Annotated in this window: 195 protein-coding genes, 5 tRNA genes, 7 rRNA genes, 2 other RNA genes and 1 pseudogene (2 of these 210 running past the window's edge); 121 read left to right on the forward strand and 89 right to left on the reverse strand. The window is 64.8% G+C overall.

Features of this window, described 5'->3' with window-relative positions; translation table 11 throughout:
• The 4 genes in view from ACZ5YA_RS25390 to ACZ5YA_RS25405 are tightly spaced (at most 16 nt apart) and all read left to right on the forward strand, a layout consistent with a single transcriptional unit that may run on beyond the window.
• Window positions 1-1082 carry the 3' portion of a D-alanyl-lipoteichoic acid biosynthesis protein DltD gene (locus ACZ5YA_RS25390; protein WP_059379057.1) on the forward strand. 106 nt of this gene lie to the left of the window's left edge, so the window shows 1082 of its 1188 coding nt (coding positions 107-1188); its start codon lies off the left edge, out of view; its stop codon occupies window positions 1080-1082.
• A complete protein-coding gene (locus ACZ5YA_RS25395; RefSeq protein WP_059379055.1) occupies window positions 1079-1288 on the forward strand; it encodes a hypothetical protein in 210 nt (69 codons plus the stop codon). The genes ACZ5YA_RS25390 and ACZ5YA_RS25395 overlap by 4 nt, the downstream gene beginning before the upstream one ends.
• Before the next feature lie 7 nt (window positions 1289-1295).
• Window positions 1296-2423 (forward strand): MBOAT family O-acyltransferase, encoded by a 1128-nt coding sequence (locus tag ACZ5YA_RS25400; protein WP_059379054.1) that lies wholly within the window; start codon window positions 1296-1298, stop codon window positions 2421-2423.
• A gap of 16 nt (window positions 2424-2439) precedes the next feature.
• A complete protein-coding gene (locus ACZ5YA_RS25405) occupies window positions 2440-3885 on the forward strand; it encodes a D-alanine--poly(phosphoribitol) ligase (RefSeq protein ID WP_464091399.1) in 1446 nt (481 codons plus the stop codon).
• A gap of 27 nt (window positions 3886-3912) precedes the next feature.
• On the opposite strand, the gene ACZ5YA_RS25410 is transcribed toward ACZ5YA_RS25405, so the two are convergent.
• The 5 genes from ACZ5YA_RS25410 to ACZ5YA_RS25430 form a co-directional block, all read right to left on the reverse strand.
• A complete protein-coding gene (locus ACZ5YA_RS25410) occupies window positions 3913-4473 on the reverse strand; it encodes a YggT family protein (protein ID WP_054458342.1) in 561 nt (186 codons plus the stop codon).
• A gap of 181 nt (window positions 4474-4654) precedes the next feature.
• Window positions 4655-5338: a histone H1-like repetitive region-containing protein gene (locus ACZ5YA_RS25415; protein ID WP_118934848.1), complete on the reverse strand. Its 684-nt coding sequence runs from the start codon at window positions 5336-5338 to the stop codon at window positions 4655-4657.
• A 422-nt stretch (window positions 5339-5760) separates the two neighbouring features.
• Entirely contained in the window at window positions 5761-6960 is a 1200-nt protein-coding gene (locus ACZ5YA_RS25420; RefSeq protein ID WP_054458346.1) for a ribonucleotide-diphosphate reductase subunit beta, read from the reverse strand.
• 20 nt (window positions 6961-6980) lie between these two features.
• Window positions 6981-9911, reverse strand: a complete 2931-nt coding sequence (locus tag ACZ5YA_RS25425; protein WP_464091400.1) for a ribonucleoside-diphosphate reductase subunit alpha — start codon at window positions 9909-9911, stop codon at window positions 6981-6983.
• A gap of 302 nt (window positions 9912-10213) precedes the next feature.
• The gene (locus ACZ5YA_RS25430; RefSeq protein ID WP_464091401.1) at window positions 10214-13720 is read right to left on the reverse strand and encodes an indolepyruvate ferredoxin oxidoreductase family protein; all 3507 of its coding nucleotides are present in this window, start codon (window positions 13718-13720) and stop codon (window positions 10214-10216) included.
• A gap of 129 nt (window positions 13721-13849) precedes the next feature.
• Here ACZ5YA_RS25430 and ACZ5YA_RS25435 point away from each other — a divergent pair, with 129 nt between their 5' ends.
• Window positions 13850-14299: an Lrp/AsnC family transcriptional regulator gene (locus ACZ5YA_RS25435; RefSeq protein ID WP_008159001.1), complete on the forward strand. Its 450-nt coding sequence runs from the start codon at window positions 13850-13852 to the stop codon at window positions 14297-14299.
• Between the two features lie 43 nt (window positions 14300-14342).
• Here ACZ5YA_RS25435 and ACZ5YA_RS25440 read toward each other — a convergent pair whose 3' ends face one another.
• Window positions 14343-15308 carry a Bug family tripartite tricarboxylate transporter substrate binding protein gene (locus tag ACZ5YA_RS25440; protein ID WP_059379048.1) on the reverse strand — a complete coding sequence of 322 codons (966 nt, stop codon included), beginning with the start codon at window positions 15306-15308 and terminating at the stop codon, window positions 14343-14345.
• Window positions 15309-15373: 65 nt separating this feature from the next.
• Window positions 15374-16219 (reverse strand): alpha/beta hydrolase, encoded by an 846-nt coding sequence (locus ACZ5YA_RS25445; protein WP_464091402.1) that lies wholly within the window; start codon window positions 16217-16219, stop codon window positions 15374-15376.
• Between the two features lie 85 nt (window positions 16220-16304).
• Here ACZ5YA_RS25445 and ACZ5YA_RS25450 point away from each other — a divergent pair, with 85 nt between their 5' ends.
• From ACZ5YA_RS25450 to ACZ5YA_RS25460, 3 genes are all read left to right on the forward strand, one after another.
• Entirely contained in the window at window positions 16305-17204 is a 900-nt protein-coding gene (locus ACZ5YA_RS25450) for a LysR substrate-binding domain-containing protein (protein ID WP_464091403.1), read from the forward strand.
• A 189-nt stretch (window positions 17205-17393) separates the two neighbouring features.
• Window positions 17394-17900, forward strand: a complete 507-nt coding sequence (locus tag ACZ5YA_RS25455) for a hypothetical protein (RefSeq protein WP_464091404.1) — start codon at window positions 17394-17396, stop codon at window positions 17898-17900.
• Window positions 17901-17997: 97 nt separating this feature from the next.
• Complete coding sequence (locus tag ACZ5YA_RS25460) at window positions 17998-19197, forward strand: MFS transporter (protein ID WP_118932549.1); 1200 nt, start codon at window positions 17998-18000, stop codon at window positions 19195-19197.
• 75 nt (window positions 19198-19272) lie between these two features.
• On the opposite strand, the gene gltX is transcribed toward ACZ5YA_RS25460, so the two are convergent.
• A complete protein-coding gene (gltX, locus tag ACZ5YA_RS25465) occupies window positions 19273-20679 on the reverse strand; it encodes a glutamate--tRNA ligase (RefSeq protein WP_059372855.1) in 1407 nt (468 codons plus the stop codon).
• A 120-nt stretch (window positions 20680-20799) separates the two neighbouring features.
• Here gltX and ACZ5YA_RS25470 point away from each other — a divergent pair, with 120 nt between their 5' ends.
• Window positions 20800-23241, forward strand: a complete 2442-nt coding sequence (locus ACZ5YA_RS25470) for a bifunctional acetate--CoA ligase family protein/GNAT family N-acetyltransferase (RefSeq protein WP_059372856.1) — start codon at window positions 20800-20802, stop codon at window positions 23239-23241.
• A gap of 12 nt (window positions 23242-23253) precedes the next feature.
• Here ACZ5YA_RS25470 and ACZ5YA_RS25475 read toward each other — a convergent pair whose 3' ends face one another.
• The 6 genes from ACZ5YA_RS25475 to yjgA all read right to left on the reverse strand — a co-directional run bounded on the left by ACZ5YA_RS25475 (window position 23254) and on the right by yjgA (window position 28200).
• A complete protein-coding gene (locus tag ACZ5YA_RS25475; protein ID WP_464091405.1) occupies window positions 23254-23946 on the reverse strand; it encodes an isochorismatase family protein in 693 nt (230 codons plus the stop codon).
• Between the two features lie 9 nt (window positions 23947-23955).
• Window positions 23956-24792, reverse strand: a complete 837-nt coding sequence (locus ACZ5YA_RS25480; RefSeq protein ID WP_059372861.1) for an ABC transporter permease — start codon at window positions 24790-24792, stop codon at window positions 23956-23958.
• Between the two features lie 3 nt (window positions 24793-24795).
• The gene (locus tag ACZ5YA_RS25485; protein ID WP_059373042.1) at window positions 24796-25611 is read right to left on the reverse strand and encodes an ABC transporter ATP-binding protein; all 816 of its coding nucleotides are present in this window, start codon (window positions 25609-25611) and stop codon (window positions 24796-24798) included.
• The gene (locus ACZ5YA_RS25490; RefSeq protein WP_059372863.1) at window positions 25611-26615 is read right to left on the reverse strand and encodes an ABC transporter substrate-binding protein; all 1005 of its coding nucleotides are present in this window, start codon (window positions 26613-26615) and stop codon (window positions 25611-25613) included. The genes ACZ5YA_RS25485 and ACZ5YA_RS25490 overlap by 1 nt, the downstream gene beginning before the upstream one ends.
• A 336-nt stretch (window positions 26616-26951) precedes the next feature.
• Window positions 26952-27629 (reverse strand): alpha/beta hydrolase, encoded by a 678-nt coding sequence (locus ACZ5YA_RS25495; protein ID WP_059372865.1) that lies wholly within the window; start codon window positions 27627-27629, stop codon window positions 26952-26954.
• Window positions 27630-27648: 19 nt separating this feature from the next.
• Complete coding sequence (gene yjgA, locus ACZ5YA_RS25500; protein ID WP_059372867.1) at window positions 27649-28200, reverse strand: ribosome biogenesis factor YjgA; 552 nt, start codon at window positions 28198-28200, stop codon at window positions 27649-27651.
• 58 nt (window positions 28201-28258) lie between these two features.
• Between yjgA and pmbA the strand changes: the two genes are divergently transcribed.
• The 12 genes from pmbA to erpA all read left to right on the forward strand — a co-directional run bounded on the left by pmbA (window position 28259) and on the right by erpA (window position 39438).
• A complete protein-coding gene (gene pmbA / locus ACZ5YA_RS25505) occupies window positions 28259-29623 on the forward strand; it encodes a metalloprotease PmbA (protein WP_059372869.1) in 1365 nt (454 codons plus the stop codon).
• A 171-nt stretch (window positions 29624-29794) separates the two neighbouring features.
• Window positions 29795-30892 carry a TRAP transporter substrate-binding protein gene (locus tag ACZ5YA_RS25510; protein WP_464091406.1) on the forward strand — a complete coding sequence of 366 codons (1098 nt, stop codon included), beginning with the start codon at window positions 29795-29797 and terminating at the stop codon, window positions 30890-30892.
• Between the two features lie 256 nt (window positions 30893-31148).
• On the forward strand, window positions 31149-32303 hold the full coding sequence (locus ACZ5YA_RS25515) for an ABC transporter substrate-binding protein (RefSeq protein WP_118932553.1): 1155 nt from the start codon (window positions 31149-31151) through the stop codon (window positions 32301-32303).
• Between the two features lie 169 nt (window positions 32304-32472).
• Entirely contained in the window at window positions 32473-33354 is an 882-nt protein-coding gene (locus tag ACZ5YA_RS25520; protein WP_059372875.1) for a branched-chain amino acid ABC transporter permease, read from the forward strand.
• Between the two features lie 3 nt (window positions 33355-33357).
• A complete protein-coding gene (locus ACZ5YA_RS25525) occupies window positions 33358-34233 on the forward strand; it encodes a branched-chain amino acid ABC transporter permease (protein WP_464091407.1) in 876 nt (291 codons plus the stop codon).
• On the forward strand, window positions 34226-35014 hold the full coding sequence (locus ACZ5YA_RS25530) for an ABC transporter ATP-binding protein (protein ID WP_059372876.1): 789 nt from the start codon (window positions 34226-34228) through the stop codon (window positions 35012-35014). The genes ACZ5YA_RS25525 and ACZ5YA_RS25530 overlap by 8 nt, the downstream gene beginning before the upstream one ends.
• Window positions 35015-35069: 55 nt before the next feature.
• On the forward strand, window positions 35070-35780 hold the full coding sequence (locus ACZ5YA_RS25535) for an ABC transporter ATP-binding protein (RefSeq protein WP_054458384.1): 711 nt from the start codon (window positions 35070-35072) through the stop codon (window positions 35778-35780).
• A 298-nt stretch (window positions 35781-36078) separates the two neighbouring features.
• Window positions 36079-36507, forward strand: coding sequence for a 50S ribosomal protein L13 (rplM, locus tag ACZ5YA_RS25540; RefSeq protein WP_013391412.1), 429 nt, complete (start codon window positions 36079-36081; stop codon window positions 36505-36507).
• Window positions 36508-36516: 9 nt separating this feature from the next.
• Complete coding sequence (gene rpsI / locus ACZ5YA_RS25545; protein WP_006217310.1) at window positions 36517-36909, forward strand: 30S ribosomal protein S9; 393 nt, start codon at window positions 36517-36519, stop codon at window positions 36907-36909.
• A gap of 215 nt (window positions 36910-37124) precedes the next feature.
• A complete protein-coding gene (gene argC / locus ACZ5YA_RS25550; protein ID WP_054458385.1) occupies window positions 37125-38189 on the forward strand; it encodes an N-acetyl-gamma-glutamyl-phosphate reductase in 1065 nt (354 codons plus the stop codon).
• A 44-nt stretch (window positions 38190-38233) separates the two neighbouring features.
• Entirely contained in the window at window positions 38234-38980 is a 747-nt protein-coding gene (locus ACZ5YA_RS25555; RefSeq protein WP_118932593.1) for a DUF6776 family protein, read from the forward strand.
• An 86-nt stretch (window positions 38981-39066) separates the two neighbouring features.
• Complete coding sequence (gene erpA / locus ACZ5YA_RS25560; protein ID WP_013391415.1) at window positions 39067-39438, forward strand: iron-sulfur cluster insertion protein ErpA; 372 nt, start codon at window positions 39067-39069, stop codon at window positions 39436-39438.
• Between the two features lie 69 nt (window positions 39439-39507).
• Here the strand turns inward: erpA and ACZ5YA_RS25565 are convergent, their stop codons facing one another.
• Together ACZ5YA_RS25565 and ACZ5YA_RS25570 are read right to left on the reverse strand one after the other, a co-directional pair.
• Complete coding sequence (locus ACZ5YA_RS25565; RefSeq protein WP_464092874.1) at window positions 39508-40587, reverse strand: anhydro-N-acetylmuramic acid kinase; 1080 nt, start codon at window positions 40585-40587, stop codon at window positions 39508-39510.
• A gap of 118 nt (window positions 40588-40705) precedes the next feature.
• Window positions 40706-42115 (reverse strand): M23 family metallopeptidase, encoded by a 1410-nt coding sequence (locus tag ACZ5YA_RS25570; RefSeq protein WP_059372880.1) that lies wholly within the window; start codon window positions 42113-42115, stop codon window positions 40706-40708.
• Between the two features lie 255 nt (window positions 42116-42370).
• On the opposite strand from ACZ5YA_RS25570, the gene tyrS reads away from it, so the two are divergent.
• The gene (tyrS, locus tag ACZ5YA_RS25575; protein WP_059372882.1) at window positions 42371-43600 is read left to right on the forward strand and encodes a tyrosine--tRNA ligase; all 1230 of its coding nucleotides are present in this window, start codon (window positions 42371-42373) and stop codon (window positions 43598-43600) included.
• Window positions 43601-43672: 72 nt separating this feature from the next.
• Complete coding sequence (locus ACZ5YA_RS25580) at window positions 43673-44326, forward strand: YbhB/YbcL family Raf kinase inhibitor-like protein (RefSeq protein WP_059372885.1); 654 nt, start codon at window positions 43673-43675, stop codon at window positions 44324-44326.
• A gap of 55 nt (window positions 44327-44381) precedes the next feature.
• Here the strand turns inward: ACZ5YA_RS25580 and ACZ5YA_RS25585 are convergent, their stop codons facing one another.
• Window positions 44382-45017, reverse strand: a complete 636-nt coding sequence (locus tag ACZ5YA_RS25585) for a LysE family translocator (RefSeq protein WP_118932555.1) — start codon at window positions 45015-45017, stop codon at window positions 44382-44384.
• A gap of 205 nt (window positions 45018-45222) precedes the next feature.
• Here ACZ5YA_RS25585 and glyA point away from each other — a divergent pair, with 205 nt between their 5' ends.
• Window positions 45223-46473: a serine hydroxymethyltransferase gene (gene glyA / locus ACZ5YA_RS25590; RefSeq protein ID WP_059372890.1), complete on the forward strand. Its 1251-nt coding sequence runs from the start codon at window positions 45223-45225 to the stop codon at window positions 46471-46473.
• A gap of 206 nt (window positions 46474-46679) precedes the next feature.
• Window positions 46680-47159 carry a transcriptional regulator NrdR gene (nrdR, locus tag ACZ5YA_RS25595; RefSeq protein WP_013391422.1) on the forward strand — a complete coding sequence of 160 codons (480 nt, stop codon included), beginning with the start codon at window positions 46680-46682 and terminating at the stop codon, window positions 47157-47159.
• A 49-nt stretch (window positions 47160-47208) separates the two neighbouring features.
• Here the strand turns inward: nrdR and ACZ5YA_RS25600 are convergent, their stop codons facing one another.
• On the reverse strand, window positions 47209-48174 hold the full coding sequence (locus tag ACZ5YA_RS25600) for a GlxA family transcriptional regulator (RefSeq protein WP_306634287.1): 966 nt from the start codon (window positions 48172-48174) through the stop codon (window positions 47209-47211).
• Between the two features lie 17 nt (window positions 48175-48191).
• Complete coding sequence (locus ACZ5YA_RS25605; protein ID WP_118932557.1) at window positions 48192-48755, reverse strand: cysteine hydrolase family protein; 564 nt, start codon at window positions 48753-48755, stop codon at window positions 48192-48194.
• Between the two features lie 214 nt (window positions 48756-48969).
• Between ACZ5YA_RS25605 and ribD the strand changes: the two genes are divergently transcribed.
• Window positions 48970-50085: a bifunctional diaminohydroxyphosphoribosylaminopyrimidine deaminase/5-amino-6-(5-phosphoribosylamino)uracil reductase RibD gene (gene ribD, locus ACZ5YA_RS25610; RefSeq protein WP_280015927.1), complete on the forward strand. Its 1116-nt coding sequence runs from the start codon at window positions 48970-48972 to the stop codon at window positions 50083-50085.
• On the opposite strand, the gene ACZ5YA_RS25615 is transcribed toward ribD, so the two are convergent.
• Together ACZ5YA_RS25615 and ACZ5YA_RS25620 are read right to left on the reverse strand one after the other, a co-directional pair.
• Complete coding sequence (locus tag ACZ5YA_RS25615) at window positions 50082-52559, reverse strand: hypothetical protein (RefSeq protein WP_280015910.1); 2478 nt, start codon at window positions 52557-52559, stop codon at window positions 50082-50084. The two genes, ribD and ACZ5YA_RS25615, sit on opposite strands and share 4 nt — an antisense overlap.
• Window positions 52546-53751 (reverse strand): DUF3142 domain-containing protein, encoded by a 1206-nt coding sequence (locus tag ACZ5YA_RS25620; RefSeq protein ID WP_118932559.1) that lies wholly within the window; start codon window positions 53749-53751, stop codon window positions 52546-52548. Before ACZ5YA_RS25620 ends, ACZ5YA_RS25615 begins: the two co-directional genes overlap by 14 nt.
• 870 nt (window positions 53752-54621) lie before the next feature.
• Between ACZ5YA_RS25620 and ACZ5YA_RS25625 the strand changes: the two genes are divergently transcribed.
• The 4 genes from ACZ5YA_RS25625 to ACZ5YA_RS25640 all read left to right on the forward strand — a co-directional run bounded on the left by ACZ5YA_RS25625 (window position 54622) and on the right by ACZ5YA_RS25640 (window position 59586).
• Entirely contained in the window at window positions 54622-56538 is a 1917-nt protein-coding gene (locus ACZ5YA_RS25625; protein ID WP_464092875.1) for a PrkA family serine protein kinase, read from the forward strand.
• A gap of 12 nt (window positions 56539-56550) precedes the next feature.
• Window positions 56551-57810, forward strand: a complete 1260-nt coding sequence (locus ACZ5YA_RS25630) for a YeaH/YhbH family protein (RefSeq protein ID WP_059372901.1) — start codon at window positions 56551-56553, stop codon at window positions 57808-57810.
• The gene (locus tag ACZ5YA_RS25635; protein ID WP_118932560.1) at window positions 57807-59363 is read left to right on the forward strand and encodes a SpoVR family protein; all 1557 of its coding nucleotides are present in this window, start codon (window positions 57807-57809) and stop codon (window positions 59361-59363) included. Before ACZ5YA_RS25630 ends, ACZ5YA_RS25635 begins: the two co-directional genes overlap by 4 nt.
• 132 nt (window positions 59364-59495) lie before the next feature.
• A tRNA-Ser gene (locus ACZ5YA_RS25640) sits at window positions 59496-59586 on the forward strand.
• A 131-nt stretch (window positions 59587-59717) separates the two neighbouring features.
• Here the strand turns inward: ACZ5YA_RS25640 and ACZ5YA_RS25645 are convergent.
• The 3 genes from ACZ5YA_RS25645 to ACZ5YA_RS25655 form a co-directional block, all read right to left on the reverse strand.
• On the reverse strand, window positions 59718-61595 hold the full coding sequence (locus tag ACZ5YA_RS25645; RefSeq protein WP_059372903.1) for a PhoX family protein: 1878 nt from the start codon (window positions 61593-61595) through the stop codon (window positions 59718-59720).
• A gap of 181 nt (window positions 61596-61776) precedes the next feature.
• Window positions 61777-63057 (reverse strand): hypothetical protein, encoded by a 1281-nt coding sequence (locus tag ACZ5YA_RS25650; protein ID WP_118932562.1) that lies wholly within the window; start codon window positions 63055-63057, stop codon window positions 61777-61779.
• Between the two features lie 63 nt (window positions 63058-63120).
• Window positions 63121-64110 (reverse strand): Bug family tripartite tricarboxylate transporter substrate binding protein, encoded by a 990-nt coding sequence (locus ACZ5YA_RS25655; RefSeq protein ID WP_059372906.1) that lies wholly within the window; start codon window positions 64108-64110, stop codon window positions 63121-63123.
• A 141-nt stretch (window positions 64111-64251) separates the two neighbouring features.
• On the opposite strand from ACZ5YA_RS25655, the gene ACZ5YA_RS25660 reads away from it, so the two are divergent.
• Entirely contained in the window at window positions 64252-65157 is a 906-nt protein-coding gene (locus ACZ5YA_RS25660) for a LysR substrate-binding domain-containing protein (RefSeq protein WP_118932563.1), read from the forward strand.
• A gap of 51 nt (window positions 65158-65208) precedes the next feature.
• Here ACZ5YA_RS25660 and ACZ5YA_RS25665 read toward each other — a convergent pair whose 3' ends face one another.
• Window positions 65209-65436: a hypothetical protein gene (locus tag ACZ5YA_RS25665; protein WP_059372911.1), complete on the reverse strand. Its 228-nt coding sequence runs from the start codon at window positions 65434-65436 to the stop codon at window positions 65209-65211.
• A gap of 199 nt (window positions 65437-65635) precedes the next feature.
• Here ACZ5YA_RS25665 and ACZ5YA_RS25670 point away from each other — a divergent pair, with 199 nt between their 5' ends.
• Window positions 65636-66565: an NUDIX hydrolase gene (locus ACZ5YA_RS25670; RefSeq protein WP_118932595.1), complete on the forward strand. Its 930-nt coding sequence runs from the start codon at window positions 65636-65638 to the stop codon at window positions 66563-66565.
• A 44-nt stretch (window positions 66566-66609) separates the two neighbouring features.
• On the opposite strand, the gene ACZ5YA_RS25675 is transcribed toward ACZ5YA_RS25670, so the two are convergent.
• Window positions 66610-66885: a type II toxin-antitoxin system RelE/ParE family toxin gene (locus ACZ5YA_RS25675; protein ID WP_118932564.1), complete on the reverse strand. Its 276-nt coding sequence runs from the start codon at window positions 66883-66885 to the stop codon at window positions 66610-66612.
• The gene (locus ACZ5YA_RS25680; RefSeq protein WP_118932565.1) at window positions 66885-67151 is read right to left on the reverse strand and encodes a CopG family ribbon-helix-helix protein; all 267 of its coding nucleotides are present in this window, start codon (window positions 67149-67151) and stop codon (window positions 66885-66887) included. Before ACZ5YA_RS25680 ends, ACZ5YA_RS25675 begins: the two co-directional genes overlap by 1 nt.
• Before the next feature lie 247 nt (window positions 67152-67398).
• On the opposite strand from ACZ5YA_RS25680, the gene nadC reads away from it, so the two are divergent.
• Window positions 67399-68283: a carboxylating nicotinate-nucleotide diphosphorylase gene (gene nadC, locus ACZ5YA_RS25685; RefSeq protein WP_059372915.1), complete on the forward strand. Its 885-nt coding sequence runs from the start codon at window positions 67399-67401 to the stop codon at window positions 68281-68283.
• A 78-nt stretch (window positions 68284-68361) separates the two neighbouring features.
• Window positions 68362-69348 carry a tripartite tricarboxylate transporter substrate binding protein gene (locus ACZ5YA_RS25690; RefSeq protein ID WP_464091408.1) on the forward strand — a complete coding sequence of 329 codons (987 nt, stop codon included), beginning with the start codon at window positions 68362-68364 and terminating at the stop codon, window positions 69346-69348.
• A gap of 22 nt (window positions 69349-69370) precedes the next feature.
• Here the strand turns inward: ACZ5YA_RS25690 and ACZ5YA_RS25695 are convergent, their stop codons facing one another.
• The gene (locus ACZ5YA_RS25695) at window positions 69371-70051 is read right to left on the reverse strand and encodes a tellurite resistance TerB family protein (RefSeq protein ID WP_059372919.1); all 681 of its coding nucleotides are present in this window, start codon (window positions 70049-70051) and stop codon (window positions 69371-69373) included.
• 189 nt (window positions 70052-70240) lie between these two features.
• Between ACZ5YA_RS25695 and ACZ5YA_RS25700 the strand changes: the two genes are divergently transcribed.
• Complete coding sequence (locus ACZ5YA_RS25700) at window positions 70241-70639, forward strand: OsmC family protein (RefSeq protein WP_059372921.1); 399 nt, start codon at window positions 70241-70243, stop codon at window positions 70637-70639.
• Between the two features lie 48 nt (window positions 70640-70687).
• Here ACZ5YA_RS25700 and fabI read toward each other — a convergent pair whose 3' ends face one another.
• Both fabI and ACZ5YA_RS25710 read right to left on the reverse strand, forming a co-directional pair.
• Entirely contained in the window at window positions 70688-71473 is a 786-nt protein-coding gene (gene fabI / locus ACZ5YA_RS25705) for an enoyl-ACP reductase FabI (protein ID WP_013391441.1), read from the reverse strand.
• A gap of 104 nt (window positions 71474-71577) precedes the next feature.
• A complete protein-coding gene (locus ACZ5YA_RS25710; protein WP_464091409.1) occupies window positions 71578-72474 on the reverse strand; it encodes a LysR family transcriptional regulator in 897 nt (298 codons plus the stop codon).
• 107 nt (window positions 72475-72581) lie between these two features.
• Here ACZ5YA_RS25710 and ACZ5YA_RS25715 point away from each other — a divergent pair, with 107 nt between their 5' ends.
• Entirely contained in the window at window positions 72582-73655 is a 1074-nt protein-coding gene (locus ACZ5YA_RS25715) for a succinylglutamate desuccinylase/aspartoacylase family protein (protein WP_118932568.1), read from the forward strand.
• Window positions 73656-73680: 25 nt separating this feature from the next.
• Entirely contained in the window at window positions 73681-74613 is a 933-nt protein-coding gene (locus ACZ5YA_RS25720) for a pyridoxal-phosphate dependent enzyme (RefSeq protein WP_464091410.1), read from the forward strand.
• A 62-nt stretch (window positions 74614-74675) separates the two neighbouring features.
• Here ACZ5YA_RS25720 and ACZ5YA_RS25725 read toward each other — a convergent pair whose 3' ends face one another.
• Together ACZ5YA_RS25725 and gloB are read right to left on the reverse strand one after the other, a co-directional pair.
• Window positions 74676-76094, reverse strand: coding sequence for a transglycosylase SLT domain-containing protein (locus ACZ5YA_RS25725; RefSeq protein ID WP_464091411.1), 1419 nt, complete (start codon window positions 76092-76094; stop codon window positions 74676-74678).
• 7 nt (window positions 76095-76101) lie between these two features.
• Complete coding sequence (gloB, locus tag ACZ5YA_RS25730; protein WP_059372934.1) at window positions 76102-76923, reverse strand: hydroxyacylglutathione hydrolase; 822 nt, start codon at window positions 76921-76923, stop codon at window positions 76102-76104.
• A 20-nt stretch (window positions 76924-76943) separates the two neighbouring features.
• Between gloB and ACZ5YA_RS25735 the strand changes: the two genes are divergently transcribed.
• From ACZ5YA_RS25735 to ACZ5YA_RS25765, 7 genes are all read left to right on the forward strand, one after another.
• Window positions 76944-77717: a class I SAM-dependent methyltransferase gene (locus ACZ5YA_RS25735; RefSeq protein ID WP_464091412.1), complete on the forward strand. Its 774-nt coding sequence runs from the start codon at window positions 76944-76946 to the stop codon at window positions 77715-77717.
• A 57-nt stretch (window positions 77718-77774) separates the two neighbouring features.
• On the forward strand, window positions 77775-78236 hold the full coding sequence (rnhA, locus tag ACZ5YA_RS25740) for a ribonuclease HI (protein WP_059372942.1): 462 nt from the start codon (window positions 77775-77777) through the stop codon (window positions 78234-78236).
• Window positions 78237-78416: 180 nt separating this feature from the next.
• Complete coding sequence (locus ACZ5YA_RS25745; protein WP_059372944.1) at window positions 78417-79505, forward strand: efflux RND transporter periplasmic adaptor subunit; 1089 nt, start codon at window positions 78417-78419, stop codon at window positions 79503-79505.
• A gap of 33 nt (window positions 79506-79538) precedes the next feature.
• Window positions 79539-82655, forward strand: coding sequence for an efflux RND transporter permease subunit (locus tag ACZ5YA_RS25750; RefSeq protein ID WP_118932571.1), 3117 nt, complete (start codon window positions 79539-79541; stop codon window positions 82653-82655).
• A gap of 3 nt (window positions 82656-82658) precedes the next feature.
• Window positions 82659-83381 (forward strand): DNA polymerase III subunit epsilon, encoded by a 723-nt coding sequence (gene dnaQ, locus ACZ5YA_RS25755; protein ID WP_059372948.1) that lies wholly within the window; start codon window positions 82659-82661, stop codon window positions 83379-83381.
• 60 nt (window positions 83382-83441) lie between these two features.
• Window positions 83442-83516 (forward strand) — tRNA-Val (locus ACZ5YA_RS25760).
• A gap of 320 nt (window positions 83517-83836) precedes the next feature.
• Window positions 83837-84004, forward strand: a complete 168-nt coding sequence (locus ACZ5YA_RS25765) for a hypothetical protein (protein ID WP_118932573.1) — start codon at window positions 83837-83839, stop codon at window positions 84002-84004.
• Here the strand turns inward: ACZ5YA_RS25765 and ACZ5YA_RS25770 are convergent.
• From ACZ5YA_RS25770 to ACZ5YA_RS25790, 5 genes are all read right to left on the reverse strand, one after another.
• A complete protein-coding gene (locus ACZ5YA_RS25770) occupies window positions 83998-84477 on the reverse strand; it encodes a YaiI/YqxD family protein (protein ID WP_464091413.1) in 480 nt (159 codons plus the stop codon). The two genes, ACZ5YA_RS25765 and ACZ5YA_RS25770, sit on opposite strands and share 7 nt — an antisense overlap.
• A 4-nt stretch (window positions 84478-84481) precedes the next feature.
• Complete coding sequence (locus ACZ5YA_RS25775) at window positions 84482-84748, reverse strand: hypothetical protein (RefSeq protein ID WP_054458453.1); 267 nt, start codon at window positions 84746-84748, stop codon at window positions 84482-84484.
• A 42-nt stretch (window positions 84749-84790) separates the two neighbouring features.
• Complete coding sequence (locus tag ACZ5YA_RS25780; protein ID WP_306634262.1) at window positions 84791-86296, reverse strand: TAXI family TRAP transporter solute-binding subunit; 1506 nt, start codon at window positions 86294-86296, stop codon at window positions 84791-84793.
• Window positions 86293-87501, reverse strand: coding sequence for a sodium/glutamate symporter (gltS, locus tag ACZ5YA_RS25785; RefSeq protein ID WP_059372954.1), 1209 nt, complete (start codon window positions 87499-87501; stop codon window positions 86293-86295). Before gltS ends, ACZ5YA_RS25780 begins: the two co-directional genes overlap by 4 nt.
• Before the next feature lie 184 nt (window positions 87502-87685).
• A complete protein-coding gene (locus ACZ5YA_RS25790) occupies window positions 87686-88183 on the reverse strand; it encodes a GNAT family N-acetyltransferase (RefSeq protein ID WP_059372956.1) in 498 nt (165 codons plus the stop codon).
• 259 nt (window positions 88184-88442) lie between these two features.
• Here ACZ5YA_RS25790 and ACZ5YA_RS25795 point away from each other — a divergent pair, with 259 nt between their 5' ends.
• A complete protein-coding gene (locus tag ACZ5YA_RS25795) occupies window positions 88443-89495 on the forward strand; it encodes a glycosyltransferase family 2 protein (protein ID WP_059372958.1) in 1053 nt (350 codons plus the stop codon).
• A 1-nt stretch (window position 89496) separates the two neighbouring features.
• Window positions 89497-91077 carry a glycosyltransferase family 39 protein gene (locus ACZ5YA_RS25800; protein ID WP_464091414.1) on the forward strand — a complete coding sequence of 527 codons (1581 nt, stop codon included), beginning with the start codon at window positions 89497-89499 and terminating at the stop codon, window positions 91075-91077.
• On the opposite strand, the gene ACZ5YA_RS25805 is transcribed toward ACZ5YA_RS25800, so the two are convergent.
• On the reverse strand, window positions 91037-91432 hold the full coding sequence (locus ACZ5YA_RS25805; RefSeq protein ID WP_118932577.1) for a GtrA family protein: 396 nt from the start codon (window positions 91430-91432) through the stop codon (window positions 91037-91039). The genes ACZ5YA_RS25800 and ACZ5YA_RS25805 overlap by 41 nt on opposite strands.
• A gap of 36 nt (window positions 91433-91468) precedes the next feature.
• Here ACZ5YA_RS25805 and ACZ5YA_RS25810 point away from each other — a divergent pair, with 36 nt between their 5' ends.
• Complete coding sequence (locus ACZ5YA_RS25810; RefSeq protein ID WP_059372961.1) at window positions 91469-92284, forward strand: ChbG/HpnK family deacetylase; 816 nt, start codon at window positions 91469-91471, stop codon at window positions 92282-92284.
• Between the two features lie 33 nt (window positions 92285-92317).
• On the opposite strand, the gene ACZ5YA_RS25815 is transcribed toward ACZ5YA_RS25810, so the two are convergent.
• Window positions 92318-93181: a LysR family transcriptional regulator gene (locus ACZ5YA_RS25815; protein ID WP_059372963.1), complete on the reverse strand. Its 864-nt coding sequence runs from the start codon at window positions 93179-93181 to the stop codon at window positions 92318-92320.
• Between the two features lie 109 nt (window positions 93182-93290).
• On the opposite strand from ACZ5YA_RS25815, the gene ACZ5YA_RS25820 reads away from it, so the two are divergent.
• Window positions 93291-93773 carry a multidrug/biocide efflux PACE transporter gene (locus ACZ5YA_RS25820; RefSeq protein WP_059372966.1) on the forward strand — a complete coding sequence of 161 codons (483 nt, stop codon included), beginning with the start codon at window positions 93291-93293 and terminating at the stop codon, window positions 93771-93773.
• Here the strand turns inward: ACZ5YA_RS25820 and ACZ5YA_RS25825 are convergent.
• The 9 genes from ACZ5YA_RS25825 to ACZ5YA_RS25865 form a co-directional block, all read right to left on the reverse strand.
• Window positions 93748-94398 carry a GntR family transcriptional regulator gene (locus ACZ5YA_RS25825; protein ID WP_059372968.1) on the reverse strand — a complete coding sequence of 217 codons (651 nt, stop codon included), beginning with the start codon at window positions 94396-94398 and terminating at the stop codon, window positions 93748-93750. The genes ACZ5YA_RS25820 and ACZ5YA_RS25825 overlap by 26 nt on opposite strands.
• Window positions 94398-95363, reverse strand: coding sequence for a branched-chain amino acid ABC transporter permease (locus tag ACZ5YA_RS25830; RefSeq protein WP_059372969.1), 966 nt, complete (start codon window positions 95361-95363; stop codon window positions 94398-94400). The genes ACZ5YA_RS25825 and ACZ5YA_RS25830 overlap by 1 nt, the downstream gene beginning before the upstream one ends.
• A 1-nt stretch (window position 95364) precedes the next feature.
• Entirely contained in the window at window positions 95365-96267 is a 903-nt protein-coding gene (locus tag ACZ5YA_RS25835) for a branched-chain amino acid ABC transporter permease (RefSeq protein ID WP_059373059.1), read from the reverse strand.
• 109 nt (window positions 96268-96376) lie between these two features.
• Window positions 96377-97582, reverse strand: coding sequence for an ABC transporter substrate-binding protein (locus ACZ5YA_RS25840; protein WP_118932578.1), 1206 nt, complete (start codon window positions 97580-97582; stop codon window positions 96377-96379).
• A gap of 57 nt (window positions 97583-97639) precedes the next feature.
• Entirely contained in the window at window positions 97640-98359 is a 720-nt protein-coding gene (locus ACZ5YA_RS25845; RefSeq protein ID WP_118932579.1) for an ABC transporter ATP-binding protein, read from the reverse strand.
• Window positions 98352-99107 (reverse strand): ABC transporter ATP-binding protein, encoded by a 756-nt coding sequence (locus tag ACZ5YA_RS25850; protein WP_082401334.1) that lies wholly within the window; start codon window positions 99105-99107, stop codon window positions 98352-98354. The genes ACZ5YA_RS25845 and ACZ5YA_RS25850 overlap by 8 nt, the downstream gene beginning before the upstream one ends.
• An 89-nt stretch (window positions 99108-99196) precedes the next feature.
• Window positions 99197-100108 carry a dihydrodipicolinate synthase family protein gene (locus ACZ5YA_RS25855; RefSeq protein WP_059372975.1) on the reverse strand — a complete coding sequence of 304 codons (912 nt, stop codon included), beginning with the start codon at window positions 100106-100108 and terminating at the stop codon, window positions 99197-99199.
• A gap of 285 nt (window positions 100109-100393) precedes the next feature.
• Complete coding sequence (locus tag ACZ5YA_RS25860) at window positions 100394-101281, reverse strand: alpha/beta hydrolase (RefSeq protein WP_464091415.1); 888 nt, start codon at window positions 101279-101281, stop codon at window positions 100394-100396.
• 38 nt (window positions 101282-101319) lie between these two features.
• The gene (locus ACZ5YA_RS25865) at window positions 101320-102207 is read right to left on the reverse strand and encodes a LysR family transcriptional regulator (RefSeq protein ID WP_464091416.1); all 888 of its coding nucleotides are present in this window, start codon (window positions 102205-102207) and stop codon (window positions 101320-101322) included.
• A 97-nt stretch (window positions 102208-102304) separates the two neighbouring features.
• On the opposite strand from ACZ5YA_RS25865, the gene ACZ5YA_RS25870 reads away from it, so the two are divergent.
• Together ACZ5YA_RS25870 and ACZ5YA_RS25875 are read left to right on the forward strand one after the other, a co-directional pair.
• Window positions 102305-102709, forward strand: coding sequence for a CidA/LrgA family protein (locus ACZ5YA_RS25870; protein WP_059372980.1), 405 nt, complete (start codon window positions 102305-102307; stop codon window positions 102707-102709).
• On the forward strand, window positions 102699-103391 hold the full coding sequence (locus ACZ5YA_RS25875; RefSeq protein ID WP_059372982.1) for an LrgB family protein: 693 nt from the start codon (window positions 102699-102701) through the stop codon (window positions 103389-103391). The genes ACZ5YA_RS25870 and ACZ5YA_RS25875 overlap by 11 nt, the downstream gene beginning before the upstream one ends.
• An 8-nt stretch (window positions 103392-103399) precedes the next feature.
• On the opposite strand, the gene ACZ5YA_RS25880 is transcribed toward ACZ5YA_RS25875, so the two are convergent.
• Window positions 103400-104044 carry a LysE family translocator gene (locus ACZ5YA_RS25880; RefSeq protein ID WP_059372984.1) on the reverse strand — a complete coding sequence of 215 codons (645 nt, stop codon included), beginning with the start codon at window positions 104042-104044 and terminating at the stop codon, window positions 103400-103402.
• Complete coding sequence (locus ACZ5YA_RS25885) at window positions 104041-104964, reverse strand: DMT family transporter (protein ID WP_464091417.1); 924 nt, start codon at window positions 104962-104964, stop codon at window positions 104041-104043. Before ACZ5YA_RS25885 ends, ACZ5YA_RS25880 begins: the two co-directional genes overlap by 4 nt.
• 194 nt (window positions 104965-105158) lie before the next feature.
• Between ACZ5YA_RS25885 and ACZ5YA_RS25890 the strand changes: the two genes are divergently transcribed.
• The 4 genes from ACZ5YA_RS25890 to fusA all read left to right on the forward strand — a co-directional run bounded on the left by ACZ5YA_RS25890 (window position 105159) and on the right by fusA (window position 109902).
• Window positions 105159-106574 carry an aminotransferase-like domain-containing protein gene (locus ACZ5YA_RS25890; protein ID WP_118932596.1) on the forward strand — a complete coding sequence of 472 codons (1416 nt, stop codon included), beginning with the start codon at window positions 105159-105161 and terminating at the stop codon, window positions 106572-106574.
• Between the two features lie 38 nt (window positions 106575-106612).
• Entirely contained in the window at window positions 106613-106957 is a 345-nt protein-coding gene (locus tag ACZ5YA_RS25895; protein ID WP_059372991.1) for a protein tyrosine phosphatase family protein, read from the forward strand.
• A gap of 98 nt (window positions 106958-107055) precedes the next feature.
• Window positions 107056-107520 (forward strand): universal stress protein, encoded by a 465-nt coding sequence (locus ACZ5YA_RS25900; protein WP_013391481.1) that lies wholly within the window; start codon window positions 107056-107058, stop codon window positions 107518-107520.
• A gap of 270 nt (window positions 107521-107790) precedes the next feature.
• Window positions 107791-109902 carry an elongation factor G gene (gene fusA, locus ACZ5YA_RS25905; protein WP_059372992.1) on the forward strand — a complete coding sequence of 704 codons (2112 nt, stop codon included), beginning with the start codon at window positions 107791-107793 and terminating at the stop codon, window positions 109900-109902.
• A gap of 10 nt (window positions 109903-109912) precedes the next feature.
• Here fusA and ACZ5YA_RS25910 read toward each other — a convergent pair whose 3' ends face one another.
• Entirely contained in the window at window positions 109913-110869 is a 957-nt protein-coding gene (locus tag ACZ5YA_RS25910) for a DMT family transporter (RefSeq protein WP_280015892.1), read from the reverse strand.
• 245 nt (window positions 110870-111114) lie between these two features.
• Between ACZ5YA_RS25910 and ACZ5YA_RS25915 the strand changes: the two genes are divergently transcribed.
• The gene (locus tag ACZ5YA_RS25915) at window positions 111115-111585 is read left to right on the forward strand and encodes an Lrp/AsnC family transcriptional regulator (protein ID WP_059372995.1); all 471 of its coding nucleotides are present in this window, start codon (window positions 111115-111117) and stop codon (window positions 111583-111585) included.
• A 28-nt stretch (window positions 111586-111613) separates the two neighbouring features.
• Here the strand turns inward: ACZ5YA_RS25915 and ACZ5YA_RS25920 are convergent, their stop codons facing one another.
• Complete coding sequence (locus ACZ5YA_RS25920; RefSeq protein WP_464091418.1) at window positions 111614-112423, reverse strand: alpha/beta fold hydrolase; 810 nt, start codon at window positions 112421-112423, stop codon at window positions 111614-111616.
• A 127-nt stretch (window positions 112424-112550) separates the two neighbouring features.
• On the opposite strand from ACZ5YA_RS25920, the gene ACZ5YA_RS25925 reads away from it, so the two are divergent.
• Window positions 112551-113048, forward strand: a complete 498-nt coding sequence (locus ACZ5YA_RS25925) for a YbaK/EbsC family protein (protein ID WP_464091419.1) — start codon at window positions 112551-112553, stop codon at window positions 113046-113048.
• Window positions 113049-113066: 18 nt separating this feature from the next.
• On the opposite strand, the gene ACZ5YA_RS25930 is transcribed toward ACZ5YA_RS25925, so the two are convergent.
• The 10 genes from ACZ5YA_RS25930 to ACZ5YA_RS25975 form a co-directional block, all read right to left on the reverse strand.
• Window positions 113067-113876 (reverse strand): ABC transporter ATP-binding protein, encoded by an 810-nt coding sequence (locus ACZ5YA_RS25930; protein WP_464091420.1) that lies wholly within the window; start codon window positions 113874-113876, stop codon window positions 113067-113069.
• Complete coding sequence (locus ACZ5YA_RS25935; protein ID WP_118932587.1) at window positions 113873-114916, reverse strand: FecCD family ABC transporter permease; 1044 nt, start codon at window positions 114914-114916, stop codon at window positions 113873-113875. The genes ACZ5YA_RS25930 and ACZ5YA_RS25935 overlap by 4 nt, the downstream gene beginning before the upstream one ends.
• Window positions 114916-115605 (reverse strand): tol-pal system protein YbgF, encoded by a 690-nt coding sequence (gene ybgF, locus ACZ5YA_RS25940; protein ID WP_013391489.1) that lies wholly within the window; start codon window positions 115603-115605, stop codon window positions 114916-114918. The genes ACZ5YA_RS25935 and ybgF overlap by 1 nt, the downstream gene beginning before the upstream one ends.
• 86 nt (window positions 115606-115691) lie before the next feature.
• Complete coding sequence (gene pal, locus ACZ5YA_RS25945) at window positions 115692-116192, reverse strand: peptidoglycan-associated lipoprotein Pal (RefSeq protein WP_042796384.1); 501 nt, start codon at window positions 116190-116192, stop codon at window positions 115692-115694.
• Window positions 116193-116223: 31 nt separating this feature from the next.
• Window positions 116224-117546 (reverse strand): Tol-Pal system beta propeller repeat protein TolB, encoded by a 1323-nt coding sequence (tolB, locus tag ACZ5YA_RS25950; protein WP_059373061.1) that lies wholly within the window; start codon window positions 117544-117546, stop codon window positions 116224-116226.
• Window positions 117547-117562: 16 nt separating this feature from the next.
• On the reverse strand, window positions 117563-118675 hold the full coding sequence (gene tolA, locus ACZ5YA_RS25955) for a cell envelope integrity protein TolA (protein WP_118932589.1): 1113 nt from the start codon (window positions 118673-118675) through the stop codon (window positions 117563-117565).
• 39 nt (window positions 118676-118714) lie between these two features.
• The gene (tolR, locus tag ACZ5YA_RS25960; RefSeq protein ID WP_059373013.1) at window positions 118715-119173 is read right to left on the reverse strand and encodes a protein TolR; all 459 of its coding nucleotides are present in this window, start codon (window positions 119171-119173) and stop codon (window positions 118715-118717) included.
• A complete protein-coding gene (gene tolQ / locus ACZ5YA_RS25965) occupies window positions 119173-119853 on the reverse strand; it encodes a protein TolQ (protein WP_054458511.1) in 681 nt (226 codons plus the stop codon). The genes tolR and tolQ overlap by 1 nt, the downstream gene beginning before the upstream one ends.
• Window positions 119854-119855: 2 nt before the next feature.
• Complete coding sequence (ybgC, locus tag ACZ5YA_RS25970; RefSeq protein ID WP_059373015.1) at window positions 119856-120278, reverse strand: tol-pal system-associated acyl-CoA thioesterase; 423 nt, start codon at window positions 120276-120278, stop codon at window positions 119856-119858.
• A 53-nt stretch (window positions 120279-120331) separates the two neighbouring features.
• Window positions 120332-122059 carry a proline--tRNA ligase gene (locus ACZ5YA_RS25975; protein ID WP_054458515.1) on the reverse strand — a complete coding sequence of 576 codons (1728 nt, stop codon included), beginning with the start codon at window positions 122057-122059 and terminating at the stop codon, window positions 120332-120334.
• 65 nt (window positions 122060-122124) lie between these two features.
• Between ACZ5YA_RS25975 and ACZ5YA_RS25980 the strand changes: the two genes are divergently transcribed.
• The 6 genes from ACZ5YA_RS25980 (at window position 122125) to ACZ5YA_RS26005 (ending at window position 128142) form a co-directional block, all read left to right on the forward strand.
• On the forward strand, window positions 122125-122697 hold the full coding sequence (locus tag ACZ5YA_RS25980; protein ID WP_042796390.1) for an RNA pyrophosphohydrolase: 573 nt from the start codon (window positions 122125-122127) through the stop codon (window positions 122695-122697).
• The gene (locus ACZ5YA_RS25985) at window positions 122678-123364 is read left to right on the forward strand and encodes a response regulator (protein ID WP_008157866.1); all 687 of its coding nucleotides are present in this window, start codon (window positions 122678-122680) and stop codon (window positions 123362-123364) included. The genes ACZ5YA_RS25980 and ACZ5YA_RS25985 overlap by 20 nt, the downstream gene beginning before the upstream one ends.
• A gap of 30 nt (window positions 123365-123394) precedes the next feature.
• Entirely contained in the window at window positions 123395-124897 is a 1503-nt protein-coding gene (locus ACZ5YA_RS25990; protein WP_059373063.1) for a sensor histidine kinase, read from the forward strand.
• Window positions 124898-125139: 242 nt separating this feature from the next.
• Window positions 125140-125568 (forward strand): tripartite tricarboxylate transporter TctB family protein, encoded by a 429-nt coding sequence (locus ACZ5YA_RS25995; RefSeq protein WP_118932598.1) that lies wholly within the window; start codon window positions 125140-125142, stop codon window positions 125566-125568.
• 6 nt (window positions 125569-125574) lie between these two features.
• On the forward strand, window positions 125575-127104 hold the full coding sequence (locus tag ACZ5YA_RS26000; RefSeq protein ID WP_059373021.1) for a tripartite tricarboxylate transporter permease: 1530 nt from the start codon (window positions 125575-125577) through the stop codon (window positions 127102-127104).
• Window positions 127105-127212: 108 nt separating this feature from the next.
• Complete coding sequence (locus tag ACZ5YA_RS26005; protein ID WP_059373023.1) at window positions 127213-128142, forward strand: 2-hydroxyacid dehydrogenase; 930 nt, start codon at window positions 127213-127215, stop codon at window positions 128140-128142.
• Here the strand turns inward: ACZ5YA_RS26005 and ACZ5YA_RS26010 are convergent.
• Entirely contained in the window at window positions 128136-129071 is a 936-nt protein-coding gene (locus tag ACZ5YA_RS26010; RefSeq protein ID WP_059373024.1) for a LysR family transcriptional regulator, read from the reverse strand. The genes ACZ5YA_RS26005 and ACZ5YA_RS26010 overlap by 7 nt on opposite strands.
• Before the next feature lie 152 nt (window positions 129072-129223).
• Here ACZ5YA_RS26010 and ACZ5YA_RS26015 point away from each other — a divergent pair, with 152 nt between their 5' ends.
• Entirely contained in the window at window positions 129224-129853 is a 630-nt protein-coding gene (locus ACZ5YA_RS26015; RefSeq protein WP_059373026.1) for an FMN-dependent NADH-azoreductase, read from the forward strand.
• A gap of 66 nt (window positions 129854-129919) precedes the next feature.
• On the opposite strand, the gene ACZ5YA_RS26020 is transcribed toward ACZ5YA_RS26015, so the two are convergent.
• The 4 genes from ACZ5YA_RS26020 to ACZ5YA_RS26035 all read right to left on the reverse strand — a co-directional run bounded on the left by ACZ5YA_RS26020 (window position 129920) and on the right by ACZ5YA_RS26035 (window position 134679).
• Window positions 129920-130825, reverse strand: a complete 906-nt coding sequence (locus tag ACZ5YA_RS26020; protein WP_118932590.1) for an NAD(P)-dependent oxidoreductase — start codon at window positions 130823-130825, stop codon at window positions 129920-129922.
• Between the two features lie 76 nt (window positions 130826-130901).
• A complete protein-coding gene (locus tag ACZ5YA_RS26025) occupies window positions 130902-132506 on the reverse strand; it encodes a gamma-glutamyltransferase family protein (RefSeq protein ID WP_464091421.1) in 1605 nt (534 codons plus the stop codon).
• A 189-nt stretch (window positions 132507-132695) separates the two neighbouring features.
• Window positions 132696-134201, reverse strand: coding sequence for a tripartite tricarboxylate transporter permease (locus tag ACZ5YA_RS26030; RefSeq protein ID WP_054458528.1), 1506 nt, complete (start codon window positions 134199-134201; stop codon window positions 132696-132698).
• Window positions 134202-134214: 13 nt separating this feature from the next.
• A complete protein-coding gene (locus ACZ5YA_RS26035; RefSeq protein ID WP_059373032.1) occupies window positions 134215-134679 on the reverse strand; it encodes a tripartite tricarboxylate transporter TctB family protein in 465 nt (154 codons plus the stop codon).
• Between the two features lie 424 nt (window positions 134680-135103).
• Between ACZ5YA_RS26035 and ACZ5YA_RS26040 the strand changes: the two genes are divergently transcribed.
• The 4 genes from ACZ5YA_RS26040 to ACZ5YA_RS26055 all read left to right on the forward strand — a co-directional run bounded on the left by ACZ5YA_RS26040 (window position 135104) and on the right by ACZ5YA_RS26055 (window position 136918).
• Window positions 135104-135550, forward strand: a complete 447-nt coding sequence (locus ACZ5YA_RS26040; RefSeq protein ID WP_054458532.1) for a hypothetical protein — start codon at window positions 135104-135106, stop codon at window positions 135548-135550.
• Window positions 135550-135861 carry a cell division protein ZapA gene (locus ACZ5YA_RS26045; RefSeq protein WP_006388757.1) on the forward strand — a complete coding sequence of 104 codons (312 nt, stop codon included), beginning with the start codon at window positions 135550-135552 and terminating at the stop codon, window positions 135859-135861. The genes ACZ5YA_RS26040 and ACZ5YA_RS26045 overlap by 1 nt, the downstream gene beginning before the upstream one ends.
• A 33-nt stretch (window positions 135862-135894) precedes the next feature.
• Window positions 135895-136079: non-coding RNA, 6S RNA (gene ssrS, locus ACZ5YA_RS26050), on the forward strand.
• Between the two features lie 80 nt (window positions 136080-136159).
• Window positions 136160-136918, forward strand: a complete 759-nt coding sequence (locus ACZ5YA_RS26055) for an SIMPL domain-containing protein (RefSeq protein WP_118932592.1) — start codon at window positions 136160-136162, stop codon at window positions 136916-136918.
• On the opposite strand, the gene lgt is transcribed toward ACZ5YA_RS26055, so the two are convergent.
• Window positions 136893-137681, reverse strand: a complete 789-nt coding sequence (lgt, locus tag ACZ5YA_RS26060; RefSeq protein ID WP_059373036.1) for a prolipoprotein diacylglyceryl transferase — start codon at window positions 137679-137681, stop codon at window positions 136893-136895. The genes ACZ5YA_RS26055 and lgt overlap by 26 nt on opposite strands.
• A gap of 126 nt (window positions 137682-137807) precedes the next feature.
• Between lgt and ilvD the strand changes: the two genes are divergently transcribed.
• The 3 genes from ilvD to msrA all read left to right on the forward strand — a co-directional run bounded on the left by ilvD (window position 137808) and on the right by msrA (window position 140445).
• The gene (gene ilvD / locus ACZ5YA_RS26065; protein WP_059373038.1) at window positions 137808-139493 is read left to right on the forward strand and encodes a dihydroxy-acid dehydratase; all 1686 of its coding nucleotides are present in this window, start codon (window positions 137808-137810) and stop codon (window positions 139491-139493) included.
• Window positions 139477-139812, forward strand: coding sequence for a c-type cytochrome (locus tag ACZ5YA_RS26070; protein ID WP_054458538.1), 336 nt, complete (start codon window positions 139477-139479; stop codon window positions 139810-139812). Before ilvD ends, ACZ5YA_RS26070 begins: the two co-directional genes overlap by 17 nt.
• Window positions 139813-139890: 78 nt before the next feature.
• Window positions 139891-140445, forward strand: coding sequence for a peptide-methionine (S)-S-oxide reductase MsrA (gene msrA / locus ACZ5YA_RS26075; RefSeq protein ID WP_059373039.1), 555 nt, complete (start codon window positions 139891-139893; stop codon window positions 140443-140445).
• A gap of 82 nt (window positions 140446-140527) precedes the next feature.
• Here the strand turns inward: msrA and hppD are convergent, their stop codons facing one another.
• Window positions 140528-141640 carry a 4-hydroxyphenylpyruvate dioxygenase gene (gene hppD, locus ACZ5YA_RS26080; protein WP_059373040.1) on the reverse strand — a complete coding sequence of 371 codons (1113 nt, stop codon included), beginning with the start codon at window positions 141638-141640 and terminating at the stop codon, window positions 140528-140530.
• Between the two features lie 156 nt (window positions 141641-141796).
• Between hppD and ACZ5YA_RS26085 the strand changes: the two genes are divergently transcribed.
• The 11 genes from ACZ5YA_RS26085 to ACZ5YA_RS26135 all read left to right on the forward strand — a co-directional run bounded on the left by ACZ5YA_RS26085 (window position 141797) and on the right by ACZ5YA_RS26135 (window position 155156).
• A complete protein-coding gene (locus tag ACZ5YA_RS26085) occupies window positions 141797-142273 on the forward strand; it encodes an Lrp/AsnC family transcriptional regulator (RefSeq protein WP_054458545.1) in 477 nt (158 codons plus the stop codon).
• A 939-nt stretch (window positions 142274-143212) separates the two neighbouring features.
• Window positions 143213-144743 (forward strand): 16S ribosomal RNA (locus ACZ5YA_RS26090).
• Between the two features lie 343 nt (window positions 144744-145086).
• Window positions 145087-147969 (forward strand): 23S ribosomal RNA (locus ACZ5YA_RS26095).
• A gap of 199 nt (window positions 147970-148168) precedes the next feature.
• A 5S ribosomal RNA gene (rrf, locus tag ACZ5YA_RS26100) occupies window positions 148169-148281 on the forward strand.
• Between the two features lie 679 nt (window positions 148282-148960).
• A 16S ribosomal RNA gene (locus ACZ5YA_RS26105) occupies window positions 148961-150491 on the forward strand.
• A 133-nt stretch (window positions 150492-150624) separates the two neighbouring features.
• A tRNA-Ile gene (locus ACZ5YA_RS26110) sits at window positions 150625-150701 on the forward strand.
• 23 nt (window positions 150702-150724) lie between these two features.
• A tRNA-Ala gene (locus ACZ5YA_RS26115) sits at window positions 150725-150800 on the forward strand.
• A 287-nt stretch (window positions 150801-151087) separates the two neighbouring features.
• Window positions 151088-153970 (forward strand): 23S ribosomal RNA (locus ACZ5YA_RS26120).
• 199 nt (window positions 153971-154169) lie between these two features.
• Window positions 154170-154282: ribosomal RNA gene (rrf, locus tag ACZ5YA_RS26125) — 5S ribosomal RNA — on the forward strand.
• Window positions 154283-154440: 158 nt separating this feature from the next.
• Window positions 154441-154553: ribosomal RNA gene (rrf, locus tag ACZ5YA_RS26130) — 5S ribosomal RNA — on the forward strand.
• Together the 16S, 23S and 5S rRNA genes with 2 tRNA genes alongside form the textbook arrangement of a ribosomal RNA operon.
• Before the next feature lie 237 nt (window positions 154554-154790).
• Window positions 154791-155156: a DUF4870 family protein gene (locus tag ACZ5YA_RS26135; protein ID WP_013391517.1), complete on the forward strand. Its 366-nt coding sequence runs from the start codon at window positions 154791-154793 to the stop codon at window positions 155154-155156.
• Window positions 155157-155409: 253 nt separating this feature from the next.
• Here the strand turns inward: ACZ5YA_RS26135 and ACZ5YA_RS26140 are convergent, their stop codons facing one another.
• Window positions 155410-155688, reverse strand: a complete 279-nt coding sequence (locus ACZ5YA_RS26140; RefSeq protein WP_059373735.1) for an SWIB/MDM2 domain-containing protein — start codon at window positions 155686-155688, stop codon at window positions 155410-155412.
• Window positions 155689-155835: 147 nt separating this feature from the next.
• Between ACZ5YA_RS26140 and ACZ5YA_RS26145 the strand changes: the two genes are divergently transcribed.
• Together ACZ5YA_RS26145 and pyrC are read left to right on the forward strand one after the other, a co-directional pair.
• The gene (locus ACZ5YA_RS26145; RefSeq protein ID WP_054457611.1) at window positions 155836-157029 is read left to right on the forward strand and encodes a M20 aminoacylase family protein; all 1194 of its coding nucleotides are present in this window, start codon (window positions 155836-155838) and stop codon (window positions 157027-157029) included.
• Between the two features lie 11 nt (window positions 157030-157040).
• Complete coding sequence (gene pyrC / locus ACZ5YA_RS26150; protein WP_118932599.1) at window positions 157041-158105, forward strand: dihydroorotase; 1065 nt, start codon at window positions 157041-157043, stop codon at window positions 158103-158105.
• Window positions 158106-158202: 97 nt separating this feature from the next.
• Here pyrC and ACZ5YA_RS26155 read toward each other — a convergent pair whose 3' ends face one another.
• Window positions 158203-160029 carry an ATP-binding cassette domain-containing protein gene (locus ACZ5YA_RS26155; RefSeq protein ID WP_280015388.1) on the reverse strand — a complete coding sequence of 609 codons (1827 nt, stop codon included), beginning with the start codon at window positions 160027-160029 and terminating at the stop codon, window positions 158203-158205.
• A 134-nt stretch (window positions 160030-160163) separates the two neighbouring features.
• On the opposite strand from ACZ5YA_RS26155, the gene rnpB reads away from it, so the two are divergent.
• From rnpB to lpxC, 16 genes are all read left to right on the forward strand, one after another.
• Window positions 160164-160568: RNase P RNA component class A (gene rnpB, locus ACZ5YA_RS26160), an RNA gene on the forward strand.
• A 354-nt stretch (window positions 160569-160922) separates the two neighbouring features.
• Window positions 160923-161351 (forward strand): division/cell wall cluster transcriptional repressor MraZ, encoded by a 429-nt coding sequence (mraZ, locus tag ACZ5YA_RS26165; RefSeq protein WP_006226256.1) that lies wholly within the window; start codon window positions 160923-160925, stop codon window positions 161349-161351.
• A gap of 7 nt (window positions 161352-161358) precedes the next feature.
• Complete coding sequence (rsmH, locus tag ACZ5YA_RS26170; protein WP_059373732.1) at window positions 161359-162453, forward strand: 16S rRNA (cytosine(1402)-N(4))-methyltransferase RsmH; 1095 nt, start codon at window positions 161359-161361, stop codon at window positions 162451-162453.
• Window positions 162453-162743 (forward strand): cell division protein FtsL, encoded by a 291-nt coding sequence (gene ftsL / locus ACZ5YA_RS26175; RefSeq protein ID WP_059373731.1) that lies wholly within the window; start codon window positions 162453-162455, stop codon window positions 162741-162743. The genes rsmH and ftsL overlap by 1 nt, the downstream gene beginning before the upstream one ends.
• A complete protein-coding gene (locus ACZ5YA_RS26180) occupies window positions 162740-164470 on the forward strand; it encodes a peptidoglycan D,D-transpeptidase FtsI family protein (protein ID WP_059373730.1) in 1731 nt (576 codons plus the stop codon). The genes ftsL and ACZ5YA_RS26180 overlap by 4 nt, the downstream gene beginning before the upstream one ends.
• Window positions 164467-167322 (forward strand): bifunctional UDP-N-acetylmuramoyl-L-alanyl-D-glutamate--2,6-diaminopimelate ligase MurE/UDP-N-acetylmuramoyl-tripeptide--D-alanyl-D-alanine ligase MurF, encoded by a 2856-nt coding sequence (gene murF, locus ACZ5YA_RS26185; RefSeq protein WP_464091422.1) that lies wholly within the window; start codon window positions 164467-164469, stop codon window positions 167320-167322. The genes ACZ5YA_RS26180 and murF overlap by 4 nt, the downstream gene beginning before the upstream one ends.
• Window positions 167312-168481, forward strand: a complete 1170-nt coding sequence (gene mraY, locus ACZ5YA_RS26190) for a phospho-N-acetylmuramoyl-pentapeptide-transferase (RefSeq protein ID WP_013391525.1) — start codon at window positions 167312-167314, stop codon at window positions 168479-168481. The genes murF and mraY overlap by 11 nt, the downstream gene beginning before the upstream one ends.
• The gene (murD, locus tag ACZ5YA_RS26195) at window positions 168478-170010 is read left to right on the forward strand and encodes a UDP-N-acetylmuramoyl-L-alanine--D-glutamate ligase (protein WP_464091423.1); all 1533 of its coding nucleotides are present in this window, start codon (window positions 168478-168480) and stop codon (window positions 170008-170010) included. The genes mraY and murD overlap by 4 nt, the downstream gene beginning before the upstream one ends.
• Window positions 170007-171200 carry a putative lipid II flippase FtsW gene (gene ftsW, locus ACZ5YA_RS26200; protein ID WP_042796415.1) on the forward strand — a complete coding sequence of 398 codons (1194 nt, stop codon included), beginning with the start codon at window positions 170007-170009 and terminating at the stop codon, window positions 171198-171200. The genes murD and ftsW overlap by 4 nt, the downstream gene beginning before the upstream one ends.
• Entirely contained in the window at window positions 171197-172270 is a 1074-nt protein-coding gene (murG, locus tag ACZ5YA_RS26205) for an undecaprenyldiphospho-muramoylpentapeptide beta-N-acetylglucosaminyltransferase (RefSeq protein WP_464091424.1), read from the forward strand. Before ftsW ends, murG begins: the two co-directional genes overlap by 4 nt.
• Window positions 172267-173673: a UDP-N-acetylmuramate--L-alanine ligase gene (murC, locus tag ACZ5YA_RS26210; protein WP_059373726.1), complete on the forward strand. Its 1407-nt coding sequence runs from the start codon at window positions 172267-172269 to the stop codon at window positions 173671-173673. The genes murG and murC overlap by 4 nt, the downstream gene beginning before the upstream one ends.
• A complete protein-coding gene (locus ACZ5YA_RS26215; RefSeq protein WP_464091425.1) occupies window positions 173670-174620 on the forward strand; it encodes a D-alanine--D-alanine ligase in 951 nt (316 codons plus the stop codon). Before murC ends, ACZ5YA_RS26215 begins: the two co-directional genes overlap by 4 nt.
• Before the next feature lie 12 nt (window positions 174621-174632).
• The gene (locus ACZ5YA_RS26220) at window positions 174633-175457 is read left to right on the forward strand and encodes a cell division protein FtsQ/DivIB (protein WP_059373724.1); all 825 of its coding nucleotides are present in this window, start codon (window positions 174633-174635) and stop codon (window positions 175455-175457) included.
• 4 nt (window positions 175458-175461) lie between these two features.
• Window positions 175462-176688: a cell division protein FtsA gene (gene ftsA, locus ACZ5YA_RS26225; RefSeq protein ID WP_006217473.1), complete on the forward strand. Its 1227-nt coding sequence runs from the start codon at window positions 175462-175464 to the stop codon at window positions 176686-176688.
• A 189-nt stretch (window positions 176689-176877) separates the two neighbouring features.
• A complete protein-coding gene (ftsZ, locus tag ACZ5YA_RS26230) occupies window positions 176878-178062 on the forward strand; it encodes a cell division protein FtsZ (protein WP_054457598.1) in 1185 nt (394 codons plus the stop codon).
• Window positions 178063-178302: 240 nt separating this feature from the next.
• Window positions 178303-179226 (forward strand): UDP-3-O-acyl-N-acetylglucosamine deacetylase, encoded by a 924-nt coding sequence (lpxC, locus tag ACZ5YA_RS26235; RefSeq protein WP_059373723.1) that lies wholly within the window; start codon window positions 178303-178305, stop codon window positions 179224-179226.
• Between the two features lie 277 nt (window positions 179227-179503).
• Here the strand turns inward: lpxC and ACZ5YA_RS26240 are convergent, their stop codons facing one another.
• On the reverse strand, window positions 179504-179911 hold the full coding sequence (locus ACZ5YA_RS26240; RefSeq protein WP_082401228.1) for a DciA family protein: 408 nt from the start codon (window positions 179909-179911) through the stop codon (window positions 179504-179506).
• Window positions 179912-180038: 127 nt separating this feature from the next.
• Between ACZ5YA_RS26240 and ACZ5YA_RS26245 the strand changes: the two are divergent.
• From ACZ5YA_RS26245 to ACZ5YA_RS26270, 6 genes and pseudogenes are all read left to right on the forward strand, one after another.
• A pseudogene (locus ACZ5YA_RS26245) lies at window positions 180039-181011 on the forward strand (M23 family metallopeptidase).
• A 191-nt stretch (window positions 181012-181202) separates the two neighbouring features.
• Window positions 181203-183938 carry a preprotein translocase subunit SecA gene (gene secA, locus ACZ5YA_RS26250; protein ID WP_464091426.1) on the forward strand — a complete coding sequence of 912 codons (2736 nt, stop codon included), beginning with the start codon at window positions 181203-181205 and terminating at the stop codon, window positions 183936-183938.
• A 13-nt stretch (window positions 183939-183951) separates the two neighbouring features.
• Window positions 183952-184671 carry a VOC family protein gene (locus ACZ5YA_RS26255; protein ID WP_464091427.1) on the forward strand — a complete coding sequence of 240 codons (720 nt, stop codon included), beginning with the start codon at window positions 183952-183954 and terminating at the stop codon, window positions 184669-184671.
• A 197-nt stretch (window positions 184672-184868) separates the two neighbouring features.
• Window positions 184869-185624: a GntR family transcriptional regulator gene (locus tag ACZ5YA_RS26260; protein ID WP_059373720.1), complete on the forward strand. Its 756-nt coding sequence runs from the start codon at window positions 184869-184871 to the stop codon at window positions 185622-185624.
• Window positions 185621-186607, forward strand: a complete 987-nt coding sequence (locus ACZ5YA_RS26265; RefSeq protein WP_059373719.1) for a tripartite tricarboxylate transporter substrate binding protein — start codon at window positions 185621-185623, stop codon at window positions 186605-186607. The genes ACZ5YA_RS26260 and ACZ5YA_RS26265 overlap by 4 nt, the downstream gene beginning before the upstream one ends.
• Before the next feature lie 61 nt (window positions 186608-186668).
• Entirely contained in the window at window positions 186669-188363 is a 1695-nt protein-coding gene (locus ACZ5YA_RS26270) for a thiamine pyrophosphate-binding protein (RefSeq protein WP_251877944.1), read from the forward strand.
• Here the strand turns inward: ACZ5YA_RS26270 and ACZ5YA_RS26275 are convergent.
• Complete coding sequence (locus ACZ5YA_RS26275) at window positions 188344-188886, reverse strand: cysteine dioxygenase family protein (RefSeq protein WP_118932604.1); 543 nt, start codon at window positions 188884-188886, stop codon at window positions 188344-188346. The genes ACZ5YA_RS26270 and ACZ5YA_RS26275 overlap by 20 nt on opposite strands.
• Before the next feature lie 181 nt (window positions 188887-189067).
• Between ACZ5YA_RS26275 and ACZ5YA_RS26280 the strand changes: the two genes are divergently transcribed.
• The 3 genes from ACZ5YA_RS26280 (at window position 189068) to ACZ5YA_RS26290 (ending at window position 191160) form a co-directional block, all read left to right on the forward strand.
• The gene (locus ACZ5YA_RS26280) at window positions 189068-189850 is read left to right on the forward strand and encodes an SDR family NAD(P)-dependent oxidoreductase (RefSeq protein WP_059373717.1); all 783 of its coding nucleotides are present in this window, start codon (window positions 189068-189070) and stop codon (window positions 189848-189850) included.
• Window positions 189851-189930: 80 nt separating this feature from the next.
• Window positions 189931-190389 (forward strand): Lrp/AsnC family transcriptional regulator, encoded by a 459-nt coding sequence (locus ACZ5YA_RS26285; RefSeq protein WP_042796425.1) that lies wholly within the window; start codon window positions 189931-189933, stop codon window positions 190387-190389.
• Between the two features lie 159 nt (window positions 190390-190548).
• A complete protein-coding gene (locus tag ACZ5YA_RS26290; protein ID WP_059373716.1) occupies window positions 190549-191160 on the forward strand; it encodes a gamma-glutamylcyclotransferase in 612 nt (203 codons plus the stop codon).
• Between the two features lie 16 nt (window positions 191161-191176).
• Here the strand turns inward: ACZ5YA_RS26290 and pagP are convergent, their stop codons facing one another.
• The 4 genes from pagP to ACZ5YA_RS26310 all read right to left on the reverse strand — a co-directional run bounded on the left by pagP (window position 191177) and on the right by ACZ5YA_RS26310 (window position 194948).
• Window positions 191177-191731, reverse strand: a complete 555-nt coding sequence (gene pagP, locus ACZ5YA_RS26295; RefSeq protein ID WP_059373715.1) for a lipid IV(A) palmitoyltransferase PagP — start codon at window positions 191729-191731, stop codon at window positions 191177-191179.
• A 129-nt stretch (window positions 191732-191860) separates the two neighbouring features.
• Window positions 191861-193333: a magnesium transporter gene (gene mgtE / locus ACZ5YA_RS26300; protein ID WP_054457586.1), complete on the reverse strand. Its 1473-nt coding sequence runs from the start codon at window positions 193331-193333 to the stop codon at window positions 191861-191863.
• A gap of 10 nt (window positions 193334-193343) precedes the next feature.
• Window positions 193344-193754 carry an acyl-CoA thioesterase gene (locus ACZ5YA_RS26305; protein WP_054457585.1) on the reverse strand — a complete coding sequence of 137 codons (411 nt, stop codon included), beginning with the start codon at window positions 193752-193754 and terminating at the stop codon, window positions 193344-193346.
• A 105-nt stretch (window positions 193755-193859) separates the two neighbouring features.
• A complete protein-coding gene (locus ACZ5YA_RS26310) occupies window positions 193860-194948 on the reverse strand; it encodes a YeiH family protein (RefSeq protein WP_059373714.1) in 1089 nt (362 codons plus the stop codon).
• A gap of 134 nt (window positions 194949-195082) precedes the next feature.
• Between ACZ5YA_RS26310 and ACZ5YA_RS26315 the strand changes: the two genes are divergently transcribed.
• Window positions 195083-195976, forward strand: coding sequence for a LysR family transcriptional regulator (locus ACZ5YA_RS26315; protein ID WP_059373713.1), 894 nt, complete (start codon window positions 195083-195085; stop codon window positions 195974-195976).
• A gap of 3 nt (window positions 195977-195979) precedes the next feature.
• Here ACZ5YA_RS26315 and ACZ5YA_RS26320 read toward each other — a convergent pair whose 3' ends face one another.
• On the reverse strand, window positions 195980-197176 hold the full coding sequence (locus ACZ5YA_RS26320) for a M20 aminoacylase family protein (protein ID WP_059373712.1): 1197 nt from the start codon (window positions 197174-197176) through the stop codon (window positions 195980-195982).
• 75 nt (window positions 197177-197251) lie between these two features.
• Between ACZ5YA_RS26320 and ACZ5YA_RS26325 the strand changes: the two genes are divergently transcribed.
• On the forward strand, window positions 197252-198952 hold the full coding sequence (locus ACZ5YA_RS26325; RefSeq protein WP_059373711.1) for an AMP-binding protein: 1701 nt from the start codon (window positions 197252-197254) through the stop codon (window positions 198950-198952).
• A 5-nt stretch (window positions 198953-198957) separates the two neighbouring features.
• Here ACZ5YA_RS26325 and ACZ5YA_RS26330 read toward each other — a convergent pair whose 3' ends face one another.
• Entirely contained in the window at window positions 198958-199833 is an 876-nt protein-coding gene (locus ACZ5YA_RS26330; RefSeq protein WP_118932607.1) for an inositol monophosphatase family protein, read from the reverse strand.
• Window positions 199834-199975: 142 nt separating this feature from the next.
• Between ACZ5YA_RS26330 and mnmC the strand changes: the two genes are divergently transcribed.
• The 6 genes from mnmC (at window position 199976) to ACZ5YA_RS26360 (ending at window position 207304) form a co-directional block, all read left to right on the forward strand.
• Window positions 199976-201847, forward strand: coding sequence for a bifunctional tRNA (5-methylaminomethyl-2-thiouridine)(34)-methyltransferase MnmC2/FAD-dependent 5-carboxymethylaminomethyl-2-thiouridine(34) oxidoreductase MnmC1 (mnmC, locus tag ACZ5YA_RS26335; protein ID WP_306634207.1), 1872 nt, complete (start codon window positions 199976-199978; stop codon window positions 201845-201847).
• Between the two features lie 272 nt (window positions 201848-202119).
• Window positions 202120-204345 carry a glycoside hydrolase family 31 protein gene (locus tag ACZ5YA_RS26340; protein ID WP_059373708.1) on the forward strand — a complete coding sequence of 742 codons (2226 nt, stop codon included), beginning with the start codon at window positions 202120-202122 and terminating at the stop codon, window positions 204343-204345.
• A 198-nt stretch (window positions 204346-204543) separates the two neighbouring features.
• Window positions 204544-205632: a methionine ABC transporter ATP-binding protein gene (locus ACZ5YA_RS26345; RefSeq protein ID WP_464091428.1), complete on the forward strand. Its 1089-nt coding sequence runs from the start codon at window positions 204544-204546 to the stop codon at window positions 205630-205632.
• Window positions 205589-206242 (forward strand): methionine ABC transporter permease, encoded by a 654-nt coding sequence (locus ACZ5YA_RS26350; RefSeq protein ID WP_013391556.1) that lies wholly within the window; start codon window positions 205589-205591, stop codon window positions 206240-206242. The genes ACZ5YA_RS26345 and ACZ5YA_RS26350 overlap by 44 nt, the downstream gene beginning before the upstream one ends.
• Window positions 206243-206297: 55 nt before the next feature.
• Window positions 206298-207095 (forward strand): MetQ/NlpA family ABC transporter substrate-binding protein, encoded by a 798-nt coding sequence (locus ACZ5YA_RS26355; protein WP_059373706.1) that lies wholly within the window; start codon window positions 206298-206300, stop codon window positions 207093-207095.
• A gap of 133 nt (window positions 207096-207228) precedes the next feature.
• Window positions 207229-207304, forward strand: a tRNA-Lys gene (locus ACZ5YA_RS26360).
• A gap of 191 nt (window positions 207305-207495) precedes the next feature.
• On the opposite strand, the gene ACZ5YA_RS26365 is transcribed toward ACZ5YA_RS26360, so the two are convergent.
• The 9 genes from ACZ5YA_RS26365 to ACZ5YA_RS26405 form a co-directional block, all read right to left on the reverse strand.
• A complete protein-coding gene (locus ACZ5YA_RS26365) occupies window positions 207496-209130 on the reverse strand; it encodes a methyl-accepting chemotaxis protein (RefSeq protein WP_118932609.1) in 1635 nt (544 codons plus the stop codon).
• Between the two features lie 183 nt (window positions 209131-209313).
• On the reverse strand, window positions 209314-211053 hold the full coding sequence (locus tag ACZ5YA_RS26370; RefSeq protein ID WP_464091429.1) for a GGDEF domain-containing protein: 1740 nt from the start codon (window positions 211051-211053) through the stop codon (window positions 209314-209316).
• Window positions 211054-211124: 71 nt separating this feature from the next.
• Window positions 211125-211478 carry a transposase gene (locus ACZ5YA_RS26375; RefSeq protein ID WP_464091430.1) on the reverse strand — a complete coding sequence of 118 codons (354 nt, stop codon included), beginning with the start codon at window positions 211476-211478 and terminating at the stop codon, window positions 211125-211127.
• Between the two features lie 4 nt (window positions 211479-211482).
• Window positions 211483-212574: a M14 family metallopeptidase gene (locus ACZ5YA_RS26380; protein ID WP_251877926.1), complete on the reverse strand. Its 1092-nt coding sequence runs from the start codon at window positions 212572-212574 to the stop codon at window positions 211483-211485.
• Window positions 212574-213665 (reverse strand): M14 family metallopeptidase, encoded by a 1092-nt coding sequence (locus ACZ5YA_RS26385; protein WP_251877924.1) that lies wholly within the window; start codon window positions 213663-213665, stop codon window positions 212574-212576. Before ACZ5YA_RS26385 ends, ACZ5YA_RS26380 begins: the two co-directional genes overlap by 1 nt.
• Window positions 213665-215011 carry an MFS transporter gene (locus ACZ5YA_RS26390; protein ID WP_464091431.1) on the reverse strand — a complete coding sequence of 449 codons (1347 nt, stop codon included), beginning with the start codon at window positions 215009-215011 and terminating at the stop codon, window positions 213665-213667. The genes ACZ5YA_RS26385 and ACZ5YA_RS26390 overlap by 1 nt, the downstream gene beginning before the upstream one ends.
• 255 nt (window positions 215012-215266) lie before the next feature.
• Complete coding sequence (locus ACZ5YA_RS26395; RefSeq protein WP_464091432.1) at window positions 215267-216214, reverse strand: PDR/VanB family oxidoreductase; 948 nt, start codon at window positions 216212-216214, stop codon at window positions 215267-215269.
• 43 nt (window positions 216215-216257) lie between these two features.
• Window positions 216258-216974 (reverse strand): hypothetical protein, encoded by a 717-nt coding sequence (locus tag ACZ5YA_RS26400; RefSeq protein ID WP_118932616.1) that lies wholly within the window; start codon window positions 216972-216974, stop codon window positions 216258-216260.
• 45 nt (window positions 216975-217019) lie between these two features.
• On the reverse strand, window positions 217020-218360 hold the full coding sequence (locus tag ACZ5YA_RS26405) for an MFS transporter (RefSeq protein WP_059373697.1): 1341 nt from the start codon (window positions 218358-218360) through the stop codon (window positions 217020-217022).
• Window positions 218361-218524: 164 nt separating this feature from the next.
• Here ACZ5YA_RS26405 and ACZ5YA_RS26410 point away from each other — a divergent pair, with 164 nt between their 5' ends.
• Window positions 218525-219478: a LysR substrate-binding domain-containing protein gene (locus ACZ5YA_RS26410; RefSeq protein ID WP_464091433.1), complete on the forward strand. Its 954-nt coding sequence runs from the start codon at window positions 218525-218527 to the stop codon at window positions 219476-219478.
• A gap of 35 nt (window positions 219479-219513) precedes the next feature.
• Here ACZ5YA_RS26410 and ACZ5YA_RS26415 read toward each other — a convergent pair whose 3' ends face one another.
• Complete coding sequence (locus tag ACZ5YA_RS26415) at window positions 219514-220317, reverse strand: helix-turn-helix transcriptional regulator (protein ID WP_059373695.1); 804 nt, start codon at window positions 220315-220317, stop codon at window positions 219514-219516.
• A gap of 100 nt (window positions 220318-220417) precedes the next feature.
• Here ACZ5YA_RS26415 and ACZ5YA_RS26420 point away from each other — a divergent pair, with 100 nt between their 5' ends.
• The 4 genes in view from ACZ5YA_RS26420 to ACZ5YA_RS26435 are tightly spaced (at most 30 nt apart) and all read left to right on the forward strand, a layout consistent with a single transcriptional unit that may run on beyond the window.
• Window positions 220418-222061, forward strand: coding sequence for an FAD-dependent monooxygenase (locus ACZ5YA_RS26420; RefSeq protein ID WP_464091434.1), 1644 nt, complete (start codon window positions 220418-220420; stop codon window positions 222059-222061).
• A complete protein-coding gene (locus tag ACZ5YA_RS26425) occupies window positions 222058-222261 on the forward strand; it encodes a hypothetical protein (RefSeq protein ID WP_059373693.1) in 204 nt (67 codons plus the stop codon). Before ACZ5YA_RS26420 ends, ACZ5YA_RS26425 begins: the two co-directional genes overlap by 4 nt.
• Window positions 222262-222291: 30 nt before the next feature.
• Complete coding sequence (locus tag ACZ5YA_RS26430) at window positions 222292-223269, forward strand: Bug family tripartite tricarboxylate transporter substrate binding protein (protein ID WP_464091435.1); 978 nt, start codon at window positions 222292-222294, stop codon at window positions 223267-223269.
• 8 nt (window positions 223270-223277) lie between these two features.
• On the forward strand, window positions 223278-223790 hold the 5' portion of the coding sequence (locus tag ACZ5YA_RS26435) for a VOC family protein (protein ID WP_251877913.1). 30 nt of this gene lie beyond the right edge of the window; 513 of the gene's 543 nt are visible here — the first part of the coding sequence; the start codon lies at window positions 223278-223280; the stop codon falls past the right edge of the window.

The raw sequence follows: 223790 nt of genomic DNA on the forward strand, positions 1-223790 counted from the left end.
TGAGCCGCATCGTGAATCCCATGTCGTCGCCTTCGGCCGCGGCCGCCGCCAAGAGCAACTACCTGCCCAACCTGGGACCGGACTGGGGCACCCAGCACGTCAACCTGAACCGCCTGGGCAACGCCCTGAGCGATGGCACGCTGGTCGTGCTCGGCTCGTCCGAACTGTCCAGCCACGACCTGCGCTTCGTGCCTTACCGCTTCTTCCCCGAAGAACTGAAGGTGCCGACGCTGGCCTATGGCCACGCCATGTTCCAGTCCTACGGCATCGTCAGCGTGCTGGAGTCGGTGGCGGACTCGCTCACGCCCAACACGCGGCTGGTGATCATGCTGTCGCCGGCCTGGTTCGCTTCGGGCGGACAGTTGCCGCGCAGCGCATTCGCCGAGCATGTCACAGGCCCGGTCTGGGATCGCCTTTGGGACAAGCCCAATACGCGCGAGCAGATGCAGACCTGGATCAGCGACAACGCCAACTGGGGCCTGTTGTGGCTCATCGCCAACGGTCAGGTCGCAGAGCTGAAGGACAAGCTGGCGCTGTGGTGGCACGCGCGCAAGGAACCCGCGCCCGACCGCCCGCGTACCAAGCTGTCCGTGCCGGCGCACCGCTACGTGTCGTGGCCGTCGGCCGCCCGCCTTGACCAGGGCGAGTGGGGGCGTTTGACGCATCAGGCGCGCGCGGTCGAGCAGGATCTGGGCGGGCACAACCCCTACGACGTGCGCGACGACTACTACAAGCAGTACCTGGCGCCGCTGTACTCGCCCGCCCGCAACGAGTTTGCCGACGTTGACCCGATCACCCGCACGGAACTCGGCGATCTGTCGCGCGTGATGGCCTTGCTGCAGCAGCGCAAGGTCCACGCCTACTTCGTCATCCAGCCCTTCAATCCCAAGCTCATCCTGGACGTGGAGCGCTTCGACCCGGTGGTGGCCGCCATCACGGGCATGTGCGAGCGCTACCAGATGGGCTGCCTGGATCTCTACAGCATCCCCTTCGAACCGGGCATGCTGCGCGACGACATGCACCTGGCCGAACTCGGCTGGGCCATGGCCGATCAAGGTATTGCGGAGTACTTTTCCCGATGAGCAAGATTCTTCCCGCGGCCGCGCCAGAGGCCGGCCGCGCTGTTGAAGGGCAGGAAAGCCGCAAGGCGGCTGCCGCCTGGGGCCGCCGCTTTCTCTGGCACCTGTGCCTGTATATCGGCGTGATCCTGGTGTTCGTGCTGCAGGCGCAGCCCACCACGGGCAGCGGCGGGCCGATCAAGGTCGAATTCCAATACCAACAGTTCTGAGCCCGCCATGGAATTGTTCGCAAGCTTGAGCTTTTTCGGCGGCGCCCTGTGCGGTGGCCTGGGACTGTTGGCCTACCGTTCCTTCGGCATGCCGTTCCGTATCGGCTACCGCCACATCATCGGCGTGATCTGCCTGGGCGTGTGGATGGCGGTGTTCTGGGCGCGTCCGTATCAACCCATCGCCTTGCTGGCCATTTCCGGCAGCGCGCTGTGGGCGGTGCGGCGCAACTACATCCCCACCTGGCTGGCCGTGATCATCACCATGACGCCGCTGCTGCTGGTGAAGACGGGCGTCTCGCACCTGGGCGCCATGCTGGGACTGTCGTTTGCCACGTTCCGCGCCATCGACGTGCTGCTGTTCGCGCAGCGCAACGAGCGCGTGTCGCCGCTGGACTACTTCATCTACCTGTTTTTCCCGCTGACGCTGCTGGCCGGTCCCATGTACCGCTGGCGCAATTTCCAGGCGGACCTGAAGCGCGGCTATGAAGGCGTGAACCTGAACACCTGGCTCAGCGGCCTGGAGCTCATCATGCTGGGCGTGATCCAGAAGTTCGGCGTGGCCGAACTCATCTGGCGTTACGGCCTGGCGACGCTCGACGCGCATGATTACTCATTCACCGGCGTGGCGCTCAACGCCTCGCTCTACAGCGCCTATCTGTTCTTCGACTTCGCCGGCTATTCCACCATGGCGATCGGCATCGGCATGCTGTTCGGCTTCACGTTGCCGATCAACTTCCGCAATCCGCTGGCCACGCTCAACCCGCAGGACTTCTGGCGCCGCTGGCACATCAGCCTGTCGGAGTGGCTGCGCGACGTGGTGTTCATGCCCATCTACAAGGCGCTGAGCAAGACCAAGTTCTTCGGACGCCACCGCATGGCGGCGCAGAACATCGGCATCTTCGCGACCTTGCTGGCCATGGGCGTCTGGAACGGCCTGTCGCTGCACTACATCGTCAGCGGCCTGATGTTCGGCGCGTACTCGGTGGGCCACAACCTGCTGATCAACGCGGCGCGCACCCGTCCGGCCTTGCAGGCTGCGCTGGCGCAACCCGTCATGCGCTTTCTCGGGCGCGTGCTCACCCTGATTCTTGCTGCGCTGGCGCTATATGTGTTCAGCGGCCGCAGTCCCATCTGACGCCGGGAGTTTCGGCATGCGTTTCGATCTGAAGTCTTTCCAGTTCACGGATACCGAATATGCGCCTGACGCGCCTGCGGTCGTCGCCGCAGACCGCAGCCTGAGCTGGTCGCAATTGCGCGCCGAGGCCGGCGCCTGGGCCGACGAGGCGCGCAGGCATGGCGTGGCGCCGGACGTGCCGGTGGCCATTTATGGCCACAAGGAAGCTGCGTTCTTTGTCGCCATGGTGGGCGCCTTGCTGATCGGGGCGCCGTTTGTGCCGGTGGATACCATCTATCCGCAAGAGCGTTTGCGCCGCATCGTCGAGATCGTGCGCGCCGCCGCCGTGTTCGATGCGGCCAGCGGCCGCTTCACGCCGGGCGAGGGCGCCATGCTGGAAGAGCGCGGCCTGGCCTACGTGATGTTCACGTCCGGCAGCACGGGCGACCCGAAGGGCGTGCAGATCGGCCGCGAAAGCGTGGGCCTGCTGGGCGACTGGATGTTGGGCAGCTTCGGCCTGGGCGAGGCGCCCGTGTTCATGAACCAGGCGCCGTTCAGCTTTGACCTGTCCATGTACGAAGTTTTCGCCACCTTGGCCGCGGGCGGTTGCTGCGTGCTGAACGCACGCGAGCAGATCGCCGCGCCTGCCGCCTGGATGGCCCGTTTGGCCGAACACGGCGTGACGGTCTGGGTCTCCACGCCGTCGTTCGCGCACCAGCAGCTGGCCAATCGCGACTTCTTGCCGGCCTCTTTGCCCAAGCTGCGCACCTTCCTGTTCTGCGGCGAGCCGCTGCCTTCGGCGCTGGCCAGGAAGCTGCGCCAGCGTTTCCCGGATGCCGTCATCCTCAATACCTATGGCCCCACGGAAGCCACCGTGGCGACCACCTGGATCGAAGTCACCGACGCGGTCCTGGCCGCGCACGATCCGCTGCCCGTGGGGCACGCCAAGCCGGATAGCGTGCTGATCGTGGACGAAGGCGAGATCTGCATCGTGGGCGACCACGTCATGCGCGGTTATCTGAATCGCCCGGACCTGAACGAAGCCAAGCTCTACACCTATGCCGATGGCCGCCGCGCCTTCCGCACGGGCGACCTGGGGCAGATGGAGGGCGACGGCCTGCTGTTCTGCCGCGGCCGCATGGACGACCAGATCAAGCTGAACGGCTATCGCATCGAGCTGGCGGAGATCGACGAAGCGTTGCATGGTCTGCCGGGCGTGGAGGGCGGCGCCTGCGCGGTGTTGCGCCGGCCTGACGGCACCGCGGTGCGCTTGATCGGATTTGTGGCGGGAGCGGAAGCGGAACAGGCGCCGCGCATTTTGGCGCCTGAGGCGCTGGCGGGCTGGAAAGAGCGGCTGGCACAGCGCCTGCCGCCTTACATGGTGCCGTCCGAACTGGTGGCCTGCCCGGCGCTGCCGATGTCGAACAATCACAAGATCGACCGCAAGAAGCTGGTCGAGATCTACGCCGGCATTCCGGCGTAAGGGCTGGCGGGGCGCGGCCCCGCCGCTTTACAGGCCCACCATGCGCTGGCTGATGTTGGACAGCACCATCAACAGCACCTGCGCGACGATCAGCAGCACCAGCGGCGAAAAGTCGATCGCGGTACGCGGCAGCAGGCGGCGGATGGGGTCCAGCATGGGCGCGGTCAGCGCCTGCAGCAGCGGCATCATGGGCGCCATCGGATTCACCCAAGACAGCACGGCCTGGATCAGCGTCAGCCACACCACCAGATTCAGCGCCCATTTGACGGCCATGATCAACGCCGAGCCCATGACCCTGGGCAGGTAATCCAGCGGAATCAGCGCGCCGATCACCACCAGCCAGATCAGCACCAGATAGACCAGCGCGGATAGCCACACGGCGACCAGGCTGGTCCAATCGATCTTGTTGCCGGCGGGAATGATCTTGCGCAAGGGCATCACCAGCCAGTTGGTGACCTGGTAGATGAAGCGCGACAACGGGTTGAACGGGTGCAGCCGTATCGCGTGCATCCAGGCGCGCGCAATCAGCGCCGCGCCGAACAGCGTGAACACGATTTCGAGAAGGAAGCGCAAGATTTCATCGAGCATGGACACGGTCACCCTGAAAAAGAGGAGTCAATTGTCGCATGCCCAGGCGAAAAATCGCCTGCGGGCCGCGCGGGCTCGCCGTTCTGGACGAGGCTGGCCGATGCCGGGCCGCGCGGACACGAAAAAGCCGCCCGGCCTAGGCCAGGCGGCTCTGCGAAGCTAGTGCTTCGAACCGTCCGGATTAAGGACGGCCACCCGTCGGGAACGGCCACGACGCGGCGGGGTTCAGCGCGGTCTTCGCGCCCGGAGCAGCAGCCGTGGACGGCGGCGTTGCGGGCTTCTTCGGAGCGGCTTTCTTCGCAGCGGGCTTCTTGGCGGCAGCAGGCTTCTTGGCAGCAGCAGGCTTGGCTGCGGCAGGAGCCTTCTTGGCAGCGGGGGCCTTCTTGGCAACAGCCTTCTTGGCGGCAGGCGCCTTCTTGGCTACGGCCTTCTTGGCAACCGCCTTCTTGGCAGCAGGAGCCTTCTTGGCGACGGCCTTCTTGGCTACCGCTTTCTTGGCGACGGCCTTCTTGGCGACGGCTTTCTTGGCAACCGCCTTCTTGGCTACGGCTTTCTTGGCAACCGCCTTCTTGGCGACAGCTTTCTTGGCCACGGCCTTCTTGGCGACAACCTTCTTGGCTACCGCTTTCTTGGCGACGGCCTTCTTGGCGACGGCCTTCTTGGCTACCGCTTTCTTGGCGGCGACCTTCTTGACTGCCGGCTTCTTGGCGGCAACCTTCTTCACTGCCGGCTTCTTGGCAGCGACTTTCTTGACGGCTACCTTCTTGACGGCAGCTTTCTTGGCCGGTGCGGCCTTCTTCGCTACTGCCTTCTTGGCGGCGGGCTTCTTCACCGCTTTCTTTACGGCTTTCTTGGCTGTTGCCATGGTCATGCTCCTTAGGTTCAGGGGTCCCAGAACTTAAACCCGTGCCCCGATCCGCCAACAAGGCGCATCGTGCCCGGGCTATTCATCGGCGCAAGCCGCTGTTCTGTGCGAGCAACAGCTACTACGGTTTGCGCTAATGAATTCGGCACAGCCATTTGATATGGCCCCCGCTCCTTTGGCGCGAGCCATTTCAAATGGCGCCGGCAGGCGACCTGATCACAGACCGCCGACCGCTTGTTCTACGTGTGTTCGAATGCCCCACGCCGCGCCTTCGGCTTGCTGCCCCCGAGGGGGCGCGTTTTGCCTTGGGGCGGCCCGGTGGCAAAACACCCTGACCAGGGAGAACATCATCAAGCCTGTCGCGAACGCGACGCTCCTTGCATCTGGAGCGTGCCCGCGCCGGGCCTGATGACGTACTGCTTTTACTCCCAGCTCAGCGTGCCACCGGTTTGGTATTCGATCACGCGAGTTTCAAAAAAGTTGCGTTCCTTTTTAAGATCGATCATTTCCGCCATCCACGGGAAGGGATTTTCTTCCTGCGGGTACAGCGGTTCGATACCGATTTGCTGGCAACGACGGTTGGCGATGAAGCGCAGGTAGGATTTGAACATAGGTGCGTTCAAGCCCAACACGCCGCGCGGCATCGTGTCTTCGGCGTAAGCGTATTCGAGTTCGACCGCTTTGCGGAAGAGTTCTCGAATTTCTTCGCGGAATTCCGGCGTCCACAGATGCGGATTTTCCAGTTTGACGGTGTTGATCAGGTCGATGCCGAAATTGCAGTGCATGGATTCATCGCGCAGGATGTACATGTACTGCTCGGCGGCGCCGGTCATCTTGTTCTGGCGGCCCAGAGCCAGGATCTGCGTGAAGCCAACGTAGAAGAACAGGCCTTCCATCAGGCAAGCGAAAACGATCAGCGACTTCAGCAGCGTCTGATCGGCTTCGGGCGTGCCCGTCTTGAAGTTGGGGTCCGCGATCGCGTCGATGAACGGGATCAGGAACTCGTCCTTGGCGCGGATGGACGGCACTTCGTTGTAAGCGTTGAAGATCTCCGCTTCGTCCAGGTCCAGGCTTTCGACGATGTATTGATAGGCGTGCGTGTGGATCGCTTCTTCAAACGCCTGGCGCAGCAGGAACTGGCGGCACTCGGGCGCCGTGATGTGGCGGTAGGTGCCCAGCACGATGTTGTTCGCGGCCAGCGAGTCGGCGGTGACGAAGAAGCCCAGGTTGCGCTTGACGATGCGGCGCTCGTCCTCGGTGAGCCCGTTCGGGTTCTTCCAGAGGGCGATGTCGCGCGACATGTTGATCTCTTGCGGCATCCAGTGGTTGGCGCAAGTCGCCAGGTACTTCTCCCATGCCCACTTGTACTTGAAGGGCACGAGCTGATTGACGTCGGTCTGGCCGTTGATGATGCGCTTGTCGGCAACCTTCACGCGTTGCGAGGTGGCGGAGCCGCTGGCGGCCAAGCCAGCCGCGTGTTCAGGCGCGGCAGGCGTGGGCATGGCGGTGTCGCCGAAAACACCGGTCGCCGCCCGGACGGCGGGCGCAGCCTGCCCGCCCGCCGCGGGTGCGGGCGATTGTGCAGGTTGCGTGGCGATGGTGTCGTCTTCCCAATTAATCATGATTCATTCTCCGGAGGCGGTTATTGGCAGGCTTCGCACTCTTCGAAGCCGGGGTCGCCCGGCCGCATGGTGCAAACCGCCCCGAGAACTTCGGGTTCCGGCAAAACAGGTGCAGCAGCGACAGCAGGACCCGCGGACGGTGCGCCCGCCGAGACGGCGTTCAATTCGCCGCCGCGTCCCGTGGACTTCTCGGCGCTGGTGGCGCCAAGCGTACGCAGGTAGTAGGTCGTCTTCAGGCCGCGCTTCCAGGCCAGCTTGTAGGTGTCGTCCAGCTTCTTGCCCGACGCGCCCGACATGTAGATGTTCAGCGACTGTGCTTGATCGATCCACTTCTGGCGACGCGACGCGCATTCAACCAGCCAGCTCGGTTCGACTTCGAACGCGGTGGCGTAGAGGTCGCGGAGTTCGGAAGGTACGCGATCGATGCGGGACAGGCTGCCGTCGAAGTACTTGAGGTCGGCGACCATGACTTCGTCCCAGAGACCGAGTTTCTTCAGGTCACGCACGAGGTAATCGTTAACGACCGTGAACTCGCCGGAGAGATTCGATTTGACGTACAAGTTCTGGAAAGTGGGTTCGATGCACGCAGATACACCAATGATATTGGAAATAGTCGCGGTTGGGGCGATTGCGATGCAATTGGAGTTGCGCATTCCATGTTGTTTGATGCGCGCGCGCAACGTATCCCAATCGAGCGTGCTCGACTCATCAACTTCAACGTGACCACCGCGTTCATCGCGCAGCATCTTCAACGTGTCTTGCGGCAAGATGCCACGCGACCACAGCGAGCCTTCATACGATTGATAACGGCCGCGCTCTTCAGCGAGCAGGCTCGAGGCCCAGTACGCGTGATAGCAAACGGCTTCCATCGAACGGTCGGCGAATTCGACGGCGGACTGCGATGCGTAAGGCACGCGCATCATCTGCAGGCAGTCCTGGAAGCCCATGATGCCCATGCCCACCGGACGATGGCGCGCGTTGGAATTGCGGGCCTTGTCGACGGCGTAGTAGTTGATGTCGATCACGTTGTCGAGCATGCGCATGGCGATGCTGACCGTGCGCTTGATCTTGTCGTGGTCGAGTTCGAAACCGCCGCCGGCAGCCGGCTTCATGTGCGCGACCAGGTTCACGGAACCCAGGTTGCACACCGCGATTTCGGATTCGTTGGTGTTCAGCGTGATCTCGGTGCACAGGTTCGAGCTGTGCACGACGCCGACGTGCTGCTGCGGCGAACGGATGTTGCAAGGATCCTTGAACGTGATCCAGGGGTGGCCGGTTTCGAACAGCATCGACAGCATCTTGCGCCACAGGTTCAGCGCCGGCATCTTCTTGAAGAGCTTCAGTTCGCCGCTGGCCGCGCGCGCTTCGTAGCCCACGTAGGCTTCTTCAAAGGCGCGGCCGTACTTGTCGTGCAGGTCGGGGCAGTCGGACGGCGAGAACAGCGTCCATTCGCCGCCTTCCATGACGCGCTTCATGAACAGGTCGGGAATCCAGTTCGCCGTGTTCATGTCGTGCGTGCGGCGGCGCTCGTCGCCGGTGTTCTTGCGCAGTTCCAGGAATTCTTCGATGTCCAGGTGCCACGATTCCAGGTACGTGCAGACAGCGCCCTTGCGCTTGCCGCCCTGGTTGACCGCGACGGCGGTGTCGTTGACGACCTTCAGGAACGGCACGACGCCCTGGCTTTCGCCGTTGGTGCCCTTGATGTGGCTGCGCAGCGCGCGCACCGGGGTCCAGTCGTTGCCCAGGCCGCCGGCGTACTTGGCCAGCAGCGCGTTTTCCTTGATGGCGTCGTAGATGCCTTCCAGGTCGTCGGAGACGGTGGTCAGGTAGCACGACGACAGTTGCGAGTGCAGCGTGCCCGAGTTGAACAGCGTCGGCGTCGAGCTCATGAAGTCGAACGAGGACAGGATCTCGTAGAACTCGATGGCGCGGGTTTCGCGGTCGGTTTCGCGCAGCGCCAGGCCCATGGCCACGCGCATGAAGAACACCTGCGGCAGTTCGATGCGCGTGCCGCGGATGTGCAGGAAGTAGCGGTCGTACAGGGTCTGCAGGCCGAGGTAGCCGAACTGCAGGTCGCGCTTGGCGTTCAGGGCGTGGCCCAGCTTGGTCAGGTCATAGCTGGCCAGCTCGGGCGACAGCAGGCCGCCTTCGATGCCGCGGGCGATGAAGGTGGGGAAGTACTCGGCGTAGCGGGCGGCCATGCCGTCCTGCGAGACTTCTTCGCCCAGCACTTCCTTGCGGATCGTGTGCAGCAGCAGACGGGCGGTGACCTGGCTGTAGGCCGGGTCCTTTTCGACCAGCGCGCGCGCGGACAGGATGGCGGACTTGAACACTTCGTCGACGGGGATGCCGTCGTACAGGTTCTTGACCGTTTCCTTCAGGATCGCTTCCGTGTCGATGAATTCGGCCAGGCCTTCGCCGGCGGCTTCGATGGTGGCGCGCAGTTCAGCCAGATCCAGCGGGCGGCGCACGCCGGCGTCGGTCACGTTCAGCACGTGTTCCTGCGGGGCGGCGGCCTTTTCCTGGTTGTCGGCGGCGGCAGCGGCGGCCGCGCGTTCCTGCGTGCGCTTTTCGCGGTACAGCACGTAGGCGCGGGCGACGTCGTGTTCGCCCGAGCGCATCAGGGCCAGTTCGACCTGGTCCTGGATGTCTTCAATATGGAAGGTGCCGCCGTTGGGGCGGTTGCGCACCAGCGCGTTGACGGCCTGGCCGGTCAGGTTCTCGACCAGCTCACGCACGCGCGCGGAGGCCGCGCCCTGGCCGCCGTTCACGGCCAGGAAGGCCTTGGTCATGGCGATGGCGATCTTGTTGGGTTCGAACCCGACCACCGAGCCATTGCGGCGAATGATGTTGTAGCTGGCCCATTGCCCGCCGTTGGCGTCAGCAGGGGAATCGGTTTGGGAGGGCGGCACGGCCGAGGGCCGGGTCACAGAGGCGATCGTAGTCTGCATGGAAGCTCCTGTGCGAAAAGCGCGTAGATAGCGACATGACGGCGTCATGTCAGGTACAAAATCGGATCTTTTGAGGGGGTCGTAACGCTAGGACGGCTTAGTCCAAAAGGCGTGGCCGACGGGAATCAGCTCTTAGGCGACCACAACATATAGTGTAGCACCCCTCGTTGGACACTAATTCTAGTGATCGAGTACGACAGGGACAAGAAAAAAATAAGACGAAGTCCACAAAAGGTTGTTACCAAATGCACTAGGCGCGCCCAGCAAGGCGCGCCCAGGAAGGTGCCGCTCGGAGCGAATGTTTATGCGGTCTTCCGCAGGGGCATATCGCGCGGGGCAGGCGCCGTATAGGTTTGCATCAAGCGGCCCAACTCCGTCCGATACTTCTCGACGTTTGCAGCCTTCACGTGACCGAAGCCGCGGATGGTTTCTGCAAGGCCGGCGATTGTAGCCGCTTGGGCCAGCTTGTCGCGGGTCAACCCTGCCAGCAACTGGTCTATGGTCTGGCGGTACTCGCGCACCAGCTCCCGTTCCATCTTGCGCTCGGCGGTATGGCCGAAGGGATCGAACCAGGTGCCGCGCAAGCCCTTCAGGCGCGCCAGCATTTTCAGCGCGGTCATGGTGCGCGGGCCCAGCGTCATCTTGCGCGGCACGCCGGTGCGCGGGTCCTTGCGGGCGAAGATGGGCGGGGCCATGTGGAAGCGCAGGCTGTAGTCGCCTTCGAACTGGCCCTGCAACTGCGCCTGGAAGGAGGCGCCCGTGTAGAGCCGCGCGACTTCGTATTCGTCCTTGTAGGCCATGAGCTTGAACAGGCCGCGCGCGACCGCCAGCGCCAGGCGCGGCGTCTTGGCGTCGGGTGCCAATTCGCGCTCGCGCGCGGCGACGGCCTCGACCACGTCCTGGAACTGGCGGGCGTAGTCGGCGTTTTGATAGGCGGTCAGGTCTTCGACGCGGCGGGCGACGGCGCGCTCGAACGATTCGGGCACGTGCAGTTGCACGACCTGGGCGCGCGGGCGCAGCGCGCCTTCCAGCGCGTCGGGCTGGTGCGCCGCCAGACGGCCGCTGTCGAAGGCGGCACGGTTGGCGGCCACCGCTACGCCGTTGAGTTCGATGGCGCGGTTGATGGCGGCCTGCGACAGCGGCACGCCGCCGCGCTGCCAGGCATAGCCCAGCATGAACATATTGGACAGGATGCTGTCGCCGAACAGCGCCAGCGCGGCTTCGTGCGCGTCGATCGCGACGGTGTTGGACTCGCCCGCGGCGTGGCGGATCTTGGCCAGCAGCGCTTCGGGCCGCATGGCCGCGTCCGGGTTGCGGGTGAAGTCGGAGACCGGCGCGACGTAGCTGTTGACCGTGACCTGGGTGTGGCCGCGGCGCAGCGCGCCCAGCGAGTCCGGCGCCACGGAGGCGACCGGGTCGCACAGGATCGCGGCGTCGGCCTGCTGCCAGTCCAGGCGCACCGGGCCGGCGGGGGCGCCGGCAGGCGCCAGGCGGATATGGCTGACCACCGTGCCGCCTTTCTGAGCCAGGCCGGTCAGGTCCAGCACCGCGGCGGACAGGCCTTCCAGATGCGCCGCCATCGACACGATGGCGCCGATGGTGATGACGCCGGTGCCGCCCATGCCGGCGACCAGCAGACGATAGGGATGGTCCAGCGCAGGCATGGCCGGCAGGGGCAACTGCGCGATCAGTTTCTGCAGGCGTTCCTGGTCGGCCTTGGGCGCCGCGCTTTTCTTGGGCTTGCCGCCCATCACGGAGACGAAGCTGGGGCAGAAGCCTTCGGCGCAGGAATAGTCCTTGTTGCAGCTGGACTGGTCGATGGCGCGCTTGCGGCCATAAGGCGTTTCCAGCGGCACCACCGACAGGCAGTTCGATTGCACGCCGCAGTCGCCGCAGCCTTCGCAGACGGCGCTGTTGATCAGCATGCGGCGCGCCGGGTCGGGGAACTGGTTCTTCTTGCGGCGGCGGCGCTTTTCGGCGGCACAGGTCTGGTCGTGGATCAGCACGGTCACGCCGGGGATCTCGCGCAGCTCGCGCTGCAGCGCGTCCAGTTCACGGCGGTGGTGCACCTTGATGCCGGCGCCCAGGTCCACGCCCTGGTACTTCTCGGGTTCGTCGGTGGTGACGACGATGCGGGCCACGTTCTCGCCGCGCAGTTGCTGGCAGATGCTGGGCACCGAGATCGGGCCGTCGATGGGCTGGCCGCCGGTCATGGCCGTGGCGTCGTTGAACAGGATCTTGTAGGTGATGTTGGCCTTGGCGGCCACGGCCTGGCGGATGGCGAGATAGCCCGAGTGGTAATAGGTGCCTTCTCCCATGTTCTGGAAGATGTGCGGCATCTTGGTGTAGCGCGACAGGCCGATCCAGTCCACGCCTTCGCCGCCCATCTGCGTCAGGCCGCCGGTGTCGCGGTCCATCCAGGCGGCCATGTAGTGGCAGCCCACGCCGGACAGCGCCTGGCTGCCTTCCGGCACCTTGGTCGAGGTGCTGTGCGGGCAGCCCGAACAGAAGTAGGGGCGGCGGCGCATGCCGTCGGCGTCGTTGGACAGCGGCGCCTGGCACGCGAACACGGACAGGTCCGCCGCCAGCGGCAGGCCGGCGGCGCGGCTGAGCCAATTGGCCAGCGGCTGCGCCAGCAGCGAGGGGCGCAACTGGCCGGCCGAGGGCACCAGCGCTTCGCCGTCGAAGCCCTTCTTGCCGATGACGGTGGGGCGGTCCGGCAGGTTGAACAGCAGGTCCTTGATCTGGCTTTCGACCACCGCGCCCTTTTCCTCGATCACGAGGATGTGCGACAGGCCGCGCGCGAATTCCAGCAGACGTTCGCCATCCAGCGGCCAGGTCAGGCCGGGCTTGTAGATGCGCACCGGCGCATTGGCGGTGACGGTGTCCACGCCCAGGCGCGATAGCGCTTCCATGGTGTCCAGATGCGCCTTGCCCACCGTGACGATGCCGACAGTGGCCTTGGGCGCCGGACAGGTCAGGCGGTCGATGCTGTGGCGGCGCGCGAACGCGGCCACGGCCTTCATGCGCAGGTTCATGCGCGTCTCGATCGCCAGCGACAGGAAGTCGCGCGCGGAATACTCCAGCGATTCGGGCGGCATGTCCGGGTCCGCGGGCATGTCGTAGCGCTGGGCAGGGGCGGGAACGAACGAGTGTCCGCATTCGATGGTTTCGGACACGGCCTTGAAGGCGACCCAGGTGCCCGAGTAGCGCGACAGGGCCCAGCCCCACAGCGCGAAGGTTTCGTATTCGTCGATGGAGGCCGGGTGCACGATGGGCATCTGCCAGCCGATCAGCGAGGCCTCGCTGGAATGCGGGATGGAGGACGAGACGGCGGTGTGGTCGTCGCCCACCACCACCAGCACGCCGCCGTTGCGCGATGCGCCCGCGGCGTTGCCGTGATGCAGGGCGTCGCCGGCGCGGTCCACGCCGGGGCCCTTGCCGTACCACATGGCGTAGACGCCATCGACGTTGCGGTCGGCGCGCACGCCGGCCTGCTGGGTGCCCATGACGGCCGTGGCTGCCATGTCTTCATTGATGGCGGGCAGGAAGGTGATCTGGTTGGCGTCCAGCGCCTTCTGCGCCTTCCACATGGCCATGTCCACGCCGCCCAGCGGCGAGCCGCGGTAGCCCGAGACGAAGCCGGCCGTGTTCAGGCCGCGTTCGCGGTCCATCCGGGCCTGGGTGAGCATGATGCGCACCAGCGCCTGGGTGCCGGTCATGAAGATGCGGCCGGAGCTGCGCGTGAGGTTGTCGGCGAGCTGGTACTCGAGGTCCAGTTGGGGTTCGGCGGCGGGGGTACCGTCCATGGTGAATACTCCTGGTTTCGGCACCATGATAGGTTCGCGAGCCATCAGGTTTATTGCGTTTTTGGATCGTGCTATCCCTATAATTCGCAATGAACGTTTCGTGTTCGATAAAAACCAGGAGACTAAGCGATGGACAAGACCGATATCGGCATCCTCAAGGCCTTGCAGGAGGACGGCCGGGCCTCGGCGCAGCAGCTTTCAGAGAAGGTGGGGCTGTCGGCCGCGCCGGTGTGGCGGCGGGTGAAGGCGATGGAGGCCAGCGGGGTGATCCAGGGGTATAGCGCCCAGGTGGACCGCAGCAAGGTGGGGCTGGGCTGCATGTTCGCGCAGATCAGCCTGGAGCGGCACTCCGCCAATACGGTCGAGAACTTCGAGCGCTCGGTGCGCGACGCGCCCGAAATCCTGGAGTGCTACGCGGTGACGGGGGATTCGGACTTCCTGCTGAAGATCCTGGTCGAAAGCCCGGAGGCCTACGATCGTTTCCTGCACCGCTTCCTGTTCAACATGCCGGGCATACGGCAGACGCGCACCATTGTCGCGCTGCGCGAAATCAAGCACGAGCAGCGCCTGCCGCTGTAGATAAACGGGCCCTCTCTATATAGATATAGGGAGGGCCGTGGATTTATTGGGGTTGGATGCCCGAGATCCGGATCCATTCCTTCCAGCGTGCGGTGTCTTCCTTCACGAAGGCGTCAAAGCGCGCCACGTCCATGGATTCCGGCGTCAGGCCCAGGGCGCGCAGCTTGCCGGCGGTGGCTTCGTCCTTCACCGCCGCCTGCATGTGGGCGTTCATCTTTTCCACGATGTCCTGCGGCGTGCCTGCCGGGGCCGACAGCCCCAGCCAGCCGGCGACGATGAAGTCCGGATAGTAGGTGGCCATGGTCGGCACGGTGGGCCAGGCCGGCTGCGGCTGGGCGCCGGTGACGGCGATGGGAATCAGCCCCTTGCCGTCGATCTGGCCCATGGCGGTCAGGTAGTCGACGAAGGCGAAGTTGATCTGCTTGCCGCGCAGGTCGGTGATGATCTGCGTGATGTTCTTGTAGGCCGCGCCGGTGATCTCGATGCCGGCGCGCTGCTTCAGCAGTTCGGACGGCACTTGCGAAGACGAGCTGTAGTAGCCGAAGAAGACCTGTCCGGGATGTTGCTTGGCGTACGCGACCAGGTCCGGCACCGTGCGGTACGGGCTGTCAGGCGACACCACGCCGACCGTGCCGAAGGTGCCCAGCATACCGACCTGGCGGAAGTCCTTTTGCGCGTCGTAGGGCAGGCTCTTGTAGAGGAACTGGTTGGCCGAGTGGGTGGAGTTGGTGGACAGCAGGAAGGTGTAGCCGTCCGCCGCCGCGTTCTTGGCCGCGTTGGTGCCGACGATGCCGCCCGCGCCGGGCCGGTCCTCGACCACCACGGTCTGGCCGGTCTTTTCGCCCAGGTACTGCGCCAGGGTGCGCGCAGTGAGGTCGGCCGCGCCGCCCGCGGCGGACGGCACGATCAGGGTCACGGGTTTCTCGGGCCAGCCGGCGGCGTGCGAGGCCGCGGCCAGCAGCAGGCCGGCGCCGATCAGAGCCGGACGGATATAACGGGGTATGAACATGGTTGTCTCCTGATGGCGCGGTTGCGCGTCGTTGTCGTTGTTGTCGTTGGTATTCGGGGGGGCGATCAGTCGAACTGGCCGCGGTGCCACACCAGGATGGCGGCGGCGCTGACTTGCCACTGGTTCGCGTACATCATGCAATGCGGCTGGCCGGCAAGCACGGCGTGGGAAAAACCGAAGCGGCGCGCGATCGCCAGGTCCTGGCCGGGCGGGTGGCGGTCATGCGTGTCCAGGCCGGCTTCCAGGCACAGGCCCGGAGCGCGGATGGCGGCGGCGTCGACGGGCACGCGCAGCAGATAACGGTCGTTGAGCACTTGCGGACTTTCGGGGCACAGGCGCTGCGATACCGAAGCGACGTCGCGGTCTGGCGAGGTCGCCAGAAAGCGTGCGCGGATTTCGGCGTCGTTCGGCGCGCGGCGTGGCAGGCCTTCAGGGACGGGCGGCAGCGCTTGCGCGCCGGGCAGGTCGCCGGGCGGCGACGGCGCCAGCAGGACCACGCCCGCCACCGTCCCCTGGCTGGCGGCCAGCAGCGCGGGGAGCGCGCCCATGCTGTGGCCAATGACGACCGTGGGACGAGCCAGCGCGTCCAGCGCGCTGACGACATCCTGGCCCAGGTCGGCGATGCCAACCGACGTAAACGCCGCGTCCTGGGGCAGGGCGCCGTGGCCGCGCAGGTCCAGCGCCGCGCAGGCCAGGCCGGCGCGGGCGAAGAAATCCAGATAGTGCGCGTAGCACCAGGCGCCGTGATAAGCGCCGGGCACGAACAGCAGGCCGGGCCTGTCGTCCTGGGGATCGGCGCCGACTATCAGGCGGCCCTGGCCGGCGAGGCGCGCGGGCAATTGGTCGATGCGGCTGAAATCCAGCGGATCGGCGCGGGTGGAAAGAGGCGGGAGCAGCGAGTCGGCATTCATGGTGCGGCCATCTTAGGTGGGCTGGTGCTATCAGAAAACTTTATTTTTCATATGATTGGATAAGTTTCACTAATCGAAGTCAGTCATGCGCCCGTTGCCTGAAATTTCCATCACGCACTACCGCCACTTCCTGCTGGTGGCCGAGCTGCGCAGCTTCCGCGCGGCCGCGGCGCGAGCCTTCCGCTCGCAGCCGGCGCTGTCGCTGTCCATCCGCGAGATGGAGCAGCGCCTGGGGCAGCCGCTGTTCGAACCAGGCAACCGCGGCACGCTCACGCGTTTCGGCCAGGACTGCCTGCCGCTGGCGCGCGAACTGGTGCAGCACCACGACCGCGTGGCGGGCGCGCTGTCTGGGCTGGCCAGCAACGAGGCCGGCACCTTGACCATGGCGTCGGTTGCCACGGTGGCCACGCACTGGCTGCCGGAACTGGTGGCGACATACCGCGAGCGCTATCCGGCGGTGGCGCTGCGCCTGTTCGACGACAACTCGGAAGGCGTGGAGCGCATGGTGCTGGCAGGGGAGGCGGAGCTGGGCGTGTGCAGCCCGGTGTCACAGGACCGGCGGCTGTCCTTCGAGCCCTTGCTGCGCGACGCCTTCGGCCTGGTTTGCCATCGCGGCCATCCGCTGGCCAGGCGCAAAGCGGTGAGCTGGCGCGAGATCGAGGACCTGCCTCTGGTCGGCACCATCGCCCATCGCCAGCTCGCGGGCTATCCGCAGGCGGCCTTCATGCTGGACCGGCAGGTCTTCGTCTCCAACATGATGTCGCTTCTGGCCATGCTGGAACGCGGCGTCGGCGTCACGGTGCTGGCGCGGCTGGGCGTGCCGCCGGATTCGCGCGGCCTGGCCTTTGTGCCGCTGTCCGCCCCGCGCATCGAGCGTGAACTGGGCATCACCCGGCTGGCCGGCCGCAGCCTGTCTCCAGCCGCGGCGCGCATGGAGGAAATGCTGCGCGCGAAGGCCGCGAAACGCGGCCGCACTGTCGCTTGAAACCAACGCATTTTTGCGATTTGCGGCCATAAAACAGGCCAATTCCGGGGGCTACTGTTGCGCAATTGCACTGGTCGCGGATCGCCGTTGATTCTTCGCAAACGCCTCTTTAGAGTGCGTGATGTTTGCTGCGCGAGGGATGCGCCGGGGTGCTCGGTGCGGCGCGTCGACAGACGTGTTGAGGAAGTCATGAGCAGTGTGTATTTGCGTACGGCGGGCGTCGCCTGCGCCGTTCTGATCCTGGCCGGCTGCGCCGCCAGAAAGCCCGCCACCATCACCGAAGCCCAGCCCGCGGAACCACCCAAGCCGGTGGCCTGCGTACCCGCCAAGGCCGACGATCCCATGATAGGCACCTGGCTGTCGAACAGCCGCCCGCGCGACGTCAGCGGCGATCTGCAATCGCTGATCGTGCTGTCCGCCGATGGCACCATGGCCTATGAATCCCTGCTGAAGATCGGCCGCAAGACGCGTCCCGCGTTGCGCGAGACCGGCTGCTGGAGCGTGGCGGACGGCATCTACACGATGCAGACCACCAAGTCCGCCGGCGAACTGGTGGACGCCAACGATCCGATCTACCTGAACCGCTACCGCGTCGAAAAGGTCGAGAAGACCCGCCTGACGATGCGCGAGCTGAAAAACGGCGGCCAGGTCATGACCGCGCGCCGCATGCCCACGGGCTATCGCCTGCCCTATTGAGCGTTGCGCGGGGCGGACATTCCGCCCCGCGACAAAGCCAAGATGGCCGGGCTGCGGTAAGGTGCGGTCTTCACCCATCGCCCGCAGCCGGTCATCCATGCCTGCCCTGTCCTCCGAAGCGCGCGCCATCGCGCTGCTTGCCCTGGCCGCTTTCGTCAGCGCCAGCGCCTTCCGCATCTGTGATCCCATGTTGCCGCAGCTCGCGGCGGAATTTGGCACCACCACGGGCCAGGCCGCGCGCGCCGTGACCGCGTTCGCCGTGGCCTACGGCGTGTTGCAGATGTTCTTCGGTCCCCTGGGCGACCGCTACGGCAAGTACCGCGTCGTCAGCATCGCGACCTTTGCCTGCGCGCTGGGCAGCGCGGGCGCGGTGGCCGCAGGGTCGCTGGACGTGCTGGTGTTCTGCCGCGTCCTGTCGGGCGCGGCGGGGGCGGGCATCGTGCCGTTGTCGATGGCCTGGATCGGCGACAACGTACCTTATGAACGCCGTCAGGCCACCTTGGCGCGCTTCCTGACCGGGACCATTCTCGGCATGTCGGCGGGCCAGCTGGCCGGCGGCCTGTTTGCCGACACGGTGGGCTGGCGCTGGGCATTTGCCGCGCTGGTCTGCGGCTACCTGATAGTGGGCGTGCTGCTGTTGCTGGAAGTGCGCCGCCAGCAGGCCTCGGGCCTGGGCCAGGTGGACCCGGGCGCGGTGCGCCAGGGCTTCGTGGCGCAGGCGCGGCTGGTGCTGGGCACACCCTGGGCGCGCATCGTGCTGGCGACGGTATTCGTCGAAGGCCTGCTGGTTTTCGGCGCACTGGCCTTCGCGCCTTCCTACCTGCATGAACGCTTCGATATCTCGCTGACCGCCGCGGGCGCGCTGGTGGCCGTGTACGCCGTGGGCGGCTTGCTGTATACGGTGGTGGCCGGCCGCATCCTGAAACGCCTGGGCGAACGCGGCCTGGCGATCGCCGGCGGACTGGTACTGGGCGTGGCGTTCCTGTCGTATTTGCTAGGTCCCGTTTGGATGTGGAGCTTGCTGGCCAGCGTGCTGGCCGGTTTCGGCTACTACCTGCTGCATGCCACCTTGCAGACGAATGCGACGCAGATGGTGCCGTCGGCGCGCGGCACGGCGGTGGCGTGGTTCGCATCCTGCCTGTTCATGGGCCAGGCGGTGGGCGTGGCCGTGGCGGGCGCGGTGGTCGACGAGATCGGGCCGGGCGCGCTGTTCGGCGGCTCGGCGGCGTTGTTGCCCTTGCTGGGGGCGTTCTTCGCGCGTGCATTGAAGGTGCGCGCGGCCATCCAGCAAGCCTGAGGGAACGGCTGAAAACACCGCGGGCCTTGCTCATCCTGGAATGAGCAAGGCCCGCGGTGTTTTTGGGACAGGCGCTTAGATTGCGGCCAGGCGCTTGAGCACGGTCTGCTTGCCCAGCAGGGCCAGCACGGCGTCCACGGCCGGGGTCTGGGTCTGGCCGGTGACGGCGACGCGCAGGGGGATGGCGAGCTGCGGCATCTTCATGCCGCGGTCGGCCAGCACGGCCTTGATCAGGGCGGACAGGGCTTCGCGGGTCCAGTCGGCGTCCTGGGCGCGCTGCGCGAAGTCGGCCAGCGCTTCGCGCGCGGGCGCGGTCAGGTGCTGCTCGGCCAACTCGGCGGGCGCGCCCTTGAATTCGGCGCAGAACAGCATGGCGCCGTCGGCAAGCTGCTCCAGCGTTTCAGCGCGGTCCTTCAAGAGGCCCATGACGCCCGGCAGATCGATCTTTTCCGGATGGCCGCCGCGGTTCGCCACGCGCGGCGCCACGCGCTCGGCCAGTTCGGCGTTGTCCATCTGCTTGATGTAGTGGGCGTTGACCCAGTTCAGCTTCTTCGGATCCCACTGCGAGGCCGACTTCGACAGGTGCTTGGTGTCGAACCACGACACCAGCTGGTCGCGCGAGAAGAGCTCGTCGTCGCCGTGGCTCCAGCCCAGGCGCGCCAGGTAGTTGACCATGGCTTCCGGCAGATAGCCTTCGTTGTCGTACTCCATGACGTTGACGGCGCCGTGGCGCTTGGACAGCTTTTCGCCGTCCGGACCCAGGATCATGGGTACATGGCCGTACTCGGGCAGCGTGGCGCCCAGCGCACGCAGGATGTTGATCTGGCGCGGGGTGTTGTTGACGTGGTCATCGCCGCGCAGCACATGGGTGATGCCCATGTCCCAGTCGTCGACCACGACGCAGAAGTTGTAGGTGGGCGTGCCGTCCGGGCGCGCGATGATCAGGTCGTCGAGTTCGGTGTTGTCGAAGCTGATGGTGCCCTTGACCATGTCGTTCCAGGAGGTCGCGCCTTCCTGCGGGTTCTTGAAGCGCACCACGGGCTTGCGGCCTTCCGGGATGGCCGGCAGGGTCTTGCCGGGCTCGGGGCGCCAGGTGCCGTCGTAGCGCGGCTTGTCGCCGCGGGCGCGGGCGGCTTCGCGCATGGCTTCCACTTCCTCGGGCGAGCTGTAGCAGTGGTAGGCGGTGCCGGCGGCCAGCATCTGCGCGACCACTTCGCGGTAGCGGTCCATGCGTTGCATCTGATAGAAGGGGCCTTCATCGGGCTGCATGCCCAGCCAGTCCATGCTGTCCAGGATGGCCTGCACCGCTTCCGGCGTGGAACGTTCGACGTCCGTGTCCTCGATGCGCAGCACGAAGGTGCCCTTGTGATGGCGCGCGAAGGCCCAGGAGAACAGCGCGGTGCGGGCGCCGCCCAGATGCAGGAAGCCCGTGGGCGAAGGCGCGAAACGGGTACGAATGGGGGTAGAGGCGTTGGAAGTCATAGGTGGCAATGATAGCGGCTGCGGCGCCACAAATCGGCGTCAGGCTGGGCCCATGTCAATCGTAGGGCAGGGTTGTCTTGTTACGATGAGGGGTATTTTAGATTAGGGCCTGCTAACACCATGTTGCGACACGCTCTCGCCCCGATGTTCGAGCCCGCCTCGCTGGTGATCGTCGCCGACCGGCCGCTGCCGGCGGCGGCCTCGTTGCCGCCCGCGCTCAAGGGCAAGACCACGGTGGTGGCCTGCGAAGTAGGAGCCGCGCCGGACCTGCCGGACACGCTGCAGGGCCTGGCCCAGGGCGAACGGCCTGATCTGGCCCTGGTTTGCGTTTCGCCCGCCGTCCTGCCGGAAACGCTGCGCCGGCTGTCGCCGCTGGCGCCGCGCTCGGTAATTCTGCTGCCGCACGAACTGCCCGACCCGTATCCGCGCGGCACGCTGGCGCTGTGCCGCGCCTGGGCCGAGGAAAACCGTTGTGAATTGCTCGGTCCGCGCTCCTTCGGCGCACAGCGGCCGCACGCCGGCCTGAACCTGAGCCAGCACCCCGTGCTGGCGCGCGCCGGCCGCGTGGCGCTGCTGGCGCAGTCGCGCTCCATCATGGCCGCGGTCATGGACTGGGCCGAGGATGTGCACATCGGCTTTTCCACCGCCGTGTCGCTGGGCGACGAGGCGGTGGTGGGCCTGTCCAAGGTGCTGGACTATCTTGCCAGCGATCCGCGCACGGACAGCATCGTGCTCTATCTGGAAGACGTGGGTCCGGCCCGCGAATTCATGAGCACCTTGCGCGCCGCAGCCTCGATCAAGCCCGTGATCGTGCTGAAGGCCGGCCGCGCGGATACCGATAGCGCCGACGCCATCTTCGACGCCGCCTTGCGCCGCGCCGGCGCGGTCCGCGTGCGCTACTTCGTGCAGCTGTTCTCGGCGGTCAAGGTGCTGGGCTACACGCGCCGTCCCAAGGGCCGGCGCGTGGCGCTGATCTCCAACGGCAGCGGGCCTCCCCAACTGGCCATGGACCTGATCGGCCCCGACGCCGCCGTGCTGCGCGCGGAGCTCGCGCCCGCGACCCAGCGGACGCTGGCGGCCATGCTGGAGCCCGACGCCGCCACCGCCAATCCCGTCATCACCTTCACGCCGCTGACCCCGGAGCGCATCCGCGCCATGCTGGACGCGGTGCTGGACGATGCCGGCGTGGACGGCGTGCTGGTGCTGCTGGCGCCCGACGCGCTGGCCGACATGCAGGCGGTGGCGCGCGAACTGGCGCAGATCGCGCCCAAGGCGAAAAAGCCGGTCGTCACCTGCTTCATGGGCGACGCCGGCATGCGGCCGCTGCGGCGCATGCTGGATGACGCGGGGACCTCGGCTTTCCGCACGCCCGAATCGGCCGCCGACGCTTTCGGCGTGCTGGCGACCCATCACTACAACCAGCAGCTGCTGTTGCAGACGCAGCCGCCGGAGCCGGCCAGCCACGTGCCCGACCTGGCCGCCGCGCGCGAGATCCTGGCGCGCGTGCGCGCCGAATGCCGGCGCGAACTGAATACCTCCGAAATCCGCAGCCTGCTGGCGCTGTTCTACGTGCCGCTGCGCGACACGCCGATGGACGTGGCGGCTGCAGAGCCGGAGTCCCGCCCCATGGCGATCCGGGTGCGGCGCGACCCGCAGTTCGGCCCTGTCATCCGCTTCGGCGCGGGCGGCCCGGACGCGGTGCTGTCGCAATCCGACCGCGGCGTCGACCTGCCGCCGCTCAACGGCTTCCTGGCCCGCCAACTGATCGAACGCAGCCGGCTGTGGCGCCGCGTGCTGGCGCCGCGCATCGGCCACATGGCCGCCGAGGCCTTGCAGCAGGCGGTAGTGCTGGTGTCCGAGCTGGTGTCGGAGTTGCCGGATATCGAATCCCTGGACATCGATCCGCTATACGCCGGCGAAACCCATCTGCGCGCCGGCGGGCTGCGCATGACGCTGACCGAGAAGCCCGGCTGCGCAACGCCGCAGACCGCGGGCTACCCGCATATGGCGATCCACCCGTATCCGGCCCGGCTGGTGCAGGTGCGCCGCTTCGCCGACGGCATCCCCTGGGTGTTGCGTCCCATCCGCCCCGAGGATGCCGAACCGCTGCAGGAATTCATCCGCGGCCTGTCCGAGCGTTCGCGCTACATGCGCTTCGTGTCCATGATGCGCGAGCTGACCCCGCGCATGGTGTCGCGCTACACGCAGGTGGACTACCACCGCGAGCTGGCCCTGGTGGCCGCCACGCAGGTGCCCAACCCCGCCAACCGCGGCCATCCGCGCGAGGTGCTGGTGGGCTTCGCGCATTACCTGCGCAACCCCGACGGCAGGGGGGCCGAGTACGCCCTGGTGATCGGCGACGACTGGCAACGCCGCGGCCTGGGCCGCCAGCTGATGTCGGCGCTGATCGACGCGGCGCGCGAGCAGGGGCTGGAATACATCGACGGCCTGGTGCTGTCGACCAACCGGCCCATGCTGTCGCTGATGACCAGCCTGGGCTTCACCAACGACGCGGATCCGGAAGACCCGACGATGCGCCGGGTCTGGCTGAACCTGTCCTGATATCAGGCCCGTTCAGGCGGTCTTCCTGACTGCCTGGGCGGGCTTGAGCCGCGCGATCGATTCGTCCACCGACAGCACGTCGCCGAAGAACAGCATCCAGCCGTGCAGCGCGTGTTCATGCTCGGCAGGCGTGACGGCGGCCAGCGCGTCGTCCACCATGATGGTGCGGAAGTCCCGCATCATCGCGTCGCGCGCGGTGGATTCGCAGCACACGTTGGTGACGGTGCCGGCGATCAGCAGCGTGTCCACGCCGCGCCCGCGCAACAGCGGCTCCAGTTCGGACGAGCCCGGCGCCATCGCGCTGTAGAAGCGCTTGGTCACGCGCAGGTCGGTGTCGTGCGCATGCAGGTCCTGATGCAACGCATACCCCGGAGCATCGCGGCGCAGCGTTTCCAGACGCCTGGCGCTGCGCTCCGGCGTCAGCATCACGCCGTGATGGTGCGACCAGAACGAGTCGGCGTTATCGGAGGCGGTCTGCACCCACACGATGGTGCCGCCGGCGGCGCGCACCGCGTCGCACAGGCGGTTGATGGGGGCGATGATCTCGCGCGCCGGCGCGCATTCGCCCTGGTAGCCGGGCACCGTGAAGTACTGCTGCATGTCCACCACCACCACCGCGAGGCGCGCGGCGGGCAGTTCGTCATAGGGGTGCAGGCGGCCCTGGCGGGCGATCACGCGATCCTTTACCCATTGCGGGAATTCCATGGCGGTTCCTTATCCGTAGCGCCGCGCGATCGCGGCTTCGATGCGGTAGACGATCAGGTACATCACGCTGGAGATCAGGGCCAGGATGGCGATGGCGGTCATGACGATGTTGAGCTTGAACACCTGGCTGCCGTTCATGATGAGAAAGCCCAGGCCGGAATCCGCCGACTGGAACTCGCCCACGATCACCCCCACGAGCGCCAGGCCGATGTTCATCTTCACCGCCGCGATCAGCGTGGGCACGCTGCCCGGCAGCACCACCTTGGTCAGCACCTGCCAGCGGCTGGCGCCGAAGGTGTGGGCGAGCTTCACCTTGTTCAGGTCTATGCCGCGAAACCCCGCATACACCACCATGATGGTCACGAACACCGCGATCGCCACGGCCATGCCGTACACCGCGTAGTCCGAACCCAGCCACAGGTAGAAGATCGGCACGAAGGCGATCTTGGGCATGGCGTTGGCCACCACCAGGAAGGGGTCCAGCACCTTGTACAGGAAGTCCGACCACCACAGCGCAGCCGCCACCACGATGCCGATCGCCATGCTCAGGCCGAAGCCCACCAGCGTGGCGCTCAGCGTGGTCATGATGTGCTTGCCCAGGTTGCCGTTGTTCCAGAGCTCGATGAAGGTTGGCCACAGCGCGCTGGGGTAGCTGGTCAGGAGCGGGTTGAGGATATGCATGCGCGGCAGGATTTCCCAGGCGCACAGGAACACGGCCAAGAGCAGCGCCTGCGCGATGCGGATGTGCCGGCGGCGGGCGCGGTCGCGCCGCAGGTAGTTCAGGTACTTCTCGCTGGGCGCGCGCACGGCGCGCAGCGGAACGGTGTTGGCGACGGGCGCGTTCATGGGTCAACCCTCCACGTGGACATCGAGCTCGTCCCACAGCTGTTTGAAGTAGGTATTGAATTCGGGCCGCGAGCGAGCCTGGAACGGCGTGGGCCGGGCCTGGCCGTCGCCGTAATGGATGCGGTACTGGCTCTTGAGGCGGCCGGGCCGGCGCGACAGCACGATCACGCGGTCCGTCATGGCGATGGCTTCGCCGATGTCGTGCGTCACCAGCACCACGGTCTTGCCTTCGCGCCGCAGGATGTCCACCACTTCGTCGGAGATTGCCAGCCGGGTCTGCGAATCCAGCGCCGAGAAGGGCTCGTCCAGCAGGATCACGTCCGGCTCGGTGACCAGGGTGCGGGCCAGCGCGGCGCGCTGCCGCATGCCGCCCGACAACTGGCGCGGCGTGTGCGACAGGAAGGCGCCCAGTCCGCATTTCTCCAGCAGATGCACGGCGCGCGCCTCGCTGCGCGCATCGCGCCGGCCCTGGATCTCCGCGCCCAGCATGACGTTGTCGAGGATGGTGCGCCATTCGAACAGGTAGTCCTGCTGCAGCATGTAGCCGATGCGCGGATTGGGCTTGGTCACGGCCTGGCCGTCTATCATCACGGCGCCCGAGGTCGGCGGAATCAGGCCGGCGATCAGCGACAGCAGCGTGCTCTTGCCGCAGCCGCTTTGCCCGATCAGGCTGACGAATTCGCCCGCCGCCAGCGTGAACGACACGTTCGACAGCGCCTCCGTCTCGCCTTCCTGGGTGAAATAGGAAAGACAGACCTCGCGCAGTTCGATCTTCGCCGTGGCGGTGTCCGGCTTCAGGTTGTGGACGACGGCGCCCATCATTGGGCCTTCTTCGCGAAGTCGGTCACCACCACGTCCTCGTACTTCACGCGGGCGTTGTCCTTCATGACCGCGCTGGCGATCAGCATGTCCTGCAACTGGTTCATGGCTTCGGCCGTCACCAGCGGCGTGGTCTTCCAGATCTGGTACTTCTTGTAGCGCTCGATGGCCTCTGTCACCGCAGCCTGGTCCATGCCGGGGAAGTACGTCATGATCTGCGGCGTCAGCGTGGCCGCGGGCGTGTCCTTCACGTATTTTTCGGCGCGCGCCACCACGTCGGTCCAGGCCTGGATGACCTTGGGGTTGTCGCGGATGTACTTGTCGGTGGCGGTGAAGACCGTGTAGTCCACCTGGCCGACTTCGTGGCCCACCGAGGCGACGATGTAGCCCTTGCCGTTGCGCACCAATTCGCCGGCCTCGGGTTCAAGAAAAATGCCATATTCGCCCTGGCCGGCCATCCAGGCGCCCGCGCGCGCGGGAATGCCGATGTTGTTCAGCAGCTTCACGTCCTTTTGGGGATCCACGCCATGCTTGCGCAGCGCCGTTTCCAGGAACACGATGGGATTGGAGCCCGGCCGGAAGCCGATGACCTCCTTGCCCTTGAGCATGGACCAGTCGAACTTCTCCACCGGCTTGCGCGCCAAAAGGAAGAAGCCGTCGGTGGCGGTCAGCCCGGCGAAGATCTTGGGCTTGACCGGCGATTCGCTGTTGTGGACGTAGATGGACGCCTCGGGCCCGATCAGCACGATGTCGGCGCTGCCGGACAGCAGGGCGGTCATGCCCTTGTCGGTGCCTTGCGAGGTCTTCATGGACACGTCCAGGCCCGCGTCCTTGAAATAGCCCTGCGACAGGGCCACGTACTTGGGCACGTAAAGAATGGACCGCACCACTTCTTCGTAGCGGACCTTCACGGGGGGATTGAGGGCTTCGGCCTGGGCGGCCAAGGGGGCGAACAGCGCGAGCAGCGCCGCAGCCGCCAGACGGGGCGATGGCAAGGATTTCACGGGACTTTCTCCTGCGTCTTGAATGCCACGCCGAAACCCGGCGCGACACGGCCAATGGGATGGATCGACAACAACAACAGGGAAGCCCGAACTGCTCGCCCGGGCCGGTAAGGCTTGGATCGAATACTATATTCAATACAAATAGGCGACAAGCTTTTTGCAGTTGGCGTTTTTCTCTATGGACGAGAGAAAGTCAGCCCAGGAAAATTCCAGGCTGGGATACCACTTGGTATACAAAATGAAATCGCAGGCCGCCAGGGCCTGCGAGCGGGCGGGCAGGGCGCAGGACGCCCATCTGCCGCGATCAGGGCCGCCGGGCGCGGCCCTGCATGGTCCTCAGACCAGAACCTGGTTCAGGAACTTGGAGATATCCGCCACTTCCTCGGCGCAGACCGAGTGCGGCATCGGGTAGGTGTGCCATTGCACGTCGTAGCCCAGCCGCCGCAGCTCGGCCAGCGAGGCCTGGGCGCGCGGCAGCGACACCACCGGGTCGTACTGGCCATGGGCCAGGAAGATGGGCGTGTCCTGGTTGGCGCTGTTGCGCTCGGCTTCGGCCGTGTCCAGCAGCGGCAGATAGCCCGACAGGCCCATCATGCCCGCCAGCTTTTCCGGCAGGCGGATGCCCGTGTGCAGGGTCATGGCGCAGCCCTGCGAAAAGCCTGCCAGCACGATCTTCGAGGTCGGGATGCCGCGGGCGTTCTCGCGCGCGATCAGCTTGTGGATCGCGGCTTCGGAGGCGCGGATGCCGCGGGCGTCCTCGACGCGTACCAGGTCCATGACCAGGATGTCGTACCAGGAGCGCATCGACATGCCGTTATTGATCGTCACGCGCTGCACCGGCGCGTTCGGGAACACGAAGCGCACCGACGCGCCGGCCGGCAGGTCCAGCTCCGGCACGATGGGCGCGAAGTCGTTGCCGTCGGCGCCCAGGCCATGCAGCCAGATCACGGCGTGCGTGGGATTGGGGGCGGTTTCGATCTCGATGCAATCGAGCAGGTCGGTCGGAGCGTTCATGGACGGCGGGCGATGAAAATCAAAGGGTAAGGGTCTTCAGGGCCTGGAACAGCGCGCGGTAGTGCTTCTTCTGCGGTTCCTGGCCTTGCAGCAGGGCGGCGTTGGCCAGCTTTTCCTTGCGGGCGGCGCGGATCAGCGCGCGCAGCTGCTGCACGTCGGCTTGCGGATTGCTGTTGAGCAGCTTGGTCAGGGCCTCGTCGTCGTCCAGCAGGCGGTCGCGCAGCGTCTCCAGCCGGTGCATGGCGGCGGTTTCCTCGCGCGAGCCGTTTTCCCAGACGTCGAGCTGGGCGCGGATCTCGTCGGCGGGCGCGTCGCGCATCAGCTTGCCCACGAAGTGAACCTGGCGCCGCTTGCCCTCGCGCCCGGTGGTGCGCTGCGCCGTGCGGATCGCCTCATAGAGACGCTCGGCCAGCGGCAATTGCTTGAGGCGTTCGGGGGACAGTTCGATCAGCTGCTTGCCCAGGTCCAGCAGCGCGTGCATTTCGCGCTTGACCTGGGACTTGCTGGGACGGTCGTAGCCGTTCTCGTCGTAACCGTCGTCGACGGATTCTTCTTCAATATGGGAATTCATGGAAAACTGCGCAATGACAGACTTGGCTATGATAACCGTCTCTGCAAATTGGACAGCAATGGTTAAAACCTCCTCATCCTTGCCGCTGGCGGCGAATCACGCGCGTTTTTCTGAACTCGTCGAACAAACCCTCGCCTATGCGCGCCAGATCGGCGCCTCCGACGCAGCGGCGGAAGTCTCGGAAAGCCTGGGCCTGTCGGTCTCCGTACGCAAGAACGACATCGAAACTGTCGAACAGACCCGCGACCGTTCGCTGGACCTGACGGTCTACGCCGGCCAGAGCCGCGGCTCCGCTTCCACCTCCGACTTTTCCGAAGCGGCGCTGCGCCAGACGGTCGAAGCCGCCTGGCACATCGCGCGCCATACCGCCGCCGATCCGGCCGCCGGCCTGCCCGACGCCGACCAGCTGGCCACTGAATTCCCCGACCTGGACCTGCACCGCGCCTGGGGCGTGTCCACCGAAGAAGCCGCCGAGCTGGCGCTGCGCGCCGAGCGCGCCGCGCGCGAGGTCGATCCGCGCATCACCAATACCGATGGCGCCACCGTGGGCACCTACGAAGGCCAGTTCGTGATGGGCAACACGCGCGGCTTCCTGGGCGGCTACCCGTACTCGCGCCACAGCCTGTCGGTCGCGCCCATTGCCGGCCGCGGCAACGGCATGCAGCGCGACTACTGGTACAGCTCCGAACGCGATCCCGCCAAGCTGGCTTCGCCCGAAGCCATCGGCCGCTACGCCGCCGAGCGCACGCTGTCGCGGCTGTCGGCCCGCCGCATCCGCACCGGCAAGTTCCCCGTCCTGTTCGAAGCGCCCCTGGCGTTGGGGCTGGTGGGCGCCTTGACCCAGGCCGCCAACGGCGGCGCGCTGTATCGCAAGGCCAGCTTCCTGCTGGACGCGCTGGGCAAGCCCATCTTCCCCGAACACATCAACCTGACCGAAGATCCGCACATCCGCGGCGCGATGGGCAGCTCGCCCTTCGACGACGAAGGCGTGCGCACGCGCCGCCGCAGCGTGGTGTCGGCCGGGGTGCTGGAAGGCTATTTCCTGTCGTCCTACACCGCTCGCAAATTGGGCATGACCACCACCGGCAATGCCGGCGGTTCGCATAACCTGGTGTTCAGCTCCACCCAGACCCGCCGCGGCGACGACTTCGAAGCCATGCTCAAGAAGATGGGCACGGGCTTTCTCGTCACGGAGCTGATCGGCCAGGGCGTCAACTACGTCACCGGCGACTACTCGCGCGGCGCGTTCGGCTACTGGGTGGAAAACGGCCAGATCCAGCACGCGGTGCAGGAAATCACCATTGCCGGCAATCTGGCCGATATGTTCAAGCAGATCGTGGCGGTCGGCGCCGACACGATTTCGCGCGGCACCAAGACCACCGGCTCGATCCTGATCGAGCAGATGGCGATCGCCGGAATCTGATCCTGCGTATTGGCCGCGGCATGATGCGCCGCGGCCGCCACGCAGACCCGGCAGTCGTTCCGGTCTTTGCAATCCCTTACCTGATAGTGTGGCCAGGCAGGCCGATATCAGCGTGTAATATCCGCCGGGTATCGCTTGATGGCCCAGGTGTTGCTGTAAAGGAGCAAAGAGATGCAACGACGTTCGTTCTTGAAGCACGCCGGTCTCGGCGCTGTCGCCACCGGAGCCGCCGTCAGCGCGCCCGCGTTCGCGCAGGACATGCCCTCATTGAGCTGGCGCCTGTCTTCCGGCTTCCCCAGCACCCTGGATCTGCGCATTGGCGCTGGCGAAAGCTTCTGCAAGTTCGTCTCTGAAGCCACGGGCGGAAAGTTCAACATCCGCCATTTCCCCGAGGGCGAGATCGTGCCCGCCGCGGACCTGATGGAAGCGGTCTCCACCAAGAAGGTGGAATGCGGCCATGCCTCGTCCCGCGCCTACTACGCCAAGAACCCCGTCTTCTGCTTCGACGCCGCAGTGCCCTTCGGCCTGAACGCCAGGCAGATGAACGCCTGGATGAGCGAAGGCGGCGGCCTGCGGCTGACCCGCGAACTCTTCAAGCCTGAAAAAATCATCAACTTTCCGCTGGGCAACACCGGCGCCCAGATGGGCGGCTGGTACACCAAGGAAATCAAGCGCGCCGGCGACCTGAAAGACCTGAAAATGCGGGTGGGCGGCCTGGCCGGCGACGTGCTGGCCAAGCTGGGCGTGGCGCCGCAGCAGGCCGATCCCGCCAAGCTGGCCGAGGCCTTCGAGAAGGACGGCCTGCAGGCGGTGGCGGGCGCGGGCCCCTACGATGACGACAAGCTCGGTCTTAATAAGGTTGCTAAGTATTACTACGCACCCGGCTGGTGGGCGCCCGGTGAACAGCTGTCGCTGTATATCAACGACGAAGCCTGGAATGCGTTGCCCAAGAACTACCAGGCCGTGGTGGACGCGGCCGCCCAGGCCGCGCATGCCGCCGCCATCGCCCGCTACGATGCCCGCAACGCGGCCGCGCTGGCCCAATTGACGACAAACGGCGCTCAAATCCGTACATTCCCGCGGTCCATCATGGACCTGGCGTTCGAGGCCACGCAGCAGCTCTATAGGGACTTGGGCGCCAAAGACCCCAGATTCAAGGCGATGCACGATAGTTACATGGGTTTTCGCGACAGCGAAATGCCATGGTTCCGTCTGACCGAAAGCGCCTACGACCAATACCTGGGCGTAGCGCTATCGGCCAGAACGTAGGACACTTACGCCTGCCGAATAACATTCGGCCGGCGTTAGGGTTTTTGCTAGTAACCACACGTTTTTTACAAAAAAATGGGCGGTTTGTAGGCTTTTGTTGAATGGCGTTCGAGTAGCCGCCTGATACAAAGGAGTAATATCCCGGGTCTTGACGCGCAAACATGGCGCCTTTAGGCGGCATCCGACGTCAATCCGGCAGGATTACATCAGCCCGGATTACCAATATTCCGAGACAGACTTTAAGGTGGTAACAACCATGCAATCCAAGACCAAGAAGCTGCTGGCCGCGCTGATCGCTGCCGGTATCGTCCCGGCTGCCCATGCGGCCGACATCAAGATCGGCGTGGCCGAAGCCCTGTCGGGCGGCGCTGCCCAGTACGGCGTGTCGATCCGCAATGGTTTCCAGCTGGCCGCTGATGAAATCAACGCCGCCGGCGGCATCAACGGCAACAAGATCGTGCTCGTGGTCGAGGACGAACAAGGCAAGAAAGAAGAAGCGATCAACGTCTTCAAGAAGCTGATCTTCAAGGACAACGTCCTGATGGTCTTCGGCCCGACGCTGTCGAACTCGGCCCAGGCCGCCGACCCGATCGCCCAGGCCGCCAAGACGGTCGCCTTCGGCACCTCCAATACCGCCGACGGCATCACCTCCATCGGCAACTACGTGTTCCGCAACTCGGTCACCGAAGCCGACGTGCTGCCGGCCACCATCTCCACCGTCAAGGCCAAGACCGGCCTGAAGAACGTGGCGGTGCTCTACGGCAACGACGACGTCTTCACCAAGAGCGGCTACGACAACTTCAAGAAGGCCCTGGAAGACCAGAAGATCCCGGTCACGACGACCGAAACGTTCGCCAAGGGCGACGTGGACTTCAAGGCCCAGCTGACCAAGATCAAGGGCACCAACCCCGACGCCATCGTGCTGTCCGCACTGCTGGCCGAAGGCGCTCCGATCATGGTGCAGGCCCGCCAATTGGGCCTGAACGTGCCCGTCATCGGCGGCAACGGCATGAACTCGGTCAAGATTTTCGACCTGGCCCCTGGCGGCGCGTCGAACAATCTGTGGATCGGCAGCCCCTGGTCGATCGAGAACAAGGCCCCCGAGAACGTCAAGTTCATCGACGCCTACAAGGCCAAGTTCAACGGCGCGCCCGACCAGTTCGCGGCCCAGTCGTATGACGCCATGTACATCGCGGCCCAGGCCCTGAAGAACGTCAAGATCTCGGGCGACCTGCCCAAGGATCGCGCAGCCCTGCGCGACGCGCTGCCCGCGGTCACCTGGACCGGCGCCACTGGCCCGTTCAAGTTCCGTCAGGCCAACGACCGCGCCGGCAAGCCCGCCGGCTACGATGCCGACCAGGCTCCCATCGTCAGCGTGACGAAGGACGGCAAGTACGTCATCGAAAAGTAAGCGCTGCGCATCCCCGCGCGGGGGGATGCGCCTTGCGGGCGGCTGAGCCGTCCGCAAGGCGCTTTTTATCGCAGGGCCGTCACCCTAAAAGAAATGCCTCCCCGCCGGGAGGCTCAAGGCCATGCAGTGGGCGCTGCATGGGGCCCTCACAGCTTTGGAAAGTCCCATCATGTTCGAACAACAATTCGTCAATGCCTTGTCGCTGGGCTGTGTGTATGCACTGTTCGCGCTGGGCTTCACGCTGATCTTCGGCGTGCTCGGGGTGATCAACCTGGCGCATGGCGCCGTCTTCATGGTTGGCGCCTACGCGGCACTGTTCGTGGTGCAGCAATTCAGCCTGCCCTTGTGGGCCGGCCTGATGGCAGCGTTCTTCGTCGCCGGCTTCACCGGGGTCATCATCGACTACCTGGTGCTCAAGCCGCTGCGCAAGCGCAACGCGCCCCACCTGATCCCCATGATCGCCACCATCGGCGTGGGCATCATCCTGAACAACACCGCCCAGAGCATCTTTGGCGCGAGCAACCTGCGCTTCCCGCACGGCACCGTGCCCGAGGAAGTGATCGAGGTCGCCGGCCTGCACCTGACCGTCATTGAACTGGGCATCATCTTCCTGTCTTTCGCGCTGATGGCCGTGCTGATGTACGTCATGCGCCGCACGCAATTCGGCCGCGCCCTGCGCGCCATCGCCGAATCGCCCAAGGCCGCGTGGCTGCTGGGCATCAACGTCGAAAAACTGTTCGTCACCACTTCGTTCGCCGCGGCCGCCCTGGGCGGCGTGGCCGGCGTGCTGATCGGGCTGTACTCCAACGCGCTGTTCCCCCTGATGGGCCAGCCGATGCTGCACAAGGGCATCGCGGTCATCATCCTGGGCGGCATGGGCGACATCCGCGGCGCCATGCTGGGCGGCCTGTTCCTGGGCTTCGCCGAGGTGCTGTCGGTGGCCTACATCGGCTCCACCATGCGCGATGCGGTGGCTTTCGGCCTGCTGTTCCTGATCCTGCTGGTGCGCCCGCAAGGTCTGTTCGGCAAAGTGGTTCAACGCAAGGCTTAAAGAATGAGCGGATTCGAAAACTTCTGGGCCATCTACGGCAACTTGGTGCTCACGCTGGGCACCAATGCGTTGCTGGTCCTCTCCATCTGGCTGACCCTGGCTTGCGGCATGCTGGCCATGGCCAACGCAGCCTTCATGGGCATCGGGGCGTACACCGCCGCGCTGCTCACCATGAACTACGACGCGCCGTTCTCGGTTGCGCTTGCCGGCGGCATGGCCGCGCCCGCGCTGGTGGCGGCGTTGATCGGCTTGCCCACCTTGCGGCTGTCCGGGGTCTACCTCGCCATGGCCACGCTGGGTTTTGGCGAAGTGGTCCGCGTGACCATCCTCAACACCGAGTCCATCACCGGCGGCGCGCTGGGCCTTAACGGCATCCCGCAGCTGACGCAGTGGTGGCATGTGGTGCTGGCCGTCGTCATCGTGCTGTTCGTGCTGTGGCGCGTGCGCGCCTCCAAGATCGGACGCTCGTTCGATGCCATCCGCGGTGACGAAACCGCGGCCGGCCTGATGGGCATCGACGTGCGCGCCAACAAGATGCTGGCCTTCGTGGCCGGCGCGATGATCGCGGGTCTGGCCGGCGCCCTGAACGCGCACCTGACCTTCTTCATCGGCCCCAACGAATACGGTTTCGACCGTGGCGTGGAAATCCTGACCATGGCGATCCTGGGCGGCATCGGCGGCCTGGCCGGTCCCGTGCTGGGCAGCTTCATCATTACCGTGTTGCCCGAAATGCTGCGCGGTTTTGCCGATCTGCGCCTGGTCGCGAACGGAGTGATTCTGGTGGTGATTGTGTTGTTCCTGCCGCAAGGCATCTGGGATCCGGCGCGCTTCAAGCGCTGGATGCGCCAAGGACGCCAGGGAGGCAAGCGCCATGCTTGAGCTTTCTTCCGTCTCCAAGAGCTTCGGCGGTCTGCATGTGCTGCATGACGTCAGCCTGTCGGTCCCCGAAGGCGCCATCTTCGGCTTGATCGGCCCCAACGGCGCCGGCAAGACCACGGTGTTCAACCTCATAACCGGCCTGTTGCCGCCCAGCGGCGGCACCATCACGTTCAACGGCCAGAGCGTCCTGGACAAGAAGCCGCACCGCATCACGCGCATGGGCATCGCCCGCACGTTCCAGAACATCCGTCTCTTCAAGGAGATGACGCTGCTGGAAAACGTGGTGGTGGGCGCCTACCGCCACATGAACTACGGCTTCCCCAGCCTGCTGCTGGGCCTGCCGGGCTACCGCGAGCACGAAAAGCGCGCCCGCGAGCGCGCGCATGAACTGCTCACCTGGATGCGCCTGGACCATAAGGCCAACGACCTGGCGGACAACCTGTCCTACGGCGAGCAGCGCCGCCTGGAGCTGGCGCGCGCGCTGGCCACCGAACCCAAGCTGCTGCTGCTGGACGAGCCGGTCGCCGGCATGAACACCGGCGAGCGCGCCGAGCTCATGCGCGAGATCCTGGCCATCCGCGACCGCGGCTACACCATCCTCATGATCGAACACGACATGCGCTTCGTCATGGGCTTGTGCGAGCGCATCGCGGTGCTGAACTTCGGCAAGATCATCGCTTGCGGCGGGCCTGACGAGATCCGCAACAACGAACAGGTCATCGAAGCCTATCTGGGCCGCGAAGACGACGAAGACACCGAACAAGCGGGGGCCGCCAAATGAGTCGCCGGGCCGCTCCCAAGACGAATACCGTAGCGCATTGCGCGGAGGCTGCACAATGAGCGCCATGCTGGAAGTCCGCGGACTCGAGGTCAATTACGGCCACATCGAAGCCGTCCGCGGCATCGACCTGGACCTGAACGCCAAGGAAATCACCGCCCTGGTCGGCGCCAACGGCGCCGGCAAGTCGACCACGCTGCTGGCGCTGTCGGGCCTGCTGCCCAAGGCGCGCGGCAAGATCACCTTCGAAGGCGAGGACATCACCAACCTGCCGCCGCATCAACTCGTGGCGCGAGGCATCGTCCAGGTGCCGGAAGGGCGGGCCATCCTCACCACCATGACCGTGCTCGAAAACCTGGAGCTGGGCGCCTACCGCCGCGGCCTCAAGAACGTCGACTCGGACCTGGAATACGTGTTCAACCTGTTCCCGCGCCTGAAGGAACGGATCACCGGCATCGCCGGCAACCTGTCCGGCGGCGAGCAGCAGATGCTGGCCATCGGCCGGGCACTGATGGCCAAGCCGCGTCTGCTGCTGCTGGACGAGCCCTCCATGGGCCTGGCGCCCATCGTGGTGCAGGAGATCTTCCGTTCCCTGCGCGCGATCAACGCCGATGGCCTGACCCTGTTCCTGGTCGAGCAGAACGTGCGCCAGGCGCTGAAGATTGCCCAGCACGGTTACGTGCTGGAGAACGGCGCCATGGCGCTCACCGGCACCGGCCGCGAACTGCTGGGCCATCCCCGCGTTCTGGAAGCCTACCTGGGCGCCTGAGCCGGCGTTCCAGGGCGTGCGTCCCTGATTGTCTGGATGTGCCGGCGGCGCCTCAGGGCGCCGTTGGCGTATTTCCGGCGAGGATTAAGTTGCCCACTTTTTGAGCAGCTGTGTTAGAATCGCAGGCTTTCCCTCATTTTGGCCAATGCACGGGCGGGTAATAACGCTTAGGCAAGACGCTGATATCGACTGAATTTTTGGAAAACCCGCTGGGTTCTTTCCGCGATTTTGGTCTAGTTCGGGGAAAAAAACTGGCTGGATGGTCCAGCCAGGAAAATTTTTATTCTTAGGAACCATCATGAAGACCTTTGTGGCCAAGCCGCATGAAGTCCAACGTGACTGGTTTGTGATCGACGCCAAGGGCAAAGTCCTCGGTCGTGTGGCCAGCGAAGTCGCACGTCGTCTGCGTGGCAAGCACAAACCTGAATTCACGCCGCACGTTGATACCGGTGACTACATCGTCATCGTCAACGCTGCCGATATCGTTGTTACGGGCGCCAAGGCGAAGGACAAGAAGTACTTCCGCCACACGACGTACCCGGGCGGTATCCGTGAAACGAACTTCGAGAAGATGCAAGAGCGTTTTCCCGGCCGCGCCATCCAGAAGGCTGTCAAGGGCATGCTGCCCAAGGGTCCTCTGGGCTACGCCATGATCAAGAAACTGAAGGTGTACGCCGGTGCCGAGCACCCGCACACCGCCCAGCAGCCCAAGACGCTGGATATCTAAGGAAACGCCATGATCGGTAACTGGAATTACGGAACCGGCCGTCGCAAAACCTCGGTGGCTCGCGTTTTCATCAAGAAGGGCACGGGTAAGATCGTTGTCAACGGCAAGCCCGTCGACGACTTTTTCGCCCGCGAAACCGGCCGCATGATCGTGCGCCAGCCGCTGGAACTGACCGGCCACCTGGAATCGTTCGACATCAAGGTCAACGTGCACGGCGGCGGTGAAACCGGCCAGGCCGGCGCAGTCCGTCACGGCATCACGCGTGCCCTGATCGACTACGACGCGACCCTGAAGCCCGCACTGTCGCAAGCTGGCTTTGTCACCCGCGATGCCCGCGAAGTCGAACGCAAGAAGGTCGGCTTCCGCAAGGCACGTCGGCGCAAGCAGTTCAGCAAGCGTTAATACGCTGCTGCACGAAAAAGCCCGCTTCGGCGGGCTTTTTTTCGCACTATTTGTACCAGCGCCGGCCCCCGTCCGGCCGCTGTGCGCCCCGCGCGGAACTCCGCGCATTCCCTCCGGTCGGAAAGAAGGACTGCGGTGCCATTTCGGGCTCTTAGCCGCAACACCCGCTTTCCCGAGCGATACAATCGATCCTCGTTCTACGAAGAGCACACATCATGGCCCAAGCATCGAACACCCGCATCAAGGTTGGTATCGTCGGCGGCACCGGTTACACCGGCGTCGAGCTGCTGCGCTTGCTGTCGCAGCATCCCAATGTGGAATTGACCGCCATCACGTCCCGCAAGGAAGACGGGCTGCCGGTGGCTGACATGTATCCGAACCTGCGCGGCCGCGTGAATATCGCTTTCTCCGCGCCGGAAAAGGCCACGCTGACGGATTGCGACGTCGTGTTCTTCGCGACGCCCCACGGCGTGGCCATGGCCCAGGCCCAGGAACTCATCAATGCCGGCACCAAGGTCATCGACCTGGCCGCCGACTTCCGCCTGCAGGACATCCCCACCTTCGAACGCTGGTACAAGATTCCCCATACCTGCCCGGACATCCTGGCCGAGTCCCAGTATGGCCTGGTGGAACTGAACCGCGAGGCCATTTCCAAGGCCCGCGTCATCGGCAACCCCGGCTGCTATCCCACCACCGTGCTGCTGGGCCTGGCTCCGCTGCTCGAAGGCGGCAAGAAGCTGATCGATGCGCAAACCCTGATCGCCGACTGCAAGTCGGGCGTGTCGGGCGCCGGCCGCAAGGCGGAAGTGGGCTCGCTCTTCTCCGAAGCTTCCGACAACTTCAAGGCCTACGGCGTGGCTGGCCACCGCCACCACCCGGAAATCGTCGCGCAGCTGGAAAAGATCGCCGGCGGCAAGGTCGGCCTGACCTTCGTGCCGCATCTGGTGCCGATGATCCGCGGCATGTTCTCCACCATCTATGCGCGCATCCTGCCGGAAGCCCGCGATACCGACTTCCAGGCCCTGTTTGAACAGCGCTACGCCGACGAGCCCTTCGTCGACGTCATGCCCGCCGGCAGCCTGCCTGAAACCCGTTCGGTGCGCGCCTCCAACAACCTGCGGATTGCGCTCAGCCGTCCCGGCAATGGCGACCAACTGATCGTCCTGGTGATTCAGGACAACTTGGTCAAGGGCGCTGCCGGCCAGGCCGTGCAGAACATGAACCTGATGTTCGGCATCCCCGAATCGACCGGCCTGGATCAGGTCGCGATCCTGCCTTGATGTACGCAGGCTTGCGGCCTCAGGGCCGCAAGCCGCCGCTCTTTATGCCCGCCGATTCCTCCACCACGCCCCAGTCTCGCTCCGCCGGCGGGTTGACGCGCGTATTCGTGGGCCTGCTGATCGGCGTGCTGCTGGGCGGTTCCGCCAGCTTCTTCTACGCCCGCAAGCTCTACCGGCCGCAGGATGCCGTGGTGATCAGCGCCCGGCAGGCCGAGGTCCAGGAAGAGGCCATGCGTCAACAGTCGACGCAGCTACGCTACACGCAAGGGCAGCTGGACACCGCCGACGGCGAGCTGGTCATCGAACGCGCCGCGCGCCAGGAACTGGAAACGCAGCTGCGCACGGTCCAGGCCGAGGTCGGCAGGGTGCGCGATCAATTGGCGTTCTATGAGCAGCTATTGCCGCCGGGTCCCGAGGGGTCGGTGGACATCCGTGGCGTCGAGATCGACCGCAGTGGCGGCGGCTTGCGCTACAAGGTCCTGTTGATGCGCAGCGGCCGCAATGGCGGCTCTCCATTCTCGGGCGCTTTGCGTTTCCAGGCCACTGGCGTCCTGAAGGGCGAAACCGTGAAGGTGGATCTGGCGCCCATGCAGGTCAAGGCCGAATCCGGCTCTGTCGCCATTCCTGGCGACAGCGCGCCGACCTCGCCGCTGGCCCTGCAGTTCGATCAATACCAGCGCAGCCAGGGCATCCTGGCGCTGCCCGAGGGATTTGTCCCCGAAAGCGTGACGGTCAGCGTCCTGGAGGGCGATACCGTCCGCGCGTCAAGAAGCGTCAAGCTCGAACTTTGAGTCTGCGCAAGCCCTGCGCTATAGTGACACCATGCGAGCGCCGTTGCCGCTCACCGAAATATGGCCGAACCGGCCAGGAGTGAACCATGAATGCAGTGACCGAAACCGTCGACCTGCAGGCCGCCCCGCCTGCTCCCCTGGTTTTTACCGACTCGGCTGCGGCCAAGGTGAAGGATCTGTTGGCCGAAGAAGGCAATCCTGAGCTGAAGCTGCGCGTTTTCGTGCAGGGCGGAGGCTGTTCGGGTTTCCAGTACGGCTTCACCTTCGACGAAGTCGTGAACGATGACGACACCGTGCTGGACAAGGCCGGCGTGCAACTGCTGGTCGACCCGATGAGCTTCCAGTACCTGGTCGGCGCAGAGATCGACTACAAGGAAGACCTGGAAGGCGCGCAGTTCGTCATCCGCAATCCCAACGCCAGCACTACCTGCGGCTGCGGTTCCTCGTTCTCGGTGTAATCAGCCGGGCAGGAAAAAGGAAAAAGCCCTTCGGCGCGCCGAAGGGCTTTTTGCATGGGCGCGCGGCTTTCAGGCCGGATAGAGCGCGCCCAGGATGCGCGCGCCGCGCGCGCCGGTGACGGCCGGCAAGCCCGCCGGCCTGCGCTGCACGAAGGCCTGCGCCAGCCAGGCGAACGCCAGGGCCTCGACTTCTTGCGCCGGCACGCCCAGCACATCGGTGGCGTGCACCGGCCGTTGCAGACAGTACGCCAGTTCGCGCATCAAGCCGGGATTGCGCGCGCCGCCGCCACAGACGAAGACTTCCTGCGTGCCCGCCGCGGCCGCATCGACGGCATTGGCGACCGTGCGCGCCGTCAGGCGCTGCAGCGTGGCCTGCACGTCTTGCGGCGCAGGCTTGGGGCCGTCGAATGCGGCCAGGCGATCGTCCAGCCATTGCATGTTGAACAGGTCGCGCCCGGTGGATTTGGGTGGGGGCAGGGCGAACCAGGGTTCACTGGCCAGCAGTTGTTCCAGCAGCGGCGCCAGCACCTGGCCGGTCGCCGCCCAGCGGCCGTCGGCGTCATAAGGCCGGCCCAGGTGGCGCTGGCACCAGCCGTCCAGCAGAACATTGGCGGGCCCCGTATCGAAGCCGCGGGGCGCATGCCCCGGCTCCAGCAGGGTCACGTTGGCGATGCCGCCCAGGTTGAGGACGGCGCGGCCTTGCGGCGAGCCGAAAATGGCGGCATGGAAGGGCGGCACCAGCGGCGCACCCTGGCCGCCCGCGGCCACGTCGCGGCTGCGGAAATCCGCCACCACGTCGATGCCGGTCAGTTCCGCCAGCAAGGCGGGGGCGTTGAGCTGCACGGTGTAGCCCAGGTCGGGCCGGTGCCGGACCGTCTGGCCGTGGGCGCCGATGGCGGTCACGTCGTCGGCCGCGACGCCGGCTTGCTGCAACAGGGCCGCCACGGTCTGGGCATACAGGCGGGCGAGGGCGTTGGCGGCCACCGCTGCGCGGGCCAGCTCGTCGTCGCCGGATTGGTTCAGGGCCAGCAGTTCGCGCCGCAGGTCCGCCGGCATGGGCAGGCTGGCGCTGGCGAGCACGGCCGGCGCCTGGTCATCGGCCAGGCGCACCAGCACGCCGTCCACGCCGTCCACGCTGGTACCCGACATCAGTCCGATATAGAGCTGTGCGTTAGTGGTGGATGGATTCACGAGGAGCCTCGAAAAAGAAAAAGCGGCCGCGCAGCTGAAAGTGCGGGGCCGCTTTTGACGGGACGTTGGACCGGCTTTAGCGGCTGGCCACGTTGGTCAGCGCGTCGGGCAGAGTCTGTTGGAACTCGGTCAGCAGCTGGATCTGCGCCTTGTACGGTCCCACGGCCTGATTGAAGGCGCGGACTTCGGCGGGTTCCAGGCTGCGGGCGACCGGCAGGTCCACCGACAGCGGATCGATCGGCTGGTTGTCCACGCGGAATTCGTAGTGCAGGTGCGGGCCGGTGGCCCAGCCGGTGGCGCCAACATAGCCCAGCAACTGGCCCTGCGAGATCTTCGAACCCTTGGTGATGCCTTCGGCGATGCGGCTCTGGTGGGCGTACAGCGTCGAATACTTGCCGTGGTGCTTGACGATGACGACGTTGCCGTAGCCATTCTGCCAACCGGAGAATTCCACGGTGCCGTCGGCGGTGGAATGGATCGGCGTGCCCGAAGGCGCCGCGTAGTCCACGCCCTTGTGTCCCGTCCAGGTCTTGTGGATGGGGTGCATGCGCATGCCGAAGGTGGAGCTGATGCGGCTGAACTTCAGGGCGGTGCGCAGGAACGCGCCGCGCAGGCTGGTGCCGTCGAAGTCGTAGTACGAACCGCTCTTTTCGTCGGGGCTGAACCAGACGGCGTTGTAGGTCTTGTCGCCGTTGATGAATTCCAGCGCCAGCACGCGGCCGGCGCCCGCGTAGCGGCCGTCGTGCGAACGCACTTCGTAGACCACGCGGAATTTATCGCCCTGGCGCAGGTCGCGCAGGAAGTCGATCTTGGCGCTGAGGATGTCGGCCATCTGCATGGTGACCGAGTCCGGGATGCCGGCAGCGTCGGTGGCGCCGAACAGCGACGAACGGATCGTACCCACGGCGACGCGGGTCTGGCGTTCGGTGCTTTCGGTGATTTCCTCGGCCTTGTAGCTGTCGCCCGCGGGCGCGACGTGCAGCATGCGCGTCACGACCTGGCCATCTGTCTCGTTGCCAGGGGTGTGGATGTAACGCAGCCAGATCAGGTTGCCGGCTTCGTCCGTCGCGGCCTGCACGGAGCGGCCGGGGTACAGCTTGTAGATGCTGCGGGCGCTGGCTTCGTGCGTCAGGAAGGTCTGCAGGCTGGGCGCGTCGAGTTCCAGGCGTTGTAGCACCGCGGCCAGCGTGTCGCCGGCACGGATCCGGGTTTCGCTGATGTAGGGGGCGGCGCTGGGGGTGCTGACTTCGACTTGCTCGGCGCTTAGCGGCAGGACGCTGCTGATGATGCGCGAAGGGGGGAGTTCGGTACGGTCGGGTTGCTGCACCATGCCCAGGGCGGCGGCGCCAGCGAACAGACCAATTGCGGTGACGAGAAGCGTGCGGCGGAAAAGTCCCGAGCGCTGAGGCTTGGGCTTGACGGGCGCAAACACGGCAGCAACTTTGCGTTTGATGCTACTCGCCAGTTCGTGGAGGCCACGATTCATCGTGAAGATACCCTCTCAGGTGGCTTGAGCTCGCAGGGTGCGTGACACGAACGGCCCTCGCGCGCACATTTCGGGGCAAGGGCTGGCGCGGGGCGCATCTTGTGAACAGCGGGGTGTAAACCGGACCACAACTGCGTATATATGGCAATTGCGTATGATTAGGGCGGTATCCTAGCTGATTCGGCTAGAATTTTCGATAGTTTTCGTCACTTTTTACACCTTTTTATCGGCTGAAGCCGAGTTGGTCCCCCTGCCATGTCACCCTCAGAAGCCCCGATTACCCCCGAAGTCGAAGCAGATCTGCGTATAGCGAAGCGCGGCTGCGATGAGTTGCTGGTCGAGTCCGAATTCGCCCGCAAGCTTGCCAGGAGCCGCGCCACGGGCGTGCCCCTGCGCATCAAATTGGGGCTGGATCCGACCGCGCCGGACATCCACCTGGGCCACACGGTGGTGCTGAACAAGATGCGCCAGCTGCAGGACATGGGCCACAACGTCATCTTCCTGATCGGCGACTTCACCTCCACCATCGGCGATCCCAGCGGCCGCAACAACACCCGCCCGCCGCTCACGCGCGAGCAGATCGAGGCCAACGCCAAGACCTACTACGCGCAAGCCAGCCTGGTGCTGGATCCGGCCCGCACCGAGATCCGCTACAACTCCGAATGGTGCGATCCGCTGGGCGCGCGCGGCATGATCCAGCTCGCGTCGCGCTACACGGTCGCGCGCATGATGGAGCGCGAGGATTTCACCAAGCGCTTCAAGGGCGGCATCCCGATCTCGGTGCATGAATTCCTGTATCCGCTGATGCAGGGCTACGACTCGGTGGCGCTGAAGTCCGATCTGGAGCTGGGGGGCACCGATCAGAAGTTCAACCTGCTGGTTGGACGCGAGCTGCAGAAGGAGTATGGCCAGGAGCCGCAGTGCATCTTGACGATGCCGCTGCTGGTCGGGACGGATGGCGTAGAGAAGATGTCCAAGTCCAAGGGCAACTACATCGGTATTTCGGAGTCGCCCGATTCTATGTTCGGCAAGCTCATGTCGATTTCCGACACGCTGATGTGGCGCTACTTCGAGTTGCTGTCGTTCCGCTCGCTGGAAGACATCGCCGCGCTCAAGCAGGAGATCGATGGCGGCCGCAATCCGCGCGACGCCAAGGTCATGCTGGCCCAGGAAATCATCGCGCGCTTCCATTCCGCCAAGGCCGCGGACGAAGCGCTGGCTTCGTTCGAAGCCCGGTTCCGCGACGGCGCCATCCCCGACGACATTCCCGAAGTGAACATTGGCGGCGCGCCGGTGGGCATTCTCAAGCTGCTGCGCGAGGCCGGCCTGGTGGCTTCCGGCTCGGAAGCGCAGCGCAACGTGGAGCAGGGCGGCGTGCGCGTCAACGGCGATCGCGTGGAAGACAAATCGTTGCAATTGCCGGCGGGGACTTACGTCGTTCAGGTGGGCAAGCGCAAATTTGCGCGTGTTAACTTGAACCCATGATTGCGAAGTTTTGATACGCTGAGGGTACAGACAGGGGCAGTGGGGCCTTTGCGGCACATCAAGGAGCACGACATGAAACTTTCGAGTTTGTCCTTTTCCGATAACGAGTCGATTCCCGAACGCTATGCCTTCGGCAGGATCGATGCGCAATCGCACGTCGCGCTGGCAGACAACTTCAACCCGCAGTTTTCCTGGGACGAAGTTCCGGCGGGCACGCAGTCGTTTGCCTTGATCTGCCATGACCCCGATGTGCCCTCCGAGCCCGACGACGTCAACCAGGAAGGCCGCGAGGTGCCGGCCAGCCTGCCCCGCGTGGACTTCTTCCACTGGGTGCTGGTCGATCTGCCGGCCGATCTGCGCGACATCGAGGAAGGCACCTTCTCCAGCGGCATCACGCCGCGCGGCAAGGGCGGCCCGTTGGCGCCGATGGATGCGCGCCAGGGCATCAACTCGTACTCGTCCTGGTTCGCCAACGACCACGACATGAGCGGCGACTACTTCGGCTATGACGGTCCGTGCCCGCCCTGGAACGACGCCATCCCGCACCGCTACGTCTTCACCCTGTATGCGCTGGACGTGCCCACGCTGAACCTGCAGGGCTCCTTCACCGGCGAGGACGCGCTGCGCGCGATCCAGAAGCATGTGCTGGCGCAGGCGTCGCTGACCGGCACGTATACGCTCAATCCGAAACTGGCTCCCAAGCAGATCGGCGCCACCTCGGCCTGATCCGCCGCGCCGCCGAAAGGCCGCAGTCTTGCGACTGCGGCCTTTTTCTATTTCCTCAGCCCATTGCGCGCTTGAGCCGCAGCAGCGCCAATCCAAAAGTGATGAAGATGGCGCCGACCAGGCGGTTGATCCAGGTGACGATGCGGGGCTGGCGCAGCAGGCGCCGGGCGCGGTGGGCCAAGGTGCCGTAGGCCAGCAGCGACACCAGCGACATGCCCGTGAAGATGCCCGTCAGGATGAAGAACTGCGGCAGCAACGGCTCGGCGGCGTTAAGAAACTGGGGGAACAGCGCCGTGAAGAACAGGATGGGCTTGGGGTTCAGCGTGGCAACGAGCGCGGCTTCCGAATAGAGCCGGCCGGCGCTGCGCGGCGCCGGCGCGGAGGCGTCAGCGGGCGGTGCGATGGTCGAGCGGCCCAGCAGGTGGCGCAGGCCGAGGTAGAGCAGGTACGCCGCGCCAGCCAGCTTGAGCAGTGTGAACAGCATGGCGGACGATTGCAGCACCACGCCCAGTCCCAGCATGGCGGCGGCCGACAGCAGGAACAGTCCGGTGACGTTGCCCAGGGTGGACGGAAGGACGGCCCGCAGCCCGCCCGCCGCGCCGTTGCGGATGGCCAGCATGGTAGCCGGGCCGGGGCTGACGACGCTGACCGCAGCTACTAATGAGTAGGTTATGAGCGTGGCGCTTTGCATGAAAGTTTCTCAAGTCGGATTGAGGCGGCTTTTCCGGCCGCGGAGGATGGCGTGGTTTTCGCGCCCATGCCGGGAATTTTGCCCGGGTTCCCTGCATTTTGGGCGCATTTGATCCTGCCCGACGGGGTAAACTATCCGTCATTCTCCGGGTTTACCCACCCGGGCGCAGTTTTCTCCTCTCTTACCGCCTCAGGAACCCCCCGTCATGTTTGACCGCAACCTCACCTTGTCCAAGGCTGACCCGGACGTTTGGGCCGCCATCCAGAAGGAAGACGTCCGCCAGGAACAGCACATCGAGCTGATCGCCTCGGAGAACTACGCCAGCCCGGCCGTCATGGAAGCCCAGGGTACGCAGCTCACCAACAAGTACGCCGAAGGCTACCCGGGCAAGCGCTACTACGGCGGTTGCGAATACGTGGACGTGGTCGAGCAGTTGGCCATCGACCGCCTGAAGCAGATCTTCGGCGCCGAAGCCGCCAACGTGCAGCCCAACTCGGGTTCGCAAGCCAACCAGGGCGTGTACATGGCCGTCCTGAAGCCGGGCGATACCGTGCTGGGCATGAGCCTGGCCGAAGGCGGCCACCTGACGCACGGCGCGTCGGTCAACGCTTCGGGCAAGCTGTACAACTTCATCTCCTACGGCCTGGACGAAAACGAAGTCCTGAACTATGACCAGGTCGAGCAACTGGCCAAGGAGCACAAGCCCAAGCTGATCGTGGCTGGCGCCTCCGCCTATGCCCTGCACATCGACTTCGAGCGCATGGCCCGCATCGCCCGTGAAAACGGCGCGCTGTTCATGGTCGACATCGCCCACTACGCCGGCCTGGTCGCCGGCGGCGCCTACCCCAACCCGGTGCCGCACGCCGACTTCGTCACCTCGACCACGCACAAGTCGCTGCGCGGCCCGCGCGGCGGCGTCATCATGATGAAGGCCGAGCACGAGAAGATCATCAACTCGGCAATCTTCCCCGGCATCCAGGGCGGTCCGCTGATGCACGTCATCGCCGGCAAGGCCGTGGCTTTCAAGGAAGCGCTGGAGCCCGCCTTCAAGGACTACGCGCAGCAAGTGGTCAAGAACGCCAAGGTGCTGGCCGACACGCTGGTCAAGCGCGGCCTGCGCATCGTTTCCGGCCGCACCGAAAGCCACGTCATGCTGGTGGACCTGCGTTCCAAGGGCATCACGGGCAAGGAAGCGGAAGCCGTGCTGGGCCAGGCCCACATCACGGTCAACAAGAACGCCATCCCGAACGATCCGGAAAAGCCCTTCGTGACCAGCGGCATCCGCCTGGGCACGCCGGCCATGACCACGCGCGGCTTCACCGAGGCGGAAGCCGAGCTGACCGCCAACCTGATCGCCGACGTGCTGGACAACCCGCGCGACGAAGCCAACATCGCCGCCGTGCGTGCCCGTGTCAACGAACTGACCTCGCGCCTGCCGGTCTACGGCAAGAAGTAAGCGAGCATCCCTGCGGCGGGCTGTGGCCCGGCCGCAGCGGTCTACCAGGGACGGCCCCGCAAGGCGCCGTCCCTTTGCTTTCAGGCGGCCGGCGCCGTCCTGGTAAAAAATACGGGGGCGGATTAGCCCGTATTGGCGCTGGCGGCTGGACGCCTCGTTACAATATGCTCAAATATTGCCCCCCTCAGTGCCTTTAGGGATCACACATGCGGTGTCCATTTTGCGGCAATGCCGAAACGCAGGTCGTAGATAGCCGGGTCTCCGAAGAAGGCGACGCCATACGCCGTCGCCGTCGCTGCCTGTCCTGTGACAAGCGCTTCACCACTTATGAGCGGGTGGAGCTGGCCATGCCCTCCATCGTCAAGCGCAACGGCAGCCGCAGCGACTACGATCCCGGCAAGCTGCGCGCCAGCCTGAGCCTGGCGCTGCGCAAGCGCCCCGTCAGCACGGAAGATGTGGACGCCGCGGTCGCGCGCATCGAAGAACAGTTGCTGGCCAGCGGACTGCGTGAAGTGCCCAGCGAACACATCGGTGAGCTCGTCATGAACGAACTGCGCAAGCTCGACAAGGTCGCGTACGTGCGCTTCGCTTCGGTCTACAAGAGTTTCGAGGACATCGGCGAATTCGTCGAAGCCATCCGCGAGATGCAGGGGCCGCTGTTGCCGGGCAAGCTGCGCAAGGACTAGCAGGGCTGCGGTTCAGCCGATGCTGGAAAATGACGGCGCTGCGGCGCCGTCATTGCATGGTGGGAGCCGCACGCGCCAGGCTGGGCGTCAGCGGCTGGAACTTGCGCCACACGCGGCGCATGTGCTGCGCCGAGCCGAATCCCGACTTTTCCGCCACGCGCTCCAGGTCCAGCCGGGTATCGCGCAGCAGGTCGCGCGCCAGCGCCACGCGTATCTGATAGAGATAGTCCATCGGCGTGCAGCCCGCGTGTTCGCGGAACAGCCGCGTCAGATGGCGCGCGCTGGTGTGCGCCTGGTCCGCCAGCGATTGGGCCGACCAGGGCGCTGCCGGATCGCGGATGACCGCGTCCTGCACCCGGTGCACGCCCGGATGCATGTGGCTGCGATGGTCCAGCCAGGGCGACAGCGTGGAATCCGTGCCGGCGCGCCGCTGGTAGACCACCATGTCGCGCGCCGTTTCGCTGGCCACGCGCGGCCCGCAATGGCGCGACACCATGTGCAGCGCCAGGTCGATGCCGGCCGTGATGCCGGCGCTGCTGACCAGCTTGCCGTCCTCGACGAAGATGCGGTTGTCATGCAGCCGCGCGCTCGGGTCGATGCTGGCCAGCTGTTCCAGGCAGGTGTGGTGGGTGGTGCAGTCGCGCTGCCGCGTCAGGCCGGCGGCGGCGGCGAACAGGGCGCCGGCGCATACCGTCATCAGCGTGAAGCCGTCCGCGGGATGGCGGACGGCCAGCCAGTCGATGATGGCGCGCGAGTCGGGGTCGTCCAGGCGGGTGGGTTTGCCCACCACGCCTGAAATGATGACCAGGGCCTCGGGCGGCAGACTGGCCGGCAGGGCCTGGATATGCGCCAGGTGCAGGCCGGGCAGGCCGCTTTCGACCTCCCGGGACGGGCCGCAGAAATGCTGTTCAAAGGCGCCCGGAACCAGCTTGTTGGCCACGCGGAAGGCCTCCGCGGGGCCTGCCACGTCCAGCAGCACCACGCCCCGCGTCAGCACGAAATACACCGGAACCATGCGGCCCCCCGCCAGTGTCAGGCCGCCAGCGCGTCGGCCGCGCGCGCGATGCGGGCAAAACGCCCTTGCAGCACCAGTTCGGTCCGGTCGCGGATCTCGGCCGGCGTGTAGTGCTGGCCGGACGGGCTCTGCATGGCGAAGGTCAGGGTGGCGTCGGTGGGGAACACCACCTTGTAGCCGGCGTCACTGGCATGGCGCGAAGTGGTTTCGCAGCACTGTTCAGTACGGATGCCGCTGACGATGATGCCTTCGATGCCGTGCTTCACCAGCCAGTCCTGCAGGCTGGCGCCGTCCGCGTCCTTGGCATAGAGCGAGGAATGCACGGTCTTGTGGAACACGGCGGTGGGGGCGATGCGCAGTTCCTTGAGCGTCTTGACGTGGCCGGAGGCCATCGAGAAGGGGTTGGCAGGGTCGTTCGATACGCTGGTGTGGAATACCTGCAGCACCGGAATGTCGCGGGCCTGGGCCGCGTCGATCAGGGACTGGATCTGCTCCACGAACGCCGGATACTCGGCTTCATCCCAAAACGGACGTTGCCGGAAAGAGTCTTGTACGTCGATGACGATCAGTGCTTGTTTCATGAACCGCGCTCCTGGAGGGCAAATTGTAGGGGTGTGCAGCTATTTTTACTGCAATCCGGTGCGGCGGCGAGCGCGGCGAAAGACCGCCATCGGCCTAAAACGGACATTGGTTGCCGATGCCCCGTGGAGCCGCTGCCAAACCGCCTGCCCGCCCGGCGGCGGACATACAATCCTGGTCATGATGATTCCCAGCGACAACGACGACATTTTCTGGATGCGGCGCGCCCTGGCGCTGGCGCAGACCGTCATGTACACCACCGCGCCCAACCCCCGGGTTGGCTGCGTGATCGTGCGCGACGGCCGCGTGCTGGGTGAAGGCGCCACGCAGCCGCCGGGCGGTCCGCACGCGGAAGTCTGCGCCTTGCGCGACGTCCAGGCGCGAGGCGAATCGGTGGAAGGCGCCACGCTTTATGTCACCCTGGAACCCTGCAGCCATTTCGGCCGTACGCCGCCCTGCGTGGACGCCGTGCTCGCGGCCAGGCCGGCGCGGGTGGTGGTGGCCCTGGGCGATCCCAATCCGCTGGTCAACGGCCAGGGGCTGGCGCGCCTGCGCGATGCCGGCATCGCGGTGACCACTGGCGTCTGCCGTGGCGAGGCGCTGGCGATCAACGCGGGTTTCATCTCGCGCATGAGCCGCGGCCTGCCGTGGGTGTGGATGAAGATGGCCGCCTCGCTGGACGGACGCAGCGCGCTGCATAACGGCGTCTCGCAATGGATCACCGGGCCCGAGGCCCGCGCCGACGGACACCGCTGGCGCGCCCGCGCCTGCGTGGTGCTGACCGGCATGGGTACCGTGCTGAAAGACGATCCGCAGCTCAATGTCAGAGGCGTGGACACACCCCGCCAGCCGCGCAAGGCCGTGGTGGACGGCCGTTTTGAAATCCCCGAGGACGCACGGTTGTTCGATGACGCCGAGGTCATCATCTTCACGGCTCGTGTAGATGCGGCCAAGGCCGCGCGCCTGCAGGCCAGGAACGCCCGCGTGGTGCTGCTGCCGGGCGAGGCGCCCGGCCGGGTCGACCTGCCGGCGATGATGCGCTGGCTGGCCCAGGAACAGTTCAACGAGGTCCACGTGGAAGCCGGCGCAGGCCTGAGCGGCGCGCTGGTCGCCGCGGGTTGCGTGGATGAGTTGCTGCTGTACCTGGCGCCGGTGCTGCTGGGCGACGCGGCCGGCATGGTCCGCCTGCCCATGCTGGAGCACCTGGACGGCGCCAGGCGCTATGAATTCATCGAGACCGCCCCGGTGGGCGCGGATCTGCGCGTGCGCGCCCGGGTGGCCGACACCTGGAATCAGCTGACGCGGCGCGTGGAGCTCCCTGAGTTGTCTTAGAGGCGGCGCCCTGTACGCGCCGCGGTGTAGCGCCAGGCCAGGATCGCAGCGGCGCCGCCGGCCAGGGCCAGCAACGCGGCCGCCAGCAGCAGGCCGGGATGGTCGCGGCGCAGGCGTTCCCACGATTTTCCAGCCTGCGTGTAATGGAACCAGGCAGCCGCCTGGAAATCGGGCGCGGCGCATTCGCGGCCGAAAGAGCCGCTGAACGGGACCCGTGCGCCGTGTTCTATATAGCGGCGGTAGATCGTGGCGGCCAGTTCCGGGGAATCGTCGATGATGTAGCGGGCGCCCTGGCACAGCACGGCGGCGTAGGCCTGCGAGCGGCGCGGCAGCTCGTCGGACGCGCGCAGCGCATGATTGGCCGCGATCTCGCGGTAGTGGAAGCGGGCGTAGGGCTGCGCTTCGCTGGCGGCATAGCGGCGGCGTTCCTCTTCGGTGACGAACGGACCCGGCAGCGCGGCCGCGGCCCGCAGCGCCGGCGTCTCGGGCGTGCCGGGATCGCCGTCATACGCCTTCCAGCCTGGGACCGCGCTGCGCCCCGCGCCATAGCTCGTGCTGCCGCCATAGACTGCGAAATCCGGCTCCTGCTCGAAACCCATGATTTCCATCCCGTCGCGCCGCGCCAGCCGCGAAGCCTCGTACCAGGCTTGTGCCCGTGCGGTGCGGCCCCAGGCGCTGCCGGCACGACGCAAGGCCGCGCCATACTCCGCGGCGAGCCGGCGGGTTTCCTGCAGCCGCACTTCCCACTTGCCGTCGGTGTTTTCCAGTGTGGCGTAGCGGGCGTCCGAATCGGCCGGGAAGTAGGGCAGCGCCTGCTCGATCGAACCTTCGCGCACCATCCGGCGCGCCAGCAGCAGGCGCAGGCGATCGGAGGCGGTGACGGGGTGTTGTCTTGTCCAGTCGTAGAAATTCTGCGGGTCGCGCGGCGCGGACCCCGCCGGCGTCGATGTGGCGGGCGCGTGCCGGTCTACATAGGCTTTGAGTTCGGCGGTCGTCAGCACGCGCTCGGCGACGTAGGCCGCATCATTCCAGTACGGGGTGGACAGCCAGAAGCCCTCGGCCGGGTTGGCCGGATCGTCCTTCACGGTGGCGTGCAGCAGTTGATCCAGCGCCTCGACGTATTGGCCGCGCGACAGCGTCAACACGCCTTGCTCGCCCAGCAGGCGCGCCGCGCCGACAGCTTCCAGGCTGCCGTCGGCGCGCGGAAACGCGCGTGCCGCCTGCGCATAGGCCCGGGCTGCCGCCAACGTGTCGCCTTGCCGCAGCGCCAGCTTGGCGCGCACCCACCAGGCCAAGGCCGTGTCCAGCCGCGTTGCCAGCGTTTGCGCCAGCTCGTAGCGGCCAATGCGGTAGGCCAGCGCGGCCACGCGGTCGGCATCCGGCACCTGCTTCAGATCCTGGCTTTCCAATGCCGCAACCAGCGATTGCAGCGCCGGATTCGGCGTAACGTCGTGCCCTTGCGCCGCGTCGGCCAACCCCACCTGGCCCGTCGTGTCGTAGGCGGCGTAGGGATCGCTGGCGCTGTCCGGCCTGCCATCCACGATGTCGCCGACCCTGGCCAGCGCGTACGCCACCAACAGGCGCTGCGCGACAGGATCGTCGATCAGGCGGCGCGTGCGCGCCGGATCTTCCAAGGCCCATTCGGCCAGCATGCGCAGCGACGCATTGCCGCTCGCGGAGTCGCGCGCGGCCTGTTCGGCATAGAGGCGCAGCGCATGCTTCAGCGAGGCCGCGGGAATGGCGTCCATGCAAGGCTCGGCGTTGACCAACTCCATATAGCTGCATTGTCCTTGCGGCCCGGCGAGGAACAGGCGCGCCTCCTGGCCGTAACTGGCCACGGCCAAGCCCAGCGGGTCCGGCGCGCCGTCGCGCGCCAGCTGTCGCACGCGGCCATAGGCTTGCGCCGCGGCCTGCCGCTGCGCCTCGGCGTCTTCAGAGGCCGATTCTGCCTCGTCCCCGATTTCCGCCAGCATATAGGCGGCCCAGACGCTGCGCGCCGCCGCTTGCTGCGGCGGCAGTTGGAGGATGGCGCGGTAGCGGGCGCGCGCCTGCTCCAGCAGGCGGTGGGCATCCGGCGCTTCGCGGGCGGCATGCGTGTCAACCGCGGCTGCGGTGTAAAGACGTACCGCTGCCGGCAAATCGGCGCCCAGCGCATAGGCCCGGTCGCCGTCGGCCTGCGCGCGCATGGCGCGGGCGCTGGCCCGCTGCGCCGGCGTGAGCGCGGGATCGCGGTCTTCCGGCAAGGCGTTCTGCTGGTAGCTGCCGTCCGGCAATTCATAGGCTTCGCGGGCCCGCAGCGCATCGCTGGCGTCCACCAGGCGCGCGGTTTCATAGCCGAAAGCGTTGGCCGGCGTCGCGCGCAGCGTGGCCGCGCGGTCGTCGAGCAGTTGGGCGGGAAACTCCGGCCCGCAGGCGATGACGATGCCGCCGCCCATCAGGAGCAGCAGCGCCGCAAGCGATTTACGGTTGTACATGGAAGCTCGTGGGCCCGTTTTCACAGCGTATCCAGCCTATGTTGCGTTGGCCGCCTGCATGCAGCAGGCCATTCTGGGAGCGGCGCAGGAAGGCGCCGCCGGAATCATGTTCGAGGGTGTAGCCATTGATGCCGTCGGCCGCGCGGCAAGCGCCTTCCCAGCGGATCACGAAGGGTAGGGCCGCGTCGGCGTTGCCGCTGTTGGCAAGTATCAGGTCCTGCGCGCCGCTGCCGCCGGCCGCGCGCGCCGTGACGGACAACGCCGGCGCCAGGGGCTGGCGCGTCATCACGGCGCGCCAGGTGGCCAGGCTCCAGGCGCGTTCGTCGCGCGCGGTGGGCAGGCGGAACCAGACGATCCCCGCCAGTCCGCGCGGGCGGGAGCGGTGGATCTCATCGATGAAGGCCGCCATGGCCGCCGGCGTGGCCACCAGTTCGCTAGCGCGGCCGCCTGGCAGCAGGGCGGGGCGCTCGCTTTCGACCGCCGCAATGCTGCCGTCGTCGTTCCAGCTTACGCGGCTGCCATAGGTGGCCAACGCCACGCGCCACGGCCGCCGGGTGCGATCCGCGAAAGCCGCAAGCCAGGCGCTTGCGCGCTTGGCATTGAACAGCCCCTGTTCGGGACTCAGCACCGCGTGGACCTGCAACACGGCTTCATCGGGAATCCGCAGCAGCGCGTCGAGCCCGGACCCGCCAAGCCAGGTCGGCAGCGCGGTTATCGACAAAGGCAGGTCCGGTCCCAGGCCATGCTTCAAGGTCTCCAGAAAAGCCGCGTAGGCAGGCAATTTGGAGGTGGCGCAGTCGTAATCGATTTCGATGCCGGCCAAGACGATGCCCGCGCTTTCCCATGCGGGACGCGCGGCCCTGATCCGCGCAAGCACGTCCGCCGCCGGCAGCGCATCGGCGCGGCCGTCCAGGCGGAAAACCATGACGACAGGACGCCTGGCCGCAGCCAGTGCGGCCAGATCGGGCGCAGCAGTGAACCATCTGCCATCCGGGTTCATTTCCGCCACCAGCACGCGCCATGCCCGCACCACGTCGGCGCTCTCGGCCAGCGCCTGGCTGACGGGCGGCGTCCAGACGCGTTGCCAGACATAGGCGTCACCCGGCAGATCCGTCTGCTTGCCGCAAGCGGCCAGAAGCAGCAGCGAGACGCTGCAAAGCGCTGCGCAACAGCGTTTGGCGAGGGCTTTCATGCGGCTGGCCAGGATTGGAAAGGCATGACGCGGCGACGACGACGGGTGGTGGAAGCATGCGCGCCAGATGCGCGGCGCGTTGCGAATGCGTGATTCTATCGCCGCCGCAAGGGGTATTAGCACTCTGCGCTTGCGGCTGCCAATCGCGCAGGCGTCGGTAATCCGCGGCCGGCAGGCAATCGCGATGCGCTGGCGCCATTGATATGTCATCAAGTTTGCGCACGTCAGCGCAGTTGCAGCGCGTGTCTATTGCATAAATCTGAAAGCGCGTGACATGACTATTTTTGGCGTTGCGCTAAATGAATTGCCACAAAAACGTCAATTGGCTTTAGCATAGGCACATGACTTGGCGCCACGCACTGATGGACTACACCGTGCAATGCCACGCGCCCTCGTCACCACGGATCCTCGTGCGGTGTCATCGGTGCTTTTCACAACCGAACCTGCACGCTGCTGAACGAAGACGCCATGCGCCGTTCAGACCGTCCGCTGCCATCGCACAGCGGGCGCATCGGGTTTATACCCGCATCATAAAAATCCCTGGGACATCGCTCTTCCCTTCAAATCATTGCTGAGCATTTCATGTGCGGACGCATCATGCACGCACGCATACAGCGATATGCTGAAGTCGAACGAGTGAACTTATTCACTTAAGTTGCATTCCCTGACGGAACTTGCATCCGAAGAGTGCAGCCTAATTGGAAAGGGCCTGATCATGCCTTTGGTTGATGTGTGGCGAAAGCAACATACCATCCGGCCGACAGTGCTTATCGCGAGATTGTCTAGTAATGCGCGAGCGCTGAGGCACAATGGGGGCAGGTAGGGACGTATTGGATTTTTCGCGTGTTGTAGGAGGTTTCCGTGCAAAACATCGTCGAAGGCTTCAAGTCGCAGTATGCAAGAGAGCAGGAATCGGAACTCTCTCTCGAGGAGTACCTCAACCTCGCCAAAAGCGATCCCATGGCGTACGCCAGCCCCGCAGAACGCATGCTGGCGGCCATAGGCGAACCCGAAATCGTGGATACGCGCAACGACCCACGTCTTTCCCGTTTGTTTTCCAACCGGACCATCCGACGCTACCCGGCGTTCCAGGAGTTCTACGGCATGGAGGACGTGATCGGACAGATCGTCGCGTTCTTCAAGCATGCCGCGCAGGGACTGGAAGAGCGCAAGCAAATCCTTTATCTGCTGGGCCCGGTGGGCGGCGGCAAGTCGTCCATCGCGGAGCGGCTCAAGTCGCTGATGGAGGCCTATCCCATTTACGCCTTGAAGGGCTCGCCGGTCAACGAATCGCCGCTCGGACTGTTCCATCCGGAACGTTTCGGCGACACGCTTGAAAAGGAATATGGCATTCCCCGCCGCTACCTGAGCGGCATCATGTCACCCTGGGCCGTGAAGCGCCTGAAGGAGTTCGACGGCGACATTTCGAAGTTCCGCGTCGTGCGCCTGAACCCGTCGGTGCTGCGCCAGATCGCCATCGCCAAGACCGAACCCGGCGACGAGAACAACCAGGACATTTCGTCGCTGGTGGGCAAGGTCGACATCCGCATGCTCGATCGCCACTCGCAGGATGATCCGGACGCCTACAGCTACTCCGGCGGGCTGTGCCTGGCCAATCAGGGGCTGCTGGAATTCGTCGAGATGTTCAAGGCCCCGATCAAGATGCTGCACCCCTTGCTGACGGCGACCCAGGAAGGCAACTTCAAGGGCACCGAGGGCTTTTCCGCGATCCCGTTCAACGGCGCCATCCTGGCCCACTCGAACGAATCGGAATGGCAGACCTTCCGCAACAACAAGCACAACGAGGCGTTCCTCGACCGTATCTACATCGTCAAGGTGCCTTACTGCCTGCAGGTCTCGGAAGAGGTCCGCATCTACGAAAAGCTGCTGCACCACAGTTCGCTGTCGACGGCGCCGTGCGCGCCGGGAACGCTGGACATGATGGCGCAGTTCTCGGTCCTGACGCGCCTGAAGGAACCCGAGAATTCCAGCATCTATTCGAAGCTGCGCGTCTACGACGGCGAAAGCCTGAAGGACGTCGATCCCAAGGCCAAGGCCTTGCAGGAATACAAGGACTATGCCGGCACGGACGAAGGCATGACCGGGGTGTCGACGCGTTTTGCGTACAAGATCCTGTCCAGCGTCTTCAACTACGACCAGACCGAAGTCGCCGCCAACCCGGTGCACCTGATGTGCGTGCTCGAGCAGCGGATCGGCCGCGAGGACTATCCCGAGGAAATCCGCCGGCGCTATCTTGAATTCATCAAGGGCTACCTGGCGCCGCGCTACGCGGAATTCATCGGCAAGGAAATCCAGACCGCCTACCTCGAGTCGTACTCGGAATACGGCCAGAACATCTTCGACCGCTACGTGACCTTTGCAGACTGCTGGATCCAGGACGAGGAATTCCGCGACCCGGAAACCGGCGAAAGCTTCGACCGCAGCGCGCTCAACGACGAACTGGAAAAGATCGAGAAGCCGGCTGGCATTGCCAACCCGAAGGATTTCCGCAACGAGATCGTCAACTTCGTGCTGCGGGCGCGGGCCAACAACAACGGCCGCAACCCGACCTGGACCAGCTATGAAAAGCTGCGCGAAGTGATCGAGAAGAAGATGTTCTCGAACACCGAAGACCTGTTGCCGGTGATCTCGTTCAACGCCAAGGCGTCGGCCGAGGACAAATCCAAGCATCAGAGCTTCGTCGATCGCATGGTCGAAAAGGGCTACACGGAAAAGCAGGTCAGGCTGCTGTGCGAGTGGTATCTCCGTGTGAGGAAGTCTTCCTGAGCGAGGTGAATCATGAATTCACTCATCGATCGCCGTCTTAACGGGCGCAATAAGAGCGCCGTCAACCGGGAGCGTTTTCTCCGGCGTTACAAGAACCAGATCCGCAAGGCGGTACACGGGATGATCCGTGACCGCTCCATCCAGGACATGGACCAGGGCGGGGAGATCAACCTGCCCGCCCGCGACATCTCCGAGCCGTCCTTCCACCACGGCCAGGGCGGCGACCGCGAGATCGTGCACCCTGGCAACCGCGAGTTTGCCAAGGGCGACACCTTCGACCGGCCGCAGGGCGGGCAGGGGGAAGGCGGCTCCGAGCCGGGCGAAGGCGAATCGGTCGACCAGTTCACCTTCAGCCTGTCGCGGGCCGAATTCCTGAACCTGTTCTTCGAGGACCTGGAGCTGCCGCACATGGCGCGCACGCAGCTGGGCGAGGTCAGCCAGAAGAAATGGCAACGCGCCGGCTACACGACCACGGGTTCGCCCAGCATGCTGAGCATCAGCCGCACGCTCAAGTCCTCGCTGGCGCGGCGCGTGTCGCTGGGCGTAAAGGCGCGCGCCGATCTCGAGGATGCCGAGGAGCGCCTGGCCAAGGCGCTCGAAGCAGGCGCTCCAGCCGACGAGATCAAGGCGCTGGAGCAGGATGTCGAAGGCTGCCGCGAACGCCTGGCTCGCGTACCGTTCCTGGATGACCTGGACCTGCGCTACCGCAACCGGGTGTCGGTGGCCATCCCCATGGCGCGCGCCGTCATGTTCTGCCTGATGGACGTGTCGGGCTCCATGGACGAAAACAAGAAGGATCTGGCCAAGCGCTTCTTTTCGCTGCTTTACCTGTTCCTGTCGCGCAAGTACGAACACGTGGACCTGGTCTTCATCCGCCACACCGACAACGCCGAGGAAGTCGACGAACATACCTTCTTCTACGATCCCAAGAGCGGCGGCACCATCGTGCTGTCGGCGCTGGAACTGATGCGCGAGATCCTGGAGAAGCGCTATCCGCCGACCGCCTGGAACGTGTATGCGGCGCAGGCCAGCGACGGCGACTCGTTCGGCGCCGACGCGGGCAAGAGCGCGCGCTTCCTGGCCGAGCACCTGCTGCCGGCCACGCGCTACTTTGCCTACATCGAAGTACCCGACTCGCAGGAGGCGCGCAAGAGCAGCCTGTGGGCGGAATATGAACAGAAACTGGAGCCGCATTTCGTCATGCGGCGCATCTGCGAACGCGGCGAGATCTTCCCCGTGTTCCATGACCTGTTCAAAAAGGAAACCGCATGAATGCCATCGTGGGAGCGCTCGTGGAACCGGAGGCCGCCGGCAGCGCCCGGCCCATCTCCCAGGGTTCCGAATGGACCTTCGAACTGATCCAGTCCTATGACGACGCGATCTCCAAGGTCGCCGCCGAATACGGACTGGACACCTACCCGAACCAGATCGAGGTAATCACCTCGGAACAGATGCTGGACGCCTACGCGTCGGCCGGTCTGCCCATCGGCTATCCGCACTGGTCGTACGGCAAGGAATTCATCCGCAACGAGCAGTTCTACCGCCGCGGCATGCAGGGGCTGGCGTACGAGATCGTCATCAACTCCAACCCTTGCATCTCCTATCTCATGGAAGAGAACTCCATGACGATGCAGGCGCTGGTGATCGCCCACGCCTGTTACGGCCACAACTCGTTCTTCAAGGGCAATTACCTGTTCCGCCAATGGACCGACGCCGACGGCGTGCTGGACTATCTTGTCTTCGCGCGCAAGTACGTCATGTCCTGCGAGGACCGCTACGGCATCGATGCGGTCGAAGCCTTGCTCGACTCCTGCCACGCGCTCTCGCACCACGGCGTGGACCGCTACAAGCGCCCGACGCCCATTTCCTACAAGGAAGAGGCCGCGCGCCAGGCCGAACGCCAGGAGCACGCCCGGCTGCAGTACAACGACCTCTGGCGCACCCTGCCGCGCCTGGAGGCCGACAAGGACACGCACGTCGAGGCCTCGGTGTTCCCGCCGGAGCCCGAAGAGAACCTGCTGTATTTCATCGAGAAGTACTCGCCCAAGCTCGCGCCGTGGCAGAAGGAGCTGGTGCGCATCGTCCGCAAGATCGCGCAGTACTTCTATCCGCAGACCCAGACCAAGGTCATGAACGAAGGCTGGGCCACGTTCTGGCACTACACCATCCTGAACCGGCTGCATGAAAAAGGCCTGGTCAACGACGGCTTCATGATGGAGTTCCTGCAAAGCCACACCAACGTGGTCAGCCAGCGCGGCTTCGACGAGCGTGGCTACGGCGGCATCAACCCGTACGCGCTGGGCTTCGCGATGATGTCCGACATCCGCCGCATCTGCGAGGCGCCCACGCCCGAGGACCGGCGCTGGTTCCCCGACATCGCCGGCGGCGACTGGCTGAAGACGCTGGACTTCGCCATGCGCAACTTCAAGGACGAGTCCTTCATCTCGCAGTACCTGTCGCCGCGCCTGATCCGCGAGTTCCGTTTCTTCGCGATCTCCGACCACCAGGCCAACCCCAAGCTGGAAGTCGCCGCCATCCACGACGACGAAGGCTACCGCGACATCCGCCGCCTGCTGGCCGCGCAACACAACCGCGACAACATGGTGCCGGACATCCAGGTGGTGAGGTTCAACCGCGACTCGGATCGATCGCTGGTGCTGCGTCATCTGAAGAGCCGCGGCCGTCCGCTGGCGGGCGAGGACGCCGAACAGGTGATGAAGCACCTAGCCCGGTTGTGGGGCTTCAGGGTGCGGCTGGAGGAAACCGAGCCGGACGGCACCGTCAGCTCCTATCGGGAACAGGACCCGCCCGCGTCGGCCTCCTGACGGCTGAGCGGGGGCAGGGGACGCTTACAGCGTCCCCTTTTCTTTGTGCGCTTGTCGGCGTTATGCGAAATCTGCTAGAATCGCGGATTCGCATTTTCTGCAGCGGCTTGCCCGCAGCGAAAATCGCAGATAGGACAGGTGGCCGAGTGGTTGAAGGCGCACGCCTGGAAAGCGTGTATACGTCAAAAGCGTATCGGGGGTTCGAATCCCCCTCTGTCCGCCAGGATTCGCACAGCAATGCCGTGCACCGAAAAACCCGCAAGCGCCCAAGCCTTGCGGGTTTTTTGTATTTGCGCGGCATAAAAAAACGCCGCCCGGCGTCAACGTGCCGGGCGGCGTTTTTAACCGGAACGCTTACGCGCCCACCGGCTTCCCATCAGTACGCCGCACCACCACCGTCGCGGAACGCGCATCGCCGCCGCCGGCGCGCAGGGTGTTCCACGCCTGGTTCGGGTGCTGGATGTTGATGAAGAACGTGGTCAGGTCCGGCGTGTAGGCGATGCCGGTGATCTCGCAGCCCAGCGGGCCGACCAGGAAGCGCTTGGATTCGCCGGTTTTCTGGTCGATGTAGTACATCGAGTTATTGCCGAAGAAGTCCGTGGTCGAGGCGCTGGTGCCGGCGTCGGTCTGGACCCACAGGCGGCCCTTGGGGTCGACGCGGATGCCGTCGGGACTGGAGAAGGTGTCGCCGTTGACGTTGCCGGTCAGGTTGGCGGCCACGCCGTCGGCCTTGTCGCGGCCGGCCAGCAGCAGCAGGTCCCACTCGAAGGTGGTGGCCAGGGGCGAGTCGCCGCGCTCGTGCCAGCGGATGATGTGGCCGTGCGAGTTGCTGACGCGCGGGTTGGCGGCGCTGGTGCGCTTGCGGCTGCCGTTGTTGGTCAGCGTGCAGTACACGGTCTTGTCCACGCCCACCGTGATCCACTCGGGGCGGTCCATCAGCGTGGCGCCGGCGACGCGGGCGGCGGCCCCGGTGTTGACCAGCACGTCGGCCTGCGTATTGAAGTTGACGAGCTTGCCGGTGATCACGGTGCCGCTGGCGACTTGCGTGAAGTTGCCCGGATCGGTGGCGCCGGCGGTCAGGTTGTTCTTGCCTACCGTCAGTTCGACCCAGTTGCCGCTGCCGTCGTCGTTGAAGCGCGCGGCGTACAGCGTGCCTTCGTCCAGCAGGCCCATGTTGGCGGCGCGGTTGGCCGGGTCATAGGGTTTGCTGGGCACGAACTTGTAGATGCAGCCGGGCGTGGTGTCGTCGCCCATGTAGAAGGCGACGCGGTTGTTCTCGTCCAGCATGAAGGCCGTGTTCTCATGGCTGAAGCGGCCCATCGCGGTGCGCTTGACGGCGGTCGAGTCCGGGTTCTGCGGATCGATCTCCACCACCCAGCCATAGCCCTGGTCGGCCGGCTTGCCGGCGTCGCCGGTCTTGTAGTGGTAGTTGTTGAGCGTTTCTTCGCAGGTCAGGTACGTGCCCCAGGGCGTGTCGCCGCTGGCGCAGTTGTTCAGCGTGCCGACGACGGTGTCGCCGACCACCGACTTGGCCGGGCCGCTGACGTTGTAGACGGTGTTGCCGGTGTAGCGCTTGTTGTAGCGCGAATCGGTCTTGACGGCCCAAGCGCCGTTGGCGCCGCGGGCGATTTCGATGACGGATACGCCGACGTTGGACAGGCGGGTCTTCACGCCCTCGACGCTCTGGTCCAGGGTCTCGTCGTCCAGTGATTCGTGGTTCAACACCAGCAGGCCGCCCTGGTTGGGGTCGACGCCGGGCAGGGCATAGAAGTGCATGCCGTCGTGTTGGCCGCCGGATTGGGTTTCCGTGGCGGGATAGGACTGCGGCACGCCGGCGTAGCCGACCGAGCCGATCATGCACTTGTCGCCGGCGGAATACAGCACTTCGGCCACGTAGCCCGCGGGTACGGTGACGGTGTCGGCGACGATCTTGTCGGCCAGCGGGGTGAACGTGACGGAGTAGTCGGGGCCGGGGGTCGGCTTGGAGCCGCCTTCGCCCGGTTCGTTGCCGGAGGGGGCGTCATCGTTATCGTCATCGTCGCTGCCGCCACAGGCGGTCAGCAGGGTCGATGCGCCGAACACGGACAACATTGACAGGCCGAAGCTGTTCTTCAGCAAAGTGCGGCGCTGGGGATTCGCGGCGACGATCTCGTCGAACATCTGCCCGGGGACGGTGACTTCACCTTGGGCTTCGCGATAGGGGGCGCGCAATTTATCAGTCAAGTGGGACATTCCAACCTCATAGAGTCGCGAACGAGTCGCTCAGTTATCTGTAAGCAAAACGAAAGCGAGGTTAAAGGTCGGTCGTTACAAGGGGGTGACGATAGTGTGAAGTCCTTGCGGTGGGATGAGTAGTCCGCCGCCTGGCCGAGTTGCGGTTCGACGCAAGGCCAAGGCGGCGGTCGAGGATGGCTTAACCGCGCGTGCCGACGATGGGTGTGACGTCCAACACATACATCTGCCGCTCGCCTTCATGCACGGAGTCGATGCAGACCTGGGTGCCATCGCGGCTCCAGCGCGGATGCAGGTCGCAGCGGTTTTCCTTGGACAGATCGGGATCTGCGTAGAAGCTGCCCAGCGAGTGGCGCAGGCCGGTCCGCATGTCGTAGAGGAACAGGATGCGCTCGTGCGTGGTCGAGTCCGGATAGGTGTCGCTGAGCAGCCAGCGCGTGTTCACGGGCGAATAGGTCATGTGGCCGTTCTCGGTCAGCACGCCATCGCCCACGACCTGGACCGCGCCGCCGGGCGCATCGCGGTAGAGGTGGTAGTGGATGCTGCCGTCATGCGGGCCCCACACGATGATGGTCTGGTCGTCGCGCCACAGCGGATGCGAGATCTGGTATTCGGATTTCTCGTAGTCGAAGGTGCCGACCGCGCTGGGATCGAAGTCGTTGGCCAGTTGCGGCAGCGGATGGTCGGAGCATTCCAGCAGGCGCATGTCGCTGCCGTCGGCATTCATGGTGATCAGCCGGTGCAGGAAGCAGGTCTCGTCCTTGACGCGTTCGGTCCAGCGGTGCAGGAACAGGATGCGCGAGGACGACGGATTGATCTCGATGTGGCTGACCCAGTGGATGGCGCGTTCCATCGAGTCGCGCGGATGGAAGTTGCGCAGGTCGGCGTAGCTGACCAGCAGGCGATGCGCACCGCTTTGTAGGTCCATGCTATGGATGCCGTCGTCGGCCGGGGCATTGGATACCGGGCCGGGCGCGTGTTCGCTGTAGCCGATGGTCTCGTGCGTGATGTAGAGGCGGCGGTAATCCACGCAGAGCGCATAGCGGCTGTTGGGCGCGGCCACGTAGATGGGCAGCGGCAGGTGGCGCGTCTGGCCGGTGGCGACGTTGTGGACCGCGGAGCGCAAGCCCGGATAGAAGCCGCTGTCGTCGTCGCGGCGGCAGTTGTAGATCATCTGCGGCTCGGACTCGCCGTCCAGCCATTGCAGCTGGCAGCCCATCTGCCAGTTCCAGGCCGTGGTGCTGCCGACGGCGTGGTAGCGGTCGCCGTCCTGCAGGTCGAAGTAACCCACCTCGGCGCTCAGCTCGGGCGTGAGCCGCGCGTCCTTGAACGGCGTGCGGTTGGCCAGCAGATAGCGGCCGTCGCGATGCCAGACGGTCTTGTTGTAGTAGCCGAAGAAATGATGGTGCGGCGTGGCGCCCAGGCGGCGGCAGGCGATGGGCGTGGCGAGCATGCGGTTCATGGATGGCGGAGCAAGGATGAAATCGGAAAGAAAAAAGGGCGGCGCAGGCGCCGCCCCGGGCGCTCAGCCCGCGGTGATGTGTTCGGTCTCGATGACCTTGTTCCAGCGGGCGCGTTCGCGTTCGACGAAGGCGCGCGCGTCGGCGGGGCTGTTGCCCACCGGGGTCATGCCCAGGCGCTCCAGGCCTTCACGGAATGCCGGGTCGGCGTAGATGCGGCGCAGGTCGGCGCTGATCTTTTCGATCAGCGCATCGGGCACGTCCTTGCTGGCGGCCAGCGTGGTCCAGGACGTCACCGTCAGGCCGGGCAGGCCGGCTTCGGCGGCGGTGGGCACGTCGGGCAGGGCCGGCGAGCGCGTGGCGCCGGTGATGGCCAGCGCCTTCAGCTTCTTGGCCTGGATGTAGCCGATGGTGGTGGGCACGTTCTCGAACAGCAGCTGGATCTGGCCGCCCAGCAGGTCGTTGGTGGCGGCGGAACTGCCGCGGTACGGGATGTGCACGATGGGCGCCTGTGCGGCCATCTTGTAGAGCTCGCCCACCATGTGCACGGACGAACCCACGCCGGCCGAGCCGAAGTGCAGCGTTTCCGGCTTGGCCTTTGCCAGCGCGGTGAGTTCGGCCAGGGTGTTGGCTTCCAGCGCGGGGTTGGCCACCACCACGTGCGGCATTTCGGCCACGATGGTGATCAGCTTCAGATCGCGGGCCGGCTGGTAGTTGAGGTTCTTGTAGACCCCGTAGGTGGCATGCAGGCCGATGGAGCCGAGCAGCAGGGTGTAGCCGTCCGGCCCCGAGTCGGCGACGAACTTGCCGCCGATGTGGCCGCCGGCGCCGGGGCGGTTTTCCACCACCACCGATTGGCCGTAGAGCTTGCCCAGGTGTTCGGCCAGCAGGCGCCCCTGGATGTCGGAGCTGCCGCCCGCGGTGAAGGGCACGATGATGCGCACCGGGCGGTCGGGATAGTTGGCTTGCGCATGCGCGGCCAGCGGCAGGGCGGCTGCCGTCAGGCCCAGGCACAGCGTTTGCAGGAGTTGGCGCCAGGAGCGGCGGAGGTTCATGTGGTTTCCCCTGGAAGGTTGGGTAGCGCGGGGGGCGCATCTGGCGGCGCCCTTGGGAAAACCAGTGTAGGAGTCGGCGGGTATTTGAAAAAATTCTTTTTTCAACATAGGCTATGCAAGTTTGCTATACATTGCCCCGCCATGAGCCGACCCCTGAATTTCCGCCAGATCGAAGCCTTCCACGCGGTCATGCTGGCCGGCACCACTACCGGCGCGGCGCAGATGCTGCGCACCACCCAGCCCTCGGTCAGCCGGCTGCTGGCGCAGGTGCAGCAGGCCAGCGGCCTGAAGCTGTTCGACATGGAGCGCGGACGCTTGCGGCCCACGCGCGAGGCCAAGGACTTGTTCGATACCGTGCAGCGCCATTTCGTGGGGCTGGAGCGCATCGAGGACCGCGTCGCCGCGATGCGGCGCAGCGGCAGCGGCGTGTTGCGGCTGGCCTGCACCCCCGCGCTGGGGCTGGGCGTGCTGCCCGGCGCGATCGAGACCTTTGCGCAGCGCTATCCAGAGGTCCACATCAACATGCAGACCGTGGGCAGCCAGTATCTGCGGGAAGGGCTGCTGCACGGCACCTACGACCTGGTGGTGACGACCGCGCCCATGGACGGCGCGCAGCTGGAAATGCAGGTCTTGCATGAAAGCGAGGCGGTTTGCGTCATGAGGCCGGACCATCCGCTGGCCGCGCAGCCGTCCGTCGACATCATGGACCTGGACGGGCGCCGCCTGCTGGTGCTCAATGCGGATGACGACGTCTATCTGCAACTGCGCGGCGCGATGCAGGAACACCGGGCGCAGCCCGCCTCGGAAATCGAGACCACCTATTCATCCACCATCTGCGCGCTGGCTGCCGCCGGCAGCGGATTGGGCGTGGTCAATCCCTACATTGCCGAGGTGTTCGCAGACCGTTTGGCGATACGGCCGTTCACGCCGCGCCTGCCGGTGCGCGTCAGCATGGCTTACCCCGCACAGACCGCGCCGTCGTCGGTGACCGAAGCTTTCGTGGAGATCCTGGCGCGCGGCTTCCAGGCGCAGCCCGACGCGGCCTGAGCGCTGCGGAGGCCGCGCCCGGCTCGCGTATCATCTTGCTATCGCGCCGGCTCAGCTCTTGCGGTTTTCGTAAGAAGTATCCAGCACGTCATCTTCCGGGGTGATGATGCCGGGTTCGCCGGGTTCCGCAACGGCGCGTCCGCGCCGCGGCATGCCGGCGACCTCCTTGCTGTGGTCCGCCATCGGCAGGATTTCGGTGCCTTTGCGCGGGTCGACGGCGACGGGGTGTTCCGTTTCGGCGGCCTTGGCCGCCTGCGGATCGGGGGCGGTTTTCAACATGATGTCTGCTCCGCTTGCGGGCGTCCCGGGATGGCGACGCGCCTGGTTGCCACTTCCATCTTAGGGCCGCGCGGCCTGCCCGGAGCAGGAATGCCTGTCACGTTTGCAAGGGGCTGTTGCAGGAGCTCGAACCTTATAATTTCCGACGCCTCGCGGCTTGCCGCAAGCCGCCCGGTTTCTCACTTTCCATACGCCTACCTTGACTGAATCCGTCGAACGCTCCGTCCATGCTGAACTCGTTGCCGTGCTGGTCGCCGTCACCAACGGCGAGCCGCGGGTGCTGACGACCGACGATGCGCGCGCCTTGCCGGCTGGCCCCTTCGAACTGTCGCACCGTTCGCTGCAGGCCGGCCTGCGCGCCTGGGTGGAGGAGCAGACCCATCACCCCTTGGGTTACGTGGAGCAGCTCTACACCTTCGCCGACGGCGACCGCTCCGATGAATCGGGTGCGCGCGTGATGTCGGTCAGCTACCTGGGCCTGACGCGCGAGGCTGGCGAGACCGGCGTGGCGCAAGTGGGCTGGCAGGATTGGTACCGCTACTTCCCCTGGGAGGACCGGCGCGCAGGCACGCCCGCGCTGGTGGAAGACATGATCGTGCCGCGCCTGGCCGCCTGGTGCGAAGACAGTAGCGATGCGGCCGTGCGCATACGCCGCCGCCAACGCGCCGCCATCACCTTCGGGCTGGACGGCTCGCCCTGGAACGAGGACATGGTGCTGCAGCGCTACGAGCTGCTGTTCGAAGCGGGGCTGGTGCCCGAAGCGGCGCGGCGCGGAGGCAAGGGCGCCGTGGTGCCCGGCGAACCCATGCGCCACGACCACCGCCGCATCCTGGCCACCGGCATCGCCCGGCTGCGCGCCAAGATCAAGTACCGGCCCGTGGTGTTCGAATTGATGCCCGCGCAGTTCACCTTGCTGCAATTGCAGCTGGCCGTGGAAGCGCTGGCCGGGCGCGGCCTGCACAAGCAGAATTTCCGCCGCCTCATCGAGCAGCAGGCGCTGGTCGAAGAGACCGGCGAAATGGCCACGGGCACGGCCGGCAGGCCGGCCAAGCTGTTCCGTTTTCGCCGTGACGTGCTGCTGGAGCGCGCTATTGCGGGGAGCAAGTTGCCGCTGTCTCGGGCAATGTGACGTTGAGATGCGTCACGCTTGAGAGTCCAAGTCACCCAAGAGTTTTAGCGGCTCTCGCGGGTGTGCCACAGCCGTAGCACGTGGACAACCGCATCCTGGATTTCGTAGCGAATCTCGTACTCTCCAACCAGGATTCTTCTCACCTCTCGTGGTTCGAATTGGAACAGTTGTTCGCCAATACGCGGGTTGGTCTGCAGGATGGTTGGCGCTTTGGCCAACGCCTGCACAGCCCTGGTGGCAGCGGATTTGTTTACTGGGGCCAGGAATTCATACAAGCGCACTAAGTCGGACAGCGCTTTGCTGGTCCATTTGAGCGTCATCAACGTGGCACCGGCAGCGGCTCGTCAGTGCCCAGGCTTTCCGCCCACGCCTGCACAGCCAGATGGTCGACGACGCGGCCCGCGTCTACGTCGGCCAATGCTTCCTGGGTTAGCCGATCGCGTTCCTCTTCCTGGGCGATCCAGGCCGAAAGCGCCTGTTTCATGATCCAGCCGCGCGAGCGTTCAAGCCGTGTGGCCATCTGATCGACCTTGTCGGCAAGCGGAAGCGGCACGTGTGTGGTTAGAACTTTGGTTGCTGCTGTCATGTTGCACCTTTAATAAGAACTTGATCTTGCCTGCTCCTGGCGACGCCGTGATTAGCACGAGGCAGATGTCGGACTCGATGACACGCTAATGATCTCGAAATAATCACAGTGATTAAAATTTAATCGATCACGCAAGCCATTTCAAACTGGACGGAAAATGGCTGACGCTTGACAAGCCTTATGCTCGTCTCTAGCATAAGTGGTGCGCAATCCCCGCGCGCCTTTTTTTAACTGGTAAATACTCAAAATGAGCATTAAAGCCGAAGCGCCTCAGACCACCGCCCGACTGCCCGTTCCCCCTCTGCCGGAAGTCATGCTGGAGCCGCTGGTGCGCGCGGCCTTGCTCGAGGATCTGGGACGCGCCGGGGACCTGACCACCGATGCCATCGTGCCCGCCGACGCCACGGCGCAGACCCGATTGGTCGCGCGTCAGGAAGGCGTGCTGGCCGGGCTGGACCTGGCGCGCCTGGCGTTTCGCGCCATGGACCCCGCCATCAAGTTCGAGGTCGCGCTGCGCGATGGCGCCGAACTGCAGCCGGGAACGGAAATCGCCCGCATCAGCGGCAACGCGCGTGCCATGTTGACGGCCGAGCGCGTGGCGCTGAACTTCCTGTGCCACCTGAGCGGCGTGGCCAGCGCCACCGCGTCCATCGCCCGCGCCATTGAAGGCTACGGCGCCCGCGTCACCTGCACCCGCAAGACCATGCCGGGCCTGCGCGCCGTGCAGAAGTACGCGGTGCGCGTGGGCGGCGGCAGCAATCACCGCCACGGCCTGGACGACGCGGTGCTGATCAAGGACAACCACATCGCGCTGGCGGGCGGGGTCGCGACGGCGGTCGAGCGGGCGCGCGCCGGCATCGGCCACATGGTCAAGATCGAACTGGAAGTGGACACGCTGGAACAGCTGGAAACGGCGCTGTCTCTGGGCGTGGATGTGGTGCTGCTGGACAACATGAGCCTGGACGATCTGCGCCGCGCAGTGGCCATGGCGCGCGGCCGCGCCATTACTGAAGCCTCGGGCCGCATCACGCCCGAAACCGCCGCCGCGGTGGCGGCCACCGGAGTGGACCAGATCGCGGTGGGTTGGATCACCCATAGCGCCAAGGTGCTCGACATCGGTCTGGACGCCTGAGCCTTTCCGCCGGCCGCCGGCCGGCATTGCCCATGTCCCCGCGCGCTTGCCGCGCAGGGACGCTTGCAAGCCCGCATCATGAATCGCCTGCTTAGCTCTGTTCTTGCGTTCCTGGTTTTGCCCCTGGCCGCCTGCGGCAATTCGCCTTCGGGCGAAGCGCCCAAGGACGCCGCGTATCCGTCGCACCCCATCACCATCGTGGTGACGTTTCCGCCGGGCGGCGGCACCGACTTGCTGGCGCGCCGCATTGGCGCGAGCCTGCAGGAGCAGTTTGGCATGGCGGTCGTGGTGGAAAACCGTCCTGGCGCCAGCGGCAACATCGGCGCGCGCGCCGTGGCGGAAGCCCCTGCCGACGGCCATACGCTGCTGATGGTCAACAGTTCCTTCGCGATCAATCCCGGGGTTTACAGCAATCTGGGCTTCGCGCCCAAGCGGGACTTTGCGGCGGTCATCAACGTGGCCTTCGTGCCGTCCGTGTATGTGGTGCCGGCGGTTTCGCCCTGGCGCAGCCTGGACGATGCGCTGGCCGCCGCCACGCCGGACCGGTCGCTGGCGTTCGCGTCCTGCGGCAACGGCACGCCGCAGCACCTGGCCGGCGAGATGCTGGCGCGCGCCACCGGCGCGCCTCTGCAGCACGTGCCTTACAAGGGTTGCGGACCGGCGCTTACCGACGTGACCGCGGGCCAGGTCGGGGTCGGCGTGGTCACCGCGTCCAGCGCCGCGCCTTTGATTGCGGCCGGCAAGTTGCGGGCGCTGGCCGTGACCTCGCCGGCGCGTTCGCCGTTGTTGCCGTCGGTGCCGACGGTGGCCGAGCAGGGCGTGCCCGGCTACGCGCTGGACCAGTGGCACGGCCTGCTGGCGCCGGCAGCCACGCCGCCCGCGGTGGTGGCCAAGCTGAATGCGGCGGTGGCGAAGATCGTCCAGCGCCCCGATGTGCAGGCGGCGTTGCGTGAACAGGGCTTCACGCCGGCCAGCAGCACGCCGCGGGAATTCCAAGCCATGATCGATGCGGATATCGACCGTTATACCGCCTTGACGCAGGCGATCGGCCTACGCGCCGATTGAGCCGGGCGCAGGCCGGCCAGCCTCAGGCCGCGGCGGCCCGGGCGTGCTGCTCGAGCTGTTCCTTCAGGCCCGGCTGCAGCTTGAGCTGGCGCGCCAATTCGTCCAGATAGGCGCGTTCCATATAGCTTTCCTCGTCCACTACCAGCAGGCTGGCCAGGTACATCTCGGCCGCCATTTCCGGCGTCTGCGCGGCTTGCGCGATCACGGACGGATCCAGCGGGCGCGATAGTTCGGCTTCAAGCCAGCGACGGTCTTGCGCGTCCGAAGACAGCTTGGACAGCTCGGTTTCGAGCAGCGCGCGTTCTTCCGGGCCGATGTGGCCGTCGGCCTTGGCCGCGCCGATCATGGCCGTCAGCACCGCCGTGCTGTGCTGCTCGGCCTGGGGCGCGGGCAGGCGGTCCAGCGTCTGCGGGGGAGCGGCAGGCGCGCCGGCCTGGCTGCGTTGCCAGTCGCCATAGGCGCGGTAGGCCAGGGCGCCCAGCGCCGCCATGCCGCCGTACATGGCGACCTTGCCGCCGATCTTGCGGGCCTTCTTGCTGCCCAGCAGCAGTCCCAGGGCGCCCGCGCCCAGCGCGCCGCCGCCCAGGCCTGTCAGGAAGGACGAGCCCTTGCCACCCGTGGCGTTCTGCACCCGGCTGGTGGTGTCCGACAGCAGCCCTTGCCCGGACTGCAGCAGTTGATCGAGGAGTTGTCTGGCGCTCATGCGGCCCCCTTTAAAGTTTGCTCAGGTATTGCGGATAGAGATATCCGACCGGAGTGGGCGGCAGAAGTTCAGCTTACAGTCAGTTGCTTCTGCCTGGGTCGTCCTGGCGCGCCCGCCAGGTGATACAACGTGGTCTGAGGGCGGCCGCGGCGGCCGCCCGTCAGGACCCGTTACCAGGAGACAGGACCCATGAGCATCCGCGTGCGCCAGAATGCGCCCAACACGCTGCAATTCACCGCCACGGCCGAAGGCCACGATCTGCCGCTGGACATGCCCCAGCCTGCCGGCGCCGGCCCCGATCCTCACGACTACTTCGATACCGCATTGGGCGGCTGCAAGGCCATGACTTTGATGGTCTACGCGCAGCGCAAGGGCCTGCCGTTGGAGTCGGTGGGAGTGGAGGTGGTGCGCGACGCCAGCGAGGAGCGCAAGGGGATCTACCGCTTGACGGCCAAGCTGACGCTGAACGGCGAGTTGTCCGACGCGCAGGTAGACGAATTGCTGGCGGTGGCCGAGAAGTGCCCGGTGCACAAGCTGATGACGGCGGTGGACGTGCAGGTGTCGACCGTGGTGGTGCAGCCGGCCTGACCAGGCCGGCTGCGGCGGCTGGGGCCGGCGGCCCCGCCGCGCGCGGACTCAGTCTTCCATGCCCGGGACGATGGTCGAGAAACCGGCGTCCACGTGGGTGATCTCGCCCGTCACGCCGGCGGCCAGGTCCGACAGCATGAAGGCGGCGACGTTGCCCACGTCTTCGATGGTGACGTTGCGGCGCAGGGGAGCCTGGGCTTCCACGAACTTCAGGATGGCCGAGAAGTCCTTGATGCCGCTGGCGGCCAGCGTCTTGATGGGGCCGGCGGAAATGCCGTTGGCGCGGATGCCGCGCGGGCCCAGCGCCGTCGCCAGGTAGCGCACGCTGGCTTCCAGCGAGGCCTTGGCCAGGCCCATGGTGTTGTAGTTCGGAACCACGCGTTCGGCGCCCAGGTAGGTCAGCGTCAGCACCGAGCCGTTGCGGCCTTCCATCAGCGGCAGGGCGGCCTTGGCCATGGCGGCGAAGCTGTAGGCCGAGATGTCGTGCGCGATGCGGAAGCCTTCGCGCGACAGGCCGTCGAGGAAGTTGCCGGCGATGGCTTCGCGCGGGGCGAAGCCGATGGAGTGCACCAGGCCGTCCAGGCCGTCCCAGTGCTGGCCGAGTTCGGCGAAGGCGCCTTCGATCTGGCTGTCTTCGGCCACATCGCAGGGCAGCACGATCTTGCTGCCGAATTCGGCGGCAAATTCGCCTACGCGGTCCTTGAAGCGGTCGCCCACGTAGGTGAACGCCAGTTCGGCGCCTTGTTGGTGACAGGCGCGCGCGATGCCGTAGGCGATGGATCGGTTGGAAAGCACCCCGGTGACCAGGATGCGCTTGCCGGCGAGAAAGCCCATATTTCTATCCTTTGATTTTTTCCCTCTGGAATCCGCCTATTTTAAGGAGTTTGCGCGGTTTCGCGATATGAAAATCCCTGGGACGCGTCCGACTGGCATGAGCCTCAGGACGGTTTTCCGGGCGGCGGGAACAGGCGTACGAAACTGGCGAGCAAGGGATCGCGCTGGTCGGCGCGCCAGACCAGCTCCAGGTCGAACGTCAGGTCTATGCCGCCGACTTCCTTGAAGACGACGCCGGCCGGGCCGTGTTGCCGGAACGAGGCGGGAATGACGGCGCAGCCCAGTCCGGCCGACACCAGGCCGAGGATGGTGGGAAGATCGGTCGCCACGGCGGCCGGGCGTGTCACCGGAATGCCGGCGGCCTTCAGGATGCGGACCAGCGCGTCATAGTGCGAGGGCGATCCGGCTCGCGGGAACAGGATGAATCTCTGGCCCGCCAGGTCCTTGAGCGTGCGGATCTTGCCGACGCTGCGCGCCACCGCCGCGGGCATGGCCAGCAGCATGCGGTCTTCATAGATTTTCATTCCTTCCACTTCGCAGTCGAGCGGAGAGCGCCAGGCGACGACGCCCGCGTCCAGCTCGTGGCGCTTGATCGCGTCGAGCTGCCAGGCCGACAGGCCGGATTCCAGCTGCACGTCGGTGTCGGGCGAGGCGCGCGACAGGGCGGCGATCGCCTGTCCCAGGCCGGGCAGCCAGCTGTAGCCGGGCATGATGCCGATCTTCAGCGAGCCCGCCTTGCCGTGGGCCGCCAGCGCCACCTGCGCCCGCAGGGTTTCAGAACCCGCCAGCATCAGTTTCGCCTGGGCGAGCAGCGCCTCGCCGGCGCGCGTGAGCGCCACGCCGCGCGGCAAGCGCACCAGCAGTTGCGCGCCGAACTCCTCTTCCAGCGCCATCATCTGGCGCGACAGCGCGGGCTGGGCGATATGCAACGCTTTCGCCGCGCCCGCCACGCTGCCGGCTGCGCACACCGCCGCGAAATAGCGCAACTGTCTCAACTCCATGCCATGCCTCCTGGGCATATGTAGCAAACATCAAAAGTATTTGTTGCTGATCGGTCAAATACCTATATTTTCCCGATCGAAACCCATAACGTATACCCAAAAGGTCTATGACGAAACCGACATTCCGCGAGTCGCCTCTATTGCGTGACCGGCGGGTCGCGCATCTGCCGGCGCGCAACCCGCACTGCGCGACGGCGTTCACCGACATCGATCTCGACGCGCCTGGACGCCAGGCGGGCTTCCTGCACATCCCGCAGTCGCCGCACGAAGACGCCTGGGGCACGGTGCGCATACCCATGGCGGTGCTGGCCAATGGCGACGGCCCCACCGTCATTCTGGAAGGCGGCAATCATGGAGACGAGTACGAAGGCCAGATCGTGCTGGGCGAACTCATCCGCGACCTGCCGCTGGAGCGCGTCCGGGGCCGCCTGATCATCATGCCCGCGCTCAACGCGCCGGCGGCTGAAGCCGGCCTGCGCACCTCGCCGCTGGACGGCAAGAACCTGAACCGCACGTTTCCCGGCGACCATGCGGGCAGCATCACGGAACAGATCGCCGCCTACGTCAGCGACGAACTGTTCTCGCGCGGCGACGCGTTTCTCAGCCTGCATTCCGGCGGTTCGTCGCTGGACATCATTCCCAGCGCCCTGGTGCAGCCCTCGCAGGATGCCGCGCAAACCCAGCGCAACATCGATGCCGTGATGGCCTTCGGCGCGCCCTTCAACGTGATGCTGGACACGCTGGGCGACACGCGCACCAGCGTTGCTTCGGCGGTGGCGGCGGGGCTTACCTGCGTCAGCACCGAGATGGCGGGACGCGGCACCGTGACCGACAGCGCGCTCGCGCTGTGCCGCGCCGGCGCGCTGCGCGTGCTGGCGCATTGGGGTGTGCTGGACCAGGCTTGCGCCCAGCCGCTGGCGGCGCAGCCCGCGCCCCTGTGCAAGGTCAGCGGCGCGAAGTCCTATGTCATCGCCTCGGATCGCGGCGTGTTCGAGGCCTATCATCGGCATGGCGAGGCCGTCGAGGCCGGCCAGCCCGCAGGCCGAATCCACCAGACCTTCGATCCGCGGCGTGCGCCGGTTGAACTGGTTTACGGGACCAGCGGCGTCATCTTCGCCAAGCGCCATCCCGGCATCGTCGTGCCCGGCAACGTTTGTTGCGTCGTGGCCAGCGCGGTCTGATTTACTCATTCTTGAAGAACGGAACATGGCAATCCATATCGAAACCCCGGCGCTCGCATCCCGCGCCTTCTCCCTGCGCAGCGGCAAGGACGTGCGCCTGAAGATGGAGGCGCTGCAGCCCAGCGGCTCGTTCAAGGCCCGCGGCATAGGCCATGCGTGCCAGATCTACAAATCCCGCGGCGCCCGGCGCTTCATCTCTTCGTCCGGCGGCAACGCCGGGTACGCGGTGGCCTACGCCGGCCGCATGCTGGCCACGCCGGTGACCGTGGTGGTGCCTGCCACGACCTCGGAACGCGCCAAGAGCCTGATCCGTTCGGAAGGGGCGGAGGTCATCGTGCATGGCGCTTCCTGGATGGAAGCCAACGCCCGCGCGCTGGAACTCATGACCGAGGCGGACGCGTTCCTGCATCCCTTCGATGACTCCTTGCTGTGGGAGGGACACGCAACCATGATCGACGAGCTGGCCCGGCAAGGCGGCCGACCGGATGCGGTCATCTGCTCGGTCGGCGGCGGCGGCCTGCTGTGCGGCGTGGTCGAGGGCCTGCGGCGCAACGGCTGGGCGGACGTGCCGGTGATCGCGGCCGAGACGGCCGGCGCCGACTCCTATGCCCAGGCCCTGGGCGCGGGGGCGCCGGTGCTGTTGCCCGAGATCCGGTCCATTGCGACCTCATTGGGCGCGCGGCAGGTCTGCGACCGCGCGCTGGACCTGGCCAAGGAGCATCCCATCGAGAGCGTGGTGGTGTCGGACGCCGCCGCGGTGGCGGCTTGCGAAGACGTGTTGCTGGAGCACCGCATCCTGGTCGAACCCGCCTGCGGCGCCTCGGTGGCGGCGCTGGACAGCGGTTCGGAGTTTCTGAAGAACGCCCGCTCGGTGGCGGTGATCCTGTGCGGCGGCGTGGGCGTCACGGCGGGCCAACTGGCGCAATGGAGCGCGCAGTTCGCGGGGCAGGCCCGGTAGCGAGCGGCCGGGCATAAAAAAGGCGCGTCCCGCGGGACGCGCCTTTTGCATGCAAGCGCCAATCAGCCGCGGGCGTTGGTACCCGGCACGCGCAGCTGCGAGCCCACCTTCAGGGCGCTGCCCTTGATGTTGTTGAGCGCGCGCAGCGCGTCGACCGAGGTGCCGTACTGCTTGGCCAGCGAGAACAGCGTGTCGCCCTGGCGCACCTTGTGGGTGCGGACATTGGGGCGGGCGCTGGCCACGCGGGCAGCCGGCGCCTGGGCGGCGCGGCCGCGCGGGGCGGCAGCCTTGTTGTCCGACGGCGCCGAGTCCAGTGCGCCCACCGGCGTGGCCAGCGAGGCCAGTTGGACGCCGCCCGTGCCGGGCTCGCCCGGCACCAGCAGGGATTGGCCGGAGGCGGATTTCTGGCGCGAACCGATGTCGTTGGTCTGGCGCAGCGTGGCTTCGCTCACGCCGAAACGCTTGGCGATCGAGGCGTAGGATTCGCCGCGGCGCGAGTGGTAGATCTTCCAGGCGCTGAGATCGCCCTTGTAGTTGGTCAGGTTGGCGTTGAAGATTTCGACACGGTCGGCCGGTAGCAGCAGGGTGGGGCCGTGGTCGCCGCGGATCACGGGGCGGTTGAACGAGGGGTTCAGGGCCTTGAATTCGTCCAGCGGCATTTCCGCCAGCTTGGCGGCGATTTCCAGGTCGATGTCGCTGTTCTTCTGGACCGTCACGAAGTAGGGCGTATTGCCCACCGGGGGCAGGGCCACCGCATAGCGCTGCGGATCGGCGATGATGTTCTTGATGGCCTGCAGCTTGGGCACGTAGTTGCGGGTTTCGTCGGGCATGTTCAGGGACAGGTAGTCCGTGCCCTGGCCGGCCGCTTCGTTCTTGGCCATGGCGCGTTGCACCGAGCCTTCGCCCCAGTTGTACGAGGCCAGCGCCAGGTACCAGTCGCCCTGCATTTCAAACAGCTTTTCCAGGTAGTCCAGCGCCGCGTTGGTCGAGGCGATGGGGTCGCGGCGCTCGTCGCGCCACCAGTCCTGCTTCAGGTTGAAGTGCTGGCCCGTGGCCGGCACGAACTGCCACAGGCCGGATGCCTGGGCGCGGGACAGCGCGGTCGGGTTGTAGGCGCTTTCGACGAAGGGCAGCAGCGCCAGCTCGGTCGGCAGGCCGCGGCGGTTGATCTCGTCGACGATGAAATACAGGTACTTGCCGGCCCGTTCCGCCATGCGCTGCACCGACTCGGGGTGGGACGCGTAGTAGTCGGTCCACTGCTGCGAGAGGTCGGTGTTCAGGTTGGGAATGGCGAAACCGCGGCGGATGCGGTCCCAGGCGTCGGCGGGCGGGTTGGTCAGGTCAACCGTCCGGGACGTGTCGCGGGCGATGTATCGCCCTTGCGAATTGGTGGTGAGGTTCTTGCTATCGGGGGCTTTGGTTCCTGCGCAACCGGCGAGGACTGCCAGCATGAGCGGCAGAAGGATTCGGGATAGATTCATCAGGTTGTCACTTGAAATCGTTCTTCCATTCACGAAGGGAGGCAAAAACCTCTACCGGCGTAGCGTGGCTGCGGCCGGCCCAGCGCTCTGCGGCGTGGACGACCTCAACTTCTTGCGTGCGCAAAAACGGATTGGCCGCGCGTTCCTGCCCGATGGTGGACGGAAGCGTGGGAAGACCTTCTGCTCGTAATTGCTGGGCCTGCTGGTGCCACTGTTGCAGGCTGCGGTTGGCCGGATCGACTGCCAAGGCCCAGCGCAAGTTCGCTAGAGTGTACTCGTGTGCGCAAAAAACCTGTGTATCTGGCGGTAAAACAGCAAATTTCCCTAAAGAATCATGCATTTGCGCCGGAGTGCCTTCGAAAAGACGGCCGCAGCCCGCCGCAAACAGGGTGTCGCCGCAGAACAGAACCGGCTCCAGACCGGCCGCGCGGCCGTAGTAGGCGATGTGGCCGGCGGTGTGTCCGGGAACGTCCAGCACGGCCAGGTCCAGGTCCAGTTCCGGGATCGCCACGCGGTCGCCCTCCGCCAGGCGCACGTCGCAGCGCGGCAGCTGCTCATGCGCGGGGCCGTATACGGTGATGCCCTCGATGCGGGACAATTCCGGTACGCCGCCCACGTGGTCGCCGTGATGGTGCGTGAGTAGAATGGCGCGCAGTCTCAAGCCGTTCTGGGCCAGCCAGTGCAGCACCGGGCCGGCGTCGCCGGGATCCACCACGGCGGCTTCATTGCCGCGGACGATGGCCCAGATGTAGTTGTCATTGAAGGCGGGTAGCGGCAAGACCGCGGCGTTGCGATCGCGGCCGCCTGTGGGGGCGGTCAAGGCTTGCATGGGATTCGAAGGAATAGAACGTGGCAGAAGATACTCCGCCGATTGTAGAACTGGCCGAATGGTTCCAGACGCCGCCGGGACAGTACGTGCTGGCCTGGGAGCGGGCGCAGTTCGACGCGGCTGTCGCGGACGTGTTCGGATATTACGCCTGGCAGGTGGGCCTGGCGGACATGAATCTGCTGCGCGCCAACCGCATGCCCTTCAAGGGCTACGTGGGCGGCGAGACCCCGTCCGCGGAAAGCGCGGCCGCCTGGCAGTCGCGGGTGGTGCTGGCCGAACCCGAGGCCTTGCCGTTCGAGTCCCAGAGCGTGGATCTGCTGATCTTGCCGCATGCCTTCGAGTGCGCGGAGGATCCTCACAACGTGCTGCGCGAGGTCGAGCGCGTGCTGGTGCCCGAAGGGCGGGTGGTGATCTCGGGCTTCAATCCCTGGAGCATGTGGGGCGCGCGCACGCGCATGCCCGGCATGGAACCCTGGCTGCCGCAGCCGCCGTCATCCCAGGTGTCCCTGCCGCGCCTGAAGGACTGGTTCAAGCTGCTGTCGCTCGAGGTCGAGACCAGCCACTTCGGCTGCTACGCGCCGGCCTGCCGCAGCGAAAAGTGGCTGCAGCGCTGGTCCTTCCTGGAGTCGGCGGGCGCCCGCTGGTGGAGCGTGGGCGGCGCGGTCTATCTGGTGTCGGCCGTCAAGCGGGTAGCCGGCATGCGTATCATTGGCCCGGCCTGGAAGAAGGCCAAGCCCAAACGCGCCCGCGCCGCGTCCGTGGTGGTCAACCGCCACGCGGACGACGGCTCCTGATGGGCCCAGCCCCGCGCCGCGGGGCCAATTTTTTTGCAAGGAATACCAAGCAGCACCATGCAGGACGACAAAGCGAACGAGCAGAAAGTGGAAATGTGGACCGACGGCGCCTGCAAGGGCAATCCCGGTCCGGGCGGCTGGGGCGTGCTGATGCGCGCCGGCAGCCACGAAAAGACCCTGCATGGCGGCGAACTCCAGACCACCAACAACCGGATGGAACTGTTGGCGGTCATCCAGGGCCTGCGCGCGCTCAAGCGTCCGTGCACGGTCACCATCCATACGGACTCCCAGTATGTGATGAAGGGCATGACCGAATGGCTCGCCAACTGGAAGCGGCGCGGCTGGATGACGGCCGACAAGAAGCCGGTCAAGAACGCCGAGCTGTGGCAACTGCTGGACGAACAGGTACAGCGCCATACCGTGTCCTGGCGCTGGGTTCGCGGCCATGCCGGCGATCCCGGCAACGAACGGGCCGACCAGCTGGCCAACATGGGCGTGGAATCGGCCCGCCGGGGCTGAGGGCATCGGGATATACCCTCGAATCCGCCCTCTGGGGCGGATTTAGTTCTTTCATCCGGCTTCAGGATTGTTCCAGTATGTAAATCCGGGTGCTAAAGTGCCAACCCTCATTCCAGTTCCTGCGGCGCAGTCCGCGTGGGGGCATGCCAGGCCCGCGCCGCAATACCGCCACATTCGCGCATGAAAAAAGCAGTACTGCTCGCCGCCGTAGCGGCAGGGTTGGCCGCGGGGGCCGCGCTCGGCATTTTTGTGCCGCGCTGGCTCGACCACGGAACCGCCAGTCCGCAACCCGGCGCCGTTCAAGCGCCCCTGGTCACGCGCGCCGTGCCGGTCCGGGTCGAGGTGGCCGCCGCCCAGGAAATACCGTTCGCGCGCGGCATCTCGGCCGTGGGCAGCCTGCGTTCCGACGAGTCCGTGGTGCTGCGGCCGGAGGTCGCGGGCCGCATCCAGTCGATCGACTTCAAGGAAGGCCAGCCGGTCAAGCGCGGCGACGTGCTGATCCGCCTGGACGATTCCGTGCCGCGCGCCGAGCTGGCCCAGGCCCGCGCCAACCTGACGCTGGCGCAAAGCCACTACCGGCGCTCGGTCGAGCTACAGGGCAAGGGCTTCGTCAGCCAGCAGGCGCGCGACGAATCCGCCAGCACGCTCAAGGTGCAGGAAGCCGCCGTGGCGCTGGCGCAGGCGCGGCTGGACAAGATGACGATCTCGGCGCCATTTGGCGGCATTGCGGGCTTGCGCAGCGTGTCGGTGGGCGACTACGTCAACCAGGGCCAGGACCTGGCCCCGCTGGAGGCGATCGATCCGCTCAAGGTCGACTTCCGCGTCCCTGAAATGTATTTGAGCAAGGTGGGCGTGGGCCAGCCGCTGACGCTGCGCATGGACGCGCTGCCCGGCCAGGAGCGCCAGGGCGTGGTCTATGCGGTGAGCCCGCTGGTGGACGCGGGCGGGCGCTCCATCCTGCTGCGCGCCACGGTCGCCAACAAGGATGCGGTGCTGCGCCCGGGCATGTTCGCCCGAGTGCAATTGCAGTTCAGCCAGGACAAGGCGCTGGTCGCGCCGGAAGCCGCGCTGTCGCCCTCGGGCGCGACGCAGTACGTCTACCGGGTCAAGAACGGCGTGGCCGAGCGGCGCGAGGTCACCATCGGCGAGCGCCGCGAGGGCCGCGTCGAAATCCTGACCGGGGTGGCGGCGGGCGACCAACTGGTGGTGTCGGGCTTGCAGCGGGTGACGGACGGTGCCGCGGTGACCGTTCTGGGCAACGGCGCGTGACGCCGGCCTTTTTCCATTTTTGGCGGTAGCGCAATGCGTATCTCGGAAACCTGCATCAAGCGGCCGGTGTTCGCATCGGTCCTGTCGCTGATCATCGTGCTGATCGGCCTGATTTCATATTCGCGCCTGACCGTGCGCGAGTATCCGAAGATCGACGAGCCCATCGTGTCGGTGGACACCACCTACAAGGGCGCTTCGCCCGAGGTGATCGAGTCGCAGGTGACCAAGCCGCTGGAAGACCAGCTGGCCGGCATCGAGGGCGTGGACGTGATGACCTCGCGCAGCCGCTCGGAACGCAGCCTCATCAACATCAAGTTCAACCTGTCCCGCAACCCGGACGCCGCGGCCGCGGAAGTCCGCGACAAGGTTTCGCGCGCGCGGCGCTTCCTGCCCGACGAGATCGACGAGCCCATCATCGGCAAGGTCGAAGCGGACTCCCAACCCATCATCTATATCGCGGTGGAGTCCGGGTCGTATTCCGCGATCCAGACCTCGGACTACATCAACCGCTACATCAAGACCCGCCTGTCGGTGCTGCCGGGCGCGGCCGAGGTGCGCGTCTTCGGCGAACGCCTGCCGTCCATGCGCATCTACGTGGACCGCGACAAGCTCGCCGCCTACGGCCTGACCGTGCAGGACGTGGAGGCCGCGCTGCGCAGCCAGAACGTCGAGATTCCGGCAGGCCGCATCGAATCGCGAGCCCGCGAGTTCTCGGTGGTGTCCTCTACCGACCTGCAGACGCCCGCGCAGTTCGAGAACGTGATCGTCGCCAACGTCAAAGGCTATCCGGTTCGCATGCGCGACGTGGCCAACGTGGAGATCGCGGCCGCCAGCGACCGCGTGCTGTCGCGCTTCAACGGCAAGCCCGCCATCAACATCGGCGTGACGCGCCAGTCCACCGCCAACCCGCTGGAACTGTCCAAGGCGGCGCGCGAGGAAGTTGCGCGCCTGAACGAGAACCTGCCGGCCGGCATGAAGCTGAACATCGCGTACGACTCGTCGGTGTTCATCGAACGCTCCATCGATTCCGTGTTCCACACCATCGGCGAAGCCATCGTGCTGGTGGTGCTGGTGATCTTCTTCTTCCTGCGCAACCTGCGCGCCAGCATCATCCCCATCGTCACCATTCCGGTGTCGCTGGTGGGCGCCTGCGCGCTGATGTACCTGTTCGGCTTTTCCATCAACACGCTGACGCTGCTGGCCATGGTGCTGGCCATCGGCCTGGTGGTGGACGACGCGATCGTGGTGCTGGAGAACATCTTCCGCCACATCGAAGAGGGCATGCCGCGCAAGGAGGCCGCGCTGCGCGGTTCGCGCGAGATCGGCTTCGCGGTGGTCGCCATGACCATGACGCTGGTCACCGTGTACGCGCCGCTGGCCTTCGCCACGGGCCGCACCGGGCGGCTGTTCATCGAGTTCGCGCTGGCGCTGGCCGGCGCCGTGCTGGTGTCCGGTTTCGTGGCGCTGACGCTTACGCCCATGATGTGCTCGGTGCTGCTGCGCCACCAGAGCAGCCACAGCCGCTGGTACAACCTGATCGAAGGCTGGCTCAACGGCATGAGCAACGGCTACCGGCGCGCGCTGGCGCTGGCCTTGCGCCACCGCTGGGTGGTGGTGGCCATCGGCCTGGCGGTCGCGGCCGCGAGCGGCGTGCTGTTCAAGGTGGTCAAGAGCGAGCTGGCGCCCATCGAGGATCGCGGCGTGGTGTTCGGCATCGTCAGCTCGCCTGAAGGGGCGACGCTGAACTACACGCTGGAAAGCATGCTGGGCATCGAAAAGTTCTACTCCGACATTCCGGAGGCCAGCGGCAGCCAGGTGACCGTGGGCTTTCCTACCGTGACCGACGGCACCGCCATCCTGCGCCTGAAACCCTGGGAAGAGCGCAGCCGCAAGCAGCAGGCCATCACGCAGCAGCTGCAGCCGCAATTCGCCTCGCTGCCCGGGGTGCGCGCATTCCCGACCAACCCGCCGTCGCTGGGCCAGTCGGCGCGTTCCAAGCCGGTGGAATTCATCATCATGAGCCAGGCGTCCTACGCCGAGCTGTCGCGCCTGACCGAAGTGTTCCTGACCGAGTTGCGCAAGTATCCCGGCCTGATCAACCTGGACACCGACCTGCGCCTGAATACGCCCGAGCTGCGGGTGCGCGTGGACCGCGACAAGATGGCCGACGTGGGCGCCAATGTGGACACCGTGGGCCGCACCCTGGAATCCATGCTGGGCGGCCGCCAGGTCACGCGCTACAAGGACGAAGGCGAACAGTACGACGTGATCGTGCAGGTGACGCCGCGCGACCGCGCCAACCCCACCGATATCTCGGGCATCTACGTGCGGGCGCGCGACGGCAGCATGGTGCAGCTGGACAACCTGCTGGGCGTGCATGAGGGCGTGTCGCCGCAATCGCTGAACCACTTCAACCGCCTGCGCGCCGTGAAGATCGACGGCGCGGTGGCGCCCGGCTACGCGCTGGGCGAAGTTCTGACGCATATGCATCAGGTGGCGCGCGAGGTGCTGCCCAACACCATCGTCACCGACCTGGACGGCCAGTCGCGCGAGTTCCGCGATTCCTCCGGCAGCATCTACCTGGTCTTCGCCATGGCGCTGGCCTTCATCTACCTGGTGCTGGCCGCGCAGTTCGAAAGCTGGCGCAATCCCTTCATCATCATGCTGTCGGTACCGCTGTCCATGACCGGCGCGCTGCTGGCGCTGTGGCTGACCGGCGGCACCTTGTCCATCTACAGCCAGATCGGCCTGATCACGCTGGTGGGGCTGATCACCAAGCACGGCATTTTGATCGTCGAATTCACCAACCAGCTGCGCGACGAAGGCAAGGAATTGTTCGAGGCGGTGGTCGAAGCCAGCGTGCTGCGCCTGCGCCCCATCCTGATGACGACCGGCGCCATGGTGCTGGGCACCGTGCCGCTGGCCTTGTCCACGGGCGCGGGGGCGGAATCGCGCCAGCAGATCGGCTGGGTTCTGGTGGGCGGGCTGATGCTGGGTACACTACTGACCTTGTTCGTCGTGCCGGTGGCCTACACCTTGATCGCCACCGCACGCAAGAAACCCGGCCAGGCCGGCAGCGCAGCGCATCATCCGGACCCCGCTCCGGCGCCGCACGCGCAGCCCGCCGCGCCTGCCCAAGCGTCGGAATAAGTTATGCGCCAGATCATCTTTGACACTGAAACCACCGGACTGGACCCTGCCCAGGGCCATCGCATCGTCGAGATCGGCTGCGTGGAGATGGTCAACCGGATGACCACCGGCAACAACCTGCACATCTACCTGAACCCGGACCGCGACAGCGACCCCGAGGCGCTGGCGGTGCACGGCCTGACTACCGAGTTCCTGTCCGACAAGCCGCGCTTCGCCGATGTCGCGGACGAATTCGTCAAGTTCATCCAGGGCGCAGAGCTGATCGCGCACAACGCGGCGTTCGACGTCAAGTTCTTCAACGCCGAACTCGCCAAGACCGGGCGCGGCCCGGTCACCGAGTACTGCGAAACGGTCACGGACTCGCTGCTGCATGCGCGCTCGCTGTTCCCAGGCAAGCGCAATTCGCTGGACGCGCTGTGCGACCGCTTCGGCATTTCCAACGCCCACCGCACCCTGCACGGCGCATTGCTGGACTCGCAGCTCTTGGCGGAAGTCTGGCTGGCCATGACCCGCGGCCAGGACGCGCTGCTGATCGACGTGGACGACGGCGCCAGCGGCGGCGGCAATGGTATCGAACTGGCCCGCTTCGACGCTTCGGGCCTGCCCGTGATCAAGGCCAGCGAGGCGGAACTGGCCGAGCACGAAAACTATCTCGCGGCCTTGGACAAGTCCGTGGGAGGGGAGTGCACCTGGCGCAAGATCGACGCGCCAGTGGCGGCCGCATAAAGTTTTTTCGAGGCGACTTGCACGCGTTCAAAAAAACGTGCTAATATTTCGCCTCTTTCGGGGTGGTTAGCTCAGTGGTAGAGCACTGCCTTCACACGGCAGGGGTCACTGGTTCGAACCCAGTACTACCCACCAAAGACCCTTGGAAGATGACGTAAGCCTCAGGCTTATCGTTGTCGGCGTACCAAGGTTAAAAAAGACGCAAAGCAAAGAAAGCCAACCGCGAGGTTGGCTTTTTTGTTTTGCGCTCAGGACGCATTGGGTACGCCTTTAAATCCGGGCGCTTTGCATATGGCATGCAAGCCATTGCGCTGAACCGTCCCTTTCATTACCCTTCTCTTGATTTGTCGCAAGCGGACTCACGTCGATTGAGCCGCGTCGCATGCGAGCCTGACTATCATTGATAACAAAGGCTTTGGCCCGTGGGGCCAGGCATAGGCGAACAGGAGAAGGTCATGTCCGAGCACACCAATACCATGTTGATCATCATCGTCGCCGGCGTGGCGCTCATGTTGGTCGGCTTCGGGCTGCGCGACCGCAATATCGGCATGGGACTGATGGGCATAGGCCTGATCACGGCCCTGGGCACGATCATCTACAAGGCCTACATCACCTTCTATTGACCGCTTGCCGAGCCCGGCTGCGTCTTGCGCGCCGCGCGCGCCAGCAGGGTGTCCAGCTGGTTGGCGAAGGCCTTGCGGTCGGCCTGGCTGAATGCCGCCGGGCCGCCGGTATCCACGCCGCTGGCCCGCAGCTCTTCCATCATGTCCCGCAACGCCAGCCGCTCCCGGATCGTTTCCGGCGTATAGCGTTCGCCCCGCGGGTTCAGGGCCATCGCGCCTTTTTCCAGGACTTGCGCGGCCAGCGGGATGTCGCCGGTGATCACCAGGTCGCCCTCGCACGCGCGTTCGGCGATGTGGGCGTCGGCGACGTCGAAGCCGCGCGGCACCTGCACCGCGCGGATCAGCGGGGAGGGCGGGGTGTAGAGCATCTGGTTGGCCACCAGCGTCAGCGGCAGTTGCCAGCGCTGGGCGGCGCGGAACAGGATGTCCTTGATGACCGCGGGGCAGGCGTCCGCATCGACCCAGATATGCATGCGCTTACTTGTCCAGCGCGTTTTGCAGCACTTCGGCCACGATGTCGTTGGTCGACACGCCGCGTTCGGCCGCCAGGGCGCGCAGCTTGTCGGCGTGGGCCTGCGACAGCTTCAGGGGGAACGGCACCAGGCCGGCGGCCTGGTCCAGCTTGCGCTGTTCGCGGCGGTCGGGCACTTGCGAGGCGGTGCCGAAGCGGTCCGGGGTGGAGGCTTGCTTGAGCTGGCCGGCCAGCTTTAGGGCCTGGTTTTTCTGCAGATCGAATTTATTCATGGGGATTCCTGGTAGGGAGCGCAATCATAAGCGCAACCGGCTTCATTGCGGCTTGGCCTGTTCAAGCTTGGCCAGCCCTTCCTGGGCGCCGTCGTGCAGCGGCACGGTCAGTCCGCGGCGGGCGGTCGCCAGCCCTACCTGGGCGCCCTGGGCGGATCCGGCGGCCAGCAGGTCCTGCCCGGTCACGTAGACCGCGCGCACGATCACCAGGGCCTCGTCTCGGGTCAGGTCCGCGGTGGTGAGCAGCAGCGCGGCCATGCCCACCGTGGGGATCGGCTCCGTCTGATTGGGGTAGGTGCCGGCGGCGATGTCCAGCGGCATCAGCGCGTTGTCCTCGGCCCCGGTCAGCGCCTTGATGGCGGCGGGGTCCAGCGGCAGCAGCTTCAGTCGCGCCTGGGTCAGCGCATCGCGCAAGGGCGTGGCGGGCACGCCGATGACCTGGGCGGCGGCGTCGACCTTGCCGGAGTTCAGCGCCGGCAGGGACTCGGTGAAGGGCGTGTCGGCCACGGTGTAGTCGCGGCCGGCTTGCAGGCCATGGGCGGCGAGCACGGTTTCCAGCGTGGCGCGCACCGCCGAGCCTTCCGGCCCCAGGGCGATGGTCTTGCCCTTGAGATCGCGTACGCCGCGCAGGGCGGCGTCGTCGCGGACCACGATATGGACCAGTTCCGGATACAGGCTGCCCAGGGCGCGCAGGCCGGTGAAGGGACCCTGGCCCGCGAATGGGCCCTTGCCGTCATAGGCGAGCCGCGCCGTGTCGGCCTGGGCCAGTCCCACCACCGCGTCGCCGCTGCGCAGCAGCGCGATGTTCTCGGCGCCGCCGCCCGTGATCAGCGGCGAGACCCGGATCTGCTGCTTGCGCGCGACGTCGCTCAGGGCGCGCGCAAACGCTACATACTCGCCGCGGTCCGGGCCGCCGGCCAGCGGGTAGCCCTGTTGCATGCGGGCCAGCCGGCCGTTGATGCGCGCCACGGAGCGTTCCAGTTCCTGTTGCACTACGTGCTGCGCGGTGCTGGAGGCGCTGTAGGAAACCGAATGGGTGATCTGGTCCAGCGTGTCCAGCAGTTGGCGCGTGACGGGCGGCGGCGCGCCGGTGTCCAGGTTGGGCGCCTCGGCCGCCTTGAAGCCGGCCGGGGTGACCAGCTTCCAGGCGTCGCCTTCCTTGCGGTAGATGGCGCTGGCGTGCGCGACGATGCGGTCGCCCGCCTGGTTGCCGCCGGATTTCACGCCGCTGATGCTGCGCGGGCCGGCGCCCAGCAGCGTGACCAGCGCGGCGGCGCCGGGCTGGTCCCAGGCGCCCAGGGTGATGTTGCGCGCCAGGTCCAGTTCGACGTCGTAATAGACCACGCGGCGGGTTTCGCCCGCCGGGGCGCTGCTGTCCGAGGCCGATCCCATGCGCTTGATCCCGGCGATACGGAACAGGTCCGCGCCGTAGGCGGTGGCCAGGCTGCGTTCCACGTCGGCGCGCAGGGCGTCGGTATCGGGCGCGCGGCCGCAGGCCGCCAGCAGCAGGCAGAAGCTCAGAATGACAAGGCGTTTGAACATGGTCACATGCCTCCCACGAACGGCAAGGAGATCAGCGAGGTAAGCACGATCACGTTCAGGATGTCGACCAGGAAGGCGCCGGTGACCGGCACGACGATGAACGCTTCCGGCGCCGGGCCATGGCGCCGCGTCAGCGCCTGCATATTGGCAATGGCGGTGGCGGTCGCGCCCAGCGCGAAGCCGCAGAACGCGGCCGACATGATGGCTGCTTCGTAGTCGCGCTTGAGCATGCGGAACACGACCCAGGCGGCATACAGCGCGCATACCAGGGTCTGCACCGCCAGCATCAGGGCCAGCGGGCCGGCCAGGCGCGCCACGCTGGACAGGTCCAGCGTCATCATCGTCATGCCCAGGAACAGCGACAGGGAGATGGTGCCGATGATTTCGGTGGCGCGGTCGTCCAGCTTCAGGCCCAGCTTTTCGCCGCCGTTGCGGATCAGTACGCCCGTGGCCAGGCACCACAGGAAGTTGGGCAGGCTGACCGGGGCGTCCTCAACCAAGGCCGCCAGGTAGCCACCGACCACCAGGCAGACCAGGGCGGCGGTCAGGGACACGATGTAGGAGCCGGCGGAGGACGCGGGCGCGTTTTCCATCAGGTCCGCAGGCTCGTGGCCGTCGCCGGGCGCGTGGTCGAGGCTGCCGGCCAGCTTGTGGCGCCGCATCAGCCATTCGGCCACCGGCCCGCCCACCACGCCGCCCAGCACCAGCCCCAGGGTGGCGGCGGTCATCGCCAGCGCCATCACGTCCTGGATGTTGTTGAAGTCGGCGAAGCGCGTGGCGTAGGCCGCGCCCGTGCCGTGACCGCCCACCAGCGTGATGGTGCCGCCCAAGAGGCCCATCAGCGGATGCATGTCCAGGAGCCAGGCCATGCCCAGCCCGACGGCGTTCTGCAGCACCAGGAACGGAATCAGGGCCAGCAGGAAGGCAATCAGCCTGGGGCCGCCCTTGGCCAGCAGCTTGAGGTTGGCGGTCAGGCCGATGCTGCCGAAGAACAGCAGCAGCAAGGTCGGCTTGATGCTGGTTTCCAGCGAGACGGAGACGCCGCCCCAGGTCGCCAGCAGGTAGGCCAGTACGGCGAACAGGAGGCCGCCGACGATGGGGTCCGGAATGCTGTAGCGGGCGAGGACGCCGATCTTGGTGGTGAGCACGCGTCCGATGACCAGGACGAGGCAGCATGCCAGCAGTGATTGAACGGGCGTAAGCGAGATCATAGGTGCCTTTGCGCCCTGTCAGGGCACGGTGAACTTTCTGGCTGTTTGAACCCTGCCGCCTCACACGGACTGAGGCTTATGTTACGTCCGCCGCGCGGGCGATGTACATGGGGCAGGGAGGCGGCGCGCGGCGCGGGGCCGGGCGGGCGGAAAGCCGCGGCGGAGGTAGCCGCGGCCGGGGCGGCTAGAGTGGAAATGCGCGCGACATGTATTGCGCGCGCGGCCCGTAGCCAGCCAGTTTTTCGGTCAGGTCGGCGCTGTCTGCGCTGACCGGCAGGTAGCCGTGGCGCTGCCAATAACCCACGGCGGATTCCAGGGACACCAGGCTGGCGCGGCGCAAGCCGCCTTCATGCGCGCTGTCGGCGGCGGCGCGCAGCAGCGCCTGGCCCACGCCCAACCCCTGCGCCGAGGGCGCCACGGCGCAGTCGTGCAGGAACCAGTGGTCGGCCGCGGCCGGCAGCGCCGCGAGCGCCACATCCAGGGCGGGCGGCAGTCCCGCGTCCCAGGGATAGGAAATCAGGTAGCCCAGCAGCGCATCCGGGCTGGCCCCAGCCTGCGCTACCCAGCAGTGCGAGGGGGCGAGCGCCAGGCGGTTCTGGAAGAAACCCGCGCTTTCCAGCAGGAAACCGGGGTAGGCCAGGGTCTGGAGGGCCAGGATGGCGTCCACGTCGCTGGCCTGCATGAGCCGGACTTGATATTGCATGACAACCTGCGAAAACAAAAAACTCGGGCGCATTTTACCGATGCGCAGGCGCAGTCCGGCTTTACAGGGCTTCACAAATTGGGGACACAGGTTTACGCCACTTTATTGTTTTCCGGGGGACGCTCCCTAGAATTCATCTGGATTTCTCGGGCGCTGCAGGCAATTGCGCATTTCATGAAAATTCGACAGATCCCTACGCATACTGCTCGGCATAGTCCTGCATTCCGAGTCTAGAGCCATGCACATTCAGTTCCGGTCCGAATCCGCTGTCCCGCAAGTGCTGACCAAATCGTATCCGCTGGAAACGGTTTGGCCGGCGGCCGAGGCTCGCGTGCCGTACGACACTTGCGTGACCTGCGTCATTCCGTGCCTGAACGAATGCGAGAACCTGCAGGTGCTGCTGCCTCTGCTGCGCAACCGCCTGGAGGCGCTGTGCACCAGCTGGGAAATCATCGTGGCCGATGACGGCAGCACGGACGGCACGGAAGCGCTGATGGCCGAATGGACCGAACACGATGGTTTTCGCTACGTGCAGCTGTCGCGCAACTTCGGCAAGGAAGCCGCGATCAGCGCCGGCCTGGAAGCCGCCACGGGCAATGCGGTGATCTGCCTGGATGCGGATCTGCAGCATCCTCCCGCCTTGATCGAGCAAATGCTGGCGCGCTGGGCCGCCGGGGCCGAAATGGTCTACGCCGTGCGCGAGACCCGCGCCGACGAATCCTGGGCCAAGCGCGCTGGCGCGCGCTGGTTCTACAAGTTGTTGAGCGGCGCGCGCGGCGTGGACGTGCCGGCGCACGCGGGCGATTTTCGCTTGATGGACCGCAGCGTGGTGGACGCGCTGATCGCGCTGCCCGAACGCACCCGATTCATGAAAGGCCTGTACGCCTGGGTCGGCTTCAAGGGCGAAGCGCTGGCCTATACCCCCGAGGAGCGCATGCACGGCGACAGCCGTTTCAGCAGCATGCGCCTGGTCCGGCTGGCGCTGGACGGCCTGACCGCTTTCACGACCTGGCCGCTGCGCCTGGTCAGCCTGGTCGGCGTGGCCTTTGCCATGCTGGCGCTGGCCTATGCCGCCTATCTGGTCGGCGAGTACCTGTTCTTCGGCAACGAGGTTTCCGGTTGGACGACCATCGTCACGGCGGTGCTGTTCTTTGCCGGCGTGAATCTGATTTCCCTGGGCGTGGTGGGCGAATACGTGTCGCGGATCTTCGATGAGGTGAAGGGCCGGCCGCTGTTCGTCGTGCGCCGGCGCCAGGGCAGGGCTTCCCGGCCGGGCCAAGGCTTGGACTGACATGTTCGCCACGACGTTCTGGCGGCGCTCCGATTGGACCCCGCCAGCGGGACGCTTCCTGATCGCGATAGGCGCGTGGCTTGCTTTCCTGGCCTGGATCAGGCCCCTGACCCTGCCCGATGAAGGGCGCTATGCCGGTGTGGCCTGGGACATGCTGCGCAGCGGTTCGCATGCGGTGCCCCTGTTGGACGGCATGCCGTATTTCCACAAGCCGCCGCTTTACTACTGGCTGACTGAGCTGTCCTTTTCGGTGTTCGGCGTGCATCCCTGGGCGGCGCGGGTGCCCTCTTGGCTGGCAGCGTGGGCCGCGGCGGCTGCGATGTACGCCTTTGTGCGCCGCTACCGCGATCCCGCGACCGCCATGACGACCGTGCTGATCCTCGCCACCATGCCGTTTTTCTATGGTGGCGCGCAGTTCGCGAATCTGGACATGCTGGTGGCCGGCATGATCACGCTGTGCGTGCTGGCGGCAACGGATACGGTGCTGCGCGAGGAGCGCGGAGAAGCCTGGCACGCGATGGCCGTGGCGGCTGGCGCGCTGGCCGCGCTTGCCGTGCTGGCCAAGGGGCTGATCGGCCTGGTGCTGCCGGGCGCCATCCTGCTGATCTGGCTGGTGTGGGAACGCCGGTGGCGCGGCCTGGCTGCGCTGTTCTGGCCGCCCGCGCTGCTGGTGTTCATCGCCGTGGCGGCGCCGTGGTTCGTGCTGATGCAGTGGCGCTATCCAGGTTTCTACGACTACTTCTTTGTCTATCAGCACTTCCAGCGCTTTGCCGCTACTGGCTTCAACAATGCGCAGCCGTTCTGGTTCTATCTGCCGGTGGTGGTGGGGCTGAGCTTGCCCTGGTCGCTTTGGGGCGGCGGCATCCTGCGCAAGACGTTCTGGGAAGCCGGTCCTTCGCGCAGCTTGCGGCGCCTGGCGGTGCTGTGGTTTGCCGTCGTGCTGGCGTTCTTTTCGCTGCCGAATTCCAAGCTTGTAGGCTATGTCCTGCCGGCGCTGGCGCCGCTGGCTTTCCTTCTGGCCGAAGTGATCCAGGGAGCCAGGCGCGCCGACGCCGATTCGGCCACCCGCCTGCTGCGCCTGAGCGCCGCGGTGGCGGTGGGGATCTGCGTCATCGCGGTGGGCATCGCCGCCAACAATGCGCGCGGCAGCGCGGGCCCGCTGGCCAAGGTGGTGCGGGAGCAGGCGCGGCCGGACGATACCTTCGTGTCGTTGCACACCTATCCGTTCGACCTGGCGCTGTACGCCCGGGCGCCGCGGCCCGCCTGGGTGGTGGACGACTGGCTCAATCCGGAGGTGCCCGTGCGGGACAACTGGCGCAAGGAGCTGTATGACGCCGCCCAGTTCGACCCCGAAACCGGCGGACAGGTGCTGCTCAGCCCCGCGGAGTTCAACGCGCGCCTGTGTCAGGCAGCCGAAGGCAGCCGCTACTGGGTATGGGGTACCGCGGCGGACAACCAGGTTTATGCGCCGTTGCAGGGGCTGGCGCCGGTGGTCAGCAGCGTGAAGTATGTAATGTGGCGCGTCGACGTGGACGCGGCCCTCAGGCAGCGGGTTTGTGGCGGAACGCCCAAAGCCGGCTAGCGATGAAGGTCGCCACGGCGAGCCCGAGCAGGATCAAGGCAAGCAGGATGTCGTAACGGATGGTAGTGCTATGCAGTAGCCAGGCGTATGCGGCTTCGTTGATGATGAAGCCGGCTGCTGACACAAGGAAGAAACGCCGCGCTGCTACCGTCCACGGAGTTTTGGAATGTCGGAACGTAAGCCGGTAGTGGCCAGTGAAGGAAACCGCGAATGCAACCAGCCAGCCGATCAGGTTGGCGGCCAGGGGCGGCATGCGGAAGAGTTCGACGCAACCCACGGCGACAGCCCAGTGGGTGGCCGCGGCGGCGCATCCGACGGCAATGAAGGTGCTTACTTGTTGCAGCAGGGCGCGCATGAAGGGCGTGGCGGAAATGAAGTCAAAGGTATAGCAATGAGCAAACGTATCGTGGTCTGCGGTGATGATTTTGGCATGAATGCCGATATCGATGAAGGCATGATTGCGCTGGCCGGCATGGGCCGGCTGAGCGCGGTCAGCTGCCTCACGCTGGGTCCGTCGTTCGCGTCGAACGCCGGGCGCCTGGCCCCGATGAACGTGGATATCGGCCTGCACGTGAACTTCACGGAAGCGCTTACGCCTGGCGCCGAGCCCATGCCCACGCTGAGCCGGCTGATCCTGAGCGCCTATGCGGGCGGACTCGACGCCGCCTGGATCGATGCGCAGCTGGCGTGCCAGTTCGATGCTTTCGAGGCCGCGTTCGGCCGCGCGCCGGACTATGTCGACGGGCACCAGCACGTGCATCAGCTGCCGGGCATCCGCGAACGGCTGCTGCTGTTGCTCAAGCAACGCTATGGCGATCACATGCCTTGGCTGCGCCAGACGGCGCCGGGCATGCAGGTTGGCATTCCCCTGAAAGAAGCCCTCAAGGCGCGCGTCATTGGCGCGCTCGGTTCGAGCGCGCTGGCGCGCGAGGCGCAAAAGGATGGCATGCGCACCAACCGCCGGCTGCTGGGCGTCTATGGCTTCGAAGGCGGCAAGCGGCGCTACGCGGACCTGCTGCAGAACTGGCTGTTCAACGCGCGCGACTGCGACCTGGTCATGTGCCATCCGGCCATGGGCAGCCAGGATGACTGCGCCATGTCGCGCCAGCGCCGCGCGGAGTTCGACGTGCTGGCCAGCCCCAAGCTGGGCGACTGGCTCAACGCCAACGGCGTGCACATCTCGCGCTTGCCGGCCACGGCGCGCTGATCGGCTGCAAGGCCGTTGCGGCGCGGGCTGGCTCTAGCCGCCCGTCAGGCTCTGCAGCAGCCAGGCGCCTGCCGGCCCCAGCGCGCGGCGCCGCGACCAGACCGCGTCGACGCGGATGTGGCGCGGCCAGCCTGGCGCCTTCAGCTCCACCAGCTGATCCTGGCCGAAACGCTGGAACATCCAGCGCGGCAGTTCGGTCCAGCCAAACCCCAGGGTCGCCATGTCCATCAGCATCAGATAGCCGGGCGCCGACCAGGTCGCGTACGCGGGTTCGGTCTCCTTGTCGCCCAACTCGTACGTGCTCAGGCGCAGCGCGCGTTCGGATTTCAGCTGGTCCTCCGTGACCCGGGGCAGCTTGGCCAGCGGGTGCTTGCGGCTCACGCACAGGACGATTTCAGAAAGCTCCGCCAGGGCGGCGTGCGCGACGTCGGGCGGATAGCTCTCCTGGGCGGCCATCAGCCCCAGATGCGCGCGGCCCTGCTGCACCAGCGCCACCACATCCTCGTATTCCGCGATCAGGCATTCGAAGCGCAGCGCCGGATAGCGCTGGTCGATCTGGCTCAGCATGTTCTCGAAGGTCTCGGACTGGAACGTGTCGGACAGCACTACCGTCAGCCGGGGCTCCAGGCCTTCGGACAGTTGGCTGGCGCTGCGATTCAACCTGTCGTTGGCGGCCAGCACCTGCAAGGCCTGGCCCAGCAGCACGCGGCCCGCCTCGGTCAGCACGGGCTGGCGCTGGCTGCGGTCGAATAGCGCCACGTTCAGGTCCACCTCCAGGTTGGCGATGGTTTCGCTGATGGTGGACTGGCTTTTCCCGAGCTTGCGGGCGGCAGCCGAAAACGTGCCTTCGGAGGCGACCTGGGCGAACGCCGCCAGGGATTCCAGGGAGTGGCGCATAGACGGAGGCTCCGTGATTATCGGTTTTTCCGATGAAAACCATCTTTATGGTAACGGAAATATCGTCGAAAATCCCTGCCACTGAGTATCAACCGACCGCAGGTGGGTCATGACGCAAGCCAAGAAATCCATTAAAGAACGTTTCCTCCACGCCTTTCTGTTCGAAATCATCGCCATCGGCCTGTGCGCCCCGGCGGCTGCCTGGGCCATGGGCAAGTCCCTGTTCGAAATGGGCGTGCTGACCGCGGTGATCGCCTGGATCGCGCTGGTCTGGAACATGATCTACAACGCGGGCTTTGACCGCATCGAGAACCGCATGGGCTGGACCCGTACGCTGCGGCTGCGCGTGGTGCATGCCTTCGGCTTCGAGCTGGGCCTGATCCTGATCGTGATCCCGCTGGCGGCCTGGTGGCTCAACATCAGCCTGTGGCAGGCCTTTGTGCTGGATATCGCGCTGGTGCTGTTCTATCTGCCCTACGCCTTCCTCTACAACCTGGCCTACGACCGCTCGCGGCCGCGGGTGCTGCAGTGGCTGGCCCGCCGCAAGGGGCAGGCCGCGCCGGCCGTCACGCGTCAATCACCTTGCGCGTGAACATCTCCAGGTAGTCCATCAGCGAGTCCGCGCCCTTGATGGCCGCGGACTCGTTGCCGGTGGCGATGCCTTCGGCCATCAGCATGTGGCGGCGCGCGCCTTCGGCGATGTCGCCCTCGTGTTGGTAGGCGTACCAGAAGCGGCGGCACTGGATGATCAGCGGCGCCACCGCGTTCACGGCCGAGGCGTTGCGGCAGGCCTGGTGGCAGACGTGGTCCAGCATCTGGTCGGCATGCATGTAGTCGTCGAGATTGCCGCCTTCCGCCGCGCGGATCATCTGCGCCGCGCAATCCACGATCTGGCTGCGCTGCGCCGCAGTGGCGCGGCGCGCGGCGCTGGCGGCGATCAGCTGTTCCAGCGCCCGGCGGGTCTGGATCAGGTCCATGTGGTCCGCCAGCTGGATCATGGACACGCGCAGGCCGCGCCGCGGCTCCTGGCGTATCAGCCCGGCGGCCACCATGCGCAGCAGCGCCTCGCGCAGCGGCGTGCGTCCCAGGCCGGTCATTTCCACCAGATCCGCTTCCACGACCGCGCTGCCCGGCTGCAATTGCAGCGTGGCGATCATGCTTTCGATCTGGTCGTAGGCGACATCGGCGGCGCGCCGTTTGGATTCTGCTGCTGCCATCAACTATTGTTTTCCTTCGTTTTGCGCCACTGCGCGTAGGCCAGCCATTCGCCGACGAAGCCGCGCCGGAAGAACGACACGCACAACACGAAAATCAGTCCGATGACGATGGTGACGATGTCGCCCAGGGTGGCAAGGTAATTCTGCAAGCTGACGACCAGCGTCGCGCCCACCACCGGCCCCCATACCGTGCCGATGCCGCCCAGGAGCGTCATCAGCAGCACTTCGGTGGAAGTAGCGAGCGAAACGTCGTTCAATGCAACCAGCTGGAGCACCAGCGCCTTCAGCGAGCCGGCCAGGCCGGCGACCGAGGCCGACAGCACGAAGGCCAGCAGCTTGCACCGGTCTGTATCGTAACCTAGCGATATGGCGCGCGGCGCGTTGTCCCGGATGGTCTTGAGCACCTGGCCGAAGGGCGAATGGATCACCCGGTAGACGAACAGAAAGCCCAGCACGAAGACCCCCAGCGTGAAGTAATACATGTTGGCGTCCACGCTCAGGTCCACCAGGCCCAGGAACTTGCCGCGCGGAATGCCCTGCATGCCGTCTTCGCCGCGCGTCCAGCCCACCTGCACCGCCATGAAGTACGCCACCTGCGACAGCGCCAGCGTGATCATCGCGAAGTAGATGCCGGTGCGCCGGATCGCCAGCCAGCCGATCGCCCAGCCGATGGCCGCGGCCATGGCCACGCCGCAAGCGATGGCGATCTCGGGCGGCAGGCCGCGGGCGCCGAACAGGATCATCATTTCGCCGGCCGCATAGCCGGCCCAGCCGAAGAAGGCCGCATGGCCGAACGACACCAGGCCGGTAAAGCCGGTCAGCAGGTTGAAGGCCAACGCGAACAGCGCAAAGCACAGCACCTTCATGACGAACACGGGATAGACGATCTGCGGGAAAAGCGGCACCAGCAGGGCCGGCACCAGCAACAGCGCCAGGATGCGGATCGAGGAGGGTATGCGCTGCACCTTATTTCTCCTTGCCGAACAGGCCGGCGGGGCGCGTCAGCAGAACGATGGCCATGACGATGAAGACGACTACCGTCGAGGCTTCGGGATAGAACACTTTGGTCAGCCCTTCCAGCAGGCCCAGGGTCAGCCCGGTGACGATGGCGCCCATGATGGAGCCCAGTCCGCCGATCACGACCACGGCGAACACGATGTTCAACAGGTTCGAGCCCATCAGCGGGTTGATCTGCATGACGGGCGCGGCCAGCACCCCGGCCACGCCGGCCAGCGCCACGCCGAAACCGTAGGTCAGGGTGATCATCACCGGTACGTTCACGCCGAAGGCCTGCAGCAGCTTGGGGTTCTCGGTGCCGGCGCGCAGCATGGCGCCCAGCCGGGTGCGTTCGAACAGATACCAGGTGGCAAGGCACAGCACCAGCGATGCCACCACCACGAAGGCGCGATAGGCGGGCAGGAACATGAAGCCCAGGTCGAAACCGCCCTGCAGAACCTCGGGCGGCTCATAGCCCACGCCCGAGATGCCGTAGAAGTAGCGAAAGCCCCCTTCCATCATCAGCGCGATGCCGAAGGTCAGCAACAGGCCGTACAGGTGGTCCAGGTGGTACAGGCGCTTGAGCAGCGTCTTCTCGATCACGACGCCCACCAGTCCCACCAGCAGGGGCGCCAGGATCAGCGCGGCCCAGAAGTTGATCTGCACGCCCGGCCCCAGCAGCTGCGGCAGCTGGGTAAAGCCGATCCAGGCCAGAAAGGCCGCCATCATGAACTGGGCGCCGTGTGTGAAATTGACGATGTTGAGCAGGCCGAAGATGATGGCCAGCCCCATGCTGAGGATGGCGTAAAAGCAGCCGTTGATCAGGCCCACCAGCAGTTGGGCGAGCAAGGCGGAAAGCGAGATGTCGAACATGGTAGGCGGCGGGCGGAAAGGTGTCGCGTCGATTTCCGGGAAGCGCGCGGCGATGCGCCGCGGCCATGGCAGCCGGCGCCGCACGCCATGCGTGCGGCGCGTGGCGGCATCAGGTCTTGTTCAACGAGCACGCGGCCTGGGGCTTGGGGAACACGTCCTCGCCCTTGAGCACCGACTTCACGTTGTAGTAGTCCCAGGGCGCCTTGGATTCCTTGGGCGTCTTGACCTGCAACAGCAGCATGTCGTGCACCAGCGCGCCGTCGGCGCGCAGCTTGCCATTGCGGATCACGGCGTCGTTGATGGTCATCTCGCGCAGTTTGGCCATCACGGCCGGCGCATCGTCGGTGCCGGCGGCTTCGATCGCCTTCAGATAGGACAGCGTGGCCGAATACACGCCGGCCTGCGAAGCGGTCGGCATCTTTTTGGCTTTCTCGAAGAATTTCTTGGCCCAGGCGCGCGAGGCATCGTCATAGTCCCAATAGAAGGCTTCGGTCAGGTACATGCCCTGCGCCTTGGCCAGGCCCATGCTGTGCACATCCGAGATGTAGGTGAGCAGCGGCGCCACGATCTGCTTCTTGTTGATGCCGAATTCGTTGGCCTGCTTGACTGCGTTGACCGTGTCGTTGCCGGCGTTGGCCAGCGCGATCACGTCGGCCTTGGAGGCCTGCGCCTTCAACAGGAACGAAGAGAAGTCGTTGCCGGGGAAGGGATGGCGCGACACGCCCACCACATTGCCGCCGTTTTCCTGGATGACTTCGGTACCGTCCTTTTCGAGCGAGTGGCCGAAGGTGTAGTCGGCGGTGATGAAGTACCAGCTCTTCTTGCCTTCCTTGACCAGCGCGCGCGCGGTGCCGGCGGCCAGGGCGTAGGTGTTGGTGGTCCACTGCGCATTCAGCGGCGAGCACTTCTCGCCCAGGATCGCGGTGGACAGACCGGCCGACGGCATGGTCACGCGGTTCTTCTGCTTGGCGATTTCCATCACCGCCAGCGCGGTGGACGCGGTGGGGAAGTCGGTGATCATGTCGACCTTGCCCTGGTCGAACCATTCGCGGGCCAGGTTGGCGGCGACGTCGGGCTTGTTCTGGTGGTCGGCGGAAACCACTTCCACCGGCTTGCCCAGCACCTTGTTGCCCATTTCCTCGGCGGCCATGCGGGCCGCGATCACGGAGCCGTTGCCGGCCAGGTCGGAATAGACGCCGGACAGGTCGGTCAGGACGCCGATCTTGACCACGTCATCGCTGATCTTGGTCTGGGCCTGGGCGGCGCCGATCATGCCGACGGCGAACAGCGCTGCTGAGATTCGATTCAATTTCATCTGACTACGCTCCGTGTAGGAAGGGGACTGCGGTCGGAAGGAATGCGTCTGGAAAACTCAAATGCCGAGCAGGGCGTTCAGCCTGTCCTGCGATTGCAGGACTTCGGCGCGGTCTATCACCGCCACCACCTGGCCGTGCTCGATGACGTAATGGCGGTCGGCCAGGTGCTGGGCGAAGCGGAAGTTCTGCTCGACCAGCACGGTGGTGTAGCCGCGCTCTTTCAATTGCCGGATCACGCGGCCCAGGGACTGCACGATGACGGGGGCCAGGCCTTCGGTGATTTCGTCCAGCAACAACAGGCGGGCGCCGGTGCGCAGGATGCGCGCCATCGCCAGCATCTGCTGTTCGCCGCCCGACAGCCGCGTGCCGGGGCTGTGCGCGCGTTCTTTCAGGTTGGGGAACATGTCGTAGATCTCTGCCACCGACATGCCGTCCGGCCCCACCGAGGGCAGCAGCATGAGGTTTTCCTCGGCGGTCAAGGATGCATAGATGCCGCGCTCTTCAGGGCAATAGCCGATACCGCGGCGCGCGATCTTGTGGGGTGGCAGGCCGACGGTCTCCTGGCCCTGGATCCTGATCGAGCCGCTGCGCCGGCCCACCAGGCCCAGGATGGACTTCAGCGTGGAGCTGCGGCCCGCGCCATTCCTGCCCAGCAGGGTCACGCATTCGCCCGGCTTCACGTCCAGGTCGATGCCGTGCAGGATGTGCGATTCGCCGTACCAGGCGTGCAGGTTGCGGATTTCCAGCATGCTGGAGGCTGCGGCGGCTTCATTCATCTTCGGCTCCCATGTAGGCTTCGCGCACCGCCGGGTTTTCCGATACGGTCGCGTAGGGGCCTTCGGCCAGGATCTCGCCCCGCTGCAGCACGGTGATGGTGTCGGAGATGTCCGCCACCACTTTCATGTTGTGTTCGACCATAAGGATGGTGCGGCCGGCGCTGACCTGCTTGATCAGGTGCTTGACCCGGTCCACGTCCTCGTGGCCCATGCCTTGCGTGGGTTCGTCCAGCAGCAGCAGCTCGGGTTCGAGCGCCAGCGTGGTGGCTATCTCCAATGTGCGCTTGCGGCCATAGGGCAGGTCGCCCGCGGCCACGTCCAGATGCGTACGCAGGCCGACCTGGTCCAGCAGTTCCTCGACGCGGTGATGCAGGCTTTCCAGCGTGCGTTCCGAACGCCAGAAGCAATAGTCCACGCCCAGCTTGCGCTGCAGGGCCACGCGCACGTTCTCGCGCACCGACAGCTGCGGAAAGACGGCAGAGATCTGGAACGAGCGCACGATGCCGCGACGCGCGGTCTGCGCGGGGCGTTCCTGCGTGATGTCCACGCCGTCGTAGAGGATCTCGCCGCGCGTCGGGATGTGGAACTTGGTCAGCAGATTGAAGAAGGTGGTCTTGCCCGCGCCGTTGGGGCCGATGAGCGCGTGGATGGCGCCGCGGCGCACGCTCATGTCGACGTTGTTGACGGCGACGAAGCCGCGGAATTCCTTGCTCAGGCCCCGGGTCTGAAGAATGATGTCGCTTTGCATGATGTCCGTTGGGCTTGCTGGGGACAGGCCCTGGCGCGTCGCGGTCCCGCCACGCGCCAGGAGGTTCGTGCTTCTTCCGGAGCCCGGCCTTACTTCGACTGGTACTGCGCGGGGCGCTTGGCCAGCGACGCCTGGATGATGGCGGCGCAGCGTTCGCGTTCGGCGCCGGCCAGCGGCAGGCGCGGGCGGCGCACGTGCTCATTGCCCACGCCGGCCAGGGTCTCGGCCAGCTTGATGTTCTGCACCAGCTTGGTCGACACATCCAGATGCAGGAGCGGCGTGAACCATTGGTACAGCGCCAGCGCTTCCTGCCACTTGCCCGCCTTCATCAAGTCGTACAGGGCCACGGTTTCGCGCGGGAAGGCGGTGACCAGCCCGGCCAGCAGGCCGTCCGCGCCCAGCGCCAGCGCCTCGAACGACAGGTCGTCCACGCCGATGAACAGCTGATAGCGCGTGCCCAGCGCGTTGCGCAGGTCGGTCAGGCGGCGCACGTCGTCGCTGCTTTCCTTGATGGCGACCAGCCATTTGCAGTCGGCCAGCTCGGCCATGTGCTCGGGCTTGAGATCGACGCGGTAGGCGACGGGATTGTTGTAGATCATGCAGGGCTTCTGCGCGGCTTCGGCCATGGTGCGGATGCTCTGCATCGCTTCGCGCGAGTCCGCCACGTAGATCAGCGAGGGCATCAACATGAAGCCGTCCACGCCCAGTTCCACGGCGGCCTTGATGAAACGCAGCGCTTCGCGGGTGCTGGTCTCGGACACGTTGGCCAGGACCGGAATGCGGCCGGCGCTGACTTCCACGGCGCAGCGCGTCACTTCCAGCTTTTCTTCAAGGCTCAGGGTGCTGGCTTCGCCCAGCGAACCGCAGGTGACCAGGCCGTGTACGCCGTTGTCGATCAGGAAGCCGAAGTGCTTGCGCATCGCCTCGAAGTCGAGGGTCTCGTCGGCATGGAACTTACTCGTTACGGCAGGGAAGACGCCCTGCCAATGCACGTTACTCAACTGGCTTCTCCTCAAGATGCCGTCGCTTCAATGGCGGAGCGGCGAGCAGGTGCAAAGTCTAATATCTGATAAATATATTTAGAAGATATTTTGATTTGGGGATTTCCCGGGGCGGGTCAACCCGGAGGCGGAGACAAGCCGATGCGCGATTTCTGGGGATGAGCGGGAAGCGTGCGCCTTGCGCGCACGGGCAAGGCAGGCGTCGTGCTTGCCGGCGGCCGTAGAGAGGTCCGGATGGAGGCGAGGGAAAGAGGCAGCCCAGGCCGGGCTGGCGGACTGCGGAGGCTAGCCGGCCTTGCGCGGATACGCGCGGCTCGCGTCCTGCATGAAGGTCTTCACCGCGGTCTCGTATTGCGCGCCGCTGCGGAAGGCGCCGGAATGCGAGGCGCCTTCGATCTTGACCAGGCGTTTGAGCTCGGGCGCAACGTTGCCTGCGGCGGCGTAGAGCTCGTCGCTCATGGTGTGCGGCACCACGCGGTCGGCGGTGCCGTGCATGAACAGCATGGGGGTGCGCATGCGCGCCAGCTTTTCCACGGAAGCGAACGGTTGCGTGACCAGCAGGCTGGCGCCACGCACTTTGCCCCAGCGCAGCGTGGCCAGCATCGCGCCGATGCTGGTGAAGCTGGATTCCACGATCAGGCCGGCGAATGCCGGCTGGTCGGGGCGCGCGGCCAGGTCGATGGCGATTGCGCCGCCCAGGCTATGGCCGTAGATGAAGCGGCGCGCCGGATCGGGCTGGATGCGCGCCAGCTCCTTCAGCCCGGCCACGGCGTCTTCCAGCGCGCTTTCCTCGGACGGCAGACGCGGGGTCGACGCGCCGAAGCCGCGGTAGTCGATGGCGAGCACGGAATAGCCCATGCGCGTCCAGCCGTCGATGCGGAAGGCGCTGCCGTTCAGATTCCAGCGTGCGCCATGCAGGTACAGCACGGTGGGCGCGCCGGCTTGTGGGCTTTGCCAGTACCAGGCGCGCACCTTGTCGCCGCCTGCCAGCGTCAGGTCATAAACCTGGGTGCCCGCGGCGGGTTCGCGCCACCAGGTCTGCGGTTCGGACTGGGGGGAGAAAATAGTCTGCCGCTGCCAGGAATCGAGCTGGGTGCAGCCGACCACGCTGGCGCCAGCAAGCAAGGCAACGGCGAACAGGCGGCGGGGAGAAAGGCGGGGTAGGGCTGGCATGGATAGTCTGACCCGGGCGGGGCGGCTGGGTTCCGGCATCAGCATACTTCGGGATGGACTTCCCGGGTCAAGGCCAGCCAGGCCTGGGCGGCATGCGACAGGTAGCCGCCGCGGCGCCACACCTGCACCATCTCCCAGTCCGTGCCGGCATCGCGCAGCGGCACGCGCGCCACGCCGGCGTGCAGCTCTTCGCGGGCCTTCAGGCGCGGCAGGAAGGCCACGCCCAGGCCGGCCGCCACCAGCGCCGCGATGAAATCGATCTGGCCGCTGCGCGCGGCCACGGTGGGGGCGAAGCCGGCGCGCTGGCAGGCGTCTTGGATGATGCGGTTCAGGGCGAAGCCGGTCTCGAACAGAATGAAGGGCGTGTCCCGCAGATCGCTCAATCCGACCGTTGCGGCGTGCGCCTTGGGGTGGTCGGCCGGCATCAGCGCCACCAGCGGCTCGCGCGCCACGGGCTGCCATTCGAAGATGTCGGGCACCGGTTTGAGCGAGGCGGCCAGTTCGATCTCGCCAGCCATCACCATTTCCTCCAGGCGGCGGCTGCCGTGTTCCACCAGGCTGATTTCAATCTGCGGATAGCGGCTGCGAAAGCGCGCAAACATGGGGGCGAACAGGGTGCTGCTGCCCAGCGGCGGCAGGCCCAGGCGCAGCACGCCGCGCTTGAGCCCCTTCAGTTCGTCCAGTTCGGCGTACAGATCATCGCGCTGCGCCAGCATGGCCACGGCGCGGCGGTAGACGATTTCGCCGGCCGCGGTCAGCCGCGGCGGCTGGGCGTGGCGGTCCAGCAACGGCATGCCCAGTTCGTCTTCCAGCTGGCGCACCGCTTTGCTGACGGTGGGCTGGGTGGCGAAGACGGCCCGGGCGGCTTGAGAGAAACCGCCCTGGCGGACCACTTCTACCAGGGCGCGCAGCGGACGCAGTTCCATGTGTATGCCTATCTGGAATAACTTGAATTCATCGAATTCATTTTATCTATGAGCACCGTAGGCGTAAAACATCTGCTTGCCGCAGGAACTTCGTCTCATGTCTCGCCCACGCCTCGCCCTTCTTCTACGCAGCACGCTGCGCCGCAGCCGCGTGCTGCAAATCTGTCTGCTGGTCCTCTTCTCCTTGCTGGGTCAGGCGTTGGCCCAGTTGCTGGGTCTGCCCGTGCCGGGCGGCGTCATCGGCATGGCGCTGGTGCTGGCGCTGCTGGCCACGCGCCGCCTGCGGGTGCGCAACGTGCATCGCGGCGCCAGCTGGCTGCTGGGCGAAATGCTGCTGTTCTTCGTGCCCGCCGTCATGTCGCTGCTGGACCACCGCGAATTCCTGGGCGTGCTGGGCTTGAAGCTGCTGGCCGTCATCCTCCTGGGCACGGTTCTGGTGATGGCCGGCACGGCGTTGACCATCGATCTCTGCTATCGCTGGATGAATCGCCATGCCAGCTGATTTCAATCTGCTGTTCTGGCCCGCCGCGACGGTGCTGGCCTATGTCTGCGCGCGCCTGTTCTACCGGCGCTATGCCTACTGGTGCACGTCGACCCTGGTGGTGGCGCCCGCGCTGCTGCTGGCGCTGGCGCTTGCGCTGCACACCGGCTACCGGGACTACATGGCGGGGTCGCACTGGCTGATGGCGATGTTGGGCCCGGTCATCGTGGCCTTCGCGCTGCCCTTGTATGAACAGCGCGCGCTGATCCGCCGTTACTGGCCGGTGCTGGTGGCGGGCGTGGCGGTGGGCAGCCTGATCGCAGGCGCCAGCGCCTGGATGCTGGGCAGCCTGCTGGGCCTGTCGCCGGACCTGCGCCTGAGCCTGCTGCCGCGTTCGGTGGCCACGCCGTTCGCGGTGGCCGTGTCGTCGCACGTGGGCGGCGTGCCGGACCTGACGGCCGTCTTCGTGATCGTCACGGGCGTGTTCGGCGCGGCCCTGGGCCAGTTGATGCGGCGCTGGCTGCCGCTGCGTTCGGCGCTGGCGCGCGGCGCGCTGTTCGGGATGGGCGCGCACGGCGCCGGAACGGCCAAGGCCCGCGAACTGGCGGCCGATGAAGGCGCCGTCGCGGGCCTGGTGATGGTGATGGCGGGGCTGTTCAATGTGCTGGTCACGCCCGCCGTGGTTGTGGGGTTGCTGGCCTGAGCGCCGCGTCAGTGCAGCATTTCCAGCGCTACCGGATACAGCGACGCCACCAGCAGCAGCGCCATGCCCACATTGAAGGCGCGGATCGCCCAGGGCTTGTGCAGCACGCGGCGCAACGCCGTGCCGAAGGTCACCCAGATGCCGATGCTGGGCAGGTTGACGATGCCGCAGACGACGGTGGCGATGACCAGATTGGCGAAGAAGCCATTCTGCGGCGTGTAGGTGGCGATCACGCCCACGGCCATGACCCAGGCCTTGGGGTTGACCCACTGAAAGGCGGCGGCCTGCAGGAAGGTGAACGGCTTTCCGCGCGCCTCGCCGTCGTCCATTTCGCCCGAATTCGCGATCTTCCACGCCAGGTACAGCAGATAGGCCGCGCCCGCGTACTTCAGCACGGTGTAAAGCTGCGGCACCTGCTGGAACACCGAGCCCAGCCCGATTCCCACCAGGAAAATCATGAAGGTGAAGCCCAGGTTCACCCCCAGCAGATGCGGCACGCTGCGGCGGAAGCCGAAGTTCAGGCCGGACGAGGCCAGCATCACGTTGTTGGGTCCGGGGGTAATGGAACTGACCAGGGCGAACATGGCCAGCGGGCCCAGCAGGGACAGGGACATCAGGGGCACGTCGGCCCAATTGGAGGGGAGCAGATTCATTCTTTGGTCCTGACGATGGCGCGGCGTCCGCCGGCGATAACGGCGATCACGGCAGCCGCGAAGACGTACGTCGCCGGCTCCACGGATTCGCCAAACAACAATGCGGCCGCCACCACCGTCAGGAACGGTTGCAGCAACTGCACCTGGCCGACCCGGGCGATGCCGCCCACGGCCAGGCCGCGATACCAGGCAAAAAAGCCCAGGAACATGGAACCCAGCGCCAGATAGGCGCTGGCGTAGATCACCGGGGCGCTGGGCCAACTGGCCTGCTGCGCCGCCATCCAGCCGACCGGCGCGGCCACCACGGGCGCGCTGATCACCAGCGCCCAGCAGATGGTGCGCCCGCCGCCCAGCGTGCGGGAAGCGCGCGCGCCCTCGGCATAGCCCATGCCGCCCAGGACCACGGCCAGCAACAGCCACAGATAGCCCGGCTGCAGGGCGCCTTCGCCCTGGCGCAGAGCATAGGCCGTCACCAGCGCGGCGCCCAGCACGGCCCAGGCCCAGAAGGCGGGCGAGGGGCGCTCGCCGCTGCGCAGCGCGGCAAAGGCCGCGGTCGACAGGGGCAGCAGCCCGTTGAAGACGGCGCCCTGCGACGCGGGCACGGTCTGCATGGCAAGCGAGGATGCCAGCGGCCAGCCCACCACGATGCCCAGCGCGGCCAGGATCACGCCTGGCCATTCCTGGCGGTTCGGGCGGCGCGCGCGCGTCAGCCAGAGCACGGCGATGGCCGGCACCGCCGCCAGCAGCGCCCGGCCCAGTCCCACAAGCAGCGGCGCCAGCTCGCCGACGGCCAGGCGGGTCATGGGCAGCGTCAGGGAAAAGACCAGCACCCCCAGAAAGCCATAGCCGTACCCCTCCCACAGCCCAGCGGGCGCGCCAGGCGCAGCCTGGGAGGTCGGATAGAAAGCGGGACGGGTCATCACAGCCACCAAGGTTGGGGAACGCCGCGGGCATCGCGCCCATCCGCTATTGCGGGTTTTCGGCATTGCTGTCACTCTACGCATAGTTATCGGTACAGTACCGGTACACTTTTGCATATCACTTTACTTACTGGCCTGGTGAAATCCCCATGACAGTTGCCGCCGCCGCGACCTCCCCCATGCCCTGGCAGCCCGTGCGCCAGGCCGACGCCACCTTGGTGACACAGCTGGCCGATGGGCTGGCGCGCCGCATCGATGAACAGGGTCTGCGGCCCGGCACCCGGCTGCCGTCGATCCGCAAGATGGCCGAACAGTCGGGCGTCAGCCGCTTCACCGTGGTCGAGGCCTACGACCGCCTGGTGGCCCGCGGCCTGGTGCAGTCGCGGCGGGGCGCGGGGTTCTTCGTTCGGGCGCGCAGCGGCCACCTGGCCGCCGTGGCCAGCGCGGCGCCCGCGGCGTTCACGCCGCCTGCCCGGATCGATGTCGCCTGGCTGTTGCGCAGCATGTTCCGCGACACCAACCCTTCAGGCATGCCGGGCGGCGCAGGGCTGCTGCCGGCGGACTGGCTCGACCCCGAGATGGTGGCGGGCGCGGTGCGCGCCGTGGGCCGTTCGGTGCGCGGCCATCTGGTCAGCTATGGCCACCCGCAGGGCTTCGCGCCGCTGCGTCAGCAGATCGCCGCCTTCCTGCAGAACGATGGCGTGCCTGCGCATCCGGAACTCAACCTGCTGACGACCAACGGCGTCACGCACGGCCTGGACCTGATCGCGCGGCACCTGGTCAAACCGGGCGACACCGTGCTGGTCGAAGACCCGGCCTGGTTCGTCATCTTCGGCCGATTGGCCGCCTTCGGCGCGCGCCTGATCGGCGTGCCGCGCGGCCCCGACGGCCCCGATACGGCGCTGCTCGAACAGCTGGCTGCCCAACACAAGCCCAAGCTCTTCATCATCAACAGTTCCGTGCACAACCCCACCGGCCACACGTTGTCGGCCGGCGCCGCCTACGACATCCTGCGCATCGCCGAACGCCACGATTTTCTCGTGGTCGAGGACGACACCTACGGCGAACTGCATCCGGGCGGCGCCATGAAGCTGGCCGCGCTGGACCGCCTGAAACGGGTGATCCTGGTGGGCGGTTATTCCAAGATGCTGGCGGCCAGCCTGCGCGTGGGCTATCTGGCGGCGAATCCGGACATCCTGCAGAAGCTCGCCGACCTGAAGATGCTGGCCGGCCTGACCTCGCCCGAACTCGGCGAGCGGGTGATCCACCGGGTGCTGATGGAAGGGCAGTACCGCCGCCACATCGAGCGCGTGCGCCTGCGGGTGGACGACGCCCGCCAGCGCTGCCTGAAAGGGTTGCTGAAACTGGGGTTGACGGTGCACCACGAGCCGCACGCCGGCATGTTTGTCTGGGCCGATTACGGCCGCGATACCGAGGCGCTGGCGCGCGTGGCGGCCGACCACGGCATGCTGCTGGCTCCGGGCACGCTGTTTTCCCCGTCCCAGGCGCCGTCCACGATGCTGCGCTTTTCGGTCACGATCGCCGATCATCGCGGCGTCTGGACCGATCTGGAAAAAATCTTCGCGCAAAACGCCTCCAGCAATCAATAATAGAAAGCTGTCTCTTTGAAGCCATTGAAGGAACCGCCATGTCCGCACCCATCAAACCCCTGACCCAGAATTTCGCCGTCGCGCCCCAGCTCGGCCCGGACGACATGGCGGACGTCGCCGCCGCCGGCTACAAGAGCGTGATCATCAACCGTCCCGATTTTGAAGGCGGGCCGGACCAGCCCACCGCCGCGGACGTGTCCAAGGCCGCCGTGGCCGCCGGCCTGCAGATCGAATACCAGCCCGTAGTCGGCAGCGCCATGACCGCCGCCGACGTGGTGCGTTTCGCCGAGCTGCTGCGCACGCTGCCGGGCCCGGTCCTGGCGTACTGCCGCACCGGCACCCGCTGCACCAATCTGTTCGCCGCCGCCCAGCAGCTGGGCTGATCGCGCTTGACGCGCGTCAAGGCGCGCCGGGTTCGGTTGATGTGAACCTGGCGCGTTTCCGGTAGCATGGAGGTACCTCACAAACAGGAGCAGGCAAGATGTTCAAGAAGATCCTGATTCCCACCGACGGTTCTCCGCTCTCGGCCCAAGCCGCCAATGCCGGCATTTGCTTTGCGCGTTCCGTGGGCGCTGAAGTCGTCGCGCTCTACGTGACCCAGCCCTTCGCAGCCACGATCGGCTTTGACGGCATGGCTGCCGCCTACGCCATCACCGACGAAGACTACGAAAAGGCCTCCGCCGAGCAGGCCGACAAGTACCTCAAGCAGATCACCGACCGCGCCGACACCGCCGGCGTGAAGTCCGAGTCGCGCGCCGTGTCGAACTTCAACGTTGCCGACGGCATCGTGCAAGCCGCCGCCGACGCCGGCTGCGATCTGATCTTCATCGGCAGCCACGGCCGCAGCGGCCTCTCGCGCCTGCTGCTGGGCAGCGTCACCGCCAAGGTTCTGTCGCTGGCCAGCACCGCCGTGCTGGTGTACCGCGTCAAGGAAGAAAAGAAGTAGCCTGCACGGTACGCCGCTGCGGGCAGCCCCTGAGGCTCGCCCCAGGCTGGTGCATGGCAAACGAGCCCCTCCCGTTGGAGGGGCTTTTTTTTATCCTTGGCCCTTGCAGGGACTAGGCTTGTTTCTTGTCGCGCCGCGCGTAATATTTACGCATCAGTGCGGGCGCGGTTCCGCGATTCTCAAGCACCCTACGCGGCATGGCGCCCGCCGCGGCAAGGCCCGGTCGGGCTTGCCGTCTTCGCCCGGTAGTTCACTGCAAGGGAAGAGGCCATGACTCGCAAGACGCGTATCGAGCTTTACCGCAATATCGGCATCAGCGCCCACATCGACGCGGGCAAGACGACGACCACCGAGCGCATCCTCTTCTACACCGGCATCACCCACAAGATCGGCGAGGTGCATGACGGCGCCGCCGTGATGGACTGGATGGAGCAGGAACAGGAACGCGGCATCACCATCACGTCGGCCGCCACCACCGCCTTCTGGAAGGGCATGGCGGGCAACTATCCCGAACACCGCATCAACATCATCGACACGCCGGGCCACGTCGACTTCACCATCGAGGTCGAGCGTTCCATGCGCGTGCTGGATGGCGCGGTCATGGTCTACGACGCCGTGGGCGGCGTGCAGCCGCAATCCGAAACCGTCTGGCGCCAAGCCAACAAGTACAAGGTGCCGCGGCTGGCCTTCGTCAACAAGATGGACCGGGTCGGCGCCGACTTCCTGCGCGTGCAGCGCCAGATCGCCGAACGCCTGAAGGGCGACGCCGTGCCCATCCAGCTGCCGGTGGGCGCCGAGGACCATTTCGAAGGCGTGATCGACCTGGTCAAGATGAAGGCCATCATCTGGGATGAGGCCAGCCAGGGCGTGCGCTTCGAGTACCGCGACATTCCCGCCTCGATGCAGGCCCAGGCCCAGGAATGGCACGACAAGATGGTGGAGAAGGCCGCCGAGGCCAACGAAACCCTGTTGGAAAAATACCTGTCGGGCGAACCCTTGACCGAGGATGAAATCAAGCAGGGCCTGCGCATGCGCACGGTCGCCAACGAGATCGTGCCGATGCTCTGTGGCAGCGCGTTCAAGAACAAGGGCGTGCAGGCCATGCTGGACGCGGTCATCGACTATATGCCTTCACCCGTGGACGTGCCCGCGATCAAGGGCCACGACGTGCGCGATCATGAAATCGAACGGCATCCCACCGACAACGAGCCGTTTTCGGCCTTGGCCTTCAAGATCATGACCGACCCCTTTGTCGGCCAACTGGTGTTCTTCCGCGTTTATTCGGGCGTGGTGAAATCGGGCGACTCGGTCTTCAATCCCATCAAGGAAAAGAAGGAAAGGCTGGGCCGCATCCTGCAGATGCACGCCAACGAGCGGCGCGAGATCACCGAGGTCTACGCGGGCGACATCGCGGCGGCCGTGGGCATCAAGGACGTCACCACTGGCGACACGCTGACCGATCCCGCCCACATCATCATCCTGGAACGCATGGTGTTTCCGGAGCCCGTGATTTCCCAGGCCGTGGAGCCCAAGACCAAGGCCGACCAGGAAAAAATGGGCATCGCGCTGGGCCGACTGGCGCAAGAGGATCCGTCGTTCCGCGTGCGCACGGATGAAGAGTCCGGCCAGACCATCATTTCCGGCATGGGCGAGCTGCACCTGGAAATCCTGGTCGACCGCATGAAGCGCGAGTTCGGCGTCGAGGCCACGGTGGGCAAGCCCCAGGTCGCGTACCGCGAAACCATACGCAAGACCTGCAACGAGGTCGAAGGCAAGTTCGTCAAGCAATCGGGCGGGCGCGGCCAGTACGGCCATGTGGTGCTCAAGCTGGAACCGCAGGAGCCCGGCAAGGGCTATGAATTCGTCGATGCCATCAAGGGCGGCGTGGTGCCGCGCGAGTTCATTCCGGCCGTCGACAAGGGCATACGCGAAGCCCTCAATGCCGGAGTGCTGGCGGGCTATCCGGTGGTGGATGTGAAGGCGACGCTGTTCTTCGGCTCGTACCACGACGTGGACTCGAACGAGAACGCCTTCAAGATGGCGGGCTCGATGGCCTTCAAGGAAGGCATGCGCCGCGCCGATCCGGTGCTGCTGGAACCCATGATGCAGGTCGAGGTGGAAACGCCCGAGGACTTCACCGGCAACGTCATGGGCGACTTGTCCTCGCGGCGCGGCATGGTGCAGGGCATGGAGGACATCGCGGGCGGCGGCGGCAAGCTGGTGCGCGCCGAAGTGCCGCTGGCCGAGATGTTCGGGTACTCCACCTCGCTGCGCTCGCTGACCCAGGGGCGTGCGACCTACAGCATGGAGTTCAAGCACTATGCCGAGGCGCCGCGCCAGGTGGCGCAGGAAGTGATGGCGGCTCAGGGCACCGGCCGTTGAGCCGTCCGCTTCAGGCCGGGGCGGCGGCCGTGGCCGCCGCCGCGCGCATGCGCGACGAGGCCAGCTTCACGCCCAGCAGGATCATCACGAAGCCGTAGGCATGGAACAGCTGCGGGGCTTCGCCCAGCAGCGGCCAGGCCAGCAGCGCGGCATAGACCGGCACCAGGAACATCGACAGCCCCGCGGTGGCCGGCCCGGCCTGGCTGATCAGGCGGCCGTACACGTAGTACGCGCCCAGGCTGGGCACCACCGCCAGGAACAGCAGCACCGCGGCCAGTCGCGGATCGCCCCAGGGCGGCGTGGCGCCGGCCGCGGCCTCGATCGCGGCAAAGGGCGCCAGGGCCAGCACGCCGCCCAGCATCATGGCGGCCAGCCGGGCGCTGTCCGGCACCGCGGGCAGACTCAGCCGCTTCTGCAACACGGTGTAGAAGGCCCAGCCAGTGGCGGCCAGCAGCACCCAGAGATCCCCTTGGCCGAAATCCAGGCGGGCCAGCGTCTGCGCGTCACCGCGCGCCAGCACCACCAGTACGCCGCCCAAGGCCAGCGCCAGGCCCGCGCCGCGCAGGGCGGACAGCGGCTTGCGCCAGATGATGGCTTCCAGCAGCGCCACCAGGATGGGGCTGCACGAAAAGATCAGGGCGATGTTGGTCGCGCTGGTATTTTGGGCGCCGATGTATTGCGGCGCCACGGCCACGCCCATGCCCAGCACCGCCAGCGGCGCCAGCGACGGCAGGGCGCGCCACAAGGTCTTGCGATGCGCGCGCAGGGCGGGCGCGGCCAGTGGCAGCAGGATCAGCAGGGCGATCAGCCAGCGGCCGAAGGCCAGGAAAACGGGGGGGAGGTTGGCATCATGGGCCCAGCGGGCCGCCACCATGTTGGAGGCGAAGAGCGCCGGAGCGGCCAAAAGCATGGCGGTGCCGGAAAGGCCCAGGCCGGTTCTTGCGGGTGCTGCTGCTGCGAGAGACATGGTTTCCTGCCGTGCGGATCGGCGCGCGGCGTGCTGCGTTGATACTGCCGGCGTCTGCGCCGGGTTGTGCCGCAGCGTGGACGCCGAAATCGGACGGGCGGGATAGGTGACCGTCTTGCAGGAGAGTCTACGGGCAGGAGGGCAAAATAGGTTTCCTGATTCACGCCGTATTTGCTGATTCAGGAAAATATCTGTCTTGTAGAATTTGTTTTTCCAGGGAAAATATCTTTTCTATCGGCCTTCCCATGTCCACATCGCCCAAAATCGACGAAACCGACCGCAAGATCCTGCGCGCGCTGCGTGCGGACGGGCGCCTCACCAACCTGAAACTGGCCGAGCAGGTGGGCCTGTCGCCCACGCCTTGCTGGAACCGGGTCAAGGCGCTGGAGGAGGCGGGCGTGATCGAGGGCTACGCCGCCCTCTTGAACCAGAAGGCGCTGGGCTTGCCGGACACCGTCATGATCGAGGTGACGCTGGAACACCACGATGACGACACGCTGGCGCGCTTCGGCGAAGAGATCACGCGGCTGCCGGAAGTGGTCGAGGCCTTTCTCGTGACGGGCGAGTACGACTATCTGATCAAGGTGGCGGTGGCGGGAACCGAAGGCTACGAGGAGTTCCTGCGCAAGCGGCTCTACAAGCTGCGCGGCGTGCGGCACAGCCGTTCCACCTTCGTGTTGCGGCGTCTGAAGCACACGCCTTCGGTCGAGCCCTGAGGCGTGCCACGGCCGGGCAGCGCCAGCGTCAGCCGTTGATGAATGCCTCGATCGCGCCGTTGAAGGCGCGCGGATTGCCCAGGTTCATGCCGTGCGACGATCCGGTGATCGTCACGCGCTGCGCTTGCGGCAGCCATTGCGACAGGGCATCCAAAACGGCCGGATAGGGCGCGGGGCTGAGCGCGCCGCCAATCAGCAGGGTCGGCAGCTTCAGCGTGCCGATCTGCCCGGGCGTCAGCGCTTCGGGCTTTTCCTCGGCCTGTCCGAACAGCGTGCCGACGTTGTCGCGCACCATTTCCTTGAACCACGGCACCATGCGTTGCCAGGTGTCGGGTCCGGTGACGGTATCCACGAACAGCGCCAGGCCATCTTCGATCTCGCCGTCGCGGATGAGCGCCAGCGCGCGCTGGCGAAAGCCCCCGCGCAGGTCGTCGTCGCCGGGCAGCGGCAGGCCCGGATCGGCCAGGGTCAGGCTGCGCAGCGCGCCGGGCTGCTGCAGCGCCGCTTCCAGCGCCACGCGGCCGCCGCGGGAATGGCCCACCAGATGGGCCGGTTCGCCTGCCACCGTATCGATGAACTCCAGCACGTCGCTGGCATGCTGTTCGACTGAAAAACCCTCGCCTTCGCCGTCCCAGGTTTCGGGCCAGTAGCGGCGCAGGCAGACCGCCAGCACGCGGAACGACTTGCCCAGCGGCGCCATCTGCGACTTCCAGTAGCGGCAGTCGGACAAGGAGCCGTGCACCAGCACCAGGGGCGCGCCGCTGCCGTACTCGGTGTAGGACATGGCGTAGCCGCCGATCAGGGCGGTTTGCAGGGGCAGGACGGGTTCGGAACGCATGGGTGTCGTGTGGGAAAGCCAGGAGCGCATTCTAGCCCGCAGGCGCCGCGCCTCCGCGCTGATAAACTCGTTTCCGATGTCCGGCGCGCTGGCCGCGCCTATTTCCCAACTCAACGGAGCCGTCCCGATGTCGCCTGAGTCCCTTGCCGCCTTGCCCGAATCCGCCCAGCGCGTCGCGCGCCTGCTGCTGGAACTGGGGCATGACAAGCCCGTGGTCGTCCTGCCGCAAACCGGCAAGACCTCGGCGGAAGCGGCGGCGGGGCTAGGCTGCGAGGTCGCGCAGATCGCCAAGTCCATCATCTTCCGGCGCGCCTCGGATGACGCGTCGGTGCTGGTCATCGCCAGCGGCGCGAACCGAGTGGACGAGGCCAAGGTGGCCTCGCAGGTGGGTCCGCTGGCCAAGGCGGACGCGAAGTTCGTGCGCGACATGACCGGCTATGCGATCGGCGGCGTGTGTCCCATCGGCCATGCGGTCAAGCCGGTGATGCTGCTGGACGCGGATCTTTTCAACTACGACAGCCTGTGGGCTGCCGCGGGGCATCCGCATGCGGTGTTCAACCTGACGCCGCGGCAACTGGCGGACATGACCGGCGCGCCGGTCGTGGACGTGGCGCTGCGCGCCTGACATCGCGCTGTCCCGCGTTCAGTGCGGGCGCGCTTGCAGCCCGTCGATCAGCACCTGCCGCAGGCCGCGCGAGCAGGCCTCCACCCGTCCTTCCACCCCGTAGACCGCCGCCAGCGATGCCGGCGTGATCACGTCCGCCGGCAGGCCCGCCGCGTGCAGCCGGCCGTCATGGATCATGACGGCCCGGTCGGCGTGCTGTAGCGCCACGTTCAGGTCATGCAGCACGATGACGCTGATCAGGCCGTGTTCCAGGGTTTCCTGCCGCAGCAGCTGCATGACATGGAACTGGTAGTTCAAGTCCAGCGCCGATAGCGGTTCGTCCAGCAGCAGCACGCGCGGGTGGCGGATCAAGGCCTGCGCCAGTCCCACCAGCTGCTTCTGTCCGCCGGACAGCGAATCCAGGTACTGCAAGGCCAGATGGGCAATGCCCAGGCGCTCCAGCAGCCGGTCTATGGCTTGCATGTCCACCGGCGTACCCAGGCTGTCGCCCGCCTTGGCCGCCACCAGCACGGATTCGAACACCCGCAGGTGCACGGCCGCGGGCAGGCCCTGGGGCAAGTAGACCACGTGGCGCGCGCGTTCGCCGAAGCTCTGGCGCAGCAGGTCGCGGCCGTCCAGAGTGACCTGTCCGGCGCGCACGCGGACCAGGCCCGCCAGGGTCTTGAGCAGGGTGGATTTGCCGCTGCCGTTGGGGCCGAGCAGAGCGGTCACCTGGCCGGCGGGCAACTCGGGTATCGACAGCGCATGCAGCACGTCCGAGCGTCCGTAGCCGGCCGTGAGGCCGCGCACGGATAGCGTCGTTGCGGTAGCGGTGCGCGGCGCGGTCATGGCATCTGCCGGCGCAGCACCACCGACGCGAAAAAGGGTATGCCGACCAGGGCGGTCACGATACCCACCGGCACGACCACGCCCGGCATGAGGTTCTTGGAGGCGATCGACGCCAGTGACAGGATCACCGCGCCCACCAGCGCGCTGCCCGGCAGGAAGTAGCGATGGTCCTCGCCGAACAGCCGCCGCGCAATGTGCGGCGCGACCAACCCGATGAAGCCTATCGTGCCGACAAAGGCCACCGCCAGCGCCGACAGCAGGCTGACCCGGGCCAGCGCCGCAACGCGCACGCGGCGCACGTCCACGCCGAAGCTCGCGGCGCGGTCCTCGCCCAGGCGCAGCGCGGTCAGTTTCCAGGATTGGCGCATGGCCAGCGGCAGCGCCACGGCAAAGGCCGCCGCCAGCACGCCGACCGTGGTCCAGCTGGAACGCGACAAGCTGCCCATGGTCCAGAACACCAGGTTCTGCAGCGCCTCGGCGCTGGCCATGAACTGCACCAGCGACACCAGCGCATTGAAGGTGAACAGCATGGCGATGCCGAACAGCACCACGCCCGAGGTATTCATGCCGCCCCAACGGGTCACGGCGTCCAGCATCAAGGCCGCCAGCAGCGCAAACAGGAAAGCGTTGCCGGCCACCAGCCAGCCAGCGGGAACGCCGGGCAGGCCCAACTGCAGCACGATGGCCAGCGAGGCGCCAAAGGCCGCGGCGGACGACACGCCCAGCGTAAATGGGCTGGCCAAGGGGTTGTTCAGGATGGTCTGCATTTCCGCGCCCGCCATCCCCAGCGCCATGCCGACCAGGGCGGCCATCAACGTCGACGGCAGGCGGATGTCCCACACGATGACTCGGGTGGTCGGATCAGCCGCGCCGGGTGCAGTGAGCGTCTGCCACAGTTCGCCCCAGGGCAGGCCCGAGGGGCCGACGGTGAAGTCGGCCAGCAGCGCAATGAAAAGCGCCGCCAGCAGCAGGGCGATAAGCCCTGCCCGGCGGCGCAGGATGTGCCGGTATGCGGCAACCGCGCTCGCGGCAGGCGGCATTACTGCAGCAGCTGCAGACGGCTCTTGGCCGTGCTGGCGGCCGGCGTGGTCGGGTAGTCGCGAACAATGCGCTGCAGCGTCGTCTTGGCGCCGGCGCGATTGTTCATTTCGATCTGGCTGCCGGCGATGACCAGCAGAGCATCCGGCGCGCGCGCGTTGTCCGGGGCCTTCTGGACCATGGCGTTCAATTGCTCGATGGCGCCCTTGAAGTCCTTCAGCGCATAGCGGCTGCTGCCCAGGTAGAACTGCGCGCTGGGCGCGAGCTGGCTGGCGGGGTACAGGGCGGTGAAGGCGGCCAGCGATTCGGACGCTTCCTTGTACTGGCCCTTGCGGAACAGGTCGATCGCGCCGTCATAGGCGGCCTGTTCCTGGGGGTCGCCGGCGGAGGCTCCCGGCGGATTGGCGCTGCCCGCCGCGCCGCCCGGCTTGGCCGAGGGCTGCTGGCGCGACACCAGTTCGAGCTGGTCGCGCAGTTGGGCGACTTCCTGCTGCAAGGCCTGGATCTGATCGGCCAATTGCAGCTTGGCGCGCTGGCTTTGTTCGTTCTGCTGCTGCACCTGTTGGCGCAAATCCAGGATGGCCCGGCGGGCCTCATCGTCGGAAAAAGCGTGGGCGGGCGCCGCAAGGGCCGCAAGCACCAAGCCGGTGGCCGCAATCAGAGGACGCAGGGACAGAACGTTATCGCGCATGAAAATTCCCGGGTATAAAAACAAACGTCGGGACGGCCGGTTGACCGTCCCGACGCGTGGTAGGGCTCTAGACTATACGAAAAAGCTTAGCGGCGATAAACGATATCGGCGCGGCGGTTTTCCGCGAAGTCGGCTTCCGACGTACCAGTCGCCTTCGGCTTTTCTTTACCGAAGCTGATGGTTTCGATCTGGTTGTCGCTGACGCCCAGCAGGGTCATCATGCGGCGCACAGCGTCGGCACGGCGCTGGCCCAGGGCCAGGTTGTATTCAGCGCCGCCGCGTTCGTCGGTGTTGCCTTCGATCTTGATGGTCTGCTGTTGATGCGAGGCCAGGTACTTGGCGTGGGTTTCGACCAAGCTGCGGTACTGGTCCGACACCGTGTAGCTGTCGAAGTCAAAGTACACCGAGCGCTGTTGCGCCAGGATGCTTTGGGGGTTGAAGGGATCAAGGATCTGGCCAGAGGCCGAGGATCCTTGGCCAGCGCCTCCGCCCTGACCCGCTTTATCGTCGAGAGGGACGGAGCTGCAAGCTGCCAGGGCGGCAGCCAGAGCGGCGATGGTTAGGCTTTTGGCAATGCGCGACTTCATGATAGTTCCTTTGCAAAGAGAGTCACACGTGTTATCGGGTAAATGGGCCCCAAGTCGGTTCACGTATTTCCCCATTCAGTACCGAAAGCGTCTGCCGTACGCGGCCATCGCTCGAGACACCAGCAAGCACGCTACGGCCATTTTGGATGGCGGCGTAAAGGACTTGCATTCCATTCGGCGCAAAACTCGGGGACTGATCGTCACGACCATCAGTCAACAAGGTCTCGGAGCCTGAGGACAGGTTCAACGATGCGATTCGAAACGCGCCGTCGCGTCTTGCAACGTACAGTAGCGTCGATCCATCGGGGGAAATTCGGGGTGATATGTTGTAACCACCATTAAACGTGAGGCGGCGTGCTTCGCCACCACTCGAGCCGGTCTGGTAGATCTGCGGCCCGCCGCTGCGGTCACTCGTAAAGATAATGGAAGCACCGTCTGGCGTAAAGCTCGGTTCGGTGTCAATCCCGGGAGAACGCGTAACTCGGGTCGGATTCGAGCCGTCGGTCGCGCCAACGATGTAAATTTGCGACAAACCATCGCGGGTCAAAGCCACCGCCAGCTTGCTGCCATCGGGCGACCAGCCCGGTGCACTGTTGTTGCCCTTGAAGTTGGCGACAGGCGAACGGGCGCTGGTGGCCAGATTGTGCACGTAGACGACAGGTTTGCCGGATTCGAAGCTCACATAGGCGAGCTTGGTGCCATCGGGCGACCAGGACGGCGAAATGATGGGCTCGCGCGAACGCAGGGCGACTTGCGGGTTCTGCCCGTCGGCGTCCGCCACCTGCAGTTCGTAGGTGGCGCCCTTCTTCAGCACGTACGCGATACGGGTCGAGAAGACGCCCTTAACGCCGGTGATCTTCTCGTAAATGCGGTCGGCGATCTGGTGCGCCACGCGGCGCAGTTCCTGCTCGGTGCCCGAGAACGCCACGCCGTCCAGCTGGCCCTTCTTGACCGTGTCGGCCAGGCGGTAGCGCACGTCGTAGCGGCCGTCGGCGCCGCGCGTGATGCTGCCGTAGGCGATGAAATCGGCGCCCTTGCCGCGCCAGTCGTCATAGGCGATGGGGGAGTCGACGTTCAGGCCGGAACCGGCGGCGTTGATCAGGCGGAACTGGCCCGTGCGGGTCAGGTCGGCGCGGATGACTTCGGCCAGGGCGCGGCCATGGGTGTCGTCAACGGCGAAGTCGGCGATGGCGACGGGGTATTGGGTGGCGCCGGTACCGGAGATATCGACGCGCAGCTGCGCATGGGCGGGCTTGATGGCCATCAGGCAGGCCAAGGTCAGCATCAGCAGCCCGAGTCCATACGATCGCCAGAGAGCGAGGGGGGGTACTCGTCGGCTATAAGCGGGAGTCATATTCATCAATCTCCTGTCAATCATACATTCTGTACACAACGTCAATAATGGGTTCGTAGCGGCCCGTCGAGGGCTTCGGGAAGGGGTTGCAACGGCGGATGCCCGTCTCGACCGCGCGGTCGAAGCCGGCATTGCCCGAAGAACTGGTCAAGGTGACGCCATTGACCTTCCCGTCGGAACCTAACTGTACCCGGTATTGTGCCGTGGGATTTTCCGATCCGCTGCGGGCAGGGGGCGGATAAGCCACCCCGGGTTGCACGCAGGCGCGGACCTTGGCGCCATAGCCGCTGTCGCGTCCGCCGCCCGCCTGATTGCGGTCGGCCGTGCCGCCGGGGATGCCGGCGGCGCCCAGGGCGTCGTTGCGGAAGGCATCCTTCAGCGCCTTGTCGGCGGCGGCCTTCTTGGCGGCTTCTTCCTTGGCCTTCTTCTCGGCCGCGGCTTTTTTCTCGGCGGCAGCCTTTTCGGCCGCGGCTTTTTCCTCGGCAGCCTTGTCGGCAGCGGCCTTTTCGGCGGCGGCTTTGTCCGCCGCGGCCTTCTTGGCAGCGTCGTCCTTGGCCTTCTTCTCGGCGGCAGCCTTGTCGGCGGCGGCTTTCTCGGCGGCCTTTTCGGCAGCAGCCTTCTCAGCAGCCTGGCGTTCCTGCTCCAGACGCTTCTTTTCTTTCAGTTCGGCCTGCTTGCGTTCTTCGTCGAGGCGCGCCTTTTCCTTGGCGGCTTCGGCAGCCTGGCGTGCCTTTTCCTCTTGTTCGCGCTTTTTCTTGGCTTCCTGCAGCGCGATCTCGGGGTCGACTTCCTCGGTCTTGGGCTGGGCTTCGGGCTCAGGCTTGGGAGGAGGGGGCGGCGGCGGGGGAGGCTCGGGCGCCTTTTCAGGCTCCGGCTTCGGTTCCGGCTTGGGCTGAGGCTTCGGGGGTTCGGGTTGCGGCGTGGGCGGCGGCGAGACGGGCGAATTGCCGTCTGCCCAGAGCTGCACCTGCACGGGGCCGGGGCTCTCGGAGCGCCAGTTCACGCCAAAGATCAAGACGATCAGCAGCAGCACGTGCACGGCCACGGCCAGGATCAATGCCTTCCGGTTGTCGTGGTTGGGCGGGGTGGCCGGGGGGCCGCTGCGGTGTCGGATTATGGGTGGCGTCATGAGCGTTGCAAGCCGGCGTCGCCGGCGGAAGGCGTCGCGTTAGCGTTTTTTCGCGGGAGCAGGCTGGGATGCGCCGGCGGACTGGTCCACCAGCAGACCCAGGCGGGTGATGCCGCTGGTGCGAAGTTCATCCATGACCTTCACGACCGTTTCGTAGGGCACCTTGCCGTCGGCGGCGATGACCACCGGGGTTTCCGCGGTAATGCGCGAACGCACTTGCGCCACCAGCTCGGGGCGCGCGATGTCCTGCATGGTGGCGCCGGGTTCGCGCATGCGCAGGGCGATCTTGCCGTCTTCCGAAATCTGGACTTCCAGCGGCTTGACCGGCACGTCCGAAGCCGCGCCGACGGAGGGCAGCTGGATCAGGCCGGGCGTGATGAGAGGAGCGGTCACCATGAAGATGACCAGCAGCACCAGCATCACGTCGATGTACGGCACCACGTTGATGTCGGCCTTCATGCGGCGGCCGGACCTGCCGCGTGAGCTTACCGAGGGCATTAGCGCACCTGCCGTTGCAGAATGTTCAGGAATTCATCGACGAAGCTGTCGAAACGGATCGAGATGCGATCGATGTCGTTCGTGAAGCGGTTGTAGGCGACCACGGCGGGAATGGCCGCGAACAGGCCGATGGCGGTGGCGATCAGCGCTTCCGCGATGCCGGGAGCCACCGAGGCCAGGGTGGCCTGCTGCATGTTCGACAGGCCGATGAAGGCGTGCATGATCCCCCAGACCGTGCCCAGCAGGCCGATGTAAGGGGACACGGAGCCGGCCGAAGCCAGGAAGTTCAGGTGCGATTCCAGCGAATCCATCTCGCGCTGGTAGGCGGCGCGCATGGCGCGGCGCGGGCCGTCCAGCAGGGCGGTGGCGTCGCCGGAGGCATTGCCGCGGCGGGCCTTCAGGAATTCGGTCATGCCGGCATCGAAGATGCGGGCCAGCGCGCCTTGCTCGTCGCGGCGCGAGGCCACGGCCTGTTGCAGCATGGACAGGTCGCCGCCCGACCAGAAATCGTCTTCGAAGCGGCGGGTCTGGGCATGGGCCCGCTTGATCGCCAGCCGCTTGGCGAAGATGTAGGTCCAGGACATGATCGAAATGCCCAACAGCATCAGCATGATCAGCTGGACCGGCACGCTGGCGTGCGAAATCAGCGAAAGCAACGACATGTCGTTGGTGACTTGCATGGTTATTCCTGAATGAATTCCAGTTTGGCGCGAACGTCAGCCGGCAACTCCGCCGGCCGCATGTGAATGGCATCGACGCAGCAGACTTGGATGTTGCCGTCGGCAAGCAGTTCCCCGTCGCGTTCCGCGCGTTGCGCGAAGTGTATCGAAGCGCGGCCGAGTCGTGTGATCCGGCTGCGTATGGTAAGTAAATCGTCCAGCCTGGCCGGCTTGCGGTAGGACATGTCCAGGGAGCGGACAACGAATAGACGTTGTTCGCTGGCCGCCAGGTTGGACTGGTTGACCCCCAGATTGCGCAGCCACTCGGTGCGTGCACGTTCCAGGAATTTCAAGTAGTTGGCGTAGAAAACCACTCCGCCTGCATCCGTGTCTTCGTAGTAGACACGGACCTGCAGGACGGATTCGGCGGACTTCGGATCGGTCACGATGGATAGAAAAGGGCAGTCGGGACGCGGAAAGTCCGTAGTTACTATAAGGTTTACAGCGTGTCGAGTTTCGTCAGCACGGCTTCAAGCGCGGACTCTACCGGAATCTTGGCCGCTTCGGTTTCCCGACGGGCCTGCAATTCCACCACACCATCGTTCAGGCCGCGTTCTCCAACTGTTACACGCAGCGGCGCGCCGATCAGCTCCCATTCAGCAAACATCACGCCCGGGCGGGCATCGCGGTCGTCCAGGATGACGTCCACGCCGCGCGCCAGGAGGGATTCGTAGAGCTTTTGCGCGGTGTCACGCACGGTTTCACTTTTGCCCCAGCCGACCGGGCAGATTACCACTTCGAAGGGGGCGATCGCGCGCGGCCAGATGATGCCGCGGGCATCGTGGTTCTGCTCGATGGCCGCGCCCACGATGCGGGTCACGCCGATACCGTAGCAGCCCATTTCCAGGACGGCGGGCTTGCCGGTTTCGTCCAGGAAGGTGGCCTTGAGGGCTTCCGAGTACTTCTTGCCCAGGTAGAACACGTGGCCGACTTCGATGCCGCGCTGGATCGACAGGGTGCCCTTGCCGTCCGGCGAGGGGTCGCCGGCGACTACGTTGCGCAGGTCCGCCACCAGCTCGGGCTCGGGCAGGTCACGGCCCCAGTTCACGCCCTGGATGTGGAAATCTTCCTTGTTCGCGCCGCAGACGAAATCGGCCATGTTGGCCACGGTGCGGTCGGCAATGACGTGCACGGGACGGACGGTCTTGACCGGGCCCAGGTAGCCGGGCTTGCAGCCGAAGGTTTCGACGATCTCGGTTTCCGTGGCGAAGCGGAAGCCGGCCAGGCCGGGCAGCTTGCCGGCCTTGATTTCGTTGAGTTCGTGGTCGCCGCGCAGCAGCAGCAGCCAGATGTCGGCGCCTTTCTCGCCGTCGGTGGCCAGCACGATGGACTTGATCGTGCGCTCCAGCGGCAGACCCAGCAGCTTGGCCACGTCTTCGCACTTGGCGGCGCCCGGCGTGGGCACTTCGGCCATGGCCTGGGCGGGCTCGGCGCGGGTCGGGTACAGGCCGGGGGCCTCGGCCAGCTCCATGTTGGCGGCGTAGTCCGAATCGGCGTTGTAGACCAGCAGGTCTTCGCCGGTGTCGGCGATCACCTGGAATTCGTGGCTGCGGGTGCCGCCGATCGAGCCCGTGTCAGCGGCCACGGCGCGGAATTCCAGACCCAGGCGGCCGAAAATGCGCATGTAGGCGTTGAACATGGTGTCGTAGCTGGCCTGAGCGCCGGCTTCGTCGCGGTCGAAGGAATAGGCGTCCTTCATGGTGAATTCGCGGCCGCGCATCAGGCCGAAGCGCGGGCGGCGCTCGTCCCGGAACTTGGTCTGGATGTGATAGAAGTTCACCGGCAGCTGGCGATAGCTGTGGATTTCGTTGCGCGCGATGTCCGTGATGACTTCCTCGGACGTGGGCTGCAGCACGAAATCGCGCTGGTGCCGGTCCTTGATGCGCAGCAGCTCGGCGCCGTATTGCTCCCAGCGGCCCGATTCCTGCCAGAGCTCGGCCGGCTGCACCACCGGCATCAGCAGCTCGATCGCACCCGCGGCATTCATTTCTTCGCGGACGATGGCCTCGACCTTGCGGATGACTTTCAGCCCCAGGGGCATGTAGGTGTAGATGCCGCCCGCGAGCTTGCGGATCATCCCTGCCCGGGTCATCAGCTGATGGCTGGCGACTTCGGCTTCGGAAGGGGCTTCTTTGAGGGTGTTGATGTGGTAGTTGGATGCGCGCATGTTTAAAGGTGGCTGCAGATACGTATAATCGATCGTAATTGTATTGAATTCGGTGGGGGTGGCCCATGCTTGACCGCGAAGGCTACCGCCCCAATGTCGGCATCATTCTCGTCAACGGTAGAAACGAGGTCTTTTGGGGCAAGCGTATCAGGGAACATGCCTGGCAGTTCCCCCAAGGCGGCATCAAGTATGGCGAAAGCCCGGTGCAGGCCATGTATCGCGAACTCCATGAAGAGGTGGGCTTGAAGCCCGAGCATGTCCGTATTTTGGGGCGTACACGCGATTGGTTACGTTATAACGTGCCCGATCACTTCGTCCGGCGTGAGTGGCGTGGCCACTATAAAGGACAAAAACAGATTTGGTTCTTGTTGCGCCTGGTAGGACGTGACAGTGACGTGTGCTTGCGCGCGACGCAGCATCCGGAATTCGATGCCTGGCGCTGGAGCCAGTATTGGGTGCCCCTGGATGCCGTGATCGAGTTCAAGCGCGATGTCTACACCCAGGCGCTGAACGAGCTGTCGGCTATCCTCTTCCGGCGCCATCACGAAACCCGCTACTTGCGCCAGCGGGTGCACGGGCAACGGGCAGCAGAGAATCTGCCTGAAGGAACGGACGGTCATGCGCATATTGTTGGTTGAAGACGAACGGGACATGGCGTCCTGGTTGATGCGCGCGCTCGCCCAGAGCGGGTTCGTGCCGGACCACGCGGCCGACGCCCGCACCGCCGAAGCCTTCATGGCCGGTACCGAATACGACGCCATCGTCATGGACCTGCGCCTGCCCGACAAGCACGGGCTGGTGGTGCTGCGCGAAATGCGCAACCGCGACGACCGCACCCCCGTGCTGCTGTTGACTGCCCAAGGCGCTCTGCAGGACCGCGTGCGCGGCCTGAACCTGGGCGCGGACGACTTCCTCACCAAGCCCTTCGCGCTCGAGGAACTGGAAGCGCGCCTGACGGCGCTGGTGCGCCGCAGCCGCGGCCGCCAGCATCCGCGCCTGCAATGCGGTTCGCTGTCCTACGACAGCGAAAGCCGCGCCTTCACCCTGGACGGCTCGCTGCTGTTCTTGACGCCGCGCGAACATGCCGCCCTGGCCGCTTTGCTTACCCGCAGCGGCTATCCGGTGGACAAGTCCCAGCTGTTCGGCAAGGTGTTCACGCACGATAGCGAAGCCAATCCCGACGCCATCGAGGTGGTGCTGCATCGGCTGCGCAAGAAGCTGGCCGGCAGCGACGTGCGCATCGTCACCGTGCGCGGGCTGGGCTACATGCTGGAAAGCGTCGCCAGCGAGTCCGCGGAATCCTGAGTGAGGCTGCGGCTATCCGAGCTGCCGCGCGTGGGCATCCGCGCGCTGCTGATCATTCTGCTGCTGCCGGGCGTGATCGTGCTGCTGGTCGTGGACAGCGTGAACGACTACCGCACGCTGGCCGAGATCACCAACGAAGCCTACGACAGCGCCCTGGTCGAGCCTGCCCGGGTGCTGGAAAGCAGCCTGGAATTCACGCCTGACGGCAACCTGCAGGTCGCTACGCCGCTGTACGCGCAGGTGATGCTCGAGTCCCGCGCGGGCCTGCGCAAGTATTTCCGCATTGAAGAGATCGATCCGCCGCTGCCGGACGGAGCCGCCGTGCCCACCGAGCCAGGCAAGACCTTGCTCGGCATGCCGGAAATGCCGCGTCCGCCTGCCTGGCCGCGTTCCAACAGCCAGCCCGTTTTCTACGACAGCGTCTATCGCAACGATCCCGTGCGCGTCGTCGCGGTGGTGCGCGACCTGTACTACCAGGGGCAGCACCGCCAGGTGCTGGTCGTGGTGGCCGAAAGCACAGGCAAGCGCATCGAGGCCGAGAACAACGCCCGGCGCCAGGAAATCCTGCGCGACACGCGCATGCTGGCGCTGGTCGCGCTGCTGGTGTGGTGGGGCGTGTCGTGGGCGTTGAAGCCGCTGCGCCGGCTGCGCAACGATATCCGCGCGCGCCGCCCCGATGACCTGACGCCGCTGGACGCCTCGCGCGTGCCCAGCGAAGTGGCGCCGCTGGTCGATGCGGTCAATCACCATATCGCCCGCTACCGCCGCGTCCTCGACGAGCAGTCGCAGTTCCTGGCCGATGCTTCGCATCAATTGCGCACGCCGCTGGCCATCATGCTGACGCAGGCGCAGTACGCGCTGCGCGAACGCGATCCGGCCCGGGCGCAGGAGGGCCTGCGCGGCATCGTCGACCAGCTGGGCCGCACGCGCCGCCTGACTGAACAGCTGCTGTCGCTGGCTCACGCCAACCAGGCCGACCAGTTGCCGAGGCAACTGCTGGACATGAACGCCGTGTCGCGCGAGGTGGTGCTGCAGTACCTGCCGCTGGCGCATGAAAAGCAGCAGGACCTGGGCTGGGTGCAGGCGGGTTCCGAAGAGGGCCAGGAAATCCCCGCGCCGGTGTCGGGCAACGAGGCCGAACTGCACGAAGCCTTGTCGAACCTGGTGCACAACGCCATCCACTACGCGCCTGCTGGCGCGCGCATCACCGTGTCGGTCTGCTGCCGCGACAACCGCGCCGAGGTTGCCGTTTCCGACAACGGGCCGGGGCTGGACCCGATACTGCGCCAGCGCGCCTTCGCGCGTTTCGAGCGGGTCGGCACGGACAAGCCGGTCGCCTCGTCGGGCTCGGGCCTGGGGCTGGCGATCGCCCGCGCTTACGCACGCCGCAACGATGGCGACATCGAATTGCGCGACGGCGAACCGAACGCGCAAGGTGGCGTCGGCCTGGCTTCCGTGCTGTGGCTGCCGCTAGCGGCCATCGTCTCGCAATATCCTCGTCCGCTCGATGTCGAGCTCAAGGGCGATCAGTAACTTCTCCGCATTTCCGCATTCATGTGCGGCTTCCGTTCAGGGATAACCCCCGGATTCAGGAGCACGACAGCGCATAGAAAGCGGATTAGCAGCTTCCTTCCGTAATCTGCGTCCGGACCTGTCGTCAGGCACCGGGCGGCGCTCGTTCGAGCGTGTGTCCCGGCGAGGCGTGCGGCCGCACTACGAAGGAGGATGAAGTGCAAAAGACAATCAATAGAAAGGACTATTACGGCGGAGCGCTGATGGTCCTCATTGGGCTGGGGGCGATTTACGGCGGCACCGACTATCACATCGGCACCCTGAGCCACATGGGCCCCGGATTTTTCCCAGCGGCGCTCGGCGGCCTGCTGGCGCTGACCGGCGTGCTGATCGCCATCTCGGCGCGTTCGGGCGAGTCGTCCGCGCCGCCGCCCGGCGACGGCCATGGCCACGGCCTGCCCGATTTCCGCGGCGGCGCCTGCATCCTGCTGGGCATCCTGGCCTTCCTGCTGCTGGGCCACTACGGCGGCTTGCTGCCCGCCACGTTCGCCATCGTGTTCATCTCGGCGCTGGGCGACCGCAACAACACGATCAAGCAGGCTCTGCTGCTGTCGATCGCCATGACCGTCATCGCGGTCGTCGTCTTCTGGTGGGCGTTGCAGTTGCAGCTTCCGCTGTTTCGCTGGGGTTGAAGCGCCATGATTTCTCAATCTTTGATGGACCTCTGGTACGGCTTCGGCGTCGCCTTCCAGTGGCACAACCTGATGTGGTCGTTCTTCGGCGTGCTGGTGGGCAACCTCATCGGCGTGCTGCCCGGCATGGGCGCGCTGTCGGCCATTTCCATTCTGCTGCCGCTGACCTACGTAATGCATCCGGTGCCCGCCATCCTGATGCTGGCCGGCATCTTCTACGGTTCGCAGTACGGCGGCGCCATCGGCGCGATCCTGCTCAACCTGCCTTCGCATCCGCCGCACGCGGTCACCTGCCTGGACGGCTATCCGCTGACCAAACAGGGCAAGGGCGGAACCGCGCTCGGCATCACGATGATCTGTTCGTTCTTCGCCGCGTCGGTGGGGATCATCGTCATGATCTTCGCGTCGCCGCTGCTGGTTGAAGTGGCGTTCAAGTTCGGTCCCACCGAGATCTTTTCGATCATGCTGTTGGGCCTCTTGGCCGGCGCCACGATGTCGCGCGGCTCGCCGCTCAAGGGCGTGGCGATGACCTTGTTCGGCCTGATGTGCGGCGTGGTGGGCACGGACGTGAATACCGGCACCATCCGCTTTTCGTTCGGGCTGCTGGATCTGTCCGACGGCCTGGAACTGGTGGCGATTTCCATGGGCCTGTTCGGCGTGGCCGACTTCCTCATGAGCGTCAACCGCATGACCATCATCGGCAGCGGCGCCAAGCTGCGCCTGCGCGACATGCGGCCCAGCAAGCAGGAACTCAAGACCGCCTTCTGGCCCATGGTGCGCGGCACGGCGGTAGGCACGCTGTTCGGCGCCATGCCCGGTACCGGCCCCACCATCACCACCTTCGTGGCCTATGCGTTGGAGCGCAAGATCTCCAAGACGCCCGAGAAGTTCGGCACCGGCATGATCGCCGGCGTGGCGTCGCCGGAAGCGTCCTCGCACTCCAAGACGCAGGTCGACTTCATCCCCACGATGAGTCTGGGCATCCCCGGCGACGCCGTGATGGCGCTGATCCTGGGCGCGCTGCTGATCCAGGGCATCCAGCCCGGCCCGCAGCTGATCACCGAGCATCCGGACATCTTCTGGGGCCTGATCGCCAGCTTCTGGGTGGGTAACGTGCTGCTCATGGTGCTGAACGTGCCGCTGATCGGCGTGTGGGTGAAGTTGCTGCAGGTGCCGTACCGCTACCTGTTCCCGTCGGCGCTGTTCTTCATCGCGGTGGGGGTGTTCAGCACCCAGAACAGTCTCTTCCAGATTTGGGAGGTGCTGGCTTTCGGTGTGATCGGCGCCATCCTCATGACGCTGGAATTCTCGGTCGCGCCCATCCTGCTCGGCTTCGTGCTTGGCCCCATGGTCGAAGAGAACTTCCGCCGCGCGTTGCTGCTGTCCCGCGGCGATCTGGCGGTGTTCGTGGAGCGCCCGATCAGCGCGTGGTTCATCGGCGCGAGCGCCTTGCTGGTCTTCCTGCAGGTGTGGGCCTTCCTGCGCCGCAACAAGAACAAGGGCAAAGGCAAGCCCGAGGTGCCGCAGGCGGCCTGAGCGCTTTTCCGTTTGTCCGCACGCGGCCCGGCCATATGCCGGGCCGTTTGATTTGTGCGGCGGCATCCCTCATGCTTGAGGCTTCCCGAGCCTGCACACAGAGCCACCATGCACATACTCTTTGCCTGTCCCCACCATGATCCCGCCGCCTGGGTTCCGCTGCTGGAAGCCGCCATGCCCGGATGCCGCATTTCCGTGTGGAATCCGGACGGCCCGCCCTCGGGCGCGCAGGCGGCGCTGGTGTGGCGTCCGCCGGCCGAACTCTTCAAGCACGAAACCGGCCTGACCACGCTGTTCAATCTGGGCGCGGGCGTCGACGCCTTGCTGAAGATGCCCGAGATTCCGCCGCAGGTGCGCATCGTCCGCCTGGAAGACGCGGGCATGTCGGTGCAGATGGCGGAATACGCGCTGTATGCGCTGCTGCGCGTCTCGCGCGATTTCGAAGCGTTCGACCATGCGCAGGCGCGGCAGCATTGGGACACCCGTGAAGGTTCGCGGCAGGCGGACTGGCCGGTGGGCGTGCTGGGCCTGGGGCAGGTAGGCGCCAGGGTCGCTCAGACCCTGGCCGAATTCGGCTACCCCGTGGCGGGTTGGTCGCGCACGCCGCGCGAGATTCCCGGCGTCGAAACCTTTGCGGGAGCGGCCGCCTTGCCGGCGTTCCTGGCCCGCACGCGCTTCCTGGTGAACGTGCTGCCGCTCACGCCGGACACGGTCGGCATCCTCAACCGCGAAACGCTGTCGCAACTGCTGCCGCATGCGCATCTGGTCAACGTCGGCCGGGGCGAGCATCTGGTCGAGGACGATCTGGTGCAGATGCTCGAAGAAGGCGAGATCGACGGCGCCACGCTGGACGTCTTCCACACCGAGCCCTTGCCCAAGGACCACGCGTTCTGGCGCGATGCGCGCGTGCATGTGACGCCGCACATCGCGGCGCGCACCTTGCGCGACGAGAGCATCCGCCAGATCGCGGGCAAGGTCGCGCAGCTGCAGCGCGGCGAAGCCATCACCGGCGTGGTGGACCGCTCGCGCGGCTACTGAGCCGGCGGCAGCGGAGCCTTTTCCAGCCGCTGATACATCGCGGGCAGGCGCTCCGACAGGAAATCGAGCAGGGCGCGCACGGCGGGCATCATGCCCCGCCGCGACGGATAGATGCAATGCACGATGCCCTCGGGCGACTGCCATTGCGGCAGAACCTGCACCAGCTGGCCGCGCCGCAGCTGTTCATGCGTGGCGATCGAGGGCAGCAGGGCGATGCCGCGGCCGCGCACCGCGGCCTCGGTCAGCACGATGAAGTCGTTGCATGACAGCTGCGGCTTCAATTCCACGTGCACCTCTTCACCCTTGTCGTTGCGTAGCGGCCAGCGCACTTCGTTTTGCGGATCGCTGAAGCTCAGCGTGGTGTGCGTGGCGAGATCCTGCGGGCTGTCGGGCGTGCCATGGCGCTGCAGATAGCTGGGGCTGGCGACCAGCGTGCCGCGCGCCGTGCCGAAGTGGCGCACGACCAGTTCGGCGTCGGTATCCAGCTTGGTGCGCACGCGCAGGGCCAGGTCCACGCCCTCGCGGATCAGGTCCACGCGGCGGTTGGTCACCAGCAACTGCACCGACACGGCGGGCCAGGCGTCCAGGAATTCGGGCAACAGCGGCGACAGCACGTCCTGCGCGATGGACACGGGGCAGCTCACGATCACGGGGCCGGTGGGCTCGGCCTGCAGTTGCCGCATGGCGTCGTCGGCGGCGCGCGCCGATGCGGCCATTTCGCGGCAATAGTGCAGATAACGCTCGCCGGCCGAGGTCAGGCGCAAGCGCCGCGTCGTGCGCTGCAAAAGACGCACGCCCAGGCTTTCCTCCAGGTGCGAGATCCGGCGCGACAAGCGGGATTTCGGGATGTCCAACACCCTGGCCGCGGCGCTGAAGCCCCCCTGTTCGACTACCTGGGAAAAGTAGTAGAGGTCGTTGAGATCTTGCATGATTGTTCTATTCCTGGAACGAATAGTTCATCATAACCGGATTTATGTGAACAATTAACCCGTCTACAGTGACGCCATGCACTCGGGATCTGATCAAAGCCTACGGATCCTGACCGCCCGCAGCGAGCGGGCCCTCACTGGAGAAATTTGCAATGAAGACCCTGGTTATCCTTTCCTCTATTCTCGGCGATCGTTCCAACAGCAAGCAATTGGCCGATCACCTGATCAACCGCGTCAAGGCGTCTAATCCGGCCGCGGCCATCAAGGTTCGCGACATCGGCGCCCAGCCCATCCCGTACTTCGACGGAAACACCGCTGGCGCGCTGTTCACCCCGGCCGATGCCCGCAGCGTGGACCAGCAACGCCTGGTTGAGATGAGCGATGCTCTGGTAGCCGAATTGATGGAGGCCGATCGCGTGGTCTTCGCCGTTCCGGTCTACAACTTCAACATGCCCGCCCAGTTCAAGAGCTATCTCGATCATCTCGCCCGCGCCGGCGTCACCTTCCGCTATACCCCCGAAGGCGTGCCCGAAGGCCTGGTCAAGGGCAAGCAGGTGTTCGTGCTGACCGCTCGCGGCGGCAAGGCCGAAGGCACGCCTTCGGACACGATGACGCCTTACCTGCGCCAGATGCTGGCCTTCCTGGGCATGACCGACGTCACCTTCATCGCCGCCGAAGGCATGGCCATGGGCGAAGTGGCAGCGCTGGAAGGCATGGCGCAGGCCAAGCAGCGCATCGACGCGCTGCTGCCCGCCGCGCAGCAGGACAGCCTGGCCGCATAAGCGCAGGCGTCCAAAGCAAAAGGCGAGCCTTGCGGCTCGCCTTTTTTCTTGCCGCAAGGGCAGGGCTCAGTCGCGCAGGCGCTTGATCAGGCTGGAGGTATCCCAGCGGCCGCCGCCCAGCTTCTGCACGTCGCCATAGAACTGGTCCACCAGGGCCGTCAGGGGCAGGCGTGCGCCATTGTGGCGGGCTTCGGCCAGCACCAGGCCCAGATCCTTGCGCATCCAGTCCACCGCGAAGCCGAAGTCGAACTTGTCGTCGACCATGGTGCCGCCGCGGTTCTCCATCTGCCAGCTCTGCGCCGCGCCCTTGCTGATCACGTCCAGCACCAGCTTCATGTCCAGATCGGCAGCCTGGCCGAAGGCGATCGCCTCGGACAGACCCTGCACCACGCCTGCGATGCAGATCTGGTTGACCATCTTGGCCAGTTGGCCGGCTCCGGGCGGACCCACCAGCGTGACCGCGCGGCCGAAGCTCTGCGCCACGGGCTTGATCGCATCGAACACGGCTTGTTCACCGCCGCACATGATGGTCAGCACGCCGTTGACCGCGCCTGCCTGCCCGCCCGACACCGGCGCGTCGACGAAATTCAGGCCCAGGTCCTTGGCCTGCGCGTAGAGTTCGCGCGCCACGTCGGCGGACGCGGTGGTGTGGTCGACGAAGACCGCGCCTGGCGTCATGCCGGCGAACGCGCCGTCGGGACCCAGCACCACGCTGCGCAGGTCGTCGTCATTGCCGACGCAGGCGAACACGATCTGCGCGCCGGCCACGGCTTCGCGCGGCGTGGCTGCGCTCTTGCCGCCGAACTCGGCGACCCAGGCCTGGGCCTTGGCCGGCGAGCGGTTGTAGACCGTGACGTCATGTCCGGCACGCGCCAGATGGCCGGCCATGGGCAGGCCCATCACGCCCAAACCGAGGAAAGTGACTTTCTGGGGTACGACAGCGTCGTAGCTCTTGGTACCGATCGTTGCCATGCAGGGGACTCCGCTTTATGTGATTGGGGCCATCAGGGGCGCTGGCGCCAGTAAACAGGCCCTAACCTTAACGCAATCAAAAGCCCGCGGCGAGTCCATCGCGCCGGCTGTCGCTGGCGCTGACATACCCGTCCACCGCCGGGTCGCCCAGGCGCCAGATGAACTGTCCCGAGCCGAAGTCCATGTAGGGATCCGCCAGGCTTTCGAGCACGTGGCCGCGGGCGCGCAGCCCCTCGGCGACGGCCGCGGGCAGGCCGGCCTCCGCGTCCAGCGACAGCCCATGGTTCCATTTCCAGCGAGGCGCGTCGCAGGCGGCCTGCGGCTGCTGACCGTAGTCCAGCATCCGCACCAGCGTCTGCACCTGCCCCTGGGGCTGCATATTGCCCCCCATGACCCCAAAACTCATGACGGGTGCGCCATTGCGCATCAGGAAGCCCGGGATGATGGTGTGGAAGGGGCGCTTGCCGCCCGCCACCGCATTGGGGTGGCCAGGGTCGGTGCTGAAGCAATGGCCGCGGTTCTGCAGGCTGACGCCGGTGCCTGGGACCACCACGCCGGAGCCGAAGCCCATGTAGTTCGACTGGATGAAGCTGACCATCATGCCGCACTTGTCCGCGGCCGTCAGGTAGACAGTGCCGCCGCGCGGCGCGTGGCCGTTGGCGTGGGCCTGCGCCGCATTGGGGTCGATCAGGCGCGCCCGCTGCGCCAGATAGTCCGCGGCCAGCATCTGTTCGGGCGTGACCTGCATGTGCTGCGCGTCGGCCACGTGCGCGTAGACATCGGCAAACGCCAGCTTCATCGCCTCGATCAGCAGGTGCTGGGTTGCGGGGTGATCCACCGGACGGGCCGCCACGTCGAAGTTCTGCAGGATGCCCAGGGCGATCAGGGCGGCGATGCCCTGGCCGTTGGGCGGAATCTGATGCAGCGTGTGGCCGCGGTAGGCTTGGCTGATCGGCGCCACCCACTGCGGCGCGTAATCGCGCAGATCCGCCAGCGTCAGCGCGGCGTCGTGGGCCTGGGCATGCGCCACCAGCTTGTGGGCGGTCTCGCCTTCGTAGAAGTCACGGCCGCCGCTGGCCGCAATGCGCTTGAGCGTGGCGGCCGCGCCTTGCAGCACGAAGTGCTCGCCGACCTGCGGTGCGCGGCCGCGTGGCAGGAAATGCTCGGCAAAGCCTGGCTGCGGCTGCAGGAGGTCGGCCTGCGCCGCCCACTTTTCCTGCACGATGGGCGACACGGCAAAGCCGCGCTCGGCATATTCGATGGCGGGCGCCAGCACATCGGCAAAGGACAACCGGCCCAGCCTTTCATGCAGGGCGGCCCAGCCCGCCACGCAGCCAGGCACCGTCACGCTGTCCCAGCCGCGCGTCGGGATGGCGCCCTGGTGCTTGCGCCGGAAGTAATCCATGTTCCAGGCTGCCGGCGCCGTACCCGAGGCATTCAGGCCATGCAACTTCGAGCCGTCCCAGACGATGGCGAAACAATCCGATCCCAGCCCGTTGCTGACCGGCTCCGTCAGAGCCAGCGTGGCGGCCGCGGCGATCGCCGCGTCGACGGCGTTGCCGCCTTGCGCCAGGATCCGCAAGCCCGCCTGGGCGGCCAGCGGCTGCGAGGTGGCAACCACGTTGCGTGCGAACACTGGGTGCCGGGTGGTGGGATAGGGGTTGTTCCAGTTGAAATTCATCTCGAATCATCGCGTGGGGTAAACCCCTAGCTTAACGTACGCGAACTGCGTTTGAACATAACCCGTATTGAGTTGTATTGATTGGTAGCGTCTATCGGACCGAATACCGTGCGCGCAAAGAAAAACCCCCGGGGCGGAACCCGGGGGTTTTCAGGGCGGGACTGCCGCAGCGAGGCGGCAGGCTGCGCTTTAGTCTTCTTCGACGAAGGTCTCTTCGCGCTTCTTGCGGATCGCCGGCAGGGCCACCAGGATCACCAGGAAGACGGCGACGGCCAGCAGCGAGGCCGACAGCGGACGCGTCACGAAGGTCGTGAAGTCGCCGCGCGACAGCAGCAGGGCGCGACGGAAGTTCTCTTCCATCATGGGGCCCAGCACCAGGCCCAGCAGCAGCGGTGCGCCTTCGCACTTCAGCTTGGACCACACGTAGCCGATGATGCCGAAGATGGCGGTGGTGAAGATGTCGAACGTGTTGTAGTTCAACGAGTACACGCCGATCGTGCAGAAGACCAGAATCGCCGGGAATAGGATGCGGTAGGGCACTTTCAGCAGCTTGACCCACAGGCCGATCAGCGGCAGGTTCAGCACCACCAGCATCAGGTTGCCGATCCACATCGAGGCGATCAGGCCCCAGAACAGCTCCGGGTGGCTCGTCATGACTTGCGGGCCGGGCTGGATGTTGTGGATGGTCATCGCGCCGACCATCAGCGCCATCACGGCGTTACCCGGGATGCCCAGGGTCAGCAGCGGGATGAACGAGGTCTGGGCAGCGGCGTTGTTCGCCGATTCCGGGCCAGCCAGGCCGGCCGGGTGGCCCTTGCCGAAGCGTTCCGGATTGCGCGAGATCTTCTTTTCCAGCGTGTAGGAAGCGAACGACGACAACACGGCGCCACCGCCAGGCAGGATGCCCAGGGCCGAACCCAGAGCCGTGCCGCGCAGCACAGCGGGGGCGGCTTCCTTGAATTCCTGCTTGTTGGGATACAGCGAGCCGATCTTGTCGGTGATGTCGACGCGGTTTTCCTTCTGCTCGAGGTTGGTCATGATTTCGGCGAAGCCGAACACGCCCATGGCCACGATGGCGAAGTCGATGCCGTCTTGCAGTTCGGGGATGCCGAAGTCGAAGCGGGCGACGCCCGAGTTCACGTCGGTGCCCACCATGCCCAGCAGCAGACCCAGCAGGATCATCGCGATGGCCTTGGGCAGCGAACCCGAAGCCAGCACCACGGCGCCGACCAGGCCCAGGCACATCAGCGAGAAGTACTCGGCCGGGCCGAACTTGAACGCGACTTCAGCCAGCGGGGGCGCGAAGGCGGCCAGCAGCAGCGTGGCCACGCAGCCTGCGAAGAACGAACCCAGCGCGGCGATTGCCAGCGCGGCGCCAGCACGGCCGTTGCGGGCCATCTGGTGGCCGTCCAGCACGGTCACCACCGCGGACGTTTCCCCTGGCAATGCCACGAGAATTGCCGTTGTGGAGCCGCCGTATTGGGCGCCGTAGTAGATGCCTGCCAGCATGATCAGGCCGGCCACCGGGGGCAGCACGTACGTGATCGGCAGCAGCATAGCGATGGTCGGGACAGGGCCGATGCCCGGCAGCACGCCGATCAGCGTGCCCAGGATGCAGCCCAGCAAGGCATAGGCAAGGTTCTCGGGCGTGAACGCCACCGAGAAGCCCAGCATGAGGTTGTCAAACAATTCCATGGCCGAAGGCTCCTTAGTTCATGCCCAGAAACGACGGCCACAGCGGGAAAATCAGCCCCAGCCCCTTGACGAATGCCAGATACGAGAACACCACCAGGAAGATGCCGTTGGCGACGGCGACCTTCAGGCTGAACTCATGGCTGGCCAGGCTGCTGACCACAACCAGAACGAATACCGAGATGTAGATGCCCAGCAGTTTGAGGATGAAGCCGTAGAGCACGACCGATCCGACCACCAGGAACACGATGCGCCAATCGAACTTGTCGACGTGGGTTTCGTGCGCCTTCTTGGACATCGAGCCAAGCAGCACGATGGCGCCCAGCAATGCCAGAACTATGCCTAGCCAGAAAGGAAAATACCCTGGGCCCATTCGGGCGGCAGTACCCATTTGGTAGCTGCTGGCCTGCCAGGCGAATCCCAGTCCAAGGGCGATGAACATCACCCCCGACCAGAAGTCCTGTCGATTGCGTAGCTGCATGATTGGTTGGCTCCTGTTTACAGCATGTAGATAAAAAGGTCTGTGGCCAATCCCGCCGACAGGCGAGTGACAGGCACAAAAAAGGCACTTCGGGGTGCCATTTGTTCTTATGAAAGGTAAGGCTGGGATTCTTGAAAGGGCGAATGGTAATGGACGCCCGCCACGCTGCAAACCCTGTAAGGTCGGTGAAAGGCTGGGGTTTTCCCTAGAATTCGGGAACTCCCGACCCCGAGTTGTAACGGGTCAGGAAGTTTGAGGGCTTTTTGAAAGCTAAGTGAAAGTTTATAGAAAGAAAGACGAAAGCAGGATCGGCCGGATGCGTGGCTTTCGAATGAGGGAGGGATAAATCCTACTGAATATTGCCGGGTTTCTCACCTTGCGTGAAGAGACCCCGTTCAACTCAGGATGGTTTACGATAGCGCCCATGCTGCAAGATCTAGACCAACTCGCCGCCCGCATAGGGCAACTGGTGCAACGCACCCGGCAACTCCACGCAGAGCGTGACGCGTTGCGCCAACGCTTGAACGAAACCGAAGCTGAGCAGCGTGTGCTCAAGCAGCGCGCCGCCGAGCGCGAGGCCGAAATCGTCACGCTCCAGAGCAAGCTTCAGGATCACGACGGCGCGGTCACCTCCATGCTCGAGCAAGCCCAGCAGGCCGAGGCCGCGCTGCGCGAGCAACTGGCCCGCGAAACCTCCGAGCGCCAGTCGCTCGAGTCGCGTTTCTCCGCCCGTGAAACCGAATTGCAGGGTAGCTTGCAGACCCGCGACACCGAATTACAGCGCTTGCGCGTGGCCGCCGCATCGGCCCGCGAGCGCATCGACGCCGTGCTGGCCCGCCTGCCGGGCGCACCGTCTGGAGAGCAACACTGATGGAACGCGTAGATGTCACCATACTGGGGCGCGACTATTCCCTGGCGTGTTCCGCCGAAGAGAAGCCGACGCTGCTGGCCGCCGTGCGCCACGTGGACCAACTGATGCTGCGCATCCAGGGCACGGGCAAGGTCTCCAGCAATGAACGCATCGCCGTGATGGCCGCGCTGCAAGTCGCGGGCGAGCTGCTCGCCATGAAAGCGCCCGATGGTCCGCTGGGCGGTTTGGCGGTCGGCGACTTCAAGCGTAGAATCGAGGACATGAACGCAGTACTCGATGACGCCTTGTCGGGTCAGGAAAAACTGCTCTGACAGTTCATAAAGCAGTATTCAAGTATTTTCAGTTTGTCCCTGCCGTGTTCGTGACTAGGCCATACATTCTCTGAACCTATGTCTTTTGGCATATTGGTTGCGGGAGTGCAGAGCTGGAGTGATCGTCTCCTGTAGACGAACCCGACGCTCTTCGGAACGCGACCACCTTGAACCTCAGGGTTCGAGATGCCGGCCTTGACGGCACAGGCGGGGCATCTATCCCAGCGGGCCTGCCATAAGAGCAGGTCCGCCTCGGGCGCCTCCCCACTCCCCTTCGTCCTCCCTCTAGGACCAGTCCATGTTCAAACACCCTGTTTTCTCGCTGACCAAACTCGGCGCGGCGTGCGCAACCGTGGCCGCTCTGAGCGCCGCGCCGCTCGCCCATGCCCAGACCCAGGCGCCCGCCGCCGCGGCGGAAGCGTCGGCCAGCCGCGCCCCGGAACTGACTCTGCAGGCCAATGCGTCTTCTGAAGTCAAGCAGGACACGGTCCGCATTTCCCTGTCCGCCGAAGTCGAGGCGCCCGACCAGCCCGCCGCAGGCAAGAAGCTGAGCGCGGCCTTGGACGACGTGGTCAAGCGTGCGCGCGACACCAAGGGCGTGGAAGTGCGCACCGGCGGCTACAACGTCTGGCCGAACACTTCCAGCAAGGGCAAGATCGGTTCGTGGCGCGGCCAGGGCGAAGTGATCCTGGAATCGAAGGACTTCGAAGCCGCGGCCGCTCTGGCGTCCAAGCTGTCCGACAAGACCGCCATCTCCAACATCAGCTTCCTGCTGTCGCGCGAAGTGCGCGAGGCCGAAGAGCGCAAGCTGCTCAAGGAAGCCGCGCAAGCCTTCAAGGACCGCGCGCTGGCCGCAGCCAACGCCTTCGGTTTCTCGGGCTACCGCCTGTCCAAGTTGGAACTGGGCGGCTCGGGCGGCCCCGTGCCGATGCCGCGCATGATGGGCGCCGCGGCCATGGCCAAGGATGCCTCGGGCGGCTATAGCCCGGACGTCCCGCTGGAAGCGGGCAACGTCACGGTCAGCATCGCGGTCAACGGGACGATCGTTTTGCAGTAAGGCTGAACATGATGGCGCCCAGGGCGACCATCGGCACGGACAGCCACTGTCCCATGCTCAACCCGCCCGCGAGCAGGCCCAGGAAGTTGTCTGGCTCGCGGGTGAATTCCACCAGGAAGCGGAACGTTCCGTAACCCATCAGGAAGAGCCCGCTCACCTGGCCCAGCGGGCGCGGTTTGCTCGAAAACCACCACAGCAGTGCAAACAGCACGATGCCTTCCAGGCCCAGTTCATAGAGCTGCGAGGGGTGGCGCGGCAGTCCGTCGCCGCTGCCCGGAAACACCATGGCCCACGGCACATCGGTGGGCCGGCCCCAGAGTTCGCCATTGATGAAGTTGCCCAGGCGGCCAAAACCCAGCCCCAGCGGAATCAGCGGCGCGATGAAATCGCTGACCGCGAAGAACGGCAGCTTCTTCTTGCGGGCGAACAGCAGCATCACCACGATCACGCCGATCAGCCCGCCATGGAACGACATGCCGCCCTGCCACAGGTACAGCACTTCCAGCGGATGGGACAGGTAGTAAGAGGGCTTGTAGAACAGCACATAACCCAGCCGTCCGCCCAGCACCACGCCCAGCACGCTATAGAAGATCAGGTCTTCCAGATCCTTCACGTTCAGTGACGTAGTGTGGCCGGAGGTGATGCGGCGGCGTCCCAGCAGGTACACCAGGGCGAAGCCCACCAGGTACATCAGTCCGTACCAGTGGATGGCAAGCGGCCCGATCTGCAGGGCGACGGGATCAAATTGGGGATATTGCAGCATGTTCTGCCCGACACAATAAAGTTGAATGATAATAACCGGCGAACATTGAAGATTCGCGCGCAAGCGAGCCAGTTCCCCCGGGGCGGTTGCCATGTCCGAGCCCCGGCGGCCGACAGGAGACAGACCATGCCGAACAACGATCGTTCCCGCCACATCACCCACGGTGTCGCGCGCGCGCCCAACCGCGCCATGTATTACGCGCTGGGCTATCAGGAAGCCGACTTCGAAAATCCCATGATCGGCGTGGCCAATGGCCATTCGACGATCACGCCTTGCAATAGCGGCCTGCAACGCCTGGCCGATGCGGCCATCGACGCCATCCGCGCATCGCAGGCCAATCCCCAGGTATTCGGCACGCCCACCATTTCCGACGGCATGTCCATGGGCACCGAGGGCATGAAGTACTCGCTGGTCTCCCGCGAGGTCATCGCCGACTGCATCGAGACCGCGGCGCAAGGACAGTGGATGGACGGCGTGGTCGTGATAGGCGGCTGCGACAAGAACATGCCCGGCGGCATGATCGCACTGGCCCGCACCAACGTGCCTGGCATCTATGTCTATGGCGGCACCATCAAGCCCGGCCACTACAAGGGCAACGATCTCACCATCGTCTCCGTCTTCGAGGCCGTGGGCGAATACACCATGGGCCGCATGCCCGAAGAAGATTTCAAGCAGATCGAGAAGTGCGCGATTCCCGGTTCCGGGTCCTGTGGCGGCATGTACACCGCCAACACCATGAGTTCCGCGTTCGAAGCCATGGGCATGAGCCTGCCGTACTCCAGCACCATGGCCAACGAGGACGAGGAAAAGGTCGCCTCCGCCGCGGAGTCTGCGCGCGTGCTGGTCGAGGCGGTCAGGAAGGGCTTGCGCCCGCGCGACATCATCACGCGCGAATCCATCGAAAACGCGGTGTCCGTCATCATGGCCACGGGCGGCTCCACCAACGCCGTGCTGCATTTCCTGGCAATCGCGCATGCCGCGGAAGTGCCGTGGACCATCGACGACTTTGAACGCATCCGCAAGCGCGTGCCTGTCCTGTGCGACCTGAAACCGTCCGGCAAATATGTCGCCACCGACCTGCATCGCGCCGGCGGCATTCCGCAGGTCATGAAGCTGCTGCTCAATGCGGGTCTTCTGCACGGCGACTGCATCACCATCACCGGCAAGACCATCGCCGAGACCCTGGCTGATGTGCCCGACGCGCCCCGGGCGGACCAGGACGTCATCATGCCGCTGGACCGGGCGCTGTATCCGCAGGGTCATCTCGCCATCCTGAAAGGCAATCTCTCCCCCGAAGGCTGTGTCGCCAAGATCACCGGCCTGAAGAATCCCGTCATCACGGGCCCGGCGCGCGTCTTCGATTCCGAAGACGACGCCATGACGGCCATCATGGCGCGTGAGATCCGCGATGGCGATGTGGTGGTCATCCGCTACGAAGGACCCAAAGGCGGCCCTGGTATGCGCGAGATGCTCGCGCCCACCTCCGCGCTGGTCGGCCAGGGGCTGGGCGAAACGGTGGGGTTGATCACCGACGGCCGTTTTTCCGGCGGCACCTGGGGCATGGTCGTGGGCCACGTCGCGCCAGAGGCTTTCGTGGGCGGTCCCATTGCGCTGATCCGCGAGGGCGATTCGGTTACCATCGATGCCCACAAGCTGCTGTTGCAGCTCAATATCAGCGACGAAGAAATGGCGGCTCGTCGCCAGGCCTGGGTGCAGCCCCGGCCGCGTTATACACGCGGTGTGCTTGCCAAGTTCGGCAAGCTCGCCAGCACCGCGAGCCGTGGGGCAGTTACCGATGCATTTGAAGAGTAGTCTGTTGTTGGCCGCCGCCTGCGTCCTGGGCGCGGGGGCGGCGCAAGCGCAAACCACCGGGTTGGATCTGGCCAAGAACAAGGCCTGTATGGCCTGCCACCAGGTCGAAGCCAAGCGCGTCGGCCCGCCGCTCAAGAGCGTGGCCGAGCGCTATGCGGGGCAGGGCGATGCCATGGTCGATTACCTGGCAGGCAAGATCCGCGGCGGCGGCCGCGGCGCCTGGGGCGCCGTGCCCATGCCCGCGCAAACCCAGGTCAGCCCGGACGACGCCCGCGCGCTCGCCGAATGGATCTTGTCGCTGGCTCCCCCCAAGCAGTAGTCTTGTTCTCTCGCGCTCCAAGCACAAAGCCGGAGCGCCGGGCCGCATTCCGCGGCCCTTTATCAGGAAGGAATCGTCATGGCAGAACAACCCTCTCCGGGCAATGAGGTCGCGGTACTTGGCGGCGGCTGCTTCTGGTGCGTCGAAGCGGTGTTCGCCGAGCTGCGCGGGGTCAAGAGCGTGCTGCCCGGCTACAGCGGCGGGCATGTGGACAATCCCAGCTACGAGCAGGTCTGCGGCAAGGACACGGGACACATCGAAGTGGCCCGCATCGAGTTCGATCCCGCTGAACTGTCCTACAGCGACTTGCTGCGCGTATTCTTCGCGACCCACGACCCCACCACGCCGGGCCGCCAGGGCAATGACGTCGGTCCGCAATACGAATCCGCCATCTTCTGGCAGAACGAGGCGCAGCGCGAGCAGGCGCAAGCCGTCATTGCCGAGGTCAATGCCCAGCAAATCTACGATGCGCCCATCGTGACGCACGTGCTGCCGCCCGCCAAGTTCTGGCAGGCCGAGGACTACCACAGCAACTACTTCGCTCTGCATCCCGAGCAAGGCTATTGCCAATTCGTGATCGCGCCCAAGGTCGCCAAGTTCCGCAAGCAGTTTCAGGACCGGCTGCAAAAGTAGCAGGCAAAAAAAACCTCACCACAAGGTGAGGTTTCAAAGCCAGCGCCGATGCCCGAGCACCGGGCGCTGGCGGGGGAAGTCTTTATTCGACGGTCTTCACCACGCCGCGCCGCATCTGATCCAGTTCGATCGACTCGAACAGGGCCTTGAAGTTGCCTTCGCCGAAGCCGTCGTTGCCCTTGCGCTGGATGATCTCGAAGAAGATCGGGCCGATCTGGTTTTCGGTGAAAATCTGCAGCAGCAGGCCGCCGCCGGGGGCGCCGTCCAATAGGATGCGGTTCTTCTGCAGGCGCGCCACGTCTTCGCCGTGGTTCGGCAGACGGCGGTCCAGCAGCTCGTAGTAGGTTTCGGGCGTGTCCAGGAACACCACGCCATTTTGGCGCAGCGCCTCGATGGTGGCGTAGATGTCTTCCGTGGCCATGGCGATGTGCTGGATGCCTTCACCGCGGTACAGGTCCAGGTATTCCTGGATCTGGCCTTTCTCTTCCGTGCCTTCCTCGTTGATCGGAATGCGGATATTGCCGCAAGGCGAGGTCATGGCCTTGGACTTCACGCCCGTCACCTTGCCTTCGATGTCGAAATAGCGCACTTCGCGGAAATTGAAGAGGCGTTCGTAGAACTCGGCCCACTCGGCCATGCGGCCCTTGTGCACGTTGTGCGTCAGGTGGTCCACCAGCGTCAGGCCGGCGCCGCGGTGATTCAGGTCGGCTTGGGCGTTTTGCGGATCCACGGGCACGAAGTCCACGTCATAGATGCTGATGTCGCCGATACCGCCGTGGCCGTCCTTGCCGCTCCAGCGATCCACCAGGTAGATAAGCGAATCGCCGATGCCCTTGATCGCCGGAATGTTCAGTTCCATCGGGCCGCTGTGCGAATCGAAGCCCCACGCGCCCAGTTCCAGGGCGCGCTTGTAGGCGGCGTTGGCATCTTGCACACGGAAGCCGATCGCACAGATCGACGGGCCATGCAGGCGCGCGAAACGCTGGGCGAAGGAATCCGGTTCTGCGTTGATCAGGAAGTTCACGCCGCCTTGGCGGTACAGGGTCACGTCCTTGTGGCGGTGCTTGGCGATGGCCTTGAAGCCCAGCAGTTCGAACACCTTGCGCAGCGCGGCGGGATCCGGCGCGGCATATTCAATGAACTCGAACCCGGCGGTACCCATCGGGTTGTCCCAGGGTTGGAAAGCGCTGCTCATAAGTCTGCTCCCTTGCATCGTTTTTAAGGACGACTTGTTCTTCAAGTCTAGACGGAGATTGTAGGAAGGAACGACGGGCAGACAATTGCAAACATGTCGCGAAAGCCATTGAGTTGAGCAATAATATTGCCGGATAGAAAACATTAAGGGCTGAAAATGTCTGACATTGAGCTGGATAGGACAGATATACGGATTCTGGCCGAACTGCAGCGTGATGGTCGCCTCAGCAACCAGGAGTTGGCCGACCGTGTGTCGCTGTCGCCCAGCCCCTGTTTGCGGCGGGTCCGCCGGCTGGAAGAGAAAGGCTTCATCAAGAAGTACGTCGCCCTGATCGACGCGAAGAAGGTCGGCTTGGGCCTGCTCGCCTACGTAAACATCCGTCTGAACAAGCACAGCGGATCCAGTCATGCTCCCATGAGCGACTTCGCCCGCGATGTGCAGCTATGGCCGGAGGTGGTGGAGTGCTACGCCATGTCCGGAGACATGGACTACCTGCTGCGGATACAGGTTGCCGACCTGGCGCATTTCTCCCGCTTCGCCATGGATACGCTGATGCGCCATCCCGCAGTGGTAGACATGCGTTCATTCTTCGCCCTTCAGCAGATCAAGGAAACCACAGAGCTCCGGCTTTAGCTATGGCCTTCAGCCACTCTCTATATATAGGTACCGCTCTTTGGGGTTTGCAGTGAGGTTGTCGAGGACGAGCAGTGCGTCCCCCAAAAAAAGCATCCTCTAAAAAAAGGGTGTCACCTTCGCAATCCCGCCAAAATTCCGTGCTATAGTCTCGCTCCTTCGCGATTCGGGCAGTTTTGAAGCGCGAAGCCAAGCAAGCACGCGGGTTAGCTAAGGGAAACCAAGCCGGCCTGCCGCCAGGTCAGCAGCGATGTTGCCCAGCGGTTATTGCAAGGATTGCAACAAATTAGGCAGAAGCCAGTTGCGTAATCTGCAAAAATCGTGCTATAGTCTTGGGCTTGGCTGGTGATGTTTATTAAGGGTTATCCCTTATATCGCTAGCCTCCAGGCGGTAACCGATCTCGGGTCTGAAGCGAAAGCGGCGGCGATGGGGTTGCAGGATGAGGTGCAAGTTAGGCAAAAGCCAGTTGCACAATCTGCAAAAATCGTGTTATAGTCTTGGGCTTGGCAGTTGCCGAAAACTTAGGGTTAACCCTGATATTTCGATAGCTGCTAAGAGAGGCGGGCCTGAAGAGGTCGCAAGCAAGAAAGCGAAACGCAGTATGTGACGCTGACTTGACAAGCGAAAAAAACTTCTTCATAATCTCGTTTCTCTGCTGCAAACAACGCGGCGCCAGCGAAAGCGGCGTAGCGAAGCGAGCAGGCAGTAAGTAGTACAGAATTTAGCAGTACCGCTCTTTAACAATTAAACAACCGATAAGTGTGGGCGCTTGATGCGAGTGCAATGTGACTTCGGTCACAAGCACAATGAAATCAAGTGCTCACTAGAAGTGAAGTACCTTAGACGTCAAGTTTAAGAACATACCTCACTTCCTTTGAGTAGCGACGTATGACTCGACCCTTTCGGGGGTTAAGAAATACGAAACAAATACAGAGATTAAACTGAAGAGTTTGATCCTGGCTCAGATTGAACGCTAGCGGGATGCCTTACACATGCAAGTCGAACGGCAGCACGGACTTCGGTCTGGTGGCGAGTGGCGAACGGGTGAGTAATGTATCGGAACGTGCCCAGTAGCGGGGGATAACTACGCGAAAGCGTAGCTAATACCGCATACGCCCTACGGGGGAAAGCAGGGGATCGTAAGACCTTGCACTATTGGAGCGGCCGATATCGGATTAGCTAGTTGGTGGGGTAACGGCTCACCAAGGCGACGATCCGTAGCTGGTTTGAGAGGACGACCAGCCACACTGGGACTGAGACACGGCCCAGACTCCTACGGGAGGCAGCAGTGGGGAATTTTGGACAATGGGGGAAACCCTGATCCAGCCATCCCGCGTGTGCGATGAAGGCCTTCGGGTTGTAAAGCACTTTTGGCAGGAAAGAAACGTCATGGGTTAATACCCCGTGAAACTGACGGTACCTGCAGAATAAGCACCGGCTAACTACGTGCCAGCAGCCGCGGTAATACGTAGGGTGCAAGCGTTAATCGGAATTACTGGGCGTAAAGCGTGCGCAGGCGGTTCGGAAAGAAAGATGTGAAATCCCAGAGCTTAACTTTGGAACTGCATTTTTAACTACCGGGCTAGAGTGTGTCAGAGGGAGGTGGAATTCCGCGTGTAGCAGTGAAATGCGTAGATATGCGGAGGAACACCGATGGCGAAGGCAGCCTCCTGGGATAACACTGACGCTCATGCACGAAAGCGTGGGGAGCAAACAGGATTAGATACCCTGGTAGTCCACGCCCTAAACGATGTCAACTAGCTGTTGGGGCCTTCGGGCCTTGGTAGCGCAGCTAACGCGTGAAGTTGACCGCCTGGGGAGTACGGTCGCAAGATTAAAACTCAAAGGAATTGACGGGGACCCGCACAAGCGGTGGATGATGTGGATTAATTCGATGCAACGCGAAAAACCTTACCTACCCTTGACATGTCTGGAATCCTGAAGAGATTTAGGAGTGCTCGCAAGAGAACCGGAACACAGGTGCTGCATGGCTGTCGTCAGCTCGTGTCGTGAGATGTTGGGTTAAGTCCCGCAACGAGCGCAACCCTTGTCATTAGTTGCTACGAAAGGGCACTCTAATGAGACTGCCGGTGACAAACCGGAGGAAGGTGGGGATGACGTCAAGTCCTCATGGCCCTTATGGGTAGGGCTTCACACGTCATACAATGGTCGGGACAGAGGGTCGCCAACCCGCGAGGGGGAGCCAATCCCAGAAACCCGATCGTAGTCCGGATCGCAGTCTGCAACTCGACTGCGTGAAGTCGGAATCGCTAGTAATCGCGGATCAGCATGTCGCGGTGAATACGTTCCCGGGTCTTGTACACACCGCCCGTCACACCATGGGAGTGGGTTTTACCAGAAGTAGTTAGCCTAACCGCAAGGGGGGCGATTACCACGGTAGGATTCATGACTGGGGTGAAGTCGTAACAAGGTAGCCGTATCGGAAGGTGCGGCTGGATCACCTCCTTTCAGAGCTTAGCGCTCGTGTTAAGCGTCCACACTTATCGGTTGTTTGATGTAGCTGGTGTCAATGTTTTTGATGCCGTGTAGAGGCTAACTCATAGCGCTGCTCGCAGTGTTATGAGTTGGGTTTTACTCAACAGCTATATTTGTTCTTTAACAATCTGGAAGAAGCACAACGAAAATGTACTTATCAAGTACTCGGCGTAAGCCGATGAAGATAAGTACGGGTTGTGATTGCATTAATTTTGTTCCAAGTTCTCAAGACTGGGGTGAATAACCTCAGACTGCTTTGAAACTTATGAACGGCACAAACGCTAATACTCAGGTCCTATAGCCTACAGCGTTATAGGATCAAGCGACTAAGTGCATATGGTGGATGCCTTGGCGATCACAGGCGATGAAGGACGTAGTAGCCTGCGAAAAGCTACGGGGAGCTGGCAAACAAGCTTTGATCCGTAGATGTCCGAATGGGGAAACCCACCGCAGCAATGCGGTATCCCTGGCTGAATACATAGGCCAGTGGAGGCGAACCGGGTGAACTGAAACATCTCAGTAGCTCGAGGAAAAGAAATCAACCGAGATTCCGAAAGTAGTGGCGAGCGAAATCGGAAGAGCCTTTACGTTTTAGCACGCAAGATAGTCGAACGGAATGGAAAGTCCGGCCGTAGCAGGTGATAGCCCTGTAGGCGAAATCTTGTGTGTGGAACTAAGCGTAAGAAAAGTAGGGCGGGACACGTGAAATCCTGTTTGAAGATGGGGGGACCATCCTCCAAGGCTAAATACTCGTGATCGACCGATAGTGAACCAGTACCGTGAGGGAAAGGCGAAAAGAACCCCGGAAGGGGAGTGAAATAGATCCTGAAACCGTATGCATACAAACAGTAGGAGCCTCCTTGTGGGGTGACTGCGTACCTTTTGTATAATGGGTCAGCGACTTACATTCAGTGGCAAGGTTAACCGAATAGGGAAGCCGTAGCGAAAGCGAGTCCGAATAGGGCGATTCAGTCGCTGGGTGTAGACCCGAAACCAGATGATCTATCCATGGCCAGGTTGAAGGCACGGTAACACGTGCTGGAGGACCGAACCCACTAATGTTGAAAAATTAGGGGATGAGCTGTGGATAGGGGTGAAAGGCTAAACAAATCTGGAAATAGCTGGTTCTCTCCGAAAACTATTTAGGTAGTGCCTCAAGTATTACTGCGGGGGGTAGAGCACTGTTATAGCTAGGGGGTCATGGCGACTTACCAAACTATGGCAAACTCCGAATACCCGCAAGTACAGCTTGGGAGACAGAGCACCGGGTGCTAACGTCCGGACTCAAGAGGGAAACAACCCAGACCGCCAGCTAAGGTCCCAAATTATCGCTAAGTGGGAAACGAAGTGGGAAGGCATAGACAGTCAGGAGGTTGGCTTAGAAGCAGCCATCCTTTAAAGAAAGCGTAATAGCTCACTGATCGAGTCGTCCTGCGCGGAAGATGTAACGGGGCTAAGCGATAAACCGAAGCTGCGGGTGTGCACTTTGTGCACGCGGTAGGAGAGCGTTCTGTAAGCCTGCGAAGGTGGCTTGTAAAGGCTGCTGGAGGTATCAGAAGTGCGAATGCTGACATGAGTAGCGATAAAGGGGGTGAAAAGCCCCCTCGCCGTAAGTCCAAGGTTTCCTGCGCAACGTTCATCGGCGCAGGGTGAGTCGGCCCCTAAGGCGAGGCAGAGATGCGTAGCTGATGGGAAGCTGGTTAATATTCCAGCACCGTCGTACAGTGCGATGGGGGGACGGATCGCGGAAGATCATCAGGGTGTTGGATGTCCCTGTTGCTGCATCGAAGATGGCGCTTAGGCAAATCCGGGCGCGTAAATCAAGGGTGTGGCACGAGCGAGCATTGCTTGCGAAGTGATTGGAAGTGGTTCCAAGAAAAGCCTCTAAGCTTCAGCTGTACGAGACCGTACCGCAAACCGACACAGGTGGACGGGATGAATATTCCAAGGCGCTTGAGAGAACTCAGGAGAAGGAACTCGGCAAATTGATACCGTAACTTCGGGAGAAGGTATACCCCGGTAGTGTGAAGCGCCTGCGCGCTTAGCATGATGGGGTCGCAGAGAATCGGTGGCTGCGACTGTTTATTAAAAACACAGCACTCTGCAAAGACGAAAGTCGACGTATAGGGTGTGACGCCTGCCCGGTGCCGGAAGGTTAAGTGATGGGGTGCAAGCTCTTGATCGAAGCCCCGGTAAACGGCGGCCGTAACTATAACGGTCCTAAGGTAGCGAAATTCCTTGTCGGGTAAGTTCCGACCTGCACGAATGGCGTAACGATGGCCACACTGTCTCCTCCTGAGACTCAGCGAAGTTGAAGTGTTTGTGATGATGCAATCTACCCGCGGCTAGACGGAAAGACCCCATGAACCTTTACTGTAGCTTTGCATTGATCTGTGAACCGGCCTGTGTAGGATAGGTGGGAGGCTTTGAAGCGTAGTCGCTAGATTACGTGGAGCCATCCTTGAAATACCACCCTGGTTTGTTTGCGGTTCTAACCTTGGTCCGTTATCCGGATCGGGGACAGTGCATGGTGGGCAGTTTGACTGGGGCGGTCTCCTCCCAAAGTGTAACGGAGGAGTTCGAAGGTACGCTAGGTACGGTCGGAAATCGTGCTGATAGTGCAATGGCATAAGCGTGCTTGACTGTGAGACTGACAAGTCGAACAGGTGCGAAAGCAGGACATAGTGATCCGGTGGTTCTGAATGGAAGGGCCATCGCTCAACGGATAAAAGGTACTCTGGGGATAACAGGCTGATACCGCCCAAGAGTTCATATCGACGGCGGTGTTTGGCACCTCGATGTCGGCTCATCTCATCCTGGGGCTGTAGCCGGTCCCAAGGGTATGGCTGTTCGCCATTTAAAGAGGTACGTGAGCTGGGTTTAAAACGTCGTGAGACAGTTTGGTCCCTATCTGCCGTGGGCGTTGGATACTTGACGGAGCCTGCTCCTAGTACGAGAGGACCGGAGTGGACGTACCTCTGGTGTACCGGTTGTCATGCCAATGGCATTGCCGGGTAGCTAAGTACGGAAGAGATAACCGCTGAAGGCATCTAAGCGGGAAACTCGTCTGAAGATAAGGTATCCCGGGGACTTGATCCCCCTGAAGGGTCGTTCGAGACCAGGACGTTGATAGGTCGGGTGTGGAAGCGCAGTAATGCGTTAAGCTAACCGATACTAATTGCCCGTGAGGCTTGATCCTATAACACTGATGGTTATGACCTGGTGATATAGCGTTCCAAGTGTCGTTCAATACAAAATCTGGCTGCACCGTCGGCAGCCAGCCAACACCAATTACACCCCATCGTGCGTGATCATCGAGTCTGACTCTGATCGCCACGCGTTGTGTTTCTTCCAAGATTGGAGCAGTTGCCTCAACCGCAGCCGCTCAACCAGTTACGCTTGACGACCATAGCGAGTTGGTCCCACTCCTTCCCATCCCGAACAGGACAGTGAAACGACTTTGCGCCGATGATAGTGGACGGACGTCTGTGAAAGTAGGTCATCGTCAAGCTTTTATTCCGCAAACCCCCGCAGGTTACCCTGCGGGGGTTTGTCTTTATATATAAGTGAGAGCCTTGTGTTCTCGGCCGCAGTGAAGTGGAGAGATCCAGTAAAACAGTGGCTTTGCAGTGATAAATGCAGATTAGGCAAAAGCCAGCTGCATGAGCTGCAAAAAGGTGTTATAGTTTGCGGCTTGGCTGCTACCGAAAGATCAGGGTATACCCCGACATTTCGATAGCTGCTAAGGGAAGCGAAAAGTCAGGGCGCTGTCCTGGCGGACCTGAAGGGGTCTTGGCGATAGGTTGCCAAATCTTGCTGCTGCGTTGAGTTGAAAAACTCAAACAAAAGCGACAACGATTTGACAAACGCTAAAAACTCCTTCATAATCTCATTTCTCTGCTGTCGACACAGCGATGTTGCGAAAGCGACGAAGCGCGAGGTTGGCGGCAAGATGCAGTAAGTAGTACAGAATTTAGCAGTGCCGCTCTTTAACAATTAAACAACCGATAAGTGTGGGCGCTTGATGCGAGTGCAATGTGACTTCGGTCACAAGCACAATGAAATCAAGTGCTCACTAGAAGTGAAGTACCTTAGACGTCAAGTTTAAGAACATACCTCACTTCCTTTGAGTAGCGACGTATGACTCGACCCTTTCGGGGGTTAAGAAATACGAAACAAATACAGAGATTAAACTGAAGAGTTTGATCCTGGCTCAGATTGAACGCTAGCGGGATGCCTTACACATGCAAGTCGAACGGCAGCACGGACTTCGGTCTGGTGGCGAGTGGCGAACGGGTGAGTAATGTATCGGAACGTGCCCAGTAGCGGGGGATAACTACGCGAAAGCGTAGCTAATACCGCATACGCCCTACGGGGGAAAGCAGGGGATCGCAAGACCTTGCACTATTGGAGCGGCCGATATCGGATTAGCTAGTTGGTGGGGTAACGGCTCACCAAGGCGACGATCCGTAGCTGGTTTGAGAGGACGACCAGCCACACTGGGACTGAGACACGGCCCAGACTCCTACGGGAGGCAGCAGTGGGGAATTTTGGACAATGGGGGAAACCCTGATCCAGCCATCCCGCGTGTGCGATGAAGGCCTTCGGGTTGTAAAGCACTTTTGGCAGGAAAGAAACGTCATGGGTTAATACCCCGTGAAACTGACGGTACCTGCAGAATAAGCACCGGCTAACTACGTGCCAGCAGCCGCGGTAATACGTAGGGTGCAAGCGTTAATCGGAATTACTGGGCGTAAAGCGTGCGCAGGCGGTTCGGAAAGAAAGATGTGAAATCCCAGAGCTTAACTTTGGAACTGCATTTTTAACTACCGGGCTAGAGTGTGTCAGAGGGAGGTGGAATTCCGCGTGTAGCAGTGAAATGCGTAGATATGCGGAGGAACACCGATGGCGAAGGCAGCCTCCTGGGATAACACTGACGCTCATGCACGAAAGCGTGGGGAGCAAACAGGATTAGATACCCTGGTAGTCCACGCCCTAAACGATGTCAACTAGCTGTTGGGGTCTTCGGACCTTGGTAGCGCAGCTAACGCGTGAAGTTGACCGCCTGGGGAGTACGGTCGCAAGATTAAAACTCAAAGGAATTGACGGGGACCCGCACAAGCGGTGGATGATGTGGATTAATTCGATGCAACGCGAAAAACCTTACCTACCCTTGACATGTCTGGAATTCCGAAGAGATTTGGAAGTGCTCGCAAGAGAACCGGAACACAGGTGCTGCATGGCTGTCGTCAGCTCGTGTCGTGAGATGTTGGGTTAAGTCCCGCAACGAGCGCAACCCTTGTCATTAGTTGCTACGAAAGGGCACTCTAATGAGACTGCCGGTGACAAACCGGAGGAAGGTGGGGATGACGTCAAGTCCTCATGGCCCTTATGGGTAGGGCTTCACACGTCATACAATGGTCGGGACAGAGGGTCGCCAACCCGCGAGGGGGAGCCAATCCCAGAAACCCGATCGTAGTCCGGATCGCAGTCTGCAACTCGACTGCGTGAAGTCGGAATCGCTAGTAATCGCGGATCAGCATGTCGCGGTGAATACGTTCCCGGGTCTTGTACACACCGCCCGTCACACCATGGGAGTGGGTTTTACCAGAAGTAGTTAGCCTAACCGCAAGGGGGGCGATTACCACGGTAGGATTCATGACTGGGGTGAAGTCGTAACAAGGTAGCCGTATCGGAAGGTGCGGCTGGATCACCTCCTTTCAGAGCTTAGTGCTCGTGTTAAGCGTCCACTCTTATCGGTTGTTTGATATAGCTGGGATCAGTTGCAGGCTTGGGTCGAGGGAATCTTCCCTGGGTCTACAGCTTTCCTGACTGCTGATCCGAAAAGGTTTTTGGGTCTGTAGCTCAGTCGGTTAGAGCACCGTCTTGATAAGGCGGGGGTCGTTGGTTCGAATCCAACCAGACCCACCAAGTATTCTGCGCATGCGGGATATGGGGGTGTAGCTCAGCTGGGAGAGCGCCTGCTTTGCAAGCAGGATGTCATCGGTTCGATCCCGTTCACCTCCACCAAGTACTTGATGCCTGGTGATGTAGAGGCTAACTCATAGCGTCGTTGAAACGGCCTTATGAGTTAGGTTTTACCTGACAGCTATATTTGTTCTTTAACAATCTGGAAGAAGCACAACGAAAATGTACTTATCAAGTACTCGACGCAAGTCGATGAAGATAAGTACGGGTTGTGATTGCATTAATTTTGTTCCAAGTTCTCAAGACTGGGGTGAAAACCTCAGACTGCTTTGAAACTTATGAACGGCACAAACGCTAATACTCAGGTCCTATAGCCTACAGCGTTATAGGATCAAGCGACTAAGTGCATATGGTGGATGCCTTGGCGATCACAGGCGATGAAGGACGTAGTAGCCTGCGAAAAGCTACGGGGAGCTGGCAAACAAGCTTTGATCCGTAGATGTCCGAATGGGGAAACCCACCGCAGCAATGCGGTATCCCTGGCTGAATACATAGGCCAGTGGAAGCGAACCGGGTGAACTGAAACATCTCAGTAGCTCGAGGAAAAGAAATCAACCGAGATTCCGAAAGTAGTGGCGAGCGAAATCGGAAGAGCCTTTACGTTTTAGCACGCAAGATAGTCGAACGGAATGGAAAGTCCGGCCGTAGCAGGTGATAGCCCTGTAGGCGAAATCTTGTGTGTGGAACTAAGCGTAAGAAAAGTAGGGCGGGACACGTGAAATCCTGTTTGAAGATGGGGGGACCATCCTCCAAGGCTAAATACTCGTGATCGACCGATAGTGAACCAGTACCGTGAGGGAAAGGCGAAAAGAACCCCGGAAGGGGAGTGAAATAGATCCTGAAACCGTATGCATACAAACAGTAGGAGCCTCCTTGTGGGGTGACTGCGTACCTTTTGTATAATGGGTCAGCGACTTACATTCAGTGGCAAGGTTAACCGAATAGGGAAGCCGTAGCGAAAGCGAGTCCGAATAGGGCGATTCAGTCGCTGGGTGTAGACCCGAAACCAGATGATCTATCCATGGCCAGGTTGAAGGCACGGTAACACGTGCTGGAGGACCGAACCCACTAATGTTGAAAAATTAGGGGATGAGCTGTGGATAGGGGTGAAAGGCTAAACAAATCTGGAAATAGCTGGTTCTCTCCGAAAACTATTTAGGTAGTGCCTCAAGTATTACTGCGGGGGGTAGAGCACTGTTATAGCTAGGGGGTCATGGCGACTTACCAAACTATGGCAAACTCCGAATACCCGCAAGTACAGCTTGGGAGACAGAGCACCGGGTGCTAACGTCCGGACTCAAGAGGGAAACAACCCAGACCGCCAGCTAAGGTCCCAAATTATCGCTAAGTGGGAAACGAAGTGGGAAGGCATAGACAGTCAGGAGGTTGGCTTAGAAGCAGCCATCCTTTAAAGAAAGCGTAATAGCTCACTGATCGAGTCGTCCTGCGCGGAAGATGTAACGGGGCTAAGCGATAAACCGAAGCTGCGGGTGTGCACTTTGTGCACGCGGTAGGAGAGCGTTCTGTAAGCCTGCGAAGGTGGCTTGTAAAGGCTGCTGGAGGTATCAGAAGTGCGAATGCTGACATGAGTAGCGATAAAGGGGGTGAAAAGCCCCCTCGCCGTAAGTCCAAGGTTTCCTGCGCAACGTTCATCGGCGCAGGGTGAGTCGGCCCCTAAGGCGAGGCAGAGATGCGTAGCTGATGGGAAGCTGGTTAATATTCCAGCACCGTCGTACAGTGCGATGGGGGGACGGATCGCGGAAGATCATCAGGGTGTTGGATGTCCCTGTTGCTGCATCGAAGATGGCGCTTAGGCAAATCCGGGCGCGTAAATCAAGGGTGTGGCACGAGCGAGCATTGCTTGCGAAGTGATTGGAAGTGGTTCCAAGAAAAGCCTCTAAGCTTCAGCTGTACGAGACCGTACCGCAAACCGACACAGGTGGACGGGATGAATATTCCAAGGCGCTTGAGAGAACTCAGGAGAAGGAACTCGGCAAATTGATACCGTAACTTCGGGAGAAGGTATACCCCGGTAGTGTGAAGCGCCTGCGCGCTTAGCATGATGGGGTCGCAGAGAATCGGTGGCTGCGACTGTTTATTAAAAACACAGCACTCTGCAAAGACGAAAGTCGACGTATAGGGTGTGACGCCTGCCCGGTGCCGGAAGGTTAAGTGATGGGGTGCAAGCTCTTGATCGAAGCCCCGGTAAACGGCGGCCGTAACTATAACGGTCCTAAGGTAGCGAAATTCCTTGTCGGGTAAGTTCCGACCTGCACGAATGGCGTAACGATGGCCACACTGTCTCCTCCTGAGACTCAGCGAAGTTGAAGTGTTTGTGATGATGCAATCTACCCGCGGCTAGACGGAAAGACCCCATGAACCTTTACTGTAGCTTTGCATTGATCTGTGAACCGGCCTGTGTAGGATAGGTGGGAGGCTTTGAAGCGTAGTCGCTAGATTACGTGGAGCCATCCTTGAAATACCACCCTGGTTTGTTTGCGGTTCTAACCTTGGTCCGTTATCCGGATCGGGGACAGTGCATGGTGGGCAGTTTGACTGGGGCGGTCTCCTCCCAAAGTGTAACGGAGGAGTTCGAAGGTACGCTAGGTACGGTCGGAAATCGTGCTGATAGTGCAATGGCATAAGCGTGCTTGACTGTGAGACTGACAAGTCGAACAGGTGCGAAAGCAGGACATAGTGATCCGGTGGTTCTGAATGGAAGGGCCATCGCTCAACGGATAAAAGGTACTCTGGGGATAACAGGCTGATACCGCCCAAGAGTTCATATCGACGGCGGTGTTTGGCACCTCGATGTCGGCTCATCTCATCCTGGGGCTGTAGCCGGTCCCAAGGGTATGGCTGTTCGCCATTTAAAGAGGTACGTGAGCTGGGTTTAAAACGTCGTGAGACAGTTTGGTCCCTATCTGCCGTGGGCGTTGGATACTTGACGGAGCCTGCTCCTAGTACGAGAGGACCGGAGTGGACGTACCTCTGGTGTACCGGTTGTCATGCCAATGGCATTGCCGGGTAGCTAAGTACGGAAGAGATAACCGCTGAAGGCATCTAAGCGGGAAACTCGTCTGAAGATAAGGTATCCCGGGGACTTGATCCCCCTGAAGGGTCGTTCGAGACCAGGACGTTGATAGGTCGGGTGTGGAAGCGCAGTAATGCGTTAAGCTAACCGATACTAATTGCCCGTGAGGCTTGATCCTATAACACTGATGGTTATGACCTGGTGATATAGCGTTCCAAGTGTCGTTCAATACAAAATCTGGCTGCACCGTCAGCAGCCAGCCAACACCAATTACACCCCACCGTGCGTGATCATCGAGTCTGACTCTGATCGCCACGCGTTGTGTTTCTTCCAAGATTGGAGCAGTTGCCTCAACCGCAGCCGCTCAACCAGTTACGCTTGACGACCATAGCGAGTTGGTCCCACTCCTTCCCATCCCGAACAGGACAGTGAAACGACTTTGCGCCGATGATAGTGGACGGACGTCTGTGAAAGTAGGTCATCGTCAAGCTTTTATTCCGCAGAACCCCACAGGTAACCCCTGTGGGGTTTTGTCTTTTGTGAGAGCCCATTGCGGGCGCCTGTCGAGATCCGCTCCAGGCCCGTGCATCGGTCTCCCGGCAGAATTGGAGCGTTTGTCCCGATAGGGCACACACTCAAGCAGTTACGCCTGACAACCATAGCAAGGTGGTCCCACTCCTTCCCATCCCGAACAGGACAGTGAAACGCCTTTGCGCCGATGATAGTAGACGGACGTCCGTGAAAGTAGGTCATTGTCAGGCTTTGATTCCAAGAACCCCGCAGCTCGCGCTGCGGGGTTTTTTCTTTTGTCTGGTTGCGCGATGAGGTAGAAGGCTGTCGCCGCGGCTGCGCGCCGCCAGGCCTTTTTGGCGTGCGGTTGCGGACCGTCAATCAGGCTGCGAGCCGCGCCAGCATTGAATGTGCACAAATAACAACGGGCGTGGGCGGGGTAGCTTTGTGCGGTAAGATTGACCGAGTCAATTCGTTGGAGCGTTATCGTGAGTGATCCCCAGACCCCCGTGCCCGGAACGACGTTAGACCTGCGCACGTTGACCCACGTTGCCTACGGCTTGTACGCCCTGGGCTTCCTGACGAGCGGTTTCCTGGGCATCGCCACGCTGGCAGCCGTAGTGCTGATGTACCTGAAGCGCTCGGACGCTGCAGGTACCGTCTATGCCGCTCATTTCGACTGGTTGCTGCGTACCTTCTGGTGGGCCCTGCTTTGGCTGGCCATCAGCGGCATCGCGACGCTCATCTTCATCGGCTGGATCGGCCTGGCCGCGACTGTGATCTGGGTGTTGTATCGCTTGATCAAAGGCTGGCTGTCGCTGCTGGAAGGCTCCGCGCCGACCACCTACGCCTGAGGGCAGGTGTTCAAACAGAAGGCCGGCATATGCCGGCCTTTTGCTTTGTCGAACATGCCAACTGCCTGAAGAGGCGCGCCAGGCTTGGCTTTCGGGAAATGCTGGTGTGGGGAATCAGGCCATGCCGGTGAGGTTGTGGCGTGGCTGTCGCGGTGAGAGAAAGCTGCGCTGGGGAGGCGAGCTCGCCCAGGAATGAACCGGGGCGTCGCGACGATATGAAGGCAGGGACGTACGGGGTACGCCCTTTGCCTGCTTACTTCAGATGTGCGTTGACCAGCTTGGTCAGTTCGAACATCGTGACCTGATCTTTACCGAAGATCGGGCGCAGCTTGGCATCGGCGTTGATGTTGCGCTTGTTGCTGGCATCTTGCAGGTTGTGCTTCTTGATGTATTCCCAGATCTTTTTGGTGACCTCGGTACGCGGCACGGCTTCCGAGCCGATGACGGCGGCCAGGTCGGCGCTGGGGGTCAGGGGCTTCATGAATGCAGCGTTCGGCTTGCGCGCGGTCGCGGGTTTGGAGGTTGTGGCCATAATGCGGCGCTCCTTCTCTGGCTGTTGGAAAAATTGTCCTGCGGCCGGAGCATAACGTGTCTCTCTCGTAAAGACAAAGGCATTTATCCTCTGTAGCAACTAAAATGCACAGACTGTCCCCTCTATATCGTCATTCTGTAACCTCCTATGTACGCACGATCTCCTTTGGAATCAATTCGCCTCTTTCATGACGAATTGACGGCGCTGCGGCGCGATTTGCATGCGCATCCCGAGCTTGGCTTCGAGGAAGTCCGGACCTCCGGGATCGTGGCGGGTGCGCTGGAGGCGCTGGGGATCGAGGTGCACCGCGGCATCGGCAAGACCGGTGTGGTGGGCGTGATCCGCGGCAAGCGCTGCGACAGCGGGCGCATGATAGGCCTGCGTGCCGACATGGACGCCTTGCCCATGACCGAAGACAATGACTTCGGCCACAAGTCGACCAAGCCCGGCCTGATGCACGGTTGCGGTCACGACGGTCACACCGCGGTGCTGATCGGCGCGGCCAAATACCTGTCGCAGACACGCAATTTCGATGGCACCGCGGTACTGATCTTCCAGCCAGCGGAAGAGGGGCGCGGCGGCGCGCGCGCCATGCTGGAAGACGGCCTGTTCGATACCTTTCCGTGCGACGCGATTTACGCGCTGCATAACTGGCCGGGCCTGAAGCCGGGCACGATAGGCATCAATCCCGGGCCGATGATGGCCGCCGCCGACCGCTTCGAGATTCTGATCACCGGACGCGGCGGCCACGGCGCGCATCCGTACCAGACCATCGATCCCGTCACCATTGCGGGGCAGATCATCACCGCGTTGCAGACCATCGTGTCGCGCAACGTCAATCCGCTGGATTCGGCGGTGGTGTCCATCGGATCCCTGCAGGCCGGGCATCCCGGCGCCATGAGCGTGATTCCGCGCGAGGCGAGAATGGTCGGCACGGTGCGCACGTTCCGCAAGTCCGTCCAGGAAATGGTGGAGACCCGCATGCGCGAGTTGGTGTCCGCGATTGCGGGCGCTTTCGGCGGCACCGCCGAGGTCACTTACGAACGGATCTACCCTGCGACCTTGAACACGCCGCAGCACGCCAATCTGGTGGCCGATATCGCCACCGAGATGATAGGCAAGGAGAACGTCGTGCGCGATCTGACGCCGTCGATGGGCTCCGAAGATTTCTCTTTCATGTTGCAGAGCAAGCCTGGCGCATACTTCCGCCTGGGCCAGGGCGGAGCCGATTCCGGCTGCGTGCTGCACAACTCGCATTTTGATTTCAACGATGCCGTCATCCCCTTGGGCAGCGCGATGTTCAGCGCGCTGGCCGAACGGGGCATGCCGCTGGCAGATTAAGAAGCCTTCCCATGTCTACTCAAAACACGACTCAGCTCACCATCACCCGGCCGGACGACTGGCACCTGCATCTGCGCGACGGCGCTGCCCTGGAGGCCGTGGTGGCGGATACCGCGCGCCAGTTCGCGCGCGCGATCATCATGCCCAACCTGAAGCCGCCGGTCACGACCACCGAGCAGGCGCTGGCCTATCGCGGCCGCATTCTGGAGGCTTTGAAGAAGGCGGGCGGCAATCCGGATGCCTTCACGCCGTTGATGACGCTGTATCTGACCGACAACACCACGTCGGAAGAGATTTTCCGCGCCTACGAGTCGGGCCAGGTTTATGCGGTGAAGCTGTATCCGGCGGGCGCCACGACCAACTCCGATGCCGGTGTGACCGATCTGCTGGGCAAGTGCACGAAGGCGCTGGAAGCACTGGAAAAATGCGGCATGCCGTTGTTGGTGCACGGCGAAGTGACGGACCCGTCGATCGACCTGTTCGACCGCGAAGCCATCTTTGTCGAGCGCGTGATGAAGCCGCTGCGCCGCGCCTTCCCTGCCTTGAAGGTGGTGTTCGAACACATCACGACGAAAGAGGGCGCGGAATACGTGCGCGACGCGGAAGGCCCCATCGCAGCCACGATTACGCCGCAGCACCTGCTGTACAACCGCAATGCGATTTTCCAGGGCGGCGTGCGGCCGCACTTCTACTGTCTGCCGGTCCTCAAGCGCGAGACGCACCGCCTTGCGCTGGTCGAGGCGGCGACCAGCGGCAGCCCGCGCTTTTTCCTGGGCACCGACAGCGCGCCACACGCGCGCGGGTTGAAGGAACATGCCTGCGGCTGCGCTGGTTGCTACACGGCATTGCACGCGATGGAGCTGTACGCGACGGCGTTCGATGCTGTCGGCAAGTTGGACAAGCTGGAAGGCTTCGCTAGTTTCCATGGCCCGGATTTCTACGGTTTGCCGCGCAACACCGGCACGCTGACGCTGGTGCGCGAGACCTACCAGGTGCCGGAGGAAGTGGCGTTCGGCAACACGACGTTGGTTCCGCTGGCCGCGGGTGAAGCGCTGACCTGGCGCGCACGGGGCTAGGCAACCGGGTTGCCCGGCTGCTCCCGGACAAGAAAATGCCCCCGAGATCCCGGGGGCATTTTTCATGCGCCTCTATATGTATATAGAGACAAGCTGATTACAGCGTACCTTCGCGGCGCGCTTCCAGCAATTCCCAGCGGGCGAAGCGCTCTTCGAGTTCGCCTTCCAGCTTGGCGAGTTCGCCGTTGATGCGTTCGACTTCGGCGGGCGCGTCGCGGTAAAGGCTGCCATCGGCGAGCTTGCCGGCGAGCTCGGCCTGTTGCGCTTCCAGGGCGGCGATGGCGTCAGGAAGGCCTTCCAGCTCGCGCAGCTCCCAGGAGTTCATCTTGGCGGACTTGGCCGGTTTGGGCTTGGCGGCCTTGGCGCGCGCGGCGGCATCGTCGGCAGGCCTGGCGGCAGGAGCCGCGTCTTCGGCCGGGGCCGCGGGCGCGGGCCGCTGCGCGACCCATTCGTCGTAGCCGCCCACGTAATCGCGCCAGCGGCCATTGCCTTCGTAGGCGATGGTCTGGGTGACGACGTTGTTCAGGAAGGCGCGGTCATGGCTGACCAGCAGCACCGTGCCCTGGTACTCCTGCAGCAATTCTTCCAGCAGCTCGAGCGTTTCGATGTCGAGGTCGTTGGTGGGTTCGTCCAGCACCAGGATGTTGGCGGGACGGGCGAACAGGCGCGCCAGCAGCAGCCGGGCGCGTTCGCCGCCGGACAGGCTGCGCACGGGCGAGCCGGCGCGGGCGGGCGAGAACAGGAAGTCGCCGAGGTAGCTCATGACGTGCTTGCGGGCGCCGCCGATTTCCACCCATTCGCTACCCGGGCTGATGATGTCGACGAGCGTGGCGTTTTCGTCCAGCTGCGCGCGCATCTGGTCGAAATACGCAACCGCGACGTTGGTGCCAAGCCGCGTCGTGCCGCTGTCGGGCTGCATCTCGCCCAGGATCAGCTTGAGCAGGGTGGTCTTGCCCGCGCCGTTGGGGCCGATGATGCCGATGCGGTCGCCGCGCAGGATGGTGGTGGAATAGTCGTCCACCACGATCTTGTCGCCGAAGGCTTTGTTCACATGGTCGAGTTCGGCGACCAGCTTGCCGGAGCGCTGGCCTTCGGCCAGGGCGAGCGAAACGTCGCCGACGCGTTCGCGGCGCTCGGCGCGTTCGACCCGCAGCCGTTCCAGGCGGCGCACGCGGCCTTCGTTGCGGGTGCGGCGGGCCTCGACGCCCTTGCGGATCCAGACTTCTTCCTGCGCCAGCAGCTTGTCGAAGCGGGCCTGTTCCAGGCGCTCGGACTCGAGCCACTGGGCCTTGCGCTCTTGCCACTGCGAGAAGTTGCCGGGAAAGCTCAGCAACCGCCCGCGATCGAGTTCAACGATGCGAGTGGCCACCGCATCCAGGAAGCGGCGGTCGTGGGTGATGATGACCGCGGCGCCTTTCCAGGCGCGCAGCATGTCTTCCAGCCAGGCGATGCCTTCGAAGTCCAGGTGGTTGGTGGGTTCGTCCAGCAGCAGCAGATCGGGCTCGTCGACCAAGGCGCGAGCCAGCGCGACGCGCTTGCGCGTGCCGCCCGACAGGCCCGCGATCTGTACGTCAGCGGGCAGGCCGAGCTTTTCGAGCACCGAGCGCACGCGCGAGGGGCGCTGCCAGTCTTCATGATCACCCTCGACATTGCAAACCACATCGAAGACGGTGGCGTTTTCGTCGAGTTCGGGTTCCTGTTCGACCGTGGCGACGCGCAGGCCCGAACTGCGGGCGATGTCGCCGTCGTCGGGCTGGGTCCTGCCGTCCAGCAGCCTCAGCAACGAAGACTTGCCGGCGCCATTGCGGCCGATGAGGCCTATGCGCTCGCCCGCCTGGATGGCGAAATCGGCATGGTCCAGCAGCGGGTGGTGGCCATAGGCCAGCTGGATGTCGGTAAGGGTGATGAGAGTAGCAAGGGCCATGTGATGGGTATTGTCTGCGGCGTCTGAGCGGATCAAGGCGTATTGTCGCAGGAACCCCGCAACGCCGTTTGCGCGGCAGGGTATCGAGGTCTCTGCGGGGACGGAGCCGGCAGGTGTAATAGAATACGCACCGCAAGGCGGGTCGGACGATCGCGGTGGATGCGAATCCATCGAGGAAGGTCCGGACTCCATAGGGCAGGGTAACGGCTAACGGCCGTCCGGCCGCGTCTTCGGGCGCGGTTGAGGAATAGGGCCACAGAGACGAGTCTGCGGGGCGGGCGCGCAGCGCGCGCACAGATACGGCCATCTCCGTATCGCGCCGTCCGGCAACGGGCGGCGGCATCGCAGGGTGAAACGCGGCAACCTCTATCCGGAGCAACATCAAATAGGCATGCGTGCGGTCTTCGGACCGCGTAGGGCGGCCCGTCCAAGCATGCGGGTAGATGGCTAGAGCGGCTCAGCAATGATCCGTCCAGAGGAATGATCGTCCGCCAGGGAAACCTGGTGTACAGAATCCGGCCTATAGACCCGTCTTGCAACTCATTCTCAACGCGAGCCGGGTCCGGGCTGGAGCCAGGCGTCGCGCTGGCCGGGCCGGACCATTTTTGGGGCCGCTCCAATCGGCGGGGCCGGCTGGAAGCCTTGCCAACCGGAGCTAACGACCGACCGTAAAACAATGCAAAGCCATTGTTAGCCGCCACTTCTGAAGAAGGACTTTTAGATAGTGCCGCAACCTCCTGATTTATTGGGAGGTTTTTCTTTTTGCGGATTTACATGTTGATCTAAGTCCTTGTTGTGATTGAAAAAATTGCAACCACGCGCTTGACCGCCCCGATCCCATACCGTAGAGTGGGAAATAGTAGGAAATTGTGCAATTAAGTGGGGTAAAAGTGGTGTTTCAGGGAAGCAGCGCGCTCACGCTGGATGCCAAGGGACGGATCTCGATTCCGACCCGGCACCGTGACGCGCTCATGTCGCAGGCCGATGGCCGGCTGACCCTGACACGCCACCCTGACGGCTGCTTGCTGGTCTACCCGCGGCCGGAGTGGGAAAAGAAGCGCGAGCAGATTGCCGCCTTTCCCATGACGGCGCGCGCGTTGCAGCGGCTGTTGCTGGGCAACGCTCAGGACGTGGAACTGGACGGCTCCGGCCGGGTCTTGATCGCTCCTGAACTGCGCAACGCTTCCGGTATGACGCGCGATGTGATGCTGCTCGGTCTGGGCGCGCACTTCGAGCTGTGGGACGCCGCTACTCTGGCCAGCCGCGAGGCTGAGGACCTGGCCAAGGGTATGCCGGATGTGTTGAATCAGTTTTCGTTCTGAAAAAGTTATGGAATTCGAACATCGGCCCGTTCTGCTGGAGCCGACGGTGGACGCGCTATTGCTGCCCGACTTCGGCGGCAAGGGTGCGGCACGGTCGCATCAGCATGCCGGGCCGGCTGCGGCTACGCGGGCGGAAGACGGCGTCTTCGTCGACGGCACCTTCGGGCGTGGCGGGCACAGCCGCGAATTGCTTGGCCGTTTGGGGCCGAGCGCCAGGCTGGTGGTGTTCGACAAGGATCCGGAGGCGATCGCCGTAGCCAGGCAACTGGCGGCAGCGGACCCGAGGGTCACCGTGGTGCATGGCGGCTTTGCCACCATGGCCGAAGAATTGGAGCAGCTCGGCATCGGCAAGGTCGATGGCGTGATGCTGGATCTGGGCGTTTCCTCGCCTCAGATCGATGATGCCGAGCGCGGTTTCTCGTTCATGCGAGATGGCCCGCTCGATATGCGGATGGACACCACTCGTGGTCCCACGGTGGCGGATTGGCTGGCGCAAGCCAGTGTGGATGAGATGCGGGAGGTCATAGCGGATTATGGCGAAGAACGGTTTGCTTTTCAGGTTGCAAAGGCGATTGCTGCTCGCCGCGCAACAAGGCCGCTGCGCACCACGCTCGAACTTGCCGAGTGCGTCGCCAGCGCCGTCCGCACGCGCGAAAAGGGGCAGCATCCGGCCACACGCACCTTTCAAGCTCTACGGATTTACATCAATCGGGAACTCGAAGAGCTCGCGCGCACCCTCGCGGCAGCTCTAGACCTGCTCGCCCCGGGAGGGAGGTTGGCGGTGATCAGCTTTCATTCGCTTGAAGACCGCATGGTCAAGCAATGCATCGCGGCGGCGGCTCGTCCGGCTGCCGCGCATGCGCGCCTGCCCCTGCGGGAAAGCGAAATGCCCCAACCTGTCCTGCGTTCCCTGGGCCGCGTGCTGGCCGAAGACGACGAAGTCTCGGCCAACGCCCGCGCCCGTTCCGCCGTCCTGCGCGTTGCCGAGCGTACCGAGACGCCGCTGCCCGCCGAGGGCGGCTTTGCGTTCGTGAAGATCGGCTCGCTGCCGGGCAGCGACCTGGCACCCCCGCCGCGCCGCGGCAAGGGAGGGCGCCGCTAATGGGTCGCGTCAACCTGATCGTTGCGGCTTTGCTGATGCTGTCGGCCATTTCCCTGGTCACCAGCCGGTATCAGTCGCGCCAGCTCTTCATCGAGCTGGGACGTGATCAGGCGCAGGCGCGCGACCTCGAAACCAATTGGCGGCGCCTGCAGCTGGACCGCGCCGAACTGGCCCGCAACGCGCGGGTCGATGCCATCGCACGCGACGGCCTGAAGATGATCTCCATCGTTCCGGACCGCACGCTGTACATGAACCAGCCGCCCGTCTCCGCCAACGGAGGCGCGCAATGAAACGCGTCCCTTTCTTCGACAACCCTGTGCTGCGCGGGCAATTGCCCACCTGGCGCGCGCGCCTGGTGCTGATCCTGCTGTTCGGCGGATTCACCGTGCTGGCTGGCCGCGCCCTGTTCCTGCAGGGGTTGTCCACCGAGTTTCTGCAGCAGCAGGGCGAGCGGCGCTATGAGCGCACGCTGACCCTGGCCGCCACGCGCGGCAAGATCATGGACCGCAATGGCGCCGTGCTGGCCTCCAGCGTGCCGGCGCGCGCCATCTGGGCGATTCCCGAAGACGCCAAGCAGGCCACCCCGGCGCAGATGGATACGCTGGCGAAGCTGCTGGAAACGCCGCCGGCCGACCTGCGCCACCGCCTCGTCGACGAAGACAAGAACTTTGTCTACCTGAAGCGCCAGGTCTCCATGGACGTGGCCGACAAGATCAAGCAATTGGGCATGCCGGGCGTGCATCAACAGCCCGAGACCCGCCGCTACTACCCGGACGGCGACGTGATGGCTCACGTGGTGGGCTTTAACAGCGTCGAGGACCAGGGGCAGGAAGGCGTTGAGCTGACGTTCAACCAGCAGTTGTCCGGCCGCCCCGGCAGTCGCCGCGTGATCAAGGACCGGCTCGGCCGCGTGATCGAAGACGTGCAGGCCGTGACCCTGCCGGTGGATGGACGCGACCTGCGCCTGTCGATCGACACGCGCTTGCAGTACCTGGTGTTCAAGGCGTTGAAGGACGCGATGGACAAGCACCAGGCCAAGGGCGCGACCGCGGTGGTCGTGGACGTGCACACGGGCGAGATCCTGGCCCTGGCCAACGTGCCGACCTTCGATCCCAACAAGCGCGAGACCTTCCACGGTTCCAAGCTGCGCAACCAGGCTATCACCGACACCTTCGAACCCGGTTCGATCATGAAGCCGTTCACCGCCGCGCTGGCGCTGGACCTGGGCCGCATCAGCACCAAGACCCTGTTCGAAACCGGCAACGGCCGCTTCCAGTACCAGGGCAGCACGATCAGCGACGTGAGCCGCAACGGCACGCTGGATGTGGCGGGCGTGCTGCGCAAGTCCAGCAACATCGGCATGACGATGATCTCCGAGAAGCTGGAATCCCGCGAAATGTGGGACCGCTTCACCGAACTGGGCCTGGGGCAGGCGCCCCAGGTGGGATTTCCCGGCGCGGCGCCCGGCCGCCTGCGTCCGTGGGACCGCTGGCGCCTGATCGAAAAGGCCACCATGGCCTACGGCTACGGCCTGTCGGTGTCGCTGCTGCAGGTGGCGCGCGCCTATACCGTTTTCGCCCGTAACGGCGACATGGTGTCGCTGACCCTGGTCAAGCGCGACAGCGACCCCACCAGCGTCAAGATCTACACGCCCAAGACCACCGAAATGGTGCGCGGCATGCTGGAAGCGGCCGCCGGCCCCGAAGGCACCAAGGCCGCCCAGGTGCAGGGCTACCGGGTCGCCGGCAAGAGCGGCACGGCGCGCAAGATCGTCGACGGCAAGTACAGCATGCAGCGCTATCGGAGCTCTTACGTGGGCTTCGCTCCGGTATCCGATCCGAAGATCGTCGTGGCCGTGTCCATCGACGAGCCGACGGTCGGCGGCTATTACGGCGGCGCTATCGCCGCGCCCGTGTTCTCCCAGATCGTGGGGGGGAGCTTGCGGCTGATGGGGGTGCGCCCGGACGCACCCTTCGAATCCACAATTGTTGCTGGTCTTAAGGAGCCAGGCAGATGAGCGCCAAAGGCTTCCTCTCCAACCCTGTCGCCACGGTTGCCGAAACCGTGGCGTGGTTGCATTCGCGCGTGTCGTTGACCGCGCACCTCAAGCTGGACTCCCGCGATATCGAGCCGGGCGATGTATTCGTCGCGTGCCCGGGCCTGTCCAGCGACGGACGTCTCTATATAGAGAAGGCGTTGGCGCTGGGCGCCAGTGCAGTGTTGTTCGAAGCTCCCGCCAACGAGGCCGTGACGGCCGTGGCGGACCACGCTGCAATGCTGCCGGTGACCGGCTTGCGTGGCCTGCTGGGCGAGTTGGCCGACACCTGGTACGGCCGGCCCTCGGCCGAGCTGGCGGTGGTGGCGGTAACGGGCACCAACGGCAAGACGTCATCGGTGCAATGGATTGCCCATGCGCTGAGCCGCAATGACAAGCCCTGCGGCACCATCGGCACCCTGGGCGCCGTGTTGCCCGATGGGCAGACGCTGGGCGGCGACCTGACGACGCCCGACGTGCTGACCGTGCACCGCACGCTGGCCGCGATGCGCGACGCCGGTGCCAAGGCCGTGGCCATGGAAGCCTCTTCCATCGGCATCGAACAGGGCCGCATGGACGGCGTGCGTGTTGCGCTGGCCGCCTTCACCAACCTGACGCGCGACCATCTTGACTACCACGGCACCATGGAACGGTACGAAGCCGCCAAGGCGCGCCTGTTCCGCTGGCCGGGCCTGACCGCCGCCGTGATCAACGCCGACGACGAAGCCGGCCGCCGCCTGATCGCCGACCTGCCTGCCGGCATGGCGATGGGCTACAGCCTGAGCGAAGCGCAGGACATTCCCGCCGGCATGCGCGCGCGCGATCTCCAGGCTACCGCGCAGGGGCAGATCTTCACGCTGGTGTCGCCGCATGGCGAGGCGCAGATCGTGACGCGCCTGCTGGGCGCGCATAACGTATCGAACCTGCTGCTGGTTGCGGGCGTGCTGTATCAGCTGGGCCTGCCGTTTGCGCAGATCGCGCGCGAACTGGCGGCGACTGACCCCGTCGACGGCCGCCTGCAGACTGTCGAACCGGTGGCGCATAGCACCCAGGCCAGCACGGGCCGTGGCCCGCTGGTGGTGGTGGACTATGCCCATACCCCGGATGCGTTGTCACGCGCGCTGGCGGCCTTGCGCGCCGTTGCGACCGCCCGATCGGGCCGCTTGATCTGCGTGTTCGGCTGCGGCGGCGAGCGCGATCCGGGCAAGCGTCCGGTGATGGGCCGCATCGCTGCGGACTTGGCCGACCATGTGGTCGTGTCCAGCGACAACCCGCGCACCGAGTCGCCCGAAGCCATCGTCGAACAGATCCTGACGGGTATTCCCGACAACGTGACGCCCGACGTGCAAGTGGACCGCGCACGCGCCATCATGCAGACCATCTGGGCCGCGGCGCCCGATGATGTGGTGCTGCTGGCCGGCAAGGGCCATGAAACCTACCAGGATATCGGGGGCGAGAAGCTGCCGTTCGATGACCGGGAGTGGGCGCGGCTGGCGCTGCTGTTGCCGCAGGTCAAGGGCGTGTCGACCGACACCCGCCGCATCGGCGAAGGCGAACTGTTCGTGGCGCTGGTGGGCGAGAACTTCGACGCCCATAACTATCTGGATCAGGCCGAAGCGCGCGGCGCGTGCGCGGCCGTGGTGGCGCATGCCGTGCCCGACGCCAAGCTGCCGCAACTGGTGCTGGGCGATACCCGCGTTGCGTTGATGCGCATCGGCGCCGCGTGGCGCGCGCGGTTCACGCTGCCCGTGGTGGCGGTGACCGGCAGCAATGGCAAGACCACCACCAAGGAAATGATCTCGGCGATGCTGGCCGAGTGGCAGGGCGAGACGGGCCGCCTGGCGACCGCCGGCAACCTGAACAATGACATCGGCGTGCCGCTGACCCTGCTGCGCCTGCGGCCGGAGCACCGCGCCGCCGTATTCGAACTGGGCATGAACCACCCCGGCGAGATCGCGCAGTTGGCCGCCCTTGCGGCGCCCTCGGTGGCGCTGGTCACCAACGCCCAGCGCGAACACCAGGAATTCATGCACAGCGTGGAAGCGGTGGCGCACGAGAACGGCGCCGCCATCGCGGCGCTGCCCGAGGACGGCGTTGCCGTGTATCCCGGCGACGAGCCGTATTCGGCGATCTGGGATGCCCTGGCCGAGCCGCGCCGCGTGCTGCGTTTCGGCCTGCAGCCCGGCCTGGACGTGTACGCCGAGCAGATCCTCGCCGACGTGAACGCCACGCGTTGCCGTGTGGTGACGCCGGTGGGCGTTGCCGACCTGACGCTGCCGGTGCCGGGCCTGCACAACCTGCGCAATGCGCTGGCCGCCATTGCCAGCGCGATCGCCGCGGGGGCTCCGCTGGGCGGCGCGGTGCGCGCACTGGCTGGCTTCAGCCCGGTCGCGGGGCGCATGCAGCACAAGAGTATGAGTGACGGAACGTTGCTCATTGATGACACTTACAATGCCAACCCCGACTCGGTCCGCGTAGCCGTGGACGTGCTGGCCCGCATGGCCGGCAAGCGCGTCCTGGTGCTGGGCGACATGGGCGAGGTCGGGGACAACGGCCCCGCCATGCATGTCGAGGTGGGCAATTACGCGCGTGAGCAAGGGCTCGACGCGCTCATCACGCTAGGCGAAGCCAGCCGGGCGGCCGCGGCCGCATTCGGAGTGGGCGCACACGCCTGCGCATCGGTAGACGAAGTGGTTGCCGCCATGCGCGGCCTGCGCGCGTCCTGCGTATTGGTAAAGGGATCGCGCTTTATGCGCATGGAGCGGGTAGTGACGGCTTTTTCTACGAATGAAGGTGTGACGGCCAAGGGGCAGGGAGAGCAGAATGCTGCTTGAAATCGCCCGCATGCTGTCTGACGATGTGCGCGCACTGGGGGTGTTCGAATACATCACCCTGCGCGCTGTTCTGGCATGCGCGACTGCGCTGTTGATTGGTCTGGTGGCGGGTCCGCGCGTGATCCGCAAACTGACCGAGATGAAGATCGGCCAGGCCGTGCGCTCCTACGGTCCGGAAACCCATCTGGTCAAGACCGGCACCCCCACCATGGGCGGCGTGCTCATCCTCATTTCCATCGCCATCAGCACGCTGCTGTGGGCGGACTGGACCAACCGCTTCGTGTGGGTGGTGTTGCTGGTGACCTTCGGCTTCGGCTGGATCGGCTGGATGGACGACTACCGCAAGGTGGTCTATCGCGATCCCGAAGGGATGCCCGCGCGCCAGAAGTTCTTCTGGCAGGCCACCATCGGCATCGTGGCCGCGGTGTATCTGGCTTTCGCTGTGTCCGCGCCCGCCAACACTGAACTGTGGCCCCTTTTCAAGGCCTGGGTGGGCAGCGGCTTCACGATGCCGCTGCCGACGCGCGCTGACCTGATCGTTCCGTTCTTCAAGAGCGTGAGCTATCCGTTGGGCGTGCTTGGCTTCGTGGCGCTGACCTGGGCGGTCATCGTCGGCACCAGCAATGCCGTGAACCTGACCGACGGCCTCGATGGCCTGGCCATCATGCCTACCGTCATGGTGGGCAGCGCGCTGGGCATCTTCGCCTATGTGGTCGGTCGCGTGGACTATTCCAAGTACTTGCTGTTCCCCTACATCCCGGGCGCGTCGGAGCTGATGGTGCTGTGCGCCGCGATCGGGGGCGCCGGGCTGGCATTTTTGTGGTTCAACGCGTATCCGGCCCAGGTCTTCATGGGCGACGTCGGCGCGCTTGCCTTGGGGGGCGCGCTGGGCACCATTGCGGTCATCGTGCGCCAGGAAATCGTGCTTTTCATCATGGGCGGCGTGTTCGTGGTCGAGACCCTTTCCGTGATGATGCAAGTGACTTGGTTCAAGTACACCAAGCGACGTTATGGAACAGGTAGACGCATTTTCCGCATGGCCCCGTTGCATCATCACTTTGAAGTGGGCGGCTGGAAGGAAACCCAGGTGGTCGTGCGTTTCTGGATCATCAGCATGATGCTGGTGCTGATTGGCCTCTCTACCCTGAAGTTGCGATGAATACGATGGAAACCTCCCGCGCAGACGCGCCGCTCGTCCTGATCCTCGGATTGGGCGAGACGGGTGTCGCCGCCGCTCGCTGGTGCGCCCGCCTGGGTGCCCGCCTGCGCGTGGCCGACACGCGCGCCGAACCGGGCGGGCTGGCTGCGCTGCGCGAATCGCTGGCGCAAAGCGAAGTGGAATACCGCTTGGGCTGCGACGAGTCGTTCGACACGGCGCTGCTGGACGGCGTGAGCCAAGTGGTGCTGAGCCCGGGCTTGGCGCCTGCCCAGGCGCCCGCGGCCGATCTGCTGCGCGAGGCCGAGGCCCGCGGCATCGAGATCGTCGGCGAGATTGAATTGTTTGCGCGCGCGCTGGCCGATCTGGCTGAAACGCGCGAGTACCGGCCGCGCCTGTTGATCGTGACAGGTACCAACGGCAAGACCACCGTTACCGCGCTGACGCGCCAACTGATCGAAGCCAGCGGTCTTTCGGCCGTGGCGGCGGGCAACATCAGTCCCGCGGCGCTGGCCGCGCTGATGGAAGCGCTGGATGCCGAATCGCTGCCGCAGGTCTGGGTGCTGGAGCTGTCCAGCTTCCAGCTGGAAACCACGCGCTCGCTGATGGCCGATGCGGCCGTCGTGCTGAACGTCACCCAGGATCATCTGGACTGGCATGGCAGCATGGAAGCCTACGCGCAGGCCAAGGCCCGCCTGCTGAAGATGGCCCGGGTCGCCATCGTCAACCGCGACGATCCGTACACCGTGGACATGGTGGCCACGCTGAACGCGCTGAACGTGCGCAGCTTCGGCCGCGACGTGCCGGAGCTGGTCGGCGACATGGGCCTGGAGCTGGGCCAGGGCGTGGCGTGGCTGGTGGCCTGCGAACCCAATGATTTCGATGAACCCGCGCCGCCGGTGCGCCGCAAGAAGGACGCGCCCGAGCCGGTGCGCGCCAAGGGCCGCATGAGCCGCCTGATGCCAGTGGACGCCCTGCGCATCCGCGGCATCCACAATGCCTTGAATGCGTTGGCTGCGCTGCAGTTGGCGCGCTGCCTGGACCTGGGCTGGGGCCCGATGTTGCGCGCGTTGCGCGAATACACGGGCGAACCGCATCGCGCAGCCTTCGTGCGCACGATCGGCGGCGTCGACTACATCAACGACAGCAAGGGTACCAACGTGGGCGCTACCGTCGCCGCGTTGGAAGGTCTGGGCCAGCCCGTCGTGCTGATCGCCGGCGGCCAGGGCAAGGGCCAGGATTTCTCGCCGCTGATTCCGGTGGTGGCGCAGCACGCGCGCGCCGTGATGCTGATTGGCCAGGACGGTCCCGAGATCGGCCGTGTGCTGGCGTCGACCGGCGTGCAGTGCGTGACGGTTGAAACCCTGCGCGACGCCGTGCGCGGCGCTGCCGAGTTGGCTCAGCCCGGCGATGCCGTGCTGCTGTCGCCCGCCTGCGCCAGCCTGGACATGTTCCGCAACTATCCGCACCGCGGACAGGTGTTCGTGGAAGAGGTCGAAGACCTGGCCCGCGACCGTGGAGAGATCGCATGAGCTTGATCGCCGATCTCACCGCCAGCGTCAACGCCGTACGGCCCGGCCGTACCCGCATGCGCAATTTCGATCTGCCGCTGGTCATCGCGGCGTCGACCTTGCTGCTGCTTGGCCTGCTGATGGTGTATTCGGCGTCGATCGCGCTGGCCGACGGCCCGCGTTATGCGTCCTATGGCCGCTACTACTTCGTGATCCGCCATGGCTTGTTCATCAGCGCCGGCCTGGTGGGCGCGGCGGTGGTGCTGGCCGTGCCGATCCGCGTGTGGCAACGCCTGGCGGTGCCGCTGTTCGTGGTGGCCATGGTGCTGCTGGTGGCGGTGCTGATCCCCGGCATCGGCCGCGAGGTCAATGGCGCGCATCGCTGGATCCCGCTGGGTCCGCTGAACTTCCAACCCTCCGAATTGATGAAGCTGGCCGCACTGCTCTACGCCGCCGACTACACCGTGCGCAAGCAGGAACACATGCAGGCCTTTGCCCGCGGCTTCCTGCCCATGGCATTCGCGCTGGCCGGCGTCGGCATGCTGCTGCTGCTGGAACCCGACCTGGGCGCCTTCATGGTGATCGTGGCGATTGCCATCGGCATCCTGTTCCTGGGCGGCATCAACGGCAAGTACTTCAGCAGCCTGCTGGCCGTGCTGGTCGGCACCTTCCTGATGCTGATCTGGCTGTCGCCGTGGCGCCGCGCGCGCCTGTTCGCGTATCTGGATCCCTGGAACGAAGACAACGCCTACGGCAGCGCTTACCAGCTATCGCATTCGCTGATCGCCCTGGGCCGCGGCGAATGGCTGGGCGTGGGCCTGGGCGCCAGCGTCGAGAAACTGCATTATCTGCCGGAAGCGCATACCGACTTCCTGATGGCGGTGGTAGGCGAAGAATTGGGCTTTGCCGGCGTGATGCTGGTCATCACCCTGTTTGCCATCATCGTTTATCGCGGCTTCGACATCGGCCGCCAGGCCATCGCCATGGAACGCACTTTCGCGGGCCTGGTGGCGCATGGCGTGGCGATGTGGTTCGGCGTGCAGGCCTTCATCAACATGGGCGTCTGCCTGGGCCTGCTGCCCACCAAGGGCCTGACCCTGCCCCTGATGAGCTATGGCGGTTCCGGCATCGTGATGAACCTGTGCGCGTTGGCCATGCTGATCCGGGTCGACGTGGAAAACCGCGTCATGATGCGTGGGGGGCGAGTATGACCTCCCGCACCATCCTGATCATGGCTGGGGGCACCGGCGGACACATCATGCCGGGCCTGGCCGTGGCCGACGTGCTGCGTGAGCGCGGCTGGCGCGTGCTGTGGCTGGGCAATCCTGAAAAGATGGAAGGCCGGCTGGTGCCGCCGCGCGGCATCGAACTGGTGCCGCTGCGCTTCCAGGGCGTGCGCGGCAAGGGCGCCTCGGCGCTCTTGAGGCTGCCGTTCCTGCTGCTGCGCGCCTTTGGGCAAGCGTGGTCACGCCTGTCCGACGTGCGGCCCGACGTGGTGCTGGGCATGGGCGGCTACGTGGCTTTCCCGGGCGGCGTCATTGCGGCGCTGCGCGGCACGCCGCTGGTCGTGCATGAACAGAATGCCGTGGCCGGCACCGCCAACAAGTGGCTGGCCAGGATGGCCCGCCGCGTACTGAGCGGTTTTCCCGGCGTGCTGCCCAAGGGCGAGGCCATGGGCAATCCGGTGCGCGCGGACCTGTGCGCGTTGTCGGATCCCGCGCAGCGCTATGCCGGTCGCAGCGGCCCGCTGCGCCTGCTGGTGGTGGGCGGCAGCCTGGGCGCCCAGGCGCTGAACACGACCTTGCCGCAGGCGTTGGCGCGTCTGCCGCAGGAAAGCCGGCCGGTGGTGGTGCACCAGGCCGGCGAACAGCATTTGCCCGCGCTGCAGCAGGCCTACGCCCAGGCGGGCGTGGAGGCCGACTGCCGCGCATTCATCGATGACATGGCGGGCGCCATGGGCGAAGCCGATCTGCTGATCTGCCGTGCGGGCGCCATGACGGTGTCCGAAGTGGCCGCGGCGGGCGTCGCGGCCTTGTTCGTGCCGTTCCCGCATGCCATCGATGACCACCAGACCGCCAACGCGCGCTTTCTGAGCGACGCGCAGGCCGCCTGGCTGCAGCCGCAGACCGGCCTGACGCCCGAATGGCTGGCGCAGTGGCTGGGTCTACGCTCCCGACAAGAACTTCAAGCCGTGGCTGAACGGGCCCGCGCGCATGCGCGCCCTGAAGCCGCGGCCCATATCGCCGACGTCTGTGAACAAGCAGCGGGGCGCGCATCATGAAACACAGAATTCAACACATCCATTTCGTAGGCATCGGCGGCTCGGGCATGAGCGGCATTGCCGAGGTGCTGCTCAACCTGGGCTACACCATCAGCGGTTCCGACCTGAACGAGTCGGCCGTGACGCGCCGCCTGGCCGGCCTGGGCATGAAGATCGCGATCGGCCACGTGGCCAGCAACGTCACGGGCGCCGCCGCCATCGTCACCTCCACCGCGGTGGCGGGCGACAACCCCGAAGTGATCGCCGCCCGCGCGGCGCGCATTCCGGTGGTGCCGCGGGCCATCATGCTGGCCGAGCTGATGCGCCTGAAGCGCGGCATTGCCGTCGCCGGTACGCACGGCAAGACGACCACGACCAGCCTGGTGGCCAGCGTGCTCGCCGCTGGCGACCTGGACCCGACCTTCGTGATCGGCGGCCGCCTGAACTCGGCCGGCGCCAATGCGCGCCTGGGGCAGGGCGACTACATCGTGGTGGAAGCCGACGAATCCGATGCCTCGTTCCTGAACCTGCTGCCGGTGATGGCCATCGTGACCAATATCGATGCCGATCACATGGACACCTACGGGCACGACGTGGCGCGCCTGAAGAGCGCCTTCATCGAGTTCACGCAGCGCCTGCCGTTCTACGGCAGCGCGGTGCTGTGTTCGGACGACGCCAATGTGCGCGAGATCATGCCTTTTGTGTCGCGGCCCATCACGACCTACGGCCTGAACGAAGAGGCGCAGGTGCGCGCCTACGAAGTGCAGCCGGAAGGCACGCGCATGCGCTTCAACGTGCAGCGCACGCACCGCGACACCTTGTTGCCGCCGCTGCAGGTCGAACTGAACCTGCCGGGCCTGCACAACGTGCGCAACGCGCTGGCCGCGATCGCCGTGGCGACCGAGCTGGGCGTGGCCGATGCAGCCATCTGCGAAGCGCTGTCGTCCTTCCGCGGGGTGGGCCGCCGCTTCACGCAGACGGGCGAATTCCCTGTGCCGGCCAGCCACGGCGGCGGTACTTTCACGGTGATCGACGATTACGGCCATCACCCGGTGGAAATGGCCGCCACGCTGGCCGCCGCGCGCGGCGCCTGGCCCGACCGTCGCATCGTGCTGGCCTTCCAGCCGCACCGCTATACGCGTACCCGCGACTGCTTCGAGGATTTCGTGCGCGTGCTGGGCACGGCCGACGCGGTGCTGCTGACCGAGGTCTATGCCGCGGGCGAGCCGCCGCTGGTCGCGGCGGACGGCCGGGCCTTGTCGCGCGCCCTGCGCGTGGCCGGCAAGGTTGAGCCGGTGTTCGTCGAGGACGTGGCGGAACTGCCGCAGGCCATCGTGGATTTCGTGCGCGACGGCGACGTGGTGATTTGTATGGGAGCGGGTTCGATCAGCAAGGTCCCCGCCCAAGTTGGAGAACTGGCATGAGCACGCAATTCGGCAAGGTGGGTGTGTTGTACGGCGGTCGCTCCGCCGAGCGCGAAGTGTCCTTGATGTCGGGCGCGGGCGTGCACCAGGCGCTGGTCAGCGCCGGCGTGGACGCGCACCTGTTCGACACGGGCGAGCGCAGCCTGTCCGAGCTGGCCGCCCAGGGCTTTGACCGCGTGTTCATCGCTTTGCACGGCCGCTACGGCGAAGACGGCACCATCCAGGGCGCTCTGGAATTGCTGGGCATCCCCTACACCGGAAGCGGCCCGCTGGCCTCCGCGCTCGCCATGGACAAGACCATGACCAAGCGCGTCTGGCTGCAGCACGGCCTGCCCACGCCTGACTTCGAATTGCTGGACGCCGACACCGAGCTGCGCCTGGTGCCGGACCGCCTGAGCTTGCCTCTGATCATCAAGCCGCCGCACGAAGGTTCGACGGTGGGCATCACCAAGGTGGTGGGCTATTCCGACATGAAGGAAGCCTACGCCGCGGCTGCGCGTTTCGATGCCGAAGTGCTGGCCGAGCAGTTCATCACCGGCCGCGAGCTGACCGTGGCGGTGCTGGGCGGCGGCAAGACCGCGCGCGCGCTGCCCGTCATCGAGATCGCCGCGCCCGGCGGCAACTACGACTACGAGCACAAGTACTTCTCCGACGACACGCAGTATTTCTGCCCGGCCACGCTGCCGCCCGAAGTGGCCGCGGAAGTCGCCGAGATCGCGGTCAAGGCTTACCAGGCGCTGGGCTGCGAAGGTTGGGGCCGCGCCGATTTCATCCTCGACCGCGACAACCGGCCGTGGCTGCTTGAAATGAATACCTCGCCTGGCATGACCAGTCATTCACTCGTTCCCATGGCCGCCAAGGCGGTGGGAATCAGCTACGCCGAACTGTGCGTGGCGATCTTGTCCGAGGCTGCGTGCAAAGTGCGCAGCTCGGCCCGCAACGCTTGACCCGGATACTCTGTGTGGAACGACGCTCGCACCACCAACCTGATCGCCAACACGCTGGCCGTGCTGGCGGTTTGCGCCATGCTCATCGCGGGCGTGGTGTGGGTGGCGCAACGCCCGTTCTTCACGCTGCAGGCCATCGAGCTGGAATCGATGCCGGACACCGAGCTGCACTACGTGTCCACGGGGGCGGTGCGATCGGCGATCGCGGGCCGCTTCAAGGGCAATTTCTTCACGGTGGACCTGGACGACGCGCGCGAGATCTTCGAATCGGTGCCGTGGGTCCGGCACGCCACCGTGCGGCGGATCTGGCCCAATGTGTTGCGCGTGCGGATCGAGGAACAGCAGCCCCTGGCGCTGTGGAACGAGAACCAGATGATCAACACCTGGGGCGAGGCGTTCACGGCCAACACGGGCGAGGTGGACGACGAGACGGTGCTGCCGCAGTTCTCCGGTCCGGAGGGTACCGAGTCGCTGGTCGTGCAGCGTTACGCCGAGTTGGCGCGCTGGTTCGCTCCACTGGACATGCACGTCACGCAGTTGGACCTGAGTCCGCGCTACGCCTGGCGCGTGGTGCTGTCCAATGGCATGTCGCTGGACCTGGGCCGCGATCCGGGCGCCGATGCGCCGGATCCGCATGGCCTGCCGGGCGCCTTGCCGTTTGCGGCCCGCATTCAACGTTTTGTGCAGGCGTGGCCCGCCGTTGCCGGACGCCTGGAAGGGCGCACCGTGACGCAGGCCGACCTGCGCTATCCCAATGGTTTCGCCCTGGCGCTGGCCCCGTTGCCGCCGTCGGAAACCAAATCCAAATCCACACCGAAACCTCCCAAGAAACGCTAACGCCATGACCCGTGACATCAAGGACCTTATCGTCGCCCTCGATATCGGCACCAGCAAGGTGGTGGCTGTGGTGGCTGAAATTTTGCCTGAAGGGCGATTCGAAGTGCTGGGCCTCGGCCAGCACGAATCGCGCGGCATGCGCAAGGGCGTGGTCGTCAATATCGAGACCACTGTGAATTCCATCCAGCGCGCGCTTGAAGAAGCCGAGCTGATGGCAGATTGCAAGATTCGCGACGTCTACACCGGCATTGCCGGCAGCCATATCCGCAGCTTCAATTCCAGCGGCATGGTCGCCGTGAAGGACAAGGAAGTCACCGCCACCGACGTTGCCCGCGTCATCGAGACCGCCAAGGCGGTGAACATCCCGACCGACCAGCAGGTGCTGCACGTGCTGACGCAGGAGTTCATCGTCGATGGCCAGGAAGACATCCGCGAACCCATCGGCATGAGCGGCCTGCGCCTGGAAGTGCGCGTGCACATCGTGACGGGCGCGGTCAGCGCCGCCCAGAACATCGTGAAGTGCGTGCGCCGCTGCGGCCTGGAAGTGCAGGACCTGATCCTGCAGCCCCTGGCCTCCAGCCTGGCCGTGCTGACTGCCGATGAAAAGGAACTCGGCGTCGTGCTGGTCGACATCGGCGGCGGCACCACCGACGTGGCCATCTTCACCGGCGGCGCGATCCGCCACACCGCCGTGCTGCCGATCGCCGGCGACCAGATCACCAACGACATCGCCGCGATGCTGCGCACGCCCACGCCCGATGCCGAGGAAATCAAGCTGCGCTATGGCGTGGCCAAGCAGGTCCTGGCCAGCCCGGACGAGTCCGTTGAAGTGCCGGGCCTGGGCGACCGCGGCCCGCGCCAGGTCAAGCGCCAGGCGTTGGGCGCCGTGATCGAGCCGCGGGTGGAAGAGCTGTTCACGCTGGTGCAGCAGGTCGTGCGCGACTCCGGCTACGAGGACTTGCTGGCTTCCGGCGTGGTCCTGACCGGCGGTTCGGCGCAACTGCCCGGCATGATCGAACTGGCCGAGGACGTGTTCCTCAAGCCGGTGCGCGTGGCGGTGCCCGAATACGAAGGCAGCCTGGCCGACGTGATGCGCAATCCGCGCTTCTCGACGGTGATGGGCTTGTTGCAGGAAGCAAGAATGCAGCGTGTGCGCGGCCGCAAGGTCGCCGCCCAGACCGGCAATTTCAAGAGCCTGCTGGCGCGCATGAAGGAATGGTTCATGAACTGAGTTGTACAGGGCAGGTTGGGGCCTGTCCTTGGTGCGGTTCGCAGCGGTATCGCGGGCCGGGCCAGAAGAGGGGAGGCGCTTCAAACCCGTTGCGGGCCCGTCCGGCGACGAGTTTGAGGCGATTCACAAAACATAGGTTGGTTGGGGAATTTTTGTGATTTGCGAAATCGGACTTGTGAGGGAGTCATCATGATGAACTTTGAGATGCTTGAGAACAACACCAAAGGGACCGTTATCAAGGTCGTTGGTGTGGGCGGTGCGGGCGGCAATGCCGTGGCGCACATGATTCGCAGCGGCGTGCACGGCGTGGATTTCATCTGCGCCAACACCGATGCGCAGGCACTGGCGGCGACCAACGCCCCGGTGCAGATCCGTCTGGGCCGCACCGGCCTGGGCGCGGGCGCCAAGCCCGAGCAGGGACGCGCGTCGGCTGAAACCGCGCGCGAGGAAATCCGTGCCGCGCTGAATGGCGCGCACATGGTCTTCATTACCGCCGGCATGGGCGGTGGCACCGGCACCGGCGCAGGTCCGGTCGTGGCCGAAGTCGCCAAGGAACTGGGCATCCTGACCGTGGGCGTGGTCACCAAGCCGTTCACCTTCGAAGGCAACAAGCGCCTGAAGATGGCCGAGGACGGCATCTCGGAACTGGCCAAGCATGTGCATTCGCTCATCGTGGTGCTCAACGAGAACCTCTATGAACTGATGGACGAGGACGCGACGCAGGAAGACTGCTTCCGTTCCGCCGACGACATCCTGCACAACGCTTGCGCGGGTATCGCCGAAATCATCAACGTCGAAGGCAACGTCAACGTCGACTTCGAAGACGTCAAGACGATCATGGGCGAGCAGGGCCAGGCCATGATGGGCACGGCGTCGGCTTCGGGCGCTGACCGCGCCCGCGTGGCCGCCGAGCACGCCATCGCTTGCCCGCTGCTGGAAGGCGTGGACCTGAACGGCGCTCGCGGCGTGCTGGTCAACATCACCGCCAGCCGTTCGCTGAAGATGCGCGAAACGCGCGAAATCATGGAAACGATCCGCAGCTACGCTTCGGACGACGCGACCGTGATCTTCGGCACCGCCTACGACGAGTCCATGGGTGAGAACCTGCGCGTGACCGTGGTTGCGACCGGCCTGGGCCGTGCGCAAGCGCGTCCGCAGCTGGTGCAGAACACCGCTGAAGTGCTGCGTACCGGCACCGACAACATGCCCATGGGCGCGATGCCGGCTGGCGGTCAAGGCGATTACCGCAACCTGGACATGCCGTCTGTCATGCGTAATCCGCGCAGCCAGGCGTCGGCCCAGGTGCGTGCACTGGAAAGCTCGGGCATGGATCATTTCGACATCCCGGCATTCCTGCGCAAGCAGGCGGATTGAACCTAAGAGCCTGTTTCAGGCTCTAAACGCACTCCCTCATCTCCGGCCCGCCTGTCCCCACAGGCAGGCCGGAGGCGAAGCGGTCCGTGTTCCCCTTGCACGGTTCCAATAAGGGACGGAGGTATCGGTCGATCCGGACGCCAAATGGCGCCAGGGATCGGACAGAGTTACAATACGTCAGTTACGCCGGCAATCTGCTCGTCTTCTTGCCGGCTTCCTGGCTCAAAACACCCAAGTCTCATGTTCCGACAGCGCAGCATTCAGAATCTCGTCCGCACGACAGGCGTCGGCGTCCACTCCGGACGGCGGGTCGAGCTCACCTTGCGCCCGGCACAACCGAATACGGGCATCGTTTTCCACCGCGTCGACCTGCCGCAAGTCGTGGACCTGCCCGCGCAGGCCACCGGCGTGGGCGACACGCGCATGGCATCGGTGCTGCAGCAAGGCAATGTCCGCGTGTCCACGGTGGAACACCTCATGTCGGCGCTGGCCGGCCTGGGCATCGACAACCTGCATATCGACCTCACTGCCGAAGAAGTCCCGATCATGGACGGCAGTGCGGCCACGTTTGTCTACCTGCTGCGCTCGGCAGGCATCGTCGAACAGAACGCGCCCAAGCAATTCATTCGCGTTCTGAAGCCGGTGGAAGTGCGTGAAGGCGAAGGCCGCAACGAGAAATGGGCCCGGCTGGAACCGCACGAAGGCTATGCGCTGGCGTTTTCGATCGATTTCCGCCACCCCGCCATCGACTCAACGGCCAATTTCGCCGAGATCGATTTCGCCACGCATTCGTATGTGCGTGAAATCGCCCGCGCGCGCACCTTCGGCTTCGTCAACGAAGTCGAGGCCTTGCGCTCCATGGGCCTGGCCCGCGGCGGCAGCCTGGATAACGCCATCGTCATGGACGAGTACCGCGTGCTCAACAGCGACGGTCTGCGCTACGACGACGAATTTGTGAAGCACAAGATCCTGGACGCCATCGGCGACCTGTATCTGTTGGGCAAGCCCCTGGTGGCGCGCTACGTCGCGTGCAAGTCGGGTCACGGCCTGAACAATCAGCTGGCCCGCGCGCTGCTGGAGCAGCGCGACGCCTGGGAGCTGATCACCTACGAATCGCAGGCGGAGGCGCCGCAGGCGTTCCGCCACGAGTGGCAGCTGGCCTAGCGTCAGACCCACCCCCTACCCGCTGCGCGGGTCCCGTCAAGGGGGCGGCGCTGGCGGACCGGCAAAGCTGGCTCCGCTGCGCCCGCGCTATCATTGTGCGCGGCTAGGTTCCTGATCGTTCGCGGTAATTCCCTGGGCGGCTCCCGGCGGATGGCTGCGGTCGTCATCCCCTAGCGCTTAAGGCGCAAACCGGCGGCAAACCATAGTATCGATCCGTCCGAGAACTTGGTTTCGCTTCGTTTCCGGGGGCGCCGGATCAAGGACAACCCTGCCGGCTTCAGCTACTCTTGTGGTGCTTCAAGAGCTTGGCGACCGCGTCGGCCAGAGGGCCGGGCCGCAGGTTGCCGTGCAGTGTCTCGAACGCGCCCAGGGCGGTGTTGCCCAGCGGTTGCGCCTCTTTGGGAGGGCGCGGCTGACGGGCGCCGGGCTTGGGCAAACCCGCTTGTACCTTGACGGCGATTTCGTTAAGGTTCCAGCCTTGGTCTGCCAGGGACCGCGCGATGCGCGGTGCCAATTGACGCATCTTGGCCGCATGCGCGGCACTCGGCACCACCAGGTGGAGGCACTGGTTTTCCAGCTTGCCCACCTGGCATACGGCGCCCAGCGGGGCGGGCAGAACCGCCGCCACCGCGTACTGAATTTGCAGGTGCTTGCGGGCGGTCGCCAGAACTCCGGCGCCCCGCATGTCATGACCCAGCCATCCCAGGGCGGTATCTTCTTTCCGCCGGCTGGAACTGGAACGTTGACGGTATGAAGTGGGTCTATTCATCCCGGCTCTAAGAATTAGGAAGCAAACCTTGAAAATCGTGATTATGCACGCCCGCGACGGGCAGGACGGGCATTTCACCCTGGGCGGCGCGCGCCTCGCGCTGTTTCTGGGGGGGCGCCTTGATCACGGCCGCCATCTTTGGCGCCGCATTACAACGATACCTTACTCCGATCCTCCCGGCCGTACATGCCGTGGGCTGGCCCCTGGCGGGCCAACCCGGGCGCGATGCCGATTTCCTGCGCGGCAACATGAATCTGCTGGCCGCCAAGGTCGGGGCGCTGCAGGCCAAGCTGGTGAGCATCGACGGATTGGGCCAGCGCGTGGCCAAGGTGGCCGGCGTGGCCTATACCGACCCCGAATTGGCCAAGCAGCTGGCCGTGGCGCAGCCCGAGGCGCTGACCCAGCCCGAGGCCACCCAGGTCATGGACGATTTGTTCACCGACCACCCGCCGCCCAGTGCGGCCTCGGCCGAGGCGCTGGGCCGCCAGCTCGACGAGATCCAGGCCAGGCTGGCCCAGCAGTCCGACAATCTGAAGCTGTTGGACGCGGCGCTGACCAAGCGGTCGGCGGACCAGGCGCGCATGCCGACCGCCATGCCCATCACCGATTATCCCTATCTCAGTTCGTCTTATGGCTGGCGCCGCAACCCCGTGACCGGGCGCAGCGCCATGCACGAAGGCCTGGATTTCGCCGCGCCTCCGGGCACGCCCATCCTGGCCGCCTCGGGCGGCGTGGTGCTGGAGTCCAAGTTCCAGCCGGGCTACGGCAACATGGTCGAGATCGATCATGGCGACGGCCTGATCACCCGCTACGCCCACGCTTCCTCCCTGATGGTCAAGCAGGGTCAACTGGTTGAACGCGGCCAGCAAGTGGCCCGCGTGGGCAGCTCCGGCCGTTCCACTGGCCCGCATTTGCACTTCGAAGTGCGCCTGGCCGGGCAGCCGCTGGACCCGCGCCTGTTCCTGGGGCCGCACCAGACCGCGCCTCCTTCCGCGGTCGCCCACGCCGCCCAGTGAACCTGGGCGGTCCGCGCCGGTCAAACCGGCCGGCAGTGCTGCCCTGGCCATAGGTTCAGGCTATTGCGCTCCAGGTGCGTTAAACTGGTTCGTTTTCCAGCGGACCCCCGCTCAACCAATAACATCAAGTCACGGGTGACGCTGCTCCGGCCTTTCGTGGGCGCGGCGTGGCTCGTGCGGCCGACATACGCATGGTTTCTCTGCTCAAAAAACTCATAGGCAGTCGCAACGACCGGCTGCTTAAGCAGTATCGCAAGCTGGTAACCCAGATCAATGGGCTCGAACCCAAGATCTCCGCGCTCTCCGACGCGGAACTGGCGGCCAAAACCGAGGAATTCCGGTCCCGTCACGCCCAGGGTACGTCCCTGGACGATCTGCTGCCCGAAGCTTTCGCGGTTGTGCGCGAAGCCGGCAAGCGGGTGTTCGGCATGCGCCACTTCGACGTGCAGATGCTGGGCGGCATCGCCCTGCACAGCGGCAAGATCGCCGAAATGCGCACGGGCGAAGGCAAGACCCTGATGGCGACGCTGCCGGTCTACCTGAACGCGATCGCCGGCAAGGGCGTGCACGTGGTCACGGTGAACGATTACCTGGCGCGCCGCGACGCGGAATGGATGGGACGCCTGTACCACTTCCTGGGCCTGAGCACCGGCGTGGTCGTGCCGCAGCAGCCCAACGAGGAAAAGAAGGCGGCCTACCAGGCCGACATCACCTACGGCACCAACAACGAATTCGGCTTCGACTATCTGCGCGACAACATGGAATACCGTGTTGAAGACCGTCGCCAGCGCGGCCTGTTCTACGCCATCGTCGACGAAGTGGACTCGATCCTGATCGACGAAGCCCGTACGCCGCTGATCATCTCCGGCCAGGCCGAAGACCACACCGAACTCTACGTCCGCATGAACGCGGTGCCGCCGCTGCTCAAGCGCATGGCGCACGAGCCCAAGCCGCAGGAGCCGGAACCCGAAGGCGACTACTGGGTTGACGAAAAGAGCCAGCAGGTCTACCTGTCCGAAGCCGGGCACGAGAACGCCGAAGGCATCCTGTCGCGCCTGGGCATCCTGCCGGAAGGCGAATCGCTGTACGACCCGCGCCATATCGCGCTGATGCGCCACCTGATGGTGGCGCTGCGCGCCAACACGCTGTTCTTCCGCGACCAGCAGTACGTGGTGCAGGACGGCGAAGTGGTCATCGTCGACGAATTCACCGGCCGCCTGATGGTGGGCCGCCGCTGGTCCGACGGCCTGCACCAGGCGGTCGAAGCCAAGGAAGGCGTGAAGATCCAGCACGAGAACCAGACGCTGGCGTCGATCACGTTCCAGAACTACTTCCGCATGTACGAAAAGCTGTCCGGCATGACCGGCACGGCCGATACGGAAGCCTACGAATTCCAGGAAATCTACGGGCTTGAAACGGTCATCATCCCGACCAACAAGCCCATGGTCCGCAAGGACCAGAACGACCAGGTCTTCAAGACCGACGGCGAAAAGTACAACGCCATCCTCGAAGACATCCGCGACTGCCACGAACGTGGCCAGCCGGTGCTGGTGGGTACCACCAGCATCGAAAACTCCGAGCTGCTGTCGGGCCTGCTGAAGAAGGCCAAGCTGCCGCACGAAGTGCTGAACGCCAAGCAGCACGCCCGCGAAGCCGAGATCGTTGCCGAGGCCGGCAAGCCTGGCCACATCACCATCGCCACCAACATGGCGGGCCGCGGTACCGACATCGTGCTGGGCGGCAGCGTCGACAAGCAGGTCGACCTGATTCGCGCCGACGAATCGCTGTCCGATGCCGAAAAGAGCGCCCGCATCGAGAAGGTGCGCGCTGAATGGAAGCCGCTGAACGAGCAGGTCAAGGCCGCCGGCGGCCTGCGCATCATCGGCACCGAACGCCACGAATCGCGCCGTATCGACAACCAGCTGCGTGGCCGTGCGGGCCGCCAGGGCGATCCGGGCTCGTCGCGCTTCTACCTGTCGCTGGAAGACTCGCTGATGCGCATCTTCGCGGGCGACCGCGTGCGCGCCATCATGGAACGCCTGAAGCTGCCCGAGGGCGAGCCCATCGAGGCCGGCATGGTGACGCGTTCGATCGAGACCGCGCAGCGCAAGGTGGAAGGCCGCAACTTCGACATCCGCAAGCAATTGCTGGAATACGACGACGTCGCCAACGACCAGCGCAAGGTGCTGTATTCGCAGCGCAATGACGTGCTGGAAGCCGCCAGCGTGGGCGCCACCGTGCAGAACCTGCGCGACGCCGCCGTGACCGAGATGTTCAACACCTACGTGCCGCCGGAATCGGTGGAAGAACAGTGGGATGTGCCGGCGCTGCAGACGGCGCTGGAGGCTGACTGGCATGTGCAGCTGCCGCTGACGGAAATGCTGGAAAAGGAAGCCAACCTGACCGACGACGACCTGCGCGAACGCGTGGTGGGCGCCACGCGCGAGGCCTACCAGGCCAAGGTCGACCAGGTGGGCACGGAATCGTGGTCGCAATTCGAGCGTTCGATCATGCTGCAGGCGATCGACACGCACTGGCGCGAACACCTGTCGGCGCTGGACTATCTGCGCCAGGGCATCCATCTGCGCGGCTATGCGCAGAAGAACCCCAAGCAGGAATACAAGCGCGAAGCCTTCGAACTGTTCTCGGGCATGCTGGATCGCATCCGCGACGACGTGGTCCGGGTGCTGATGACGGTGCGCGTGCAGTCGCAGGAACAGGTCGAACAGGCCGAGGCCGAAGCGGCGCAGCCGCACGTGCAGAACGTGCAGTACCACCATTCCGACTACGACGAAGCGCTGGCCCAGTCTGAATCGGACAGCGGCGCGCAGCCCGTGCGCAATGCCTTGCCCAAGGTCGGCCGCAACGACCCGTGCCCTTGCGGCAGCGGCAAGAAGTACAAGCAGTGCCACGGCAAGCTCGTCTGATCCAGGAGCCATCATGCTGCATTCCGTCGGCCGCACTGAATTCGACCATGCCGTGGTCATGGTGCGCGACCGGCTGGATGCGCTGGCTCCGCATTTCGAGCGCCAGGGTTTTCACCTGAGCGACAAGGCGGTGCATAACCTGGGGTCGTGCAACCGCTTGATCGTGCTGGAAGGCACGTACGTCGAATTGCTGGGCTGGCCGCCCGGCGCGTCGCCCGCGCGCAAGGAAATCGCTGATTCCCCGTTCGGGCTGGAGGCGCTGGTGTTCCGCACCCATGACGCCGAAGCCACCCGCGAACGCCTGCTGGCGGCAGGCTTTGCCGTCAATCCCGTCCAGGAACTGAGCCGTCCCGCCATGCTGGATGGCCAGGAAGTCCAGGCCCGTTTCCATACCGTGCGTTTCGCCGAGCAACCCTTGCCCGGCATCCGCATGTATTTCTGCCGCCATCTGACGCCCGAATGCGTGTGGTCGCCTGAACTCATGGCGCATCCCAACGGCGCGCGCAGCTTGCTGCGCATCGATGCCCGCGCGCCCGACGCGCGCGCGGTCGCCGAACGCCTGGCGCTGGTGGCCGGCGTACCGGCCGAAGCCGCCAGCGGCGGCTGGGACGTGCCGCTGGCCAACCTGCGCATCCACGTTAGCCAGGATGCCGCAGCGGCGGGGCCTACGCTGTCGACGTTGACCCTGGAGAACAAGGACGGCGCGCACTACGCGCTGGATACCGGCCTGTAAGCGCCAGGCGGCAGATGCCGCTGAAGAACAAATCGCCCGCAGCGTCCGCGCCGCGGGCTTTTTTTCGTCCCGAGGGTCATGGCGAGTGCGGCTGACAATAGCCCGCTTTCGGGGAAACCCGGGGTTGTTGGGTCAAGTGTATGCACTTTAGTATGCAATTCATTCCCGACGATCCAACCGAACCCAGGTGATCCGGCATGACGCAACCCTCAGTCGCAATCCGGCCTGCAGCGCGCACCAAGGAAGCGCAGGCCGAGCTGTATGGCGCGGTCAAGGCGATGGCCGTGCGCTTCGAATTCAAGCCTGGTGAACGCATCAACGAGGTCGAGCTGGCCCGCAGGCTGAACGTCAGCCGCACGCCGCTGCGCGAGGTGCTGAACCAGTTGATGGTCGAAGGTTTCCTGACCCGTTCGGTCAACCGCGGCTTTATTGCCCGCCTGCTCGACGCCAAGCAGATCCACAGCCTTTACGAATACCGCGCCGTGCTGGAGGCGGGCATCGTACGCGCGGCCTGCGAGCGCGCCACCGACCAGGAGCTGGCGAGCCTGCGGGAATTCGTCGAGCGTTCCCGCGACGTGCCCGAGGACAGCGACGCCACCCGCTTGCTGGAACTCGATGAGGCCTTTCACCTGACGCTGGCGCGCTACTCGCGCAACGAGGAGTTCGTGCGCGCGCTGGAAAGCGTCAACGCCCGCATTCATTTCGTGCGCTGGATCGACATGCAGCAAGGACGCCGCAGCCATACCCAGGGCGAGCACCTGCGCATCGTCGAGGCGCTGGAGCGGCGCGACATCGACGCCTTGCCGGGACTGATGAGCGCGCACATCGGCCGCCGCCTGGACCAGATCACCGACGTCATACGCACCGGTTTTTCCACGATCTACATGCGGGACCAGGCCGAACCCGCCACGGCAGCGCCGGCCAACACCATACAAGCAGGGGAAATGCTATGAATCACGGGATAAAGCGCGGACTGGCTGCGCTATGCATGCTGTCCGCCACGGCGGGGGCCTTCATTGCGGCGCCGGCCGCGGCCGAAGAGCGGCCGCTGGTGCTGGTCGTGCCGTATCCGCCCGGAGGCAGCACCGACATCCTGGCGCGCATCCTGCAGCCGCGCCTGTCGCAGCAATTGGGCGGCCGTGCGGTCGTGGTCGAAAACCGGCCGGGGGCGGCCAGCCAGATCGCCACCGCCTTCGTGGCGCGCGCCGAACCCGACGGCAACACGCTGCTGGTCAGCTTCGACAACCACGGCATCAACCCCGCCGTAAAGCCCAAGCTGCCCTACGACACCTTCAAGGACTTCGTCGCCATTTCGCAGACCGTACGCTTCCCGCTGGTGCTGGGCGCCAATCCCAGCGTGCCGGGAGACAACCTGAAGGAGTTCCTGGCCGCGGCCGCCAAGCAGCCGCCCAACAAGTTCAACTACGCGTCCACCGGCGTGGGCTCGCTGAACCATCTGGCGCCCGAAGAGCTCAAGCGCCTGTCGAAGGTGGAGTTGCTGCACGTGCCGTACGGCGGCGGCGGACCGGCCATCCAGGCGGTGGTGGGCGGCCAGGCCAGCATGACCTGGCTGAGCTTCGCGGCGCTGCGCGGCCAGATCCAGGCCGGCAAGATCAAGCCGCTGGCGGTGGCCGGCGACAAGCGCCTGCCCGATCTGCCCAACGTGCCGACCGTGGCGGAGTCCGGCTTCCCGGGCTTTGTCGCCTATTCCTGGAGCGGCATGTTCGCGCCCAAGGGCACGCCGGAAGCGACCGTGAAAAAGCTGACGGCCGACTTCAAGGCGGTGCTGGCCGACCCGGAAATCCGCAAGAAGGTGACGGACGCGGGTTTTGAGATCGTGGCCTCCGACGGCCCGGCGCTGGACGCCTACGTGAAGTCGGAATACGACCGGTGGAGCGCCTTCATCAAGAGCAGCAACATCAATCTGGACAACTGAACGAGGCGCGGCCGGCGGAGCGCCGTGCGGCCGCGATGCGTGCAACACAAATGGAGATGACATGGAAAACATGACCGGCGCCGAAGCCATGGTGCGCATGCTGCAGCACAACGGGGTCAAGCACATATTCGGCCTGTGCGGCGACACCAGCCTGCCGTTTTACGACGCGCTGTACCGGCTGGACCACGGCATGCAGCACATCCTGACGCGCGACGAGCGCAGCGCCGGCTACATGGCGGACGCCTATGCTCGCGTGACCGGCAAGGTCGGCGTGTGTGAAGGCCCCAGCGGCGGCGGCGCGACCTATCTGCTGCCCGGCCTGGTGGAGGCCAACGAATCGTCCATACCGGTGCTCGGCATTACTTCGGACGTGGCAGTGGGCTCGCGCGGCAAGTATCCGCTGACCGAGCTGGACCAGGAAGCCTTGTACCGTCCGCTGACCAAGTGGAACCGCACCATCGACCGCGCGGACCAGATTCCCGGCATGGTGCGCGCGGCCTTCCGCGCGATGACGACGGGCAAGCCCGGCGCCGCCCATTTGTGCTTTCCGTACGACGTGATGAAGCAGCAGGTGGACGCGTCCGATGTCTGGGCCCAGCCCGAACATGGGCGCTTCCCGTCCATGCGCTACGCGCCGGATCCCCTGGACGTCGCGCGCGCCGCGCAGCGGCTGGTCGGCGCTCGCGCGCCCGTGATCATCTGCGGCGGCGGCGTGGTCATCGCCGGCGCCAGCGGCGCCTTGCAGGAGTTGGCCGAATCGCTCAAGGCCGCGGTCTGCGTGACCGTGAGCGGGCAGGGCAGCCTGGCCGACACCCATCCGCTGAATGCGGGCGTGGTCGGCTCCAACGGCGGCGTGATGGCGACGCGCGATGTGGTGGCCGCGGCCGACGTGGTGCTGTTCGTCGGCTGCCGCGCGGGCTCCACGTCGACCGAGCACTGGCGCTTCCCCAACCGCGACGTGCCCATCCTGCACATCGACATCGATCCCATGGTGATCGGCGCCAACTACCTGACCGAAGTCGGCATGGTGGGCGACGCCAAGCTGGCGCTGGAAGCCCTGGGCGTGGAGGTGGCGGCGCGCCTGGCGCACCGTCCGTCCGACGCCGCCGACGGCGCGGTGCTGGCCGGCCGCGCCAAGGAGGCGCGCCGCGCGCAGCTGGAGCCGTTGGCCCACAGCCTGGACGCGCCCATCCGCCCCGAACGCGTGGTGCAGTCCTTGAACCGCCTGCTGCCCGACGACGCGGTGGTCTGCGCCGATCCCGGCACGCCTTGCCCGTATTTTTCCGCCTACTACGACGTGTCGCGCCCCGGCCGGCACTTCATCACCAACCGCGCCCATGGCGCGCTGGGCTTCTCCATGTCGGCCGCCCTGGGCGCCTGGGTGGGCCGGCCCCAGTCCAAGTGCGTGTCGGTGATGGGCGACGGCAGCTTTGGCTTCACGGTGGGCGAACTGGAAACCATCGTGCGGCACAAGGCGCCGCTGCTGATGGTGGTGTTCTCGAACTCGGTCTATGGCTGGATCAAGGCCAGTCAGAAAGCGGGCTACGACAAGCGCTACTACAGCGTGGATTTCAACCGCACCGACCACGCCCGCATCGCCGAGGCCTATGGCGTGAAGGCGTGGCGCGTCGAAGACCCGTCCAAGCTGGATGCCGCCATCAAGGCAGCAATGGAGCACGACGGTCCGGCGCTGATCGACGTGGTGGCGCAGCCGCTGCAGGACGCGGCCGCGCCGGTCAGCCAGTGGATGGGTTGACGCTGTCGACCAGGTGATTGACGCCGGTGCAGAGATCGTCCCGGGCCACGCCGTAGATGTGCAGTGACACGGCGATGTCCGGGCCGGCATTGCCCAGGCGGTGGATCTGGCGCAGGCCTTGCGTGGCGGTGACGATGTCGCCAGGGCGGCGGGTCACCGTGCCGCAGGCCTGGGCGATGGCGGACTCCTGATCCCAGCGATAGTGGGTTTCCGTGAGTTCGCCCTGCAGCACCTGATAGGTGCACCAGGTCTTGTGGCCATGCACCGGGCTGAATTGGCCGGGCCGCCAGATCAGGTAGGCCATCGTGAAGGCGCCGTGCGGATCGGCGTAGGCGATATGGCGGGTGTAGGACTCGGCCCGTCCGGCGCGCAGCTCCGCGGGCAGGTTCTGCAGCATGTCGCCGGCGCTGGCGACGCTGGCGGCCAGGTCGCGCAGCAGGGCGCGCGCGGCGTTCAATTGGGCGGACTGCACCGATGCGCATAGCGATTGCAGGCCGCCGCCGGCGAGTTGGATGGAAGACATGGCAGGCCTCCAGGCAGAGTTTCCATGGTAGGAGCTTGCGCTGGAATGCCTTTGCCAAATTCGGCGCGTCAGGGCCGCAGATTGGAAAAATATTCCATTCCGCCCGGCAGCCCCGCGCTCCTATACTGGTCTGCTTTGGCGCGACGCTGCGCCGGGCAGCGCAATGACAGGGGAGTCAGGCATGGATCTGGGGATCAGCGGCAAGTCGGCACTGGTATTCGGCGGCAGCCGCGGCATGGGCCGGGCCTGCGCCCTGCAACTGGCGCGCGAGGGCGTGGCGGTCACGATCGCCGCCCGCAACCCCGCCACGCTGGAGCAGGCCGCGGCCGAGATATCGCATGAGACCGGGATAGGCGTGGGCTGGGTGTCGGCCGACCTGACGCAGGCGTCGGGCCGGGATGCGGCCATGGCCGCCTGTCCCCATCCGGACATCCTGATCAACAATGCGGACGGCCCGCTGCCGGGCGACTTCCGCAACTGGAGCCACGACGACTGGATCGCGGCGCTGGACGGCATGATGCTGGGCCCCATCGACATGATCCGGCGGGTCGTGGACGGGATGATGGAACGGCGCTTCGGACGCATCGTGAACATCGTCTCGCGCAGCGTGAAGGCGCCGCATGCTGAACTCGGCCTGTCCAACGGCGCGCGCTCGGGCCTGATCGGCTTCGTCAGCGGCCTGGCGCGCCAGACCGTGCGCCACAACGTCACCATCAATAACCTGCTGCCTGGGGCCTTCGCCACGGACGCGCAGGTCCGGCACATACAGGGCATGCTGGAGCAGGCCGGCGGCAAGAGCTTCGAACAGCTCTGGGACGAGCGCGGACGCGCGAATCCGGCCGGGCGCTACGGCCAGCCCGAAGAGCTGGGGGCGCTGTGCGCCTATGTCTGTTCCGCGCAGGCCGGCTACATGACCGCGCAGAACATCCTGATCGACGGCGGCGGCTACCCCGGGACCTACTGAAGTCCGGCGCCCCGGGGGCGCAGGCTGGACGCGGGCAGGCGGAACGGGCAAGATTGGGGCCGATCCAGCCGAGGAAACCCATGGACCAGACGGACATCAAGATACTGGCCTTGCTGCAGAAGGACGCCACCTGTTCGGTCGCCGAGATCGCCGAGCAAGTGCACCTGTCCGTCACGCCCTGCTGGCGCCGCATCCAGAAGTTGAAGGATGACGGCGTCATCGCCCGCAACGCCATCTTGCTGGATCCCTGCGCGCTGGGCCTGAACCTGACGGTCTTCGTCTCCATCAAGACCAGCCAGCACAACGAGAAATGGACGCAGAGCCTGATCAATGCCGTGATGGCCTTGCCCAACGTGGTGGAGTTCCACCGCATGGCGGGCGACGTCGATTATCTGCTCAAGGTCGTGGTCGAGGACATGGCGGCCTATGACCGCTTCTACCGGCGCCTGATCGCTGCCGTGGACCTGCTGGACGTCAGCGCCAGCTTCTCGATGGAAGTCATCAAAAGCACCACGGAATTGCCGCTGGACGCGGTATAGGCGGGCGCGCGCAATTTTTTTTCCATGGCAGGGGGCGGCGGGGATGCAAATTCCATTCGGCCCGCCGGCCGGCCCCCATCACGCAATTCTTTTGCGCAGGCTACGGCGTAGGATATCCGCACTCCCATCATGGGATGAATCGGGATATCAGAGGACCCTATGTCGTTGGCAGTACCCGCCGGCTGCGCCGGTACGGAAAATTCGCGGCGCGCGCTTTCGGTGGATGACCTGCTGGGCGGCTGGAACGGCGTCGACGACCTGTGGGTGTTCGCCTACGGTTCCCTGATATGGCATCCCGGTTTCACCTGGCGCGAACGTCGGCTGGCAACGGTGCGCGGCTACCACCGGTCCCTGTGCCTGTGGTCGCACGACCATCGCGGCTCGCCCGACAACCCCGGCCTGGTGTTCGGTCTGGACCGCGGCGGCTGCTGCCGCGGCGTGGCCTTTCAGATCGCCGCCTGCGACGTGCCGGCGGTGTTCCAGGCGCTGTGGCGCCGGGAAATGGTCACCGGCGCCTACACGCCGCGCTGGCTCACCTGCCATACGGAAGCCGCGCCGGTGCGCGGGCTGGTGTTCCTGCTGAACCGGGCCTGCCAGGAATACGCGGCCGGCCTCAGCGACGACCGTCTACTGGCGTCCGTGCGCAATGCCGTGGGGCATTCCGGGCCTTGCCTGGACTATGTCGTGGAAACCGAGCGCGCCCTGCGCGCGCACGGCATCGACGATTGGCGCCTGGGTGATCTGGTGCGCAGGCTGGGTCAGGCGTTCTGACGCCTGAAGGTCAGCGTCAGAAGCGCCAGCGGCCGAACATGAACAGCACGTTGCCCGCGCCGGCTGACCCCGGGATGTAGGTCGCGTAGAGCATCGTGTCCTTGTAGCTGGCGCTCACCAGCGGCAGGATGCCGGGAAACGGCACATAGCTCATGATGTCGTGGCGCGCCGTCAGGAAGACGGTGTAGCCCGCGCCCAGGCGGACGTTTTCACTGACCCGCCCGATCTTCAGGAAACCGTAGCCGGCGATGGGTTCGACCTTGCTGTGCGAATCCAGGAAGGCCATGGCGTACAGGCCCTGCCAGTCGCCGTCTTCGTCGTAGATGCTGCGGCCGTAGCCGCCGCCCCATGCCAGCTCGTTGAAGCTGTCGATCTTCTCTTTGCTGTAGGTGGCGCGGTTGTGCCAGGAATAGCCGGTGAAGTACAGGTCGTTGCCGCCTTCCGTCCAGATCTGGTCAAGGCGGTTACAGGCGGACTGTGCCCATGAGGGCATGCTGTCACAGGCCTGGGCAGTGGCGGCGAAGGTGGCGAGCAGCAGGCAAAGGATTGCCGCCCGGAATCTTGCGGTCATTGTGGGCGCTGAAAGGGGGAAGATGACAATCCCATTACTGTAATGGAACAGTCGTCCTCGACCCTGTCAGCTAGCTGTCAAGCAGGCGCCGCCAGAGGGAAGCGGATTTTTCCTGCTGTTGTATCCGGACTACAGCAGGAAAATCGTGGCCAGGCCCAGAAAGATGAAGAAGCCCAGCGAATCGGTGGCGAAAGTCAGGAGCACCGAAGAACCCATGGCAGGATCCTTGCCGAAGCGGGCGCGCACCATCGGCACCAGCACGCCGACCGACGCGCCGACCAGCATGTTGCAGACCATGGCGGCCATCATCACCAGCGCGATCGACACCGAGTGCGAGATGACCCAGGCGAACAGCGCCGCCACCAGGCTGCCGCACAGGCCCACCATCAGGGTGACGAAGAGTTCGCGCTTGACCAGCTGCCACAGGTTGCGGCCGGTGATGCGGCCCATCGCCAAGGCCCGGATGATCAGGGTCATGGTCTGGTTGCCGGAGTTGCCGCCGATGCCGGCCACGATGGACATGAGGAAGGCCAGGATGACGATCTGGCTGACCGTGCCTTCGAATTGGGAGGCCACGAAGGATGCCGTGGCGGCGGTACAGAGGTTGAACAGCAGCCAGGGGGCGCGGTTGCGCAGGGCGGTGGAGACGGGCGCGAAGATGTCTTCTTCCTGCAGACCGGCGCGCGATAGCGCCTGCTCCTGGGAGTCTTCGCGCATCACGTCCACCACGTCGGCGATGGTCACGCGGCCGATCAGGCGGCCCTGGTCGTCCATGACCGGCGCGGAGACCAGGTCGTAGCGTTCGAAGGCGCCGGCCGCGTCAGCGTCGGAATCCAGCGGGTTGAGCGTCAGGAAATCCGAGTTCATGACGGCGCGCACTTCGGTTTCAGGCTCGCTGACCAGCAGCTTGGACAGCGGCAGGATGCCCTGCAGCTTGTCCTGGCGGTCCACCACGAAGATCTGGTCGGTGTGGTCGGGCAGTTCGTGCAGCCGGCGCAGGTAGCGCAGCACCACTTCCAGGGTGACGTCCTCGCGCACCCGGACCATCTCGAAGTCCATGATCGCGCCCACGCTGTCTTCCGGATAGCCCATGGCTTCCAGCAGCTGCGCGCGTTCTTCTTCGGTCAGGCCCTTCTGGACTTCGGCCACCACGTCGGGCGGCAGGTCGGGCGCCAGGTCGGCCAGCTCGTCGGCGTCCATGTTGCCGGTGGCGGCAACCAGGTCCTGGCGGTCCATCGCTTCGATCAGCGATTCCCGCACCCAGTCTTCGACTTCCAGCAGCACGTCCGCGTCGTGCTCGGGGCTGACCAGCTTCCAGATGGCTTGCCGTTCGTCCTTGGGCAGCGACTCCAGGATGAAAGCGATATCGGCCGGATGCAGCCCGTCCAGCAGGGTCTTGAGTTCGGCCTCGTGCTGACGGTGCACCAGGTCCTCGACCAGCGAGGCCTTGGAGTCGCCTTCCTCCTGGCGATGCACCAGGTCGGCAACCAGTTGCTGGCGGCGCAGGCGTTCCTGCACTTCCGCCAGGGCGTGTTGGGCGTCTTCCGGGTCGAGGCGGCGGGGCGTCGCGGGCGGTTTCTGCGCGGCGGCGGACTGCGTCATGCGTTACGGCTCAAAGAGTGGGGAGGGGACGGCGGCGGCGGGCTTCGTCGGTGGCGACGTAGGTCAGCGTGGCCTCGGTGACCTTGACGATCTCGGCGTCCAGCCGCTGGCGCTCCGCGTAGACCTCGACGGACACCGTGACCGACGTCGTGCCGGTCTTGATGATGGCTGCGTAGAAACTGAGCAGGTCGCCCACGAACACCGGCTCTTTGAACTGGAAGGCGTTGACCGCCACGGTGGCCACGCGTCCGGCGGCGCGGCGCGCGGCGGGGATGGATCCGGCGATGTCGACCTGGGACATGATCCAGCCGCCAAAGACGTCCCCGTGGATATTCGCGTCCGCCGGCATCGGCATGACGCGCAACACCGCGTCGCGATCGGCGGGCAAAGTCGTAAACGGGGTTTTGGTGCTGGAGGTCATGCGGCCGACTCCACTGCTAGGGAACCAGCCGATTATGCAGGAAAAACGCGACAGCGGCGTGCGTGCGCAAAGCCCGCCGCGGCCTTGGGCGCGGCGGGCCAGGGATCAGGACGCCAGCTTGACGATGGCGTAGCCGCCGACCAACAGCCAGAGGTACAGGATCAGGCCCAGCGCCATCACCCGGGGGCCGGCCTTGCGGATCTGGGCAAAGCGGGTTTCGATGCCCAGCGCGGTCATGGCCATGGTCAGGGCGAAGATGTCCAGGCGGCGGATGGCGGCCACGGCGTCGGCGGGGATGATGTTCAGCGAATTGATGATGGCCAGCACCAGGAAGCCCACCGCGAACCAGGGAATGGGCAGCTTGGCGCCCTTGCCCTGGCCGCCGGCCGCATGCGAGGCCGCGCTGCGCAGATACAGGCCCAGGATCAACAGGACCGGCACCAGCAGGGCCACGCGGGTCATTTTCACGATGGTGGCGACTTCGGTGGTGGCGGGGTCGACATTGCTGGCTGCGCCGACGACCTGGGCGACTTCATGGATGGTGCCGCCGATATAGATGCCCAGGGCTTGGGTGTCGAGATTCAGCCAGCCTGCGTGATAGAGCACCGGGTACAGGAACATGGACAAGGTGCCGAACAGCACCACGGTAGCCACGGCCACCGCGCTCTTGTGCGGGGCGGCCCGCAGCGTGGGCTCGAAAGCCAGCACGGCGGCGGCGCCGCAGATGGCGCTGCCGGCGGCGGTGAGCATGGCGGTGTCGCGGTCCAGGCCCAGCAGGCGCTGGCCCACCACGGTGCCCAGCAGCAGCGTGCCCACCACCACCGCCACCGAAACCGCCAGCCCGGGCAGGCCCACGGCGGCGATCTGCTGGATGCTGATGTTCAGGCCGTAGAAGGCCACGGCGATGCGCAGCAGGCGCCTTGCGGTGAAGTTCACGCCCACGCCCCAATCGGCGGGCATGGTGCCGCGCAGGAAGTTGCCGTAGAGCATGCCGCAGACAATGCCCACGACCAGCGGCGAAAAGCCCAGCTGGCGGATCGCGGGCAGGTCCGCCAGCTGCATCACCGCGGCGGCCATCAAGCCGACGAACAGCACGCCATTGAGTTTGTCCCGCCACGGCGTGGCGGCGGGAGCGGCGGCGGGCGAGGCCGGGGTGGCGGGCAGGGGGACGGCGGTGCTGGAAGAGGTACTCATGGCTGGCCTTTTGGAGGAGGCATATCTAAATAACTTCACGAAATATTAATTTCCCGCCTACTATTTGAAAAATCTTTATTTCAGATATGTAATATCAGTAATTCTGATATTTAGGCGGTCCCGACCCGGCAACCATGACGCCCGACCAATTGCTTACCTTTGCCGCCGTGGCCGATGCCGGCAACATCAGCCGCGCGGCGCAGTTGCTGAACCTGTCCCAGCCCGCCGTTTCCGGCCAGCTGCGGATGCTGCAGGAATGGTTCGGCGAGCCCTTGTATCGCCGCAGTGGCCACGGCATCGCGCTGACTGAAGCCGGCGAACGCCTGGCGGAGCAGGCCCGCCAGTTGCGCCAGGTGTACCGGCAGGCCCAGGCGGTGCGCGAATCCTGGCGCGGACTGGAAACCGGCGATCTGCGCCTGGGCGCCAGCACCACCCCCGCCAGCTATCTGCTGCCCAGCCTGGTGGCGGATTTCCGCCATGCCTTTCCGGCGGTCAGCCTGCATCTGTCGGACGGCAATACGCGTGAAATAGTCGAGCGCCTGCCGGCCCTGGACCTGGCGTTCATCGAGGGCGACGTGCCTGCGGGGCTGCCCGCCGACACGGCCGTGCACGCCTGGCGGCAGGACGAAGTGGTGGCGGTGGTGCGCGCGGACCACGCGCTGGCGGGCAAGGGGGCGGTGATGCTGCGCGACCTGGCGACGTCGGCGCTGGTCATGCGCGAGCCTGGTTCGGGCGTGCGCCGGCTGGTGGAGCGTGCGTTTGCGGATGCGGGCCTGGCGCCGTCGGTGGGGTTGGAGCTGGCCGGCGTGGAGGGCGTGAAGCAGGCGGTGCGTGCCGGACTGGGCGTGGGCTTCGTGTCCGTCATGTCGATGCGCCACGAAGATGGGGCGCTGGCGGCCTTGCGCCTGTTGCCCAAGCCGCTGACGCGGACCTTGAGCATCCTGGTGCCGCACGCGGACGCGGCCGCCCGCGCCGCCGAACGCTTCCTGGCGATGTGCCTGGCGGTCGGGGCGGCGGACGGCGTTTGAGGGTCAGGCCTTGGCCAGGCGCTTGAGCGCCAGCTGGACCCAGTACGTGCCGCCCAGCGGCAGCAGCTCGTCGTTGAAGTCGTAGCTGCCGTTGTGCAGCATGCAGGGGCCCAGGCCGTGGCCGCTGTCTCGGTGTTCGCCGGTGCCGTTGCCGATCCACACATAACAGCCCGGCAATTCCTGCAGCATGAAGGCGAAGTCTTCCGCGCCCATGGTGGGCTGCACGTGGTCGTTGACGTTGGCCTCGCCCACAAGGTCGCGCAGCACGTCGGCGCAGAACGCGGCTTCTTCAGCGTGGTTGATGGTCGGCGGATAGTTGCGCTGGAAGGTGAACTGCACCTCGCAGTCCATCGCCGCGCAGGTGTGGCGCGCGATCTCTTCCATACGGCGTTCGATCAGGTCCAGCACGTCCAGCGTGAAGGTGCGCACGGTGCCGCGCAATTCAGCATGGTTGGGCACGACGTTGTCGGCGCTGCCCGCATGGATCTGCGTGATGCTCAGCACCGCGGCGTCAAGCGGATTGCGGTTGCGCGTGATGATGGTCTGCAGCGATTGCGCCAGCTGCACTGCCGCCATGACGGGATCGATGCCCAGGTTGGGCATGCCGGCGTGCGTGCCCTTGCCCTTCACGACGATGGAGAACTCGTTGCTGGACGCCATGATGGGGCCGGCGGTCAGGCCGAACTGGCCGGCCTTCATGCCGGGCCAGTTGTGCATGCCGAACACCGCTTCCATGGGGAAGCGCTTGAACAGGCCGTCGTCGATCATGCGCTTGGCGCCGCCGCCGCCTTCTTCCGCGGGCTGGAAGATCACGTAGACCGTGCCGGCGAAATCGCGGTGCTGCGACAGGTATTGCGCGGCGGCCAGCAGCATGGCCGTGTGGCCGTCGTGACCGCAGGCGTGCATCTTGCCGGCGTGGGTGCTGGCATGCTCGAAGGTATTGACCTCCTGCATGGGCAGCGCGTCCATGTCGGCGCGCAGGCCCACGGCGCGGTCGCCCGGCAGATTGCCGCGGATGATGCCGACCACGCCGGTGCCGCCAAGCCCGCGGTCGATTTCGATGCCCCATTCTTCAAGTTTCGCCGCCACCACGTCGGCGGTGCGGAACTCCTCGAACGCCAGTTCGGGATGCGCGTGGATGTCGCGTCGGATCTTGGAAATGTCGTGATGCCACGCGACGATGGGTTCGAGCAGTTTCATGGGGCTCTCGGGCGAAAAAAGGGAACGCAACAAGGGTATCATCAATCAAAAACCAATTTAATGGAGACAAATACCATGACGCGTCCGTGGCTTGCCCATTATCCGCAGGGGGTTCCGGCGGAGATATCGACAGACGGTTATGCCTCCCTGACTGACTTGCTGGACCGGGCCTGCAAGCAGTACGCCTCGCGCATTGCGTGCACCGCAATGGGCAGCAACATCACCTATGCGCAACTCGATGCGCACGCGCAGGCTTTCGCCAGCTGGCTGCAAAGCGTGGGCCTGTCCAAGGGCGAGCGCGTGGCATTGATGATGCCCAACGTGCCGGCCTATCTGGTCAGCATGCTGGGCACGCTGCGCGCGGGCCTGGTCGTGGTGAACGTGAATCCGCTCTATACCGCCGAAGAGCTGCAGCGCCAATTGCTGGACAGCGGCGCGTCGGCCATCGTCATCCTGGAGAATTTCGCGCATACCTTGCAGCGCGTCACGGACCGCGGGCAGCTCAAGCACATCGTCGTGACGGGTCCCGGCGATCTGCTCGGCGGCCTGAAGGCGCCGCTGGTCAACCTGGCCGCGCGCTACGTCAAGAAGATCGTGCCCGCGTGGCAGATCGACGGCGCCCGCATGCTGCCCGACGTGCTGCACGACGGCGCGCGCCAGCGCTTTGCGCCGCCGGCGCTGTCGATGGACGATGTGGCCGTGCTGCAATACACCGGCGGCACCACCGGCGTGCCCAAGGGCGCGATGCTGTCCCATCGCAACCTGGTGGCCAATGTGCTGCAGACGGAAGCGGTGGCGCAGCCGGTGGTGCATGACCTCGCGGACCGGCAGCTCACCATCATCAGCGCGCTGCCGCTCTACCATGTGTTCGCAATGACCGTGTGCGGGCTGTATGGCCTGCATGCGGGCATGCGCAATGTGCTCATCATCAACCCGCGCGACCAGCCTTCGCTCATCAATGCATGGCGCAAGGTGCCGATCAACGTGTTCCCCGGCGTCAATACGCTGTTTAACGCGTTGGCGCACAACGAAGACTTCGCGCGCCTGGATTTCTCCGGCTTGCGGCTGACCTTGGGCGGCGGCATGGCGGTCCAGCAGCAGGTGGCCGAACGCTGGCTGAAGATCACCGGCAGGCCGCTGATCGAAGGCTATGGCCTGTCGGAGACCTCGCCGGTGGCGACCGTGAATCCCACCAATGCGACCGCGTATTCGGGTTCCATCGGCCTGCCGTTGCCATCCACCGACGTGGCCATCCTCGATGACGAAGGCCGTGAAGTGCCGCTGGGCGAACGCGGCGAAGTCGCCATCCGCGGCCCGCAGGTCATGCTGGGATACTGGCAGAAACCCGAAGAAACCCGCCACTCCATGACCGCCGACGGTTACTTCCGTACGGGCGATATCGGCATCATGGACCAGCAGGGCTACACCCGCATCGTTGACCGCAAGAAGGACATGATCGCGGTCTCGGGCTTCAAGGTCTACCCGAACGAGGTCGAGGCGGCCGTGGCCCAGCATCCGGGTGTGCTGGAATGCGCGGCAATCGGCGTGCCGGACGAGCACTCGGGCGAGGCCGTCAAGGTGTTCGTGGTGCGGCGGGATCCGACGCTGACCGAGGCGCAGATCCAGGATTGGTGCCGGGAAAAGCTGACCGGCTACAAGCGTCCGCGCTACGTGGAGTTCCGCGACGAGCTGCCCAAGAGCAACGTGGGCAAGATACTGCGCCGGGAACTGCGTCCCGACGCGGTGGCGGGCGTACCCGCAGACAAGGCGGCTTAGGGCCGTCAGTCCTTCTTGTCGAGGTGCGGCGCAATCATCTCGTGCAAGGCGCGCTCGATGGCCTTGTTGCCGGCCACGACGCGCCCGCCGATGGGCCAGGGATCCTGGCGGTGCATGTCGGAACACGCGCCGCCCGCTTCGCGCAGGATCAGCGTGCCGGCGGCCACGTCCCAAGGCGCCAGGCCCATTTCCCAATAGCCGTCGTAGCGGCCGCAAGCGGTCCAGGCCAGGTCTAGCGCGGCCGCGCCCATGCGGCGCACGCCGCGCGCGCGGTTGATGGCGTCATGCAGCATGGGCATGTATTGCGCGGCGAATGAAAAATCGCGGAACGGGAAGCCGGTGGCCAGCACCGCGTCTTCGATGGTCGGCGTGCGCGAACACTTGATGCGCCGGCCGTTGAGCCAGGCGCCCAGTCCGTAGACTGCGGTAAAGAGCTCTTCGCGGCTGGGGTCGTAGACCACGCCGACCACGGGCGTGTCCTCGGCCAGCGTTTCGGAAGCCGATATGGCGGTGCCAGCGTGCGCGATCAGCGCGATCGACACCGCGTAGTGCGGGATGTCGTGCAGGAAGTTGGTGGTGCCGTCGAGCGGGTCGATATACCAGGTGGCGCTGCCCTGGGGCTTGCCGCCGGTTTCTTCGGCGACGATGCCGAACTTGGGCGTGCGGGTTTGCAGCTCCTGGATAATGGCGGTTTCCGCCTCGCGGTCCGCTTGCGATACGAGGTCGTTGCGCGCCTTGCGGTCGATCACGAGATCGGCGCGGTGATGCGCGTAGGATTGCAGTATGGCCGCGCCTGCATGGGCCGCAGTGACTGCCGCGTCGATCGCGGCGCACAGGTCGATGGGCGAGGTCTGCGAACGGGGCTGATCATAGGTATCCATGAAACCAGTGTAAGCCTATGTATGCGTCAAACCTGTGGCTGAGCCCCGAAACTGCCGTGCCGCGTGGCGTCCGCCCAACGCGGCTGCATACAACCATTCGCGCTGATTTTCATTCTCCATTTCGTCTGCCGCCGCCGTTTCCATGTCCTTTTCCTATGCTCCCCTCATCCCCGCCAAGGCTGAATTCGATGCTGATGGCCGGCTCTATAGTCCGGCTTATGGCGACGTCTACCATTCGCCGTCGGGCGCGCTGGGGCAGGCGGAACACGTGTTCCTGCGGGGCAACGGCCTGCCTGAGCGTTGGCGCGGGCGCCGCGCGTTCACCGTCTGCGAAACGGGCTTCGGCCTGGGGCTGAATTTCCTGGCCCTCTGGAAAGCATGGCGCGACGATCCGCAGCGCAGCGCCGCGCTGCACGTGGTGTCGCTGGAAGCGCATCCCTTTGAACGCGAAGACCTTGCTGCTCTGTTGGCGCGTTATGCCCCCGAGCCCTTGGCCGGCCTGGGGCGGCAATTGGCGGCGGGATGGCCGGTCTTGTTGCCCGGACTGCATCGCCTGGAGTTCGAGGGCGGCGCAGTCACGCTGACCCTGGGCTTGGGCGATGCGCAGGTTCTGGCGTCCCGCCTGAGCGTCGGTGTGGACGCATTCTTCCTGGACGGTTTCGCGCCCGAACGCAATCCGCGCATGTGGGAGCTACCTTTGCTGCACAACCTGGCCAGGCTGGCGGCGCCGGGTGCCACGCTGGCCACCTGGGCCTGCACCGGCGAACTGCGCCAGGCCTTGCGGACGGCGGGTTTCGAGGCGCGGCGCGCGCCTGGCTACGGCGGCAAATGGCATATGACGGTGGCGACCGCCGTTGCGGCTGGCAGCGCAGCGCAGGGCGGCCCGGACGGGGTGTCCCGCCACGCCGTGGTGGTGGGAGCGGGGCTGGCGGGTTCGGGCATTGCCCAGGCGCTGGCCGCGCGCGGATGGCGCGTAACCGTGATAGACGCGGGCCGGGCGCAGGGCGCGGCGGCGCATGCAGGCCATGTCGCCGCGGCCTTGACGCCGGTAGTGGCGCGCGATGACAACGCGCGGGCGCGCCTGTCGCGCGCCGGCAGCCTGCGGGCGCTGGCGCGCTGGCAGGGTTTGCCGGCAGGCGCGGCGCCCCTGGTTTGCGGCACGGTCCAGTTGGAACGCGACGAAGGCCGGTCCGCGGCCTTGGCCGGCACCTTGGAGACCCTGGCTTTTCCCGAACACTGGGTACGCCAGGTCAGCCGCGACGAAGCCAGCGCCTTGGCCGGCCTGCCGCTGGCGCGCGGCGGCGTGTATTTCGGACAGGGCATGCTGTTGCGGCCTGACCTGCTGATAGAAGCCCTGCTGGCGACGGACGGCGTGACCCTCTTGCCCGGCACGGCTGCCAGGGTCGAGCGCATCGGCGCGGGCTGGAGCGTGCGTGATGTTGCCGGCGCCGAACTGGCGTGCGCCGATGCCGTCATCCTGGCCAATGCGTTCGGCGCGCGCGCCGTGCTGGCCGATAGTGGGCTGCTGGATCCCTTGCCGCGCGTGGGCCAGATGCACGCGCTGGCGGGCGAGGTCACGCTGGTGCCCGCGCAGGCGCTGGGCGGCGGCCCCCGCTGCATCGTCGGAGGCGAGGGCTATCTGCTGCCCGATGTGGGCTCGGGCTGCGTGGCCGGCAGCACCTACGTGCATGGCGCGTCCGAAGCGCGGATCGGCGCCGAGGGCCAGCGTGTCACCCTGGGCAAGGCCGCTGGCCTGCTGGGCGGCGGCTTCCCCGACTTCGAATCCCTGGAACCCGGCAGCCTGCCGGGCTGGGCCGGTTGGCGGGCCGTGCTGCCAGGGCGCTTGCCGGCGGTAGGAGAACTGCCTCACGCTCCGGGCCTGTGGCTGGCCGTCGGTTATGCGTCGCGGGGCTTGTCGTGGTCGGCGCTCATGGGCGACCTGATCGCCGCGCGTCTGGCGGGGGAGCCGTCCCCCTTGGAAACGGACCTGGCGCAACTTATTTCGCCACGATGAAAAAAAGCCGGAAGCGGCGTCGGGGACATGTCCCAGGTGGCGTAGAATGGCAGGAATTGCCGGGATTTGGCGCCAAATTGGCCTGAGTTGGCCGCGAACCTGGCATTTTGGCGGCTCGACGGCCGCTCCTTTTGGGGGGCGCTGGCCGAAGGCTTTAGACCCCTTTTATGGATGAGATCGCAGTCCAAATGAGGGGCCGAGTTTATTTCAAAGCCCAAATCCGTCAAAATAGCGTCTTTTGATGGTTTTTGGCTTAAGCCGGGGGATGCTCTGTGCCGCCCAAGTTCGACTTTGCCCATACTACCCAGCTCGAAACCGTCGAGCTGCTGACGTCCCGCCCCAGTCGCATCGATTTCGACGCGGGCGATGGGTTGCACCTGGTAGTCGAGGCGCATGCGCCGGGCGTCTTTCGCCTGCGCTGCGGCGAGGCTAATCACCTTACCGATGACAAGCCCGGCGCGCGTGCGCGCGCCGTGGCGGAAATGCTGCTCGCGCGCCAGGAGGCCGTGGGCGAAGCCGTTATCGCTCCGCGCGACGACGGGGAGGGCTGGCGGATCACCCAGGGCGACGTCTCCCTGGAAATCCTGTCCAACCCCGTGCGCGTCGCGATCTACCGCAACGATGAACGGGTGTTCGAGTCCGAGGTATCCGCGCATACGCCCGCATTCGGGCACAACGCGCTGGACCAGGCCGACGACGCCGTCTGGACGGCGGGCTTCACGCTGCAGTCCGACGAGCGCGTATACGGCCTGGGCGAAACCCCGGGCGACCTGAACCGCCGCGAAGAATCCGTGGTGTCCGACGACCCCGAGCACCGCGCCCTGCCTTTGGCATGGAGCCCGCGAGGCTGGGGCGTCTATGTCAACACCATGCGCCGCGTCGAGCATTCGGTGGGCGTGGCACCCGCGGATTCCGCCTACGTGCTGACCGTGGACGATGTCGTGCTGGACATGTTCCTGTTCGCTGGCGAACCGGGCGAGATCCTTAACCAGTACACCGCCTTGACCGGCCGCGCGGGTCAGCCCTCGCTGTGGGCAATGGGCGCCTGGCTGCAGCAGGCCCCGGGCGAAATGCCCACGGACACCGTGGCCTTGGTCGCCCGCATGCGCGAAAACCAGATTCCGGTGGATGCCGTGACGCTGGCGCAGCCGGCGGCCTGGGGCTTCCAGTCGGACAAGACGGTTTTCGAATGGAACGCCCAGCGCTTCCCGGACGCCAAGCAGATGCTGGCGCTGTTCCACAAGCACCATGTGCATGTCGCCGCTTCCGGCTTCCCGGGCGTGCTGAAGACCAGCCCGCTGTTCGAGGAACTTGAAGACCGCGGCTGGCTGCTGGCCAAGGACGACGGTTCGGCCCAGGTGTTCGACGGCAACGCCGCCACCTCCGGACAGCCCTACGGCCTGCTGGACCTGACCTACCGCGACATCTACAACCTGTGGGTGGAGCGCCATCGCCAACTGGTCGAAGACGGCCTGGACGCGCCTGCGTGCGACGCCCAGATCGCCATCCCCGACGGCGTCACCGCCCGCAACGGCGAAACCGGCCCCGCGCTGCGCAGCATGTATCCGCTGCTGGTGCGCCGTGCGCTGTTCGATGCGGTCGCAGGCCTGAAGGTGCCGCCCGAAGGCGTGGTGCCCAGCTCCGACCTGTTCCCTGCCGCCCAGCGCCTGCCGTGGCAGGTGGGGCCGCAGGCTGAAAACACCTGGGAAGGGCTGCGGCATACGTTGCGCACCGCCTTGTCGATCGGCGCCAGCGGCTTGCCCGTCCAGGTGCATGGCATCGGCTCGGCCGCGCGCGACCGTGCCGGCATGACGCCCGAGCTGTACCTGCGTTGGCTGACCGCCGGCGTGTTCTCGTCGAACTTCGCCTTCCAGGGCGTGGAAGGCCTGATGCCCTGGGACTTCGGCGAAGAAACCCTGGCGCATGCCAAGACCTGGATGCAGTGGCGCTACCGCCTGGTGCCTTACGTGCTTGGCGCCATCGAGGACTCGGCGCGCACCGGCCTGCCGGTGCAGCGCTCGATGGCCATGTCGTTCCCGAACGATCCGCACGCGCACGACTGGGACCTGCAATACCTGCTGGGTCCGGCCCTGCTGGTGGCGCCCGTGACGGAACCCGGCAAGCAGGTGCGCGTGTACCTGCCCAAGGGCGAAGCCTGGTGGGACCTGAACACCGGGCACCGCTACGAAGGCGGCACCACCTGGACCATCGATTGCGAATTGGGCCAGTTCCCGGTTTTCGGCCGCGAAGGGCACATGCTCTGTCTTGGACCGGCCGCGCAGCATACGGGCGAGTTCAACTCGGCTCGTATCCTGGACGAGGTCTGGATGTTCGGCATGCCGGTGCATAACCCGGTCGTCATGCGCAACAAGATCCGCGTGATGCAGATGCAGGGCTCCAGCTACATCAAGGGGCTGGAAGGCTTGCGCATCTCTCCGTCCGAGGGCCTGGAAGTCAAGCGCCGCGGCGCGGAAGTCCGCATCTCGCGCGCACGCTGAAAAAACCGGCTGCGGCCGGTCCGGCACAAAATGGGCAGTCAGGAAGGCTTTCCTTCCTGACTGCCCTTTCCGCGTTATGGCATTGCTCCTTGGGGACGCAACCGGGCGCGGGTTCGGGCCTTTATATTACTTGTGGTTATAAAAAATGAAAGAAACAGTCGTTCTCTGTAGAAGAGAAAAGATACAAAATCGCTTGCCATGATTCAGATCGAGAACCTATCCAAGACCTACGCCACGCCGCACGGACAATTCCAGGCGCTGCGCGGCATCAACCTGCATATCCAGCAGGGCGAGGTCTTCGGCATCATCGGCCCCAGCGGGGCCGGCAAAAGCACGCTGGTCCAGTGCATCAACCTGCTGGAGCGGCCCAATGAAGGCTCGATCGCCATCGGCGGTCAGTCCCTGACCGGCCTGAACGAAGCGCAACTGCGCGAGCAGCGCCGTCGCATCGGCATGGTGTTCCAGGGGTTCAACCTGCTGTCGCGCCGCACCGTGTACGGCAATGTTGCGCTGCCGCTGGAAATCGCCGGCGTGGCCAAGGCCGAGATTCCGGCCCGCGTCGAGCGCCTGCTGGCACTGGTGGGCCTGGAACATCTGCGCGACCGCTATCCCAGCCAGATCAGCGGCGGCCAGAAGCAGCGCGTCGGCATTGCCCGCGCCCTGGCCAACAACCCGGATGTGCTGCTCAGCGACGAAGCCACGTCCGCGCTGGATCCGGAAACCACCCGCAACATCCTGGCCTTGCTGCGCGACATCAACCGCAAGACCGGCGTGACCGTGGTCATGATCACGCACCAGATGGAAGTCGTGCGCGAGGTCTGCGATCGCGTCGCCGTGCTGTCGCAGGGCGAAGTGGTTGAAATGGGCAGCACGCGCGAAGTGTTCGCGCAGCCGCGCCACGAAGTGACCCGCGCCATGGTGTCGGCCGCCACCGCGTCCGACCTGACCGACGCCACGCTGGCGGCAGTCAAGGAGCGCATCCAGGCGCTTGCCGCCGCCAAGCCGGGCCAGGCGGTGCGGCTGCTGCGCCTGTCGCTGACCGGCACCGACGCGTCGGGTTCCTTCCTGTCCGACCTGTACAAGCAGTATTCGCTGGATGTGGGCCTGATCCAGGCGCGCGTGGAAGACATCCAGGGCGTGGCCGTGGGCACGATGTTCGTGCTGGCCCAAGGCGCGCCCGCATCGGTCAAGGACGCGATTGCCGCGCTGGCCGCCCGTGACATTACCGTTGAAGAAATAGCTCATGAGTCCGCAACTGATCGACCTGCTTATTACGTCGCTGCTTGACACCCTGCTGATGGTGGGCGTGGCCAGCGCCATCGCGGTGGTGGTCGGCATTCCGCTGGGCGTGATCCTGACGGTGACGGCCCGCGGCAACATGCTCGAGAACCAATCCGTCAACCACGTGCTGGGTGCGGTGATCAACGCCACGCGCTCGGTGCCGTTCGTCATTTTGATGGTCGCGATCATTCCGTTCACGCGCCTGGTGGCCCAGACCTCCATCGGCACCACGGCAGCCATCGTGCCCTTGTCGGTGGCCGCGATTCCGTTCATGGCCCGCATCGCCGAAAACGCCATGCGCGAAGTCGACCCGGGCCTGATCACCGCGGCGCGCGCCATGGGCGCGTCGCCCATGCAGATCATCATGAAGGTGCTGCTGCCCGAATCCTTGCCTGGTCTCATCGCCGCGACCGTCGTCACTGTCGTCAGCCTGATCGGCTACTCGGCCATGGCCGGCGCCATCGGCGGAGGCGGCCTGGGCGACCTGGCCATCCGCTATGGCTACCAGCGCTTCCAATCCGACGTGATGGCCGCAGTCGTCATCGTGCTGATCGTCCTGGTCCAGGTGATCCAAAGCCTGGGCGACCGCTACGTGCGCCGCATCTCGCATCGCTGATCCTGCCGGCGCCGCACTTATTTCTCCTCACTTCCGACATTCGGGATACTGCAACATGAGCATCAAGGTTTTGAAGTCGCTGGCCGCGTTCGCGCTCGGCGCCGCCGTATTCGCCCAGCCCGCGCTGGCCCAGGACAAGCCCCTGAAGATCGGCGTGACCGCGGGCCCGCACGCCCAGATTTTTGATGTGGTGAAGCAGGAAGCGGCCAAGCAGGGCCTGAACATCCAGGTCATCGAATTCACCGACTACGTGCAGCCCAATGTCGCGCTGTCCGCGGGCGACCTGGACGCCAACAGCTACCAGCACCAGCCCTACCTGGACAATGCCAACGCAGACCGCGGCTACAAGCTGGTCAGCATCGCCAAGACGGTGATTTTTCCCATCGGCATCTACAGCAAGAAGATCAAGTCGTTGTCCGAGCTGAAGGAAGGCGCTCGCATCGCGCTGCCGAACGACCCGACCAACGGCGGCCGCGCCCTGTTGCTGCTGCAGGCCAACGGCCTGATCAAGCTGCGTCCCGACGTCGGCCTGAAGGCGACCCCGATCGACGTGGTCGAAAATCCCAAGAAGCTGCGTTTCATTGAATTGGACGCCGCCCAACTGCCGCGCTCGCTGGACGACACCGACGCGTCGGCCGTGAACACCAATTTCGCGCTGGAAGCGGGCCTGAACCCCGCCAAGGACGCCATCGCCCAGGAATCGCCCGACTCGCCTTACGCCAACGTGCTGGTCGTGCGTGAAAAGGACAAGGATCGCCCCGAGTTCGCCAAACTGATCGCGATCTACCACAGCCCGGCCGTGAAGCAGTTCATCGAGACCAAGTACAAGGGTGCGGTGGTGGCCGCCTGGTAAGCCCAGCACCGTCAGCCTCAGGAACGGTCGCCGCGAGCGGCCGTTTTTGTTGCAGGGACAGCGTTTTGGTCTGGGGCCTTGCATCGAATTTTGACAAACGGCGCCAAATCGGCCATAATTTCTGGCTTCGGTCGGGTTGTTAGCTCAGTCGGTAGAGCAGCGGACTTTTAATCCGTTGGTCGCGAGTTCGAGTCTCGCACAACCCACCACCCAATTCCTGTACCAAGCAATGGCTGTCCAAGCATTGCTGTACTCAAGAAAAACGCCGCTATTTCTAGCGGCGTTTTTTTGCTTCTCGGTCATCGTGGTTCATGACCCGGCCATGGACTCGGCTTGTGGCCGGATTGAAGCCGCTGTTGGACCGGCGCGCGTCGCGGTTGGTCCATTTGTGTTGCTCTCTTTACGTAGAGCCTGCAAACGCGATGAGCGTCGGCTCTGCCATCGGCACATGCCGCGGGGACAGGGACGATGCCGTCTTGAACACTTCGACTGCCTGCAGCAGATCGCGCGCCTGTTCCGCCATGGAATGCGCCGCTGCGGCAGATTCCTCGACCAGCGCAGCGTTTTGCTGCGTTACGGAGTCCAGTTGCGCGATGGCGACGTTGACCTGTTCGATACCGATGGCTTGTTCGCGAGACGCGGTGGCGATCTCTCCCGTTATTGTCTTCATGCGCATCACGGAGGTCACGACTTCTTCCATGTCCCGGCCCGCTCGGGCGGCGAGATCCCGTCCAGCCTGGACCACGGAAGTGGAGGTCTCGATCAGGTCTTTGATTTCCCTTGCGGATGTGGCGCTGCGTTGCGCCAGCGCCCGGACCTCGCCGGCCACCACGGCGAAGCCCCGGCCTTGATCTCCGGCCCTGGCGGCTTCCACCGCGGCGTTCAATGCAAGAATATTCGTCTGAAATGCAATGCTCTCGATCAGCGACACGATCTGTGCGACCTTTTCCGAGTTGGCGGAAATTTCCGTCATGGCCGCGAGCATTTCGGATACGACGCCACCCGCTTTCTCCGCGGCCTTGGCTCCTTCGCTGGCCACTTCGTCGCCGCTCGCCGCATTGTCTTGATTCAGCCGTACGGTGGACGTCAGCTGTTCGATGCTGGCCGCGGTCTCTTCCAGTGACGCGGCCTGCTCCTCGGTACGATGTGACAGATCGGCATTGCCTTGGGCAATCTGGCCTGCAGCCGTCGAGATCGATGCAGCCGATGATTTGATTGCATCGACGATTCTGGAGAGACGCGAGCGCATGGATTCCAGGCCATGCATCAAGCTATGGTCGTAGCGGGAATCGAGCTGCAGTCGGCTGGTCAGGTCGCCATCGGCGATGTTCACTGCCAGAAGTTGCGCATCGCCGGGATCGCCGCCCAACTGGCGCAGGATGCTGCGCGCTGTGAGATAGGCCGCAAATACCCCAAGCATCAGCGCGGTCAAGACGGTCGCCCCGACGGCCCATTGCAACTGGCTCGCGAGAGATCGGGTATCTTCCGCGCGTGCATCGTTGATCTTCGTTTCGAGCGCAGCCAATGTCGATAGCGTTTCCTGGAGCACGCGCTGCTTGGGCCGCAGTTCGTCTTCCAGCAGATGTTGCGCGTTCTGGCGGTCGCCATTCAATCCTTCTTCCATGACGCGCATGAACTGCGAACGCATGTCTTGTTGCGCAACGCCTGCGGCGGCGAACAGGCGCCTTTCCTCGTTGGTGGTGCCAGAACGGCTCGAGAACATGCCGCCGAGCCTGTCTCGAGATTCGTTGTAGAGCTTATCCGCTTCATTCGCCCGCGACACTTCGGCCTTCAGCACTGACGGATCCGTGAGGATCAGGATGTTGCGGATTGCGATGGCCTGCTCCTGGACCTGGTAGCGCATATCGATCGCCAGGCGCCGTTGTTCGTTGTTGATAGCGGTGATCTGGTAGACATCCTGCTCCAGCGCGCGGATGCCAAACGCACCGAGAATGCCGGACACCAGCAGCGCCACCATGATCATCGCAAAACCCATGGCAAGGCGAGTACGCATTTTCAGCTTTGATGGCTTCATTTCAATTTCGCTTTCAAGAATGGAATTTCTGTATTCGGTTCACGCTGTCCGGACTATACGGACGCGCTGCGCACGACAAAAGACAGAAATTTTGTTCCGCCAAGCACTTTTCCTATTTTGCGGATGACCGCAGATCACCGTGCAAGCGCTGCAACGCGCAAGCGCAAGCTGTCTATCGATCGATTACGCCGCGTCGTCGGACTGCGTAATGACGCAGTTGCGGCCAGAGGCCTTGGCGCGATAGAGCAGCTCATCGGCGTGCTTCAGCAGTGCGTCGACATCGATGATTTCATCTGTCCGCGCGCAGACCACTCCAAAACTGCTGGTGATCGACGCTATGGTCTTGCCGTCGGACGGCACCGCCAGGCGTTCGATGCGTCGGCGCATGCTCTGCGCCATTGCGCTCGCTTGCGCCATGCTGGGTACCGTGCACAGCACAGCGAATTCTTCACCGCCGATGCGCGCCACGATGTCAGTGCGCCGCCATGTCTGATGGCATGCCTGCGCCACCGCCACCAGAACATTGTCGCCGCCGGCGTGGCCGTAGGAATCATTGATCCGCTTGAAATGATCGATATCAAAGACGATTAAAGTCAGCATCTGTTCCGGCTGGTTCAGGCTCGCGCACAACGCTGCGGCGCGGGCGTGAAATGCGCGCCGGTTGAGCAGTCCCGTGAGGAAGTCCGTCTCCGCCAACGTCGCCAGATCGGCGATGAGCCGCTCGCGTTCATGCTCCGTCTGGGACTTGGCGATGGCGTCTTCCTTCAATCTCTGGATGGCGTCGAACAGGCCGAGAACTTCCTTGCGATAGCCGGCGCCGGAGATCGGCGCGGGCGCATTGTCATTGATGGAGTTGATGATTTCGGTGGCTACGACGAATGGCCGTATCAGACGCCAGCGGAACTTGGTGAACCCCCAGGTGGCGGCCAGCAGCAGTACGATGGCCACCGCGGTGGTCGTGACCAGCTCCGTCACCGCGTTGACGCGTTGGTGTTCCAGAAGTTTTCCCAACAAGCTCAATACTTCATCGCGGAAGTCGACGATGGATTGCATCAGCGGAACATAGCGCTCCTGCATGCCTCCCTTCAGATTCGACGAGTCGGCGGTTGACGGCGGCGTATGACGCAACGCCGCGATGTACTCCAGGCCTGCGCCAAAGTACTCATACTGAACTCGAGGATATGCGCGCGTCTCGAGGTCCGCATGGGTGGAGAGCTGTACTTCAAGCAGCGCACGTAATTGGGAAACGCGACCCAGTTGTTGTTCGATACGTTGCGTTTCCACGTCGCTGAGAGGGCGGTGCTGTACTTGTGCAGGCATGAAGGAGGATCCCAGCAGACCGGCTTGCTCGCGCAGTCCTGCCGCAAGCATGGCAATGGTCATGAGGCCGGGATTTTCCACTTCATGCCGGATCACGACGGCTGAGTTGTCGAGCGTGGTTTCCTCGAGCGCCGGGATTAGTCCGGCCATGATAACCACCACGTCGTTCAGCTCTTGCGCGCTGATCAACGCGCGCTGTCTGGCGATGAGCCGATCCGCGGCGGCGCGCTGTTGGACCAGGGTCCGCGCAATGTGTTGGATGGTGCCTCGAACGTCCCTGCAGCTGTCGCAGTTGCTGGTCTGGTGCAGTTCCAGCAGCTCGGCGATCCTGCTATCGCTGGCACTGCGCGCAAGCAGCAGTTCGTGCTGTCTGGTTTCGGATACGGGCAAACCGTCGATCAGCGCGGCATTCATCGATCCGCGTTCCATCAGGACGGCAGCCATCGCCTCCAGCGTGCCCTGGACGACGTGCAGGCTCGACATCGCATCACGCGCCGCCGCGTGGGCGCGCCAGCTATGCGTAAGTTGAATGCCTATCAGCGCGCTCACCGGGATGAGAACGCCGATGACATATGCCACTGTGTAGCGGTTCAGAGATTTCAAAAGAACAGTGCAGACGAAGAGATTTCAGCGGGCTGGAGGCGTCGCCGCAGACTTGCCGCAATGCTTGGGGCTCACTCCTTTGCCCCAAGCGTGTCCTGCAGTATCACTTTGTTGAGCGCCAGGATGGCGATCAAGCGTTCAAGCCGGTTGCACTCGTTTTCGAGCCTGCTCAGCAATTTCATCTCATAGGATGCGAGACCGTCGTAGTGGACCTTCCACGCGTGGAAGGTCGCTTCGCTTACACCCATGCGCTTGCAGATGTCAGACATCGGCGTGCCAAGCGTCACCTGCTTCAGTGCATGCCTGATCTGTTCTTCTGAAAAGCCCGACCGCTCCATGTTAAGCACCTTTCCGTATTCTGAGATGAAGCCAATTCCATTCAAACCGAGAACGGCATATGCCGTCGCGCAATCGCTTTGACTCAATGCGTCAAGCTGCCTGCAAGCCGCGTAGGGCCTGTAGCACCGCAACCCGGGTTTGCCCCAACACCATGCCGTGCCAGTTCGCCTCGTTGCAATAGAACGCATCCAGCGTGGTTTGCAGGATGGTTCGCCGCAAATCGTCGGGCGCTTCCGGATGCGCGTGCAGCCAGTTCCTACCACATAGCGCATGCACCATGGCGTCGAAACGGACGGCCCCGAAAACAATGGCCATCGAGGTCGGAAGCGATAACGGGCAAGCCTGATAAATCAGATCGGCAAGCTGGCCGGAGATGTCGACCGACACCGAGTTGCCTTGGTAGGGAACGGTGATGTCGCTTCCCCACCACTGGCGCGCGCGCGCGACTTCGGCGTCGTCATGGCGGCCGGCGTAGAGCTTCTCTCCATGGCCGCGCGGTCCCCACCCTGTATGTACGTCGATCCAGCCGATATGGGTGCGCTTGCGGGCATGCTCGTGCAGGATGCGGCGCAGATTCTGTAGCGATGCCGCTGGGCGGTCGCCGCCATAGAACAGGCCGTTGGCATGCGAATACTGGCCGCGCGAGACGGCCTGCGAAAAAGCGGACTGTCCGTGTTCGGCGATGTACTGGGCGATCAGTTGCTGGTTGGATTGCGTTGGCGGCCATTCCTCGGGCAGCAGCAGGTCGTGCAGCCTTGCGTACTCGGGGTTTGCTGGCAGCGGCCGCCCGTCGAAGGGCAATCCGTTGCGGTTAAGGTCTATGTTGCATTCGTCGGTGCGGGCGATCCAGGAATAACCGTATGGATTGACCGCGTGCACCAGCAGCAAGGCCACGCCGGCCTCTCGTGCGCGGGCCAGCATGACGGTATCGTCGAGCAGCGCGAGCTGGCATCCGGAGCCACAGAACCCTTCCACTCCCAGCACGGCGGAGGTCATGATGAGGATCCGATCGGCGTCGGGGTCGCCGATGTAGGCGACATCTGTGCTCAGTGCTTCGCCTTCGCTGCCGGTCTGGTCGATGCCATAGGAGTGGAACGAGTCGGCGAGCGGCCTGGCCGCTTGCGAAAAGCGCTCGCGCGCCTGGGCATAGCTGCGGGAAAAGTAGCTCGCGCTGGTTCGCATCAGGCCTCCTGTAAACCGGACAGGGCCTGTAGAACCGCCACGCGACTCTGACCTAGGACCATGCCGTGCCAATCGGCGGCGTTGCTGTAGAACGCATCCAGCGTGGCGCGCAGGATTGCGTCGCGCATGGCGTCGTCGGCCTCTGGATGAGCAAGCAGCCAGTTGCGGCCGCGCAGCGCTTCGATCATGGCATCAAGAGGCACGGTGCCGAATTCCAGCGCCATCGGCGTGTGCAAGGCGTCGGGACAAGTCTGGTAGATCAGGCCTGCCAACTGGCCGGTAATGTCCACCGACGCGGAACTGCCTTCGTAGGGGACCGCAATGTCGCTGCCCCACCATTGGCGGGCCCGGGCGACTGCGGCTGCGTCGCGACGGCCGGCGTAGATTTTTTCGCCGTGGCCGCGAGGCCCCAATCCGGTATGTACATCGATCCAGCCGATATGCTTGCTGCGACTGCCGTGCTGCCGCAGCATATGGCGAAGATTCAGTAGCGACGCCGTTGTGTGGTTGCCACCGTAGAACAGGCCGTCGGCGTGCGTGTACTGCCCGCGGGTCACGACCTGGGCAAAGGCCGCCTGGCCATGCTCGGCGATGTAGGCATCGATTCCTGTGATGTTTGACGTCGTGGGCGGCCATTCCTTGGGCAGCAGCAGATCATGAATCTCCGCATATCCGGGATTTTGCGGCAGAGGGCGTCCGTCGAAGGTCTGGTCGTTGCGGTTCAGGTCGACATTGTCTTCATTCGTGCGCGCCAGCCAGGAAAATCCGTACGGGTTGATGGCGTGCACGAGCAGCAAGGCCACGCCAGCCCTGCGGGCACGTTCCAGCATGGCGGCATCGTCCAGCAGAGCCAGTTGGCAGCCTGAGCCGCAAAAGCCTTCCACGCCATGCGTGGCGGAGGTCATGATCAACAGCCGTTCCGCGTCCGACGGGCCGATCAACGCGACATCGGTGGCCAGCGCTTCGCCTGCGCGTCCGACTGGTTCGATGACGTAGGATTGAAAGTGCGTGGCCAGCGGTTTGGCCGCCAGCACGAAACGGTGGCGAGCCTCTTCGTAGCTGCGTGAGAAATAGCTGGAGCCGAGCTGCATCAGGCCTCCTGTCCGTCGATGTCGTCATGGGTGCGGTCGTCGATCCAGAACAGCACCACCGTTGAAAGCGCTATGGCCACCATCAGGAACCATGCCGGCGCCATTGAGTTTCCGGTCACGTGCAGCAGCCAGGTCACGAAGAATTGCGCGAAGCCGCCGAACACGGAGATGCCCAGTCCATACACGACCGACATGCCGGTCGTGCGAACGGCCTTGGGGAACAGTTCGGGAAGCATCGTGAATGCCGGCGCCGACTGCAGCGCCACCAGGAGCGCGAACAGGGCGACGAGCAGCATCAGCCGCTCGGTGCTGGGCGCGGCCATCAGCCACTGGAAGCAGGGCAGCAGGACGATTAGGGTCGCCAGGCGCGACCAGAAGATCACGCGCTTGCGGCCGTAGCGGTCGGCAAGCATGCCGACAAACGGTGCGATCAGGAAACCGACCGCGCCGAACACGACGCTGGCCGACAGCGTGGACGTCGCCGGCAAGCCCAGTTCGCGGTTGGCGTACGCTGGCATGTAGAAGCTGAGGATCTGCGTGCTGACCATGCCGCCGATCAGCAGCAAGATGCCCTTGAGTATGGTGATCTTGTACTCGGCGAAGATGCGGCGCAAAGGCTGGTGAGTGGTGGCGTGACGCGCAGTCGCGAGTTGCGGTTTGCCGGTGTCCGGCGGAGAGCTTGTCAGCGTTTCTTCGAGGTTGCGGCGAATGTAGGCGCCCACGGGCACGGTCAGGATGCCGATTACGAATGGCACGCGCCAGCCCCAGGCCTGCATCTGTTCCGTTGTCAGCCCCATGGTCAGCAGCGTCACGACCAGTGCGCCTAGCATTACGCCCAGCGATTGGCTGCCGAACTGCCAGCTGGAATAGAAGGCGCGCTTGCCGCGTGGCGCGTGTTCGACCAGCAGGGTGGTCGAGGCGCCGACCTCGCCGCCCGCGGCGAAACCCTGGATCAGGCGCGCCAGCACCATCATGACCGGGCCGGCCATGCCCATTTGGGCATACGTGGGGGCCACGGCGATCAAGGCACAGCCCAGGCCCATCATCCACAGAGTCAGCGTCATGGCCGCGCGGCGACCGTGGCGGTCGGCGTAGGAGCCGATCAGCATGCCGCCGACAGGACGCATCAAGAAGCCCACGCCGAAAGTGGCGGTGGTCAATAGCAATTGACCGTAACCGGAGGCGGCTGGAAAGAAAAGTGGGCCCAGCACCAGCATCAGGAAGGTGAAGACGGTGAAGTCGAAGAACTCGAGTGCATTACCGATAGTGGTGCCGGCGATGACCCGCCGGCGCATGGACGGCGTATGGAGCGCATTGGGCGCAGCCGCTGCAATTGCGATAGACATGTTTTCCCCTAGTGTCTGTTGAGAAGGTTGTTGGCCGCTGATTCCCGGCCTTGGGTACCTTCTTCGAGGGCACTATACGAACGCGCAGAAATAAGAAAAAGACAGAATTTGCGTTCCAATGAATACTTTTATTTATAGGGGGAATGGGCCAGAATATTCAGGGTACGAATACATCTGAATCTCGAATCCTGGTGGCGTTGTCTTGCCGGCGTTATGAAATGGCATGGCTGACCGTATCTGTTCGGCGAGGCGTCATCAAAGATCTATGACCAGACGGCTCGTCCGTGCGCGTGAGCAACATGGGAGAAACTGGTCGTTGCGTGCCTTTTCTTCCTCGGTGAGGAACTCGTCGCGATGATCCGGCTCTCCTTCGACAACGTGTGTCAGGCAAGTGCCGCAGATGCCCTGTTCGCATGCTGTTGGAATATCGATTCCGGCCGACCGCAGCGCGGTTAAGGCGGTCTCATGGGATGCAACCGGGATGCGCAGGCCCGAGCCGGCAATAACTAGCTCGAACGGCGAGGAGTCGTCAGCAGAGCTTGGGACCGGGGAAAAGAACTCGCGGTGCAGACATTCAGCAGCCCAGGCTCGACGTTCCGCGTGCTCGATGACCAACTCGATGAAACCAACTGGCCCGCATACATAGAGATGAATGTCAGGCGCCGCGCGATCCAACAACCCATCCAGATCAAGCATGTTTGCGGGCTGATCGCTGTCCACGTGGATGAAAACCTTGGCTGCCAAGGCAGCCGAGGTAAGTTGCTCCGAGAATGCAATCTGGCCACGGGCGCGGACGCAATAGTGCAGTTCGAATGAAGCGTCTTCAGCGGATAGGGCTTGCGCCATCGAGAGTATCGGCGTGATGCCGATTCCGCCCGCGATCAGGATGGAGTGCCGGGCCTTGGGTGCAAGCGAAAATTGATTTCGTGGCTTGCCGATCTCGATGATGTCGCCCTGCTGCAATGCGTGGACTGCCAAGGATCCTCCCCGGGATTCCCTGGCCTTCAGTACTCCCAGCACGTAGCGTGAACGGTCCTGAGGAGCGTTGCAGATTGAGTATTGACGAGTGATGCTGCCCGGCAGTTGGATGTCGATGTGCGCACCGGCTTCGAAAGCTGGCAAGGCATCGTCCGTAAGCGAGACGAGTTCGACTGCGACGATGTCATCCGCAGTCCGTCGGGTTGATTGGACTCTGACTTGCATTGCTCGTGCCTCGTAGTGTTTATTTGTAGCGCGCCGTCATCGTCTAGCCATGGGCCTCAAGCTGCCATTCACGTTGCAGCTTGTCTTCGCGCAGGTGGTCGCGAGAAAAGGCCTCAGGCAGAGCCATGAATGTGTCGGAGGTAAGTGCGCCGAGTTCCTGGAGCGCCTTGTATGCCGACGAACCTTTCCAGGCGTCGGCAGCCGCAGGCGAGGGCCAATGGGTGATAAGCAGATAGAAGACCCCACCGATCTCCGGGGCGGCCTCGTTGGGGCCGATCAGCTGGTAGGGTTGGGCTTCATATTCTCCCGTCAGGGTTTCGAACGGGGACGCGCCAAGATCTTCCAGAGTGGATAGGTTTTTTTGCAAGGCATGAAGCTGCGTGTCATGCAGAGGGGCTGGCATGGCAAGACGAGTTTCATTCATGACTTTCCCGGTCAGGGATTCGCCTGGCGCGGCCTCGCGCCATTTGCGCATGTAGACCGCCGTCCACCAGCGGTCGTATGCCGCCTTTTGGGCGGCCTTGTGCCGCGGGTGGTGATGCCACGCATTCATTTGTTCGGCGCTGGCGTAGCGGACCCCCACATAACGCCAGGTCGAGTTGTGGATGTCGCCGCCGTACACGGATTCAAATCCGTCCTGGCTTATTGCGACAGGGTACAGAGCGTCGTTGAATACGGCGAACTTGTCCTCTTTGCCGGGGATGATCTTGAAGCCACATTCCAGCACGGTGCGCGTGGATTGTGCGGATGCAGTTGCCATTTCTTGTGCTCCAGTGAAAGGCGATTGAATTGCTCTGGCTCAGATTTACGAGGCGTCGATGTCGTCATGGGTGCGGTCCTTGATCCAGAACAGCACCACCGTAGAAAGCGTCATGGTCACCATCAGGAACCATGCCGGGGCCATGGAGTCGCCGGTCACGTGGAGCAGCCAAGTCACGAAAAACTGGGAGAACCCGCCAAGTATCGAAATCCCGAGTCCAAACACGACGGACAGGCCAGTGGTGCGTACCTGTTTGGGGAACAACTCGGGCACCATGGTGAACGCAGGTGAGGTCTGAAGGGCCACCAGCAGCGAGAGCACAGCAAGCAGAACGATCAGTCGTTCACCACTGGGCGCAACGATCAGCCAGTGGAAAGAAGGCAGCAGCATGATGAGCATCACGAGGCGTGACCAGAAGATCACGCGCTTGCGTCCGTAATGGTCGGCCAGCATGCCGACGAACGGCGCGGCGACGAAGCTGATGCCGCTGAAGACCACGCTTGCCCACAGGGCGGAGGTAGCTGAGAGACCCAGTTCGCGGCGGGCGTACGTGGGGATATAGAAGTTGATGACCTGAATGCAGACCATCCCGCCTGTGACCAACAGCACGCCTTTCAACATAGTTAGTTTGTAATTGCTGAATATGTTGCGCAGGGGCTGGCGGCCGGCCGTTGATGGCGTGGCCACGAGGGCCGGTTGACCCGATGCCGGGGGCGGCGGCTCCAGCGTTTCGTCGAGATTGCGGCGAATGTACGCGCCCACGGGTACGGTGAGGATGCCGATCACGAATGGCAGGCGCCAGCCCCAGGCCTGCATCTGTTCCGCGCTCAGTGCGTGGGTCAGCAGCGTCACGACCAACGCCCCGACCATTACGCCTAGGGCCTGGCTGCCATACTGCCAGCTGGAATAGAAGCCGCGTTTGCCGCGTGGAGCGTGTTCGACCAGCAGGGTGGTCGAGGCCCCGACTTCGCCGCCGGCGGCGAAGCCTTGGATCAGGCGAGCCAGCACCATCATGATTGGCCCGACCATGCCCATTTGTGCATAGGTGGGAGCCACGACGATCAGGCCGCAGCCCAGGCCCATCATCGACAGCGTCAGCGTCATGGCTGCCTTCCGGCCGTGGCGGTCGGCGTAGGAGCCGATCAGCATGCCGCCGACGGGGCGCATCAGAAAGCCTACGCCGAAAGTTGCGGTGGTCAGCAGCAGTTGGCCATAGCTTGAGGCGGCCGGAAAAAACAGAGGGCCGATTACGAGGATAAGAAAAGTGAAAACGGTGAAATCAAAGAACTCTAGTGCGTTGCCAATGGTGGTGCCGGCAATGACCCGCCGGCGCATGGACGGCGTATGCAGCGCGCCGGGTGCGACCGTTGCGATTGCGATAGACATTGGTTTCCCCTGGTCTGTTTAGTGGGTTGCCGGTCCGTGGATCCAGACCTTGGGCTTCCCTTCGCAGGCACTATACGGATGCCATAGAATAAAAAAAGACAGAAATTTTGTTCCGTTCTTTCTTTTTTTTTATATACCCCGCGGGACCTACCGGAGCCGAATGCATGAACCTACGCCAATTGCGCGCCTTCGCGCTGATTGCCGAGCATGGCAGCATCCGAGCGGCTGCGCGTGCGCTCGCGGTGACCCAACCTGCTGCGACACGCAGCTTGCGCGAACTTGAGCAGAGCGTGGGAGTAGATCTGGTACGCCGCAGTGTCAAAGGCGTGGAGCTGACCACTTATGGCGAAGCCTTGTACAAGCGGGCGATCGTCATCCTGCAGGAGACCCGCCGGGCCCGCGATGAAATTGGCCAGATGCGCGACGGCGAGGGAGGCACTCTGAGCCTGGCCGTAAGTTCCGCGGCGCTGGTCGTCGTGCCGGACGCGCTTGTGGCTTTCCGCGCGCGCATGCCGCGGGTGGCCGTTGCGTTCAACGAAGTGGGACCACCCTACAGCCACGAGCAGTTGGATTCAGGCCGCTATGATTTTCTTGTGCAAACGGAATACGACGGGGAGATCAACGATGGCTTCGCGCATCGGCCTCTGTTCACCCTGCCGCTTGCGATAGGCGCGCGCCTAGGCCATCCACTGCGCTGGGCCCGCAGCCTGACTGAATTGCACGACGCGCCCTGGTTGGTGCCGGGAAACACGGGAGCTCCCGCGAACCTGGTGAAAATGGCTTTCGCCGCTCACGGTTTACCCTTGCCGCGCGACATCATCTCTTGCCACTCGGTAGCCGTCGCGCTGGCCATCATGGCAAAAAGCGATGCGCTGGGCATTTTTGTGCGCCCGCTGTTTGAACACGAGCTGCTGCCATCGCACATGCGCATGATGCAATTGACGCATGAGCTTCCCTCCGCCCGCATCTCGATTCTTGCTCGGAAGGAGTCGCCACCTACGCCGGCGGCCGAATGCTTCATCGAGTGTCTGATTGAGGCTCGCGACGCCATGGTTGCTTCCAGCAAGGCGGGGAGGTCGAGGCGGAAGGTTCGGGCTCCTGGAATAGAGCACGACTAGCTTGTTCATGATGACGACGCTCTTGTCGACCCGATTCAGCGAGTCGGCCGGCCTCGTCTTGGCACGCTCGCTCCCAACAGCACCATGAGCTCCCGATGGTTGCGCACCCCCAGGTGCTGGAAAGCCCGGTAGCGGTACGTCAGTGCGGTGGTTTCCGACACGCCCATTTCGCGCGCGGCCTCCTTGGTGGTCAGCCCGTCCAGCACATGGGTGATCAACTGCCGCTCCCGTCCGGACAGCTTGGTCATGAGCTGAACCTGCAGCGGCTGGTCCGCGGGCGCGCGCCGGGTTACCTGGACATGGCGCATGACCGCTGCGGCAATCAGGGACGCGTGTTGCGACATGCGTTCGAAGTCCTTGGAACCGTAGTCCGGATACGAAAAGTTCCGGTGCAGGCTGACTGCGACCCGGTAGCCATCGGGAAACACGGCCAGCAGCGACATGCGTTCGCGTATGCCAGGGTCGTCGTAGCACACGCGGCGGTAGTGGGCATCGGCAACCTCTTTGGCGAATTGATGCCCGATCCAGAGTTGGCGCGCCTTGGCGGGTTTGCGCCGGGATAGCCAGACCATGTTGGAGTCCTGCTTGTCGAAGCCCAGGCGCAGGTACTCGATGGCGGTCAGCGTCGCGACCTCGCCGATGGCGCTGGCGCTCGAAACGGCTTCCACGCGCCCGCTGCTGCGCAGTGCGAACACCGTGCAATGGCTGGCGGGCAAGGTCGTGCCTAGTGCGTCCAGCACCCCGGCGGCGAAGTTTTCGGCGCCGATTGCATTCATCAGTGCGATGCTCAGCGCCTGGCCCGAAGGAAGGGGACGCGGTGGCAGCGGCAGCAGCTTCATAGCGGGTTAGTCTGTCCTGATTAATTAGGACATATTAACCAGTCCGGCCCCGCAGAATATGACGCAAGCCAATACGGGCTTTTGATGACAGGACTTGCGCATGCCCTTAGAAAGAATCGGCCCCTTCGAGTACCGGCGCTTCCCGCCGTCGCTGCCCCGGCTCAACGCGGAAGGCGGTGAGGCTCGGCCTCATCGCGTGCTGATTGCGGGCGGCGGTCCGGTGGGGCTGGCGGCCGCGCTGGGCTTGGCCCGACTGGGCCTGGACAGCGTCGTGATCGAGGCCGACGACTCGGTCTGCGAGGGCAGCCGGGCGGCCTGTATCTCGCGCCGCAGCCTGGAAATCCTGGACCGTCTGGGCGTGGCGCCGGCCTTCATGGAGAAGGGCCTGGCCTGGACCCGGGGCCGCAGCTATTACGGCACCGAGGAAGTGCTGGTGTTCGACATGCCGTCGGCGCCGGGCGACAAGTACCCGCCGATGATCAATCTGCAGCAGTACTACATCGAGCAGTTCCTGCTGGACGCCATCGACGAGATCAACGGCCGCTTTCCGGGGCGGGTGGATATCCGCTGGGCCAGCAAGGTGGCCGAATGCCGTGCCGACGCTGAGGGCGTGAGCTTGCGGATCGAGAATCCGCTGGGCAGCTACGAGACGCGCGCCGACTGGCTGCTGGCCTGCGATGGCGGCCAGAGTTTCATACGTTCCAGCCTGGGGTTGGAGCTGAAGGGTACGGGCTATCAAGGCCGCTATGCGATCGTCGATATCGAGCTCGCCAGCGAGTACCCAGCGCAACGACGCGCGTGGTTCGACCCGCCCTGGGCGCGCGGGACCACCATCCTGATGCATCGACAGCCGGACAACATCTGGCGGGTGGACTATCAACTGGCGGCCGGCGCGGATGCCGCGCAAGCCCTGCAGCGGGATCAGGTGCGGGCATTCGTGCAGACGCATCTGGACGCCATCGGCGAAGGACATCTGCCATGGAAGCCGGTGTGGACTTCGGTGTACCGCGCCGGCGCGATGACGCTGGACGCCTATCGCCATGGCCGCATTCTGTTCGCAGGCAACGCCGCGCATGCCATGCCGATTTTCGGCGTGCGCGGCTTGAATTCGGGTTTCGACGACGCCGACAACCTGGTCTGGAAGCTGGCGGCCGTGCTGCAAGGCAAGGGCACGGATACGCTGCTGGACAGCTATTGCAGCGAGCGGCGGCAGGCGTTCCACATCAATGCCGAGAACGCCATGCGCAGCACCGAGTTCATGTCGCCGCCGCATCGCGGCTTCGATCTGATGCGCGAGGCCAGCCTGTCGCTGGCGGGCCGGCATCCGGGCATTGCGCGCCTGGTCAATCCGCGGCAGACGCGGGCCATCGCCTACGCGGGATCGCCCTTGTCGACGGATGACGAGGACGGCGGCGATTGGGCGCCGGGCGCGCCGCTGTCGGATGGCGGGACGGAGGACGGCGGGCACCTGACCGATCTGCTGACCCCCGGCAGTTTCACTTTGCTGGCGTTCGACGGCTGGCCGGAACAACAGGCCTTGGAAGCGCTGACGGCTTCGCCCGAGTGGCGGTTTCTGCCTTGCCGCTGTGCCGCGCCAGCGGCGCACGCGGAGTCGCCGCAGGCCGGCACGGCCTACCTCTTGCGGCCCGACGGCCATGTCTGCGGCCGGTGGCGCTCGCCATCGCTGGATACGGTGCTGTCCGCCATCGAACGCGCCTGCGGGGCGCAAGGAGCCATTCAATGATTGCCGACGCCGCGGTTCAGGACCGCATCTATGCGCGCTGCAGCAATGCCATTGCAACCGCCGGGCGCGGACGCGAGTCCCTGTTTCTGGCGCGCCTGGCCCTGCTGCTGTTCGAGCAGGTCCAGGACGAGCAGCGTTGCCTGGACGCCATCGAGCAGGCTTTGCGTGACCTGCCCGATCCCTCGCTTTCAGCCGACTGATCGGCGACGACCATTCCAAAGGAGACAGACTTGAACCGACGCCATTTCCTCGAGGCGCTGGGGGCCACGGCCCTGGCCGCCGCCACGCCGCTGGCCCGCGCCCAGGCCAAGTATCCCGACCAACTGATCAAGTGGGTTGTGCCGTATCCCGCGGGCGGTGGCACCGACAACCTTGCGCGCACGCTGGCCGAGTCCATGCGCGCCGCGCTGGGCCAGCAGATCATCATCGACAACCGGCCGGGCGCCGCGACCAACATCGGCGCGGAGCAGGTCGCCAATGCCAAGCCTGACGGCTACACCGTCATGTCGGCGGACAACGGCGTGCTGGCCTTTAACGAACACCTGTTCCGCAAGCTGGCCTTCAGTCCGGAAAAGGACTTCACGTATATCGGCGCCATTGGCAAGTTCCCGCTGGTGCTGGTGGTGAACCCGGCGTTTCCCGCTGCGGATTTCAGGGCGTTCATGGAGCGCGTGCAGGCGGAGCCGGGCAAGGTGGACTACGCCTCGGTCGGCAACGGCTCGCCGCATCATCTGGCCATGGAACTGTTCCAGAGCCGCACTGGCGTGCGCCTGACGCACGTGCCCTACCGCGGCGCCGCGCCTGCCATGCAGGACGTGATGGGCGGGCAGGTGCCGGTGATGTTCCTGGACCTGGCTTCGGGAGCATCCATCATCAAGGCCGGCAAGGTGCGGCCGCTGGCCATCGGCTCGCAGGCCCGTTCGCCGTTGCTGCCGGAGGTGCCGACGCTGGCCGAACTGGGCGTGCCGGACGCCGAGGTGTTTGCGTTCCAGGGCATGCTCGGCCCCAAGGGCATTCCGGCGCCAGCGGTTGCGCGTCTGAACCAGGAACTGAATGCGGCGGTGGCCAATCCTGCGGTGGTGAAGCGCTTTGCCGAGTTCGGTTTCGAGCCGTTGCCCGGAACGCCCGATGAGTTCAGGACCCTGGCGCGTGCCGAATCTGCCCGTTGGGGCGAAGTCATCCGCGCCAACAAGATATCGCTCGATTGAGGAATCGCATGGACCATACTGCCGCCCGTCCCGTGCAGGGACTGCATCATTTCGCCTGGCGCTGCCGGGACGCCGAGGAGACCCGGCGCTTCTACGAAGACCTGTTGGGCTTGCCGCTGGTGCACGTCATCAAGAAGGACTCCGTGCCCAGCACTGGGGAATACTGCCCCTATGTGCATATTTTTTTCCGCATGCGGGACGGCTCCTGCATGGCGTTCTTCGACTTGGGCGACCAGACCGCGGCGCTGCCGTCGCCGAACACGCCCGGATGGGTCAATCACATTGCCCTGCGGGTGCCGCAGCGCGACGATCTGCTTGCCATGAAGGCCAGGCTGGAGGCTCACGGCGTGGAGGTGGTCGGCGTTACGGATCACGACAGCTACATCGAATCGATCTACTTCTTCGATCCCAACGGCCTGCGGCTGGAGCTGACGGTCGAAGTGGCCGCGCCGGAAGTCGTCGAAGGTTATGTGGGGGAGGCCCGCGCGGCGCTGGACCGCTGGACCGAGCACAAGCGTGGC

Source organism: Achromobacter sp. JCM 18799 (genome assembly GCF_055395645.1).

What these genes read in the sequence shown, in the direction of transcription:
- tolR (WP_059373013.1), bottom strand. Translation starts at nt 119,173, where the DNA reads ATGCCCTCGGTAAGCTCACGCGGCAGGTCCGGCCGCCGCATGAAGGCC.
- ACZ5YA_RS26325 (WP_059373711.1), top strand. Translation starts at nt 197,252, where the DNA reads ATGACGCGTCCGTGGCTTGCCCATTATCCGCAGGGGGTTCCGGCGGAG.
- ACZ5YA_RS25485 (WP_059373042.1), bottom strand. Translation starts at nt 25,611, where the DNA reads ATGGGCGCCGTCGTCCACAACCTGAAGCCGGACACCGCCACGGCGAAG.
- ACZ5YA_RS26415 (WP_059373695.1), bottom strand. Translation starts at nt 220,317, where the DNA reads ATGAAGCTGCTGCCGCTGCCACCGCGTCCCCTTCCTTCGGGCCAGGCG.
- argC (WP_054458385.1), top strand. Translation starts at nt 37,125, where the DNA reads ATGGCCCAAGCATCGAACACCCGCATCAAGGTTGGTATCGTCGGCGGC.
- pal (WP_042796384.1), bottom strand. Translation starts at nt 116,192, where the DNA reads ATGAAGTCGCGCATTGCCAAAAGCCTAACCATCGCCGCTCTGGCTGCC.
- ACZ5YA_RS26035 (WP_059373032.1), bottom strand. Translation starts at nt 134,679, where the DNA reads ATGCAGCTACGCAATCGACAGGACTTCTGGTCGGGGGTGATGTTCATC.
- ACZ5YA_RS26085 (WP_054458545.1), top strand. Translation starts at nt 141,797, where the DNA reads ATGTCTGACATTGAGCTGGATAGGACAGATATACGGATTCTGGCCGAA.
- ACZ5YA_RS25875 (WP_059372982.1), top strand. Translation starts at nt 102,699, where the DNA reads ATGCCAGCTGATTTCAATCTGCTGTTCTGGCCCGCCGCGACGGTGCTG.
- ACZ5YA_RS25655 (WP_059372906.1), bottom strand. Translation starts at nt 64,110, where the DNA reads ATGAACCTCCGCCGCTCCTGGCGCCAACTCCTGCAAACGCTGTGCCTG.
- ACZ5YA_RS25440 (WP_059379048.1), bottom strand. Translation starts at nt 15,308, where the DNA reads ATGTTCATACCCCGTTATATCCGTCCGGCTCTGATCGGCGCCGGCCTG.
- ACZ5YA_RS26270 (WP_251877944.1), top strand. Translation starts at nt 186,669, where the DNA reads ATGGAAAACATGACCGGCGCCGAAGCCATGGTGCGCATGCTGCAGCAC.
- murD (WP_464091423.1), top strand. Translation starts at nt 168,478, where the DNA reads ATGAATACGATGGAAACCTCCCGCGCAGACGCGCCGCTCGTCCTGATC.
- ACZ5YA_RS26385 (WP_251877924.1), bottom strand. Translation starts at nt 213,665, where the DNA reads ATGCAGCTCGGCTCCAGCTATTTCTCACGCAGCTACGAAGAGGCTCGC.
- ACZ5YA_RS25415 (WP_118934848.1), bottom strand. Translation starts at nt 5,338, where the DNA reads ATGGCAACAGCCAAGAAAGCCGTAAAGAAAGCGGTGAAGAAGCCCGCC.
- ACZ5YA_RS25470 (WP_059372856.1), top strand. Translation starts at nt 20,800, where the DNA reads ATGTTGCGACACGCTCTCGCCCCGATGTTCGAGCCCGCCTCGCTGGTG.
- ACZ5YA_RS25820 (WP_059372966.1), top strand. Translation starts at nt 93,291, where the DNA reads ATGACGCAAGCCAAGAAATCCATTAAAGAACGTTTCCTCCACGCCTTT.
- ACZ5YA_RS26400 (WP_118932616.1), bottom strand. Translation starts at nt 216,974, where the DNA reads ATGGCAACTGCATCCGCACAATCCACGCGCACCGTGCTGGAATGTGGC.
- ACZ5YA_RS25750 (WP_118932571.1), top strand. Translation starts at nt 79,539, where the DNA reads ATGCGTATCTCGGAAACCTGCATCAAGCGGCCGGTGTTCGCATCGGTC.
- ACZ5YA_RS25615 (WP_280015910.1), bottom strand. Translation starts at nt 52,559, where the DNA reads ATGTACAACCGTAAATCGCTTGCGGCGCTGCTGCTCCTGATGGGCGGC.
- ACZ5YA_RS25585 (WP_118932555.1), bottom strand. Translation starts at nt 45,017, where the DNA reads ATGCAAAGCGCCACGCTCATAACCTACTCATTAGTAGCTGCGGTCAGC.
- ACZ5YA_RS25525 (WP_464091407.1), top strand. Translation starts at nt 33,358, where the DNA reads ATGAGCGGATTCGAAAACTTCTGGGCCATCTACGGCAACTTGGTGCTC.
- ACZ5YA_RS25790 (WP_059372956.1), bottom strand. Translation starts at nt 88,183, where the DNA reads ATGCAGGCCAGCGACGTGGACGCCATCCTGGCCCTCCAGACCCTGGCC.
- ACZ5YA_RS25450 (WP_464091403.1), top strand. Translation starts at nt 16,305, where the DNA reads ATGCGCCCGTTGCCTGAAATTTCCATCACGCACTACCGCCACTTCCTG.
- ACZ5YA_RS26405 (WP_059373697.1), bottom strand. Translation starts at nt 218,360, where the DNA reads ATGTCTATCGCAATCGCAACGGTCGCACCCGGCGCGCTGCATACGCCG.
- ACZ5YA_RS26045 (WP_006388757.1), top strand. Translation starts at nt 135,550, where the DNA reads ATGGAACGCGTAGATGTCACCATACTGGGGCGCGACTATTCCCTGGCG.
- lpxC (WP_059373723.1), top strand. Translation starts at nt 178,303, where the DNA reads ATGTTCCGACAGCGCAGCATTCAGAATCTCGTCCGCACGACAGGCGTC.
- ftsA (WP_006217473.1), top strand. Translation starts at nt 175,462, where the DNA reads ATGACCCGTGACATCAAGGACCTTATCGTCGCCCTCGATATCGGCACC.
- ACZ5YA_RS25695 (WP_059372919.1), bottom strand. Translation starts at nt 70,051, where the DNA reads ATGAGCGCCAGACAACTCCTCGATCAACTGCTGCAGTCCGGGCAAGGG.
- ACZ5YA_RS25835 (WP_059373059.1), bottom strand. Translation starts at nt 96,267, where the DNA reads ATGTTCGACATCTCGCTTTCCGCCTTGCTCGCCCAACTGCTGGTGGGC.
- ACZ5YA_RS25635 (WP_118932560.1), top strand. Translation starts at nt 57,807, where the DNA reads ATGAATGCCATCGTGGGAGCGCTCGTGGAACCGGAGGCCGCCGGCAGC.
- ACZ5YA_RS25975 (WP_054458515.1), bottom strand. Translation starts at nt 122,059, where the DNA reads ATGCGCGCATCCAACTACCACATCAACACCCTCAAAGAAGCCCCTTCC.
- ACZ5YA_RS25700 (WP_059372921.1), top strand. Translation starts at nt 70,241, where the DNA reads ATGAGCATCCGCGTGCGCCAGAATGCGCCCAACACGCTGCAATTCACC.
- murF (WP_464091422.1), top strand. Translation starts at nt 164,467, where the DNA reads ATGAGCGCCAAAGGCTTCCTCTCCAACCCTGTCGCCACGGTTGCCGAA.
- ACZ5YA_RS25745 (WP_059372944.1), top strand. Translation starts at nt 78,417, where the DNA reads ATGAAAAAAGCAGTACTGCTCGCCGCCGTAGCGGCAGGGTTGGCCGCG.
- ACZ5YA_RS25900 (WP_013391481.1), top strand. Translation starts at nt 107,056, where the DNA reads ATGTTCAAGAAGATCCTGATTCCCACCGACGGTTCTCCGCTCTCGGCC.
- ACZ5YA_RS25645 (WP_059372903.1), bottom strand. Translation starts at nt 61,595, where the DNA reads ATGTCCCACTTGACTGATAAATTGCGCGCCCCCTATCGCGAAGCCCAA.
- ACZ5YA_RS25805 (WP_118932577.1), bottom strand. Translation starts at nt 91,432, where the DNA reads ATGCGCGCCCTGCTGCAACAAGTAAGCACCTTCATTGCCGTCGGATGC.
- ACZ5YA_RS25725 (WP_464091411.1), bottom strand. Translation starts at nt 76,094, where the DNA reads ATGAATCTATCCCGAATCCTTCTGCCGCTCATGCTGGCAGTCCTCGCC.
- ACZ5YA_RS25555 (WP_118932593.1), top strand. Translation starts at nt 38,234, where the DNA reads ATGCCCGCCGATTCCTCCACCACGCCCCAGTCTCGCTCCGCCGGCGGG.
- tolB (WP_059373061.1), bottom strand. Translation starts at nt 117,546, where the DNA reads ATGACTCCCGCTTATAGCCGACGAGTACCCCCCCTCGCTCTCTGGCGA.
- ACZ5YA_RS26345 (WP_464091428.1), top strand. Translation starts at nt 204,544, where the DNA reads ATGATTCAGATCGAGAACCTATCCAAGACCTACGCCACGCCGCACGGA.
- ACZ5YA_RS25510 (WP_464091406.1), top strand. Translation starts at nt 29,795, where the DNA reads ATGCAACGACGTTCGTTCTTGAAGCACGCCGGTCTCGGCGCTGTCGCC.
- ACZ5YA_RS25605 (WP_118932557.1), bottom strand. Translation starts at nt 48,755, where the DNA reads ATGAAACAAGCACTGATCGTCATCGACGTACAAGACTCTTTCCGGCAA.
- ACZ5YA_RS25840 (WP_118932578.1), bottom strand. Translation starts at nt 97,582, where the DNA reads ATGAAATTGAATCGAATCTCAGCAGCGCTGTTCGCCGTCGGCATGATC.
- ACZ5YA_RS26070 (WP_054458538.1), top strand. Translation starts at nt 139,477, where the DNA reads ATGCATTTGAAGAGTAGTCTGTTGTTGGCCGCCGCCTGCGTCCTGGGC.
- ribD (WP_280015927.1), top strand. Translation starts at nt 48,970, where the DNA reads ATGCGGCGCGCCCTGGCGCTGGCGCAGACCGTCATGTACACCACCGCG.
- ACZ5YA_RS26410 (WP_464091433.1), top strand. Translation starts at nt 218,525, where the DNA reads ATGAACCTACGCCAATTGCGCGCCTTCGCGCTGATTGCCGAGCATGGC.
- ACZ5YA_RS25810 (WP_059372961.1), top strand. Translation starts at nt 91,469, where the DNA reads ATGAGCAAACGTATCGTGGTCTGCGGTGATGATTTTGGCATGAATGCC.
- ACZ5YA_RS25475 (WP_464091405.1), bottom strand. Translation starts at nt 23,946, where the DNA reads ATGGAATTCCCGCAATGGGTAAAGGATCGCGTGATCGCCCGCCAGGGC.
- ACZ5YA_RS26005 (WP_059373023.1), top strand. Translation starts at nt 127,213, where the DNA reads ATGCACATACTCTTTGCCTGTCCCCACCATGATCCCGCCGCCTGGGTT.
- ACZ5YA_RS26310 (WP_059373714.1), bottom strand. Translation starts at nt 194,948, where the DNA reads ATGAGTACCTCTTCCAGCACCGCCGTCCCCCTGCCCGCCACCCCGGCC.
- ACZ5YA_RS25920 (WP_464091418.1), bottom strand. Translation starts at nt 112,423, where the DNA reads ATGCGTTCCGAACCCGTCCTGCCCCTGCAAACCGCCCTGATCGGCGGC.
- ilvD (WP_059373038.1), top strand. Translation starts at nt 137,808, where the DNA reads ATGCCGAACAACGATCGTTCCCGCCACATCACCCACGGTGTCGCGCGC.
- rnhA (WP_059372942.1), top strand. Translation starts at nt 77,775, where the DNA reads ATGCAGGACGACAAAGCGAACGAGCAGAAAGTGGAAATGTGGACCGAC.
- ACZ5YA_RS25895 (WP_059372991.1), top strand. Translation starts at nt 106,613, where the DNA reads ATGTCCGCACCCATCAAACCCCTGACCCAGAATTTCGCCGTCGCGCCC.
- rsmH (WP_059373732.1), top strand. Translation starts at nt 161,359, where the DNA reads ATGGAATTCGAACATCGGCCCGTTCTGCTGGAGCCGACGGTGGACGCG.
- ACZ5YA_RS25570 (WP_059372880.1), bottom strand. Translation starts at nt 42,115, where the DNA reads ATGAATCGTGGCCTCCACGAACTGGCGAGTAGCATCAAACGCAAAGTT.
- ACZ5YA_RS25765 (WP_118932573.1), top strand. Translation starts at nt 83,837, where the DNA reads ATGTCCGAGCACACCAATACCATGTTGATCATCATCGTCGCCGGCGTG.
- ACZ5YA_RS25395 (WP_059379055.1), top strand. Translation starts at nt 1,079, where the DNA reads ATGAGCAAGATTCTTCCCGCGGCCGCGCCAGAGGCCGGCCGCGCTGTT.
- ACZ5YA_RS25460 (WP_118932549.1), top strand. Translation starts at nt 17,998, where the DNA reads ATGCCTGCCCTGTCCTCCGAAGCGCGCGCCATCGCGCTGCTTGCCCTG.
- ACZ5YA_RS26420 (WP_464091434.1), top strand. Translation starts at nt 220,418, where the DNA reads ATGCCCTTAGAAAGAATCGGCCCCTTCGAGTACCGGCGCTTCCCGCCG.
- nrdR (WP_013391422.1), top strand. Translation starts at nt 46,680, where the DNA reads ATGCGGTGTCCATTTTGCGGCAATGCCGAAACGCAGGTCGTAGATAGC.
- ACZ5YA_RS26240 (WP_082401228.1), bottom strand. Translation starts at nt 179,911, where the DNA reads ATGCGGGGCGCCGGAGTTCTGGCGACCGCCCGCAAGCACCTGCAAATT.
- ACZ5YA_RS25535 (WP_054458384.1), top strand. Translation starts at nt 35,070, where the DNA reads ATGAGCGCCATGCTGGAAGTCCGCGGACTCGAGGTCAATTACGGCCAC.
- ACZ5YA_RS26215 (WP_464091425.1), top strand. Translation starts at nt 173,670, where the DNA reads ATGAGCACGCAATTCGGCAAGGTGGGTGTGTTGTACGGCGGTCGCTCC.
- ACZ5YA_RS25445 (WP_464091402.1), bottom strand. Translation starts at nt 16,219, where the DNA reads ATGAATGCCGACTCGCTGCTCCCGCCTCTTTCCACCCGCGCCGATCCG.
- ACZ5YA_RS25495 (WP_059372865.1), bottom strand. Translation starts at nt 27,629, where the DNA reads ATGAACGCTCCGACCGACCTGCTCGATTGCATCGAGATCGAAACCGCC.
- tolQ (WP_054458511.1), bottom strand. Translation starts at nt 119,853, where the DNA reads ATGCAAGTCACCAACGACATGTCGTTGCTTTCGCTGATTTCGCACGCC.
- ACZ5YA_RS26305 (WP_054457585.1), bottom strand. Translation starts at nt 193,754, where the DNA reads ATGACCTCCAGCACCAAAACCCCGTTTACGACTTTGCCCGCCGATCGC.
- ACZ5YA_RS26140 (WP_059373735.1), bottom strand. Translation starts at nt 155,688, where the DNA reads ATGGCCACAACCTCCAAACCCGCGACCGCGCGCAAGCCGAACGCTGCA.
- ACZ5YA_RS25665 (WP_059372911.1), bottom strand. Translation starts at nt 65,436, where the DNA reads ATGTTGAAAACCGCCCCCGATCCGCAGGCGGCCAAGGCCGCCGAAACG.
- ftsL (WP_059373731.1), top strand. Translation starts at nt 162,453, where the DNA reads ATGGGTCGCGTCAACCTGATCGTTGCGGCTTTGCTGATGCTGTCGGCC.
- ACZ5YA_RS25795 (WP_059372958.1), top strand. Translation starts at nt 88,443, where the DNA reads ATGCACATTCAGTTCCGGTCCGAATCCGCTGTCCCGCAAGTGCTGACC.
- ACZ5YA_RS25620 (WP_118932559.1), bottom strand. Translation starts at nt 53,751, where the DNA reads ATGAAAGCCCTCGCCAAACGCTGTTGCGCAGCGCTTTGCAGCGTCTCG.
- ACZ5YA_RS26330 (WP_118932607.1), bottom strand. Translation starts at nt 199,833, where the DNA reads ATGGATACCTATGATCAGCCCCGTTCGCAGACCTCGCCCATCGACCTG.
- tolA (WP_118932589.1), bottom strand. Translation starts at nt 118,675, where the DNA reads ATGACGCCACCCATAATCCGACACCGCAGCGGCCCCCCGGCCACCCCG.
- ACZ5YA_RS26350 (WP_013391556.1), top strand. Translation starts at nt 205,589, where the DNA reads ATGAGTCCGCAACTGATCGACCTGCTTATTACGTCGCTGCTTGACACC.
- rplM (WP_013391412.1), top strand. Translation starts at nt 36,079, where the DNA reads ATGAAGACCTTTGTGGCCAAGCCGCATGAAGTCCAACGTGACTGGTTT.
- msrA (WP_059373039.1), top strand. Translation starts at nt 139,891, where the DNA reads ATGGCAGAACAACCCTCTCCGGGCAATGAGGTCGCGGTACTTGGCGGC.
- ACZ5YA_RS26315 (WP_059373713.1), top strand. Translation starts at nt 195,083, where the DNA reads ATGACGCCCGACCAATTGCTTACCTTTGCCGCCGTGGCCGATGCCGGC.
- ACZ5YA_RS25915 (WP_059372995.1), top strand. Translation starts at nt 111,115, where the DNA reads ATGTCCACATCGCCCAAAATCGACGAAACCGACCGCAAGATCCTGCGC.
- ybgF (WP_013391489.1), bottom strand. Translation starts at nt 115,605, where the DNA reads ATGCGCGATAACGTTCTGTCCCTGCGTCCTCTGATTGCGGCCACCGGC.
- ACZ5YA_RS25690 (WP_464091408.1), top strand. Translation starts at nt 68,362, where the DNA reads ATGAATCGCCTGCTTAGCTCTGTTCTTGCGTTCCTGGTTTTGCCCCTG.
- ACZ5YA_RS25845 (WP_118932579.1), bottom strand. Translation starts at nt 98,359, where the DNA reads ATGAATGAAGCCGCCGCAGCCTCCAGCATGCTGGAAATCCGCAACCTG.
- ACZ5YA_RS25430 (WP_464091401.1), bottom strand. Translation starts at nt 13,720, where the DNA reads ATGGACGGTACCCCCGCCGCCGAACCCCAACTGGACCTCGAGTACCAG.
- ACZ5YA_RS26255 (WP_464091427.1), top strand. Translation starts at nt 183,952, where the DNA reads ATGCTGCATTCCGTCGGCCGCACTGAATTCGACCATGCCGTGGTCATG.
- tyrS (WP_059372882.1), top strand. Translation starts at nt 42,371, where the DNA reads ATGTCACCCTCAGAAGCCCCGATTACCCCCGAAGTCGAAGCAGATCTG.
- ACZ5YA_RS26365 (WP_118932609.1), bottom strand. Translation starts at nt 209,130, where the DNA reads ATGAAGCCATCAAAGCTGAAAATGCGTACTCGCCTTGCCATGGGTTTT.
- fabI (WP_013391441.1), bottom strand. Translation starts at nt 71,473, where the DNA reads ATGGGCTTTCTCGCCGGCAAGCGCATCCTGGTCACCGGGGTGCTTTCC.
- secA (WP_464091426.1), top strand. Translation starts at nt 181,203, where the DNA reads ATGGTTTCTCTGCTCAAAAAACTCATAGGCAGTCGCAACGACCGGCTG.
- ACZ5YA_RS26285 (WP_042796425.1), top strand. Translation starts at nt 189,931, where the DNA reads ATGGACCAGACGGACATCAAGATACTGGCCTTGCTGCAGAAGGACGCC.
- ACZ5YA_RS26040 (WP_054458532.1), top strand. Translation starts at nt 135,104, where the DNA reads ATGCTGCAAGATCTAGACCAACTCGCCGCCCGCATAGGGCAACTGGTG.
- ACZ5YA_RS26015 (WP_059373026.1), top strand. Translation starts at nt 129,224, where the DNA reads ATGAAGACCCTGGTTATCCTTTCCTCTATTCTCGGCGATCGTTCCAAC.
- ACZ5YA_RS26155 (WP_280015388.1), bottom strand. Translation starts at nt 160,029, where the DNA reads ATGGCCCTTGCTACTCTCATCACCCTTACCGACATCCAGCTGGCCTAT.
- murG (WP_464091424.1), top strand. Translation starts at nt 171,197, where the DNA reads ATGACCTCCCGCACCATCCTGATCATGGCTGGGGGCACCGGCGGACAC.
- ACZ5YA_RS25800 (WP_464091414.1), top strand. Translation starts at nt 89,497, where the DNA reads ATGTTCGCCACGACGTTCTGGCGGCGCTCCGATTGGACCCCGCCAGCG.
- ACZ5YA_RS25405 (WP_464091399.1), top strand. Translation starts at nt 2,440, where the DNA reads ATGCGTTTCGATCTGAAGTCTTTCCAGTTCACGGATACCGAATATGCG.
- ftsW (WP_042796415.1), top strand. Translation starts at nt 170,007, where the DNA reads ATGAGCTTGATCGCCGATCTCACCGCCAGCGTCAACGCCGTACGGCCC.
- ACZ5YA_RS26000 (WP_059373021.1), top strand. Translation starts at nt 125,575, where the DNA reads ATGATTTCTCAATCTTTGATGGACCTCTGGTACGGCTTCGGCGTCGCC.
- ACZ5YA_RS26355 (WP_059373706.1), top strand. Translation starts at nt 206,298, where the DNA reads ATGAGCATCAAGGTTTTGAAGTCGCTGGCCGCGTTCGCGCTCGGCGCC.
- ACZ5YA_RS25865 (WP_464091416.1), bottom strand. Translation starts at nt 102,207, where the DNA reads ATGGAACTGCGTCCGCTGCGCGCCCTGGTAGAAGTGGTCCGCCAGGGC.
- mgtE (WP_054457586.1), bottom strand. Translation starts at nt 193,333, where the DNA reads ATGACGCAGTCCGCCGCCGCGCAGAAACCGCCCGCGACGCCCCGCCGC.
- ACZ5YA_RS25850 (WP_082401334.1), bottom strand. Translation starts at nt 99,107, where the DNA reads ATGCAAAGCGACATCATTCTTCAGACCCGGGGCCTGAGCAAGGAATTC.
- ACZ5YA_RS25650 (WP_118932562.1), bottom strand. Translation starts at nt 63,057, where the DNA reads ATGAACCGCATGCTCGCCACGCCCATCGCCTGCCGCCGCCTGGGCGCC.
- ACZ5YA_RS26275 (WP_118932604.1), bottom strand. Translation starts at nt 188,886, where the DNA reads ATGTCTTCCATCCAACTCGCCGGCGGCGGCCTGCAATCGCTATGCGCA.
- ACZ5YA_RS25455 (WP_464091404.1), top strand. Translation starts at nt 17,394, where the DNA reads ATGAGCAGTGTGTATTTGCGTACGGCGGGCGTCGCCTGCGCCGTTCTG.
- ACZ5YA_RS25720 (WP_464091410.1), top strand. Translation starts at nt 73,681, where the DNA reads ATGGCAATCCATATCGAAACCCCGGCGCTCGCATCCCGCGCCTTCTCC.
- pagP (WP_059373715.1), bottom strand. Translation starts at nt 191,731, where the DNA reads ATGACCGCAAGATTCCGGGCGGCAATCCTTTGCCTGCTGCTCGCCACC.
- ACZ5YA_RS25410 (WP_054458342.1), bottom strand. Translation starts at nt 4,473, where the DNA reads ATGCTCGATGAAATCTTGCGCTTCCTTCTCGAAATCGTGTTCACGCTG.
- ACZ5YA_RS25885 (WP_464091417.1), bottom strand. Translation starts at nt 104,964, where the DNA reads ATGACCCGTCCCGCTTTCTATCCGACCTCCCAGGCTGCGCCTGGCGCG.
- ACZ5YA_RS26010 (WP_059373024.1), bottom strand. Translation starts at nt 129,071, where the DNA reads ATGCAAGATCTCAACGACCTCTACTACTTTTCCCAGGTAGTCGAACAG.
- ACZ5YA_RS25870 (WP_059372980.1), top strand. Translation starts at nt 102,305, where the DNA reads ATGTCTCGCCCACGCCTCGCCCTTCTTCTACGCAGCACGCTGCGCCGC.
- ACZ5YA_RS25435 (WP_008159001.1), top strand. Translation starts at nt 13,850, where the DNA reads ATGGACAAGACCGATATCGGCATCCTCAAGGCCTTGCAGGAGGACGGC.
- dnaQ (WP_059372948.1), top strand. Translation starts at nt 82,659, where the DNA reads ATGCGCCAGATCATCTTTGACACTGAAACCACCGGACTGGACCCTGCC.
- ACZ5YA_RS25815 (WP_059372963.1), bottom strand. Translation starts at nt 93,181, where the DNA reads ATGCGCCACTCCCTGGAATCCCTGGCGGCGTTCGCCCAGGTCGCCTCC.
- ACZ5YA_RS25980 (WP_042796390.1), top strand. Translation starts at nt 122,125, where the DNA reads ATGCTTGACCGCGAAGGCTACCGCCCCAATGTCGGCATCATTCTCGTC.
- ACZ5YA_RS25520 (WP_059372875.1), top strand. Translation starts at nt 32,473, where the DNA reads ATGTTCGAACAACAATTCGTCAATGCCTTGTCGCTGGGCTGTGTGTAT.
- ACZ5YA_RS25630 (WP_059372901.1), top strand. Translation starts at nt 56,551, where the DNA reads ATGAATTCACTCATCGATCGCCGTCTTAACGGGCGCAATAAGAGCGCC.
- ACZ5YA_RS25825 (WP_059372968.1), bottom strand. Translation starts at nt 94,398, where the DNA reads ATGGCAGCAGCAGAATCCAAACGGCGCGCCGCCGATGTCGCCTACGAC.
- ACZ5YA_RS25680 (WP_118932565.1), bottom strand. Translation starts at nt 67,151, where the DNA reads ATGACAGCAGCAACCAAAGTTCTAACCACACACGTGCCGCTTCCGCTT.
- ACZ5YA_RS25860 (WP_464091415.1), bottom strand. Translation starts at nt 101,281, where the DNA reads ATGCCAGCCCTACCCCGCCTTTCTCCCCGCCGCCTGTTCGCCGTTGCC.
- gltS (WP_059372954.1), bottom strand. Translation starts at nt 87,501, where the DNA reads ATGATCTCGCTTACGCCCGTTCAATCACTGCTGGCATGCTGCCTCGTC.
- ACZ5YA_RS25565 (WP_464092874.1), bottom strand. Translation starts at nt 40,587, where the DNA reads ATGTCGGGTACCAGCGTGGACGGCGTGGACGGCGTGCTGGTGCGCCTG.
- ACZ5YA_RS26020 (WP_118932590.1), bottom strand. Translation starts at nt 130,825, where the DNA reads ATGGCAACGATCGGTACCAAGAGCTACGACGCTGTCGTACCCCAGAAA.
- ACZ5YA_RS26280 (WP_059373717.1), top strand. Translation starts at nt 189,068, where the DNA reads ATGGATCTGGGGATCAGCGGCAAGTCGGCACTGGTATTCGGCGGCAGC.
- ACZ5YA_RS26025 (WP_464091421.1), bottom strand. Translation starts at nt 132,506, where the DNA reads ATGAATTTCAACTGGAACAACCCCTATCCCACCACCCGGCACCCAGTG.
- ACZ5YA_RS25715 (WP_118932568.1), top strand. Translation starts at nt 72,582, where the DNA reads ATGACGAAACCGACATTCCGCGAGTCGCCTCTATTGCGTGACCGGCGG.
- ACZ5YA_RS25930 (WP_464091420.1), bottom strand. Translation starts at nt 113,876, where the DNA reads ATGACCGCGCCGCGCACCGCTACCGCAACGACGCTATCCGTGCGCGGC.
- ACZ5YA_RS26265 (WP_059373719.1), top strand. Translation starts at nt 185,621, where the DNA reads ATGAATCACGGGATAAAGCGCGGACTGGCTGCGCTATGCATGCTGTCC.
- ACZ5YA_RS25880 (WP_059372984.1), bottom strand. Translation starts at nt 104,044, where the DNA reads ATGAATCTGCTCCCCTCCAATTGGGCCGACGTGCCCCTGATGTCCCTG.
- ACZ5YA_RS26425 (WP_059373693.1), top strand. Translation starts at nt 222,058, where the DNA reads ATGATTGCCGACGCCGCGGTTCAGGACCGCATCTATGCGCGCTGCAGC.
- ACZ5YA_RS26395 (WP_464091432.1), bottom strand. Translation starts at nt 216,214, where the DNA reads ATGCAAGTCAGAGTCCAATCAACCCGACGGACTGCGGATGACATCGTC.
- fusA (WP_059372992.1), top strand. Translation starts at nt 107,791, where the DNA reads ATGACTCGCAAGACGCGTATCGAGCTTTACCGCAATATCGGCATCAGC.
- ftsZ (WP_054457598.1), top strand. Translation starts at nt 176,878, where the DNA reads ATGATGAACTTTGAGATGCTTGAGAACAACACCAAAGGGACCGTTATC.
- ACZ5YA_RS25985 (WP_008157866.1), top strand. Translation starts at nt 122,678, where the DNA reads ATGCGCATATTGTTGGTTGAAGACGAACGGGACATGGCGTCCTGGTTG.
- ACZ5YA_RS25770 (WP_464091413.1), bottom strand. Translation starts at nt 84,477, where the DNA reads ATGCATATCTGGGTCGATGCGGACGCCTGCCCCGCGGTCATCAAGGAC.
- gloB (WP_059372934.1), bottom strand. Translation starts at nt 76,923, where the DNA reads ATGCAAGCCTTGACCGCCCCCACAGGCGGCCGCGATCGCAACGCCGCG.
- ACZ5YA_RS25710 (WP_464091409.1), bottom strand. Translation starts at nt 72,474, where the DNA reads ATGGAGTTGAGACAGTTGCGCTATTTCGCGGCGGTGTGCGCAGCCGGC.
- mraY (WP_013391525.1), top strand. Translation starts at nt 167,312, where the DNA reads ATGCTGCTTGAAATCGCCCGCATGCTGTCTGACGATGTGCGCGCACTG.
- ACZ5YA_RS26290 (WP_059373716.1), top strand. Translation starts at nt 190,549, where the DNA reads ATGTCGTTGGCAGTACCCGCCGGCTGCGCCGGTACGGAAAATTCGCGG.
- ACZ5YA_RS25675 (WP_118932564.1), bottom strand. Translation starts at nt 66,885, where the DNA reads ATGACGCTCAAATGGACCAGCAAAGCGCTGTCCGACTTAGTGCGCTTG.
- ACZ5YA_RS25995 (WP_118932598.1), top strand. Translation starts at nt 125,140, where the DNA reads ATGGTCCTCATTGGGCTGGGGGCGATTTACGGCGGCACCGACTATCAC.
- ACZ5YA_RS25400 (WP_059379054.1), top strand. Translation starts at nt 1,296, where the DNA reads ATGGAATTGTTCGCAAGCTTGAGCTTTTTCGGCGGCGCCCTGTGCGGT.
- ACZ5YA_RS26380 (WP_251877926.1), bottom strand. Translation starts at nt 212,574, where the DNA reads ATGCGAACCAGCGCGAGCTACTTTTCCCGCAGCTATGCCCAGGCGCGC.
- ACZ5YA_RS25660 (WP_118932563.1), top strand. Translation starts at nt 64,252, where the DNA reads ATGAGCCGACCCCTGAATTTCCGCCAGATCGAAGCCTTCCACGCGGTC.
- ACZ5YA_RS25480 (WP_059372861.1), bottom strand. Translation starts at nt 24,792, where the DNA reads ATGAACGCGCCCGTCGCCAACACCGTTCCGCTGCGCGCCGTGCGCGCG.
- ACZ5YA_RS25775 (WP_054458453.1), bottom strand. Translation starts at nt 84,748, where the DNA reads ATGAATAAATTCGATCTGCAGAAAAACCAGGCCCTAAAGCTGGCCGGC.
- ACZ5YA_RS25515 (WP_118932553.1), top strand. Translation starts at nt 31,149, where the DNA reads ATGCAATCCAAGACCAAGAAGCTGCTGGCCGCGCTGATCGCTGCCGGT.
- hppD (WP_059373040.1), bottom strand. Translation starts at nt 141,640, where the DNA reads ATGAGCAGCGCTTTCCAACCCTGGGACAACCCGATGGGTACCGCCGGG.
- ACZ5YA_RS26390 (WP_464091431.1), bottom strand. Translation starts at nt 215,011, where the DNA reads ATGTCTATCGCAATTGCAGCGGCTGCGCCCAATGCGCTCCATACGCCG.
- ACZ5YA_RS26030 (WP_054458528.1), bottom strand. Translation starts at nt 134,201, where the DNA reads ATGGAATTGTTTGACAACCTCATGCTGGGCTTCTCGGTGGCGTTCACG.
- lgt (WP_059373036.1), bottom strand. Translation starts at nt 137,681, where the DNA reads ATGCTGCAATATCCCCAATTTGATCCCGTCGCCCTGCAGATCGGGCCG.
- pmbA (WP_059372869.1), top strand. Translation starts at nt 28,259, where the DNA reads ATGGTTAAAACCTCCTCATCCTTGCCGCTGGCGGCGAATCACGCGCGT.
- ACZ5YA_RS25420 (WP_054458346.1), bottom strand. Translation starts at nt 6,960, where the DNA reads ATGATTAATTGGGAAGACGACACCATCGCCACGCAACCTGCACAATCG.
- pyrC (WP_118932599.1), top strand. Translation starts at nt 157,041, where the DNA reads ATGTCTACTCAAAACACGACTCAGCTCACCATCACCCGGCCGGACGAC.
- glyA (WP_059372890.1), top strand. Translation starts at nt 45,223, where the DNA reads ATGTTTGACCGCAACCTCACCTTGTCCAAGGCTGACCCGGACGTTTGG.
- ACZ5YA_RS26180 (WP_059373730.1), top strand. Translation starts at nt 162,740, where the DNA reads ATGAAACGCGTCCCTTTCTTCGACAACCCTGTGCTGCGCGGGCAATTG.
- ACZ5YA_RS25580 (WP_059372885.1), top strand. Translation starts at nt 43,673, where the DNA reads ATGAAACTTTCGAGTTTGTCCTTTTCCGATAACGAGTCGATTCCCGAA.
- ACZ5YA_RS25925 (WP_464091419.1), top strand. Translation starts at nt 112,551, where the DNA reads ATGTCGCCTGAGTCCCTTGCCGCCTTGCCCGAATCCGCCCAGCGCGTC.
- mnmC (WP_306634207.1), top strand. Translation starts at nt 199,976, where the DNA reads ATGTCCTTTTCCTATGCTCCCCTCATCCCCGCCAAGGCTGAATTCGAT.
- ACZ5YA_RS26320 (WP_059373712.1), bottom strand. Translation starts at nt 197,176, where the DNA reads ATGAAACTGCTCGAACCCATCGTCGCGTGGCATCACGACATTTCCAAG.
- yjgA (WP_059372867.1), bottom strand. Translation starts at nt 28,200, where the DNA reads ATGAATTCCCATATTGAAGAAGAATCCGTCGACGACGGTTACGACGAG.
- ACZ5YA_RS26055 (WP_118932592.1), top strand. Translation starts at nt 136,160, where the DNA reads ATGTTCAAACACCCTGTTTTCTCGCTGACCAAACTCGGCGCGGCGTGC.
- ACZ5YA_RS25910 (WP_280015892.1), bottom strand. Translation starts at nt 110,869, where the DNA reads ATGTCTCTCGCAGCAGCAGCACCCGCAAGAACCGGCCTGGGCCTTTCC.
- rpsI (WP_006217310.1), top strand. Translation starts at nt 36,517, where the DNA reads ATGATCGGTAACTGGAATTACGGAACCGGCCGTCGCAAAACCTCGGTG.
- nadC (WP_059372915.1), top strand. Translation starts at nt 67,399, where the DNA reads ATGAGCATTAAAGCCGAAGCGCCTCAGACCACCGCCCGACTGCCCGTT.
- ACZ5YA_RS25530 (WP_059372876.1), top strand. Translation starts at nt 34,226, where the DNA reads ATGCTTGAGCTTTCTTCCGTCTCCAAGAGCTTCGGCGGTCTGCATGTG.
- ACZ5YA_RS25935 (WP_118932587.1), bottom strand. Translation starts at nt 114,916, where the DNA reads ATGCCGCCTGCCGCGAGCGCGGTTGCCGCATACCGGCACATCCTGCGC.
- ACZ5YA_RS26145 (WP_054457611.1), top strand. Translation starts at nt 155,836, where the DNA reads ATGTACGCACGATCTCCTTTGGAATCAATTCGCCTCTTTCATGACGAA.
- erpA (WP_013391415.1), top strand. Translation starts at nt 39,067, where the DNA reads ATGAATGCAGTGACCGAAACCGTCGACCTGCAGGCCGCCCCGCCTGCT.
- murC (WP_059373726.1), top strand. Translation starts at nt 172,267, where the DNA reads ATGAAACACAGAATTCAACACATCCATTTCGTAGGCATCGGCGGCTCG.
- ACZ5YA_RS26260 (WP_059373720.1), top strand. Translation starts at nt 184,869, where the DNA reads ATGACGCAACCCTCAGTCGCAATCCGGCCTGCAGCGCGCACCAAGGAA.
- ACZ5YA_RS25600 (WP_306634287.1), bottom strand. Translation starts at nt 48,174, where the DNA reads ATGGTTCCGGTGTATTTCGTGCTGACGCGGGGCGTGGTGCTGCTGGAC.
- gltX (WP_059372855.1), bottom strand. Translation starts at nt 20,679, where the DNA reads ATGACTTCCAACGCCTCTACCCCCATTCGTACCCGTTTCGCGCCTTCG.
- ACZ5YA_RS25425 (WP_464091400.1), bottom strand. Translation starts at nt 9,911, where the DNA reads ATGCAGACTACGATCGCCTCTGTGACCCGGCCCTCGGCCGTGCCGCCC.